The sequence below is a fragment of the Sphingomonas baiyangensis genome (assembly GCF_005144715.1).
Lineage (GTDB): Bacteria > Pseudomonadota > Alphaproteobacteria > Sphingomonadales > Sphingomonadaceae > Sphingomonas > Sphingomonas baiyangensis.
Window position 1 is genome coordinate 1 of the sequence record NZ_SWKR01000002.1, and the last position, 230,686, is coordinate 230,686.

A 230,686-nucleotide genomic window follows, 5' to 3' on the forward strand; every position below is an offset into this window, starting at 1 on the left:
CCCGCTGATCGAGGGGTTGCAGGGCAGGGTGGGCGATGCCGACTGGCTGCGCGGCCCCCACATCATCGCCACCGCCAAGCATTTCCTCGGCGACGGCGGCACTCTGGGCGGCAAGGACCAGGGCGACACGCAGGTGAGCGAGGCCGATCTGCGCCGGCTGTTCGCCGCGCCGTACATTCCCGCGATCGAGGCGGGCGTGCAGTCGATCATGGTGAGCTTCTCGAGCTGGAACGGCGTGAAGATGCACGGGCATCGCCCGCTGCTGCGCGGCGTCGTCAAGGATCGCTGGGGATTCGACGGGCTGTTGGTGGGTGACTGGAACGGCCATGGCCAGGTGCCCGGCTGCACGCCCGACAACTGCCGCCAGACCTTCATCGCCGGGCTCGACATGGCGATGGCGCCCGACAGCTGGAAGGGGCTGTGGACCAACACGCTGGCGCAGGCGAAGGACGGATCGCTGCCGATGGCAGTGCTCGACGATGCGGTGCGGCGCATCCTGCGCGTCAAGCTGCGCGCGGGGCTGTTCGAGGCGGCGAGGCCCTCGCAGCGGCCCTATGCCGGGCGGTTCGATCTGCTCGGCAGTGCCGATCATCGCGCGGTCGCGCGCCAGGCGGTGCGCGAATCGCTGGTGCTGCTCAAGAACGCCGGCTCGGTGCTGCCGCTGAAGCCAGGCGCGCGCATCCTCGTGGCAGGCGACGGCGCCGACAACCTGACGATGCAGACGGGCGGCTGGACGCTGACCTGGCAGGGCACCGGCACGACGCGCGCCGACTTCCCCAACGGCCAGACGATCGCCGAGGCAATGGCGGCCGAGGCGAAGGCGGCGGGCGGCAGCGTCACCCACTCGGCCGATGGCAGCTTCACCGAGCGGCCCGACGTGGCGGTCGTCGTCTATGGCGAGACGCCCTATGCCGAGTTCCAGGGCGACCGCACCGATGTGGGCTTTGACGATACGGGCGAGCATCTGGCGCTGCTGCGCCGCCTCAAGGCCGCAGGCATCCCGACGATATCGGTGTTCCTGTCGGGCCGGCCGCTATGGGTGAACCCGCAGCTCAACGCCTCCGACGCGTTCGTCGCCGCCTGGCTGCCCGGCTCCGAGGGCGGCGGCGTCGCCGACATGCTGTTCGGCAAGGCCGACTTCACCGGCAAGCTGCCCTATAGCTGGCCGCGCGAAAGCGACGACACCGCCCTCAACACCGGCGACAAGAACTACGACCCGCTGTTCGCCTATGGCTATGGTCTGACGCTGAAGGACAAGGGCGAGCTGGCACCGCTCCCCGAAACGCGCGCGACGCCGTCGCAGACCGAACGCGACACGCTGTTCGCCGCGGGTCGCGCAGGCGCGGGCAAGCGCCTGCTGGTGGGCGCGCCGGGCGCGCTCGCGGCGGGGCCGGGTGACGACCGCATCACCGCGCGCGGTGCCGATCGTGCCGCGCAGGAAGACAGCGTGCAGCTGCGCTGGAGCGGTCGCGGCGAGGCGGTCGCGGCGATCGTCGCCGAACCGCCGCTCGACCTGGCGACCGGCGGCGCGGCGCGTGCGTTGCTGCTCGATCTGCGCGTCGATACGCCGCCATCGAGCGACGTGTCGCTGTCGATCCGCTGCGGAGCTGGCTGTTCGGGCAGCATCGCGATCACGCCGCAACTGCGCGCCGCGGCTCGGGGGCAATGGACGCAGCTTTCCGTGCCGCTCGCGTGCATCGTCAAGCCGGGTACCCCGCTCGGCGCGATCGACACCCCGCTCTCGATCGGTACCGCCGGAACGCTGGGCATCACGCTGTCGGGTGCCCGGATCGTCGCGGCAGCCGAGGGAGCGGCCTGCCCACAATAGTTTGCAACAACGCTCTTGATAGTGAGATTGACTCGCATTAGAGCCAGCCCAACGAAAAGGGTGGGCCAATGCGATCGATCAAGCCGTTTCTTCTGACCGTCACCACGCTGGCGAGCGCGCCTGCCGCGGCACAAAGCTTCACGCCGGTTGCTGAGCAGAGCGCCGAAATCCTCGTCATCGGCCAGGACCAGTCGTCAGGCGGTGCTACCAAGACCGACACGCCGGCGATCGAGGTGCCGCAGCCCGTCACGATCATTCCCGCCGAACTGTACGAAGCGCAGGGCGCGGTCTCGATCTCGGACACGCTCAACTATGTCGCGGGCGTGCAGGCCAATCCCTATGGGCCTGACAGTCGCGTCGATGGCGCGTTCATCCGCGGGCTCAACGCGCTGCAGTTCCGCGACGGGATGCGTGACATCTTCAGCTTCTATGCGAGCATCCGCGCCGATCCGTATAATTTCTCGAGCGTACAGGTGCTGCGCGGCCCCTCGTCGATGCTGTTTGGACAGGGCGCGCTGGGCGGCCTCATCAACCTCAACTCCAAGCTGCCGTCGCGTGTTGCGACAGGCGAGGTCGCGGTCCGCTACGGTTCGTTCGACCGTTTCGAGGCATTGGCCGATGTGACCGGACCGATCACCGAAGGGCTGGCTGCGCGCATCGTGGCACGTATGCGCGATTCGGGTACGCAGACCGATTTCGTGCCCGACGATCGCGTGATGATCTCGCCCTCGGTCACCTGGTCGCCGAGCGCCAGCACCGACATCACGCTGCTCGGCCTGTATCAGGAGGACGATAGCGGTTCGACCTCCCAGTTCCTGCCGCTGGTGGGAACGATCCTGCCCAACCCCAATGGCCGCCTGCCCAATGACCGCTTCATCGGCAAGCCGGGCTGGGATCGCTATGACGGACGCCTGTTGCAGGGCACCGGCATCGTCGACCATCGCTTCGGCGACCGCGCCAAGCTCAGCCTCAAGCTGCGCTATATCGACAGCGATCTCAGCTACTTCACGCACTATCCCAACAGCTATTCGAACCCCGCCAACCCCTATGTGCTGCTCGATCCGCTGACGGGTGCGCCGGTGATCGATCCTGCGACCGACACCGCGCTTCCCGATCCCGAGCAGCGCACGATCGGCCTGTATTACGATGCCAGCATCGCCCGCATGGAGATATTCTCGACCGACAATAATGTGCAGTTCGGCTTCAACACCGGTGCCGCGATCGAGCATCTGCTGCTCGCCGGGGTCGACTATAGCTGGAACCGCGTGCGCAAGACGGGTGCTTTCGGCATCGAATATATCGACATCTACGACATCGACTATGACGCCATCTCCGATTTCGGCGGTGGCCTGCCGCCGGGTGCCGAGCCCTCGGAAGATGTCGAGCAGACGCAGCTCGGCTTTTATGTTCAGGACCAGATCCGCCTGTGGGATCGCGTGTCGGTCGTGCTCGGCGCCCGGCGTGATCGCGTGACGAGCCGCTCGTTCGGCGGTGCGCAGGTAGCGCAGAGCGCAACGACCTTCCGCGCCGGCGTGATCGGCGAGATCGTCCCCGGTCTGTCGCCGTTCCTAAGCTACACCGAGAGCTTCGAGCCGATCGCCGGAATTGCGAGCAACGGCAATCCCTTCGTGCCCAAACAGGGCAACCAGTATGAAGCGGGCATCAAGTATCAGCCCAATGCCGCGAGCATGGTCACGCTGACTGCCTATCGCATCAAGGAGAACAATCGCCCCGTCGACGATCCCTCCACGCCCGACCCGTTCGACCAGCGGCAGGCGGGATCGCTGACTTCGCAGGGCGTCGAGTTCGAGGCGCGGACGCTGCTGCCGGGGCAGGTGCAGCTCATCGCCAATTACAGCTACAACGAAGCCGAGATCGACGGCACCAACCAGCAGATCGACAATGTGCCCAAGCACAATGCCTCGGTCTGGGCGGCGCGCAGCTTCGCGCTGGGCAATGACCTCGGGCTGCGGCTGGGCGGCGGCGTGCGCTATGCCGGCGAGAACATCTCCTACGGCTTCGCTTTTCCCAACGGCATCGTCACGCCCGATTACACGCTGGTCGACGGTTTCGCCGAAGTAAGCTGGCACCGCTGGCGCTTCTCGGTCAACGCCACCAACCTATTGGGCGAAAGCTATTATTCGGCGTGCCTCGCGCGCGGCGACTGCTTCATCGGGGCCGAGCGCAACATCTTCGGCACGCTGGGCTACCGTTTCTGATGGGCAGCGGCGCGCTCCCCCTGTGGATCGCCGGCTTGCTCGGCGCGGGCGGGGTGGGCGTGCTGCGCCATGCCTGGTCGCTGCCTCAGCGTTCGCCGGGGTGGAACGCGGCGGGCTGGCTCGCCATCGCCGCCGCCGTCGTCGTCGCATGGGGCCATTCGGGGGCGTGGGGCGTGTCGGTCGCGGCGCTGGTGACGACGACGGCGGCGTTCGTCGCGCTTGGCGTCGCCGGCGCCACCGCGCCCCGCGGCCGTGCGGCATCGTCGAACCGGCGTGCGGGCATGTTGCCGCAGCCGGGCGAGCCGCGGCATCTGGCTCGCCGGCTCGGCACCTTCGCGATCGTCATGCCGCTGGGCTTCGCGGTCGCGCTGCTGCTGGGGCTGGCGACGCGTGGCCTCGGCATGGCGCTGGGCTGGGGTGAGGCGAATGCGAATGTCGCCGCGCTGTTCGTGGTGCCGCTCGGCTGGGCGGTGCTGGCCACGGTGCTGCTGATGCAGACGCGGCGCATGCAGTTGCTGACGATGGCGGGGTGCGCGATCCTGTGCGCGCCGCTGATGCTGACGGGGTGGGGATCATGAAGCTGGTGCCGAGTGCCGCGACGGTGAAGAACGCGCTGTCGGCGCATGCCGCGATCGGCCTGCTCGCCGGCGCGCTGCTCTATCTGGTGTGCCTGAGCGGCACCGTGCTGGTGTTCTACGAGGAATGGCAGCGCGCCGAGCAGGTCGACGCGCCCGAGATGACCGCGATCGACGCGCAGGCGGTGCAGCGCGGCGTGGCGGCGGTGCTCGAAAGCGAGCGCGGCAAGCCGCCCACCACGCATCTCTATGTCCACCTGCCCGTGCCCGAACTGCCACGCGCGACGATCACCACCGATACGCAGGCCGTGCATCTCGACGCCGCGGGCCGCATCGCAGCGCCCGAGGAGAACAAGTGGTCGGAGTTCCTCTACGGCCTGCACTATACGCTGCATCTACCGGGCGTTGTCGGCATCACTATCGTCGGCATTCTGGGCATGCTGATGTTCGCGCTGTCGATCACCGGCCTGCTCGCGCATCCGCGCATCTTCCGTGACGCGTTCCGGCTGCGCACGCGCCATGGCGGCGGCGTGGGGCTGGCCGACTGGCACAACCGGCTGAGCGTGTGGACGCTGCCCTTCGGCCTCGCCATCGCGATAACCGGCGCGGCGATCGGGCTCGCGAGCGTCACCGCCTATGCGCTGGCGAGCCGCTATTACGGCAACGATCTCGAGGCGGTGTACGCCCCCATCTTCGGCGGCGAGGCGAAGCCCGATACCGCGCCCGGCCCCGTGCCCGCGGTGGCGACCGCGCTCGACTATATGGCGCGCAACCATCCCGATATAGCGATCACCTATGTGACGCTGCACGATCCGATGACCGCGGGCCAGCATATCCAGATCGTCGCGAGCCCGCCGCGCCGGCTCATCTTCGGCGAATATTACGCTTTCGACGCCGCCGGACGCTTCCACGGCACTGCCGGGCTATCGGACGGTGCGATCGGCCAGCAGATGGCGGCGTCGAACTACAACCTGCATTTCGGCAATTATGGCGGGCTGCCGGTCAAGATCGCCTATTGCCTGTTCGGCCTCGCGCTGACGGTCGTGAGTGCCACGGGCGTGTATATCTGGCTCGGCAAGCGCCGCCGCCGCGGCGTGTACGAGCCGCGGCTACTGGGTGCGTGGCACGGCGTGATCTGGGGGGCGCCTGCCGCACTCGCGGTCACGCTCGTCGCGCGGTTCGCCTTCGGCAACGCTGCGCCGTTCACAGCGATCTTCTGGGGGCTGCTGGTGCTGGCGATTGTGGGCGCGGTGCTCGTCGCCGGGCGCCGTGCCGCCGCCGAAGCATCAATCGGCGCGCCGGCCACCATATAGGCGGAACACCTGCTCGGCATTGGTCTGCATCAGCATCTTCTTGTGCTCGGCGGGAATGGCCAGATGGTCGTGCGCCGCGACCTCGGCCGCCGAGACCTGATAAGGATAGTCCATCGCATAGAGCATACGCTCGGGCCCGAGAACGTCCTGGCAGAAGCGGATCGCCGGTTCCCACGCCACGCCGCTAGTGGTGATCCAGATGTTGTTGCGGAAATAATGCGATACCTTGTGCTTGAGCTTCACCGCAGGCTGCCCGCCGCGCAGGCCGGGCCGCCCGTCGGCGTTGCTCTGCATCCAGTCGAACCGATAAAGCAGCAGCGGCAGCGCCTCGCCCATATGGCCGATGACGAGCCTTAACCTGGGAAAGCGATCGAACGCGCCCGAAAAGATCAGGCCCATCACGTGCATCCAGACTTCATGCGTGAAGCCCGCCAGCGCGCCGGTGAAAGCCCGTTCGGCATAGGGGGCGACCCATTGCGTGGGCGGCGTGGTGGGATGGATGTAGAGTGCTGCGTCGTGCGCCTCGAGCGCTTCGAGCACGGGTAGGAACTGCGGCTCGTCGAGATAGCGACCCTGGGTGTGCGAATTAACGACCGCGCCCGCGAGCTTGAGGTCGCGCATGCCACGCTCGATCTCGCGCACGGCGGCGGGCACGTCCTGCGGCGCGAAGGCGAGCAGGCCCGAAAAGCGATCGGGATGCGCGCGGCAGGCCTCGGCCAGCCGGTCGTTCGAGAGTGCGGCGAGATGCGTGGCGATGCCGCGCTCGAGCACCTGCACGCCCGGCGCCGTTAACAGCAGCAGCTGGTGATCGATGCCGAGCGCGTCCATCCGCGCGATTCGGCCGGGGCCGATGTCGCAAAGCTGCGCCTGCAATGCGGGCAGTCCTGCGAACATCGCGCCCATGCGCAGCGATGCGTCGTCGGGCGGGCAGGCCGAGTGCAGAAGATCGAGCTGCGCGGCGGGGATTTCGGGGATGCTCCACGCTTCCTCCACCGCGATGCGGCGATAGGGCGGGGCGGGGTCGATCGCGCGATCGGGATTGGCGAAGCACGAGACCGCGCCGTCATTCTCCATGCCGCCCGCTGCAGCCCCCGATCGATCGCTCATCGCTTTCCCTTTCCCGAAATGTCAGTGGCCGAGCGTGCGTGTGCCGATGCCGCGATGCACCGCCACCAGCGCCCCCGCGATCAGCACGGGGATCAGGCCGGCCACGAGAAATACCTGCGCAAGCGAGGCGCCGCTCGCGATCATCAACCCGCCGAGCGCGGGCATCGCGATGCCGCCGACGCGCCCCATGCCGAACGCCCAGCCCACCCCCGAGGCGCGGATGCCGGTGGGGTAGGCCTGTGCGCAGATCGCGTTGATCCCCGCCTGGCCACCCGCCTGGCAATATCCCCACACCACCAGCGCGACGATGAAGGCGGAACTGGCGAAGGGCAGCGTGCCGAGCAGCATGATCGCCAGCGCATCGCCTGCGAACAGGATCAGCAGCATGCGGATGCGGCCGAAGCGATCCATCAAAAAGCCGATGCTGGTCGTGCCTGCGAGACCGCCCGTGAAGCCGATGAGCGAGAAGGCCGCCCAGCGGCTGAGCGGCACGCCGCCGAGCACGTTGAAGAAGGTCGCCATCCATGCGCCCAGCAGCGAGATGAGGCCAAGCGCGAGGAAGAAGGTGAGCCACAGCGCCAGCGTCATCGGCGCGCGCCCGTCCCGCAGCACCGCCGTCGCGTCGCCCTGGCGGGGTGCGGCGCGCCGTGCCGCTTCGCTGCCGAGCGCGAAGCGATCGACATGGCCAAGGTCGAGCGTTGGGTCGATGCGCAGCAGCGCAGCCTTGATGCGCGGGTCGCCGGGGTCGCGGCGGATGCGGAATTGCAGCGATTCATCGGTCGCCAGTGCGAAGATCGGCGCCAGCACCAGCGGCACCACGCCGCCGATGACGAACGCGCTTTCCCAGCCATAGCGATCGAGCAGCCCGATAGTGACGAGCGAGGCGAGCGCGCCGCCCGCGGTATAGCCCGAAAAGGCGATGGCGACGAAGGCGGCACGCCGCCTCGGCGGCGCGCATTCGGTCAACATCGCCGCGGCATTGGGGATAACGCCGGCAAGGAACAGCCCCGCGACGCCGCGCAGGATCGCCACGTCGCGCAGCGTCGCGGCCCAGATGGGCGCGAGCGTGAGCAGGCCGAAGACGATCGTGCACAGCAGCAGCACGCGTTTGCGCCCGAACCGGTCGGAAAGCGGGCCCACCGCGAACGAGCCGATCGCCAGCCCGGCCTGCTGGAGCACGAAAATGAGCGTGAGCGCGGTGATCGGCTCGCCGAAGTCGCGGGCCATGGCAGGCGCGATCTTGCCGAGCATGAACACGTCATAGCCGTCGATCAGCATGATGAGCGTCATCAGCACCAGCAGCGGCAGGTGCGGCGCCACGCGCGTCTGCGCGTCGAGCACCGGTTGCACGTCGAATGCGGGAGGGTCGTCGGGCAACTGCGTCAAGAAACGGTGCTCGCCGTCGCGCGAGCAGCGGCGCCATCGCATCGTTCGCGCTCGGCTGCGTGCACGCGACCTCTCCATCCTGTATCTGCTTCAAGCATGGTTGTCGCTGAGGATGCTGTCAACTAGATCGATATCTAACTAAATAACTTGTTATCTGGAGCAACATGACCCGCGCCACACGCCCCGAACCGGCTCCGATGATCTTCGGCGCCACCTATACCGCCACGCCCAAGATGGCAGCGACGCGCCGGGTGATGCTCGTCGGCCGGCGGTATCGCCGCCTGCTCGATCAGGCGCTGCGCGAGGCGGGCTACAGCCAGGTGCGCTGGGAGATACTGCACGCCATCGCGATGGAAGGCGAGAGCACGCTGATGGAGATCGCCAGCCGCATCGGGCTCGAGGCGCCGAGCATCGTTGGGACGATGGAAAAGCTCGATTCGGGCGGATATCTGGAGCGGCATGCCAATGGCGCCGATCGCCGCTCGCGCATCATCCGACTGACCAACAAGGGTAAGGAGGCGGTCGAGATCATGACGGGCATCGTCGCCAGAGAACGCGAGAAGCTGTGGGCAGGCGTAGCACCCGCCGACATCGATACGATGCTTAGCGTTCTCAACCGCATGCGCGACAATCTGTGGGAAGGCGAACGCCCCGCGCGCTGACACTCGGCCGGCACACAATTGATCGTTGACATCTCAACGACCATATAGTTAGATTTATAACTAAGCGGTGAGAGTGCGACCGGGCAACCCGGCGCGTCCGTGGAGATGGATCGAAAGGACGGCCATGACCGAATTGTCGCGCCGTACGCTGCTGCGCGCCGCCGGCACCCTGAGTGCCGCTGCCGCCGCCGCGCCCGTCCTCGCGCGGCAGACGCCGGCGGTGGCGCCCGTGATCGACGTGCACACGCACATGTTTACCAAGGGCTGGGTCGATACGCTGCGCGCCAATCCCGACAAGGATACGCGGCTGGTGAAAGGCAGCCGCTTCGAGGAGGTCGATTATCGCGGCCAGCGCATCGTGCGCATGTCGCCCGAAATGACCGATTTCGACCTGCGCATCCGCAACATGGATGCAGCCGGCGTCGACATGGCGCTCATCAGCCTGACGACGCCGAGCGTGTTCATCGGTGACGAGCGGATCAGCGTGAAGCTCGCCAATGCGGTGAACGACGATTTCGCCGATGCGCAGACGCAGCATCCGCGCCGCCTGCGCTGGTTCTCGGCGCTGCCGTGGCAATATCCCGATGCCGCGATCCGCGAAATGCGCCGCACGCGTGCCAAGGGTGCGATCGGCATCGGCACGACCACCAACATCGCCGGCAAGGCGCTAACCGATCCGCTGTTCGCGCCGATCTGGCGCGAGATTGAGGCGACGGGCACGCCCGTCTTCATCCACCCCACCACGCCCTATGTCGATGTGAGCGCGATGGGCATGGGCGAGCATGGCCTGGCCAATACGGTGGGCTTCACCGCCGACACCAGCCTGTGCTTCATGCGCATGATCCTCGACGGGTTCCTCGATCGCTATCCGAAGCTCGAGCTGATCGCCTGCCACGGCGGTGGCACGATGCCCTATCTGGCGGCGCGCTTCGACCAGATGTGGCAGAAAGGCTCGAGCAACCGCAAGATCGCCAATCCGCCGAGCAGCTACTTCAAGCGGCTGTGGTTCGATTCGATCGTCTACGATCAGGCGACGCTGGCATTCCTTGTCGAGCAGGTGGGCGTCGATCGCGTGCTCTACGGCTCGGACTATCCGTTCCTCATCGGCGACATGAAGGGCGTGCTCGATCGCGTCGACCGCTTGCCCGCCGAACAGGCGCGCGCGGTGCGCAGCGGCAACGCCCAGCGACTCTTCAAGCTCTGACCAGCGGAACCAACGACACGAACAAGGGGGAGGTTTTCGATGCCGGGACTAGCTCGTCGCGCCTGCGCAAGTTCGCTGGCGATTGCCCTTGCCCTCGGCGCGCCGGGCATCGCGCTGGCGCAGGAGGCGGCGCCCGAGCCGCCCCCCAGCGCCGAGCCCGCGCAGGACGCCGCCGATAGCGACGGCGATGCCGGCGGCGAGATCGTCGTCACCGGATCGCGCATCGCACGTGCCGGCTTCTCGGCGCCCACGCCCGTCACGGTGCTGGGTGCCGACCGGCTCGAAAACACCGCCGTCTCGTCGGTCGGCGAGGCCATCCAGCAGCTTCCCTCGGTACTCGCCACCGCGTCGGCCACCACGGCCGGCGTGACGGTGGGCGCGGGCGGCTTCCGCACGATCAACCTGCGCGGCCTGGGTGCGCCGCGCACGCTGGTGCTGGTCAACGGCCGGCGCTTCGTCGGCAGCACGTCCGAGGGCACCGTCGACACCAACCTCATCCCCACCGCCTTGGTCGACCGGGTCGAGGTTGTGACGGGCGGCGCCTCGGCGGCCTATGGATCGGATGCCGTCGCCGGCGTCGTCAACCTCATTCTCAACGACCGGCTCGAAGGGCTCAAGCTCACGCTGCAAAGCGGCATCTCCGAGGATGGCGACGATCGCGACCTGCTGTTCTCGGGCGCTGTCGGCACCAGCTTCGCCGGCGGGCGCGGGCATGTGGTGCTGGGCGGCGAATATGCCGACAATAGCGGCGTCGGCAACTGCTACCGCGAGGCCATGCCCAACCGGCGCTTCTGCCAGGAGGAATGGCAGGTCCTTTCGAACACCACGCCCGGCGTGAACGGCTATCCGGCGTTCGTCGTCACCGACAATGTGCATACCGGCCTGCTCGCGCAGGGCGGCGTCATCAATTCGGGTCCGCTGCGCGGCAACCAGTTCGATGCCAATGGCGAGCTGATCCCGTTCGAGTACGGCATCCTGCCCGGCCTGTTCATGGGCGGCGGCAGCGGCGAGTTCGAGAATCCCTTCCGCACCGCGGGCGTCATCAAGGTGCCCGTCGAGCGCATCGCCGCGTTCGGCCGCGCGGGCTACGAGATCACCGACACGATCGACGCTTTCGTCGAGGCGTCGTACGGCCGCGTCAACGTCATCACCCAGGCGTCGCAGATCCGCGATACCGCGCTGGTCATCCAGCGCAGCAACCCGTTCCTGACGCCGTCGACCGTTGCGCGGATGACGCAGCTCGGCCTCCAGACGATCACCGTCGGGCGTGCGGGCGACGATCTGGGCTTTGCGCTCGGCGATACCACGGTCGAGACATGGCGCGCCGCCGCGGGGCTCAACGGTACATTCGGCGCGGACCTCAAATGGGACGCCTATTACCAATATGGCCGCACCGACTTCACGCAGGAAGTCAGCAACAACCGCATCAACGCCAATTTCACCCGCGCCATCCAAGCGACGCGCGATCCGGCGACCGGGCAGGTGGTGTGCGCCGCGACGCTCAGCCCCGATCCGGCGGTGCGCGCGGCGGCGGCGGGCTGCGTGCCGCTCAACATCATCGGCCGCAACCGCTTCACACCCGAGGCCAAGGCGTACAGCTTCGGCACGTCGCGGCAGGACACCACGCTCGAACAACATGTCGTCGCCGCCAATCTGCGCGGCACGCTTGCCGATCTGTGGGCGGGGCCGTTCTCGTTCGCGGTGGGCGCCGAGCACCGGCAGGACAGCATCGCCGGCACCGCCGATCCCATCTCGCAGCGGCTTGGCTTCTTCGTCACCAACGGCACGACGTTCGACGCGCCGGCGGTGAAGGTGACCGAGGGCTATGCCGAGGCGCTGCTGCCGCTGCTGCGCGACCTGCCTTTCGCCAGGCATCTCGAACTCAACGGCGCGGTGCGCTATACCGATTACAGCACCAGCGGCGGTGTGACGACGTGGAAGCTCGGCGGCATCTGGGAGCCGATCGACGCGATCCGCCTTCGCGCCACGCGCTCGCGCGACATCCGCGCGCCCAATGTCAGCGAGCTGTTCAGCCCGCTCACCAGCACCTTCAGCTCGATCCTCGACCGGCGGACGGGCGTGAACACGCTCACCCCCATCCTGCGCGGCGGCAATCCGGGTCTGCGCCCCGAAGTCGCCGATACCTGGACCGTAGGCGCGTCGATCCAGCCGCGGCTCGGGTTCCTCGATGGGCTGCGCTTCTCGGTCGACTATTACGATATCGAGATCCGCGACGCGATCGGCGTGATCGGCGCGCAGACGATCGCCAATCGCTGCTTCGAGGGCGCGCAGGAGTTCTGCGCCTTCCTCGTGATCGATCCGACGACCGGAGTCATCCAGCAGGCGACCGATCGCTTCCTCAACGTCAACCGCCTGACGACGCGCGGGCTCGACTTCGAGCTCGACTATGCGACCGATATCGGTGCGGCGGGCCGGCTCGGCTTTCGCGGCCTCGCCACGCATGTCTTCGAGCTGGTGACGACCGACAGCGCCGGTTCGGTCGATCGCGCGGGGCAGACGGGCGTGCCCGTCTCGGCGATCCCTGGCGTGCCCGACTGGACGTTCGACGGCACCGTGACCTGGGACTATCGCCCGCTGTCGGTCAGCTTCCAGGGCCGCTACATCACCGAGGGCAAGTACGACAACACGCTGGTCGGCCCGCAAGACGAAGGCTTCGATATCCGCGCGCGCAACAGCATCAACGACAATCGCGTCGATGCCTATTTCATCGCCAACCTGTCGCTGCGGCTCAATGTCGGCGACGACGATCGCTTCCAGTTCTTCGGCGTCGTCAACAACCTGTTCAACCGCGAGCCGCCACTGGCACCCGGATCGCAGGGCTATACCAACGCCGTGCTGTTCGATCAGGTGATGCGCACCTTCCGCGCCGGCGTGCGCATCCGGATGTGAGGCATCGCCGCATCGCCGCCGAGGAGGCGTTCGCCACGCCCGAGCAGCTCGCCGCGTACCGGCTGCTCGGCGAAAGCGGCTGGCGCGATCCCGACGTGCAGTTCTGGAAGGGCGCGGTGGCAGGCGCGTTCGACGATATAGTCGCGCGGCTGCTCGACGTGGGCGAGGGGCGCGTCGCCGCGATGGACCGTCACGGCATCGACGTGCAGATCCTGTCGCTCACTTCGCCCGGCGTGCAGCTGTTTGCGCCCGCCCGCGCGTCGGAGCTGGCCCGCGCGAGCAACGACCTGCTCGCGGCCGCGATCGCGCGCCACCCTACGCGCTTCGCTGGGCTGGCGGCGGTCGCGCCGCACGATCCCGCCGGCGCGGTGCGCGAGATGGAGCGCGCGATCGGGTCGCTGGGGCTGAAAGGCATTCTCATCAACAGCCATACCGACGGGCGCTATCTCGACGAGGCGCAGTTCCTGCCCGTGCTCGAAGCGGCGGAGGCGATGGCCGTGCCCGTCTACCTCCATCCGCGCTCGCTGCCCGAGGCGGCGGCGGCGGGCTATGGCGCGCATCACCTGAATGGCGGCATCTGGGGCTATGCCGCCGAGACGGGGCTGCATGCGGTGCGGCTCATCATGGCGGGCGTGTTCGCGCGGCTGCCGGGGCTGCGCATCGTGCTCGGCCATCTGGGCGAGGGGCTGCCATGGTGGCTCTACCGGCTCGACTATATGTACAAGCTGCAATCGCGCCGCATTCCGCGCGGCGCCAACTTGCTGCCCAGCGACTATGTGCGCCAGAATTTTTGGATTACGACGAGCGGCATGAACGATGCCGATGCCGTTCGCTTCTGCATCGCCAAGCTGGGGGTCGAGCGCGTGCTGTGGGCCGTCGACTATCCCTATCAGGAAGCCGGCGAGGCGGTGTCGTTTCTCAATGCGATGGACCTGCCGGCTGCACACAAGCGCGCCATCTTCGGCGCCAATGCCGAGCGCCTGTTCGGCATCGCCGCACTGGAGCAAGCCGCATGACCGATATGCGTCGCATCGCGACCGAGGAAGCCTTTGCCACGCCCGAGCAGATGGCGGCGATGGAGCAGGCGGTGGCGGGCGGCGCGCACGATGCCGACACGCCGTTCTGGAGCATGATGTGGCGTGGCCAGAGCCCCTTCGCGCAGCGCGTGATGCGGCAGCTCCTCGATCTCGAGGACGAGCGGCTAACGGTGATGGACGCGCACGGCGTTGACATGCATGTGCTCGCGCTGACCTCGCCCGGAGTGCAGAGTCTGCACGCGCCCGATGCGGTCGCACTCGCGCGGCGGAGCAACGATCTGCTCGCGGCGTTGATCGCCCGCCGTCCCACGCGCTTCGCCGGACTCGCGACGATCGCGCCGCAGAGCCCCGACGCCGCCGCCCGCGAGATCGAGCGCGCGGTGGCGACGCTCGGCCTCAACGGCGTGATGGTCAATTCGCACACCAACGACGAATATCTCGACGAGCCGCACTATCTGCCGATTTTCGAGGCAGCGCACGCGATGGGCGTGCCGATCTACATCCACCCGCGCGGACCTTCGGCGGGGATGGCGGCGCCCTATCGCAAATACGGGCTCGAAACCGCGATCTGGGGCTATGGCGCCGAAACCGGGCTGCATGGCGTGCGCATTCTGGTGAGCGGCCTGCTCGATCGCTTTCCCGGCCTCAAGATCGTGCTTGGCCATATGGGCGAGGGCATTCCCTACTGGCTGTGGCGCATCGATTACATGCACCGCCACGGCAGCGGGCGGCCGGCGATGCGGCGCAGCGTGGCCGAGACGTTCCGCGACCATTTCATCGTTACCAGCAGCGGTATGCACAGTCCCGAGGCGCTGCGCTTCTGCATCGATACGCTCGGCGCCGACAAGCTGATGTGGGCGATCGACTATCCGTATCAGGAGACGCCGGGTGCCGTCGCCTTCCTCGACGAGATCGCGCTGACGGTGGAGGAGCGCGCCGCGTTCCTCCACCGCAATGCCGAGCGCGTGTTCGGCATCGGACCCTAGCGCCCGAAGCTGACCAGGTCGCCGAGCAGCGCGCGCGCCACCGCTGCGTCGGGGGCGGTCATCGTCTGCGGCGCCGGCGGCGTGGCGGCAGCGACGGGTGCTTCGAAGCGTGCCCATGCCGCCGCATCGGCGCCCGCCGGCGCCGCGCGGAAGGCCGCCACTCCCTCGATCCGCTCGGCCGACGAGGTGCGCACGGCGTAACTGATGCCGGCATAGCCGCCGCCCTCGCCACCCAGATAGCCCTGCACCTGCGTCCCGCGCTCGGCATTGGTGGTCGGCACGTTGGCGAAGAAGCGGTTGTCGAACAGCCGCTCGCTCGGCGCATCGAGTCCGCCGGGCGTCGTGAAGGTGAAGCTGCGATCGCCGAAAGCGACGGTGCCCGTCACCGCGGCGCGCATCGTGCCGAAATCGACCGCCATCGCGCCGGTGAAGCTGCCCGGCTGCATCGCGCGGCTCGAACTCGTCGGCGTGGTGCCGCCGATATGATCGTAGCGGATGATGCCGGTGGTCGGCAGCGCGGTGGCGGGCTGCATCCACATCAGATGCATTGCCTGGTCGCCCGTCAGCGTCCGTTCGAACCCCTGCCCGGTGCTGCTGACATAGCGGTAGCCGGTGTTCATGCTGCGCGACCAGCCGATCGTCGCGCGATCGCCGCCCCGTTCGACGACATGCGTGGTGTCGGCGGGCAGCGTGATTGCGCCGCGCCCCCCCTGCACCGCCGCATCGACCAGCGCCCCGTCGATCACCTGGATGCGCGCCGCGACGCCGCTTTCGCCCGCACTGGCGCCGGCAAAGATGAAGCTGTGGCCGATGGCGCCGGCGGGCGACACCCCGTCGCTGCCGAGCGGTGGCTCGGGTTCGGGCTCGGGCTCGGGCTCGGGCTCGGGGTCGGGCAATGCGCCCCGCTGGCCGAACAGCGCCGCGCCCACGATCGATTGCGACCGATCTGGTCGCCCGGCGATGTAGTTGATGCCGACCGTACGCGTATCGTCACCGGAGAAGATGCCCTGGATCGTGAGTGTGCAGGCGCCCGGCGGGCAGGTGCCGGCATTGTCGCTTGCGGTTAGCGCAGTCGAAAAATGATCACTCGCACCGAGCCGCGTGACCACCGACGCGCCCGATGCCGGCCCGTCGAGACCGCCAGCCGTCGCGAAGCTGTAGACATAGGCGCCGGTCGCACGCGGCATGGTGATGCGGCCGTCGATCGCCATGCGGATTTCGCTGCCGAACAGCAGCGCCATGTCAGCCTCGAAGCGTCCCGGCGCGAGGCTGCCGTCGGCAATCGTCGGCTGGGTCGCGGCGATCAGCGCATAGTCGATCCGCCCGCTGGCGGGCAGCGCGAAGCCGGGGCCGGTGGGGCGGGTCAGCAGATAGTGCAACCCTTGATTAGGTCCGATGACGAACGGATTGGCGCCGGTATTGGTGCCATCGGTCCAGCGACCGATCACTGCATCGGCATTGCCGAAGACGTCGACGACGCGCGCGGTGCCCGGCGTCCGGATGAAGGTATCGCGCCGATAGGAGAGCAGCGCGCCGTTTTCACCAAGCGTGTAGGCCGATGCCTCGAAGCCGGTTTCGCCGCCGGCGACGATCGTGCCCCGGTCGGTGGGTGCGCCCACCACCATGTTGACGTTGGCGATCACGGGATCGAACCCGCCCTGATAGCCGACCAGCGGCGGCGGCGTGCCCGGCTCGGGTTCGGGCTCCGGCTCAGGTTCGGGTTCGGGTTCCGGCTCAGGCTCGGGTTCGGGTTCGGGTTCGGGTTCCGGCTCGGGCAGTTCGTCGAACGCATCGGGATCGCCGCCGCCGGTCACAAAGGCATAGTATCGCGTGAAGAACCCGGCGAGATCGCGCAGGAACGTCGCCGACGCGCCGGCACCTTCGAGTGCCGCCAGATAGGCGTTGATCTGCGCCTGGGTGAGGGCGGTGTATTCGGTCGGCACGCCGCCCGCCGCCAGATAGGCGTAATAGGCGCGCAGCGCGTCGCCATAGCCGGCGAAGATATTGGCGTTCAGCCCGGCAAAACCGTCGACGGTGCCGCCGCCCTGCAGATAGGTGAGATAGGCGGCGAAGAAGCCTGCATTCTCGCCCAGATAGCGATCGAGCAGGCCGGCGGCGGCCAGCGCTTCCAGATATTGGCGCAATATGAGCGGATCGACCGTGCCATAGGCCGATGGCAGGCCGCCCGCTGCCAGATAGGCGAAATAGCCCTGGAGCGCGGTGCCATAGCCCGCGAACACATTTGCCGGCAGTTCGCCGAACGCGTCGATTGCGCCCCCGCTCTCGAGATAGGCGAGATAGGCGGTGAAGAACGCGGCATTCTGTCCGAGGAAGCGGTCGAGCACGCCGGCGCTGCGCAGCGCGCTCAGATATTCGCGCAAGGTTGCAGGATCGAGCGCGGCATAGGCCGAGGGAATGCCACCTGTCGCCAGATAGGCGGCATAGGCCTGAAGCGCGCTAGCATAACTCGTGTAGAGCGTGGCGGGCAGCTGAGCGAAGCCGTCGGGCGCGCCACCGCTTTCCAGATAGGCCAGATATGCCGCGAAGAAGCCCGCATCGGCGCCCAGGAAGCGGTCGAGCGTGCCGCTGGCCCGCAGCGCTTCCAGATACTGGCGCAGCACCGCGGGGTCCACCGCGCTATAGGCCGATGGAAGGCCGCCGGCTTCCAGATAGCTTGAATAGGCCTGTAGTGCGCTGGCATAGCCTGCGAAGACGTTGGCGGGCAATTCGCCGAACCCGTCGGGCGCACCGCCCGCTTCGAGATACGCGAGATAGGCTTCGAGGAATCCGGCATTGGTGCCCAGATACCGCTCGAACGTGCCGGAAGCTCGCAGCGCTTCCAGATAGCGGCGCACCAGTGCGGGATCGAGCGTGGCATAGGCCGAAGGCAGCCCGCCGCCGGCCAGATAGGCGACATAGGCGTTGAGCGCGTCGCCATAGCTCGCGAACACGTTGGCGGGCAGCGCGCCAAACGCGTCGGGCACGCCGCCACCGGCCAGATATGCGCGATAGGCCTCGAAGAACTCGGCGCGGTCGCCCAGCACGCGCGCGAACAGCCCGGTCGCGCGCAGTGTCTCGAGATAGGCCAGCAGCTGCGCGCTGCTCAGGCCGGCATAGCTGCTCGGCGCGTTGCCGGCGACGAGATAGGCGTAGAAGTCGCCCAGCGCCGCGCGATACTGGTCGGCAAAGGCAAGGCCGCCGCTGCCCGATGCGAGCGAGGCGAGATAGGCGTCGAGCAGTGCGCGATCGGCGGTATCAAGACTGGCGGCGAGCCCTGAATCGCGCAGGAACCGCAGATATTGCTCGATCGTCGCCTGGCTTGCCTGGCCGAACTGCGCCGGATCGCCGCCGCCGCGCACATAGGCCAGATAGGCTTCGGTCAGGCCGGTGAAGCTGCCGACGAAGCCATTGGCGCTGCCGCCGTCGCGCAGGAACGCGAGATAGGCCTCAGCCAATGCGCGATCGGCGTCGGCCAGGCTCGACAGCCGGCCGGTGCGCGCCTGGAAGGCGAGAAAGGCGTTAATGTCGGCCACGCTGGCGCCGGTGAAGCTCGAAGGCGCCGCGCCCGAGCGCAGCAGATCGAGATATTGCCGCAGCAGTCCGGCATAGACCGACAGGAAATCGCCGCCAGCCGTCCCCCGCTCGAGATAGGAGAGATAGGCGCGCACGATGTCGGGCGACGCGCCCGGAAACGCCTCGCCGCCATAAGGTGCTGCAAGGCGTGCGGCGTAATCGGCGACGAGCGCCAGATCGCCGGTCGGGAAGGTGGCGAGTGTCGGCGCGGCGACCGCAGCCTCGATCCGCCGCGCGGCGGCGACCACGTCTCCCGACGCGCCGCTCGCCGCCAGTCCCTCACCCAATGCCACGGGCAGGCCGTTGGCCGCGACCGCGAGCGGCCCGCCGCTGGCGACGGCGTAGACCGGCGCCGCATCGGGCGTGGCCTGCGCACCGATCGCCACCACCTGCGCGACGCCGCGTGCGTCGCCGCGCCACATCTCGCCGCCGGCGAAGCGCCGCGTACGCTCGCCTGCGCCGATCGTCGCGCTGCCCGTCAGCACATGGCCGCGCACGCCCTCGGGCGCGACGCTGAAGCTCGCCGCCGAGCCGATGCCACCGACGCGCCCGACGACGCCGCCCGGCATCCGTACCAGCTGCTCGCCGCCGGCGCCGCCTGCCACCGTGACGCTGCCCGAATAGAGGTCGATGCTGCCATCGGCCTGCACGGCGAAGCTGCCGCTGGCGACGAACGACGCGGTGCCGCCGCCGGCCAGCCGCAGCTGCGTGATGCCGCTTGCCTGATCGACGCGCTCGCCGCGCTCGGCGCGTTCGGCAAGCGCACGGTCGCTCGCGAACAGGATTTCGCGCGCGCCGGCGGGCGCCGACAGCGCGGTGAAGGATACGCCCAGCAGCAGCGTGGCGGCGAAGTTGCGATGGATGCGGTTCATGGCTGGTTTCCCTCGAGATTGGGCAGCGGGATCAGAATTCGAAGCGGATGCCTGCCGAGGCGGTCCAGCGTTCGTGATCGTAGAGCGCGATGTTGCTCCAGTTGCGCGCATAGGTGACGCGGGGGCGCACGAAGAGATTGGGCGTGAGCGCGATCTTGACGCCGAGCGACACGTCGACGCGCTCGTCGGCGCGCTTGGCGAGGAACAGCAGATCCTCGCGGTCGTAGCGGCGCAGGTCGAACGCGACGCCGCCCACCACCGCGACGCCCTGCGCGACGGGAACCTCGGCGCCGACGCTGGCACCGCCGAAGCTGTTGCTGTTGGCGTCGCCGGCATCGCGGCGCGTCTCCTCGTGCCCGCCGATGACATTGACCGACAGAATGCGCGTCACATAGGCCGCGGCCAGCGCGAAACGGTCGGCATCGCGCAGCGGATCGCGATCGAAGTTGAAGCGGTTATACTGCGCCGATAGCGACAATGCCTTTCCGCCGCCCAGCAGGTGCGTGTATTGCGCAATCGCGCCATAGGCCTGGCGAAAGCCCTCGCGCCCCAGCCAGAACTGCTGCACCTGCCCCGACAGCGACACGACGTCGCGATTGGCGAAGCTGTGCGCGAAGCCCGCGGTGCCGGTGACGCTCGCCTGATCGAAACGGTCGCTGTCGAAATTGTCGCGCCAGTTGCCGAGCACGCTGGCGAACAGCCGGTCCTGCCGCCCGATCGCGGTGACGGCGCTCACGCCGCCCTGGACCTCGTAGAACTCGTCGGCCTGCGCACGCGCGTCGGCGCCCAGCGTGCCCGGCCCCAGCCCCGCGAACAGCGGGATGGTGATCGTCGTCAGCTCGGTCGCGGCATTGATATTGTCGTCATAGCCAATCGATGCGTCGAGAAAGCCGCTGATGTCCGATCCGCCGCCGGCGATCTGCGTGTCGAGCTGCTGGACCAGCCGGGTGAAGCGCTGGCGCACCGGATCGGGGATCGTCGGATCGTCGACGACGGTGCCGAATTGCTGGCGCGCCGTGTCGGGATCACCCGCCATCGCATAGGCGCGTGCCAGCTCGGCGCGGGCAGGGGCGTTGTCGGGCTGCACCGCCAGCACGCGCTGGAAGGCGATGATCGCATCGCCGTGCCGCCCGGCATCGACGGCGGCGGTGCCCAGCTCGTAATCGAAGGCAGGATCGCCCGCGCGTGTCGCGACCTGCGCCTCAAGCGCGCGATAGCGTGCCTCGGCTGTGGCCTTGGTCGACTGTGCGGTCTCGTCTGGCGAGGCCCATGCGGCCGGCGCCACGAAGGCCGAAGCCGCCGCAAGCCCCGCCAGCAATCCGCGGTGATAGCGTGTCGCGAACCCGATCATATGTCCCCCTGTGTCAGCACAGGGTTGTTCAGCTATCGGGGTGGGGCGGCGATGTCTGGTTACAAATCCCGTCAGATTGCCGACGGCGGCAAAAACACGCCTACTATATCGGCTCGCCGGCGGCGCGCGCGCGGGCGACCATCGCCTCCTGATCGCGGCCGACGCGCAGCAGCAGCGCGATCAGCAGCGCGACGCTGACCGGCGCCACGAGATTGACCGCGACGATCGCGCCCGCCAGATCGCCGCCGCGCGCATCGCTCACCATGCCTACCGCATAGGGGCCAATGCCGAGGCCGAAGATCGTCTGGACGACGAAGTAGAAGCTCACCGTCATCCCGCGCATGCGCGGCAGCACCAGATCGTAGAGCACGGCATAGAGCGGCGGCAGCCACATCGTGAGTACCAGGCTGTAGAGCGAGAAGCGCAGGTAGAAGCTCGCAGCATCGGATGCCGCATAGACCCAGGGCGCAAGCAGCGGCGACACGCCGAGCGCGAACAGCGTGACCCACACGCGCCCGCGCGGGCTGCCGCGGCTCACCCGGTCGGAAAGCGGCCCCGCGATCAGCGGCCCCGCGACGCCGAGCACGACGGCGAGGATGCCGAATTGCAGCCCGACGGCGCTGGGCGACAGCCCATAGCTCGCCATCAGGAACGATGGCGTGAAGCCCATGACTCCATAGCTGATGACGCTCTGGCAGGCGCCGACGCCGACGCACATCAGCACCGAGGGCGACGCGCCGATGACGGCGAAGGCAGGCCGGTCGGTGCGGCGCAGCGTTTGTAGCAAGTTGGCAACCACGAACACGCCGAAGCCCACGACGCTCCATTGCAGCAGATGCGGGCTGACGGCCGCGCCGCCGATCTTCAAAGGCGGCCGCGGCGAGAAGGCTTCGGCCCAGCCGATCAGTGCCCATGCGCCGGTCAGGATCGCGGCAAGAATGCCCAGATTGAGCGTCCAGGCGCCTGCGCCCGCGCGGGCTCGTGCCAGCGTGATCCAGTTGGCGCCCGGCGTCACCGCCGTCAGGATGTTGATGCTCGCACGGAACGGTGCCGGATCGGGCGGCGAGACGATGCCGTCGATCGCGCCGCGCTCGGGTTCGCGCAGCCGCCACATCAACGCGGCGATGGCGAAGCCCGGCATTGCCGCCACCAGAAAGGCGAACTGCCAGCCTGCCAGACCCAGCGGCGCGCCGCTCGCGGCATGGCGTGCATTCCACCAGTCGGCCGCGAAGCCGCCCAGCATCAGCGATCCGCCGAGCCCCAGCGCGATCGCCGATGCGAACACCGCCATCACCAGGCCACGTCGGCGCTTGGGGAAATAGTCGTAGAGCAGGCTGGTGCCGGCGGGCTGTGCCGACGCCTCACCGATGCCCACGCCGAGCCGCGACAGCGCGAGCAGCAGAAAGCCGCCGGCAAAGGCCGCGGCTGCGGTCGACAGCGACCAGAAGAAGATCGACACCGACAGCAGCCGCGTGCGTATCCAGCCATCGGCGAGCCGCCCGAGCGGCAGCGAGAACAGCGCGTAGAACAGCGCGAAGACGGTGCCGTACAGCAGCCCCATCTCGGCATCGCCGATACCGAGATCGGCCTTGATCGCCGGTGCCAGGATCGCAAGGATGTTGCGATCGAGCATGCTGACGACCTGCGCGGCGCCCACCAGCGCCAGCGCATACCAGCCGCCCGGCAAGGGGCGGGTGCCATCGGCCAGTGAAGCCGGCTGCGCTGCGGCGCGATCGATCATACTGCTACTCCGTCGATCGCGCCTGTCGCGCTCAAAGCTTGAAGACGCGCTCGGCGTTGGTCTGCATCAGCTTCTTCTTGGCCGCGTCCGAAATGTCGAGCAGGTCGTGCGCGCGCACCTCGTCGGCGACGTATTCGTAAGGATAGTCCATCGCGTACATCACGCGATCCTCGCCCATCACCTCGTGCATCAGCTTGATCGCGGGCGGGAAGGGTAGGCCGCTCGTGGTCGCCAGAACATTCTCGCGCATATAGCCGAACATGTCCTTCTTGAGCGGCTTCAGCCGCTCGTAGCGCTGCGAGCGCACGCCGGCCTGGTGCATGTAGTTGATGCGATACAGCCAGTAGGGGATCGCCTCGCCTCCATGCCCCACCGCGATCTGCAGATCGGGATAGCGATCGAAGATGCCCGTGGTGATGAGCCGAAGCAGGTGCATCCCCGTCTCGACGCCGAAGCCGAAGATTGCGCCGTCGAGCCCGGCCTCCACCATGCCGCCGATCATGCTGTCGGGCAGCGTCTGCGGATGGATGTAGAGCAGCTGGCCGGTATCGGCCAATGCGCGGAAGATGGGGTCGAACTGCGGCTCGTCGAGATAATGGCCCTGCGTGTGGCTGTTCACCATCACGCCACGAAAGCCCATTTCGGCGCCGCGGCGGATCTCGGCGGCCGACCATTCGGGGTCCTGCGGCGCGATCGAGGTCATGCCGACGAAGCGGGTCGGATGCGCCTGGCAGCGCTCGGCCAGATAGTCGTTGGCGCGCTGCACCATGGCCTTGGCCTCCTCGGTGTCGAGCAAGGGCTGCACGCCCGGCGAGGTGAGCGACAGGATGGCGACGTCGATGCCCGTCGCGTCCATGTCGGCCAGCCGGCGCTCGCCAAGGTCGAGCAGCCGGTCGATGATGAGCGTCGCGCGCTCCGAAGGCGAGGTTGCGTAGAAGCCCCAGAGCGAGACCATGCCCTTGTCGGCGGTGCCATCCTTCACCATCCGCAGATAGGCATCGATCTGCTCGCGCGTGGCAAAGGCTTCCTCGGTGGCGATGCGCTTGTAGCCGCGATCGCCGCCGGTCTTGAGTTCATGGGTCATCGCTTATCCCTCGTGAATTGCCTTGGTGACGAAGCACGCCTCGACGCCTTCGGGCCCGTCCTCCGATCCGTGACCCGACCATTTCACCCCGCCAAAGGGCGAATCGGCGCCGCCGATCATCGTGGTGTTGATGCCCACCATGCCGCTCTCGACATCGCGCGCGATGCGGCGCTGGCGCTTGGCGTTCGGCGTCCAGGCATAGGCGGCAAGGCCATAGGGCAAGCGGTTCGCCTCTTCGATCATCGCATCCTCGCTGGCGAAAGGATTGATGATGGCGACGGGGCCGAACGGCTCCTCGTGCATGATGTCGGCATCGAGCGGCACTTCGGACAATACGCTGGGCTTGTAGAAATAGCCGCGATTGCCGATGCGCTCGCCGCCGGTGTGCAGCGTAGCACCCTTGTCCTTCGCGTTGCCGATCAGCCGCTCCATCGCGTCGGGGCGGCGCGGATTGGCCATCGGACCCATCTGCGTGCCCGCCTCAAGCCCATCGCCCACCTTCACCGCCGCCGCGCGCTCGGCAAAGCCGATGCGGAAGCGCTCGAACACGTCCTCCTGCACAATGAAGCGCGTCGGCGACACGCAGACCTGGCCTGCGTTGCGATATTTTGATGCGACCATCGTATCGAGCACCTGGTCGACGTCGACATCGTCGAACACCAGCACCGGGCCGTGGCCGCCCAACTCCATCGTCGTGCGCTTGCAATCCTCGGCCGCGAGCTTGGCCAGATGCTTGCCCACCACGGTCGATCCGGTGAAGCTCAGCTTGCGGATCACCGGGCTGCCCAGCAGATGGCGCGAAACCTCGTCGGGCACGCCGAACACCGCCTGCGCCACTTCCTTGGGCAGGCCCGCGTCGATCAGGCATTGCAGCACGCCGAGCGCCGAAGCCGGCGTCTCCTCGGCGGCCTTCAGGATCACCGAACAGCCCGCCGCGATCGGCGCGCCGAGCTTGCGGCCCGGATTGCCGAGCGGGAAGTTCCACGGCGCGAAGGCGGCCACCGGCCCCACCGGCTCCTTCGTCACCGTCGATCGCTGGCCTGCCGGGCGCACCAGCGTGCGGCCATAGATGCGGAACACCTCGCCGGCATAGAAATTGAACAGGCCGACATTCATCATCACTTCGATCTTGGCTTCGGCAAAGGGCTTGCCTTCCTCCATCGTGGCGATGCGCGCGAGATCCTCCTGCCGTTCGAGCAAAAGGCGCGCGGCGCCCTGCAGCACCGCGGCGCGCTGATGCGGCGTCGAATCGCGCCAGATGCGAAAGCCCTTCGCGGCGGTGTCGAGCGCACGATCGAGATCGGCGGCATCGGCCAGCGGCAGTTCGGCCAGCGTCTCGCCGGTCGCGGGGTTGACGACGGCGTGCGTGCGGCGGCTGCCGCCCGAAACGCGTTCGCCGTCGATCACCATGTGAAGGTCGGGATAGGTCATTGCTTCATCCTGTCAGGCCGCATCGGCGCGGCGGGTAGGGGCAGGGGGTCAGGCGCCGGCCTTGGCGATCGCGGCGGCATCGTCGCCAACCGCCTGTTCGACGGCGTCGGGGCCGGCAGGCTCGCGTGGGGCTTCGAGATGCGTCACGCGGCGCGTCAGTTCGGCAAGCGCGCGTTCCAGCGCCGCGATCCGATCTTCGTCGGTCATATCCGCTCCTGATAGTCTTGTATCGAAACCGGAATGCGGCGTGATCGTTGATTAGTCAACGTCCTGTAGGTTCGAATTATCGCGTGCGCGTTACCCGCACGCCTGCCATGCCGCCGGGCAGCGCCTCGGGCTTGTCGATTCGGACCTCGACGCGCGTGACCGGCCCGAGCGCGAGGCACGCCTCGGCGAGGCGGTGCGCATAGGTCTCGATCAGGTCGACATGCGTGTCGGCGAGCGTTTCGGCGGCGCGCACGATGTCGCAATAATCAATCGTCTCGGCGAACTGCTCGATCGGCGCTGCGGTTTCCAGCGTCGCCCATGCGGTCACGATCAGCGGCTGGCGGCGACCGCGCTCGTGATGGTGCACGCCGATCCGGGCCGACAGCGTCAGCCCTTCGACGCCGACGATGGTGGTCATCCGGCGGCGCGCGCCGCGCTGTCCGCCGCCTGCACGGTGTTGGCGAGCAGGCAGGCGATCGTCATCGGGCCGACGCCGCCGGGCACCGGGGTGGCGGCGCGCGCATGGCCCATCTCGTCGAAGGCGGTGTCGCCCACCAGCCGCGTGCGTCCCTCGGTGTCGGTGACGCGCGTGATGCCTACGTCGATCACTACCGCGCCGGGCTTCACCCAGTCGCCGCGCACCAGCCGCGGCGCGCCGGCCGCGGCCACGACGATATCGGCGCGGCGCACGATATCGGGCAGCCCCCGTGTGGCGATATGCGTGACGGTGACGGTGCATTCGCGCTCAAGCAGCAGCATCGCCACGGGTTTCCCGACGATGTTCGACTTGCCGATGACCACGGCGTTCAATCCGCGATACTCCTCGATCACGCGATCGAGCAGTTCCATGCAGCCGAGCGGCGTGCACGGCACCAGCCCGCCGGTGCCGGTCGAGAGCCGTCCGACATTGACCGGGTGAAACCCGTCGACATCCTTGCCGGGCGCGATCGCATCGAGCACGCGGCCGGCGTCGATCTGCTCGGGCAGCGGCAACTGCACGAGGATGCCGTGGACCGTTGGGTCTGCGTTGAGCGTATCGATCAGCGCGAGCAGATCGGCCTCGGGCGTGTCGGCGGGCAGGCGATGCTCGAAAGAGGCGATGCCCACCCGGCCGCACTCGCGCACCTTGTGCGCGACATAGACTTCGCTTGCGGGGTTTTCGCCCACCAGCACCACCGCCAGCCCCGCGGCGATGCCGCGCGCGGCAAGCTCGGCCACGTCCTCGGCGGTGCGCGCCGAAAGCTCGCGCGCGATGGCGCGTCCGTCGATGGGGGTCATGCGCGCGTCGGGCGTCAGCGGAAGACGACGGTGCGCGCGCCGTTGAGCAGCACGCGATCCTGCAAATGGTGCGTCACCGCCTCGGCCAGCACGCGGCGCTCGATGTCGCGACCCTTGCGCACCATGTCGTCGGGCGTGTCGGCATGGCTCACCGCCTCGACGTCCTGCGCGATGATCGGCCCTTCGTCGAGATCGGCGGTGACGTAGTGCGCCGTCGCGCCGATCATCTTAACGCCGCGATCATGCGCCTGGTGATAGGGCTTGGCGCCCTTGAAGCCCGGCAGGAAGCTGTGATGGATGTTGATGCAGCGCCCTGAAAGGAAAGCGGCCAGATCGTCCGACAGGATCTGCATGTAGCGCGCCAGCACCACCAGATCGGCGCCGCTCTCGGTGACGATCGCCTTGATCTGCGCTTCCTGCTCGGCCTTGGTCTCCTTGGTCACGGGCAGATGGTGGAAGGGAATGTCGCCGATCATCGTCGTGTGCAGCACGCGCTGCGGGTGGTTCGAGATAATGCCTACCACCTCCATCTGCAATTCGCCGGTGCGATAGCGATAGAGCAGGTCGCCGAGGCAATGGTCGAACTTCGACACCATCAGGATCACGCGCTGGCGCTCGCTCGCGGCGCGCAGCGACCAGTCGGCGCTGATCTCGTCACCCACCGCGGCGAAGGCGTCGCGCAGCGAGGCGGCGTCGCGGCCCGCGACCTCGAACACCACGCGCATGAAGAACCGGCCGGTCAGCCCGTCGTCGAACTGCTGCGCATCGACGATGTTGCCGCCTTCGCCGGCGAGGAAGCCGGCGACGCGCGCGACCAGCCCCGGGCGGTCGTCACAGGAAAGGCGGAGCGTGTAGCGATCGGTCATTTGTGGCGGGCCTCATAATCGTTGATCCATTCGACGGTGCGCACCAGCCCGCCAAAGGGGTAGAAATGCAGGCGGACGGGGCCGTGCTGCGGCCCCAGCCGCTCGGCGAAGCGATCGACCAGTTTGTCGGGGCCGGCAGTGCCCAGCAGCTTGGTGATCGAGATGCCGTATTTGCTGAGCACCGCAGTCGATGCGCCGACGCCGCAATGCGCGGCGAAGCGCATCAGCGTCTTGATGCCGGCGGGGCCGGGCACGCCGATCCGCACCGGCGCGTCGATGCCGCGTGCGCGCAGCTTCTCGAGCCAGTCGATGAACGCGTCGGCATCGAAGCCGAACTGCGTGACGATCAGCGTCGCCATGCCGCGCCGCGCGATCTCGGCCTGCTTGGTCTCGAGCGCTTCCCAGCATTGCGCCTCGTCCATCGCCGGATGGCCCTCGGGATGGCCGGCGATGCCGATCGCCTGGATGCCGTTGGCCTCGAACAGCCCCGTTTGGATCAGCGCCATCGTGTCGGCGAAGGGGCCGGCGGGGACGGGCGGGTCGCCGGCGACGAGAAACGCGCGCCGCGCCCCGGCTTCGGCGACGGTGCGGCGGATCGTCTGTTCGAGCTCGTCGTGCGAGGTGATGCGGCGCGCCGACAGATGCGGCATCGGCTCGAAGCCCAGCCGCCGCACGTCGGCCGCCGCCTCGATCCGCGCATCCATCGATTCGCCGGGCAGGAAGGTGATCGCGACGGGCGTCTCGGGGGCGATGCGCGCCGCCGCTTCGGCAAGCGCGGGGCGGTCCTTCGCCGTCATTTCGAGCGAATAGCCGTCGGTCATGCCTTCGGGTGCGCGGCCCCAATTGGGGTGAATGGCTGGAATCGTCATCATCGTTCCTCTCGCCGGCGGACGACCGCCTGCGCGCCGTCGCTGCTCGCTTTGCCTCTAGCGAAGGTAGCTTCCATCGTATAGATGAAATCTTCATGGACGCGAAAAGAGACGATCTGCTGCTGCTACCCGGGCTGATGTGCGACGCGCGCATCTTCGCGCCGCAGCTGTCGGCGTTCGCCGGATCGACGGTGGCAGAGTATGGCGATGCCGATACGCTCGCGTTGATGGCCGAACGCGCGCTTGCCAACGCGCCTACGCGCTTCGCGCTGCTCGGCCATTCGATGGGCGCACGCGTCGCGCTCGAAGTCGTCCGCCAAGCGCCCGAACGGGTATCCCGGCTCGCGCTGGTCAGCACCGGCGTCCACCTGCCCGATGCCGACGAGGCGCCCAAGCGGTACGCCCTGCGCGATCTTGGTCGCGCGGAAGGCATGGCGGCGCTTGTCGATCGCTGGCTGCCGCCGATGATCGCGCGCGACGATGCAGCATTATATGCCATACTGCGCAGCATGTGCATCGATGCCGGTCTGTCGCGCTTCGAGGCGCAGATCGCAGCACTGCTCGCCCGCCCCGAAGTCGAGAGCCTGTTGCCAGGGCTCGCCTGCCCCGTGCTCGTCGCGACGGGCGGCGAGGATCGCTGGAGCCCGCCCGCGCAGCACGCGGCGATGGCCGCGCGGATTCCCCATGCCCGGCTGGGCATCGTCGAAGGCGCGGGCCATATGCTGCCCGTCGAAGCGCCGCGCGAGCTCAACGGCCTCATCGCCGATTGGCTGGCGATGCCCGCCCTGCCGCACACCCCATCCCAAGGAGAGACGCCATGACCGACAAGTCCCTGCAAAGCCTGCTCGACGAGAGCGGCGATATCGTCGAGCTGCTGCGCAACCAGCAGACCGGCCCCAATGTATATCCCGGCGTGCCTGCCGAATATTCGAACTGGCGTGCCGAGCAGCAGGCCTGGGCGCAGAAGGCGGTGCTGTTCAACCAGTCGTTCCACATGGTCGACCTGCTCGTCGAAGGCCCCGATGCCTTTGCGATGCTCAACTATCTGGGCGTCAACAGCTTCAAGAATTTCGTGCCCGATCGCGCCAAGCAGTTCGTGCCCGTCACGCCCGAGGGCTATGTGATCGGCGACGTGATCCTGTTCTATCTCGAGGAGAACAGCTTCAACCTCGTCGGCCGTGCGCCGGTGATCGAATGGGTCGAGTTCCACGCCGCCACCGGCGACTGGGACGTGACCGTCAGCCGCGACGAGCGCACCGCCGTGCGCCCCGATCCCGAACGCCGCCGTTCGTATCGCTTCCAGCTCCAGGGCCCCAACGCGATGCCCGTGCTCGAGCGCGCGATGGGCGAGACGCCTCCCGAGCTGAAATTCTTCCACATGGCGCGCCTCAACTTCGCCGGCTGCGAAGTGCGCGCGCTGCGTCACGGCATGGCGGGCCAGCCCGGCTACGAGCTGTTCGGCCCGTGGGAGGATTACGACAAGGTCCGCGACGCGCTGATCGAGGCGGGCAAGGATTTCGGGCTCACGCTGGTGGGCGGCCGCACCTATTCGTCGAACACGATCGAATCGGGCTGGATCCCGTCGCCGCTGCCCGCCACCTATACCGGCGAAGGCACGCGCGCCTTCCGTGAATGGCTCGGCACCACCAGCTACGAGGCCAAGGCGTCGATCGGCGGCAGCTATGTGCCCGAGAGCGTCGAGGGCTATTATCTCACGCCATGGGACCTGGGTTATGGCCCCTTCGTCAAGTTCGACCACGACTTCATCGGCCGCGACGCGCTTGAGCGGATGGCGGGCCAGCCGCAGCGCCGCAAGGTCACGCTGGCGCTCGACAATGAAGACCTGATGCGCGTGCTCAGCTCGCAATTCACCAAGGGCGACCGGGCGAAGTACATGGAGTTCCCGAGCGCGGTCTATTCGATGCACCCCTATGATCAGGTGCTCAAGGACGGCAGGCTCGTCGGCCTGTCGACATGGATCGGCTACAGCGCCAACGAAGGCCGGATGCTGACGCTCGCGATGGTCGAGCCCGACATGGCCGAGCCGGGGACCGAGGTGACGTTGCTGTGGGGCGAGCCCGACGGCGGCACCCGCAAGCCCACCGTCGAGCGGCATGTGCAGACCGAGATCAAGGCGATCGTCAGTCCCGTGCCGTTCAGCGAGGTCGCGCGCGACGCCTATGCCGAAAGCTGGCGCACCCGCCAGCCGGCCTGAGAAAGGCGGGGAGGGCGGCGCGCGCCGCCTTCCCCGGAGCCGACCTATCCGTTCGCACTGAGCTTGTCGAAGTGCCGTCGTGCTGCTCTGTCGAGAAGGGCAGTGCTTCGACAGGCTCAGCACGAACGGCGTTGCCTGAACGCGCCTCTAACCCGCCAGCAACGCCGCCGTGCGCTTGAGCAGCTCGCTGGCACGCGCTTCCACTCCGGCATCGAAGCGCACGCTCGGGATCGCCACGCTGAACGCGCCCAGCAGCCCGCCGGCCGCCGTCACGGCGCAGCCCACGCCCTGGATACCCGGCGTATGCTCCTCGCGCGTGCGCGCCACGCCCTGCTCGCGGATCGTCGCGATCTCGGCGCGCAGCGTCTGTGCGTCGGTGATCGTCGCGCCGGTGAAGGCGGGGCGGGGGGCCTCGGCCAGATAGGCCTCGATCTCTTCGTCGGGCAGCGCCGCCAAGATTGCCTTGCCCGCCGAGAAGCCATGCAGCGGCGTGCGCGTGCCCATCTGCACGGCGTAGCGCAGCGCATGCTGGCTGGTCTCGGTCACCAGCGCTTCGACTTCCCAACCCTTGCGCACGAAGAACGACGCGGTTTCGTTCAACTGCACGCGCAGCGCACGCACGAGTGGAGCCGCGCGCTCGGCAAGCGAGAAATCGTCGTTGCGCCGTTGCAGCCGCGCCAGCCCCGGCCCGGCGGTATAGCGCCGCCCGCTGCGCGCCAGATATTCGCGCTCGACGAGCGTGCCCAGCAGATAGGACAGGCTGCTGACCGGAATCGCCAGCGCCGCGGCGATCTCCTGCGCCACCACCGGCGCGTCGCGCGCGACGACATATTCGATGATGTCGAGCGTGCGCAGCGCCGACTTGACGGTGGGGGCAGCATCCGCTCGCGCGGGCGTGCTGCCCCGGGGATCAGAAGCGATAGCCAAGCGTGACGCCATAGGTGCGCGGCGGCAGATAGGTCACGCCGATCAGCCGCCCCGTCGCCACCGCGAAGGTGCTGCTCGCGCGATCGATGTCGGCGAGGTTGCGTACCCATGCCTGCGCGGTGATCCGGCGATTGTCGGTGGTGTAGTTGATCGACGCGTCGACCAGCGCATAGGGCGCCGAGCTCTCGATCTCGCGCTCGAACTCGCTGAAATAGATGCGGCTGCGATACGACACGTCGCCCATCAACGTGATCTGGCCCGCGGTGTCGAGCGGAATGTCGTATTCGCCGTGCAGATTGAACGCCCATTCGGGCGTGTTGCGCACGCGGTTGCCGGCAAGCTGGATATCGCCGCTGCCCGGCGCGCCGAACGCCGTTGGATCGGGATTGGTGACGGCGTTGTACGGCGTGCCGCCCGCCACGTTGGCGGGGTTGAGCGGATCGAGCGTCAGATAATCCTCGAAGCGCGCATCGGTGTACGACAGCGCGCCCGACAACCGCAGGTTGCGCGCCGGCTGCGCGAAGATGTCGAGCTCGAAGCCGTCGGCGGTGGTGCTGGCGGCGTTCTGGAAGATCGTGGTGTAGCCCGTCGGCCCGCCGGTGATCGTCTTGTTCAACTGGAGGCCTTCGAGGTCGTAATGATAGCCCGCGAGCGTGATCGTCATGCGGCGCTCGAACAGGCTGGCCTTGACGCCCAGCTCGTGGTTGCGCACCGTCTCGGGGTCGACGATCACGCGCGATCCCGACGCGTTCTCGCCCGAGCCCGCCTTGAAGCCTTCCGAATAGGTATAATAGAGCAGCAGGTCGTCGCTCGGCTCCCACGACAGCCCGAGTTCGGGCGTGAAGTCGCGGAAGCTGCGCTCGACGCGTGTGCCGGCGGCAGTCGGGTTGAGCGTCGGCAACGCGTTGAGGTTCGATGCCGGCACCGCCGCGCTGTAGCGGATGATGATCGACGGGTTTTCTGAATCGACGCGCTCGTAGCTGTAGCGGCCGCCGAGCTTGAGCGTGAAGCCGGCAAGCCCGTCGGACAGGGCGCCAAGATTGATGTTCGCCTGGCCGAACGCGGCATAGGCCTCGGTGCCCAGGTTCGATCGCGTGCAGACGCGCTTGGGCGCAACGATCGTGCCCGCCACGCTTTCGGGGCCATAGCCGCACAGCGAATAGGCGAGGTCGAGCGGAATGCCGTCGCGCTGGAGGATCGCGATGTTGGTCGGCAGGCCGTTGCGCCGGCCGAGCCCCACCGTGTCGATGGGCCGCTGCCGCTCGTGGAAATAATAGGCGCCGACGACGAGGTTCACGAAGTCGGTATCATAGTTCATCTGCAGTTCGTTGCTGAACTGGCGGCTGTCGATGCGCCGCTCCTGCACTGTCGTCGGCTGGCCGTTGATCGTGAAGCCGTTCTGCACCGCCGACAGATCCAGATCCTGGAACAGCGCGGTCTCGAAGTCGCGATAGTTGGTGATGTTGGTTAGCCGCACGCTGTCCGAAAGTTCGGCGGTGAAGGTGCCGGTGAACGAATAGGATTCGGTATCGGTGCCCGGCTGCACCTCGCTCGCCAGATCGCGCGGGCGCACAGCATATCCGCCCACACCCAGCGGCGCGAGCCGGGCGACGCCGGGAAAGGAGGCGCGCAGATAATGGATCGCGCCCGATGCGTCGTCCTGGCGGAAGAACTCGCCCGTCAGCAGCAGGTTGATCGTTTCGGAGAAGTTGAATTGGAGGTGCGCGCGCGCCATGCGGCGCTTGAGATCGTCGACATCGCCGCCGGTAATGGGATTGACGCCGAAGCCGTCGCGATCCTCGGTCTTGGCGGCGATGCGGAACAGGATCGCATCAGTGATCGGCCCGCCTACTGCCGCCTCGGTGATGAGCTGGTTGTAATTGCCGTAGGTCAGCCGTGCATAGCCTTCGAGCGTCTGGCTCGGCCGCGCAGTGATGAGGTTGATCGATCCGCCCACCGCATTGCGGCCATAGAGCGTGCCCTGCGGGCCGCGCAGCACCTCTACACGTTCGAGATCGAACAGCGAGGTCAGCTGCGCCTCGGCGCGCGCGACATAGGCGCCATCGACATGCAGCGCGACGCCCGTCGAGCTGCCCGTGGTCGAGGTATTGGCGCCGACGCCGCGAATGAAGATCTTGGCCTGATTGAAGTCGCTGCCGAAATTGACCGACGGCACGATCGTCTGGAGATCCTGCAGGTTGTTGACCTGCGCATTGGCCAGCCGCTCGGCGCCGATCGCGCTCACCGCGCCGCTCACGTCGAGCAGCGACTGCTCGCGGCGCTGCGCGGTGACGACGATGTCGCCGCCGAATTCGGGGGGTGCCGCCTGCGGAGTCGTTTCCTGCGCATCGGCGGGCAGGGGCGCCGTGTCGGCTACTGAAGGTTGCGGCCCTGGCGCGGTCTGCGCGAAGGCGGGCATGCAGGCGAACAGGCTAGTGGCGGCAAGGAGACCAAGGCGCATATCGAACCTCCCCAATGCTGCCGCGCATTGATTGCGCGGCTTGCATGGCAGGCGTGCCCAAAGGTTATGCGACGTACAATAGATCATTGACGCGAAAGATTCATCAGCGTGAACGCCGCGTTCGATGATATGTCGTACCCTATTTTTCTATGACAGACGCGCCGCCGCAATGTCGGCGCCCTCGCGCAGGCTGCGCAGCTTCGCCCAGGTGACGGCGGGGTCGATCTTGCCGTAGCCGGCAAAGGTGCCGAAGCCGCAATCCGTGCTCGCCACCACGCGATCGGCGCCGACGATCGCGGCGAACCGCTCGATGCGCTGCGCGATCAGTTCGGGATGCTCGAGATAGTTCGAACAGGTGTCGATCATTCCCGGCGCCAGGATTTTGTCGTCGGACAGGCGCGCGTCGCGCCACACCGTCCATTCATGTTCGTGGCGCGGATTGGCGGCTTCGAACAGGATCGTCGCGGGCCGCGCCTTTAGCACGATGTCGATGATCTGCTCGAGCGGAATGTCGTGGTCGTGCGGGCCTTCGTAATTGCCCCAGCAGACATGCATGCGCATCCGGTCGGGCGCGATGCCCGCGGTAGCGGCGTTCAGCGCCTCGACATTGGCTTCGATGGTGCGCAGGAACGTCTCCTCGTCCATTTCCTGATAGCCCGTGTGGCGCGACATGGCGAGGTCGGGGCAGTCGAGCTGCAACTCGAACCCGGCATCGATGATCGCGTCATATTCGGGTGTCATCGCCGTCACCAGATCGGCGAGATAGGCTTCGTGGTTGGGATAGAAGGCGTTCTTCTGAAACGCGGTGATGAGACCGGGCGACGCGGCGTTCATGAATGCGCGCGTGCCTTCGCCATGCGCGTCGAGCGCGGCGCGGAAGCGTCGGATATCGTCGTGCAGCGGCTGGAGGTTCACCAGCTTCACCTCGCCGATGCACGACGCGCGCGTGAATTCCTGCGATCCCATGATGTGCGCCAGCTTCGCGCGCAATTCGGGCAGCGGCGCGAGGTCGAGCGCGCTCAGCCGATCGGTATGGCCGCCAAAGCCCGACAGCCGCTCGATCATGTAGGTCGAATAGCCGACCTTGCCGAGCTCGCCGTCGCTGACGATCGAAACCCCGGCCTCGACCTGCGCCTTGACGGCATCGGCCACCGCCTGCGACACGACGGTATCGAAGGCGTCGGCGTCGTACGGCTTGCCCTGGTCGCGTGCGAGCAGCAGCGGCGTCAGTTCGGGGCCGCGCGGCAGGCTGCCGACATGGGTGGTGGCGATCGTCATGCTGCTCTCCCGTAACCGCACGGCGTTCTGCCCCAGTTTCGCGTGCGTGTATATATCGCGTACATGAAAATCACGGTGACGACGGCTTGCTTGGAATGTATGCCCGGTGCACAGAAGCGCGCGCTGGCAAAGGGAGAGTATGCGATGGGCAACGATCAACCGGTCAAGGCCGAACGGCCGCCGCTTGCGCTCGAACGTCTGTTGCGGCCCCGATCGGTGGCGATCGTCGGCGCGTCGGACAAGCCCGGCGCGCTCGGCACGTCGGTGCTCGCCAATCTCGATCGCGCGGGCTTTGCCGGCGACATCCATCTGGTGAACCCCAAGCGCGAGGCGATCGGTAGGCGACGCTGCGTCGCCTCGGTCGACGATCTGCCCGAAGGCGTCGACGCAGCGATCCTCGCCATTCCGCGCGCGGCGGTGCTCGATACGGTGCGGGCGCTCGCACGCCGGCGGGTCGGCGCTGCCGTGGTGTTCGCAGCGGGCTTCGCCGAGGATGGCCCGCAGGGCCTTGCCGACGAGCAAGAGATCGCACGCATCGCCGCCGAGGCGGGCATGGTCGTCGAAGGGCCGAATTGCCTCGGCCTCGTCAATTTCGTCGACAATGTGCCGCTCACCTTCATCGAGATGCCGCCCGTGCGCGTCGAGGGCGATGCGCGCGTCGCCATCGTCTCGCAATCGGGCGCGATGGCCGCGGTGCTCGCGACGACGATGATCGCGCGCGAGGTGCCGCTCGCGTCCTATATCTCGACGGGCAACGAGGCCGCGAGCGGCGTCGAGGACTATCTGGCGCATCTGGCGAGCGAGCCCTCGGTCGCGACGATCGCGATGGTCGTCGAGCATTTCCGCAATCCGCAGCGCTTTCTCGCCGCTGCGCGCGCGGCGCGTGCGGCGGGCAAGCATATCGTGCTGCTGCATCCCGGCCGCAGCGATGCCGGTGCCGCCAGTGCCGCGACGCACACCGGCGCGATGGCGGGCGACTGGGCGGTGATGCGCACGCATGTCGAACATGCCGGCGTCATCCTCGTCGAATCGCTCGAAGAGCTGGGCGACGTGGTCGAGATCGCGACGCGCGGCGCCGCACTGCCTTCGGGCGGCACCGGCGTCGTCGCCGAATCAGGCGCGCTCAAGGCGATGCTGCTCGATCTGTCGGAGGATATCGCGCTCGCGCTGCCGAAGCTCGGCGACGCCGACAGCCCGGCATTGCGCGAGGCGCTGCCCGATTTCGTGCCGGTATCGAACCCGCTCGACGTGACGGCGATGGGCCTTGTCGACCCCGGCCTCTATGGCCGCACCATCGCCGCCTTGATGGAGGATGCGCGTATCGGCGCGATACTCGTCACGCTGATCCAGACTGATATCGGCACGTCGAGCGTCAAGTTCGCCGCCGTCGCCGACGCGCTCGACCGGCTGGGCACGCCCAAGCCCGTCGTGGTCGCCGGCGTCGACGAGGGCGGCGGCGTGGCGCCTGCCGATATCGCGCGGCTGCGCGCGCACGGCGTCGCCTATCTGCCCACGCCCGAGCGTGCGGCGCGCGCGCTGGCGCGGCTGGTCAATCGACCCGACCCCGGAGCGGCAACGACGTCGCAGGGCGCCGCGATCGAGGGCCTCCCCGTTTCCGGCACCGTACCCGAATATCGCTCGAAGCAACTGCTCGGCGCACACGGCATCGCCTTTCCGCGCTTCGAACTGGCGACCAGCCTCGACGAGGCGAAGGCCGCCGCCGATGCGCTCGGCTATCCGGTGGTGCTCAAGGCGCAGGCCGCCGATCTGCCGCACAAGAGCGATGCCGGCGGCGTCATCGTCGGGCTCGCCGATGCGCAGGCGCTTGCCGAAGGCTGGGAGCGGCTGCACACCAACATCGCCGCCGAGCGTCCCGGTCTCGCACTCGACGGCGTACTGGTCGAGGCGATGGCGAAGCGCGGGGTCGAACTCATCGTCGGCGCGCGCAACGACCCGCATTGGGGGCCGGTGATCCTTGTCGGCTTCGGCGGCGTCGCGGCCGAATTGCTGCACGACGTGCGCCTGCTGCCGCCGGGGCTGTCGCACGAGGCCATCGTCGCCGAGATCGGCAAGCTGCGCATGGCGCCGCTGCTCAGGGGCTTTCGTGGCGCGTCGGTTGCCGATGTCGATGCCGCTGCGCGGATCGTCGCAGCGCTGTCCGCCGTGGTCGAGGCCAATCCGGCGATCACCGAGATCGACCTCAACCCCGTCGTCGTCTATCCCGAAGGCGAGGGCGCGCTCGCGCTCGACGCGCTCATCTCGCTCTGAAGGATATCGCGATGGACCAGCAGCAACGCTACGCGATCGAGTGGGAATGCACGCGGCTCATCAACCACTACGCCAATCTCAACGATGCCGCGCGCTGGGCCGAGGTCGCCGCGCTCTATGCCGAGGACGGTGTGATGACCCGGCCGACCGCCCCCGATGAGCCGATCGTGGGGCGCCCCGCGATCCTCGCGGCGTTCGATGCGCGTCCGCCACGCACCACGCGCCATGTCACCGCCAATATCGTCGTGACGGTGCACGACGCCGATCACGCGACGGCGACGAGCGCGATGCTGCTCTACACCGCGCCCGACAAGCCGCCGCTGGTGGGCGGCTTCGAGGACCGACTGGTACGCGTCGAAGGCGAGGGCTGGCGCTTCGCCGAACGCCGCGGCACCCTGAGCTTCTAGATTCGTTTGCGGCTACGCTGCGGGCCGGTGCCGTAGCGTTTCAGCTTCGCTAAAACCGCATCGGACTGAGCGTCGCGCTCAGAAGGGCAGCCAGCGCGACTGCTCGCTGAAGCGCATATAGCCGACATTGGCGCCCAGCCGCCAGCCGACACCCAGCCGGATCGGGATCAGCACCACGTCGCCGCGCCGCATATACGTCGCGGCGAACCCGCCGACGAAATAGACGCGGCCCTCGGCCGCCGGAAAGCGGCGGTAGAGCTCCTGCGAATCATAGAGATTGTAGACGAGCACGAACACCTTGTTGGCGTCGCCGCCGGCATCGAAGCCCAGCGACGGGCCCGTCCAGTAGACGGGGCGCTGCCCCTCGATCCGGTGCGTCATCACGCCCGATCCGTAGCGCACGCCAAGGATGAAGGCGCCGGCGGCTTCGCGTCCGGCGATATAGGCGTTGGGCCGGCCCTGCTCGGCGAGCAGCTTCTCGAGCAGCCCGGCAAGTCCTTCGGCGCCCTGGCCGAACACGCCCTCGGCCGCGGCCAGCAGATCGTCGCGCGCGAAGCTGCTCTCGGCATTGGTGGTCTGCGCGGCGAGAACTTCGCCGCTCGGCGCGGTGCCCGTAGCGGGCGGCACGGCGGCGACGGCGGGCGGCGGGCCGGTCGCGGGCAGCGGCGGCGGAGCACTGTCCTGCGGGCCGGGATCGACCGCCATCTCGTCTTCGCGCAGCGGCTCGCTGGCAGCCGGGGGAGGGGTGGCGCCCGATAGATCGCCGTCGATCGCGCTGTTGGGATCGATGGTACGGACCTGCGCCTCGGCGACTGCCGGCGCGACGGCCATCAGCATCGCGGCGATCGCGGCCGTCGCGCGCCTCGTCATGTCGACAAGCATCGGTAAACTCCCCCGTCCAAGCGCCCCGCGTTAACCCTATACCCCTGCGAGCTTTCACGGCAATGAACCGGCGACGACCCGAGTCGATTTCGCGCCGGAGCGTATCGCGACCCGTCGCGCGCGCGGAATGCAAATCCTCGTTGATCGACCGGCACGCGCTCGCTATAGCCCCGCCCTCAGCGCCGGCATGCGCCCGGAGACGTGGGTGAGTGGCTGAAACCAGCGGTTTGCTAAACCGCCGTATGGAGAATTCCGTACCGAGGGTTCGAATCCCTCCGTCTCCGCCATATCTTGGCTCGCCGCCGATGCGCCGGCTTGACGCCGATCGCTCGATGCCGCGAGAACGCGGCATGGCCGTTGTTCCCGATCCACTCAGCCGCATCGCCGATGCCCTCGACCGGCTGGCACCCGCGCCGCCGCGCGCTGCCGACCTCGGCGCGCATCCTGCGTATGTCTGGCGCGGGGGCATACTCGCGGCCGCGCGGGCCTTCGCACCGCTGGCGCCCGATCGCCTCGTCGGAATCGACGCGCAGAAGGCCGCACTCATCGACAATTGCCTGCGGCTTGCGCGCGGTCATGCGGCGCAGGACGTGCTGCTGTGGGGCGCGCGCGGCACGGGCAAGTCGGCGCTTGCCAAGGCCGCGGTGGGGGCGGTGCAGGCGCAGCGCCTCGACCTCGCACTGATCGAGGCGGCGGCAGGCGAGCTTGCCAGCCTGCCTGATCTGTTCACGCTGATCGGCAGCGCGGCGCGCCCCTTCGTCGTATTCATCGATGATCTGGGCTTCGATACGCCGGGCGATGCGCGTGCGCTGCGTTCGCTGCTCGAAGGCGGCGCCGAGGCACGGCCCGACAATGCGCGGCTGGTCGTCACGGCGAACCGCCGCCACTTGGTGCCGCGCGCGATCGACGAGCATGGCGAGGCGGTCAATCCGCGCGATGCGATCGACGATCAGCTCGCGCTCGCCGATCGCTTCGGCCTGAGCCTCGGGTTCCACGCGCTCGACCAGCAGGGCTATCTCGCGATTGTCGCCGGCTATGCCCGCGCCCATGGCCTCGCGTTCGATCCGTCCGACGCGATCGAGTGGGCGGCACGGCGCGGCAGCCGGTCGGGCCGCGTCGCCTGGCAGTATGCTATCGAGCTGGCGGGCAGGGCGGGCAAGGCGCTCTAGGATTTACGACTTGTGCGGCGGCAGATGCAGCAGCGCGCGCACCGCGTCGCGCCGCGCATAGGCAACCACTGCGGTCAGCGCGATGACGGCGATGCTGGCGACGATCGCCACCGCGCCGAGCAACTGCGAAACGGGGTGTCCGATGCCCTTCCAGCCCGCCAGGTCGGGATGCGCGCCGGCATAGTCGGCAAGGCCGAACAGGAATTGCACGGCGCCCAGCAGCGCGAGCACGAACACCACCGCCTCGAGGTTGCGCTTGCGCATATCCTCCGCATCGCCTTCCACCCGTCGCTTGCGCGCCTCGAGATCGGTCGCCAGATCCTCGAGGCTGAGCAGCGCCCGTTCCAGCGCGGCATGCTTGCGCCGCGTGCCGCGCAGCAGCTCGAGCTCGGCGAACACGTCGCGCTCGGTGTCGTACCGGAACATGTTCACATGCGCGTGGCGCTCGTAGCGCTGGAAACCCGAGATCTTGATGCGGTTGATCGCGGCTTCGACTGCGGCATAGTCGCACGCGGCTTCGTCACCGCGCACCGCCGCGTGGATGCCGTCGATCGCCTGCACGCTCTCGCGCTCCTGCGCACGCGCGAGGAACTCGTTGTGCAGCGACAGGGTGTGGATCAGAAAGGCATAGGGGCAGGTGCCGATATAGTCGTTGCCCGTCTCCAGACTGCGCGAATGCGGCGCGTAGGTTATCATCGCGCGGTGGTTGGCGTAGCGAACGAAAAAGCCTTCGGCCTGCTGTTCCTCGGTAGCGGGGTAGATGGGATCGAGGCTGTCGAGGATTTCCGACGTGTCCTGGTTCATGAAATCGATGATGTTCTGGTTGAATCCGGACAGGAACAGATAGTCGAGGCAGTCGGTGCGCCCACGCTCGAATGCGGGGACGTGCAGCGTTCCGCCCTTACCGTCGTCGAGCGTGCCGGCACGGATTGCCAGGATCTCGGCATCGGTCAGCCCGGTGTAGCGCGGATCGTCGGGCCGTTCGCGCGCCCAGTGCCAGAAGCTGCCGGCCGCGCCGTCGACCAGCCGGACCTCGCCGATCCCCGCCGCGTCGATCGCCTCGCGCAGTCTGGCGGCATAGGGCGCATAGCAGTCGGCGCGCACCATCGCCCGCCGCGGTATGGCGTTTCCCTCGGCATCGGGGGGCGGGATCAGACGCGCGAAGAAGCGCGGGTCGTGGAAGAACAGCAGCGTCCGGCATTTGGGGATGGCGAGGCCCGGCACTTCGGGGATCGGCGTTCGCTCGACCAGCGCCGCCAGCGCCTCGGCCGGGGCAGGGGGCGATGCTGCGTGCAGGCCCGCGCGTGCAAGTCGCGCCAGCATCGTCGTCATATCGGCACCGAAGCGGTCGCGCACGAAATGCCAGAACGGCCGGTCCGCGTCCCCGGCAACCGCGAAGCGCATGTCGTCGAGCGGGGCGATGCCCAGCACGTCGTCGAGCGGATTGGCGCTGTGCGCGCCTGCACCCATCGCGCGATCGAGCAGGTCGGGCGCCAGCGCGAACTCCTTCGGGCCGGTCAGCTTCTGGAGAAGCGCGAGGAAATAATAGTCGGCGGGATCGTGCGCGTAGCCGAGCGCGAAACTGAGATGATAGGATAGCGCGCCGTTATTGTGCACGAACCAGAAGCGTCGCAGCACCGCCCGGCGCGGCGTGGCAAGACCTTGCAGCGCAGCGACGAAGCGCTTGCCCTCGGTCGTCCAGCCGACTTCGGCGGGCGCCGTAATGTCGACATCGATCGTCGCGCGCGCCCATGCGCTGGCGGCGGCCTCGTCGCCATCCGACGGCGGATCATCGGCGGCGAGCACGAAGTCCTGCGTATTGCCCATCCATTCGCGATCGGCGATGTCGTTGAACAATGGCTCTACCGCGTTGCGCAGCGCGCGCGATACGGGATCGCGCATCTGGATCGCGCGGATCGCCTCGGCATCGAAAGCACGATCGAACAGCGGTTTTGCGGCATCCGTTCCGGCCGCGGCGCACGGCAGCGTTTCGATCGGACCGCCCGCGCCGTCGACGAACAACCGTCCCGCATCGATATACAGGCTTACCGTCCAGTGCAGCGTCTGGGGTTGCGCGGCGCAATAGCCGGTGGCGGGCTTGGCGGCGGCGCTCATTGCAGCGCCGTCGCCAGCGCGCGCAGCGAAGGGGCCGTGCGCGCGCCGGCCTCGTCGCGCAACCGCGCCAGCGCCCGCTCGACCGTCAACAGCGGTACTTCGCGGCGTTCGTCGATCGCGGCCAGCATCGCGCCGGCTACGGCGTCGCCGCGCGGGTCACGGCCCTTCAAAACCGATACGCCCAGAAAGCTCGTCAGATGCGCGGCAAGATACGGTGCCGGCAACGCCGGCGCGCCGGCGCCGATCACCGAATAGGCAAGGCCGTCATCGGCCGCCTGCGTCGGGGACAAGGCGGGCTGGACATAGTCGATGTCGACCAGCCGCGCGCCCAGCCGCGCCCACAAGGCGAGCCGATCGATCTGGTCGATCCCGGCGGCCCGCGTATCGGCGGCATAGGCTTCGGCCGTCATGCGCAGCGGATCATTCTGCTCGAGAAAGATCGCCGCATCGGTGCCCGCGAGCAGGCCGAGTGCGGTGGCAGCCCGCTCGCGTACCGCCTCGAGCAGCGTGCGCGTCAGGCCCTTTCCGCGCGCCGCGCCATCGACATAGAGATAATTGAGCGCGATCGCGATCGGCGGCGCTGCGCCACGGTCGGCGATATGCGTGGCAAGGAAGTTGGCGCCTCCCAGCAGCCGCCCGTCGGCATCCTCGGCGACCAGCACCAACTCGCGCCGTGGCAGGGCAAGCCAGTCGAACGCGCGATTGTTGAGTGCCAGGCAGGCGACGAACCCGTCGCGTTCCTCGCGTTCGTCGGGCAGCACGAAGTTGCGGTCGTACCCCGCCATGAAGCGGTCGAGCAGCGGTGCATCAGGCCGGTCCGCGACATGGATCGCGATATCGCGTTCGATAGCCTCGATCGTCGCCGCCATAAGGTCTCCGCTCGCCGGCAGGATGATCGCGCGCGGTGGCGATGCCAAGAGCCTGGCCGGCATTCGCGCAAGAAAAAAGCCGCCGCCCGGGGGGCAGCGGCTTCTTCCTTGCTCGCGGGAAGCGCGATCAGTCGTTCAGATATTCGCCGGCATCGGCATCGCTGCCCGTGCCGCTCTGCACGACCTCGGCAAGCGGATCGCTGCCGGTGCCGCCTGCGTCGCGCGGGCTGCGCGCGAGTTCGGCCTCATGCTCCTCGGCCGCAGAGGCAGGCGCGACGAGCGATGCCTCGGCGAGCTTGCGCTGCTGCACGCGCAGTGCCGCATCGCGCGACGATGCCGCCACGCGCAGGCGGTTCATGCCAGCACCCGTGCCCGCCGGGATCAGGCGACCGACGATGACGTTCTCCTTGAGGCCGTTCAGCGTGTCGATCTTGCCCTGCACCGATGCCTCGGTCAGCACGCGCGTCGTCTCCTGGAAGGATGCCGCCGAGATGAAGCTGCGCGTCTGCAGCGATGCCTTGGTGATGCCGAGCAGCACCGGCTTGCCCTGAGCGGGCTGCTGGTTCTTCTCGAGCTTCGCGTTGGCCTCGTCCATCTCGTCGCGGTCGAGCTGCTCGCCCTTCAGCAGAACGGTATCGCCGCCATCGGTGATCTCGACCTTCTGCAGCATCTGACGAACGATCACCTCGATGTGCTTGTCGTTGATCTTCACGCCCTGCAGGCGATAGACTTCCTGGATTTCGCTGACCAGATACTCGGCCAGCGGCTCCACGCCCATCGTCTCGAGGATGTCGTGCGGATCGGGCGATCCGCCGATCAGGTTGTCGCCGCGCTTGACGTAATCGCCTTCCTGCACGTCGATGACCTTCGACTTGGGGACGAGATACTCGACCACCTCGCCGCCATCGTCGGGCTGGATGCCGATCTTGCGCTTGGCCTTATAGTCCTTGCCGAACAGCACCCGGCCCGAGACCTTGGCGATGATCGCCGAGTCCTTGGGAACGCGCGCCTCGAACAGCTCGGCGACGCGCGGCAGACCGCCGGTGATGTCGCGCGTCTTGGCGCTCTCGCGGCTGACGCGCGCCAGCACGTCGCCCGCCTGCACCTCGGCGCCGTCCTCGACCGACAGCACCGTGCCGGCGGCGAGCATGTAACGCCCGGCCTCGCCCGAACCTTCGTCGAGCAGCGTCAGGCGCGGGCGCAGGTCCTCCTTCGACTTGCCGCGATACTCGGTCACCACGCGCTGCGTGATGCCCGTGGCGTCGTCGGCCTGCTCGGTCAGCGTCTTGCCGTCGATCAGGTCCTGATACTTCACCGTACCGGGGTTCTCGGTGATGACGGGCATGGTGAACGGATCCCATTCGGCCATGCGATCGCCCTTGCTGACGATATGCCCGTCAGCGAACAGCACGTGCGCGCCATAGGGGATGCGATGCACCGCCAGCTCGCGCCCGTCCATGTCGACGATCGCGATCTCGCCCGAGCGGCTGAGCACCACGCGGCGGCCGCGCTGGTCCTCGATCACGCGCAGGTCGCGCCATTCGAGCTTGCCGTCGACCGGCGCCTCGAGGTTCGACTGCTCGTTGAGCTGCGCCGCGCCGCCGATGTGGAAGGTACGCATCGTCAGCTGCGTGCCCGGCTCGCCGATCGACTGCGCGGCGATGACGCCCACCGCCTCGCCGATGTTCACCGGCGTACCGCGTGCCAGATCGCGGCCATAGCATTTCGCGCAAACGCCGAGCTTGGCCTCGCAGACCAGCGGGCTGCGGATCTTCACGCCGACCACGCCCAGTCCTTCGAGCTGTGCGATATGCGCCTCGTCGAGCAGCGTGCCCGTGGGGATTGCCACTTCGCTCGTCTTGGCGTCGACGATGTCCTCAGCCGTGGTGCGACCCAGGATGCGCTCGCCGAGCGACGCGATGGTCGAGCCGCCCTGGACGATGGCCTTCATCTCGAGCGCGCGCTCGGTGCCGCAATCCTCCTCCATGACGACGCAGTCCTGCGACACGTCGACAAGGCGGCGAGTGAGGTAGCCCGAGTTCGCGGTCTTGAGCGCGGTGTCGGCCAGACCCTTGCGCGCGCCGTGCGTCGAGTTGAAATATTCAAGGACGGTCAGGCCTTCCTTGAAGTTCGAGATGATCGGCGTCTCGATGATCTCGCCCGAAGGCTTGGCCATCAGCCCGCGCATGCCCGCCAGCTGCTTGATCTGCGCCTGCGAACCGCGCGCACCCGAATGCGCCATCATGTAGATCGAGTTGATCGGCTTCTCGCGGCCCGTCGCATCGTCGCGCTTCACCGCCTTGATCTCGTCCATCATGGCGCTCGCCACCTGGTCGCCGCAACGGCTCCAGGCGTCGATCACCTTGTTGTACTTCTCCTGCTGGGTGATGAGGCCGTCCTGATACTGCTGCTCATAGTCCTTCACCAGGCTGCGCGTCTCGTCGACCAGCGCTTCCTTGGCATCGGGAATGATCATGTCGTCCTTGCCGAAGCTGATGCCGGCCTTGAACGCGTTGCGGAAGCCCAGCGCCATGATGGCGTCGGCGAACAGCACCGTCTCCTTTTGGCCGGTGTGGCGATACACCTCGTCGATGACGTCGCCGACATCCTTCTTGGTGAGCAGGCGGTTGACCGTGTCGAACGGCACCTTGTGGCTCTGCGGCAGGCATTCGCCCAGCAGCATGCGACCCGGCGTCGTCTCGAACCGCTTCATATACTGCTTGCCGTTCTCGTCGGTCTGCGGAACGCGGCTGACGATCTGGGTGTGCAGCGTAACCGCGCCGGCGAACAGCGCCTGGTGCACTTCCTCCATGTCGGCCAGCACCATGCCTTCGCCCGGCTCGCCCGACTTCTCCATCGAGATGTAGTAGAGGCCCAGCACCATGTCCTGCGACGGCACGATGATCGGCTTGCCGTTGGCGGGCGACAGGATGTTGTTGGTCGACATCATCAGCACGCGCGCTTCGAGCTGCGCCTCGAGGCTCAGCGGTACGTGCACGGCCATCTGGTCGCCGTCGAAGTCGGCGTTGAATGCCGAGCAGACGAGCGGATGCAGCTGGATCGCCTTGCCCTCGATCAGCACCGGCTCGAACGCCTGGATGCCCAGGCGGTGCAGCGTCGGCGCGCGGTTGAGCAGCACGGGATGCTCGCGGATCACCTCGTCGAGGATGTCCCAGACTTCCTTGCGCTCCTTCTCGACCCACTTCTTCGCCTGCTTGAGCGTCATGCTCAGACCCTTGGCGTCGAGGCGCGCGTAGATGAACGGCTTGAAGAGCTCGAGCGCCATCTTCTTGGGCAGGCCGCACTGGTGCAGCTTGAGCTCGGGACCGGTCACGATGACCGAACGGCCCGAATAGTCGACGCGCTTGCCGAGCAGGTTCTGGCGGAAGCGGCCCTGCTTGCCCTTGAGCATGTCCGAAAGCGACTTGAGCGGGCGCTTGTTGGCACCCGTGATCGTGCGGCCGCGGCGGCCGTTGTCGAACAGCGCGTCGACGGCCTCCTGCAACATGCGCTTCTCGTTGCGCACGATGATGTCGGGCGCGCGCAGCTCCATCAGCCGCTTCAGGCGGTTGTTGCGGTTGATGACGCGGCGATACAAATCGTTCAGGTCCGACGTCGCGAAGCGGCCGCCGTCGAGCGGCACCAGCGGGCGCAGCTCGGGCGGGATGACCGGCACGACGTCGAGGATCATCCATTCAGGGCGGTTGCCCGAATCGATGAAGCTCTCGACGACCTTGAGCCGCTTGATGATCTTCTTGGGCTTGAGCTCGGACTTGGTGACCGCAAGCTCCTCGAGCAGGTCACGGCGCTCGCCCTCGAGATCGAGGTCCATGAGCATCTGCTTGACCGCCTCGGCGCCGATCCCGGCCGAGAAGGCGTCCTCGCCATATTGGTCCTGCGCGTCGAGCAGCTCGTCCTCGGTGAGGAGCTGATACTTCTCCAGCCCCGTCAGGCCCGGCTCGACGACGATGTAGCTCTCGAAATAGAGCACGCGCTCGAGCTGCTTGAGCTGCATGTCGAGCAGCAGGCCGATGCGGCTGGGCAGCGACTTCAGGAACCAGATGTGCGCGACGGGCGCGGCCAGCTCGATATGGCCCATGCGCTCGCGGCGCACCTTCGATACCGTAACCTCGACGCCGCACTTCTCGCAGACGATGCCCTTGTACTTCATGCGCTTGTACTTGCCGCACAGGCACTCATAGTCCTTGATCGGACCGAAGATGCGCGCGCAGAACAGGCCGTCACGCTCGGGCTTGAACGTGCGGTAGTTGATCGTTTCGGGCTTCTTGATCTCGCCGAACGACCATGACCGGATGCGATCGGGCGATGCGATGCCGATCTGAATCTGGTCGAAGGTCTCGGGCTTGGCGACCGGATTCGCGAAGTTGGTGAGTTCGTTCATTTCTTGCTTCCTCACTGGGAGGTCAAAACCACATCCGTTCGCCCTGAGTGGGGACTGAGCGAAGGCGAAGGCCCGTATCGAAGGGTTCCTCGCCGCCCGGTCCTTCGATACGCCGCTTCGACTTCGCTCAGCGGCTACTCAGGACGAACGGTTCTTGTCAGGTTACTCCGCCGCCTCGGCCATCTCGTCGCCGTCGTCCATCGACTTCAGCTCGACGTTGAGGCCCAGCGAGCGCATTTCCTTGACGAGCACGTTGAAGCTCTCGGGAATGCCGGCCTCGAAGGTGTCGTCGCCCTTGACGATCGCCTCGTAGACCTTGGTGCGGCCGACGACGTCGTCGGACTTCACCGTCAGCATCTCCTGCAACGTGTACGCCGCGCCGTAAGCCTGGAGCGCCCAGACCTCCATCTCGCCGAAGCGCTGGCCGCCGAACTGCGCCTTGCCGCCCAGCGGCTGCTGGGTGACGAGGCTGTACGGCCCGATCGAGCGCGCGTGGATCTTGTCGTCGACCAGGTGGTGCAGCTTGAGCATGTAGATATAGCCCACCGTCACCTTGCGGTCGAAGGCGTCACCCGTGCGGCCGTCGAACAGCGTCACCTGACCCGAGGGATCGAGGCCTGCCAACTCAAGCATCGCCGCCACATCGCTTTCGCGCGCACCGTCGAACACCGGCGTCGCCATCGGCACGCCGTTCTTCAGATACTGCGCCAGCTCGATGATCTGGTCGCCCGAACGCTCGTCGATCTCGGCGTGATATTTCTCGCCATAGACGGCCTTGAGGCGCTCCTTCACCGCATCGGGCATCACGCCGGGCTGCGGGTTGGGATTGTCCTCGCGCCATTGCTCGAGCGCATCGGTGATCTGGCGACCAAGGCCGCGCGCGGCCCAGCCGAGATGCGTCTCGAAGATCTGCCCCACGTTCATGCGCGAAGGCACGCCCAGCGGATTGAGCACGAGGTCGACAGGCGTGCCGTCCTCGAGAAACGGCATGTCCTCCTGCGGCAGGATGCGGCTGATGACGCCCTTGTTGCCGTGGCGGCCCGCCATCTTGTCGCCGGGCTGGAGCTTGCGCTTCACCGCGACGAACACCTTGATCATCTTGAGCACGCCGGGCGGCAGCTCGTCGCCACGCTCGAGCTTCTCGCGCCGATCGTGGAACTTGTCGGTGATCTTCTTGGCGGCCTCGTCATACTGCGCCTTGACGCCTTCCAGATTGGCCTGGACGGCATCGTCGGCGACGGCGAACTTCCACCATTCGTGGCGTTCGACCGATTCGAGCAGCTCCTCGTCGATCACCGCGCCCTTCTTGAGCCCCTTGGGAACGGCGGTCGCGGTCTGGCCCACCAGCATGTCGCGCAGGCGCGACCAGGTGGCGCGGTTGAGGATGCCGCGCTCGTCGTCCGAGTCCTTCTTCAGGCGCTCGATCTCCTCGCGCTCGATCGCCATCGCGCGCTCGTCCTTGTCTATGCCATGGCGGTTGAACACGCGCACTTCGACAACGGTGCCGGCAACGCCCGGCGGCAGCCGCAGCGAGGTGTCGCGCACGTCGCTCGCCTTCTCGCCGAAGATCGCGCGCAGCAGCTTTTCTTCCGGCGTCATCGGGCTCTCGCCCTTGGGCGTGATCTTGCCCGCCAGAATGTCGCCCGGCTCCACCTCGGCGCCGATATATACGATGCCCGCCTCGTCGAGGTTGCGCAGCGCCTCCTCGCCGACATTGGGAATGTCGCGCGTGATGTCCTCCGGCCCCAGCTTGGTGTCGCGGGCCATCACCTCGAATTCCTCGATATGGATCGAGGTGAACACGTCGTCCTTGACGATGCGCTCGCTGATGAGGATCGAATCCTCGTAATTGTAGCCGTTCCACGGCATGAACGCGACCAGCGCGTTGCGCCCCAGCGCCAGCTCGCCGAATTCGGTCGAGGGACCGTCGGCCAGCACGTCGCCCGCCTTCACCACGTCACCCACCTTCACCAGTGGACGCTGGTTGATGCAGGTGTTCTGGTTCGAGCGCTGGAACTTCATCAGCGTGTAGATGTCGACGCCGCTTTCGCTGGCGTCCACGTCACCCGTCGCGCGGATCACGATGCGGCTGGCGTCGACCTGGTCGACGATGCCCTCGCGCCGCGCGGCGATCGCCGCACCCGAATCGCGCGCCACCGTGGCTTCCATGCCGGTGCCGACGAACGGCGCCTCGGCCTGGACCAGCGGCACCGCCTGACGCTGCATGTTCGATCCCATCAGCGCGCGGTTGGCGTCGTCGTTCTCGAGGAACGGGATGAGCGACGCGGCGACCGATACGAGCTGCTTGGGGCTGACGTCCATCAGCGTCACCTGGTCGGGCAGCGCCATCAGGAACTCGCCCGCCTGGCGGGCCGAGACCAGCTCCTCGGTGAAGGCATTGTCGCCGTCGAGCGCAGCCGATGCCTGCGCGACGGTGTGCTTCTGCTCTTCCATCGCCGAGAGATAGACGACCTCGTTGGTCACCTTGCCGTCGATGATGCGGCGGTAGGGCGTCTCGATGAAGCCGTACTTGTTCACCCGGCTGAACGTCGCCAGCGAGTTGATGAGGCCGATGTTCGGCCCTTCGGGCGTCTCGATCGGGCAGATGCGGCCATAATGCGTCGGATGGACGTCGCGGACCTCGAAGCCCGCACGCTCGCGCGTGAGGCCGCCCGGCCCAAGCGCCGACACGCGGCGCTTGTGGGTGACTTCGGACAGCGGGTTGGTCTGGTCCATGAACTGCGACAGCTGCGACGAACCGAAGAACTCGCGCACCGCCGCCACGGCGGGCTTGGCGTTGATGAGGTCGTTGGGCATCACCGTCGACACGTCGACGCTCGACATGCGCTCCTTGACCGCGCGCTCCATGCGCAGCAGGCCGACGCGATACTGGTTCTCGAGCAGCTCGCCAACCGAGCGCACGCGCCGGTTGCCGAGATTGTCGATATCGTCGACTTCGCCCTTGCCGTCCTTCAGGTCGACCAGCGTCTTGACGACCGAGAGGATGTCCTCGGTGCGCAGCGTCGTCACCGTGTCCTCGGCATCGAGGTCGAGGCGCATGTTGAGCTTCACGCGGCCCACGGCCGACAGGTCGTAGCGCTCGGGATCGAAGAAAAGGCCGCCGAACAGCGACTCGGCGGTTTCGAGCGTCGGCGGTTCGCCGGGGCGCATCACGCGGTAGATGTCGCTCAGCGCCTGGTCGCGCTCCTCGGCCTTGTCGGCCTTGAGCGTGTTGCGGATCCACGGACCCGTCGAGACATGGTCGATGTCGAGCAGCTCGATGCGGTCGATGCCCGCCTTGTCGAGCTTCTCGAGATTCTCGGCCGAAACCTCGTCGCCGGCCTCGATATAGATCTCGCCCGTCGTCTCGTTGATGAGGTCGTAGGCCGAATAGCGCCCGAAGATCTCCTCGGTCGGGATCAGCAGCGTGGCGAGGCCGTCCTTCGCCGCCTTGTTGGCGGCACGCGGGCTGATCTTCTGGCCCGCGGGGAAGATCACTTCGCCCGACTTGGCGTCGACGATGTCGAACATCGGCTTCTGGCCGCGCCAGTTCTCGGCCGCGAAGGGGATTTCCCAGCCGCCCGAACCGCGCACATAGGTGACGCGGTTGTAGAAGTGATTGAGGATGTCCTCGCTGTTGAGACCGAGGGCATAGAGCAAAGTCGTCACCGGCAGCTTGCGCTTGCGGTCGATGCGGACGTTGACGATGTCCTTGGCGTCGAACTCAAAGTCGAGCCAGCTGCCGCGATAGGGGATCACGCGCGCCGCGAACAGATACTTGCCCGAGGCATGCGTCTTGCCGCGGTCATGATCGAACAGCACGCCCGGTGAGCGGTGCATCTGGCTGACGATCACGCGCTCGGTGCCGTTGACGATGAAGGTGCCGTTGCCAGTCATCAGGGGCATGTCGCCCATGTAGACGTCCTGCTCCTTGATATCGAGCACGCTGCGCGCCTCGGTATCGGGATCCACCTCGAACACGATGAGGCGCAGCGTCACGCGCATCGGCGCCGCATAGGTGATGCCGCGCTGGCGGCACTCTTCCTGGTCGAACTTGGGCGGCTCGAGCTCGTAATTGACGAAGTCGAGCTCGGCGGTGCCGGCGAAGTCGCGGATCGGGAACACGCTGCGCAGCGTCTTCTCGAGACCCGAGACGTAGCCGATCGAGGCGTCCGAGCGCAGGAACTGCTCGTAGCTTTCGCGCTGCACCTCGATCAGGTTCGGCATCTGCACCACTTCGTGGTTGTCGCCGAACACCTTGCGGATGCGGCGCGTAACCGTACCGCGCTTCGCGGCGGTGCCGCTCTCGATTGCCTTGGTCGCCATGGGGTGCTGTTCGCCTTTCAGCCGTCAGAATATCGGCCCGGTGCTCCGGGCGGGGAGCGCACGCCGGACGCCAAAAGCTGCGTGCCCCCAAAGGGGCCGCAGCGTTCGAGGCGTCCTGCTGTACCGTTCGCGACCCAATTCTTACGACACGCTGCGCGACGGCGCGTCATTTCCCGGTCGTGAAGGCGAGGCCGCGATATAGGCAGGTGATGCGCATGTGTCAAACGCCGGTCGAGGCGCTGCGCGATAGGGACTAGCCCTCGGCGCGGCGTTGCGCGATAGGCGCGCGATCATGTCGCTTTCCGATCCTCGCGCGGCGTTCGTCCGCCGGTCGCGCCTGCTGGCAATCGTCGCGCTGGCGCTGCCCGCTGCCGCACTGGCGCAGACGACTCCGGCACAAACGCCTCCCGCACCGCAGCCGACACCGACGCGCATCATTCCGCCGATCGATTTCTCGCTCCCGCCGGGCCCGGGGCAGCAGCAGCCCGCGCCGGCACCGAGCCCGACGCCCGTACCGGCGCCGAGCGCGACGCCGACGCCCGCGCCGCGCGCCGCTCCCGCTCCGTCGCCCACCCCGACACAGGCAGTGCGGCCCGCGCCGGCGCCCGTGCCGCGCGCGACCGCGCCAGCAGCGAACGAACCGGCACCCGCACCTTCGCCGGCGCCAACGCTTGCTCCCGTCTCCCCCGCGCCGCTGCCGCCGGTCGATCTCGATGCGGAGCTGCCGCCGGCCCCGCCGCTTCCCGATGCGCCGACCGCTGCCCCGCTGCCGACCGATCTGCCACCCACAAGCAATGTCGAGGCCGGCGACAGCGTCACGCGCTACTGGCCATGGGCGCTGGCCGCGCTCGCGCTTGTCGCGCTGGCCGTCGCGGCGGGGCTCTGGTGGCGCCGCCGTCGCGCGCTGCATGCCGCGCCCGGTTTCTCGATCGAGGAAACGCTGCTCGCCGATGCGCCGCCGCGACCCACGGCAGCCCCGCAGCCCTCGCCGCCGCCGTTGCGCCCGGCGCCGGCACCTGCCAGTCCCGCGCCACCCACGCCGGTCGCGCCACTTGCCGCTGCGCCCGCTGCGCCGCCGCGCACCCCTGCCGATCCGCCGCGCTACATTCGCGCCACGCCGCCGCCCGCGCCCCCTGCCGGCACCATCACTGCGTTTCGCGATCGCCCGGCCGCCCCTGCGGGCACGCTGACGGCATTCCGCGACACCCCCGCGCCGATGCTCGAGATCACGCTCGCACCGCGCGCGGTGGGGACGACCGAGGAAGCCGGCGTCGTCGACTTCGCCTTCGTCATCCGCAACCCCTCGGCAATCGCTGTCACCGATACGCAGGTCTCGGCCTGGCTGCTGACCGCCAACGAGGCGCAGGACGCGCAGATCGCCGGCTATCTCTCCGAACCCGCCGATCCCGGCGCGCACAACCGCTTCACGCTGCGCCCCGGCGACACGCGCGAGCTGAGCGCCGCGATGGGCCTGCCGTTCGAGATGCTCAACATCGTCGAGCATAACGACCGCCGCTTCTTTGCGCCCATCGTGCTCATCGATGCGCGCTACGTCTCGCAGGGCGGGGTAGAGGGGCGGACCTCGGCGGCGTTCATGGTGGGCAAACCCGGCGCGTCGGGCAAGCTCGCGCCGGTGTTCGTCGATCGCGGCGCGCGCATCGTCGAGGGCGTCGAGGCGCGGCCCTATCCCATCCGCGCGATGCAGCCCCCCGCCGCCACGCGCCACTAGACTGAAAGACCGATCATGCAGCACGACGCCAACCTGACTGCCGATCGGCCGAGCTTCGTCACGCATCTCGAATGCGGCCTCACCGGCGAGCGCTACGAGGCCGATGTCGTCCACGGCCTGTCGAGCGCCGGCCGGCCGCTCCTCGCGCGCTATGATCTGCCCGGCGTGGCGGCGGCGCTGACCAAGGAGGCGCTCGCGGCGCGCCCGCGCGACCTGTGGCGCTGGCGCGAACTGCTCCCGGTGCGCGACAAGGCGCATATCGTCAGCCTCGGCGAGAACGAAACGCCGCTGATCGGGCTGGAGGCGACTGGCGAGCGCCTTGCCGCGCGCGCGCCGCTGGTGAAGGACGAGGGCCGCCTGCCCACCGGATCGTTCAAGGCGCGCGGGCTGGTGATGGCGATTAGCATGGCCAGGGCGTTCGGCATCCGCACCATCGCCATGCCCACCAACGGCAATGCCGGCGCGGCGGCCGCCGCCTATGCCACCCGCGCGGGCATCGAGAGCGTCATCCTCTGCCCCGAGGACACGCCCGACATCAACGTGCGCGAGATTGCGATGCAGGGCGGGCGCGTCTGGCGCGTCAACGGCCTCATCGACGATTGCGGCGCGATCGTCGCTGCCGGCGCCAAGGCGAACGGCTGGTACGACCTCTCGACGCTCAAGGAGCCCTATCGGATCGAGGGCAAGAAGACGATGGGGCTCGAACTGGCCGAGCAGCTCGGCTGGGAACTGCCCGACGCGATCTTCTATCCCACCGGCGGCGGCACCGGCCTGATCGGCATGTGGAAGGCATTCGACGAGCTCGAGGCGATCGGCTTCATCGGCCCGAAGCGACCGCGCATGTACGCCGTGCAGGCATCGGGCTGTGCGCCCATCGTCCGCGCGTTCGAGGCCGGCGAGCGCCATGCCGAGCGCTGGGAAGACGCGCACACCGTCGCCGCCGGCATCCGCGTGCCCAAGGCTGTGGGTGATTTCCTCATCCTTGACGCCGTCCGCGCATCGGGCGGCAAGGCGCTCGCGGTCGGCGATCCCGCGATCCTGCGCGCGGTCGAAGCCGCCGCCGCCGATGGCGTGCTGCTCTGCCCCGAAGGCGGCGCCACGCTCGCGGCATATGAGCAGGCGCTCGCCGACGGCGAGGTGCGGCGCGACGAGCAGGTCGTGCTGTTCAACTGCGCGACGGGTCTCAAATATCCGATGCCCGACAAGTCGCGCCATCTCGACCGGCATGGCGACATCGATCTGACGGCGTTGTAAGCCGCTAGCGAAGCAGCATCCACAGCCCCGCGCCGAACATCATCAAATTCTCGGTCAGCGAGACGAAGCCCAGCGGCACATTGCTGTCGCCGCCCACGCACGCGCATTTAAGCTCGCGCCGATCGATATAGACCGCCTTGAAGACGCTCACCGCGCCTATGCCGCCGATGAAGATCATGATCGGCGCCGACAGCCACATGAGTGCACCCGAGAGCATCAGCACTCCCGCCGCCGCCTCGGCATAGGGATAGAGATAGGCATAGGGCACCCAGCGGCGCGCGAGCAGGTCGTAGTTGAGGAAACCCGTCGCGAAGGCATCGACGTCGCGCAGCTTCTGCAATGCCAGCAGCGCCATCGCGACGGCGATGAAGCGCTCGAGCGTCAGCAGCAGCATGTTCGCGCCCTCGGCTGCCCAGCCGATCGCCAGCGCCATCGCCGCGGCGAGCGCGAACAGCGCGATTACCGGGCGGTACGTAAGCGCCTTCGGATCGCGCACGCGCTTGCCGAGGAACCGGCGCAGATCGTCATGCCCGCCGATCCGCTCGTCGCCGATGAAGATCTGCGGCGTCGTCGCCACGCCATGCTCGGCCTTGAACGCATCGGTCTGGGCGCGGCTGGTCAGGTGCCGATCGTCGACACGATAGCCCGCGCTGCGCAGCAGATGCAGCGCCTTCAGCCCATAGGGGCAGACATGCGCATCCATCACCATGCGATGGATCGTGGCGGTCTTGCGCATCGTCCTTCTCCTCAGCGCCGTGCGTGATCGAACAGTGCGATCAGCTCGTCGACCTTGGCGCGCTGCGCGGCGGGATCGCCGCTGGCGATCGCCTCGGCCACGCAGCTGTCGGCATGGTCGCGCAGCACTTCGGCCTCGGCCCGCGCCAGCGCGGCACGCACTGCCGCCACCTGTTGCAGTATGTCGATGCAATAGCGGTCCTGCTCGATCATTTGCGCGATGCCGCGCACCTGCCCGGCGATGCGGTTGAAGCGATTGACCTTGGCTGTGCGGCGGTCTGCGTTTTGCATGTTCTTATACTCCTAGGGGGTATATGGTGATATCTCGGATCGGGACAAGACCGGCTCGGCAGGTCATGCACAGGTGTCAGCCGGTGACCCAATTTTTTGGGGGTGGCGGGTGCAGGAAGCGGCACCTATCCCTGCGGCTATGGAAAGGCCGACCAATGCGGACAGCTGGGCGCTAACCGACAAGCAGAAGCAGACGCTGCGGCTGATGGTGCGCGGGCACGACGCCAAGTCGATCGCCCGCGCGCTAGATATCTCGGTCCACACCATCAACGAGCGGCTGCGCGACGCGCGGAGCAAGATGGCGGTGTCGAGCAGCCGCGAGGCGGCGCGCATGTTGTTCGAGGCTGAAGGCGAGGGGGGTGCCGCGCCGGACCCCTATTCGCTGAGGGACACGCCAATCGGGGACGACGCGGCGCGCGGCGCGGCCGATATCGGGAACGCACCGCTCGGTGGTGCGGGGCGTGCATTCCGCCGTCCCGGTCTGGTCCTCGGAGGTACGCTCATGACGTTCACGCTTGGCCTGCTGGCATTGCTCGGCCTGCCGCAAACCGCCCCCGCGCCCGTATCGCCACCCGCCGCCGCAAGCGATGCGGCGAATCCCGAAATCGTCGCGTTCGCGCGGCAGTGGCTCGAACTCGTCGATCAGGCACGCTGGGACGCGAGCTACCGCGCGACGGGCACGGCGTTCCAGAAGCTCAACACGTTGCAGGTCTGGACCGACGTGTCCGAAAAGGTGCGCACGCCGCTCGGCGCCGTCGTCTCGCGCACGCTGCTAAGCCAGGAAAATCTGCCCGCGCCGCCCAGCGGCTACGAGGTCGTGAAGTTCCGCACCAGCTTCGCCAACAAGCCCGACACGATCGAGACCGTCACGCTCGATCGCGAGAATGGCGACTGGCGCGTGGTGGGCGTGATGATCGGCTGACCCCGCCGCCATTGCCAAAACAAAAGGGCCGGGATCGCTCCCGGCCCTTTCGTGTTTCTGCGATCGGATACGATCAGGCGGTCGCCACCTCGGCGGTGTCGACCTTGATGCCCGGACCCATCGACGAGCTGATCGCGACCTTGCGGACATACTTGCCCTTGGCGCCCGTCGGCTTGGCCTTCACCACCGCATCGACCAGCGCGTCGAAATTGGCGCGAAGGTCTTCGGCGGGGAAGCTCGCCTTGCCGATGCCCGAATGGATGATGCCCGCCTTCTCGACGCGATACTCGACCTGCCCGCCCTTGGCGGCTTTCACCGCCTCGGCGACGTTCATCGTCACGGTGCCGAGCTTGGGGTTGGGCATCAGGCCCTTGGGGCCGAGCACCTTGCCGAGCCGTCCGACGACGCCCATCATGTCGGGCGTCGCGATGCAGCGATCGAACTCGATCTTGCCGCCCTGGATCGTCTCCATCAGGTCTTCGGCGCCCACCACGTCGGCACCTGCTTCACGCGCCTCGTCTGCTTTGGCGCCCTTGGCGAACACGCCCACGCGCACCGTCTTGCCGGTGCCCTTGGGCAGCGTCACGACGCCGCGCACCATCTGGTCGGCATGGCGCGGATCGACGCCGAGGTTCAGTGCGACCTCGATCGTCTCGTCGAACTTCGAGGTGGCGTGCGTGCGCGCCAGCGCGATCGCCTCGTCGATGCCGTACAGCTTCTCGCGGTCGACGGCGGTGGCCAGCGTCTTGGCCTTCTTGGTCAGCTTGGCCATCGGATCAGCCCTCCACCACTTCGAGGCCCATCGCGCGGGCCGAACCTTCGATGATCTTCGTCGCGGCGTCGATGTCGTTCGCGTTGAGGTCCTTCATCTTCGCGGTGGCGATTTCCGAAAGCTGCGAGCGCTTGATCTTGCCGGCCGATACCTTGCCCGGCTCCTTCGAGCCCGACTTGAGGTTGGCGGCCTTCTTGATGAGATAGGTCGCCGGCGGCGTCTTGGTCTCGAAGCTGAAGCTGCGATCGGCATAGACGGTGATGACGGTGGGAAGCGGCGTGCCGACTTCCTGATCGCCCGTCGACGCGTTGAACGCCTTGCAGAATTCCATGATGTTGACGCCGCGCTGGCCCAGTGCGGGGCCGATCGGCGGGCTGGGGTTGGCCTTGCCGGCCGGCACCTGCAGCTTGATATAGCCGGTGATCTTCTTTGCCATTGGTCTCACTCTGTTGCCGCCGCGCACCCTTGCGGGCGAACGGCCGGTTCAAGTTAAGCGGTCGAGCGGGCGCCGGGGCACCCTCCCGCGTATTTCCATCGCTAGCGTTGGAAGGCGGCGCGCATAGCGCATCGCGGCGATGGCGGCAAGCGCCCCCGAACGGCACGGCCAGCCGCGCGATTGATCGGATGAATCGCTCAAGCCAACCGAGTTTAATCACTTCAGCCGATCGCGCCCAACGATTAACATGGGGCCAGATTCCCATATTCGACAGGAGATTCTCTGCATGGACGCGATCACCACCGGCGATCCGCTCGGCTGCCCGGCCAAGAAGCCCGCGGCGATGCGCTCGCTGCTGGGCCGCACCAGCCGTGACTGGTGGCCCAATCAGCTCAGCCTCGAAATCCTTCAGCAGAACGGCCTGTCGGGCGATCCGATGGGCGACGATTTCGATTACGCCGCCGAGTTCAAGACGCTCGATTTGGCCGCAGTGAAGCGGGACCTCACCGCGCTGATGACCGACAGCCAGCCCTGGTGGCCCGCTGATTACGGCCACTATGGCCCGTTCTTCATCCGCATGGCGTGGCATTCGGCGGGCACCTATCGCACCGGCGATGGTCGCGGCGGCGCATCGTCGGGCTCGCAGCGATTCGCGCCGCTCAACTCGTGGCCCGACAACGCCAATCTCGACAAGGCGCGCCGCCTGCTGTGGCCGATCAAGGCGAAGTATGGCCGCAAGCTGAGCTGGGCCGATCTGTTCATCCTCGCGGGCAATGTCGCGATCGAATCGATGGGCGGTCCGGTGTTCGGCTTCGGCGGCGGTCGCGCCGACGTGTTCGAGCCCGAGAAGGACATCTATTGGGGCACCGAGGAACAGTGGGTCGGCCAGGAAGGCAACGAGACCCGCATCCAGCCTGACAAGGAAATGGTGCTCGAAAGCCCGCTCGCGGCGATCCAGATGGGCCTCATCTACGTCAATCCCGAAGGTCCGGGCGGCGTGCCTGATGCCGCGCAGTCGGGACGCGACATCCGCGAGACGTTCGCGCGCATGGGCATGAACGACGAGGAAACCGTGGCGCTTACCGCCGGCGGCCACACTTTCGGCAAGGCGCATGGCGCGGGCGACGCATCGCTCGTGGGTGCCGAGCCCGAGGGCGCCGACATCGCGCAGATGGGCATGGGCTGGCAGTCGGGCCATGAGAGCGGCGTCGGCGATCACACCATCACCTCAGGCATCGAGGGATCGTGGACGCCCACGCCGGTCAAGTGGGACATGACCTATTTCGACATGCTGCTCGACCATGAGTACGAGCTGGTGAAGAGCCCCGCCGGCGCGAAGCAGTGGCAGCCCGTCGGCAACCCGGCCGAGACGCAGGCGCCCAAGGCGCATTCTCCCGACGTGCGCGTGCCGACGATGATGACCACCGCCGACATGGCGATGAAGGTCGATCCCGAATATCGCAAGATCATGGAGAAGTTCCGGGCCGATCCCGATTACTTCGCCGATGCTTTCGCGCGCGCATGGTTCAAGCTGTGCCACCGCGACATGGGGCCCAAGGCGCGGTATCTCGGCGCGGATGTGCCTGCCGAGGACCTGATCTGGCAGGACCCGATCCCCGCGGCCGACTATGCGCCGATCGACGATGCCGACATCGCATCGCTCAAGGACAAGATCGCCGCATCGGGGCTGTCGACTGCCGATCTGGTGCGCACGGCCTGGGCGTCGGCCTCGACCTATCGCAGCTCGGATCATCGCGGCGGCGCCAATGGCGCGCGCATCCGCCTCGCCCCCCAGAAGGACTGGGACGTCAACGAGCCCGACAATCTGGCGCGCGTGCTCGGCGTGTATGAAGGCATCAAGGCCGACTTCGATGGCGCGGCGAGCGGCGGCAAGAAGGTGTCGATTGCCGATCTCATCGTTCTTGGCGGCTCGGTCGGCGTCGAGCAGGCGGCGAAGGCCGCGGGCCACGACATCAGCGTGCCCTTCACCCCCGGCCGCACCGATGCGACCGAGGAGATGACCGACGCCGACAGCTTCGACGTGCTCGAGCCCAAGGTCGACGGCTTCCGCAACTATCTGCAGGTGCCGTACAACGTGCCGACCGAGGAGCTGCTGGTCGATCGCGCCCGGCTGCTCAACCTGAGCGCGCCCGAGATGACGGTGCTGGTGGGCGGCCTTCGCGTGATCGGCGCCAACCACGAGGATCAGCCGCACGGCGTGCTCACCAAGCGCAAGGGGCAGCTGACCAACGACTATTTCGTCAACCTGCTCGACATGGCGACGGCGTGGAAGGAAGTCGACGATCGCGGCGACGAGGTATTCGTCGGCACCGATCGCCACACCGACGAGGAGCTGTGGACCGCGACGCGCACCGACCTGGTGTTCGGCTCGAACTCGCAGCTGCGCGCCCTGTCCGAGGTCTATGCCTCGGCCGATGCGGGCGACAAGTTCGTCGCCGATTTCGTCAAGGCATGGGTCAAGGTGATGAACGCCGATCGTTTCGATCTGGCCAACTGATACCGCACGGAAGGCCGTCGGGTCGCGAAGGGGTCGGGCGCAAGCCCGGCCCCTTTTTCGTGGGCGGCGCCACCCATTGCGCGGCGCCATCCCGCGCGGCATCAAGCAACATGCGCCATTTGCTGCTCGCCTTCGCCCTGCCGCTCGCCGCCTGCGCCGGCACCGCTCCGCCGCCCACCGGCGCCGCGCCCGCCAGCGCCAGCGATCAGGCGGCGTCCTATCTGCGCCGCATCGCCGCGATCGACGATGATGGGCCCAAGCTCAACGCCGTCATCGCGGTAAATCCGCGCGCGCCCGCCGAGGCCGCCGCCGCCGCGCGCCTGCCGCTTGCCGGGCGCGCGGTGCTGGTGAAGGACAATATCGAGACGCGCGAGCTGCCCACCACCGCCGGCAGCCTCGCGCTCGCCGCCAATGCGCCGGGCCGCGACGCGCCGCTCGTCGCGCGGATGCGGGCAGCGGGCGGCGTGGTGCTCGGCAAGGCCAATCTCTCCGAATGGGCGAACATCCGCAGCGACAATTCGACCAGTGGATGGAGCGCGGTGGGCGGGCTGGTGCGCAACCCGCACGCGATCGATCGCAACGCCTGCGGCTCGTCGTCGGGCAGCGGCGCGGCGGTGGCGGCGGGGCTCGCCTGGGCCGCGATCGGCACCGAGACCGACGGATCGATCACCTGTCCCGCCAGCGTCAACGGTGTCGTGGGCTTCAAGCCGACGGTGGGCATGGTCAGCCGCACGCATGTCGTCCCCATCAGCGCCGCGCAGGACACCGCCGGGCCGATGGCCATGAGCGTCGCCGATGCCGCGCTGCTGCTCGGCGCGATCGCGGGCAGCGACCCCGCCGATCGCGCCACGACCGGGGCCGATGCCCGCCGCACCGATTTCACCGCCGGCCTTGCCGATGCCTCGCTCGCGGGCGTGCGCATCGGCGTGCTGCGTCGTCAGGTGGGTAGCCGCCCCGGCGTGACGCGCCTGTTCGAACAGGCGCTCGCCGATCTGCGCGCCGCCGGCGCCGTCCCCGTCGAGATTGCGTTCCAGCCCGATGCCGCGATGTACCGCGACGAGCTGACGGTGCTGCTCTACGAGCTGCGCACCGGCATGGACGCCTATCTCGCCAGCCTGCGCGGCGCCGGCCTGCCGCGCACGCTCGCCGATATCGTCGCGTTCAACAAGGCCAATGCGCCAAGCGAGCTGCGCTGGTTCGGGCAGGAGCTGTTCGAGCGCGCGCTGACCGCGACCGACGCGGCCGCCTATCGCAAGGCGCTCGCCGACAGCCGCCGGCTGGCCGGCCCCGAGGGAATCGACCGGCTGCTGCGCGAGCACCGCGTCGCCTTCGTCGTCGCGCCCACCACCGGCCCCGCCTGGGCGAGCGATCTCGTAAACGGCGACAATTTCGCCGGCGGCATCGGTGCGGGCAGCCTTGCCGCCATTGCGGGCTATCCGCACCTCACCGTGCCGATGGGGCAGGTCGAGCGGCTGCCCGTGGGGCTGAGCTTCATCGGCGCCCGCTGGGCCGACCACGCCGTGCTCAAGGCGGGTGCCGCCTATGAGCGCGCGCGCACCGCGCCGCTCGCGCCGCCCTCGCTCGATCGCTGGTCGCCGACACCCTGACCGGTCACGTCCTGCCGCCGTTCGTATCGAGCGAAGCCGAGATACGCGTCGAGCGCAGCGAGAACACACACGCCACCCGCTTGCAAAGTTGGATGTCGCGGAACACAAGGCGAACATGCCGCGCCGCCGCGATCCGAAACTCCACGCCGTCCAGCTCTCCAGCTTCCTGCGCGCGCTCGCCCGCACCGGCAATGTCCGCGCCACCGCGTGCGACCTAGGCCTCAATCGCGCCACGCTCACGCGCCGCCGCGCCAGTGATCCGCGGTTCGCGCAGAAATGGGACGCCGCGCTCGCGCTCGCCAGCGCCCGGCTGCACGCCGCGCGCGAGGATGCGCCGCCCGACGATCCGTGCCGTCCGCCGCCTGCGATGCGCGACGCCGCGCATCTCGTCCAGCAGCCCGGCGGCCGGCTGCAACTGCGTGCCGATGGCAAGGCGCGCCGCGTCGACCGCGCGGTGCAGCAGGCGTTCCTCTCGGCGCTTGCCGCCACCGCCAATGTCCGCCTCGCCGCGCGCGTCACGGGCTTCGCGCATTCGACCTTCTACACGCTCGCGCGCCGCGATCCGGGCTTCGAGCGCGAGATGGGTCTGGCGCTCGAATGGGGGTGCGCGGGCCTCGAGCTGGCGCTGATCGAGAGCTTCACCGTCGAGGCGCACGAGCACGATGCGTGGCGCCACAACGACGTGCCGCCGATCCCCGCGATGACGCCCGATCAGGCGCTGACGCTGCTCGCGATGCACCGCCGCGACAAGACGCGCGACCTGCGCCGCATGCGCAAGCGCCGCTGCGAGAGCGAGGACGACCTGACCGCCCGGCTGGGCGAGGCCTATCGCGAGGAACAGGCGCGCTCGGCGCACCAGCTGCGCATCGAAGCCACCGACGCCGCCCTCATCCGCGCGCTCGACCGCCTGAAGGAAAAACCCCCGATCGCGCCGCTACCGTCGCTCGATCAGGTCGCGGCGGAAATGGGCGGGGAGGGGAGTAGGGGCGGGGCGATAGGCCGCGAGCTGATTGACGGCTCGTGCAACGAAACTCGGGAAAGCGGCCGTCCAGAGCGCGACCATGCAACTAAGCGGTCCATCTATCCGCCTTAACGTGCTATTAAGCCTCCAGCCGCTCTTTTAACTTGGTAATGAGTTCGCCACCCGTTTGTGCAAATTTTTTGCTTAACGGTTCAACGTTGCCACATGCCAGCCGCTCTTGAAAAAAACGCCGTATCTGCCCCTTGGTCGGAGCCTTTCCCAACGATAATGCGGACTGGATTACATTTCGCGCCTCGTCGTCTAGCAAATCTTCGATGACCTTTACGCCAACAACGAGTTCATCGATCGTAACAAGGCGTTCTGCGGGGATACCGAACTCCTCTGCGTAGCGATCACGCTCAGTCTTACCGGCAATATCGCCGTCGAGTACGAACAGAAATTTTAAATTCCATCCGACGTGCAAGGCTGCGAGCGCGCCGAACGTTCCCGCACCCAAACCTGGCAACAGCGGAATATCATCGATACCTAGCAGCTTGGACAGATAACGAAGGATATAGTAGTCGGACTTTCCCTCCAAAACGATAGACGCTTTTTGCGCATCAAATTTCGATGGAACGACCGCGAGTCGGTCCAAGATTGGTTGAAAGTAACTCGTCTGGCCGGGGAAAAAGTTGACGAAGTTTCTATACGTCTCAACCTTGATATCCAGAGACTCGTCATCCAAGGATATATCGTCAAGCACCGACATTACTGGAGCGTCCGCTCGGTTTGTGACGATGAAAGTTTGTTCAAGCCACTTTGGTTCGATGAGATAATGGCTATGCGTGGAGTAAGCTAAAGTGTGTTCGCCCTTCGCGATTTCGGGAAATGACTCGATGAGCTTTTGCTGCGCAGCGGCGTGAAGATTGGATGCAGGCTCGTCAAATAAGAAAAGCAGAGGCCTCGAGCCGGAGCCAGTGCGGGCTACGCGAAATTGCGTAAAAAGCATGAATGAAAAAAACCAACGAAACCCCAGAGATCGATCGTTGACGTTAAAGCGACGCGTTCCGTCCCGAATTTGAAATCGGACAAACAGATCATGTTCGTGCGTTTTTAATGTTTTTCCTTGAGCATCCTGAACCTCGCCTTCTAAAGTATCAAAAGTAATAATTACTTCCTTACCCCGGGTGTCTTCGCCAAAAATTTTATTCCATCGACCAAACACCAGTTTTGTGACCGCTGCACCGGCACGGTCCATAACGTGCTGAATTTTCTCCTTGTCGTCATTCGTCCCCCAAAGGGACAAGAAAGAGAGCCACGGCACGCGCATACTATTCGCCCGGAGGCGTCTAAGAATATCTTTTTCGATAGTGTGACTGCGACCATCGTAATCAAGAATGTCTTGAAACGTCCGGCGATAGAACTGATCGACAATATCGCCGCGGTTCGTCAGGAAAACCGTTTCAGGAAAATCGAATACGAAGGTTGGAAAGTAAGCAATATCTGGCGTAAAGGCATATGCCGCTTGTCTAATCTGCGTCGATTCATCACCTCTCGGCTCCCGCCATTTCCGTTGTTTTAGGCCTTTGACTTCCAACTTTGTTCTAAGGGTAAAATAGCTTTTCTTGAAATCACCATTTTCAAATCTTTGCTGTCGCTGAAACACCAGCTCGTCGGGAAATGTCTCAACGTTTAAGTGCAAATTGTGGGAGGTGAGCAAGTGCTTCGCGACCTTCTCCTTGTCCTCGGGCGTGACGCTTACAACGGCAGTAACGGAGACGTCGCCGGTAAAGTCCGACAATGCGTGGCGTGGAACTCGCTCGTTAAAGGGAACGCCCATCCCGGCCTCACCGCCTAGCAGCTCGCTAGTGGCATCGTCCGGCGAAAAACTGTGGATCGCTTCAAGAACGGTAGTCTTCCCACTCTCGTTGAGGCCCACAAAAGCGAATACGTTCGCCCCCGCAAGGGACTGCAAATTAACCGTCGTGTCCTTAATGCCTTTAAAATTCTCGATCCGAAAGGATTTGTAACGCATTGTCCGCTCCCGAATTCCGTCTGAACAACTCCCCTAATATCGATCGCAGTGTCAACAGTATGTTCGTTAGGTGTTCGCCTCTCCGATCCAACGACGAAGCAGACCAAGGCATTGTGGGACCTTTGTTGGGTCTGGACGAGCGGGGTTATGCGCGCATCTGCCGTATAGCCGGTTGTGAACCAAATCCCGGAAGAGGCTACCAGTCTTCCACATCGTGCGTTCTGATTTTCCCCAGAACCGTCGAAAGTAGCAGTATTAATGAGAGCGGCTTTTGGGAGTGCCTTCGTGGCCCTCGAATGATCGACATTAGGCGCCCCCCACAACAAAAAAAGCGCGAGGCTCGCACCCCGCGCTTCCCATTCCGTCCCACACCCGCCGCCACCGGCGGGCCGCGCTCACTTGCTGCGTTCGACCTGCTCGAAATCGAGTTCCACCGGCGTTGCGCGGCCGAAGATCGATACGCTGACCTTGACCTTCGACTTGTCGAAATCGAGTTCCTCGACCAGGCCGTTGAAGCTGGCGAAGGGGCCGTCGAGCACCTTCACCTGATCGCCGATCTCGTAATCGACCTTGATCTGCTGCTTGGGCGCGGCGGCGGCTTCTTCCTTGGTGTTCAGGATGCGTGCGGCCTCGGCCTCGCTGATCGCCTGCGGCTTGCCCATGCTGCCCAGGAAGCCCGTCACCTTGGGCGTGTTCTTGACCAGGTGGTACACATCGTCGTTCATCGCCAGCTTCGCCAGCACATAGCCGGGGAAGAACTTGCGCTCGGACTGCACCTTCTTGCCGCGGCGCACTTCGGTGACGGTCTCGGTCGGCACCTCGACGCTCTCGACCAGCTGGTCGAGCCCCAGCCGCGTCGCGTCGGCCAGGATCTGGTCGCGAACCTTGTTCTCGAAGCCCGAATAGGCGTGAATGATGTACCAGCGCGCCATGCTATTGTCCGTTGTCCGTGTTGATTGGTCCGCGTGGAGGCTCAGTCGGCGAGCGAAAGCAGGCCCTGCACGATCGCATCGAAGATCGAATCGACGCCGAGGAAGAACAGCGCCAGCAGCGCCGTCATGATGACCACCATGATCGCGGTGCTCACCGTCTCCTTGCGCGTCGGCCACGTCACCTTGGCGGTTTCGGCCTTCACCTGGTTGACGAACTCGATCGGCGACGTCTTGGCCATGCGGCACCTTCTTTGCGGGCGGTGCAATGCACCATGTTCGGGCCGACCGCCGGGCATGGGTCCGCTGCCCGGCCCTTCGGGGCTCGGTGCGGATCATCCAGACTGTCGGATAGAAGCGGCTATCTAGCGCCGCGCGGCCGGCCGCGCAAGGGCGGCGGCGGTGCGGCTGGCAGGAGTGGAGGGACTCGAACCCACGGCCCTCGGTTTTGGAGACCGATGCTCTACCAACTGAGCTACACTCCTGCGGCCCGCATTCCCGACATCCGGCATCGAAATGGCGGCGGGGAAACGCCTGGGCGGCGCTTCCCCTAGCAGCCGATCGCCGTGTAGGACAGCGCAAAAATCACGCCGCCACGCTTTCGCCGCGCTTGCGCCGCGTGGCGAGGTGCAGCGCCTCATGCGCGGGCAGGGGGCGGCCGAAATAATAGCCCTGCACCTTGGTGCACCCCAGCTCCTGCACCATGCGGTGCTCCTCCTCGGTCTCCACGCCCTCCGCCGTCGTCGCCATTCCCAGGCTCTGCGCCAGCGCCACCACTGCGCGGATGATCGCGATCGCCTCGCGCACGCCCTTCGAGGCGCCCTGCACGAAGCTGCGATCGATCTTGATCGACGAGAATTTGGTCCGCGAGAGATAGCCGAGCGACGAATAGCCCGTACCGAAATCGTCGAGGCTCAGCCGGCAGCCGAGATCGAGAATATGCTCGAGCACCTTCACCGCGCCGGTGCCTTCGCGCATGAACACGCTTTCGGTCACTTCCAGTTCGAGCCGGTTTGGCGTGATGCCGCTCTGCGCCAGCGCCTGCGCCACCACCGCCACGAACGCCGGATTGTGCAGCTGCTCGGGACTGACATTGACCGCCACGCGCACGTCGTCGTCCCATTTCGCCGCCTCGTTGCAGGCATGGCGCAGCACCCATTCGCCGATCGGCGCGATGAGGCGCGCATCCTCGGCAAGCGGTACGAACTTGGCGGGGCTGATCGGCCCCAGCTCGGGATGCGTCCAGCGCAGCAGTGCCTCGAACCCCGTCAGCCCGCCAGTATCGGCATTGACCACCGGCTGGAAATTGAGGTGCAGCTCGTCGTTCTGGAGCGCGTTGCGCAGCGCGATCTCGAGCACGCGGCGCTCTTCGGCGGCGACATGGAGCTGCGGCTCATAGACGTGATAGACGCCGCCCCCCGCATCCTTCGAGCGATAGAGCGCAAGGTCGGCCGAGCGCACCAGCATCTCGGCGGTGCGCCCGTCGCGCGGGCCGATCGCGAGGCCCACCGATGCGCCGATATAGAGCGTGTGCTGGTCGACCTCATAGGGCCGCGACAGCTTGTGGATGATCGTCTTGGCCAGTTGCTCGAGCCGCTCGGTATCGCGCGCGTCGCGCACCACCACGGCGAATTCGTCGCCGCCCAGCCGGCCGATCACCTCATTCTCGGTGATGAGCTGCTGCAGCCGCTCGGATACGCGACCGAGCAACCGGTCGCCGATCGGGTGGCCGAGCGAATCGTTCACCGCCTTGAAGCGGTCGAGGTCGATCATCATGAACGCGCAACGCCCGCCCCATTTCTCGGCGTCGGCCATCGCGCGCGCCAGCGCCTCGTTGATGAGCAGGCGGTTGGGCAGGCCGGTGAGCAGATCGTACCGCGCCATGCGGTTGATCTTATCGGTCGACTTGCGCGCTTCGGTCACGTCGGAGCCAACGCCGCGAAAGCCGATAAAGGCGCCGCGCTCGTCGAAGCGGGGCGATGCGGCGATCTCCCACCAGCGTTCCTCGCCGTTGACGGTGACGGGCACCAGCAGGTCGCGAAACGCCTCGCGCGTTTTCAACCGCTCGGCGAGCGTGCGCAGCCCCGCGGCGAACTCGCCCGTTTCCCAGGTCGGGCCGGCAAGCACCTGGAGGAAGGGCATGCCATTGACCGCGATCGGATCGAGCCCCACCGAATAGGCGAAGCGCGGGCTGGCACGCACAACGCGGCGCTGCGCATCGGTTTCCCATAGCCAGTCGGCGGAGTTCTCCTCGAACTCCCGCAGCAACAGGCTCACCGTCTCGTCGCGCTCGGCAAGCGCGATCTCGTTGGCACGGATCACGACCAGCGCCTTGCCGCGCACGAAGCAGGCGAAGATCAAGAGCGCGGTGAAGAACAGCGCCGCGGCCGAAAGCACCGGATCGACCGCCAGGCCGAGCGTTGCGGAAACGGTGATGCCGAGCACAAGCAGAAAGGCAGTGGTGGCAAGCGGCAGCGCGGCCATGGCGACGGCCGACGCGGTCATCAGGATCGACAGCACGATCCACAGGCCGAGGGCCGCCCCGCCGCTCGCCGTGAAGCCGAACGCGACAGGAGCGATTGCCCAGACCACGCCGAGCGCCAACCCGTCGAACAGCGTATCGCGGACTTCGCGCACGCTGGCGGTCGCCCGGTTGCGATTGCGCGTCGCCAGCCGGCGCATGACGACGACGCTGGCGACCGTCGTGACGGCGATCGCCCAGCTGACCAGCAGCCAGAGCGGCGCGATCTCCTTGAGCAGCAGCAGGATAAGCAGCGCCCCGAAGACGTTCGCCGCGAGCAGGAACAAGGCGAGCTGGTTGCCCGCGTTGAGCTGCGCCGCGCGAATCGGCCCCCAGTCCATCGCATCGGCGGGATCGTAAAGCCCCAGGAGCGCCCGGATGTCGATCCGGGGCTTGGCGAACTGCGAGGAAGCGGCACTGGTCACCCGCCGGGTCTACGTCGGGCTAGGTTAGCGATCGGTTAGGAGCGTGCGGCGTGTGCGTAATTTTCGTTCATTAGTCGTCGCCGCAAGCGCTCAGGCTGCGATATCGTAGGGCTTGATCTCGCCGGCCAGATACAGGTTGCGCGCCTTTGCGCGGCTGAGCTTGCCCGAGCTGGTGCGCGGCAGCGTGCGCGGCGGCACGAGCTCGATCACGCAGTTCATGCCGGTGACCGAGCGGACGCGTTCACGAATCTCGTCGCGCAGCCGCGTGCGCTCGGCATCATCGGACGTGCGGCACTGCACGAGTACCGCAGGCGTCTCCTCGCCGCCCGGCGTGGTGATCGCGAAGGCGGCGATATCACCCGCCTTGAAGCCGGGCAGCTGCTCGACTGCCCACTCGATATCCTGCGGCCAGTGATTGCGCCCGTTGACGATGATCATGTCCTTGGCGCGGCCGACGATGTAGACATAGCCGTCGGACAGATAGCCCATGTCGCCGGTGTCGAGCCAGCCGTCGCGCAAGCACGCCTCGGTCGCGGCGGTATCGCGGAAATAGCCGACCATCACGCTCGGCCCGCGACACCAGACCTTGCCGATGGCCTTGTCGGGTAGTGGGGTTCCGTCCTCCTCGCGGATTTGGACTTCCATGTCGCGCACGGGGCGTCCGCAATTGACGATCGAGCGGTAGCGCTGCGGCCGGTCGCCATCGGCCGACATGCCAGAGAGCTGCGTCTCCTCGACGAGTTCGACGACGATGCCTTCGCCCGGCGGCATGATCGATACCGCCAGCGTCGCCTCGGCGAGGCCATAGCTCGGCAGGAATGCCGAGGCCTTGAAGCCCGCATCGGCGAACGCATCGACGAACTTCTGCATCACGTCGGGCCGGATCATATCGGCGCCGTTGCCCGCCACGCGCCAGCGGCTGAGATCGAAGCGATCGCTCGCCTTGGTCTGGCTCGACATGCGGCGCGCACAGATATCGTAGCCGAAGGTCGGCGAATAGCTGAGCGTGGTGCCCGGATTGCGGCTGATGAGCTCGAGCCAGGCAAGCGGACGGCGCGCGAAATCCTCGGTCTTGAGATAGTCGACCGATACCTGGTTGGCGACGGGCGAGAGGAAGCAGCCCACCAGCCCCATGTCGTGATACCAGGGCAGCCAGCTTACGCAGCGATCGCCTTCGATCAGCGCCATGCCGTGCGCGTGGGCCGCGAGGTTGTTGAGCAGCGCGCGGTGCGTGATCGCCACGCCGTGCGGAAAGCGCGTCGATCCGCTCGAATATTGCAGATAGGCGATGTCGTCGGTCTGCGCCGCCGGCAGCGGGACTTCAGGCGCGGGACGGGTTTCGAACGCCTCCCACTCGATGCCTTCCACACCAGCGATGCGGGCGGCTTCCCCGGCCATCGAGGCAAGCTCGGCAGGGTAGAACAGCATCTTGGGATCGCAGCTCTTCAGCTGGACGCCGAGCTGGTCGATATAGCTCTCGCGCCCGCCAAACGAGGTCGGCAGCGGCAGCGGGACGGGCCAGCCGCCCGCATAGACGACGCCGAAGAACAGGCTGGCGAACTCGGCTCCGGTCTCCGCGACAAGCGCGATGCGATCACCTGGCGCGACGCCCGCGTCGATCATCCGCCGCGCCTGCGCCAGCGCGTTCTCGCGCAGTTCGCGGTAGCTGTAGCCCCGGACGAGCTGACCGCGCGGATCGTGGAAGTTTAGGCCGAGCGTACCGGTGGCGGCATAGTCCAGCGCTTCGCCGAGCGTCGCGAAATCGGAGAAGCGGCGCTTCAGCGCATCGCTGCTGGGCGTCGCCATGGGGGAGTTGGAGTTGTTGTTCACGTCGAGCGATCCCGAGCCTTGGTCATGTTCATTCGCGCTCGTGCGCCGCCAGACGGCGGCAGACGCACGGGCAATCGTCGCCGGTCGCACGGCTTCACGTTCAAAATCAATCTCCACTGTGGCATAATCATGGCGCATGCGTACCGATCGTCCCCCGCCAAGCCCGCTCGATCGCGAGGCGCTGGAGCGCATGACGCTACGGTATGTAGGGCGTTACGCCACCACGCGAGCCAAGCTGGCAACCTATCTCCGGCGCAAGCAGCGCGAGCGCGGATGGCACGATTCGTCGCTTTCGGCCGAAGCGGCGGTCGAACGCATGGTGCAGCTATGCGCCGAGCGCGGCTATGTGGATGATCGAGGATTCGGTGAAATGCGTGCCGCCTCGATGGCGCGCAGGGGGCTGGGCGCGCGGCGCGTTGCCGCGACGCTGCGCGCCGATGGGCTGACGCCGGAGGATGCCGCCTTTCTCGACGAGGCGATCGATGCGCGATCGGTCGCCAGCGCGGTCGCGTTCGCGCGCCGCCGCCGGATCGGACCATTCGCTGCCGATCCGGCCGATCGTGCGCTGCGCGACAAGCAGATCGCCGCAATGGTGCGCGCGGGCCATTCGTTCGATATGGCACGCGAGATTGTGGCGATGTCGCCCATGTCTCAAATCGGGGAAGTGGCGGAGATCGAACGCCACTTGCTTCTTTCGCTTTCCTGAAACGCTATGTTAAGCTGGCGGCCGGGGGTAGAATTAAGATGCGTGCTGATCCGCGGCCTGTGCCCGAAGCGTTCCATTCCGATGACGACCCGGCGGCGATGAGCGCGCCGGCCGAATCGCTCGACCCGCGGGTATATGCCGGCACCGTCAAATGGTTCGATGTGACGCGCGGGTTCGGCTTTATCGTCTGCGATGATGCTGCGGTCGGCGACATTCTGGTCCACTTCACCATCCTGCAGCCGCTCGACCGGCGCAGCCTGCCCGAAGGTGCGCGCGTCGAATGTCTCGTCGTCCGGCGCGAACGCGGCCTGCAGGCCCGCGAAATCCTGTCGATCGACCTGTCGGGTGCCGTCGAGCCGCCGCGCGGGCGCACGCAGGGCGAGCGCGCCGAACGGCTGAAGCTGATCGCGGGGGCGGGGCCGTTCGAACCGGTGATGGTGAAGTGGTTCAACCGCCTCAAGGGCTACGGGTTTCTCGTGCGCCCGGGCGACGGTAGCGACGTGTTCGTGCACATGGAGACGCTGCGCCGCGGCGGTATCGAGGAAGTCGAGCCCGATGAGCCGCTGCGTGCGCGCATCGTCGACGGCGACAAGGGGCCGCTTGCCGTTGCGGTCGAAAGGCCCGATTAAGGGCCGCATGACCTTTCGCTTTCCAAATCTCGCGCTGCTGCTGGCGGCCGCGACGATTCCTGCAGCCTGCACTGCCGGCGAGACCGCTGGGTCCGCCGCCGAGGCGGCGACGGCCGAAATGATCGCGCTCCGCATCGAGGCTGCCGATGGCACGACGCACCGCTTCGATGCCGAGCCGGCGCGCACGCGCGAGGAGCAGGATCGCGGGTTGATGTACCGCACCGATCTGGGCCCGCAATCGGCGATGCTGTTCCATCCCTACCCGGCCGAAGGCGGCGGGCCGCGCGAGGCCAGCTTCTGGATGAAGAACACGCCGACGTCGCTCGACATCATCTTCATCCGTGCCGACGGTACGATCGCGCGCATCGCCGAGAATACCATTCCCTTCTCGGAAGCGCCGGTGGCCTCGGGCGAACCCGTCGCGGCGGTGCTCGAGATCGTCGGCGGGCGTGCTGCCGAACTGGGCATCGCTGCGGGCGATCGCGTGCGCTGGCAGGGTTTTCCGGCCGGGTCGTGACACGCGTGCGATTGCCCTGTGCCCCGCAACCGCGCTAAGGGCGCCGCATGGGTATTCTCGGTTCGATCTTCACCTGGTGGAACGGCGCGACGCTGGGCACGACGCTGGCGCTGCGCGGCAAGTCGCGCGTCGGCACCGATGCGCTTGGCAACGTCTATTGGCAGGGCGGGCGCGACACCGCCGGCCGGCCGCGGCGCTGGGTGATCTATAGCGGCTCGAACGACGCAAGCCGCGTGCCGCCCGAATGGTTCAGCTGGCTGCACCACCAGATCGACGACGTGCCCGATCGTGCCCTGCCGCCGCATCGCATCTGGCAGAAGGAGCCGATCGCGAACCCCACGGGCACGGCGCTCGCCTATCGTCCGCCCGGCGCTCTCGAGAAGGGCGGCACGCGCGTGCGCGCTACCGGCGATTACGAGGCCTGGTCCCCCGACGCATGAGCCGCGACCGGCTCAAATGGGCAGGCGCGGCGCTGGGCGCGCTGCTGCTCGCGGTCGCTGCATGGTTCGGATATGACGCCTGGCGCAACCGCGACGACGCGGCGCGCAGCACGATCGAGCTTCCCGAGGCGGGGGTAGCGCCGGCGGCGACGCCGGCGGCGCGATCGGTCGATGTCGTGACGCTCGACGCCGATACGCTGGCGCTCGCGACGCAAGGGGCGACGCCGATGAACGAGCGCGTCGCCGTAGTCGGCCTGCTCAACAAGCGCAATGGCGACAGCCGCGACCTGCGCCTTCGGCCGGGACAGGCGGTGCGCGTGGGCGATGCGATCGTGCGGCTGCGCGCCTGCGAGCGGACGGCGCCGTGGGAAGCCGAGCAATATACCGGCGCCTTCGTGCAGCTCGACGTGCGCGGCACCGACAATCGCTGGCGCCGCGCGTTCTCGGGCTGGCTCTATGCCGAGCGCCCGGCGCTCAACGTCGTGCCGCACCCGATCTATGATGTGTGGCCCAAAAGCTGTGCGATGACCTTGCCCGACACCGCCGAGGATACCACGGTACTGGGCGGCGAGGCTGCCGCGGGCAAGGCCGGGGCCGCACCGAGGCGATCGAGCGCATCGAACGCGCCATCGACCGAGGCGGCTCCCAAGGCCAGCCCGCCTACCGAATCGCCAAGCGCCGAGCCGAGCAACGCCATGTAGTGATCGCGGTCGATCTCGATCGCGCCGAGCGACTGGAGATGCCCCGTCTGGAACTGGCAGTCGAGCAGCTCGAAGCCGCCGACCCGCAGGCGCGCCACCAGCCAGGCAAGCGCCACTTTCGAGGCATCGGTAGCGCGGCTGACCATGCTTTCTCCGAAGAACGCCCGCCCCAGCGCCAGCCCGTACAGCCCGCCGACGAGCCGATCGCCCTCCCAGCATTCGATCGAGTGCGCGAAGCCCATCTCGTGCAGCCGGGCGAACACCCTTGCGATCGGGGTGTTGATCCAGGTCTCGGGCCGGTCGGCCGCCGGCTCGGCGCATAGCCCCATGATGGCGTTGAAGGCCTGATCGGCGGTGACGCGGAAGCGCTCGCGTACGATCGTCTTGCGCAGCGAGCGCGACAATCTGAACCCGTCGAGCGGCAATATCCCGCGCAGCTTGGGCTCGACCCAGTAGACGCCGGGCGCGTCACGATGATCGGCCATCGGAAATACGCCCATCGCGTAGGCGCGCAGCACCAGTTCGGGATCGAGCTGCTGATAGAGCGACAGCCGCCGCGTCATCGTTTGCCGGCCAGCCGCTGCTCGATAACCTGCCAGAGATCGCGAAACGCCAGCGCGGCCGGCGAGCGCGAGGCAAACGCGCCAACGGGCGCGCGGCGCTCGGTCATCGTCTCGATGATGCTCGCGGCGGGGATCACGGGCCAGTCGGGCCTGGCCTCGATCGCGGCCTGATGCAGTTTGCGACGCCGATCGACCATCGCGTGCACCGGCAACAGGGGCACCTTTGCGCCCTTCTGGTCGAGATGGCTTACCACCTCGTCGAACGCGCGCACCGACAGGGGCGAGGGGATTACCGGCACTACGATCAGGTCGGCGGCGCGCATTACCTGCTCGCTGGTTTCGGTGAGGCCGGGGGGACAATCGAGCAGCAGCCGGTCATAGGCCTTGTCGAGCCCGTTCACGAGCTTGGCGAGCCGCTTCTTCTTGTCGAGCTCGTGGAACAGGATGTCGAGGCCGCGCAGCGAGGCATCGGCGCCTAGCACGTCGAGACGGTCGAACGCGGTCGGTCGAATGAGCTTGGTCGCATCGATGTCACGCGTGAACACCGCATGCGCTGCATCGCGCTCGCGCTTCGCGCCATCGAGCAACCATGTCGACGCCGCCTGCGGATCGAGATCCCAAAGCAGTGTCCGCCGGGCGGAAAATGTAGCGGCGCACCAGGCCAGATTGACCGTCAGCGTCGTCTTCCCGACGCCGCCCTTCAGGCTGTAGACCGCGATAACCGCCAAGTGCCGATCACTCCCTTGCCGTGGGCGCCAAGGTGCCGCCGCCACGCGCGGCGCGCAACAAAAAAGGGCCGGCAGATCGCGCTGCCGGCCCCTTCGTAATGATGGTCGCTATGGCTCAGGCCGGCCCGGCGCGGCAGGTCAGCTCGTCCTTTGCGGGCAGCTTGAGCGTGACGTTCTCGGTGTCGCCGCTCAGCGAATAGCCTTCGGCAGTGAAGGGCTGGCCCGCCTCGCTCGCACGCAGCACGGTGCGCTCGCCTTCGCGATCGGTCCGGACCGTCACCTGCTTGTCGCCTTGGAAGAACTCGACATAGGCGAGGCTGTTGTCGCGGCAGCGGAACGTCACGTTGGCGCGGATCGCCGGCGGCAGCTCGACCGGCGCGGCGTTCGCCAGCTCGGCCTCGAGCGGGTTCGGCGGGCGCGTATCGATGACTTCGGGCTCGCTCTGGCAGGCCGCGAGCGAAAGGGCGGAGCCGCAGATCGCGGCGAGCAGGAGAGTGCGCTTCATGGCGCGCCCTTCGCCCACGCAGCATCGCGCGTCAAGGGGAAGTCTGCCGATGCAACAATCCTTGCGCTGCGCTGCAATCGCGCGGACCGGCGTCAGGAGGGTGCCGCCAGCACCACCTCGACGCGGCGATTGCGCTGACGGCCTTCGGGGTCGTCGCCGCCCGTTGCATTGGCGTTGGGCGCGACCGGGCGCAGCTCGCCCAGACCGATCGCCTTGAGCAGTGCCGCCGGCACCTGCCGCTGGTCGACCAGATAGTCGCGCACCGCGTGCGCCCGCGCTTCGGACAGGCGCTGATTATAGGCGTCGTCGCCCTTGGCATCGGTATGCCCTTCGATCGATACCGAAGGCGGCTTCTGCGCGGCTATCAGCGCGGCGAGCTTGTCGAGCGTCGCGCGGGCATCGGGCCGGATCGTCGCCTTGTCGAAATCGAACAGCACGTCGCCTGGAAGCGACACCAGCGTCCCGCGATCGGTCTGCGTGGCGCCCAGCTCGCTTTGCAGCGTCTGGACCTCGGACAGCGAAGACTCACTCGCGGTGCCGGCCCCGAAGCTGCTCGCGGTGCCGCGTACCGGCTCAAACCGCGAATAGCCTGCGGTGCGTGCGGTCAGGCTGCTGACTTTTTTTTTGAGCCGTCGTCGGACCAGAATGCGGTGGTTGCCGGAATGTCGAGGATGAACTTGGGGTTGCTCGCGCCGTCGCTGGTCGAGCCGTTCTCGTTGATGACGAGCTGGAGCCGGTCGGTCTGCGGCACGGCGCCGATGAACACCAGATCACCGGTCATGGTGGCGCCGCTCGCCACTTCGATTTCCTCGTTCAATTGCGGCGGCGAGATGATGAACTTGCGGTCCCCCGCGAGCAGGAAGGTGCGCTTCGAGTTGCGCAGCCAGTTGAGATCGACAGGCCGCGTATGGCCGTTGACATAGGTGACGTTGAGCACGGTCTCGGTAGGCTTTACCTGGATGGCGTTGACCTTGAGTACGCCCCCATTGGGATGCACCTGCTCGAGCGAGAGGCGCACCGGCTCGCCATTGGCGAACAGCTTGTCGAAGATGCCCGCTTCCTCGGGCGTGAGATCGGCGGCGTTTGTCGACGCGGTGACTTGCTCGGCCGGCGCTGCATCCGCATCTTCCTCGCGCGTACTGCACGCGGCGAGTGTCAGGGCGAGAGCAGCAAGGGGGAGGGCTCGCTTCATCGGCTTGGCTCCTTCGGCTGATAAGCCATTCTATTCGTGGAACTCGTCGAGATCGGGAATCCGTCCGAACGCGATCTTGGTGCCCACGCGGTCGATCCGTCCACCATGAAGCGGTCCAACCGTTACCGCATTGCGACCAAAGCGTTCGTTCATCCGGTCCATCGCACGGCTGAGCGCCAGTCCTCGCGTTTCGCGCGCCAGCGGATCGTCGGGATCGAGCAGCGCGAACAGCGAGGACTGATCGGGGCCGGTCGGCTCGATCTCGGCAAGCGTCACGCCTACCATGCGCAGGCGAAAGCCGCCGGGTCGCTGCCGCCCGGCATCGGCAAGGCGAGGGAACAGGCGATCGAGCGCGTCGAGGATGACGAAGCTGTCCTGCGTGGGCGGCAGCCGGGCGGTCGCGCGCCAGCTCGACTTGTCGTCCTCGAACCTGCCGTGGAGCATGAGCAGCCGGCTGCGATAGCCCTTGCGGCGCAGGCGGCTGGCGGCCTTGAGCGCCAAGCGTCGCGCGGTGAGGCGCGTAGGCTCGAGGCCGCGTTTCTGCGGGCTCAGCACATGGCTGTGGCCGATGGTGCGGCTCTGCGTTGGCTTTTGCGGCAGGTCGACGCCGTGGAGCAGATACCATAGCCGGTCGCCATCGGTGCCGCCCCAGGCGCTGCCGGCGTCGCGTGGGCGGCGGGCGCACAGCTCGCGGATGTCGTTGATGCCCTTCTGCGCCAGGCGGCGCTCCATGCGCGGCCCGATGCCGGCGATGTCGCGCAGGGCGAGGGGGAAGAGACGGGCTGGAAGTTCACGCGCTTCGAGCACTGTGAGGCCATCGGGCTTCTGCATGTCGCTGGCCAGTTTGGCGAGCAGGCGGTTGGGCGCGATGCCGACCGAAGATTGCAGACAGCCGCCGATGTTTGCACGGATGCCCGCCTTGATGCGACGGGCGAGCGTCATCGCCTGCTCACGATCATTCTCGTTATCGAGGAGCCGGCAGGCGACTTCGTCGATCGAGCAGACCTGCGTCACGGGTATGAACTTCCAGATCTCGGCGACGATCGCCTGATGGAAGGCGACGTAGCGATCATGCCGCGCGGGGGTGACGACGAGGTCGCGGCAGAGGCGCTTGGCCTCCCAGACGGGAGTGCCGGTGGTGATGCCATAGCGCTTGGCCTCGATCGACGCGGCGATGGCGACCGTGGTGTCGCTGTCGACGGGGGCGACGATGAGCGGGCGTCCGCGATAGGCGGGTTCGAGCTGCTGCTCGACGCTGGCGAAATAGCTGTTGAGGTCGAGGAACAGCCAGCGCAGCGGCCTTGGCGGCAGATCGGGGGCGGGCAAGTCGGGCATCGCGGTCCGAACAATAGCAGAACATTTCATTGCTCGACAGCCGTCGAATCGTTGCATAGGCTGCCCGAATGGCGCGCGCGATCACCCGTTATGCCGACTTCTGGCCATATTATCTGCGCGAGCATGCGCGGCCCGAAACGCGGCGGATCCACTATATCGGCACCGCGCTGACCTTCGTGTTCCTCGGGATCGCGCTGGCATCGGGCGGCTGGTGGTGGGTGGCGATCCCGCTGGCGGGGTACGGTTTCGCCTGGTTCGCGCACTTCCGTGTCGAGCGGAACCGCCCGGCGACCTTCACCTACCCCTTGTGGTCGCTGGTGAGCGACTATCGCATGTTCTTCCTGGCAATCGCGGGGCGGCTGCGCCCGCACCTGACGCGCGCGGGTGTCTCCGGCTGAAGTGGCGGCGGTACATCGAGGGCCGGCGCTAAAGCAGCGATAAGGCGGGCTAAAGCCGGCGCGCCTTGCGGTTGCGCATATGCGCGCCCTATCTGCCTTGCATGGCCATCGTCCCCGACACGCTCGCGCTCATCGGCAACACGCCGCTCGTCCGCCTCAAGGGGCCGAGCGAAGCGGCGGGTGCCGACATCTTCGGCAAGTGCGAATTCGCCAATCCGGGCGCCAGCGTGAAGGATCGTGCCGCGCTGTTCATCGTCGAGGATGCCGAGGCACGCGGCGCGATCGCGCCCGGCGGCACGATCGTGGAGGGCACGGCGGGCAATACCGGCATCGGGCTGGCGCTGGTGGCCAACGCCAAGGGCTACAAGACGATCATAGTCATGCCCGAGACGCAGAGCCGCGAGAAGATGGACACGCTGCGCGCGCTGGGCGCCGAGCTGGTGCTGGTGCCCGCCGCGCCCTATTCGAACCCCGGCCATTTCGTCCACACCAGCCGGCGCATCGCCGAGGAGACGGCCAATGCCGTCTGGGCCAACCAGTTCGACAACATCGCCAATCGCCGCGCGCATGTGGTGGGTACCGCCGCCGAGATCTGGGAGCAGATGGAAGGACGGATCGACGGCTTCACCTGCGCCGTCGGCACCGGCGGCACGCTGGCGGGCGTGGGTCTGGGCCTGAAGGAGCGCGACGAGCGGGTGCGCATCGCCTTGAGCGATCCGCATGGCGCGGCGCTCTACGAATATTACGCGCATGGCGAACTGAAGTCCGAGGGATCGTCGGTCGCCGAAGGGATCGGGCAGGGGCGGATCACCGCCAATCTGGAAGGCGCGCCGATCGACGCGCAGTATCGCATATCCGACGCCGAGGGCTATCAATGGGTGCGGCGACTGCTCGACGAGGAAGGGCTGTGCCTGGGGCTTTCGTCGGGCATCAACGTGGCGGGCGCGATCCGGCTGGCGCGCGATATCGGCCCCGGCGCGCGCGTCGCGACGATCCTGTGCGACACCGGCTTTCGCTATCTCTCGACGCTGCACAACCCCGAATGGCGCGACGCCAAGGGCTTGGTCGCCGCGACCGATTGACGCCAGTGGTCGACAAGCCGGTGCAGGCGCGGTAGCCACGCCAACCGGTATGCAGATTCTACCTCCCGAACCCGGCCAGTCGATGCAGCGCGTGCGCGTGGCGATGACGGGTCTTGCCGCGGTGACGTTGCTGATCGGCGTCGCGGGCGTGATCTTCAGTGCCGTCGATCGCGAGACGCCGGTCGAGGCGATCGGCGCGGCGAGCAGCGATCGCGTGGCGAACATGGCCGCCGGCGCGAACACGCTCGCGATCGACACCGCGATCATCGAGGAGCCGCTCGCCGAGATCGGCGTGGCGCCGAGCAAGAGCGGCGGCGAGACGGTGAACGTCACCGTCGCCGAGCAGCCGCCGGCGGTTCCCGCCGAGCCGCGCTGACCAGCAACCGGTTTTCACTTCCAATAATTTGGTGATCGTCTCGCGAGAGGAGCGCCGCGCGTTCGCGCGCAATACTTGCGAGAACAAACCAGATACACGGCATCGATTAGACGAAAGTGGCAAAAATAGGCATCAAATCCCCGCCACGGGCATTGTCTGGCAATCACGCCTTTGATATCCAATCACCGGGGCACGCACCTCGTCACGAACCGATCGCAACCGGGGCCATTTGGGTGGCTTTCGGCGAGGGGGAGGCTTTGCGCGCCGCTGTTGGGAACAGGCGTGGCGGACAGGGACTTATTTCAGGGCTTCACGCTACAGGCGGTCGACGCGAAGGGACGCGTTTCGATCCCCGCCGACCTGCGCACCGTTCTCGAGCACAATAATGGCGGGCCGGAGAACCGGCTCGCACTCATCGGTCGCGACTCGGCGTTGGGCTGCCTTGTTGGCTACGACACCGCCTGGGCGCGCGAGCGCAACGAGCGACTGAACGCACTGACGCGGATCGCCGAGGAAGAGGGCCGTGCCATCGACCTCGCCGCGCGCCGCCGCGACAATCGTGTCGAGCGCGTGGCCTATGATCCCAGCGGCCGGATCGTGCTGCCCGCCTATGAGCGCGACAAGGCGGGCATCGCCAACTGGGCGTTCTTCGCGGGCGACGGCGACCAGTTCCAGATCTGGGCGCCGGCGCGGCTGCTCGCCGACACTGCCGGCGACGAGGATCTGCAGGATCGCTGCCGTTACGCGATGAAGCTCAAGGGCGTGGCGCTGTGAGCGCGGCGCCGCACATCCCCGTGCTGCTCGACGAGGTGATCGCGGGGCTGGGAATCGCGCCGGGCGAGCGGCATGTCGACGCGACCTTCGGCGCGGGCGGCTATACGCGTGCGATGTTGGCGGCCGGCGCACAGGTGGCGGCGTTCGACCGCGATCCCGATGCGGTGCGCGAAGGTGCAGCGCTGGCGAGCGAGGCGGGCGATGCGCTGATCCTGATCGAGGCGCCCTTCTCGGCGATGGCTGCCGAACTGGGGGCGCGCGGGCTGGTGCCCGTCGACGGCGTGACGATGGACATCGGCGTCTCCTCGATGCAGCTCGACCGCGCAGAACGCGGCTTCTCGTTCCAGGCCGACGGTCCGCTCGACATGCGGATGAGCCAGGCGGGCGAGAGCGCCGCCGATTTCGTCAATACCGCCGACGAAGCGGTGATCGCCGACATCCTGTTCCGCTATGGCGAGGAGCCGCGCTCGCGCCGCGTGGCCCGCGCGGTGGTCGATGCGCGGCCGATCACGCGCACCGGCGAGCTCGCCGGCGTCGTGCGCCGTGCGCTCGGCTACCGGCCGCACGACAAGAAGGACCCCGCGACGCGGACCTTTCAGGCGATCCGCATCCACCTCAACCGCGAGCTCGACGAGCTGGCCGAGGGGCTGGCGGCGGCCGAGCGGGTGCTGGCGCCCGGCGGGCGGCTGGCGGTGGTGACGTTCCACAGCCTCGAGGACCGCATGGTCAAGCGCTTCCTGCGCGAGCGTTCGGGCAGCGAGCCGGCAGGATCGCGACATCGACCCGCGCCGAAGGCCGCGCGGGCACCCAGCTTTCATACGCCGGCCCGCGCGGTGCGCGCCGGCGAACACGAGATCGCGCGCAATCCGCGCGCACGATCGGCGACGCTGCGCGTGGCGCGGCGCACCGATGCCCCGGCATGGACGCATGCCGGCGCGACAGGAGGGGAATGATGGCGACCAAGAGCTTGAAGGGCTTTGGCTGGTTCGTGTGCGGCGTGCTCGTGGCGCCGCCCTGCTATCTGGTCTCGTCGTGGGTGGCGGCCGAGCGTGCGCGCGTCGAAAGCCTCGAGCGCGCGATCGTCGCGGCGCAATCGGATATCCGCGACCTCGAAACCGAGTTCCAGACGCGCGCCAACCATGCGCAGCTCGAGCGCTGGAACGGCGACCTGCTGGCGTTGGCGGCGCCGCGCCCCGAGCAGTTCGTGGCGGGCGAGGATGCGCTGGCGGCGCTGCACAGCAGCGTGCCCGGCGACGCGGCCTATGTGCAGGCAAGCTATATCGTACCTTCGGGGCTGCACGATACGCGCATCCGGCTCGACGCGGCCGAGGCCGAGGCGGCGCTGGCCGCCGCAGCGCAGCCGCGCGTCGCGCCGATCGCGCCGGTCGCCACGCCTGCGGCAGCGGCTGCGGCAAAGCCCGCACCGGCGCCTGCGACGCCCAAGCCCAAGACCGCCGTGCCTGCCGCACGCGTAGCCCTCGCAGCCGCCGCCACCCCCTCGCCGGTGCGTGCGGGACCGGCCCCCGCGCCCGAGCGCAAGCGCGCGCAGGCGGTGGCGATGCTCGACCGCACGCTCTTGAGCGATTCGACGCTCGGCGATCTGGCGGCGGGCGCGCGACGTGAAGTGAAACCGCGTTGATCGTCCTCGTCGCCCCCACGGCGGCCGATCGGCGGACGCCCGGCGGCCGGCATGCGCTGCTCCAGACCGCGCAGGTCCGGCTGATGATCGTCATGCTGTGCTTCGCCGCCGGGCTGTTGCTCGTCGTCGCGCGGCTGGCGATGCTGGCGGTGATGGCCGAGCCCGCGAACGCCCGGAGCTTGGCCTCGGCGCTGGTGCCGGTGCGCGGAGACCTTGTCGACCGCAACGGCGCGCCGCTTGCCCGCACGATCGACGCCTGGTCGATCGGCGTGCATCCCGACAAGGTGATCGGCGACAAGCGCGAGCTTGCGCGCCGTCTCGCCGAGCTGATCCCCGAGCCCGGCGTCGAGGGGCATTACCGTGCCCTCATGTCGAGCGCGAACTTCACCTATCTGCAACGCCGCGCGCTGCCCGAGCTGGTGCGGCGCGTGAATGCGCTGGGCGAGCCCGGCATCGCCTTCGCGCGCGAACCCGAGCGGCTCTATCCGCAGTCGACGATCGCCGCGCACGCGCTTGGCCGGCTCAGCATCGACGGCCACGGCATCACCGGCATGGAGCGGCACCTCGAGGAGCAGCTGACCAACCCGGCGCTGCGCGGGCGCCCGGTAGCGCTGTCGATCGACCTTCGCGTGCAGGGTGCGCTGGAGAGCGAGCTGAGCCGCGCAATGGCGTCGTTCCAGGCAGCGGGTGCGGCAGGCATCATCCTCGACGTGCGCACGGGCGAGATCCCGGCGATCGCCTCGCTGCCGAGCTTCAATCCCAACAAGCTCGAACGCGGCGAGAGCGGGCTTTTGAACAACGTCACGCAGAGCGTGTACGAGCTGGGATCGACCTTCAAGCCGCTGGTGATGGCCGAGGCGATCGAGACGGGCGTGGTGCCCAACATGGCCAAGCGCTATGACGCGACGGCGCCGATCCGCATCGGCCGCTTTCAGATCCGCGACGACCATGCGCAGCGCCGCTGGCTCAACGTGCCCGAGACGCTGATCCATTCGTCGAACATCGCCACCGCGCGCGTCGCCGACGAGATGGGGCAGGCGCGCATGGAGCATCTGTTCAGGAAGCTCGGCTTCGATACCGCGCCCGATATCGAAATCGAGACCGCGCGTCCCTTGTGGCCGACCAACTGGGGTCGTTCGACCACGCTGACCACTGCCTATGGCCACGGCATCGCGATCACGCCGCTGCATCTGGCGAGCGCCTATGCCGCGATGCTCAACGGCGGCATCTGGCGCCCCGCCACGCTGATGAAGCTCGACCGCGCGCCCGCCGGCCGCCGCGTGTTCAGCGAAGCGACGAGCGCGCGGATGCGCCAGCTGATGCGGCTGATCGTGCTCGAGGGCACCGGCCGCAAGGGCGAGGCACCGGGCTACCGCGTCGGCGCCAAGACGGGTACTGCCGAGAAGCCGGGTGCCGGCGGCTACAACAAGAAGGTCAATGTCAGCACCTTCGCGGCGGCTTTCCCGATGGACAATCCGCGCTATGTGGTGATCGCGATGCTCGATGCGCCCAAAGGCAATGCCGAAAGCTTCGGCCTGACCACCGCCGCGTGGACCGCGGCGCCCGTGGTCAGCCGCGTGATCTCGCGCACCGGGCCGCTCCTGGGCGTGATTCCCGATGCCAATCGCGATCTCGATATGGCCGATGTGATGCCGCATCTGTGGCGCGCGCCGGGCGAGCGCCAGTGAGGCTCGGCGCACTGCTGGGCAATGACGACGCGACGCCCGTCACCGGCTTCGCGATCGATCACCGCAAGGTGGCGCCGGGCACGGTGTTCGGCGCGTTCGAGGGCGCGCGCGTCAACGGCGAGGACTATATCGCGCAGGCAATCGCCGCCGGCGCCGTCGCCATCGTGGCGCGGCCCGAGGCGGCGGTCGAGGGTGTGCCGCACATATCCGCCGACCAGCCGCGCGCGTGCTTCGCCGAATTGGCCGCGCGCTTCTGCGCGCCGTTTCCCAATACCTGCGTCGCGGTGACGGGCACCAACGGCAAGACATCGACCGTCGAGATGACGCGGCAATTGTGGCGCATGGCGGGGCATCACGCGGCCTCGATCGGCACGCTGGGCGTCACCACGGCCGACGATCGCGCGGTGACGGGGCTGACGACGCCCGATGTCGTCACTTTTCTGTCGAACGTCGGCGGGCTGGCGCGCGAGGGGGTGACGCATCTGGCATTCGAGGCATCGAGCCACGGCCTGTCGCAATATCGCACCGAAGGCCTGCCGGTGCGTGCTGCGGCCTTCACAAATCTCAGCCGCGACCATCTCGACTATCACAAGGACATGGCGGAATATTTCACCGCCAAGCTCAGGCTGTTTGCCGAGGTACTGGCCGATGACGGCACCGCCGTCGTCTGGGCCGACGATCCGCATGCCGAGCGCGTGATCGATCTGGTGCGCTGCCGCGGCAATCGGCTGATGACGGTGGGCGAGCATGGCGACGCACTGCGCCTCGTCTCGCGCGCGCCGACGTTGCTGGGGCAGGGGCTCGAAATCGAGGCCGAGGGGCGGGTGCATAAGGTTACGCTGCCGCTGATCGGCGCCTATCAGGCCGCCAATGCGCTGATCGCTGCGGGACTGGTGATCGCGACGGGCGGCGATGCCGCCGCGACGATCGGCAATCTGGCGCGGTTGCAACCCGTGCCGGGCCGGCTCGAGCGCGCGGTCATCAGCGCGCGCGGGGCGCCCGTCTATGTCGATTACGCGCATACGCCCGATGCGCTCGAGGCGGCGATCGCGGCGCTGAAGCCGCATGCTGCCGGCCGGCTGATCGTGGTGTTCGGCGCCGGCGGCGACCGCGATACGGGCAAGCGCGAGCCGATGGGCGCGGTAGCCGCGCGCCATGCCGATCTGGCGATCGTCACAGACGACAATCCGCGCACCGAGGATGCCGCCGCGATCCGCCGCGAAGTGCTGAAGGGCGCGCCGCGCGCGACCGAGATCGGCGACCGCCGCGCCGCCATCGCCGCCGCGATCGCCGAGGCACGTGGCGACGACATCGTGCTCATCGCCGGCAAGGGCCATGAACAGGGCCAGATCGTCGGCGACATGGTGCTGCCGTTCGACGATGTGGCGGTGGCGCGCGAGTGCGCCGCGTGAGCAGCGCCGCGCCGCTCTGGACCGCGGCCGAGATCGCCGCCGCCACCGGCGGTACGGCGTCGGGCGCGTTCGAGGTTTCGGGCGTCGCGTTCGATTCGCGTGAGGTGGGGCCGGGCGACCTGTTCGTGGCGCTGACGGGCGAGCAGACCGACGGCCACCGCTTCGTCGCGCAGGCATTCGCGCAGGGTGCGGCGGGTGCGATCGTCTCGCGCGACTGCGAAGCGCCGCACGTGCGCGTGGCCGATACGATGGCGGCGCTCGAGGCGCTGGCACGCGCGGCACGGGCGCGTACCGCAGCGCGCATCATCGGCGTCACCGGATCGGTGGGCAAGACGGGCACCAAGGAAGCGCTGGCCACAGCGCTCGACCGCGCCGATCCGGGTGCGACGCACAAATCGGTCAAGAGCTACAACAACCATACCGGCGTGCCGCTGAGCCTTGCGCGGATGCCGCGCGACGCGCGCTTCGGCGTGTTCGAGATGGGCATGAACCATGCCGGCGAACTCGACGCGCTGACGCGCATCGTGCGCCCGCACGTGGCGATCGTCACCGCGATCGCGCCGTCGCACATCGCCTTCTTCGATTCGGTCGAGGCGATCGCCGATGCCAAGGGCGAGATATTCGCAGGGCTCGAGGAGGGCGGCACCGCGATCGTCCCGTTCGACAGCCTGCATCACGGCCGCCTGCGCGCGGCTGCCGAGCGCTTCGCCGGGCGCGTGACGAGCTTCGGCACAAGCGAGGGCGCCGATGTGCGCGCGGTCGAGACGATGGCGGTCGAGGGCGGAACCTTCGTCACCGCGCGGCTGGGCGAGCGCGAACTGAGCTTCACTATCGGCCAGGCAGGCGCGCACTGGGTCTCGAATGCGCTGGCGGTGCTCGCGGCAGTCGATGCGGCAGGCGGCGACCTGGCGCTGGCGGGACTGGCGCTCGCCGACATGCGCGACCTGGCGGGGCGCGGCGCGCGCCACCGCATCGTGGTGGGCGATGGCGATGTGCTGCTGATCGACGAGAGCTACAACGCCAATCCGGCATCGATGCGCGCGACGCTGGCGGTGCTGGGCGCCGAGCCGGCGGTGCGGCGCGTGGCGGTGCTGGGCGAGATGCGCGAGCTTGGCGAGCACGGCGCCGACTATCACGCCGCGCTGGCCGCGCCGATCCGTGAAGCGTGCGTCGAATACGCCGTGCTGGTGGGCGCGGGCATGGCGCCGCTTGCCGAGGCGCTTGAGGGGCGCGTCGATTTCGTCCATGTGGCCGACGCCGCGCAAGCGCAGTCCGCTCTCGATGCGGTGCTGGCGCCGGGGGACGCGGTACTCGTCAAGGGTTCGAACGGGGTCGGGCTGTCGGCAATCGTCGCCGCGCTCGCCAGGCGCGGGGCGTAATGCTGTATCTGATTGCCGAATATCTGGGCTTTCCGGGCGCGCTGAACGTCATCCGCTATCTGTCGTTCCGCACCGGCGGCGCGGTGGCAACGGCGCTGTTCTTCGGCCTGCTGATCGGCCCCAAGTTCATCGGCTGGCTGCGCGTGCGCCAGGGCAAGGGCCAGCCGATCCGCGCCGACGGGCCGCAGAGCCACCTCGCCAAGCGCGGCACGCCCACGATGGGCGGGCTGATGATCCTCACCTCGATGACGCTGTCGCTCATCCTGTGGATGGACGTGCGCAATCCCTTCGTCTGGGCCTGCCTGTTCGTGACCTTGGGCTTCGGCTGCATCGGCTTCCTCGACGATTACGACAAGGTGCGAAAGGCGAGCCATGCCGGCGTATCGGGCCGCGTGCGGCTGGCCGCCGAGTTCGTGATCGCCGGGATCGCGAGCTGGATCATCATCGCGCAGACGGGGACGCTGCTCTACGTTCCCTTCTTCTCGAACATCGCGCTCGATCTGGGGCCGTTCTACGTGGTGTTCGCGGCGTTCACGATCGTCGCCTTCGGCAATGCGGTGAACCTGACCGACGGGCTGGACGGGCTGGCGGTGATGCCCGTCATTATCGCATCGGTCGCGTTCATGGTGATCGCCTATCTGGCGGGCAACGCGATCTATTCGGCGTATCTGGGCATTCCGCACGTGCCGCGCGTGGGCGAGCTGACGATCCTGTGCGGCGCGATCGTGGGCGGGGGCCTTGCCTTCCTGTGGTTCAACGCGCCGCCGGCGGCGGTGTTCATGGGCGATACCGGTAGCCTGGCGCTCGGCGGCGCGCTCGGCGCGATCGCGGTATCGTCGCATCACGAGATCGTGCTCGGCATCGTTGGCGGGCTGTTCGTGATGGAGGCGATGAGCGTCATCATCCAGGTGTTCTTCTACAAGCGCACGGGGCGGCGCGTGTTCCGGATGGCGCCGATCCACCATCATTTCGAGCAATTGGGCTGGAGCGAGCCGACGGTGGTGATCCGCTTCTGGATCATCAGCCTAGTGCTGGCGCTCGCCGGCCTGTCGACGTTGAAGCTCAGGTGATTACTAGCCGCGCCTGGGCAGGGCGGCGCTATGCGGTGCTGGGGCTGGCGCGATCGGGCCGCGCGACGGTGGCCGCGCTGCTGTCGGCGGGGGCGACGGTAGTGGCGTGGGATGAGAGCGAGGAACGGCGCGCGCCATACCTCCCCGGCACGGGGAGGGGGACCATCGGCAACGCCGATGGTGGAGGGGTGCAGTTACACAGCGCAGCGCCTGTCGCCGAACCCCTCCACCCCCGGCCTGCGGCCGGCGGTCCCCCTCCCCGTGCCGGGGAGGTGCTGCTGCGCGATCCTCTTGCCCTCGATCTCGCGGGTTTCGCGGGCGTCGTCGTGTCGCCGGGCGTGCCGCTCAACCGCCATCCGATCGTAGCGCATGCCGGCGACGTGCCGATCATCGGCGACATCGAACTGTTCGCCCAGGCGCGCGCCGAGCTGCCGCCGCATCGCGTGGTGGGGATCACCGGTACCAACGGCAAGTCGACGACGACTGCGCTCATCCACCACATCCTTCAGACCGCGGGCGTGCCGAGCCTGATGGGCGGCAATATCGGATTGCCGATCCTTGGCCAGCAACCGCTGCCCGAGGGCGGCGTCTATGTGCTCGAACTGTCGAGCTACCAGATCGACCTGACCCACAGCCTCGATTGCGACGTGGCGGTGCTGCTCAATGTCACGCCCGACCATCTCGATCGCTATGCCGGGTTCGACGCCTATGCCGCGAGCAAGGCGCGGCTGTTCGCGATGCAGTCGGCGGGGCAAGCGGCGATCATCGGCATCGGCGACGAAGCCTCGGCGGGCATCGCGAAGCAGGTGGCGCGCAGCGGTCGCGCGGGCGACGTGACGAAGATCGCGCCGGGCGTGTGCATGGACCAGTCGCGCTGGCCGCTGCTGCAAGGCCCGCACAACGCGCAGAACGCGCTGGCGGCGATCGCGGCGTGCGAGGCGCTGGGCGTCGCACGCGAGGCGATCGATGCCGGTCTCGCCAGCTTCACCGGGCTGCCGCATCGTATGCAGCCGGTCGGCGAGCGCGGCGGCGTGCGCTTCGTCGACGATTCGAAGGCGACCAATCCCACCTCGACGGCGCCCGCGCTGATGGCGTTCGATCGCATCCACTGGATCTGCGGCGGGCTGGCCAAGACCGACGATCTCGAAGCGTGCCGGCCCGGCTTCGGCAATGTCGTGGCCGCCTACACGATCGGCGATGCCGCCGAGCTGTTCGAGCGGCTGCTGGCGCCCGACATGCCTGTCGTCCCATGCGGCACCATCGCCGTCGCCGTCGCACGCGCCGTTGCTGCCGCGCGGCCGGGCGATACCGTGCTGCTGTCACCCGCCTGCGCATCGTTCGACCAGTTCGCCGACTATGCCGCGCGCGGCGCGGCATTCGCTCAAGCCGTGGAGGCCCTGCCATGACCGATGCGCTGCGCGACGCACCCCGTGGCATCAAGAGCCGCGTCGAGGACCGTCTGGGGCGCGGCGGGCGCTCGCCGCTCGCTTTGTGGTTCTGGGAGATCGATCGCATCCTGCTGCTGCTGATCCTGATGCTGGTGGCACTGGGGCTGGTGGCGGTCGCCGCAGCGTCGCCCGCCTCGGCGATGCGCTATTCGGGTGCCGAGCGCACGATCGCGCCGATGTATTATTTCTGGCGCCAGCTGATGTGGGTAGCGGTGTCGCTGCCGGTGATGGCGGTAGTGTCGATGCTGCCGACGGCGGGGGCTCGACGCGTGTCGCTGGTGGGCGCGGCGTGCATGCTGCTGTTGCTGGCGGCAGTGCCCTTCGTCGGCGAGGAAGTGAACGGCGCGCGGCGCTGGATCGGCCTCGGCTTCACGCAGTTCCAGCCATCCGAATTCCTTAAGCCCTTCTTCGTCGTGACGACGGCATGGCTGCTGTCGCTTCGGTCGAGCGATCCCGACCTGCCGCTGCTGCCGCTGACGGGCGCGTTCACCGCGCTCATCGGCGGGCTGCTGATGCTCCAGCCCGATTTCGGCCAGACGGTGGTGTTCGCGGCGGTTTGGCTGGTGATGCTGATGATCGCGGGCACTAGCCCCAAGGCGATCGGTGCGCTGTTCGGCAGCGGCCTTGCCGGCATCGTCGCGGCCTATTTCTTCTACGGCACCGCGCGCACGCGCATCGACGCCTTCCTTTTTCCCGATCCCGACAAGGCGATGAGCGACCATTACCAGACCGACATGGCGCATGCGACGCTGACGGGCGGCGGCGTGACGGGGACGGGGCCGGGCGGCGGCATCGTCAAGTTCAAGCTGCCCGAGGCGCATACCGACTATATCTTCTCGGTCATCGGCGAGGAGTTCGGGCTGTTCGCGTGCGCGATCATCGCCGTCCTGTTTCTGGCGGTCGTGGTTCGCGTTTTCGTCAAGCTGCTCGACGAGGAGGATCTGTTCCGCCTGCTCGCGGCATCGGGACTGGCGGCGCAGCTCGGCATCCAGGCGGTCATCAACATGGCGGTGAACACCGGCATCGCGCCGTCGAAGGGGATGACGCTGCCGTTCATCAGCTATGGCGGATCGTCGATGATCGCGCTGTCGATCGGCACCGGCTTGCTACTCGCCTTCACGCGCAGGAACCCGTATCTGAAGCGCTCGCCCTACAGCGTCGGACGGAGCAAGACTTGAGCATCCCGCGCCATTACGTACTCGCAGCCGGCGGCACCGGTGGGCATATGGTGCCAGCGGCCGCGCTCGCCGCCGAACTGGCGGCGCGCGGCCATCATGTCGCGCTGGTCAGCGATGATCGCGGCGTGCGCTTCCCCGGCCTGTTCGACGAGGTGCAGACGCATGTGCTGCCCGCCGGGCGCCTTGCCGGCGGCCCCATCGGCTGGCTGCGCGCGGGCGCCAAGATGCTGGCGGGCCGCACGATGGCGATCGAGCTCTATCGCGGCTTCAAGCCCGCCGCGGTCATCGGCTTCGGCGGCTATCCCGCATTCCCCGCGCTGGCGGCGGCGTTCCAGATGAAGCTGCCGACGATCATCCACGAGCAGAACGCCGTGCTCGGACGCGTCAATCGACTGGTGGCCGGCAAGGTCGATGCGATCGCGACGAGCTATGCCGAGGTGCAGCGCCTGAAGCCCGAGCATCGCGCCAAGGCGCGGCTGGTGGGCAATCCGGTTCGCGAAAGCGTTCTCGCGCTGCGCGAGCGGCCCTATCCCGAACTCGACGCCGACGGCATTTTCCGCGTGCTGGTGACGGGCGGCAGCCAGGGCGCGAGCGTGCTGAGCGACGTGGTGCCCGATGGTCTGGCGATGCTGCCGGTGCATTTCCGCCGGCGGTTGCAGGTGACGCATCAGGCGCGCGCCGAGGATATCGACCGCGTGCGCGCGCAATATGCCACGCACGCGATTCCCGCCGAGATCGCGACCTATCTGCCCGACCTGCCCGAGCGGCTGGCCTGGGCGCACGTCGTCATCGCGCGCGCCGGCGCCTCGACGATCGCCGAGCTGACTGCGGCCGGGCGCCCCGCCATCCTCGTGCCGCTGCCTTCGGCGACCGACGATCACCAGACCGTCAATGCCCGCGAGATCACCGAGGCGGGCGGCGCGCGCACCATCCCGCAGCATCTGTTCACCGCGAGCGAACTCGCCAAGCAGATGCAGAAGCTGGGGCTCGACACGCTCGCGCTCGCCAATGCCGCGCGCTGCGCACGCTCGTGCGGGCGGCCGCTGGCGGCGCGCGATCTTGCCGATCTGGTCGAGAATATCGACGCGCCTTCGCTGCTCAATCCGTCGCGGGTAGCGGCATGAAAGGCGTCGCCACCGATATCGGCACGATCCATTTCGTCGGCATCGGCGGCATCGGGATGTCGGGCATCGCCGAGGTGATGCACAATCTGGGCTATGCCGTGCAGGGCAGCGACGTGGCCGAGGGCTATGTGATCGAGGGGCTGCGCGCGCGCGGCATCGCGGTGACGATCGGGCATGATGCGGCCAATGTCGAAGGCGTGGCGGTGGTGGTGACGTCCACCGCGATCCGGCGTGGCAACCCCGAGGTCGAAGCCGCCCTGTCGGCGCGCATTCCCGTCGTGCGCCGCGCCGAGATGCTCGCCGAGCTGATGCGCCTCAAATCGACCGTCGCGGTAGCCGGCACGCACGGCAAGACGACGACGACGAGCATGGTGGCCGCACTGCTCGATGCCGGCGGCGTCGACCCCACCGTCATCAACGGCGGCATCATCAACAGCTATGGCTCGAACGCGCGGCTGGGCGAGAGCGACTGGATGGTGGTCGAGGCCGACGAGAGCGACGGCAGCTTCCTGCGGCTCGATGGCACCTATGCCATCGTCACCAACATCGATCCCGAGCATCTCGACCATTACGGCTCGTTCGATCGCGTGAAGGACGCGTTCGTCGAGTTTGTCGAGAACGTGCCCTTCTATGGCGCGGCGATCCTGTGCCTCGATCATCCCGAAGTGCAGGCGATCATCCCGCGCGTGCGCGACCGGCGGATCGTAACCTACGGCTTTTCGGCGCAGTCCGACGTGCGCGGCGTCAACGTGACGCCCTATCCGGGTGGCAACCGCTTCGAGGCGATCGTGCGGCATCGCGACGGCACCACGCGCTCGATCGAGCATATCGACCTGCCGATGCCCGGCCGCCACAATGTGCAGAACGCACTGGCGGCGATCGCGGTGGCGCTCGAACTGGCCATCGACGATGCGACGATCGAGCGCGGGTTCGAGGCGTTCACCGGTGTCAAGCGGCGCTTCACGCGCGTGGGCGAGGTGGCGGGCGCCACCATCGTCGACGATTACGGGCACCATCCGGTGGAAATCCGCGCGGTGCTGTCGGCGGCGCGCGAGAGTGCGGCGGGGCGCGTGATCGCGGTGGTGCAGCCGCATCGCTATTCGCGGCTGGGCAATCTGATGGACGAGTTCGCCCAAGCCTTCAACGATGCCGACATGGTCTATGTCGCGCCCGTCTATGCCGCGGGCGAGGCGCCGGTGGTGGGCGTCGATGCCGAGGCGCTGGCCGAGGGCATCCGCCGGCGCGGCCATCGCTTCGCGCAGGCGTTCGACGGCGCCGATGCGCTGCCCGCGCTGCTGGCGCCGGTGCTAGCGCCCGGCGATCAGGTGATCTGTCTGGGCGCTGGCGATATCACCAAATGGGCCGCGACGCTGGCCGATCGCATCGCGGCGGTGCGTCCATGAGCGACTGGTTCTCCACCGCGGTCGAGATGCAGCGCGAGATCGTGCGCGCGCAGCAGGCGCAGATGGACGCCGGCGCCGACATGCTTGAGGCGAGCGAAAAGGCCGCCAAGGCGCAGGTCTCGGCGTGGAAGGCGTGGGCGCGGCTGTGGGGGTGGGGCAAGTGAGCGCGCTCGCCGTCGAACGTGCGCTGCCCGCAGTGCGCGGCCGGCTGACGGCGAATGCGCCGCTGGCGCCGCTCGTCTGGTTCAAGACGGGTGGCGCGGCCGAATGGCTGTTCGAGCCTGCCGATGCCGATGATCTGGCGGACTTCCTCGCGCGGCTCGACGCCGATGTGCCGGTGATGGCGCTGGGGCTGGGATCGAACCTCATCGTGCGCGACGGCGGCGTGCCCGGCGTGGTGGTGCGGCTGGGCAAGCCCTTTGCCAAGGTCGAGCCGGTCGATGCAGTGACGCTCCGCTGCGGCGGCGGGGCGAGCGGCATCCTAGTCTCCTCGACGGCGCGCGATGCGGGCATCGGCGGCGTCGAGTTCCTGCGATCGATCCCCGGCACCGTTGGCGGCTTCGTGCGGATGAACGGCGGCGCCTATGGCCGCGAGGTAAAGGACGTGCTGGTCGAGGCCGAGATCGTGCTGCGATCGGGCGAGCGCGTCGTGATGGGCAATGCCGATCTCGGCTATACCTATCGCCACAGCGCGCTGCCCGAAGGTGCGGTGGTGGTGTCGGCGGTGTTCCGGGGCGAACCCGCCGAACCCGCCGCGATCCAGGGCGAGATGGATCGCATCGCCTCGGCGCGCGAGGCCTCGCAGCCGCTCCGGAGCAAGACCGGCGGCTCGACCTTCAAGAACCCGCCGGGCGAAAAGGCTTGGGCGCTGGTCGACGCGGCGGGCTGCCGGGGCCTCGCGCTGGGCGGCGCGCAGGTGAGCGAGAAGCACACCAATTTCCTCATCAATACCGGCACTGCGACGAGCGCCGAGATCGAGGCGCTGGGCGAGCAGGTGCGCGCGCGGGTAAGCGCGAAGTCGGGTATCGAGCTGGAATGGGAAATCCAGCGAGTGGGAGTGGCGTGATGGGTACGACGCAGTTCCTCCCCGGTACGGGGAGGGGGACCATGCGCAGCATGGTGGAGGGGAGCCGCCGCGAGCGATCCGCCTGTGGCGCGCCCCCTCCACCACGCGCTTCGCGCGCGGTCCCCCTCCCCGTACCGGGGAGGATCGCATGACCTCTTTCCTTCACATCGTCGTGCTGATGGGCGGCTGGTCGGCCGAGCGTGCGGTGTCGCTGCTGTCGGGCGCGGGCGTTGCCGATGCGCTCGAGACGCTTGGCCATCGGGTGACGCGTATCGACATGGGCCGCGACGTGGCGCTCAGGCTTGCCGAGGCGAAGCCCGATCTGGTGTTCAACGCGCTGCACGGCACGCCGGGCGAGGACGGCAGCGTGCAGGGGATGCTCGACGTGATGGGGCTGCGCTATACGCATAGCGGCCTCGCCACCTCGGTGATCGCGATCGACAAGCAGCTCACCAAGCAGGCGCTGGTGCCGCACGGCGTGCCGATGCCCGGCGGGCGGATCGTGCGCAGCGAGGAGCTGTTCGCGCGCGATCCGCTGCCGCGCCCCTATGTGCTCAAGCCCGTCAACGAAGGCTCGTCGGTCGGCGTCGCGATCGTCACCGACGCGAGCAATTATGGCAACCCGATCGGCCCCGACGCGAAGGGGCCGTGGTCCGAGTTCGGCGAGCTGCTCGCCGAGCCGTTCATTCGCGGACGCGAGCTGACGACGGCAGTGCTCGGCCAGACCGCGCTCGGCGTGACCGAATTGAAGCCCAAGGCGGGCTTCTACGATTACGAGGCCAAATATACCGACGGCCTGACCGAGCATGTCTATCCCGCCGACATCCCCGACGACATCGCACAGGCGTGCGAAGCGATCGCCGTCGAGGCGCATCGGCTGCTCGGCTGCCGGGGCGCCTCGCGCTCCGATTTCCGCTGGGACGACGAGCGCGGCATCGACGGACTGTTCCTGCTCGAAGTCAACACGCAGCCCGGCATGACGCCCTTGAGCCTAGTGCCCGAACAGGCACGGCATCGCGGCATGTCCTATGCCGAGCTGGTGCAGGCGATCGTCGACGAGGCGATGGCCGATGATGGGGAGGCGCAAGCATGAGCCAGATGCAGCAGCGGCGATCGGCGCAGCGCCGCAACGTCGCGCCCAAGCGGCGCGGTGCGCCGCTCAAGCGCACGCGGCGTGCCTCGACGCTCGATCGTGCGATCGCGATGGTGCCGGTGTCCGAGACGACGCTGCGCCGCGTGGCGACCTGGGGCATGTTCACGCTGTTCGGCGGCGCCGCGATCGGCGCGCTCGCATGGATGGGCGTGCCGGGCATGATCGGCACGGCAGTGGCTGAAGGCATGGGTCGCGCGGGGCTGCGCGTCGAGCAGGTCGAGGTGACGGGGCTGCGGCGCATGGAGCCGATGGCGGTGCACCAAGTCGCGCTCGAGCAGGAATCGCGCGCGATGGCGCTGGTCGATCTGTCCGAAGTGCGCGATCGGCTGCTGCGCCACGGCTGGATCGCCGATGCGCGTGTCTCGCGCCGGTTGCCCGACACGCTGATGATCGACGTGGTCGAGCGCACGCCCGCGGCGATCTGGCAGAATGAAGGCCAGCTGATGCTCATCGATGCGGCGGGCGTGCTGCTCGAGCCGGTGCGCGCCGATGCGATGCCCAACCTGCCGCTGGTGGTGGGCGAGGGCGCCAACGCGCAGGAGCCGGCCTATCAGCGGCTGATCGATGCCGCGCCTGCGCTGCGTCCGATGATCCGCGCTGCAATATGGGTCGGCGACCGGCGCTGGAACCTGCAATTCGTGAGCGGCGAGACGCTGATGCTCCCCGAGGGCGAGCCTGCGGCGGCGCGCGCGCTGGTTAAGTTCGCCGAGATGGACGGGCGCGACCGGCTGCTCGGCAGCGACTACGTCCGCTTCGACATGCGCGACCCGAGCCGGCTGGTGCTGCGGCGCCGCGGCGGGATCGAGCGCAGCGCCGCGGTCGCGCCGGTGGCGGCGCAATAAGGTTCAAGGGGCAGGGGAGTAGCGACATGGCGAAGCAGGCGCCCGAGGGGCTGATTACCGCACTCGACATCGGATCGTCGAAGGTCTCGGCGCTGATCGCGCAGAAGGGCGATGGCGGCGAGCTGGTGGTGCTCGGCACCGGCCAGCGCGAATCGAAGGGCGTCAAGCGTGGCTATGTCTCGGACATGGCGGCGACCGAGGCCGCGGTGCGCGAGGCGGTGGAGCAGGCCGAGCGGATCGCCGGGCTCAACATCGAGGATGTGTGGGTCGCCTTCTCGGCCGGGGGGCTCGTGTCGGACAATGTGCGCCTCGAGGTCGATCTGGGCGGGCACCGCGTGGAGCAGGGCGATATCGACGAGCTGCTCAAGGCCGCGCGCGGCGCGCTCGATCCCGGCGGACGGATGGTGCTGCACGCGCACCCCACGCGCTACACGCTCGACGGGCTGGCGGGCGTCAAGCAGCCGCTGGGCCTGCATGCCGATCGGCTCGGCGTGGAAGTGCATGTCGTCGCCACCGAAGGATCGCCGGTGCGCAACCTCGACCTCACGGTGCGCTCGGCGCATCTCGACGTGAAGTCGATCGTCGCGGCGCCCGTTGCCACCGGGCTGGCAGTGCTGACCGACGAGGAGCGCGAACTCGGCGTCGCGCTGGTCGAGGTGGGTGCGGGCGTCACCAACGTGTCGGTGTTCGAGGGCGGCGTGCTCAAGGGCCTGTCCTCGATCGCGATGGGGGCCGCCGACATCACCGACGATATCGCCAGCGCCTTCGGCACCAGCCGCGGCCAGGCCGAGCGGATGAAGTGCTTCCACGGATCGGCAAACATGAGCCCGCGCGATAATCACGACATGATCGACGTGGCCCCCATCGCCACCGATGAGGATGCCGAGGGCACGCGCATCACCAAGGCGCAGCTGATCGCCACCATCCGCCTGCGGCTCGACCGGCTGATGCAGGAAGTGCAGCGCGAATTGAACAAGCTCAACTTCGCCGATCCGGTGGGTCGCCAGATCGTGCTGACGGGCGGCGGCGCCGAGCTGAAGGGCATTGCCGACTATGCGCAGCAGGCATTGGGGCGCACGGTGCGGCTGGGCCGGCCGCGCGGACTGACGGCGCTGCCCGAGGCGCATTCGGGGCCGGCGTTTGCGACGCTGGCGGGGCTGGCGCGCTTCGCGGCGGCCGATCCGGTCGATCTGCGCGCGCTCGACACCACGCACCAGCTGGTCATCAAGCCCAATGCGGGCGCGATGTTCCGGCGGCTGATGGCCGCGTTCCGCTCGAATTATTGAAGAAATGCGACACGGCGCGGCTTTTGGCGCTAGAGTCGGGTTAATTGTTCGTGCACAACGGGACCGAGTATGTGTCCCGGCTGTGTTTGAGGGGCACCGGGGAGACCGCAAATGGGTATCGATTTTCTGCCGCCCGAAGTCGACGAGCTGACGCCGCGCATCACGGTGATCGGCGTGGGCGGCGCAGGGGGCAACGCCATCGCCAACATGATCCGCGCCGAAGTGCAGGGCGTGGAGTTCGTGGTGGCCAACACCGACGCGCAGGCACTCAAGCAGTCGACCGCGCAGCAGCGCATCCAGCTCGGCGCCAAGATCACGCAGGGCCTGGGCGCGGGCAGCCGCCCCGAAATCGGCCGTGCCGCGGCCGAGGAGACGATCGAGCAGGTACAGAAGAGCCTCGAAGGCTCGCACATGTGCTTCCTGGCGGCCGGCATGGGCGGCGGCACCGGTACGGGTGCGGCTCCCGTCATCGCCAAGGCGGCGCGCGACATGGGCATCCTGACGGTGGGTGTCGTCACCAAGCCCTTCGCCTTCGAGGGCAAGCGCCGCGCGGCATCGGCCGAAGCGGGGATCGAGGAGCTTCAGAAGTTCGTCGACACGCTGATCGTGATCCCCAACCAGAACCTGTTCCTCATCGCCAACGCCAACACCACCTTCAAGCAGGCCTTCGAAATGGCCGACGAGGTGCTGCAGCAGGGCGTGCGCGGCATTACCGACCTGATGGTGATGCCCGGCCTCATCAACCTCGACTTCGCCGACGTCCGCAGCGTGATGCAGGAAATGGGCAAGGCGATGATGGGCACCGGCGAGGCCGACGGCGACAGCCGCGCGATCGAGGCGGCGCAGAAGGCGATCGCCAACCCGCTGCTCGACGGCGTGAGCATGAAGGGCGCCAAGGGCGTCATCGTGTCGATCACCGGCGGCGACGACATGCGTCTCCTCGAGGTCGACGAGGCGGCGAACCATATCCGCGAGCTCGTCGATCCCGATGCGAACATCATCTGGGGTTCGGCATTCAACCCCGAGCTCGAAGGCCGCATCCGCGTGTCGGTGGTGGCGACGGGGATCGAGGCTGAGGCACCCGGCGCCACCGCGCAGCCGAGCGCCAGCGCGGCGCCCGAGCCGACGCGCAGCTTCAGCTTCACCGCGCCGCGCAAGGCCGCCGACGCGCAGCCCAAGCCCGCGCCGGGCTTCTCCGAGCCCGAGACGGCGCGCGAAGATAGCGCGCCGCAGCAGGCCGAGACCGCGAGCGATGACGACGAGCTGGTGCTCGGCGACGAGGCGACGGTCGAGGCCGAGCCCGCACCGGCGCCGATCCGCGGCGATGCGCGCGCCGATGCGCAGGGCGAGGCACCGCGCCGACGCTGGCTGGCGGGCGATGCGGCAGCCGAGCCGGCGGCCGAATCCGCTGCCGAGGCCGAGCCTGCCCCCAAGGCGGGCGGCACGCTGTTCGAGCGCATGTCGAGCGCGGGCCGTGGCATGGCGCGCGGCACCAATGGCGACAAGGATCCGCTCGACATTCCGCGCTTCCTGCATCGCCAGAACAATCAGTGACGCGTGCCGATCGGGGAGTGCTGCGGCGCTCCCCGGTCGACGGCACGCGCATTGCGACTGGTCGCACGCGCGGTGCGATTTGTCGTCGCTCTCTCGTCGGATGGTCGCGGATGGCGTGAAATGCGCTATAGCCGCATGACTTCATGATCGCTTTCAAGCCCTTGTCGTTGCGTGCCGCCATGCTGGCGCTGGCAGCCCCACTCGCCATCGCTCCCCCGGCGCTTGCGCAGACGGGCTTCGTGCCGCAGCCGACGCCGCTTGCCGATCGCCTCGCCGAGCGCGTGCGGACGCTGGGCACCGATCCCAACAACGCCGCCGCATTGATCGAGGCGGGCGAACTTAGCGCGCGGCTCGACGATCCCGCCGCCGCGCTGCAACTGCTTGCGCGTGCCGAGAAGGTGGCACCGCGCGATGCGCGCATTCCGGCCGCGCGCGGCATCGCGATGGTCAAGCTCGCGCGTCCGGGCGAGGCGCTGCGCCAGTTCGCGCTCGCCGAGACGGCGGGGCTGCCGCCGGCGGGCTATGCCGCCGACCGCGGCCTCGCCTATGACCTGATCGGCCAGCCGCGCCACGCGCAGGCCGAATATGCGCGCGCGCTCGCCGCCGGCGAGGATGCCGAGGCGCGCCGCCGCTATGCCCTGTCGCTGGCGATCTCGGGCGATGCGGCGGGTTCGGAGAAGATGATCGATCCGCTGCTACGCGAACGCGACCGCGCAGCATGGCGCACGCGCGCGCTGGCGCTGGCGCTGGCGGGCGACGTCGCGGCGGCCGAAAAGGTCGCGACCGACATGATGCCGGGCTTCGGCACCGCCTATGCGCCGCTGTTCCGCAGGCTGACGCAGATCCGCGACCCCGCCGACCGCGCATATGCCGCGCATCTGGGCGAATTCACGCGCACGCCCGCGCATCTTGCCGACGCGTCAATGGCACCGGCGCTGCCCGCGCTGCCGGCAGCGGGCGATCGTGCGCCGGTGCGCATGGCACAGGCGCCGGCACGCGCGCAGTCGACCCCGGTGCGATCGGCACAGGTCGCGCCCACGCGCACGCGAACGACCGATCGGCAATCGCGACGCGCATCCGAGCGTGTGGCGCAGCGCGATCCCGATCGCTTCTCGCCGGGCAGGCGTACGCGTCGCGAGCCCGAGCGCAGCGCGCTCGCCGCTGCGGCGCCTGCGCGCACGCGCGTGAACCGCGCATCGGTGCCGAATACTGGCGAAGCCGCGCTCGCCGCCGGTTCGCGTCGGGCGATCACCGAGGCGCGCGGTACTGGTGCGGCAACGGGCGCGAACACGGTCGCGGCAGCGCCGGTTGCGACCGGCGGCAACGTGGCGCCATCCGCAGCGCCGTCGATGATGGCCGGGACCGTGCCGTCCACCGTAAACGATACGCCGCCTCAATCTCCGGCCGCTGTCGTTGCCGCCGTGGCGCCGACGGGTGCCCCGGTCGCCTCGGGCGCGACGACGGGCAGTGCCTCGCCGCCCTCGAGCGCGGTTGCAGCCGCAAGCGTCGCGCCATCCTCTGCGCCGTCGGCGGTTGCCGCGCCGCCATCTGCATCTCCCGCGCCGGCGAGCGTGCGACCCGGCTTCGATGCCGGGGCTGGCCTGTCGGGTGCAACCGCGTCAACCGTATCGGCTGCCCCGCCGCCCGCCGCCACACCGCCCGCGGCGGAGACACGCGTCGTTGCTGCGGGCGCGCCTGCTCCCGCCTCGCGTATCAGCCGCGAGGACGATGTGCTTGCCGCGATCGTCGCGCGGATTGCGGTGCCTGCTTCCGAACTCGGCGTCGCGCCACCGCCACCACCGCCTCCGCCCCCGCCCCCGCCTCCGCCGCCTCCGGCAGCGGTCGAGACACCCCCGGCGCCGGCTGCCGCGCCGAAGCCCGCCGCGAAGAAGCCAGCGCCGAAACCCGCCCCCAAGCCTGCGGTCAAGCCCGCCAACCCCTCGCGCCACTGGGTGCAGGTGGCCGGCGGCGCCAATGTGCGCGATCTGCCCAAGGCGTGGAACGCGCTTGTCGCCAAGGCTCCCGAACTCAAGGGCCGCGCGGCCTACACGACGCCGCTGCGCGCCACCAACCGGCTGCTGACCGGCCCGTTCGACAGCGCGCGAGCCGCGCAGGCCTTTGTCAACACGCTGGCGGGTGACGGCATCTCCGCCTTTCCCTTCACCAGCGAGGCGGGGCAGGTGATCGAGAAGCTGCCGTCGCGATGAGGCCGGCCGCGCCCTGGGCGAGCGACCCGGCGGCGAGCAGAGGCAGGCTCCACCAGGAACAAAAGAGCATCGAGCGCGGCCCGCGCGACGCCTTCCAGCGCGACCGCGACCGCATCGTCCATTCGATCAGCTTCCGCCGGCTGCGCCACAAGACGCAGGTGTTCCTCGCACCCGATGGCGATCATTTCCGCGTGCGGCTGACGCACAGCCTCGAAGTCGCGCAGATCGGCCGCGTCATCGCGCGCGCGCTGGGGCTGAACGAGGACCTGACCGAGGCCTTGTGCCTCGCGCACGATATCGGCCACCCGCCCTTCGGCCATGCCGGCGAGACCGCGCTCGAAGCCGCGCTCGCGGCGCATGGCGGCTTCGACCATAACGGTCATACGCTGCGCGCGCTGATGTTGCTCGAAAGCCCCTATCCGCGCTGGCCGGGGCTGAACCTTGGCTGGGAAACGCTCGAGGGGTTGGCCAAGCACAACGGCCCGATCCACGATCCGTGCTGGTCGCTGGCCGAGGCCGATGCGGCGTTTCCGCTCGATCTGGCGCAGCACAGCTCGCTCGAGGCGCAGGTGGCGGCAATCGCCGACGACATCGCCTATGACAATCACGACATCGACGACGGGATGCGCGCGGGGTTGCTGACGCTCGATCAGTTGCTCGCGGTGCCGCTCGTCGCGCGCGGGTGGGATGCGGTGCGCGCGCGGCTGCCCGACCTGCCGCCCGCGCGGCTGACGGGCGAGCTCGTGCGATCGCAGATCGGCGCGATGGTGAACGACGTGATCGAGACGACGCGGGCCGCGATCGGCGAGGCGGGCATCGAAACCGCCGACGACGTGCGCGCCGCGGGGCGCGCGTTGGCGGGCTTCTCGGCGGCGATGCGCGAGGACGAGCGGCTGCTCAAGCGCTTCATGTATGCCGAGCTCTACCATCACCCCAGCCAGCTTGCCGCCGCCGAACGCGCGGGCGAGATCGTTGCCGGGTTGTTCGCTGCCTATGCCGACGATCCGCGTCGGCTGCCCAACGGCTGGCGCGAGGCGCTGCCCGCTGACGCGACGGGCCGCGCGCGCCACATCGCCGATTTCATCGCCGGCATGACCGATCGCTACGCGGTATCGCGCTATCGTGAGCTGTTGGGGCCGATCGACCTGCCCGAGGGGTTCTGACCGGCATCGCGCCGCGATAGGAAATCTTTGCTGCTGCCGGCTTGGCGGCGGCATCGTGCGGGCGTAGCGGAGCGCGATGCGCGCGCCTGCCGCTCCCGCCGCGATCGATCGCACCGGTCTGGCGCAGGCGATAGCCGCCTATGGCATCTGGGGGATGCTGCCGCTGTTCTTCCTGCCGCTTGCCGCCGCCAGCGCGGGCGAGGTGGTGGCGAGCCGCATCCTCTGGTCGCTGGCACTGCTGCTCGCAATCCTAGGGCTGCGCGCGCGCTTCGGACGGCTGCGCGCGGCCTTCGCCGACCGGCGCGCGTTGGTGATGCTGGCGGCGAGCGCCACATGTATCGCAATCAACTGGCTGATCTACATCTGGGCGGTGCAGCACGGGCAGGTGCTGGCGGCGAGTCTGGGCTATTTCCTCAATCCGCTGGTCAATGTGGCGCTCGGCATGATCGTGCTCAAGGAACGGCTGAGCCGCGTGCAGGCAGCGGCGGTCGGGCTCGCGGCGATCGGCGTGCTGGTGCTCGCGGTGCAGGCGGCGGGCGCGCTGTGGATCAGCCTGGGGCTGGCGTTCAGCTTCGCTTTCTACGGCCTCATCCGCAAGCTCGTGGCGGTCGAATCGCTCGAGGGGCTGACGGTCGAGACGATCCTGCTCACCCCGCCGTCGATCGCGTGGCTGGCCTGGCTGGGCGCCGGCGGCGCGCTCGCGTTCGGCACAACCGACATCGTGACGCTGTTCCTGATCCTGTCGGGCGTGGTGACGGCGGTGCCGCTCTTGCTGTTCGCGGCGGCTGCGCGCCGGCTGCCCTATTCGATGCTGGGGCTGCTGCAATATCTGGCACCGACGCTCCAGTTCCTGCTGGCGGTACTGGTGCTAGGTGAGACGATGACGACGGCGCATATCGTGTGCTTCGCCTGCATCTGGTCGGGCCTGCTGCTGTACGTCGCGGGCAATCTGGGCGAGCTGCGCCGGCCGCGCCCCGCCTGAGGCTTTTGCGCACGCACGCGATCGGCTAGAGCCGCGCGCCATGACGCTTTATCCCCGCTTCGCCGCGCATCTCGACGCCGCCCTCGATGCCCTGGTCGCCGCCGGCGATCTGCCCGCCGGGCTTGAGCGCCGCGCGGTGACGGTCGAGCCGCCGCGCGACGCCAGCCATGGCGATCTCGCTACCAACGCTGCAATGGTGCTCGCCAAGCCCGCGGGCACCAATCCGCGCGCCTTGGCCGAGAAGCTGGCGGAGCGGTTGCGCGGCGTGCCGCAGGTCGAGGCGGTGTCGGTCGCCGGGCCGGGCTTCATCAACCTTTCGCTGGCGCGCGACGCCTGGACCGACGAGCTTGCCGCGATCCATGCGGCAGCCGGCGACTATGGTCGCTCGAACGTGGGTGAGGGTGTCACCGTAAACATCGAATATGTATCGGCAAACCCGACGGGGCCGATGCATATGGGCCATTGCCGCGGCGCCGTGGTGGGCGATGCGCTCGCCAGCCTGCTCGAGCATGTCGGCCACCGCGTGATCCGCGAATATTATGTCAACGACGCTGGCGGACAGGTCGATACGCTCGCACGCTCAGTGCATCTGCGCTACCGCGAGGCGCTGGGCGAGGATATCGGCGCGATCCCCGAGGGGCTGTATCCGGGCGACTATCTGGTGCCCGTGGGGCAGGCGCTCGCCGACGAGCATGGCGACAAGTTGGTCGCGGCGCCCGAGAGCGAATGGCTGGTTACGTTCCGCCGCGCGGCGGTGGCGGCGATGCTGGTGATGATCCGCGACGATCTGGCGCTGCTGGGCATCCATCACGATCGCTTCGCGTCCGAGGCCGAGTTGCAGGCCGCCGGCAAGCCCGAGGCGGCCGAGGCATGGCTGCGCGCGCGCGATCTGGTGTATGACGGCGTGCTCGAGGCGCCGAAGGGCGAGACGCCCGAAGACTGGGAGCCGGTGACGCTGCCGCTGTTCCGATCGAGCCGCTTCGGCGATGATCAGGACCGGCCGATCCGCAAGTCGAACGGGCAGTGGACCTATTTCGGCGCCGATCTCGCCTATCATTTCCAGAAGGCCGAGGATGCCGACCAGCTCATCGACATCTGGGGCGCCGACCATGCCGGCACCGTCAAGCGCATCGTCGCGGCGGTGCAGGCGCTGACCGAGGGGCGCACGCGCTTCGACGTCAAGCTGGTGCAGATGGTGCGCCTGTTGCGCGGCGGCGAGCCGGTGAAAATGTCAAAGCGCTCGGGTAACTTCGTGACGCTTGCCGATGTCGTGCGCGAAGTCGGCAAGGACGTGGTGCGCTTCACGATGCTGACGCGCAAGGCCGATGCGCAGATGGATTTCGACTTTGCCAAGGTGGTCGAGGCATCGAAGGACAACCCCGTTTTCTACGTCCAATATGCCCATGCGCGCATCGCATCGCTGCATCGGCGCGCCGCCGAGGCGGGAATCGTGCCGGTCGATGCGCCCGACCTGTCCCGGCTTGAAACGGCCGAGCTGGCGCTGGTGCAGCGTGCGGCGCAGTTCCCGCGCGTCGTGGAGGCAGCTGCACAGGCGCGCGAACCGCACCGGATAGCCTTCTATCTCTACGACTTGGCTGCCGAGTTTCACGCAGCGTGGAATGTCGGCAACGACGATCCGGGCCGCCGCTTCCTCATTCCAGACGATCCGGCGCTCACGCAGGCGCGGCTTTATCTTGCCGCCGCGATCGGGCAGATCATCCGATCGGGCCTTGGCATCATGGGTGTCGAGGCGGTCGAGGAGATGCACTGATGACCAGCGCCGCCGACAGCGGATTGCGCGACGAGGACCGGCTGCCCTGGCTGGAAACGGTCGACGACAGCTATGATGACCGGCCGTCCCCCGCGCGCGTGGTGCTGCTGGTGCTGATCGGCCTAGCGGTGATCGCCGCGGCGATCCTCGGCATCTACTGGTATCAGGACCGGCCCGCGGGCGGTGGCGGCAGCGGCGAGCTGATCGAAGCGCAGGAAGGCGACTACAAGGTCAAGCCTGACCAGCCCGGCGGCATGGAAGTCGCGGGCGAGGGCGACAGCGTGTTCAAGACGAGCGACGGCAGCACGGCCGCCGATGCGCGCGTTGATCTGTCGGCGGTGCCCGAGACGCCGGTGGCCCCTCAGGTGAAGGCAAGCCCCAAGGCCGCGCCGACGCAATCGGCCGCGGCGCGCGTGAGCGAGGTTATCCCGCCGCCCGCGCGCAAGGGCGCACCGGCACGCATCACGGCCGCCAATGCGGGGCAGACGGGCAGTGCGGGCACCGCGATCGTGCAGCTCGGCTCGTTCCCGTCGCCGGCATCGGCCAATGGCGCATGGAAGCAGCTTTCGGGGCGCTTCGGCTATCTCGCCAACCTGGGCCAGACGGTGGAAGCCGCCGAGGTGAATGGCCGCACCGTCCATCGCCTGCGCGTCAATGCCGGCAGCGCGGCGCAGGCGCGCGACATCTGCCAGCGGCTGAAGGTGGCGGGCGAGGCGTGCTTCGTGGTTTCCTGAGACGCTAGAAATCAAAGCGGATCGTGCCGCCCCAGGTGCGTGGGTCGCCGGGCTGGCCGGCGACCAGGCCGGTGCTGCCGGGGGTGGTCGCGAGCTGCTCGAAATATTTCTGGTCGAAGGCGTTGCGTACCCAGGCGAAGATGTTGAACCCCTGGTCGGTACGATACCCCGCGCGGAAATTGTGCAGCGAATAGCCCTCGACATCGAGGAACGCCGAGCGCGAGGCGTTCGACGAGAAGCGTGAGCGGTAGCTGGCATCATAGCCCAGATACACCTCACCCTCGCCGCCGAGCAGGCGCGCGGGGAGATTCGCCTCCGCCCCCCACGATGCCGCCCAGTTCGAGATGCCGGGCAACCACTGGCCGGAAATGTCGCAATTGGGCGGGCTGCTGGTGCCGCCCGAGAGTTCGGGTGGGCAGGGCGCGTCGACGAAGCGGACATATTCGTGATCGGTATAGGCGCCGCTTGCATAGGCGTTGAACCGGTCCGACGCGCGGATGACGAAATCGGCCTCGACGCCGCGGACGCGCACCTTATCGGCATTGGCGAGATAGCCGCGCAGCAGCCCGAGCTGGCTGTTGTTGACGTTGGCCTGATAGTCGCGGATCTCGGTCCAGAAGCCCGTGACGTTTAAGGTAACGCGGCGGTCCCAGAATTGCGACTTGGCGCCGAGCTCGAAATGATCGACCTTTTCGGGCCGGATCGACCCCGCCGAGAGGATCGGCACGCCCGCCGCGTCGGTCGGCACGCCGTTCAGGTTGATGCCGCCCGATTTGAACGCCCTGGCATAGGTGGCGTAGGCCAGCACATCGGGCGTGACGCGGTATGACAGGTTGAGATCGTAGGACAGGTTCACCGCGTCGAACACGGGCTCGTAGAATTGCGGCGCGCGCACGCCGCGCTGTGCGACGATCCACGGATCGTTCGCATAGGGGCCGCTGAACAGCACGAGCTGGCGCGTGCCGTCCGACGCTGTGCCCGTCACCACCGAGCTGTAGAAGCCCGTCTTACGATCATAGTTTAGACGGATGCCGGGCGAGATCGTCAGCGCATCGGTGATTTGCCAGTTGAGCTTGCCGAAGGCGGCAAGGCTGGTGTTCTCGAGCAGGATGTCGTTGTTGGCGGTGAGCCCGTCGAGCACTGCGGGGTTGCACGCCAGCGTCGCGGGCGTGGCGCAGCCCGAGGAGCCCGCCGGCACGTTGCCGGGATTGAGCGTCCAGCGGCTGGCGGCCGGTCCCTGCTGTTCGAGGCCGGTGGTACGAAGCTTCTGGTAGAAGCCGAAGGCGCCGACGACGAAATCGAAGCCGGTGCCTGCATAGGCGTAGCGGAATTCCTGCGTATATTGATCCTGGTGCGAGGGGTTCTGCGAGCGCGTGGTGATCGGCAGGCCGGTAAAGTCGCGATCGTTCGCCGGTCCCCAATCCCAGTAGCGCCACGCCGTGACCGAGGTGAGCGTGCCGGCCCCCAGATCCCATTCGGCGGGCAGCGACAGGCCGCCATGCTCGTTGCGCGCGGCCAGCGGCGCATCGACGTCGGTGAGGCGATCGAACGGATCGGTGCTGGGTGGTGCGTAGCCGAACGCGGCGGCAAGCGCGGCGTATTGCCGGTTGAGCGGACGCTGGGTGGGGTGGACGCGCGCATAGATCTGCGCGCAGCAGATCGGGTTCTGAAGGTTGAAGTCGCCCGAGAAGGTCAGGTCGAGGCTGTCGGTGGCGCGCCACAACACTGTGCCGCGAACGCCCAGGCTGTCCTGTTCCTGAATCCACTGGTTGGTGGCCACGTTGAAGATGGTGCCGCGCCGATCGGTAGTGGTAGTGCTGAGCCGCACCGCCACGTCATCGGCCAACGGGCCAGACACCGAAGCCTTGGCTTGCTTGAACTCGTAGTTCCCGAGCGAGACCTCGGCGCGCCCTTCGAAGGTGAAGCTCGGTGCGCGCGTGGTGATGGCGATGGCGCCGGCGGTGGTGTTCTTGCCGTACAGCGTGCCCTGCGGACCGCGCAGCACCTCGATCTGCTCGATATCGACGAAATCGAGCGTCGAGGCGGCGACGCGGTTGTAATAGACCTGATCGATATAGATGCCCACGCCCTGCTCGATCCCGTCATTGGTGAGGCCCAGGGGCGCGCCGATGCCGCGGATGTTGATCGAGGTGTTGCGCGGGTTCTGCGAATAGAATTGCAGCGTCGGCTGAAGCTGCGTCAGCCGCTGGACATTGTACGCGCCGGTATCGTCGAGCGCTTCGCCGCCGAGCACCGAGATGGCGATCGGCACGTCCTGCACGTTCTCGGCACGACGGCGCGCAGTGACGAGGATCTCACCCGATTGCGGCTGGGCATCCGCACTGCCGCCAGGCTGATCGGTGGCGGCGGTGGCTGCGGGGGGCGGCGCTTCGGGCCGCGGCGTCTGCTCCTGCGCGGCGGCGGCAAGAGGAAAGGCGAGCGCGGCGATCGCGGTGGTGGCGAATATGGCGGCAGGCAGGCGGTTCGGCATGTGCGGCTCCGGTCCCTTTCCGCCGGCAGTCCGGTGGGCCAGGGAAGGGGGGGGCGGGGACGCGATCGGCACGCTCCGGTGGTCCGGTAGCGCGATTGCCGATGCCGGAAGGCAGGGTCAGGGCAGGCGCTGGCGCTCGGTAACGTCGATCTGGACGACGCGGCCTTCGTGCAGCGTTAGCTGGATGGCGCCGAAGCGCACGCGATCGAGCGCGGCGGCAACCTGCGCCAGCGTGGCGGCATGGGGGGCGGGGGACAGCGGACGGGTGGCCATGTGATCGAGTCCCTGAAACGGTCCTGCCATTTTATTCCTATCGATTTGATAGGCAATATAGAGGGGCGATAGTTTTGCTATCTGCTGCTGTCGTCGTGCAGCGGATGCCCGGTCTCGCCTCGGCGAAGGCTGGGGCCTCGGGGTTATGGGAGTGCTTGTTGCTGGAGACCCCAGCTTTCGCTGGGGTTGACGGGGTAGTGGGGCGCGGCGGTCCGTCGATCAGCCGCTCACGCCACCGTGACGAAGCTGTCCATCACGCGCTTGCGACCGGCCGATTCGAAATCGATCTCGAGCTTGTTGCCCTCGATCTCGGCGATGGTGCCGTAGCCGAACTTCTGGTGGAATACGCGCAGGCCGAGCGACACGTCGTCGCGGCCCTTGTTGCCGAGACTGATCGCCGAGGCGCGTGCCTCGACCACGCGCGCGGGTTCGGGCGTGAAGGTGCCGGTCGAGGCGGCACGCTGCCAGCCGGGACCGCGGCCGGTGCCCCGCGCGACATCGCCGAACGGATCGGCGCGTTCGGACCAGTTGGCGCGCCACAGGCTCTCGCCGCCCGACATCGTTGTCTCGCTCTCGATATGTTCGGGCGGCAGCTCGGCGACGAAGCGGCTCGGCAGGCTCGAGGTCCATTGCCCGTAGATGCGGCGATTGGCGGCGTGGAGGATCGTCGCGCGGCGCCGCGCGCGCGTGATCGCGACATAGGCGAGGCGGCGCTCCTCTTCGAGGCTCGCCTGGCCACCTTCGTCGAGCGCGCGCTGCGACGGGAACAGGCCTTCCTCCCAGCCGGGCAGGAACACCGTGTCGTATTCAAGGCCCTTGGCGGCGTGGATCGTCATGATCGTCACCTGAGGGCCGGCGGCGGCGCCTTCATTGTCCATGACGAGGCTGACATGCTCGAGGAACGCGCCGAGCGTCTCATATTCCTCCATCGCGCGCACCAGCTCGGACAGGTTCTCGAGCCGGCCGGCGGCCTCGGCGGTTTTGTCCGCCTGGAGCATCGCGGTGTAGCCGCTCTCGTCGAGCAACTGCCGCGCCAGCTCGGGATGCGGCAGCGCACTCGCCATGTCGCGCCAGCGCGCGAAATCGCCGACCAGATTACCGAGCGAACGGCGGGCCTGCGGCGTCAGCTCGTCGCTGTCGAGAATGCGCGCGGCGGCGAGCATCAGCGGAATGCCCTCGGCGCGGGCGAGCTGATGCACCTTCTGCACCGCCTTGTCGCCCAGCCCGCGCTTGGGCGTGTTGACGATCCGCTCGAACGCGAGGTCGTCGGCCGGTTGCGCCACCACGCGCAGATAGGCGAGCGCATCGCGGATTTCGGCGCGCTCGTAGAAGCGGAAACCGCCGACGATGCGATAGGGCATACCGATGGCGATGAAGCGGTCCTCGAACTCGCGCGTCTGGTGCTGCGCGCGCACGAGGATGGCGATGCGGTCGAGGCTAAGGCCATCGCGGCGCTGCGCGGCCTCGATCTCCTCGCCGACGCGGCGCGCTTCCTCGGGCCCGTCCCAGATGCCGATGACGCGCAGCTTCTCGCCGGCGTCGAGCTCGGTCCAGAGCGTCTTGCCCAGCCGGCCGCCATTGTTGGCGATGACGCCCGATGCGGCGCCGAGGATATGCGGCGTCGAGCGGTAATTCTGTTCGAGCTTGATAACCGCGGCGCCGGGAAAGTCGCGCTCGAAACGCAGGATGTTCTCGACCTGCGCGCCGCGCCACGAATAGATCGACTGGTCGTCGTCGCCGACGCAGCACAGATTCTTGCGCTCCTGCGCGAGCAGCCGCAGCCAGAGATACTGGACGCTGTTGGTATCCTGATACTCGTCGACCATGATGTAGCGGAAGCGCTGCTGATAGCTCTCAAGCACGTCGCGGTCGGTGCGCAAAAGCGTGAGAACGTGCAGCAGCAGGTCGCCGAAATCGCAGGCGTTGAGCGCCAGCAGCCGTGCCTGATAGGCGGCATACATCTCCTGCCCGCGGCCGTTGGCGAAGCGCTCGGCCTCACCGGCGTCGAGATCGGCGGGGGTGAGGCCCTTGTTCTTCCAGCCGTCGATCAGCCCGCCCAATTGGCGCGCAGGCCAGCGCTTCTCGTCGAGATCGGCGGCGACGATGAGCTGCTTCATCAGCCGCAGCTGATCGTCGGTATCGAGGATGGTGAAGTTCGATTGCAGGCCCACGCGCTCGGCATGGCGGCGCAGCATCTTGGCGCCGATTGCGTGGAAGGTGCCTAGCCACGGCATCCCCTCCACCGCATCGCCCACATGTGCGCGCACGCGCTCGCGCATTTCGCGCGCAGCCTTGTTGGTGAAGGTGACCGCCAGGATCTCCGACGGCCACGCCTTGCGCGTGTAGAGCAGGTGCGCGAGGCGCGCGGTGAGCGCCGCGGTCTTGCCGGTGCCGGCGCCCGCGAGCACCAGCACCGGCCCGTCGGTGGTCAGCACCGCCTCGCGCTGCGCAGGGTTCAGGTCGCGCAGATAGGGCGGATCGGCGGCAACGGCCTGAGCGTCTGCGGGCTGGGGAAGCGACATGCCCGAACAGGTAGGGAACGCGCGCGCGCGGGGCAAGCCGCGCCGCGATCAGTCGCCCGCGTTGAGCGCGGGATCGGGCTCGAGCAGGCGGTGCAGATGCACCACCACATACTTCATCTCGGCGTCGTCGACGGTGCGCTGCGCGGCGGCGCGCCATGCCTTTTCGGCGCTGGCGTAATCGGCATAGATACCGACGACGTCGATGGTGGAGAGATCGCGGAAATCGAGCGTCATCGGGTCGCTCACGCGGCCGCCGAAGACGAGGTGCAGCTTGCTCATCGTCACATCATTCCATCAAGGGGAGGTCGCCCCGCCGCATAGCGCACGGAGCGAAATCCTCAACCCTCGATGGCGTGGCCTGCGGTCAGGCGGTTTTTGCGCCGTCCTTCGCGCCATCGCGCGCAGCCTGTGCGACTGCGCCGACGAGTGAGCTCACCCGGTCCTTCGCGGCGCCCTTGTCGGGGATCAGCGCCTCGATCTCCTGCCGGCCCTGTTCGCGCGCCGCGCGTGCTGCGGCAGCCGCACCCTCGGTGATCCGGCGGCCGACCGGGCCGAGATGCTTCGCTTCGGCCTGCGTCTTGGGCAGCAGCGCACCGATCGCGACGCCGACGGCAAGGCCACCAACCAGCGCCGACAGGGGATTGTGCTCGATGCCGTCGGCGGTCTTGCGCGCCGCGTCGCGCGCGGTATCGCGCGTCGCTTCATAAGCGTGGTTCGCGCTGTCACGCGTTGCTTCGGCGGCGTGGCTGACGCTCGCCTTGGTGCGATCGATCAGGGTCTCGTTTGCGGCGGTGGTGTTCGTCTGCGCGGTCATGCTGTCTTCTCCATCGGGCGATATGCCCCGTCGGTATCGGGAAGGTCGTGATGCAAACTCGCGGGGGCCGCAGGCGTTGCATCGAAGGGAGCGACATCGGCGGGCAGCGCCTCGGACTGCACGTCGCGACGCCGACGGCGCCAGCGCGCGATCGGTCGCCGGAGCAGCATCAACAGCGCGAGCGAGAGCGCGCCGCCCGCCACGGCGGGACGTGCGCGTACCGCGTCGGTCGCGTCGGCAGCGATCGCAGCACCCCGCAGACGTACGGTGTCGACGGCGTCCCCCATGATGCGTGCGGGCGCCAATCGCTGCTTCACTGCCGCCACATCGGCGAGCAGCGCCGCACGCGCCGACACCGCCTCGAGCCGCGCGGCTTCGAGCCTCGCGCTCACGCCATGCCGCCCGACGCGGGGCGCAGCACGCGGCGAAGTCGTCCGCGCGCCATCAGCGCAAGCACGGCGACCAGCGCAAGCGTCACGCCGACGACGAGCAACGTCGCCCAGCCAGCACCGATCGCCGGCGTCAGTGCCAGTACCAGCCCGACGAGCAGCGCGATCAGCGCCGCCTGCGCGAGCACCATCGCGCCGATCGCAAGGCCGATGCCGATACCGGCATCGCCCGCGCGATCGCTTGCCAGTGCCTTGTAGAAGCCGATCTCGGCGCGCGCCCACCGCTTGCCGTCCTCGACGGTGCGGCCAAGCAGCGCGGCGACGCCGGGTTCTTCGGTGTCGATGCCCCCTGATACGGTCATCAGGCGCGCGGCGTCCCGTCACGCGTGGTGTCACCATCGACGCCCGCCTTGACGACGCGCGCAAGCATGAAGCCGAGCGCGGCGGCGGTGCCGATCGCGATCGCCGGGCTGTTGCGCACGAAGCCGCGCACATCATCGAGCAGCTCGTCGATGTCCTTCTGGTCGAGCGTCTGCGCGAAGCCGCCGATCGACTGCGCGGCCGAGCGGGCATATTGCCCGTACTGCTCGCCCAGCTTCTCGTCGACGGTGCCGGCGGCGTCTTCCATCATCTTCGAGAATTCGCCGAGCGCGCCCGATGCCTTCGCCTTGCCGTCGCCCGCGAGCGAGCGAGCCCGATCGGCGGCCTGGCTGCCGAGCTTGCCAGCCTCCTCCTTGATCGTCTCCTTGGCGGTGCGCGTGCTCGTGGACGCGCTGCCAGCGCCGTCGCTACCGCCGCCCGCAGGATCGAACGTCACGTCGCCCGCATTCGCCTCGAGCGGCGCGGCAGGTTCGAAACTCACATCGCCAACGGCGCTTTTCTGATCGGTCATGCTGAAAACCCTCCGTAATCCGATCAACAAACCGAAGCCGGTGCGCGGGGTTCCATCGGCGCGTACAATTGCCCGCCGGGGGCGGAAGCGATAGAGCGCGCGCGACGCCGGGGCATCGGCCATCGCGACAATCTAGGGAGACCGTTACGTGACCGCAATCATCGACCTCCATGCGCGCCAGATCCTCGACAGCCGCGGCAATCCGACCGTCGAGGTCGACGTGCTGCTCGACGACGGCAGCTTCGGGCGCGCGGCGGTGCCCTCGGGCGCGTCGACCGGTGCGCACGAAGCGGTCGAGAAGCGCGACGGCGATGGCGAGCGCTGGATGGGCAAGGGGGTGCAGCAGGCCGTCGATGCGGTGAATGCCGAGATCGCCGAGGCGATCCTGGGCTATGACGCCGAGGATCAGGCCGATGTCGACATGGCGATGATCGAACTCGACGGCACGCCGAACAAGAGCCGGCTGGGCGCCAACGCCATTCTCGGCGTGAGCCTTGCGGTGGCGAAGGCCGCTGCCGATGCGCGCGGGCTGCCGCTCTATCGCTATGTCGGCGGGGTGGGCGCGCAGGTGCTGCCGGTGCCGATGATGAACATCGTCAATGGCGGCGCGCATGCCGACAACCCCATCGACTTCCAGGAATTCATGGTGATGCCCGTGGGCGCCGACAGCTTCGGCGAGGCGGTGCGCTGCGGCGCCGAGATCTTCCATACGCTCAAGAAGGCACTGGCCGACAAGGGGCTTTCGACCGCGGTAGGCGACGAGGGCGGCTTCGCGCCCAATCTGGCGAGCGCGCCCGATGCGCTCGACTTCATCATGGCGGCGATCGAGAAGGCGGGTTACCGGCCGGGTGAGGACGTGATGCTCGCGCTCGACTGCGCGGCGACCGAGTTCTTCAGGGACGGCGCCTATCGTCTCGAAGGCGAGGGGCGCACGCTCAGCCCGCACGAGATGGCCGATTACCTTGCCGATCTGGCGGGCCGCTATCCCATCCTCTCGATCGAGGACGGCATGGGCGAGGATGATTTCGAGGGCTGGAAGGCACTGACCGACAAGCTCGGCGCCAAGGTGCAGCTCGTCGGCGACGACCTTTTCGTCACCAATCCCGAGCGGCTGGCCGACGGCATCGGCCGCGGCCTTGCCAATTCGCTGCTGGTGAAGGTCAACCAGATCGGCACGCTGACCGAGACGCTGGCAGCCGTGAATCTCGCGCACCGCTCGCGCTACACCGCCGTCATGTCGCACCGCTCGGGCGAGACCGAGGATGCGACGATCGCCGATCTCGCGGTCGCCACCAATTGCGGGCAGATCAAGACGGGCAGCCTCGCGCGATCGGACCGGCTGGCCAAGTACAACCAGCTGCTGCGCATCGAGGAGGAGCTGGGCGACGCCGGCGTCTATGCCGGGCGCGACGCCTTTCGCAACTTCGCTTGATTACGATCGCGTTAACCGCGATACGGGAGGCGCGATGCGCCAGAAATCCGCCTCCCGCCTGACCCCGATGCTGCACAGCGCCGGCCTGCCCGCGCTGGCGATCATCTTCATGGGGTTCTTCGCCTATTACGCCGTGCTGGGGCCGAACGGCGTGCTCGCCTATCGCGACTATGCGCGCCAGCACGACGTGCGCAAGGCCGAGTTCGCCGAGCTCGAGAAGCGCCGCGCCGAGCTGCGCAACCAGGTAGCGCAGCTCGATCCGCAGCGCGGCGCCGACCCCGACATGGTCGACGAACTGGTGCGCAAGCGGCTGAACGTCGCGCACCCCGACGAGATCATCGTCCCGCTCGACTGACGTAGCGGCAAGCGGCGGCGGCGCGATGGACCGATCGCGCGCGCTCCGGCGTTGCACGCGGGCGGAAAAGGCGACTATAGCCCGCCCGTTCATCGTTTCCCCAGGATGAGGGCCAGACCACGTGGCAAAGGCAGCGGCGCGCAGCGCCAACAGCGAACCCCCGATTTCCAACCGCGAGCGCCCCGAGCAGCCGGGCCGGTACGAGGCCTCGAAGGAGGAACTGCTCGAATTCTACCGCCAGATGCTGCTCATCCGCCGCTTCGAGGAAAAGGCGGGACAGCTTTACGGGCTGGGGCTGATCGGCGGCTTCTGCCACCTGTATATCGGCCAGGAAGCCGTTGCGGTCGGCCTGCAATCGGGCCTCGAGATCGGCAAGGATTCGGTCATCACCGGCTATCGCGACCATGGCCACATGCTCGCCTACGGCATCGACCCCAATGTCATCATGGCCGAGCTTACGGGGCGCCAGGCAGGCATCTCGAAGGGCAAGGGCGGGTCGATGCACATGTTCTCGACCGAGCACCGCTTCTATGGCGGCCACGGCATCGTCGGCGCGCAGGTCAGCCTCGGCGCGGGCCTGGCCTTCAAGCACAAGTACGAGGATGATGGCGGCGTCTGTCTCGCCTATTTCGGCGACGGCGCGGCCAATCAGGGCCAGGTGTACGAAGCCTTCAACATGGCCTCGCTGTGGAAGCTGCCGATCATCTTCGTGATCGAGAACAACCAGTACGCCATGGGCACCAGCGTCAACCGTTCGAGCGCCGAGGACCAGCTCTACAAGCGCGGCGAGAGCTTCCGCATTCCGGGCCTTCAGATCGATGGCATGGACGTGCTGGCGTGCCGCGGCGCGCTCGAGGAAGCGCTCAAATGGGTGCGCGGCGGCAAGGGGCCGATCATCCTCGAGATGAAGACCTATCGCTATCGCGGCCATTCGATGTCCGATCCGGCCAAGTATCGCAGCCGCGACGAGGTGCAGTCGATGCGCGACAATTCGGATCCGATCGAGCGCGTTAAGCGCGAGCTCGAAGCGATGGGTGTGAGCGAGGCCGAGCTCAAGCCGATCGACCAGGAAATCCGCAAGATCGTGAGCGAATCGGCCGATTTCGCCGAGAACGCGCCTGAGCCCGAGCCGGGCGAGCTATACACCGACGTGCTGGTGGAGACCTATTGAGATGGCGATCGAACTCAAGATGCCGGCGCTGTCGCCCACGATGGAAGAAGGCACGCTGGCCAAGTGGCTGGTGAAAGAAGGCGATGCGGTGAAGTCGGGCGACATCCTTGCCGAGATCGAGACCGACAAGGCGACGATGGAATTCGAAGCCGTCGACGAAGGGACGATCGCGAAGATCATGGTCGCCGAAGGCACCGATGGCGTGAAGGTCGGCACGGTGATCGCGATGATCGCCGGCGAGGGCGAGGATGCCTCGGCGGTCGAAGCGCCGGCGAAGGGCGATGAAGCCCGCGCGGGCGATGCTGCCGCCGCGCAGCCCAAGGCCGGCACCAAGGGCGATGACGAAAAGCCCTCGACCCCCGAAGGTACGACACCGCAGCATGCCGAAACGGGCGCGCGCAAGCTGTTCGATGCGGCCGAGCAGACGGGCAAGCGCGACCCCGAAATCCCCGAAGGCACCGAGATGGTGAAGACCACGGTGCGCGAGGCGCTGCGCGACGCGATGGCCGAGGAAATGCGCGCCGACGACCGCGTGTTCGTGATGGGCGAGGAAGTCGCCGAATATCAGGGCGCGTACAAGGTGACGCAGGGCCTGCTCGACGAGTTCGGCGACCGCCGCGTGATCGACACGCCGATCACCGAATATGGCTTTGCCGGCGTCGGCACGGGTGCTGCGATGGGCGGCCTGCGCCCGATCGTCGAGTTCATGACGTTCAACTTCGCGATGCAGGCGATCGACCACATCATCAATTCGGCGGCCAAGACCAATTACATGTCGGGCGGCCAGATGCGCTGCCCGATCGTGTTCCGCGGCCCCAACGGCGCCGCCAGCCGCGTCGGCGCGCAGCACAGCCAGAATTACGGGCCATGGTATGCCAGTGTTCCCGGCCTGATCGTCATCGCGCCCTATGACGCGGCCGACGCCAAGGGGCTGATGAAGGCGGCGATCCGCAGCGAGGACCCCGTCGTCTTCCTCGAGAACGAGCTGATGTACGGCCGCAGCTTCGACGTGCCCAAGCTCGACGATTTCGTACTGCCGATCGGCAAGGCGCGGATCATGCGGCCGGGCAAGGACGTGACGATCGTGTCCTATTCGATCGGCGTCGGCGTCGCGCTCGAAGCCGCCGAGGCGCTGGCGGGCGAGGGTGTCGATGCCGAGGTGATCGACCTGCGTACGCTGCGCCCGCTCGACAAGGCGACAGTGCTCGAAAGCCTGAAGAAGACCAACCGCATGGTCGTGGTCGAGGAAGGCTGGCCGACCTGCTCGATCGCCAGCGAGATCATCGCCATCGCAATGGAGGAAGGCTTCGACGACCTCGACGCGCCGGTGCTGCGCGTGACCAACGAGGACGTGCCGCTGCCCTATGCCGCCAATCTCGAAAAGCTCGCGCTGGTCGATGCGCCGCGCGTGGTGGAAGCGGTGCAGAAGGTGACGTACCGGGTGTAGGCGCTACCTGCCCGTTCGAGCCGAGCATCCCCACCCCCGTTCGTGCTGAGCCCTTCGGCAAGCTCAGGAGAGCCCTGTCGAAGCACTGTTCTTCTTGCTTCTGAAGCGAGTGAGAACGGCACTTCGACAAGCTCAGTGCGAACGGGACGGGGGTATTCCTAGCGCCTTCACACCGTATCGAGCGCCTGCGCGAAATCGGCGATCAGGTCGTCGGCATCCTCGACGCCGATCGAGATGCGCACCAGATTGTCGCTGATGCCGAGTGCCGCCTTGCGCTCGTCGGGCACCGACAGATGCGTCATCGCCGCCGGCGCCGATGCGAGCGTCTCGGTGCCGCCAAGGCTGACCGCAAGCTTGGCGATCTTGAGCGCATCGAGGAACGCGAACGCCTCGCGCTCGCCTCCCTTCAAGTAGAGCGAGAAGGTCGAGCCGGCGCCGGTGCAATGGCGGCGATAGATGTCGGCCTGGCGATCATCCTTGAGGAAGCCGAGATAGCCGATCCGCTCGACCTTGGGATGGTCGCGCAGGAAATCGCAGACCTTGGCGGCATTCTCGCCCGCGCGGCTCATGCGCAGTTCGAGCGTCTCGAGGCTGCGCAGCAGCATCCATGCGGTGTTGGGATCGCAGATCGTGCCCAGCGTGTTCCGGATCGCGCGGATCATGTCCATGTGCTTGCGCGAGCCGAGCACGCCGCCCGCCACCAGATCCGAATGGCCGCCGGCATATTTGGTGAGGCTGTAGACCACCAGATCGGCGCCGTGCTTCAGCGGCTGCTGCCACAAGGGGCCAAGAAAGGTGTTGTCGATCGCGATCGGCGGCGCATCCTCGCCGGTGCCGAACACCGCGTCGCGCGCGGCGGCGACGGCCTCGATATCCACCAGCACGTTGGTGGGATTGGCGGGGCTCTCCAGATAGACCAGCGGCACGCGCCCCTTGGCCTTGGCCTGCTCCATCACCGCCTCGATCTCGTCCTGCGTCGCGCCCGCGGGGAAATCGAGCCAATGGACGCCGAACTTGCCGAGCAGCCGCGCGATCATCGTCTCGGTCGCGGCATAGAGCGGCCCCGAATGGACGATCACGTCGCCCGGCTGGACGAAGGCGAGAAATAACGTCCCGATCGCCGACATGCCGCTCGAAAAGGTCAGCGCGTCTTCGGCATCCTCCCACACGCCCAGTCGATCCTCGAGAATCTCCTGATTGGGACCGTTGAAGCGCGAATAGACGAGGCCCTCGGCGCCGCCCGGCCGCTTGCCAGTGACGCCCTCGAAATGGCGCTTGCCCGCTGCCGCATTGGGAAACACGAAGGTCGAGGTGAGGAAAATGGGCGGCTTGAGCGACCCTTCCGACAGCACGGGATCGAAGCCGTGGCCCATCATCAATGTCGAGGGCTTCAACCGGCGATTGCCGATCGTCTCGATCGCCGGCTTGGGGTTACGCCGGGGGGTAGTGCCGGTGAGGTCGGCTTCGGTCTCGTCGGTCACTGCGCGCTCCTGGTAACGATTGATACCAGGGCCCTACACGAATGACGGCGAAACCGCCAAGGCCCGCATCCGTTGTCGTGCGATGGCGCAAGAGGATGATGACGAGGACCGCAGCCGTAACGGGTTGGCGCAGGATCGCACCGATCTCGCCGAGGATCGCACCTCGCTCGCCAACGAACGCACCTTCAGCGGCTGGGCACGAACCGGGCTGGCGGCGGTGGGCATCGGCGTGGGGTTTCATGCGCTGATGCGCGAGCTCGAACCCGTATGGCTGCCGAAGTCGATCGCCACCCTGTTCGTGCTGCTCGGCATCTTCGTGGTCGTCATGGCCGAACGTCGCGCCTGTGCGATCAACGAGCGGCTGTCGTCGCACAATGTCCAGAGCCTGCCGCCGCTCAACATGCGTGTGATCGCGATCGCCGTGGTGATCGCCGCGTTCGCGATGATCGCGGGGATCTGGACGCTTTACTGATCGGCCAGCCGCGCCATGCGCGCAGGCAGCATTGCCATCACGGCATCGCGTTCGGCGGGCTGCATCGCCGTCCAGCGCGCGATCTCGTCGCCGGTGCGGCCGCAGCCTAGGCACCAGCCGCTCGCATCGTCGAGCGTGCACACGAGGATGCACGGGCTGACCATCTCGACGCGATCGACAAAGGCGATGATCGAATCGGTCACGCGGTTCAGCGGCCGAGCGTCACGTCCAGAAACGCAGGCACCGGACCGTTCCAGCCGTCATCGGGACCGTCATCGCGATCGCGGCGCTGGTCGCGCCGGCCGCGTCCGCGATCCTGCTCGCGCTCGCGCTGCGGACGATCCTCGGCGAAGGGCGCGCGCGAGGCTGCCCTGGGTGCGGGGGCAGGGGCGGGCGCTTGGGCAACCGCCGGCGCGGCCTCGGCCGGTTCGGCGCGGTCGCGCGCCGGCTTCGCATCGCGCTTGCCACGCCCGCGCCGTGCGGGCTTCTCGTCGCCATCGCCAGTGTCGGCCGGGTTGGCGCTGCGGCCGGGCACGCCGACGCGCTCGATCGTCTGGCCGGTCAGCTTCTCGATATTTTCGATATTCTCGGCGTCGTCGGGCGTGATGAGCGTGTAGGCAGTGCCCGTCGCGCCCGCGCGGCCGGTGCGGCCGATGCGATGGACATAATCGTCGGGGTGCCAGGGCGCGTCGAAATTGAAGACGTGGCTCACGCCCTTGATGTCGAGCCCGCGTGCCGCGACGTCGCTCGCGACGAGGATGTTGACGTCGCCGCGCTTGAACCGGTCGAGCTCGGCGATGCGCGCGGGCTGGTCCATGTCGCCATGGATTTCGCTCGACGCGAAGCCCGAGGCGCGCAGCGACTTGTTGAGCTCGCGCACCGTCGTCTTGCGGTTGCAGAAGATGATCGCGGTGCGCACGTCCTCCTCGCCCAGCAGCGCGCGCAGCGCCTCGCGCTTCTTGGCGGCGGCGACAGGGACGAGGCGCTGGGTGATGTTGACGTTGGTGGTGGCGGGCCGCGCCACCTCGATCATCTTGGGGTTCGACAGAAACTTGTCGGCCAACTTCTTGATCGGCGGCGGCATCGTCGCCGAGAAGAGCAGCGTCTGGCGCTGCGCGGGCAGCTTGGTGCAGATATTCTCGATATCGGGGATGAAGCCCATGTCGAGCATCCGGTCGGCCTCGTCGATCACCAGCATGTTGCAGCCGGTCAGCAGGATCTTGCCGCGCTCGTACAGGTCCATCAGCCGGCCGGGCGTTGCGATCAGCACGTCGACGCCGCGTTCGAGCGCCTTGACCTGATCGCCCATCTGCACGCCGCCGATCAGCAGCGCCATCGAGAGCTTGTGATACTTGCCGTATTTCTCGAAATTCTCGGCGACCTGCGCGGCAAGCTCGCGCGTGGGCTCGAGGATGAGGCTGCGCGGCATCAGCGCACGCGCCCGGCCATGCGCCAGAATGTCGATCATCGGCAGCACGAAGCTGGCGGTCTTGCCGGTGCCCGTCTGCGCCACGCCGATGATGTCGCGCATCATCAGCACGCTGGGGATCGCGCTCGCCTGGATCGGAGTCGGCTGGGTATATCCCGACTCGACGATCGCGCGCATCAGTTCGTCAGACAGGCCGAGATCGGCAAAGCTCATGCAAATGTCCGGAAAGGGCGAAGGCACAACTGCGATCGCGGATGCCCGCCGGTCGCGGATTTGCCGCGAAAAGTCAAGCATGGCGTCACACGCCCACCCGATCGCATCCTGCGAACACCAACGAGAAAAGCCCGCCGACCGGCTGGATCGACGGGCTTTTCATGGTGGGCGTGGCAAGGATTGAACTTGCGACCCCTGCGATGTCAACACAGTGCTCTACCACTGAGCTACACGCCCACGGGGAGCGAGGCCATTAGCGGGCGAATCCGCACCGCGCAAGCGCCGTTCGCGCCTAATTGCTGCTCGGGACGCTTTCGAAGGCGAACATTCGATCGACCTCGAGCACGAGGTCGCGCAGATGGAAGGGTTTGGAGAGCACGCGCGCCTGCGGCATCGTCTTGCCCGCCTTCAGCGTGACGGCGGCGAAGCCGGTGATGAACATCACGCGCATGTCGGGGGCTATGTCGCCGGCGCGCTGCGCAAGCTCGATGCCGTCCATCTCGGGCATCACGATATCGGTGAGCAGCAGGTCAAAATGCTCGGTCTCGAGCAGCGGGACCGCGGCGGTGCCGCGATCGACCGCCGACACCGCATAGCCCGCACGCTCGAGCGCGCGCGTCAGATATTCGCGCATGACGGTATCGTCTTCGGCCAGTAGAATCCGGTGCATCATGTCCCCGCGTCGCGAAGCGTCTTGTATGCGGCAACGCCTTAAGATTTTCCAGCCGCACTTCGGCCTTGTTGTGCCGCGACCCGTCGCATTCTAGGGCAGGTGCGATGACGAGCGAAGGCGCGCAGCACAGCTTCGACCGGTTCGGCCCGCTGGCGAAGCCGGCATCGCCGCTGGTGCTCTCGGTGCCGCATGCCGGCCGCGACTATCCGCCCGAGATGGCGCGAGCGCTGCGCGTGCCGCTAGCGGCGCTGCTGCCGCTCGAGGACCGGCATATCGATGTGGTGGCGCGCGCGGCGCATCGCGACGAGGCGATGCTGATCGCGCGCCGGCCGCGTGCGTGGATCGACCTCAACCGCAGCGAGCAGGAGCGCGATCCGCTGGTCGAGGAGGGGCGCGCGCGAACTGCGCTGCCGATCGAATCGGCCAAGCTGCGCAGCGGGCTAGGGCTGGTGCCGCGCCGTACGCCGGTAGCCGGCGACATCTGGCGTGCGAAGCTGAGCGGTCCCGAGGTCGAGGCGCGGATCGCGGGCGATCACCGGCCCTATCATGTCGCGATTGCCGATGCCCTGGCGGCGGCGCGCGCGTGGTTCGGGATCGCGGTGCTGATCGACATCCACTCGATGCCGGCGCTGGGCGGAGCCGATCCGGCGCAACTGGTGCTGGGCGACCGTTTCGGGCGCAGCGCGGCGACGCGGATCGTCGCGCCGCTGGCGCGTGCGGCACAGGATGCCGGGCTGCGCGTGGCGTTCAACGCGCCCTATGCCGGGGGGCATATCCTCGATCGGCATGCCGATCCCGCAGCGGGTATCCACGCCGTACAGCTCGAATTCGACCGCACCCTGTATCTGGACGGAGCGACGCTGATGCCGAATGCCGGGGCGGCGGCACTGGCGGACACGCTGCGCACGATGCTCGATGCCGTGCGCGCCGAGGCGCTTTCGACCGCGACCATGCCGGCAGCCGCCGAATAGCCGCACATAAAAAACCACCCCGTGCATCGCTGCACGAGGTGGCCAAGGTTCAGGGAGGAGACACGCCCGAAGGCGTGTCGCGCGATGCGGCGAAAGGGGGGACACCGAACCGCGCATCACCAATATAGGCAAGCGATCAGTTGCCATCAAGGACCGTTAATCGTCTTTTTCGCAACGGCTTGTCGCAGTCGGGGACAGCGGGGCTGGCCGACTCAGCGCGGTGCCTCGAGGCCCGGCACCATCCGTGCCAGCGTATTGTCGCGCAGCAACAGATGATGCCGCAGTGCCGCCGCTACATGCAGCGCGATCAGCCCCGCGAGCAGCGTGCCCGCCGTGCCGTGCACCGCCGATGCAAGCTCGCCGGCACTGCGCGAAACCGGCAGGAAGGGAATGTCGAAGAGCCCGAACCAGTTGAGCGGGCGGCGCGTCTCGGCGCCCGACACGAGCACCCAGCCGCCCAGCGGCACGCCGATCATCAGTACGTAGAAGGCGTAATGCGTGCCGCGTGCCGCCACGCGCTGCCAGCCGTTGAGCGTCGGCGCGAGCGGCGGCGGGCGGTGCGTCCAGCGCCAGACGAGTCGCGCGATGCTGAGCACCAGCACGGTGATGCCCACCGCCTTGTGCGTGGGCATGGCGGGGAAGTCGCCGAAGATCGCGTCGCCCGCCCAGACGAGCGCGAGATTGAACAGCACCAGCACCGCGATCGTCCAGTGAAAGGCTATCGCCCCCCGGCTGTACCGATCGGTACGGACGATCGCGGTGCGCATGGCGTCAGTTGAGCGCCGCGGAGGTGGGCTGCTGCGGCAGCTTGCCCTGGCGGACCTGCCGCGCGAACAGGTCGCGCATCAGGCTGAGCGAGAACAGGTGCGCATAGATGAGCGGCAGCATGCCGTTCTGCGACATCTTGCGCAGCTGGTCGCCGCGCAGATCGGCGAGCTTCTTCTCGTCGATCATCTGGAAGCCGCGATAGACGAATGCTTGGCCGCCTTCGGGCTGGATCGAGATCTCGCCGTCCATCAGCAGACCGGCTTCCTTCAGTTCGCGAATGAACGCGCCGGTGCGCTGCCCGGCCTGCTCGAACTGCTCGGCGAAGTTCAGGATACCCTTGGTGACTTCGGTCGGCTCGCCATTCTCGAACAGCTTCTCGCCCTCGTCGAACGCGCCGATCGTGTCCGACGTGGGATCGAAGCACAAGGACAGATCCTCGCTGTCGGGGCGCAGTTTGGCAAGCATATAGGGGTAGCGGCGCACATAGGCGGGAATATAGGTCTCGTCCTCGATCAGCCCGCCTTCTTCGTTGATGAAGGTGTTGACGCCCTCGTTGAGCGCCATCAGCGCCAGCGGCACGGGATCGTCGCCCACCGAGAACACGATCGGCATCCGGCGCTGCACCAGCGGAAACTCCTCGACCGTCAGCGGCACGGCGTGCTGCTTGGCGAGGAAGGGCGCGGTTGCGGCGGGACGCACGCGGAAATCGGCGTGCGTCTGGCTCGAAAGCGGCTCAAGGCGATTGTAGAAGAGCGGCAAGGACTGCGGCGCGGTGGCCATCATATTCTCCTGACGGGATCAGAACGGTACAGCAAAAGCTTCGCGGGCTCTAGGTTGCGTCGCCTTCGGGTGCAAGCGACACGAGTTTGCCGGGATTGAAAAGACCCGCCGGATCGAACGCCGCCTTGATCGCGCGGAGTGCCGCGATGCGCGCGGGCGGCGCGGTGCGCAGCAGTTCGGCGCGCTTCATCTGGCCGATGCCGTGTTCGGCGGCGATCGATCCGCCAGCGGCGATCACCAGATCGTGCACGAAGCGCGACGCGGCGGCACCGTCGCCGGCATACCAGGCCTCGGCATCGGCGATGCCTTTGGGCGCGCGGACGTGGAAATGCACGTTGCCGTCGCCCAGATGGCCGAAGCCGCCGGCATGCGTGCCGGGAAAGCGCGCCTCGACCGCGGCGGCGGCCTCGGTGAGGAAGCGCGGCATCGCGGGGACGGGCACCGAAATGTCGTGCTGCATGGCGGGGCCGGCGGCGCGTTCGGCGGCCGACAGGCTGTCGCGCAGCCGCCAGAACGCCTCGGCCTGCGCCTCGCTCGCGGCGAGCACGGCATCCTCGACCAGCCCCGCCTCGATCGCGGTGGCGAGCACGCGCTCAATCAGCGCGGCGGGATCGGCTGTGGCATCGCCGCTCGCCGCCTCGACGAGCACGTGCCAGCGGTGCGTGCCGGCCAGCGGCGCGCGTGCATCGGGGAGGTGGGCGACGGCGCGGGCCAGTGTGTCGCCGGGGATCAGCTCGAAGCTCTCGACCATGTCGCTCGCCGCCTCGAAGCGACGCAGCAGATCGAGCGCCGCGTCGGGCGAGGCGAGGCCCGCCCAGCCGACCGCGCGCACCGCGATGCGCGGCGCCAGCCGCAATGCCGCCCCCGTCACAAGGCCGAGCGTACCCTCGGCGCCGATCAGCAGCTGATCGAGATCGTAGCCGCGCGTATCCTTCTTGAGCGCGGCGAGCCCGTCATGCACCGAACCGTCGGGCAGCACCGCCTCGACGCCGGCGACGAGCCGCCGCATCGTGCCGTGGCGCAGCACCTGCGTGCCGCCGGCATTGGTCGAGACGAGCCCGCCGATCGTCGCCGATCCGCGCGCGCCGAGCGTCAGCGGAAAGCGCATGCCTGCCGTATCAGCCGCTTCGTGCAACTCGGCAAGGATCACGCCAGCATCGGCGATCGCGAGGCCGGCTGCGGCATCGATCCGGCGGATCGTCCGCATTCGGCGCATCGACACGATGAGCGCGCTGCCGTCGGCCGGCGGCGTGGCGCCGCCCACCATCGAGGTGTTGCCGCCCTGCGGCACCAGCGGCACGCCGTGCTCGCGCGCGAGCATCACGATGCGCGCGGCTTCATGTGTGGTGGCGGGCGACAGGATCGCGGGCGCCGCGCCGTGATAGCGGCCGCGCCAGTCGACCAGCCACGGCGCGATGTCGTCGGCGTCGGTGACGACGGCGCGCGGCCCCAGTTGCTCGGCAATGGTGGCGATCAGCGTCGACTGGGCTGGCGTCATGATGCGCGGGGCGGTAGCATGGCGCATGGCCGGCCCGCAATTCATCGCAGGTTCAATTCATGGCGGGCACGTCCGGTCGCCATGGTGAGTCTGGTGCCGCTTTCGCTTCTGCTCCTGCCGCTGCTGATCGAACCGCCGGCCCCCACCGCGCAGGAGCGCGCGCCCGCGCCGGGCACGCAGACGGTGCGGCGTACCGTGCGCATCCGCCAGCATATCGTGGTGCGCGTGCCGCGTCTCAGCCTTGCCAGCCGGCCGATCGCCGCATCCACCGCCGCGCCGCTGCCGCCGATCAGCTGGACCGAGCAGAAGGCCGAGGACTGCGTGCCGCTCGATACGCTTGCAGGTGCCGCGATCACGCGGCCCGACAGCGTCGACCTGCTGATGGTGAACGGCCGGCGGATGCGCGCGCGGCTCGGCCCCGAATGCCAGTCGATGGGTTTCTACGGCGGACTGTATCTGCGCCCCACTGCCGATGGCCGGCTGTGCGTGCACCGCGACCGCATGCGCTCGCGCAGCGGCGGCGAATGCTCGATCGAGCAGTTCCACACGCTGGTGCCGGCGCGCTAGCCGTCAGTCACTGGCGGCTTTCCGCGCGGCGAGCGTGCGCATGATCGCCGCGTCGCGCCACGCGCCGCGCGCCGACCAGTCCTCGAGCGGCAGAAGCGCGCGGCGCTGGCGGACCACATCGGCGACGAGCTGCTCGGTCCACGGATCGTGCTGGCCGCGCTCGGCGCCCATGCGGGCATAGGCGGGGCCTAGCCGGCGGGCATGTTCGGCGATGCCGCCCTGTGTATTGAGGTCCACCGTCTCGAACGGCCCCACTGCCGACCAGCGCAGACCGAGCCCGTCGCGCACGATGCGATCGATATCCTCGACGCTGGCGATGCCGTCGCGCACCAGCGCATAGGCCTCGCGCAGCATCGCGCCTTGCAGCCGGTTGAACACGAACCCTTCGATCTCGCGCGCGACATGCACCGGGTGCAGCCCGGCGGCGGTGAAGATCGCGGCGGCGCGGGCGACGGTTTCGGTGTCGGTGAAGGGTGCGGGCACGAGTTCGATGACGCGCAGCAGAAAGGGCGGATTGCCCGGATGTGCGACGAGGCAGCGCGCGCGGCCGGCAAGATCGGCGGCATAGGCCGAGGCGGGCAGCGCCGAGGATGCGCTGGCGAGCACCGCGTGCGGCGGCGCGTGGGCATCGGCCTCGCCGAGGATCGCGGCCTTCACTTCGGCGCGTTCGGGGCCGCATTCCTGCACCAGCGCGGCGTCGGCGACGGCGTGGGCGAGCGTCGTGGCGGGGGTGATGCGCGCGGCGATCACCTCGGGCGCACCGTCGAGCAGGCCGTGGTGCGCGAGTGACGCGAGGCTTGCCAGTGCCTGCTCGCGCGCGGCATCGACCTGCGCCGCATCGGGATCGTACAGGCGCATGCTATGGCCAGCGGCGGCGAAGGCGACGGCGAATCCGCGCCCGATCGTGCCGGCGCCCAGAATGGCGATATTGGACTGCTGCTCGGTAGCCATGCTTGAATCCGATTGGGCGATATGCGAAACAATGTTCGGTATGCGCACGCATGTCAATTCGCGGCTGGAGGGATGATGCCGGGCGAGCTCGACGACAGGACGATCTTGGTGACGGGCGCTTCGAAGGGCATCGGCGCGGCGATCGCGCGCGCCTGTGGCGCGGCGGGCGCGCGCGTGATCGCGCATTATGGTCGCGATCGCGCCGGGGCCGAGGCCGCCACCGCCGAGATCGCGCCCGAGCGCCGGCTGCTGCTCGAAGCCGATCTTGGCGATCTGCGCGCGGTCCAGGCGATGTGGAACGAGGCGGCTGCATGGCAGGGACGCGTCGACGTGCTCGTCAACAACGCCGCGGTAATGCTGTGGGACGGCGGCTTCGACGAATCGGAACCGCAATGGGACGCGGTGTGGGAGGAAACGCTGGCGGTGAACGTGCTGGCACCCGCGCGGCTGATGCGCGGCGCGGTCAACCATTTCCTCGAGATGGGCGGCGGCGCGATCGTGACGATCTCCAGCTGGGCGGCGCAGCGCGGCGTCACCAATCCCGCGACGATCGCCTATGGCGCATCGAAGGCGGCGGTTCGATCGGCGACGCAGTCGGTCGCGCGTGGCTACGCCCGGCAGAACATCCAGGCCTATATCGTCGCGCCCGGCGTCGTGCGTACGCGGCTTTCCGAGCAGTTCGCCGCTACCCAGCCGGGCGGCGAGGCGGCAGTGGCAGCGGGTCTGGCGAGCGGCGAGTGGGTCGAGCCCGACGAACTGGCACGGCTGGTCGTCTTTCTCGCGTCGGGCGTGGCGCCGCAGCTCTCGGGTGCGACGCTCGACGTCAACGGCGCCAGCTATATCCGCTGAGATGAGCCTGCGCATCGCCATGCCGGGGGTGCGCCGCGAGGGCGCGAGCTTCGCCTTCGACTTCGAGGGCGATGCGATAGAGGCGTGGCCCGGCGAGACGGTGATGGCGGCGCTGGTCGCCGCCGGACGGCTGGGGATGCGCACTGCGAAGGACGGCGCGCTGCGCGGTCCCTATTGCGGCATGGGCGTGTGCGGCGAATGCAGCGTACTCGTCGACGGCGTGCAGCAACGCGCGTGCATGACGGCGGCACGCGCAGGCGCGCGGGTACGCCCGATGCCGTTGCTCGCCCCCGTCGCGACGGTCGCGCCCCCGGCGGCTGCGGCCGTCGAGCATCGGCCCGACCTGCTGGTGATCGGCGGCGGTGCCGCAGGGCTTTCGGCAGCGATCGCGGCAGCGCGCGCGGGCCTCGACGTGGTGCTCGCCGACGAGCGCGCCAAGGCGGGCGGGCAATATTTCAAGCAGCCGGGCAGGGGCTTCGCGGTCGACGACAAGGCGGTCGACGCGCAGTTCGCCGAAGGGGTGGCGCTGGCCGACGAGGCGCGGGCAGCCGGCGCGCGCATCTTGCAGGGCGCCGCGATCTGGTCGGCACAGCCCGATGGCGAAGTGCGGCTCGCGCATGAGGGCGCGCAGCACGTCGTGCGAGCGCGCCATGTGATCGTCGCGACAGGTGCCTATGAACGGCCGCACATGGTGCCCGGATGGACGCTGCCCGGCGTAATGACAACCGGCGCGGCACAGACGTTGCTGCGCGCCTATCAGGTGGCGCCCGGCGCGCGCGTGCTGGTGGCGGGCAACGGTCCGCTCAATCTCCAGGTCGCGCGCGAACTGCTGCGTGCGGGCGTCGAGGTAGTGGCCGTCGCCGAGGCGGCAGCGGTGCCCGGCCTGCGATATGCTGCCAATGCGCTGGTGATGGCAGCAAATGCGCCGGGGCTGGTGCGCGACGGCATCGGGCATCTGGCGGCGCTGCGGCGCGCCGGCGTGAAGCTGCTGCATCGGCACGTTCTGATCGCCGCCGAAGGCGATACGCAGGTGCGCAGTGCGACGCTGGCGCGCTTCGACCGGCACGGACGGCCGATCGCGGGCAGCGAAGTCCGGTTCGACGTCGATATCGTGTGCTGCGGCTATGGTTTCCTGCCGCAGGCCGAGATCGCGCGCGCGCTGGGGGTCGACATGCGCGCCGATGCGCCGGCCGAGATCGCGCGCGACGCCATTGGCGCGACGGCGCTCGCAGCGGTGCATGTCGTCGGCGATGCAGGCGCGATGGGCGGCGCACGCGTGGCAATGGCGCAGGGCACGCTCGCCGGGCTCGCGGTCGTCGAGCGGCTGGGCGGGCGCATCGACATGCTCGCGCGCGAGCAGGCGGCGCGCGCGCTGGCGCGGCACCGGCGTTTCCAGGCGGCGTTGTGGCGCATCTATTCGGCCCCGGCGTTCGGCACCGCGCTGGCGACGTCCGACACGTTGCTGTGCCGCTGCGAATCGGTGCCGCTGGCCGCCGTCGATGCGCTGTTGGCGGACGGCGCCGCGAGCGTGGGCGCGATCAAGCGACTGTCGCGCGTCGGCATGGGCCGCTGCCAGGGGCGCTATTGCGGCGCGCTGCTCGCCGACCGGCTGGCGCGAGCGGGCGTAGCCGCGCCGCAGGGCGATCCCGGCTTCGCACCGCGCCCGCCTTTCCGGCCCATCATGTCGACGGCGATCGCCTTGGGCGACGGGTGAACCTTTGTCCGTCATGCGAACTTACCGATTGACCTTGTCCCTACGCGCCGACACGATGCGCGGCGAAAGGAGGCGGGGTTCGATGGTCGATCGCTGGCTGCGGCGTATCTGCGCCTGCCTGTCGCTGCTGCTCGCCGCCGGCCTGCTGGCGCCGGCCGCCGATGCGCGCCCGATCGACGACATCCGTCGCGAAGGCGTGTTGCGCGTCGGCGTCAATCCCAATTTCCCGCCGATGAGCAGCTATGGCGACGACGGCCAGCTGCGCGGTTTCGACGTCGATATCGCGCGCGCGCTCGCGCGGCGGCTGGGCGTTCGCCTGCAACTGGTGCCTACCGAAGCCGCGCAGCGCGTGCCCTTCCTCATCTCGGGCCGCATCGACCTGTCGCTGGGCGCGCTCACCATCACCCCCGAGCGGCAGGCGCTGATCGACTTTACCATCCCCGTCCATTCGGAAGCGATGGGCGTCATCACTACCGATCGCGTGGCGGCGGAGAGCTGGCAGGACTTGGACCGCGCCGACATCACGCTGGTCAACATGCGCGGCAACCAGTCGGTCGAGCTGCTGCGCGAGAAGCTGCCCGCGCCGCAGCGGTTGCTGGTCGACGGAAATGCCGACACGATCCGCGCGATCGCGCAGGGGCGCGCCGATGCATTGGTCGAGAATGTCGACTTCTTCATCGGCTTCACGCGCAACTATCCCGATATCGGCTGGCGCGTGCTGAGCGACCCGATCTTCAGTTCGCTGTGCGCGGTGGGCGTGGAGAAGGGCAACGACACGCTGCGCCGCGAGGTCAACCGGCAGCTGCACGCGATGCATGTCGAAGGCGAGATCGCGGGCCTGTGGCAGCGCTGGTACGCTGCGGAGATGACGGTGCCGGTGCCCGCCGCCGAGATCGCCGCCGGCGCCGATGGCGGGGCGGCGGGCGAGGGCGGGGCAAGCGGCTATCGCTTCGCCTTCGGCCAGACCTTCGAGCGGCTGCCCTATCTGCTCGGCGGCGCGCTGGTGACGTTGCAGATCGCGTTCAGCGCCTTCTCGATCGGCGCGGTGATCGGCCTCTTCGGAGCGCTCGGCAAGCAATATGGCGGGCCAGCGCTGCGCCGCGCGATCGGCTTCTATGTGACGTTCGTCACCAACACGCCGGCCCTGGTGCAGATATTCCTGCTCTATTACGCGCTGCCCGACATGGGGATCATGCTGGGATCGCTCACCGCGGTCATCATCGGGCTGGCGCTCAATTCGGGCGCCTATCTCACCGAGATCATCCGCTCGGGTGTGGCGTCGGTGCGTCGCGCCGAGCTCGACGCGGCGATCGTGCTGGGGCTGAAGCCCGTGCAGATATTGTGGCACGTGATGCTGCCACACATCATGCGCACTATCTTCCGGCCGCTCTCGAACTTCTTCGTCTGGCTGGTGCTCGGCAGCTCGATGGCCGCCTTGTTCGGCGTCGAGGAACTCACCGGCCGCGCGATCAACATCAGCAGCGTCAACCTGCGCACGATCGAGACGTTCATGGTGGTCGGCGCGATCTATGTCGTGCTGACGCTGGTGGCGAGCGGGGCGCTCACCCTGCTCGGGCGGCACGCGTTCGGCGTCGGGCGCAAGGCCGGCTGATGGACAGCGTGCTCGCCCAGGCGCCCGCCTTCTTTTCGGCCGGCAACATCGCCTTCGTGCTGGCGGCGCTGTGGCGCACGATCGCGATGACGGCGATCGGCTGTTCGCTCGGCTTCGTCTTCGGCCTCGGCATCGCCATCCTGCGTCGTTCGACGATCGGCTGGCTCGCGCCGGCGCGCTGGCTGGCGGCGCTCTATGTCGAGACGTTCCGACGCGTTCCCTTCCTCGTCATCCTCATCATGGCGCTGTTCGCGTTGCAGCCGGTGGCGCCGCAATTGTCGCTGCTCGCGATCGCCACCATTGCCGTAACCCTCGTGGCGACGGCGTTCCTCTCGGAGACGATCCGCGGCGGCCTCGATTCGGTGCCGCGCCAGCAATGGGAAGGTGCCGCCGCGCTCAATTTCGGCGCCTGGCACACGCTGGTGCGCGTGATGCTGCCGCAGGCGATGCGCGTCATCCTGCCGCCCGCCTCCGCCTTCGTCGTGATGTTCGTCAAGGACACGTCGCTCGCCTCGCATCTCGGCGTCGTCGAGCTCACCTTTTCGGGCAAGATCCTCGTCAATCGCGGTTTCTCGCCGGTGCTGGGCTTCGGCGTGATCCTCGTCCTGTATTTCGCATTGTCGTGGCCGTTGAGCATCGCCGCGGCCCGGCTGGAGAAACGCCTTGCGGCACCTCGACATCGCTGACCTGCACGCGGGCTATGGCAGCCAGCAGATATTGCACGGCGTGAGCCTCTCGGTCGATCGCGGCGAAGTATTGAGCCTCATCGGCCCGTCGGGATCGGGCAAGAGCACGCTGCTGCGCACGCTCATCGGCCTGACGCAGCCGAGCGCGGGCACCGTGAGCGTCGGTGGCGAGGCCGTAGACTATGCGCGCAAGGCCGATCTGGCGCGGCTGCGCGACCGCATGACCATCGTGTTTCAGCAGTACAACCTGTTCCAGAACATGACGGTGCTGGGTAACGTCACCGTCACGCCGGTGAAGATCAGGAAACGCCCCGCCGCCGAGGTCGAGGCGCGCGCGCGCGCGCTGCTCGATCGCGTGGGCATGGGCGACAAGTGCGATGCGTATCCCGAGAACCTGTCGGGCGGGCAGCAGCAGCGCGTGGCGATCGCGCGCGCGCTGGCACTCGATCCCGAAATCCTGCTGCTCGACGAAGTGACTTCGGCACTCGACCCCGAGCGCGTCGGCGAAGTGCTCGCCGTCATCCGCGAACTGGCGGGCGAGGGGATCACGATGCTGATCGTCAGCCATGAGATGGCGTTCGTGCGCGAGGTATCGACGCGCGTGGCGATGATGGACGCCGGCCGCGTGGTCGAAGTCGGCACGCCCGCGCAGATCTTCGAGAACCCCACCGAAGCGCGCACGCGCGACTTCACCGCGCGCATCTTCCGGCACTGAGCGCGCGCCGGGCTACGGCGCGAAGGCCCGGAAATCGACGTCCATCTCCGGCACCTTTCCCTGCACCATCGAGGCGATGGCGCGTGCGGCGGCGGGGCCGGCGCTGAAGCCCAGCCACGGCACGTAGCTCAGGAAGATGCCGGGCGCGGCGGGCAGTTCGCCGAGGATCGGCATCCAGTCGTCGGTGCCGTTGACGATGGCGGGCCAGCTACGCACGATCGAAAGGCTGGCGACGCCCGGCACGGTGCGGCAGGCGAGCGCGAGATTGGTCGCGAGGTTGGCGGCGTTCACATAGGGGCGGCCGCGCGCGTCGATGCACGCTTCCCAGCCGCCGCCGATCAGGACGCTGCCGTTCCTCGCCTGCTTCATCGTCAGCTTCTCGGCGGCCGCATAGACGAGATGCGGTAGGAACGGCTCGGCGAGTTCGGTGACGCTCACCTGGATCGGCACCGCGTCGATCGCGAGGTGGATGCCGAGGCTTTCGAGCAGCGGTCCCGTCGCGGCGCCTGCGGCGACGACGATGCGCCGCGTGGCGATGCTGCCGCCCGTCCAGTGCACGCTGTATCCCTGCCGCTCGCGCACGATCGCGGCCTTGCCCGCACGCGTGACGATCGTGGCACCGGCGGCCGTCGCGGCGCGCGCGAAGGCGGGTGCCACGAGCAGCGGATTGGCCTTGCCCTCGATGGGCGCGAAGGCGCCGATCTCGGCGCCCGGCGCCAGATAGGGCGCGCGCCCGGCAAGCTCGGCGGCACCGATCAGCTCGGTCTCGACCCCCGCCGCGCGCTGGATTTCGGCCTTGGCGGCGATCTGGCGCGCTTCCTCGCGCGTCTGCCCCACCAGCATCCCGCCGCCGAACTTCACTTCGAGATCGGCGTCGAGCTCGGCCTCGAGCCCCGCCCACATCGCCAGCGACGCGCGCAGCAGCCGCACCGTGGGGCTGAACATCCGCCCCCAGCCTTCCCCCTTCAGCACGAAGGGTTCGTGCGGGATCTGCGCGTGCAGGCTGCCGGCGTTCGAGCCCGAGGCGAGCTGGTTGACCTCGCCTGCCTCGATCAGCGTCACCTCGACGCCGTCGCGCGCCAGATACCAGGCCGCGGCGCACCCCGCCAATCCGCCGCCGATCACCACTGTCGTCACCCGCGAACCTCGCTTGCGAATCCAAATATGGGCGCTATGCTCACACTTGTTCGCATAGCGTAGCATTTTCTCACGCTACATCGACCGCACGGGAATCACAAAGCCGAGCAATATCGGCGCTTCGCAGACGGAACTCCGGCCATGGCAGATCAATTTCGCGGCAGCTACACAGTGGCGGTCACGCCCTTCACCGACGATGGGGCGGCAATCTGCGTGCCCTCACTCAAGCGCTTCATCGACTGGCAGATCGAATGCCGCGTGCCCGGCATCATCGTGCTGGGCACCACGGGCGAGTTCCTGACGCTGAGCGCCGAGGAGCGTGAGCTCGTGGTGCGCACCACCATCGAGCACAGCGCCGGGCGCATGAAGGTGCTGGTCGGCACGATGGATGCCTATACGCCCAAGGCCGTGCGTTTCAGTGCCGAGGCCGAGGCGATGGGCGCCGACGGCCTCATGATTATCCCGCCTTATTACTACACCCCCACCGAGGACGAGATCTTCGGCTATTACCGCGCGATCAGCGAGGCGGTTCGCATCCCGATCATGCTCTACAACAACCCCGTCACCTCGAATGTCGACATGAGCGCGGCGCTGGTCGGGCGGCTGACGCGCGCGTTCGACAATGTGCGCTACATCAAGGAAGCGAGCATGGACGTCGGTCGCGTGTACGACGTGATCGAGGAAAGCGGCGGGCTGATGAACGTGTTCGCGGGCGAGCGGCCGGTCGAGAGCTTCCTGCTGGGCGCGACCGGCTATGTGAACCCCTATGGCAATTACCTGCCCTATTCGACCACGCGGATGTGGGAATATCTCGAAGCCGGCCGCATCGACGATGCCCGGGCGGTGCAGCGCGTTCTGCACAAGTTCGACACGGTGATCGCCGCCGGCCATCCCACCTATGGCCATCAATGCTATTCGAAGGTGCTCGCTGCCGCCGCCGGCTGCCCGGTGGGCGATGTACGTGCACCGCTCACGCGCTTCGCCGATCTGGGTGACGAGGGTATCGAGCGCCGCGAGAAGCTCGTGGGCCTGATGGGCGAGATGGACACGCTCGTCGCCGAGATCGAACGCCGCGAGCCCGTCGCGGCATGAGCGGTACGCCCGCGCTGTTCACGCCCTTCGCGTTGCGCGGCGTAACCTTCGCCAACCGCATCGTCGTCTCGCCGATGTGCCAGTACGCGGCCGATGACGGATATGTCGGGCGCTGGCACCGTTCGCATCACGGTCGTTTCGCGCTGTCGGGCGTGGGCGGCGCGGTCGTCGAATCGACCGGGGTGACACGCGAGGGCCGGATCACGCCTGGATGCCTCGGCATCTATCTCGACGCGCATGTCGAGGGGCTGCGCGAGATCACGGCCATTTATCGCGATCAGGGCGTGCCGGTGGGCATCCAGCTCAACCATGCCGGGCGCAAGGCGAGCGCGGCGGTGCCACTCGAGGGCGCGCAGCCGCTCGCGACCAGCGATCCGGCGCGCGCATGGCCGATCGTGGCGCCGAGCGCCGAACCGCTGACCCCCGACTGGCCCGTGCCCGAGGCACTGAGCGAGGACGCGATCGCGGAGATCATCGAGGCGTTCGTCGCCGCAGCGCGCCGCGCCGTCGATGCCGGTTTCGACTTCATCGAGATCCACGGCGCGCACGGCTATCTGCTGCACAGCTTCGTCTCGCCGATCGCCAACCGCCGCAACGATGGCTGGGGCGGCGATCTGGCGGGGCGGATGCGCCTGCCCGTCGAGATCGCACGGCGCATCCGGGCCGAAATCCCCGCCGACATGCCGCTATTCTACCGCGCTTCGGCGATCGACGGCGTAGAGGGCGGACTCGCGATCGAGGACAGCGTGGCGCTGGCAAAGGCGCTTAAGACCGAGGGTGTCGACCTGATCGACTGCTCGTCGGGTGGCATCCACGGTGCCTCGGGCAATTCGAGCGTGCCGCCGGCGCCGGGCTATCTGGTCGAGCATGCCGCGCGCATCCGCAAGGATGCCGACATGCCGACGATGGCGGTCGGCCTGATCGTCGATCCGCAACAGGCCGAAGCGGTGATTGCCGCGGGCGAAGCCGATCTGGTGGCGATGGGCCGCCAACTGCTTGCCGAACCGAGCTTTCCCTATCGCGCCGCGCGCGAGCTCGACATCGACGATCCCGCCGGCGTGCTGCCGCCGGCCTATGCCTTTTTCCTGCGGCGCCGGAAGGTGCAGAAATAGCTCGAGGGGAGCGTGCGATGCGGCAATTGCTGACGATGATGGTTGCGCTGGCGGCGGCGATGCTCGCTACGCCCGCGCAGGCCGAACGCCCCGAACTGGTCGCGCTGTTCAAGGAATTCCGTACGCTCGCCAAGCCCGTGCGGCGCGGCGAGGTGCCCGACTACACCGACGCCGCGATGGCGACGCAGGCGCGCGCATTGCCGGCAATGATGGCGCGCCTGAAGGCGATGGACGAGGCGAAATGGCCCGTCGCCGATCGCGTCGATTACATGCTGCTGCTCGCCGAGATGCGCGGGCTCGAGTTCCGGCACCGCGTTGTACGGCCGTGGAAGCGCGATCCGGCCTTCTACAGTACCACAAATCTGGGCTTCGGCCCCAAGATCGACGGCGCCTTCTCGATCCCCGAGCTGCCGCTGGCGCCCGACAAGCTGCCGGCGTTCACCGCGAAGCTGGCGGCGGTGCCCGCGATCCTCGCACAGGCGCGCGGCAACCTGACCGAAGCGCGCGGCGATCTGGCGCGGCTGGGGATCACGCAGAAGGGCATCGAGGCGCGCGTCTATCAGCAGCTTGCCGACAAGGCGGCCAAGGTACAGCCCGAGCTGGCGGCGCCCGCGCGCGCGGCGGCGGCGGCAACGCGCGACTTTGCCGCCTGGCTCGAGCGCATCGCGCCGACGCTTCCCGCGCATGGCGGCATCGGGCGTGCCGAATATGACTGGTATCTGCGCTACGTGCTGCTGTTCCCCTACACCTGGGAGGAGATGCGCGTCATCGGCGAGCGCGAGCATGACCGCGCGATGGTGTCGCTCAAGCTCGAGGAGCATCGCAACCGCGGCAAGCCGATGACCGCGCCCGCCGAGAGCATGGCCGAGTTCGAGCGCCGCCGCGGCATCGCCGATGCGCAACTGCTCGACTGGTTCGCGCGCTACGACGTGATGACGGTGCCCGATTGGCTCAAACCGCCGGTGGGTGAGGGCCCCTATGTGCTGCCCGGCGACCGCGATCCCGCCAAGCCCGGCCCGTTCGACAAGCCCGTCGATCGCCATTTCTTCCGCATGGCCGAGGATCGCGAGCCGCTGACGCTGCGCGCGCACAACCTGCCGGGGCATCTGTTCGACCAGCTGATGCGCCAGCGCGACACCCGTGCGATCCGCGGCGCGCAGCGGCTGTTCTTCATCGACGGCACGCGCGCCGAGGGCTGGTCCTTCTATCTCGAGGAGATGATCCAGCAGATCGGCATTCTCGACGACAAGCCCGCCGCGCGCGAGATCAACTATATCCTTCACGCCAAGCGCGCCGCGCGCGTGCTGCCCGAATTGATGCTGCACGCCAATGCCTGGACCTATGACGAGGCGCTCGCATCGCTTACCTCGCGCACGCCCTACTGGATGGGGCCGCAGGATGCGATCGCGCGGTTCGACATGGAGCTGTATCTGCGCCAGCCGGGCTATGGCATCGGCTATCATATCGGCAAGGTGCAGTTCGAGGCGCTGATGGCCGACATTGCCGCGCGTGAGGGCCGCGAGTTTCAGTTGAAGCGCTTCCACGACCGCTTTCACGCCGCGGGCGTCATCCCGATCAGCCTCATCCGCTGGGAAATGACGGGCGACGAGAGCGAAGTGGCGCGGATGCGATGAGCGATCGGCGCTGGCGCGAGCATATCCCCGCCGACGTCGCCGCTGCGATCGGCCATGTGCGCGCCGGCCGGCGGCTGGCGCCGCCGATATGGCCGGGCGGCGCGCGCTTCGCGGTGGCGCTGTCGTTCGACTGCGACCACGAGGCGTTCGAGATCGGCGCGGGCGGGCGCGCGGTAGGGCGGCTCGGCTGGGGCGAATATGGCCGGCGCGTCGGCGTGCCGCGCATCCTCGACCGGCTGGCGCGCCACGACGTGCCGGCGAGCTTCTTCGTCCCCGCGCTGTCGGCGATGCTCGATCCCGACGAGACGCGCCGCATCGTCGATCACGGCCATGAAGTGGGCGTGCATGGCTGGATGCACGAGAACAACTCGCTGCTCGATCGCGATACCGAGCACGACCTGATGCAGCGCGCACGCGATGTGCTGGGCGAGGTATCGGGTCGCGAGCCGGTAGGCTTCCGCTCGGCGCACTGGGATCTGAGCCCGCACACCATCGCCATCGCCGCCGATATGGGCTTTGCCTATGACAGCTCGATGATGGCCGACGACGATTGCTACGAGCTGATCGCCGAAGGGCAGCCGACGAGCATGGTCGAGGTACCGGTCGAATGGCTGCGCGACGACGCCGTGTACCTGCTGTTCAACCGCAATCCCGCGACGCGCCCCTGGATGGCGCCCGACGAGGTGTTCGCGATCTTCCGCCGCGAGATGGAGGCGGCCGCCGCCGAGGGCGGGCTGTTCCAGCTCGTCTGCCACCCCTTCGTCATCGGCTATCGCTCGCGCATCTGGATGATCGACGCGCTGATCGAACATGCGCGCAAGCTAGGCGGCGCGTGGTTCGGCACCCATGCGGCGGTGGCTGCATGGGTGCGCGAACAGGGATAGGCCTGACCCCGCAATTTTCCGTTCGCACTGAGCCTGTCGAAGTGCCGTTCTTCTTTGACGGGAGAAGAAGGAACAGTGCTTCGACAAGCTCAGCACGAACGGGGGTGGGGCTGTGCCCCCCCTTACTCCGCCCCGATCGCCTTCGCTTCGCTGTCGTCGCCCAGCATTTCCCAGCGCACCATGCTCATCGGAATCATGCCGTGCGTATTGAGCCCGTCATAGAAGCGCTTGACGCTGAACGCCTTGGGATCGCGCTCGGCGAGTTCGCCCATCAGCTTGTCGACCTGGTGCTTGCCGGTGATGTAGCTGGTGCCGTAGCCTGGCTGGCGCAGATAGAGCTGCTGCTCGAACGCCAATAGCTCGAGCGTGGGGCTCATCCAGCCATTGGGCGTGCGCGCCACCTGGAAGTCCTGCGCCTCTTTCATCGTGAAGATGTTGGCGTGGGCGTAGAGCGAGGCGAGGCCGCGCGCGGCGCGCTGCGCCTGCATGATCCACACGATCTCGCGCGCACGCGGCTGATCGTCGAACAGCCCGGCATGGAGCATCGCTTCCTCCATCGCCGTCGCCTGGCCTTCCGACCGGCTGACCCACACATTGTAGAGCAACGGACCGCGGCGGATGGGGCGCGGATGCGGATCGGCCTTCATGTTGGCCAGATCGAACCAGTGGTAGAAATGCGTCCATAGCGTCATCGGCGCTCGGTGCATCGCGATGTGGAAGAAATTCTGGCGATCGGGCGGCACGAAACTGCCGATCCGCTCCATCAGCGCGGGCTCCATATAGTCGCGCACCGTCAGGATCTCGCGGTCGCCGAGGAACGCCAGATATTTGCGCACCGCGGCCTTGGCCTGCGCATCATAGGCAGCGGGACTGTCGGCGCCGGGCAGCAGCGGCAGCGCGCGGTTGCGGTTTTCCTCGAGCCGCAGCGCGGCGTGCGAGCGGCCGAGCTCGCGCTCCATGATCGCGACCTCGCCCGCCCAGTCGAGTGGCGAGAGCTGGACGTTGCGCAGATACCAGTCGTAATTCTCGCGGCCCACGCCCGAGGGGCCGTCCTTCTTCGGTAGCTCGGCCTTGAGCCAGCCGATGAAGTCGCCCGTCGCCTTCTGCGCATCGGCTACCGCGCGGCGCAGCGCCGCGCCATTGCCGGCAACGCGCGGGGCAAGGTCGGCAAGCGTCGCCGCCTGACCTTCCATCGTGACGATGCCCGCGGCCCACAGATCGCGCGCATTGCCCGTCAGATTCTCGCGGCCCTGCGCGAGGAACGGCGCGATCGTCGCCAGCTCGCGCGTCAGCTTCGCCTCGGCGGCGGCATCGAGCGGGAAGCGAAATTGCCACAGCTCGATGGCGCCATGCGCCACGGGGCCTTCATGCTCGGGCGTGTCGCTCTGCGCAGCCCAAAGCGTCGCATAATAAGCGGGATCGCGTTGCCACGGGCGCAGCACGCGCAGGTCGAAATCGAGGCCGTTCATCTCGGCGCGCAGCATGTTCCAGTCGACCTTGTCGGGCACGCTCCAGCCCGTCCGGTCGATGGCATCGAGGCGCGCCTGGAAGCGCTTCAGCTCGGCGGCCTTCCGCACCATCGCCGGCTCGCGATAATCGTGCACGGCGCCGACCTTGCCCGACGCCTCGAACGCGCGCCATTCGGTGAACAGGCGATCGAGCATGGCATTGCTCCTTTGCGCATGCGCGGCAGCGGGGGCATTCTGGGCAAGCGCGGGCAGCGGCGCGGTCGATGCGACTAGCGCAAGCGCCAGCGCAAGGCGTCGGGGGCGGACGGGGCGGTGATTCATGCCTGGCTCTCCATGGCGTGGGAATTGATTCGATCGGCGGCGATCCACATCGCAACGAGCGCATCGCCTGCCGCACGCTGCGGTTCGAGCGTGACGGCGTAGCCCGCTCCGCGCAGCAGCGCGGCGGCTTCGGCGAACGCCGCATCGTCGAGCGCAGCATCGGCCATCGCCGTCATGCGCGCAGCGTGCGCGAGCAGCTCGGCGATGATGTGGTCGATCGCCGCATCGGGCGCCTCGCCACCGGCGCGCATCGCGGCGACGGTTGCGGTAGCTTCGGCGAGCTGGTCAAGCAGGCCGTGATTGTCGGCGGCGGGTCGCAATGCGGCGATGGAGCGTCCCGCAGCTTGCGGATCTTCAGCGCGCAACGCCGTAGCGAGGGCCTCGTCGCGCAGCAGCATATGTGCCTGCGCGGCCTGTTCGCGCCCGTGGCGGACCAGTGCGCTGTCGCGATGATGCACGAGCAACAGCAGCGACTTACGTGCCACCCGCGCCACTTCGCCAAGCGCGGCGCGCCATCCGGCATATTCGATGCCGAACTGGCTGACGACGATATCGAAACTGTCCTCCTCGAACGGTAGCGCCGCCGCATCGAGACCTGTGTGCATCACCACGCCGCCGATAGCGGGGGCGACTTGCGCGTGGTCGACGCCGGTCAGATGGTCCGCTGGCAACCCGCTCGCCAGCGCGTGCGCAAGCACTGCGCCGCCGCCGGTGCCGATGTCGAGCAGCGTGGCGTCCCGACAGGCTGCAAATGCCGTGCGCCAGCGTGCCGCGATCGCGGCTGCGACCGCGGGCGGCAGGCCCGCGGTGCAGCCGTCGCGCGGCGCGGTGCGCCAATATGCGCTCCAGATATCGCTGTCGTCCCCGCGCATCGTCCGAACCCCTTTCGGCTTGCCGAACATAGCGTGTGTGCGACGCGATCAAAGCGCTATTTCGTGCGCTATACGCCAAAATGTGCGCCATGCGCCCAAAATACGTTGACATTGCAACTGCGCATGACAGTATTTGGACACCGGAGTCGGTCGCAGCGCGAAACCGCGCGCGTCGCTTCCCTGCTGGTTGCGAGCTGTCTTTTCCGCAGGAAGGCGCGGGCTCGGGCCGAGTTTCGTGGCGTGCATCTCCATCGATTTGGCGAGGTTCGATATGGACGAGACTGCGAAAGAGCCTGGACGTCATGCCGGTACGTATCGGCGACACCTGTTCGTCGGCGCCGCGATGGCTGCGCTGCTAGGCGCCACGCCGCTTCACGCACAGGAAGTGCCGACGGCTGCCGACCCCGAACCTGAGCAGGCCGAAGAGATCACCGTCACCGGATCGCGCCTCGTGCGTCGCGATCTGGTCGCGACGAGCCCGATCACCACGGTAGGCGAGGAACTGATCTCGGACAGCGGCAACGTGACGCTCGAGAGCACGCTCAACAATTTCCCGCAGCTGACGCCCGACAATACGAGCACGACGAACCAGTCGGGTGGCGCCGGCGTGCTGAGCGTCGATCTGCGCAGTCTGGGCGCGGTGCGCACGCTCGTGCTCGTCGACGGCAAGCGCTTCATTCCCGGCGACGTGACCGGCCTCGTCGATCTGGCCGCGATTCCCGATCGGCTGATCGACCGTGTCGAGGTCATCACCGGCGGCGCCTCGGCGGTATATGGTTCGGACGCAGTGGCGGGCGCAGTCAACTTCGTGCTCAAGCGCGATTTCGAGGGCGTCGAGGCGAGCTATCAATATGGCGAGACGACGCGGCGCGACGGCATCAGCCACAAGGCCGATCTCGTGCTCGGCGTGAATGCGCCCGATGGCCGCGGCAACGTCACCGCCTATGCCTCGTACACGCGACGTGGCGCGATCTTCATGGGCGACCGTGCCTTTTCGGCCAATCCGCTGCTCGCCGATGCGCAGGGCGTGTTCCAGCCCTTCGGATCGGGCAACATCCCCGGCGGCCTGATCGGCATCAACACCACGCAAATCCCGCAGCTCAACGGCATTCCCGATCTCAACAACGCCTCGGGCGCGTGCCCCGTCGCCAATACCGGCATCCGCTTCGGCCAGAATGGCGAGCCGCTGCCCTATTGCCGGCCGCGCGACCAGTTCAACTATGCCGCGCCCAATTTCCTGCTGCGCCCGCTCGAGCGCTATCAGGCGGCCGTCAACGCGCATTACGACATCGCCAGCAATGTCGAGGTCTATGGCCAGTTCTTCTTCACGCGAAAGGAGAACAGCTTTCAGCAGGCCGCCGAGGCGGTGACGCCGAGCAGCTCGGGGCAGAGCCCCGGCACCGTGCTCATCCCCAATGCCGATACCAATCCGCTGTTCACCGATCAGCAGCGCGCCTTCTTCGCGGCCAATCGCGGCTTCTTCGATCCCGATGGCGACGGCGTGTTCACGCTGCGCAATGTCGGCCGCCGCTTCGAGGAGTTCGGCCCGCGCAACGTGAGCTACACCGCCGACAGCTTCGGCCTGACGGGCGGGTTGCGCGGCAATTTCAACGTCGGCGAGCGGCGCTGGAACTGGGACGCCTTCTACCAGTATCACCAATCCGACGTGACCGCGCTGCGCCAGAACCTGCTGTCGCGTTCGCGCACGACCGCAGGGCTCGACGTGGTGCTGGTGGGCGGCGTGCCGCAATGCCGCAACCGCGAGGTGTCAGGCTGTATTCCGGTCAATATCTTCGGCACCGGTACGCTGACGCAGGCACAGGCCGATTTCCTGAGCGTCGACACGACCACGCGCGACCGCTTCGACCGCACCGTGCTGGGCGGGGCGCTTTCGGGCGAGCTGTTCGATCTGTGGGCGGGGCCGGTGGCGCTGGCGCTGGGCGCCGAATATCGCAAGGACCGTTTCTCGACCAATCCCGACGAGGTGGCGCTGAGCAACGACCTGGCCGCGATCGCGGTGCCGCCCGTCGTCAACAGCGGCGAGTTCAGCGTGCGCGAGATATTCGGCGAAATCCGCGTGCCCCTGCTGCGCGACGTGCCGCTGATCCGCGAACTGGCAGTCGAAGGCGCCATTCGCTACGCCGATTACTCCACCATCGGCGGCGTCACGACGTGGAAGGGCGCGGTCGACTGGCAGGTGACCGACTGGGCACGGCTGCGCGGAAATTACAGCCGCGCGATCCGTGCGCCCAACCTCAACGAGCTGTTCGCGCCCGTCTCGTCGGGCTTCATCGGCGGCAATGATCCGTGCGTCGCCGCCAACCGGCCTAGCGCCGCGCAAAAGCAGCTCTGTCTGGCGCAGGGCGTGCCGCAGCAGTTCATCGACACGCTCGAAGTCGGCGGCAGCCAGGGGTTCGACCGGCTTTCGGGCGGCAACGCAAACCTGACCGAGGAAAGCGCCGATACCTTCACCGTCGGCGCGGTGCTGACGCCGTTCCGCGGCTTCGCGCTGACGATCGACTATTTCGACATCAAGGTCGACGATGCGATCGCGCAGGTCGACGCGCAGCAGCTCATCAACACCTGTTTCCAGACGCTCGATGCCGCAAGCCTTGCCTGCACATCGATCACGCGCAACGACTCGGGCAATATCGAGCGCGTGTCGGCGCCGTTGCTCAACATTGCCAGCCGGCGCGTGCGCGGCCTCGATGCGACGATCGACTATCGCGTCGATCTTGATCGCTTCGGCATCGGCGGCGATCCCGGCACGCTTGCCTTCCAGATCGTCGGCACCTGGCAGTTCGAGGACAGCAACGTGCCGCTAGAAGGGCTGCCGGCGGTCGAGTGCGCGGGCTTCTATGGCGGGCCTTGCTCGAGCGACAGCGTGCGCATCACTCCCGATTTCCGCGCCTTCGCGAGCGCCACCTATTCGAGCGGGCCGCTCACGGTGCGCAACCAGCTGCGCTATATCGACGATGTCGAGCTCTCGCCGCTGTCGCCGCCCAACCAGGCGGGCACCGTCGCGGCCGAGACCTATTGGGACTTGTTCCTCGGCTTCCAGCTGCGCGAGGAGATCGAGCTGTTCGGCGGCATGAACAACATCCTCGACAACCAGCCGCCGATCCTGGGCTTCGCGGCAGGCGGTGATGCCAACACAAACGTGCAGCTCTATGACGTGATTGGCCGCCAATTCTATCTCGGCGCGCGGCTGCGCTTCTGAATGCTTGGAGGAGGGACGATGACCATGCCGGCAAAATGGGTGGCGCCGATCGTGGCGCTGCTGCTTCCCATGACCGCGCTCGCCGCGCCGCAGACGGCGGGCGCGCCGCCCGCCGGCAGCGGCAGCTACGAGCAGCTGGTGACGCTGTTCGACGAGTTCCGCCGCTTCAAGGGGCAGACGCCGATCGTCGGCGAGCTCGGCGATGCCGAGGTGCAGGTCAGCCTCGACGACTATAGCGCCGCTTCGGTCGAAAAGCGCCGCGCGCAGATGGCGCAATATCTGTCGCGCGCCGCCGACATGAACGTGGCGAGCTGGCCGCGCGACCGCCAGGCCGACTGGCTGGCAGTACGGGCAAAGCTCGCCGAACATGATTTCATGCTGCGCGTGTCGAAGCCATGGGAGCGTGATCCGGGCTTCTATGTCGACCAAATGATGGGCATCACCTTCGTCAACCTGCCGCTGTCGGGCGATGCGCTAGCCGCCACGCGCCGCAATCTGCGCGCCATCCCCATCCTGGTCGAGGCCGCCAAGCGCAACCTGCGCAACGTGCCGGGCGATTTCGCCGATCTCGCGCTGCACAATCTGTCGAATGCCGATGGCGTCGGCCATGGCCACCCCTATCGCCCGGTGCCGCCGGCAGGCGTGATCGGCTGGTATGACGATCTGCTCGGCCGCGCATCGCAGCAGCCGGCGTTGCGCGCCGACATCCAGAAGGCGCGCGCCGCGGTGCTCGACTTCCAGGCGTGGCTCAAGACCAACCGCGCGAGCATGACTGCGCCGGCGGGCGTCGGCGAGGCCAATTTCGACTGGTATCTCAAGAACGCCAAGCTGCTCGATTTCACCGCCGCCGAGCTGGCAGTGATCGGCGACCGCGAGACGCAGCGGCTCTGGGCGATGCATGCGCTCGAGAAGCACCGCAACCGCAAGCTGCCCGAATTGCAGCCCGCGCTTACCGCCGAGGACTATAACGCCCGCGTCGCCGAGACCGACCGGCGCATCCGCAAGTTCCTGGTCGATGAAGACATCATCACCATCCCGCCCTACATCAACAAGCTGAAGACCAACGTGCCGTTCATCGAGCGGCCGGGCGGGCGCAATTTCTGGGAGGAAATCCAGTATCGCGATCCCAGCCCCGATCACTGGCACGCCGTCATTCCTGGCCACAGCTTCGACGGCGTGGTCGAGGACAATAACCGCCACCCGATCCGCCGCTACATCACCGATGGCGTACGCGCCGAGGGGTGGGGCGTGTATCTCGAGGAAGGCGCGCAGCGCCTCGGCTATTTCGAGGATATTCCGCGCGTCCGCGAGCTGATCGACTTGTTCGGCATCTTCCGTGCAGTGCGCGTGAATGGCGATATCGACTTGCAGCTCAACCGCGCGTCGCTCGACCAAGTCGTGGCGCGCTGGCGCGAATGGACGCCGTGGCTCGACGCCGACGTTGCGCGCGTCGACGCCGAAATCTATCTGCGCCGCCCGCCGGGCTATGGTCTTGGCTACACCATCGGCATGACCGAGATGCACAAGCTGCTCGCCGAGCGGAAGCATCAGCTGGGTGACAAGTTCGTGCTCAAGGCCTTCCATGACGACTTCATGGCGCGCGGACGGCTGCCCTTGTCGCTGCTGCGCTGGGAGATCACCGGCAAGGACGACGAGGTGCGCAAGTTCTGGACGCTCGACCCGCTGCCGGCGGGGGAGTGAAGGGGAGGGGCGGCGTGCTCATCCGCCCCCACCTCCGTTCGCACTGAGCTTGTCGAAGTGCTGTTCTTCTCTGCCCGATAGACTGGAGAAAGAACGGTGCTTCGACAGGCTCAGCACGAACGGGGATGGGTATGCGGCTCGCGAGTAGCCGGCCAGCCCGTGCCTAAAGCGCCGCGGTCAGCCGCTGCGCAGTCGCCATCAGTTCGGGCAGGATCACGCGCTGCATGTCCTCGAAGGTCGTGCGCGACGAGGGACAGCATACGTTGAGCGCCGCCAGCACCTTGCCGTCGCTCGAGCGGATCGGCACCGAGATCGAGCCGAGCCCTTCCTCGAGCTCCTGGTCGACGATGCTGTAGTTGGTGATGCGCGCTTCCTCGATCGCCGCGCGCAGCTTCACCTTCGATACGATGGTATTGGGCGTCAGCCGCTCGAGCTTCACCTTGTCGAGATACTGCGCCAGCCGTTCGGGATCCTCGTTGGCGTAAAGCACGCGGCCCGTCGATACCGCATGTGCCGGCGCGCGGCTGCCTACCGAGATGCTGACATTGACCAGTCGCGCCGAGGTGGCGCGCGCGATGTAGATCACGTCCTCGCCCGCCAGCACGGCGGCGAACACCGATTCCTCGAGCGTCTTGGCAAGCTCGTTCATCGCGGGCTGGAGCACCTCGATCATGCCCATCGACGACAGCGCCGAATAGCCGAGCTCGAGCACCTTGGGTTTGAGGTAGAACAGCTTCTCGTCGCGGTCGGCATAGCCTTCGCGCACCAGCGTCAGGATGAAGCGCCGCACCGTGGCGCGGGTCATGCCCGTGGCGCGCGAGATGTCGCTCAGCGTCATCTTGGGGCGCGTGCGCGTGAAGGCGCAGATGACTTCAAGGCCGCGCGCCAGCGAGTTCACATAGTCGCGATCGCTGATGTCGCTAGTATCGAGGCCGTCCATCAAGGCTCCACAGGTTGTTCCGTATCTTCGATTACGGTAGCGCGGAAATGCCGGCAATGCACAAATATTTGAGCTCGAGGAACTCGTCGATGCCGTGACGCGAGCCCTCGCGGCCGATGCCCGATGCCTTCACGCCGCCAAATGGTGCGCCTTCGTACGAAGTCGCGCCGGTATTCACGCCGACGATCCCGAATTCGAGTGCCTCGCCCACGCGCCAGACGCGGCCATGATCGCGCGTGAAGAAATAGGCGGCCAGGCCATATTCGGTATCGTTGGCCGCGGCGATCACTTCGTCCTCGGTCTCGAAGCGGAAGATCGGCGCGACGGGGCCGAAGGTTTCCTCGCGCGCGATCAGCATCGATGCGTCGGCGCCCGCTAGCACCGTCGGCTCGAAGAAGCTGCCGCCCAGCGCATGACGCCCGCCGCCCGCGATCACCTGCGCGCCCTTTTCCAGCGCATCGGCGATATGCTGTTCGCACTTCTCGACCGCCGCCATGTCGATGAGCGGACCCTGCTGCACATCGGCCTCGAACCCGTCGCCGATCTTCATCGCGCGCACGCGCGCCGCAAGCGCCTCGGCGAAGCGATCATGGATGCCCGCCTGCACATAGATGCGGTTGGCGCAGACGCAAGTCTGGCCCATGTTGCGGAACTTGGTGGCGATGGTGCCTTCGATCGCGGCATCGAGATCGGCATCGTCGAACACGATCACCGGTGCGTTGCCGCCGAGCTCGAGTGCCACCTTCTTGATCGTGCGCGCCGCCCCCGCCATCAGCGTGCGGCCGACTTCGGTCGATCCGGTGAAGGTGAGCTTGCGCACCACCTCGCTTTCGACCAGCGCATCGCCGACTTCGCGTGCGCTGCCGGGCACCACGTTGAACACGCCGTCGGGAAGCCCGGCACGGCGGCCGAGCTCGGCCAGCGCCAGCGCCGAGAGCGGCGTCGCGCTCGCTGGCTTGAGCACCATCGTGCAGCCGGCGGCGAGCGCGGGCGCGGCCTTGCGCGGGATCATCGCCATCGGGAAGTTCCACGGCGTGATCGCCGCCACCACGCCGATCGGCTGGCGGATCGCGAGCAGGCGGCGATCGGCCGCATAGCTCGGCAGCGTCTCGCCATAGACGCGCTTGGCTTCCTCGGCATAGAATTCGAAGAACGCGGCGCCGTAGAGGATTTCGCCGCGCGCTTCGGCGAAGGGCTTACCCTGTTCGCTGGTGAGGATGGCGGCAAGGTCGTCGGCAGCTGCGACGATCAGGTCGTGCCAGCGGCGAATGATGCCCGAGCGCTCCTTGGCGGTCAGCGCGCGCCATGCCGGCAGTGCCCGATCGGCAGCGGCGATCGCGGCCTCGGCTTCGGCCTTGCCGCCCGATGCCACCTGCGCGACGACGGCGCCGGTCGAGGGATTGGTGACGGCGATTTCCTTGCCCGAGGCGGCGTCGCGCCACTCGCCATCGATCCAGCAACGGGTCTGCAAAAGTGCCGAATCGTCGAGCCGCATCATTCTCTCCCCAATGTTCATGATCGTCATATCGCACAAAATGGCGCGATGCGAACCATGCTTGTTGCGTCGAAAACACCGATTGATGCGCCGCGAGCTTCATGCCGCCGTTGCCGAACGCGCCCGAACTTGGCACAGCTCGCGGACGGATGTGCGCTGCGCGAATGGAGGAAATGTCGATGTTGACTAACGGCGGACACAGGCTGGATGGCGGCGAACTCGCCGAGCTCGACCGGCGCTTCGCCTTCCATCCCTTCACCGCGCTTGCCGATCACGAGCGCAACGGTCCGCCGATGGTCGTTACCGGTGGCAAGGGCGCGATCCTGACCGATGCCGCCGGCCGCGACTATGTCGATGCGATGGCGGGGCTGTGGTGCGTCAATGTCGGCTATGGCCGCACCGAGATTGCCGACGCAATCGCCGATCAGGCGCGTACGCTGTCTTACTGCCATGCCTTCTCCTCGATGGCGAGCGACAAGCCCGCGATGCTATCCGCCCGGCTGATCGAGATGGCGCCGGTGCCGATGTCGAAGGTGTTCTTCGGCAATTCGGGCTCGGACGCCAACGACACGCAGGTCAAGCTCGCCTGGTATTACAACAATGTGCTCGGGCGCCCGGCCAAGAAGAAGATCATCGCGCGCGAGCGCGGCTATCACGGCGTGACGATCGTATCGGGCGGCCTGACGGGTCTGCCGGGGCTGCACGCGGGCTTCGACCTGCCGCTGCCCTTCATCCGCCACGCGATGGCGCCGCGCCGGCTGTGGGAAGGGCATGGCCTGTCCGATGCCGAGTTCGTGGCCAAGCTCGCCGACGATCTCGAGGCACTGATCGCGCGCGAAGGCGCCGACACCATCGCCGCGTTCATCGCCGAGCCGGTGCAGGGCGCCGGCGGCGTCATCGCGCCGCCCGAGGGCTATTTCGCCGCGATCCAGCCGATCCTCGAGAAGCACGACATCCTGCTCATCGCCGACGAGGTGATCTGTGGCTTTGGCCGGCTGGGCCAGATGTTCGGATCGAGCGTCATGGGCATGAAGCCCGACATGATGACCGTCGCCAAGGGGCTTACCTCGGCCTATTTCCCGCTCTCGGGCTGCATGGTCTCCGAGAAGGTCTGGCGCGTGCTGGCCGAGGGCGGCAGCAAGTTCGGGCCGTTCGGGCATGGCTATACCTATAGCAGCCACCCGATCGGCGCGGCGGCGGCGCTCGCCAATCTCGACCTGCTCGAAAGCGATGCGCTGGTCGCGCGCGCGGGCGAAGTGGGCGCGTACATGCAGGAGCGGCTGCGCGCGGCGTTCGGCGATCATCCGATGGTCGGCGAAGTGCGCGGGCAGGCGCTGATCGGCGCGGTCGAGTTCGTGGCCGATCGCGCGGGGCCGGCAGCGTTCGATCCGGCGCTCAAGGTGGCGCCGCGCGTGGTCAAGGCCGCGCTCGATCGCGGGGTCATCGGCCGCGCGCTGCCGAGCGCCGACAGCATCGCCTTTTCGCCGCCCTTCGTCATCGAGCGCGCCGAGATCGACCGCGCGGTGGAAGCGTTCCGCGACGCCGCCGATCAGGTATGGGGCGAACTCAAGCGCGACGGGTTAGTGTAGCCGTCGCCCCGGACTTGATCCGGGGTCCCGCGACTTCGGGCCATGGGCGAGACAAGCGGGACCCCGACTCGAGGCCGGAGTGACGGACAAGGCTGAACCGCCTTATCCCCCATGCTTGCGCTGCCACGCCGCCCAGGTCGTCGCCCACACTGCCGGGTCGTCGAGATCGTCGCCCGCCAGCTTGCCCACCGCCTGGTTGTGCGGCGCCGACTTCACCATGTCGGGATCGCGATAGGCCTCGTCGCACACATGCGCGAGCACCGCGATCCAATAGTCGATGTCCTCGCGCGACCACATCTCGCCCGCCTCGGGGGTGAAGGGGTGCGGGAAGATCCACGGCTCGTGCGCCATCCAGAATGCGTCGATGCCGAAATCGGCCATGCGGTTCTGCACGTCGCCGCCGCCGACACCCGTTTCCTCATATAGCTGGCCCAGGCTGTAGCGCGTCATCTCGAGCCGCCAGCCGGGCTGGTCGGGATGCGAGCGGGTGACGCCGCGGATCGCGAGCAGCTTCTTCTCCATATAGTTGTTGAGGGCGACCGAGATGTCGGATGCTTCGGCGATCCCCTCGGCCCCCATCGCGGCGACCCAGCCATAGGCCTTCATCACCTGATGGATGTTGCCCCAATATTCGCGCACGCGCCCGATCGACGATGCAGCGCCCGGCTCGACCGCGAAACCGTTGCCGTCCTTCGCGACGAGCGGCCCCGGCAGGAACGGCGCCAGCTTTTCGGTGCAGCCATAGGCGCCCACCGCCGGCCCGCCGCCGCCCTTGGGGACGCCGAAGGTCTTGTGCAGCATGAACATGCACGCGTCGAAGCCCAGATCGGCGGCGCGGATCTTGCCCATCACGCCGTTGAAATTGGCGTGATCGTAGAAGCACAACCCGCCCGCCGCGTGCACTGCATCGACCCAGTCGCGGATCTCGGGATTGTAGACGCCCATGTCATCGGGATTGTTGATGAACAAGGCGGCGGTGCGATCAGACAGCGCGGCGCGCAGCGCTTGGATCGAGGGATAGCCGTTCGATTCGAGCGGCAGCGTCACGATGTCGAACCCCGCCGCCGCCGCCGTCGCGGGGTTGCACGGATGCGACTGGATGCTGGTGACGATCTGCGTGCGCCGATCGGCATCGCCATGCGCGGCGTGATAGGCGCGCGTGATGCATGCCTGCGTATAGGCGGCATCGGCCCCGCCTGCCGGCTGGAAGCTGAAGCGCGCCATGCCCGACAAGGCCTTCAACGCATCCTCGAGCCGCCAGACGCATTCGAGCAGCCCCTGCATCGTGTCGGGATGCTGTTCGGGATGCATCTCGGCAACGTGCGGGCCCGCTGCCAGCTTCTCGTGCAGGCGCGGATTATATTTCATCGTGCAGGTGCCGAACAGGCTGATGCCCATCATCCCCATCGTCTGCTGCGACAGCCGCAGATAATGGCGCAGCACATCGGGCTCGGAGATTTCGGGGAGCTCGGGCGGCGCCTGGCGGCGCATCGCCGCCGGCACCAGATCGTCGGCGTCGACGATCGGATAATGCTGGCCGCGCCGGCCGGCGACGCTCATTTCCATCGCCAGCGGCTCGTCCCAGACGGGCGCATGATAGCGGCGAAGCGGCGGGTGGTTGCTCATGCGCAGACCTCGCGAAGCGCGGTGACCAGCCGGTCGATATCGGCCGGCGAATGACATTCGGTGACGCAATAGAGCGCTTGATGCTCGCGCCCCGGCAGGCGGGCGCCAAGATCGATGCCCCCGAAGATGCCGCGTACACGCAGCGCTTCGTCGATCGCGTCGAGGCTTTGGCCCGTGCCGCCGAAATCGACGACGAATTCCTTGAAGAAGCCGCTCGGGTGCGCAACCGAAATGCCCGGCACGCTGGCGATCTGCCGCGCGGCATCGTGCGCGCGGCGCAGGATCAGCGCGCCGAGCTCGCGAAAGCCCAGCGGCCCCAGCAGCGCCATATAGGCGGCGTTGGCAATCGCCCACAAATAGGTCGAGTTACCCGTCCAGTCCTTGCCTTCCTCGCGCGCGCCATAGCTGCTCTGATGCATCAGGCTCATCGCGAACACGCGCTCGCCCGCGGCAGTGCGTGTCATCGAGTTGAGCAGGGTGGGATATTCGTGCGCATAGATCGCCTCGTCGCGCGAGGCGATGAAGCCGCCCAGCCCGCCGCCGCCATGCATGTGGACGCCCAGCGGCTGCGTCGATCCCACCGCAATGTCGGCGCCATAGTCGCTGGGTGGCGACAAGACGCCGAGGCTGATCGGATCGACGCCGACAATCGCCAGCGCGCCCGCCTTGTGCGCCGCCTCGACGATGGCGGCCGCATCGCTCTCGATCATGCCGAGATAGGCGGGGTTCTCGAAATAGACCGCCGCCACATCGGCGCCCAGGCGGGCATCGAGATCGCCGAGGTCGAGCCGGCCCGTCGCGCTGTCGGTGGCGATCGCCACCACCTCGATCGCGCGGCCCGCACCCGCGGCGGCGCAGTAGTTGTCGACCACCATCCGCCGCTCGGGCGACATCTCGGCAGGCACCAGCACCTTGCCGCGCCCGGTGATGCGCGCCGCCATGCGGATCGCGTGGCCCGCCGCGCAACCCCAGCTGTAGACGGGCAGCCCCACCATCTCCATGCCGAGCAGCGCGCCCAACTGGCTGGTGAACTCGAACCATGCCTGGTTGCGGCCCAGATCCGACGAGGGCGTGCCCCAGACGGGGGTTAGGAACTCGCTGCGCCCGACGATCTCGTCGACCACGGCGGGCACGTGATGCTGCCAGCAGCCGCCGCCGAGGAACGAGATATTGTCGAGGCAATGCCGGTTCTTCGCCAGGATGCCGCGCAGATGGCGCGACAGCTCGACCTCGCTCGTTATCGCCGGCGGCAGCGGCAGCGGCAGCGCCTCGCGCAGTCGGTGGTCTTCGGGGATCTGCCCGAACAGCGGCTCGGCATCGTCGAGGCCCAGTTCGGCAAGGATCGCGGCTTTGAGCGCCGGGGCCGAATTGGGCATATAGGGGTGGGCGCGCATCGCGGCTGGCTGCCTTCCTGTATCGGATCGAATCATGGTGCGATGATCGACATATCGCACACATGGTCGTAATACGAACGCCGATGGACGTGCAATCGCCTTGTCCCGCGCTGCGCGTCGGCCTGCTGGTGAACCCGGTAGCGGGCCTTGGCGGGCCGATCGGGCGCAAGGGCAGCGATGGCATGGTGCCGGGCGCCGGCACGTCTCCGGCCGAGGCGCGCATGGCCGCGCTGTTCGCGACCGCCGGCGTGCCGCCCGAGCGGATGACGCTGTTGCCTGCTCGCGGCATGATGGGTGCCGATCTGGCGCAGCGGCTCCCCTTCGCCGTCGAGCCGCTCGCGCTCGATCCGCCCCGCGGCGATGCCGGCGATACCGTTGCGGCAGCAAAAGCGATGGCGTCGGCCGGGGTGGACCTCATCCTGTTCGCCGGCGGCGACGGCACCGCGCGCGACGTGCTGGCGGGCGTCGGCGACGCACTGCCCGTGCTCGGCATGCCGGCGGGCGTGAAGATGCATTCGGCGGTGTTCGCGCGAAGCCCAACATCGGCGGGCACGTTGCTGGCGCGCTGGGCAACATGCGGACTGCCGGGTGCCCAATTGCGCGAAGTGCTCGACCGGCCGGGCGATCCGGGCGCGGGCTCGGCCCCCATTCTCTACGGCATGCTGCGCGTCCCCGGCGACGGCGACCTGGTGCAGCGCGCCAAGGGAATGGGCGGGGCAGGCGATGCCGCCGATCTGGCTGCGGCGTGCGCACGGATCGCGCGCGAGGAAGCCGGCCGCCCGCTGATCCTGGGGCCGGGCGCGACGATGGCCGAGGTGAAGCGCCGGCTGGGCCTGGCGCCGAGCCTGCTGGGCGTCGACCTGCTCACGCCCGGGGGCGCGGCAAGCGACGTCGATGCCGATGCCGTCGCGCGGGTAGCCGAGATGCCGGGCGCGCGCGTCGTGCTGGGCGTGATCGGCGGGCAGGGTTTTCTGCTCGGGCGCGGCAACCAGCCGATCGGGCCGGCGGCGGTGCGCCGCGTCGGCCGCGAGGGGCTGCGCATCGTTGCGTCGGCGGCAAAGCTCAACGGGTTGCCCGGCAACGCCCTGCTGGTCGACACGGGCGACGCTGCGCTCGACCGCGAACTGGCGGGCTGGCTGCCCGTGCGCGTGAGCGGACGGCGCGAGATATTGATGCGGATCGAGGCCGCGTGAACGGGGGAGCGATGGTGACGGGCAAGGTGAGCGAGAATGCCGATGCCGCGCTGGCAGGCGTGCTGCGCGACGGCATGACGATCATGTCGGGTGGCTTCGGGCTTACGGGCAATCCCGATCGGCTGATCGAGGCGATCGGCCGCAGCGGCGTGCGCGGGCTCACGATCATCTCGAACAATTGCGGTGCCGAGGGGCACGGGCTGTGGCACCTGCTCGCCGCCGGCCAGATCGCCAAGATGGTCTCGTCCTATATCGGCGACAACAAGCTGTTCGAGCGGCTGTATCTGGAGGGCAAGCTCGAGCTCGAGTTGACGCCGCAGGGCACGCTTGCCGAGCGCATCCGCGCGGGCGGGGCGGGCATTCCCGCTTTCTTCACGCGTACCGGCGTCGGCACCGTGGTTGCCGAAGGCAAGCGCGTCGAGGCGTTCGGCGGTGTCGACTATGTGATGGAGCACGCGCTCACTGCCGATCTGGCGCTGGTCAAGGCATGGCGCGGCGACAGCGAAGGCAACCTCATGTTCCGCAAGACCGCGCGCAACTTCAATCCCGAGATGGCGACGGCGGCCGCCTTCACCGTCGCCGAGGTCGAGGAACTGGTGCCCGATGGCAGCCTCGATCCCGACCACGTCCACACGCCGGGGCTGTTCGTCGATCGCATCTTCGCCGGCGGGCCGTATGAAAAACGGATCGAGAAGCTGAAGGAACGCGTGCGGGAGGACGTGCGATGAGTGCTGCGATCGGCTGGACGCGCGACCAGATGGCAGCGCGCGCGGCGCGCGAGTTGCGCGATGGCTATTACGTCAATCTCGGCATCGGCATTCCGACCATGGTGGCCAACCACATCCCCCCCGGCGTGCGCGTGACGTTGCAGAGCGAGAACGGCATGCTCGGCATCGGCCCCTATCCGTGGGAAGGCGAGGCCGATCCCGATCTGGTCAACGCCGGCAAGGAGACGGTGACGGCGCTGCCGACCTCGAGCTTCTTCAGCTCGGCCGAAAGCTTCGCGATGATCCGCGGCGGGCATATCGACATGGCGGTGTTGGGGGCGATGGAAGTGTCCGCTGCCGGCGACATCGCCAACTGGATGGTGCCGGGCAAGATGGTCAAGGGCATCGGCGGCGCGATGGATCTGGTGGCGGGCGTGCGCCGCGTCGTGGTGGTGATGGAGCATGTGTCGCGCGACGGCAGCCCCAAGCTCGTCGAGGCCTGCAGCCTGCCGCTGACGGGCACCGCGTGCGTCGACATGGTCGTCACCGATCGCGCGGTGTTCGCGCTCGACCGTGGCGATCCCGGCGCTCTCCGGCTCGTCGAACTCGCGCCTGGCTACACCGAGCAGGCGGTACGCGACGCGACCGGTGCCGCTTATCGCGTAGCGATCGCTTGAAACAGCGCCCATCGCGCGCATGACCTGAAATGTCGGTAGAAAAGCACTGAGCGCAACGACCTTAGCCGGGGAATGCGTTTCACGCGTGGATTGTTGCCGATATAACCCCCTATGACAGTGCACAGATTCCCGGAAGGGAACTGCCGAGATCCGGGGGGATATCGACATGGTTGCGGGCGGACGTTGGAAGATCGCATTGGGGGCCGCGCTGCTAGCCGGCATAGGTGCGCCTGCTCTCGCGGCCGATCCGGTGGTGATGCCGGGCATCCGGCCGCTCGAGGAGCGCGCCAAGGTCGAGGATCGCTGGCTCAAGGAGCGGCTCGACACGCTGGTGCCGATGTTGATGCGTCGCGACAAGGTAGCGATGTGGATCCTGATCGCGGGCGAATATAACGAAGACCCCGTAGCCGAGACGATGCTGCCGGGCAGCTGGCTGAGTGCGCGTCGGCGGACGGTGCTCATCTTCCACGATCGCGGTGGCGATCAGGGCGTCGAGCGGCTGGCGGTGGCGCGTTATCCCGTGGGCGACTTCAAGGCGTCGTGGGATCCCGAGGCGCAGCCCGATCAGTGGGCGGCGATCGCCGAGATCGTCAAGGCGCGCAATCCCGCCAGCATCGCGCTCAACAGCTCGGAGGAATTCCCGCTTGCCGACGGGCTGACCGCCAGCCACCGCGATGCGCTGACCCGCACGCTCGGCGCCGATTATGCGAGCCGCTTCGTCAGCCACCAGCGCATGGCGCTCGACTGGCTGGGGATGCGCGTCCCCGCCGAGGTGACGACCTACCCCACGCTCCAGCGCATCACGCACGCGATCATTGCCGAGGCGATGTCCGATCGCGTCATCACGCCCGGCGTCACCACCACCAACGACGTGGTGTGGTGGTTCCGCGAGCGCGTGGCCGAACTCAAGCTCGACACCTGGTTCCACCCCAGCGTGTCGATCCAGCGGCAAGGCATCGGCACTTTCTCGATCCAGAATATCAGCCTGGGCAATCAGGAGATCATCCAGCCGGGCGACCTGCTGCACCTCGATTTCGGCATCTCGTATCTCGGCCTCAAGACCGATGTGCAGCGCATGGCCTATGTGCTGCGCCCGGGCGAGAGCGATGCGCCGAAGGGGTTGCGTGACGGTATCGCCGCGATGGGCGTGGCGCAGGCGGCGGTGCAGGCCGAACTGAAGGCGGGGCGCACGGGCAACGAGGTGCTGCGCGCCGTCCGCGCGCGCACCGAGCGCGCCGGCGTCGACGCGACGATCTACACGCACCCCATCGGCTATCACGGCCATGGCGCTGGTCCGTGGATCGGCGCGTGGGAGGACCAGAGCGGCGTGCCGGGGCGCGGCGATGCCGTCGTCTCGCCCAACACCGCCTGGTCGATCGAGCTGAGCGCCACCACCAAGGTGCCCGAATGGGGCGGCCAGCCGGTGCGCTTCATGTACGAGGAAGACGGTTTCTATGACGGCAAGGGCTTTCGCTATTTCGACGGCTGGCAGGAGCGCATGATGCTGGTGGGCCGGCCATGATCGCGCGTTTCCTCATCGCCGCCGCGCTCGTCGCGCTGCCGCTGCCGCTGCCTGCGCTGGCGCAGGGCGCGCCGCGCGCCGACTATCCTAAGGTGCTCGACATGCGCGCGCGTGCCGAGGTCGAGAACCGCATCCTCAAGGAGCGGCTCGACACCATCGTGCCGGCGATCATGCGCGAGCGCGGCGTCGACATGTGGATTCTCGTCGCGCGCGAGAATTTCGAGGAGCCGGTGGTCGCCACCATGCTCGATGCCGAGAGCCTGGCGGCGCGGCGGCGCACGATCCTGGTGTTCCACGATCCCGGCAATAGCCGACCGGTCGAGCGTTTCACCGTCAGCCGCTATGGCTTGGGCGGGCTGTTCGATCCGGCATGGGTGCCCGAGAAGCAGCCCGATCAATGGACGCGCCTTGCCGAGATCGTGCGCGAGCGCAACCCGAAGCGCGTCGCCATCAACAGCTCGAAACTCACCGCCTATGCCGACGGCATGACGCTGAGCGCGTGGGACGAGATGAGCGCGGCGTTCGGCCCCGAACTGATGCGGCGCGTGGTGCGCGACGAGGTGCTGGCGGTCCGCTGGCTCGAGACGCGCACACCCGCCGAGATGAAGATGTACCCCGAGATCGTGCGGCTCGCCCATGCGATGATCGGCGAGGCCTTCTCGAACAAGGTCATCACGCCGGGCAAGACGACTACCGACGACGTGGTGTGGTGGTATCGCGACAAGGTGGCCTCACTGGGTCTGACCGCGTGGTTCCAGCCCTCGGTGTCGATCAGCCGGCAGGGCGAGGCCAAGAGCCTCGACGGCGATACCGTCATCCAGAAGGGCGACATGCTCTGGACCGATTTCGGCATCACTTATCTGCGCCTCAGCACCGATACGCAGCAGAACGCCTATGTGCTGAAGGATGGCGAAACCCAGGCGCCCAAGGGCCTGCGCGACGGGCTCGCCGCCAACAACCGCGTGCAGGATGCGCTGACGAGCAACTTCCGCGCCGGCGATACCGGCAACGCCGTGCTGGCGCGCGCGCGCGCCGCCGCGATCGCGCAGGGGCTCAAGCCCAGCATCTATTCGCACCCCATCGGCTATCACGGCCATGGCGCCGGCCCGTCGATCGGCTTTTGGGACAACCAGAACCCCGATCCGCGCGGCGAGGGCAAGGTGCATCCCAACACCGCCTGGTCGATCGAGCTCAGCGCCACCGCGCCGGTGCCCGAATGGGGCGGCCAGGAAATCGGCTTCAAGACCGAGGAAGACGCGTATTTCGACGGAAGGCGCGTCACCTACATCGATGGTCGGCAGACCGAACTGTATCTGATCGGGGGGAACTGACAGGATGCGTATCCGGCACTTTGGCTATGCCAGTCTCGCGGCGCTGGCCGCAACGATGTCCACGCCCGCTACCAGCGAGGACTTCCGCATCACGTTGCCCGCCAGCGCGCCCGATGCGACCTATGACGGCCGCGTGCTCTTGATCCTGACGCCCAAGGGCGAGACCGAGCCGCGCTTCCAGGTCGCGGCCGATTATGATGCGGCGCAGGTGCTGGGCATCAATATCGACGGGCTGAAGCGCGGCGAGAGCGTGACGATCGACAGCAAGGTGCTGGGCTTCCCCTCGGAGAGCCTGAGCGGCGTGCCCAAGGGCGAATATTTCGTCCAGGCGGTGCTGCACAAATACGACACGTACAATCTGTCGAACGGCAAGGTGGTGAAGCTGCCCGCCGCGCGGGGCGCGGGACAGAACTGGCGGCTCGAACCGGGCAATCTCGTCAGCAAGCCCGTGAAGATCAGCTACGATCCGGCGAAGGCGGGCAGCATCCCCGTCACGCTCGATACCGTGCTGCCGCCGATCGAGGAGCCGAAGGACAGCGAGTTCATCCGGCACTTCAAGTTCAAGAGCCCCAGCCTGACGAAGTTCTGGGGGCGCGACACCTACATCACCGGCCATGTGCTGGTGCCGAAGGACTTCGACAAGCGTACCGAGGCGCGCTATCCGCTCGCGATCTTTCACGGGCATTTCCCGTCCGATTTCGGCGGCTTTAGCACCACGCCGCCCGATCCGAACCTCGAATGCGTGCCCAACGCCCGCTTCGGCGAGCCCTGCTACAACCGCATCGAGCAGCAGGAGGCGTACGACTTCTATAAGAAATGGGTGTCCGACGACTTCCCGCGGATGCTGATCGTCGAGATCGACCACAGCAATCCCTATTATGACGACAGCTATGCGGTGAACTCGGCCAATATCGGCCCCTATGGCGATGCCATCACCTATGAATTCCTGCCCGCGCTCGAGAAGCAGTTTCGCGGGATCGGCGAGGGCTGGTCGCGCTTCGTCTATGGCGGCTCGACCGGCGGCTGGGAGGCCGCGGCAGTCCAGATCTTCTATCCCAAGGAATATAACGGCGCCTTCATCGCCTGCCCCGATCCGATCGACTTCCGCCAGTACATGACGACCAATCTGTACGAGGAGGAGAATGGCTACTGGAAATACGGCCCGTTCGGCCGCGTACCCAAGCCCGGCAAGCGCAACTATCTGGGCCACGTCCCCTACACCGTCGAGCAGGAAGGCCGGCTCGAGCTGGTGCTCGGCGACAAGACGCGTTCGGGTGCGCAATATGATGTGTGGGAAGCGGTGTTCTCGCCGATGGGCGCCGACGGCTATCCGCAGCGCATCTGGGACAAGCGCACCGGCGTGATCGACACGAAGGTCGCCGCGCACTGGCGCGAGAATTACGATCTGCGCCACATCCTCGAGCGCGACTGGAAGAAGCTGGCGCCTGATCTTCAGGGCAAGCTGCATATCTACACCGGCGACATGGACAATTATTATCTGAACAACGCCGTGTATCTGATGGAGGATTTCCTCAAAAAGGCCGATCCTCCCTATCAGGGCGAAGTCAAATATGGCGATCGCGCCGAACATTGCTGGAACGGCGACCCTACGCTGCCCAACGCGATCTCACGGCTTCGCTACAACAGCATGTACGTACCCAAGATACTGGAGCGGATCGAAAAGACCGCGCCTAACGGAGCCGACCTGAAGAGCTGGCGATACTGACGACCACGTAAAAGAACAGAAACGAAGTTGAAAAGGGGCTGCCGGACGCGTCCGGCGGCAGGGGACAGACTTTGCCTAATCACCGGGGACAGGGAGACAAGGACATGACCGTTATTCGAAAGATGCTGCTCGGATCGAGCGTGCTGGTGGCCGTCGGCGCGATGGCGCCGGCGATGGCGCAGGAAGTGCCGGCGGGCGCGGCGCCGATCGCCGAGCCGCAGGCGACCGAGGCCGAGGAAATCACCGTCACGGGCAGCCGCATCCGCTCGCCCAATCTCGAAAGCGTCAGCCCGGTGATCCAGGTGTCGGCGGCCGAGTTCGCGCAGCGCGGCACGGTGCGCGCCGAAGATCTGCTCAATCAGCTGCCCAACGTGTTCGCCGCACAAGGCGCGGCCAACTCGAACGAGGCGACGGGCACCGCGCAGGTCGATCTTCGCGGCCTGTCGCCTTCGCGCACGCTGGTGCTCGTGAACGGCCGCCGCCTGCCGTACGGCAGCCCCAAGAACATCCCCTCGGACGTCAACCAGGTGCCGACGGTGCTGATCCAGTCGGTCGACGTGCTGACCGGCGGCGCCTCGGCGGCCTATGGTTCGGACGCGATCGCCGGCGTCGTCAACTTCCGCCTCCAGGAAAATTTCGAGGGACTGCGCCTCCAGGGCAACATCTCGGCATTCCAGCACACCAACGACCGCGACGAGCTGCGCGATCTGGTGTCGGGCTTCAACGATCGCTTCCCCGGCCAGTATCTGCTCGCCGACGAGAGCGTCTGGAACGGCTTCTCGCAGGACTACTCGATCGCCGTCGGCACCAATTTCGAGGAGGGTCGCGGCAATGTCACGGCTTATGCCTCGTATCGCAACGTCGAGCCGATCCTCCAGAAGGACTATGACTATTCGGCCTGTGCGCTCGGCGCGACGGGGCCGGGGGGCAGCCAGTTCACCTGCTCGGGCTCGGCCAACAACGCGCCCGCCAACCTCACCAATGCCGGCCGGCTGCCGGGCCTGCCCACGTCGTTCCGCGTATCGGACAACCAGTTCGTGCCCGGCACCGCCACCTACAACTTCGCGCCCGCCAACTATTACCAGCGGCCCGACGAGCGCTACATGCTCGGCGCGATGGCGCATTACGAGCTGACGCGCCACTTCACGCCCTATGTCGAGGCGCATTTCATGGACGACCGCTCGATCGCGCAGATCGCGCCGGGCAACAACAATGGCGGCATCACCGTCAACTCGACGGGCATCAGCGGCATCAACTGCGACAACCCATTCCTGTCGGCGCAGCAGGCGGCGTATCTTTGCACCTCGAACGGGCTGTCGCTCGGCAGCACCTATGACGCGCAGGGCAACTATATCGCACCCGAAAGCATCGCCACGGGCGTGCTGGTCGCGCGCCGCAACGTCGAGGGTGGCAACCGCCAGGACGATATCCGCCACACCACCTATCGCATCGTGGTGGGCACCAAAGGCGAGCTGTTCGGCCCGTTCCGCTACGATCTGTACGGCCAGTACGCCAATGTCGGCTATCGCAGCCGCTTCACCGGCGACGCCAACCGCCCGCGCACGGCCAACGCCTTCTACGCGGTGCGCGACCAGCGCCAGGGTTCGTCGACCTTCGGGCAGATCGTCTGCAAGATCAACGCCGACGCCAATCCCGACAACAACGACGCCAATTGCGCGCCGCTCGATTATTTCGGGCCGCAGGCAAGCCAGGAAGCGGTCGACTATATCGCCGAGTTCAAGAGCATCACCGGCGATACCTCGCTTACCAACATCGTGCTGTCGATCGACGGCAACCTCGCCGATTACGGCATCGTCTCGCCCTTCGCGACGACGGGCGTGGGCGTGGCCTTCGGTCTCGAATATCGCAAGAACACCGTCGAATATCTGCCCGACGAGATCTACCAGAACGCCGCCAGCCCCGAGATTCCGATTTCGGGCTCGACCGTCGCGAAGGAAGCCTTTTTCGAGATCAACGTGCCGGTCGTCGAGGATCGGCCGTTCTTCGAGCTGCTCAGCCTCGAAGGCGCGTATCGCTATTCGGATTACGACACCGGCTTCACCGCCGATGCGTGGAAGGTGGGCGGCACCTGGTCGCCGGTGCCGTCGCTGCGCATCCGCAGCAGCTACCAGCGCGCGGTGCGCGCACCCAATGTGATCGAGCTGTTCTCGGGCCAGTCGCTGTTCGAGGTCGAGCTGACCGAGAATGCCAACGGCTCGTTCGATCCGTGCTCGGGCGCGACGCCGTTCGCCAGCTTCGAGGCATGCGCGCGCACCGGCGTCACCGCCGCGCAATATGGCAACATCGTCGACAATCCCGCCGGCCAGTTCAACTCGCTGATCGGCGGCAACCCCGATCTCGATCCCGAAGTCGCCGATACCTTCTCGGTCGGCGCGGTGTTCCGCCCCGATTTCGTCCCCTCGCTCACGGTGTCGATCGACTATTTCGACATCAACGTGAAGGGGCTGGTCGGCAGCGTGAATCCCAACCTGTCGCTGGTGAACTGCCTCAACAACGGCGATCCGTTCTTCTGCAACCTCATCCAGCGCAATCCGGGTTCGGGCTCGCTGTTCCAGGGCGAAGCGGGCTTCTTCCGCCGCTTCAACGTCAACACCGGCTCGCTGCGCACCAGCGGCATCGACGTGGCGATCGACTATCGCACCGATCTGGGCGGCATCTTCGGTGGCGATCCGGGGTCGCTCGCCTTCAACCTGCAGGGCACGTATTTGGGCAGCTTCGAGACGACGCCGCTGCCCAACTCGACCGATGCCGAGATCTACGAGTGCAAGGGCCTGTATGGCGGCCTGTGCGGCCGTCCGCGTCCCGAATGGCGCCATCGCTTCACCACCACCTGGCAGTCGCCCTTCGGCTTCGACCTGGCGCTGGCGTGGCGGCATGTCTCGTCGGTCAGCATCTCGCAGACGAGCAGCCAGCCGGTGCTGAACGGCAGCTTCTCCGAGGTGAACCGCACGCTCGGCTCGCGCGACTATTTCGATCTGTCGGCGGCCTATCGCGTGCGGCAGGACTTCACGATCCGGCTGGGCGTGAACAACCTGTTCGACAAGGATCCGCCGCTCACCACCAGCGCCGCGATCGAGGATGGCGGCAACGGCAACACCTATCCGCAGTTCTACGATGCGGCGGGGCGCTACGTGTTCCTCAACGCCTCGATCGACTTCTGATTGCGTCGCTCGCCGCCGGCCATATGCTGCCGGCGGCGAGATTCTTTGTTCGAGTGGGGAGGGTTGCATGAAGCACATGGTACGGGGCGCGGCACTGGCGGCGCTGATGGCAGGGCTGATGCAGCCGGCATATGCACAGGCTCAGCGCATCACCGATGCCGATCGCGCGCTGGGGCGCGAGGTGGTGCGCGAGCTCGTCTCGTTCCGCACCGCCAAGGGGCAGGGGCAGGTGCCCGCGATGATCGCGGCGATGACCACGCGGCTGAAGGCAGCGGGCTTCACCGATGCCGATATCCAGACCGTACCGCTCGAGATCGACGGCGAGAAGACCGCCGGCCTCGTCGTGCGCTACGCCGCGCGGCCGGGCGGCACCGCGAAGCCGATCGCGTTCCTGGGACATATGGACGTGGTCGATGCGGTGCCGGGAAGCTGGTCGACCGAACCTTTCAAGCCGACCGAGAAGGACGGCTATCTCTATGGCCGCGGATCGGTGGACAACAAGGCGGGCGTGTCGCTGCTGCTCACCACCTTCCTGCGCCTGAAGAAATCGGGCTGGGTGCCCGAGCGCGACCTGCTGCTCGCCTTTTCGGGCGACGAGGAAACAGGCATGATGACCACCCGCGCGCTTACCGCGCATCCGTGGGTGTCGAAGGCCGAATATGCGCTCAATTCGGATGCCGGCACGGGCTATATGGAGGCCGACGGCTCGAACCCCGTCTTCTCGATCCAGTCGGCCGAAAAGACCTTCGCCACCTTCCAGATCACCGCCAGCAATCGCGGCGGCCACAGCTCGGCCCCGCGACAGGACAATGCGATCTTCGACGCCGCCGATGCGATCCAGGCGGTGAAGCGCATCAAGTTCCCGGTCTCGTTCAACGAGATCAGCCGCGTGATGGTGACCGACCTCGCCGCGCGTAATCGGGGCGAATATGGCAACGCGCTCAAGACGCTGATGGCCAACCCCAACGACGCCGCCGCGCGCGCGGTGGCCGAGGCCGATCCCGAAAGCGCGATCCTCTGGACCACCTGCGTCCCCACCATGCTGCGCGCGGGCAACGCTCCCAACGCGCTGCCGCAAACGGCGACGGTGACGGTCAATTGCCGCATCTTCCCCGGCACCAGCGTCGAGCAGGTCAAGGCCACGATCGAGCAGGCGATCGGCGACCCCGATGTCAAGGTCGCGCTCGATGGCGAGGGCGTCGCCAGCCCCGTCTCGCCGGTGCGTGAAGATGTGTTCTCCGCGATCCGCCGCGCGGTGCACGTCAATTATCCCGGCGCGACGGTGAAGCCGAGCATGTCGTCGGGCGGCACCGACGGTCGCGAGTTCCGCAGCAAGGGCATCCCCACCTATGGCGCGGGCAGCCTGGCGCTGATCCGCGACGTCGATGCCCGCGCGCACGGCGCCGACGAGCGGCTGCTGCTCGCCTCGTACGACAAGGAACTGGCCTTCTGGGACACGCTGATCCGCGACGTAGGCGGCAAGCCGGGCGCGCGCCGATGAGCGTCGCGATCGATCGGCGGCGCGCGCTGGCGCTGGGCGGCATGGTTGCGGCCGGCGCGGTGGGTGCGGCGATCCCGCATCTGGCGCGCGGCACGCAGACGGGCATCGCCGCCGCTGCCCCCATTGGCACTGCCGAGCGGCAGGCGCGCATGGCCAAGGCGCAGCGGCTGATGCAGCAGGCGGGCATCGGCGCGATGCTGGTCGAGGCCGGCTCGAGCCTGCGCTACTTCACCGGCATCGACTGGTGGCGCAGCGAGCGGCTGACCGCGGCGCTGATCCCCGCCGAAGGCCCGCTCTGCGTCGTCACGCCCTTCTTCGAGGAACCCTCGATCCGCGAGATGCTGGCGGTGCCCGGCGACGTTCGCGTCTGGCAGGAGGACGAAAGCCCGCACGCGCTGGTCGCCGGCTGGCTGCGCGAGAAGCGGCTCGCCGACAGGCCCGTCGCGATCGAGGAGACGGTGCGCTATTTCGCGATCGACGGGTTGCAGAAGGCGCTGCCCGGCGTGAAGGTCCGGTCGGGCGCCGATATCGTCAATGCCTGCCGCATGGTGAAGTCGCCCGCCGAGATCGCGCTGATGCAGCGCGCCTCGGACATCACCATCGCCGCCTATCGCGCCACCGCGCCGCAGATCGTGCGCGGCATAGATGGCCCGGCGATCTTCGCGATCATGGCCGCCGAGATGCGCAAGCTGGGCGCGCAGACGCCCTCGGGCGGGGTGCAGCTCAACGAAGGCTCGGCACTCCCGCACGGCTCCAAGGAACGGCAGGTGGTGCGCGACGGGTCGGTGATCCTGATGGACTGCGGCTGCACGATCGACGGCTATCATGCCGATATCTCGCGCACGATGGTGTTCGGCGAGGCCGATGCGAAGCAGCGCCGGCTGTTCGAGCATGTGCGGCTGGGGCAGGACGTGGCGATGCAGGCGGCGCGTGTCGGTCGCACCGCCGGCAGCGTCGACGATGCGGTGCGCGCGCGCTACGAGAAGCTGGGTTACGGACCCGGCTATCGCCTGCCCGGCCTGTCGCACCGCACCGGCCACGGCATCGGCCTCGACGTGCACGAACCCGTCAATCTGGTGCATGGCGAGGCGACGCCGCTGGCGGCGGGCATGTGCTTCTCGAACGAGCCGGGGCTGTACGTGCCGGGCAGCTACGGCGTGCGCATCGAGGATTGTTTCTACATGACCGCGAGTGGCCCGCGCTATTTCTCGCAGCCGCCACGCTCGATCGACGAACCCTTCGCATGAGCCTGTCGCTTGCCCTGCTGCTGGCGGCGCAGGCGAATGTCGCCGCGATGCCGCCCGCCGATCAGGCCGAGCAGTCGATGTCGCCTGCGATGCCCGCAATCCTGCCGCTTCGCGAACGCGCCGCGGTGCAGGATGCGTGGCTGAAGGAGCGGCTCGATACGCTGGTGCCCGCGCTGATGCGCGAGCACGGCATCGACATGTGGGTGCTGGTGGCGCGCGAGTATCTCGAAGACCCCGTGGTCGCGACGATGCTCAACGCCACCAATTTGCGCGCGCGGCGGCGGACCGTGCTCATCTTCTTCGATCCGGGCGGGGGCAGGCCGGTTGAGCGGCTGGTGGTCAACAAGCATGGCCTTGGCGGCATGTTCTCGCCCGCCTGGGACATGGAAGCGCAATCCGACCAGTGGAAGCGCATCGCCGAAATCGTCACCGAGCGCGCGCCGAAGAAAATCGCGCTCAATGTCTCGTCGGCAAGCGCCTTTGCCGATGGGCTCACGCACAGCCAGCACGATGACCTCATGGCCGCGCTGGCGCCCGAATATCGCGGCCGCATCGTGCCGGGCTTCCCGCTGGCGATCGGCTGGCTCGAAACGCGAACGCCAGCCGAAATGGCACGCTATGGCGAGATCGTGCGCGTTGCGCACGCCATCATCGGTGAGGGGTTCTCGCCCGCCGTCGTCAAGCCCGGCGTCACCACCAATCACGATCTGGTGTGGTGGTATCGCCAGCGCGTATCCGATCTCGGCCTCGCATCATGGTTCCACCCCTCGGTCGAGATCACGCGGGCAGGCACGCCCGGCGTGCTGCGCGAGGAGCCGCACGTGATCGAGAAGGGCGACATGCTGCGCGTCGATTTCGGCATCGTATATCTGGGGCTGAATACCGATACGCAGCACGTCGCCTATGTGCTGAAGGACGGCGAGCGCGATGCACCGGCGGGGCTGAAGGCGGGACTGCGCGCCAACAACGCCGTGCAGGACGCGGTGACGAGCGAGATGCGCGCGGGCGACACCGGCAACGCCATCCTCGCGCGCGCCCGCGCCAGGGCCGTCGCGCAGGGGTTGAACCCCACCATCTATTCGCATCCCATCGGCTATCACGGCCACGGCGCGGGCAGCGCGATCGGCCAGTCCGAGGAACAGCGCTTCGTGCCGCATGGCGAATATCGCCTGCGCCCCAACATCGCCTGGTCGATCGAACTGAAGGCGACGCAGCCGGTGCCCGAATGGGGCGGGCAGATGGTCGATTTCAAGAGCGAGGAGGATGCGTTCTTCGACGGGCGCGGCGTGCGCTACATCGACGGGCGGCAGACGCGCTTCCACCTGATCGGCGCCGATAGCGGCGAATAAGCAACACTCTGGCACGCACTCGCCCGAACGGTTACAATAAGGTTGCACCTGTTCGCTATGTGACGCATTATCCGCACAGCGAACGAAAGGGACAGGTGCCACCGTGCTCTCCGATGTTGCTCTCCAGTATTTCTACGAAGCCGCCACGCTGGGTTCGATGCGGCTCGCCAGCGATCGCATCGGCGTCGCGGTATCGTCGATCAGCCGCCAGATCGCGCAGCTCGAGAACGAGCTTGGCCTGCCGCTCATCGAGCGTGGCCGCCGCACCATCCGCCTGACCGAGGCGGGGCAGATCGCCTATGAGCATTACAAGGCGCAGATCGTCACGCGCGAGGCGCTGTACGAAAGCATCCAGCAGCTGCGGGAGGTGAAGGCGGGCCATGTCGAGCTGGCGGTAGGCGAGGGGTTCCTGTGCCGCGCCTTCATCCGGCTGATCGAGGATTTCCAGCGCGAGCATCCCGGCGTCAGCGTATCGCTCAAGACGCGCACCACGCCCGATGCGGCGCGCCTTGTGGTCGAGGACGAAGCGCATATGGGCGTCATCTTCACCATGCCCAACGAGCCGCGGCTGCGCACGCGCGTGTCGATCCCGCAGCCGCTGCTCGCGGTATGCGCGCCCGATCATCCCGCCGCGCGCGAGCAGGAATTGTGCTTCGCGCAGTTGCAGGAACACAAATTGTGCCTGCCGTCGAAGGCGTTCCGCATCAGCCAGATCGTCGGTCAGGCCGAACAGCGCCAGCACCAGCGGCTGCGCCCGTGCCTGACCACCGATTCGATCTATGTGATGCGCGCTATCGCCAAGGAAGGCCGCGCGCTCACGCTCTTGCCGCACATCGCCATCGTCGACGATCTGCACGACGGCACGCTCGTCGCGCTGCCGCTAACCGATGTCGAAGTCGAGGAAGCGCGCATGGCGCTCGTTCACCGCGTCGGTCGCCCGCTCGATGGCGTGCCGGGGCGGATGCTTAACGTACTGCAAAGCCGCTTCCGCGCGCTGTTCGAGGTGCGCTCCGCAGCGCCCGCGCGCCGCGCCGCCTGAGACTGCGCGCGCGCAGCGTTGCGCGCTGCGCACAATAGGTTGCGGTCGCGCACGGTCTGCCGATCGGCGCTTGCCTGTCACCGGTCGCCGCGCATGATCGGGGCCAAGAGGCGGCGCTGCCGCCGATCCGGGGAGGACATCCAATGACGAACCACACAACCGCGCCCACGCTGACGCCGCCTGAATACAGCACCAGCTTCGGCGAATATGTCGGCATCGGCCCCAACGGCAATCTGTGGGTCGATGGCTGCGACGTGGCCGAGCTTGCCGATCGCTACGGCACGCCGCTCTACGTGATATCGGAAAACCAGCTGCGCCACGGCTACCGCGCATTCCGCGACGCGTTCCGCCGCCATTATCCCGATGTCGAGATCCTGTTCGCCAACAAGTCGAACAACGGCCTCGCGATCCGCCACATCTTCAATCAGGAAGGTGCCGGCGGTGACTGCTTCGGCGCGCAGGAAATGTACATGGCGCTGCTCGCGGGCACCGATCCCTCGACGCTCGTGCTCAACGGATCGAACAAGCAGGACGACGAGCTCGAACTCGCGATCGCCAACGGCCTTTGCATCAACATCGATGCGATGGACGAGCTCGACCGGATCGACGCCATCGCCACGCGGCTGGGGCGCACCGCCAATCTGGGCATCCGCCTGAAGCTCGACCTCGATCCGCTGCACGACCGGCATGGTGTGGCGATGCACGGGCCGGGCACGCTCAAGCAGCAGAGCGACAGCACCAAATGGGGCATGACGCGCGAGCAGACCGTCGAGATCGTCAAGCGCGCGCTGGCGATGCCCAACATGCGATTGAAGGAAACGCATTTCCACCTGTCGCGCATGTCGAACGATCCTGCCGACTTCGCGGTGATGGCACGCGAGATGATTACCTGGTCGGGCCATCTGCGCGACCATGCCGGCTGGACGCCGCCCACCATCGACATCGGCGGCGGGTGGACCTTCGGCAAGTGGTACGGGACCGGCCCCAACGGCCAGCTCGACGATGCCAATGCGCCGACCCCCGAGGATTATGCGCGCCTGTGCTGCACAGCGATCAAGGAGGAGGCCGAGCGCCTCGGCCTGCCGCTGCCCAAGCTGCGGCTTGAGCCGGGTCGCTCGCTCTCGGGCCCGGCGGGCATCGCCGTCGGCCGTGTCGGCGCGGTGAAGGACGGCGCCAAGAAGTGGGTCAATCTCGACCTGTCGACCAATCACCTCTCATGGGCGGCGGTGCTCGACTGGTATTATCACGCGGTGCCCGTGCGCGATGCCGGCGCCGAGGCGACCGAGACGGTCGATCTGGTCGGCCCGCTGTGCAACTCGGACGAGCTCGGGCCGCACCGCAAGATGCCGCCGCTCGAGCGCGGCGATCTCGTCGCGTTCCTCGATGCCGGCGGCTATACCGAGAGCTCGGCGGCGCGCTACAATGCGCAGCTGCTGCCCGCAACGGTGCTGGTGACGGGCAGCGCGCATGCACTCATCACCGAGCGCGAGCAGCTGAAGGATGTGGCGGGCCGCTTCCGCGTGCCGCCGCACCTGCTCGCGGCGTCGTTCGCACGCGACGAAGCGGCGTGACCCGCCGGCGGCTGGCGTTGGCGGCGGCGGCGCTGCTGGCCGGCGCGGCGCCGGCCGCCGCCGAGGAGGTGCGCGTCACCATCGCGCCGGGCATGCCCGAGGCCGCCTATGACGGCCGCGTGCTGGTGATCTTCACGCGCGACGGCCGCAGCGAGCCGCGCTTTCAGGCCGATCGCTCGGGCAATTCGGCGCAGGTCTTCGGCATCGATGCCGATGGTCTGCGCGCCGGCCGGCCGGTCAGCATCGGCGGTGGCGTCACCGGCTATCCGCTCGAGGACATGCGCGAAGTCCCCAAGGGGCGCTATTTCGTGCAGGCGGTGCTGCACAAATACGACACGTTCAAACTCGGCAACGGCAAGGTGGTGAAGCTGCCCGCCGCGCGCGGCGCGGGGCAGAACTGGCGGCGCGAGCCGGGCAATCTGGTAAGTACGCCGATCGAGGTCGATTTCGACCCCGCGCGCGCCGGCACCATCGCGCTGACGCTAGACAAGGCGCTGCCGCCGCTGCCCGAGCCCAAGGACACCGAGTTCGTCCGCTATTTCAAGTTCAGGAGCCCCAGCCTCAGCAAGTTCTGGGGCCGCGACGTGTATCTGAACGGCCATGTGCTGGTGCCGCGCGATTTCGACAAGCACTCTGAGGCGCGCTTCCCGCTCGTCGTCAATCACGGCCATTTTCCCGAGGGGTTCAGCGGCTTTAGCACCACGCCGCCCGACCCCGATCTGGTGTGCGTGCCCAATGCGCGCTTCAACGAGCCCTGCTACAACCGCATCGAGCAGCAGGAAGCCTACGATTTCTACAAGAAATGGGTGTCGCCCGATTTCCCACGGATGCTGATCGTCGAGATCGACCACAGCAATCCCTATTTCGATGACAGCTACGCCGTGAACTCGGCCAATCTCGGCCCCTATGGCGATGCCATCACGCACGAGTTCATTCCCGCGCTCGAGAAGAAGTTTCGCGGGATCGGCGAGGGCTGGTCGCGCTTCGTCTATGGCGGCTCGACGGGCGGCTGGATCGCGCTCGCAGTGCAGATCTTCTATCCCGATCACTTCAACGGCGCCTTCGCGGCGTGCCCCGACACCATCGACTTCCGCCAGACCAAGCAGGTCAACATCTATGACGAGCCCAACGCCTTCTGGCGCGAGGGTCCGTTCGGGCGCGTGCCGGTGATGATAAACCGCAACTGGCTGGGCCATGTGAACTGGACCAACGAGATGGAGAACCGCTACGAGCGCGTGATCGGATCGAAGACGCGCTCGGGCGGCCAGTGGGACATCTGGGACGCCGTCTATTCACCCATGGGCAAAGACGGCTATCCGCTGCCGATCTGGGACAAGAAAACGGGCGTGATCGACAAGAAGGTCGCGGCCCACTGGCGCGAGAACTACGACCTGCGTCACATCCTCGCGCGCGACTGGAAGACGCTGGGGCCGAAGCTTCACGGCAAGCTCAACATCTATGTCGGCGACATGGACAATTTCTACCTTAACAACGCCGTCTATCTGATGGAGGATTTCCTCGAAAAGGCCGATCCGCCCTATGGTGGCGAGGTGAAATATGGCGACCGCGCCGAGCATTGCTGGAACGGCGACCCGACGCTGCCCAACGCCATCACGCGGCTGCGCTACAACAGCATGTACGTGCCCAAGATCATGGATCGCATCGCCAAGACCGCGCCCGCCGGCGCCGACCTGACGAGCTGGCGCTACCGCTGAGCATGGCGGCGATACGGTTCGGAGCGCAGGTCATCGCCGCGCAGGAGGGCGAGAGCGTGCTCGCGGCGCTCGCCGGGGCCGGCATGTGGACGCTGGGCGAGGATGCGCGGCGGCACCCGCGCGGCGCATGGTGCGGCATGGGCGCGTGCCAGGCCTGCCTCGTCACGATCGACGGCGTTCCCGCGCAGCGCGCCTGCATGGCGAAGGTGCGCGACGGCATGGCGATCGAGCCTGCTGCCGCGCGGATCGAAACCGCAGCCGATATCGTTGCCGCCGCACCCCGGCGTGCCGACGCGCTGCCGCTGCGCACGCCCGATCTGCTGGTGGTGGGCGGCGGGCCTGCCGGGCTTGCCGCCGCGACCACCGCACGCGCGGCGGGCATCGAGGTGCTGCTGATCGACGAACGCCGGCAGCCGGGCGGGCAATATTTCAAGCAGCGCGACGTAGCCACGCTGTCGCCCGCCGACGCGCAGCAGCGCGAGGGCGCCGCGCGGATCGACGCCGCGCTTGAGGCGGGCGTCGAGATGCTTGCCGGCGCCACCGTCTGGGGCGCCTTTCCCGGTCCCGAACTCGTCGCTGATACACCCGACGGGCCGCTGCGCGTCCGTCCGAGCGCGCTGGTGCTGGCGACAGGCGCGATCGAACGCGGCTGGCCGGTGCCCGGTTGGACGCTGCCCGGCGTGATCGCCACCGGTGCCGCACAGACGCTGTGGCGGACCGCGCGGCGCGCACCGCCGGGGCGCATCGTCATCGCGGGCAACGGCCCGCTCAACCTGCAACTCGCTGCCGAATTGCTGGCGGGCGGTGCGAAGGTCGCGGCACTGGTCGAGGCGGCGCCCGCGCCCGGTCCGCGGCACGCACGCGCGCTGCTGAAAATGTCGGCGGCGGCGCCGTCGCTCGTCGCGCAGGGCGCGGCCTATCGCGCGCGACTGGCGGCGGCGCGCGTGCCTTTGGTCTCCGCCGCGCAGGTCGCCGCCGTGCGCGCTGCCGATGCGGGCCTGATCGTACGGGTCGATACCGGCCGCGAGATCGCTGCCGATACGCTGTGCCTCGGCTACGGCCTTGCCCCCGCCGACGAGCTTGCGCGCGCGCTCGGATGCGCCGGCCCGGTCGATGACGCGATGCGTACATCGGTTGACGGCATCTGGCGCGTGGGTGACGGCGTGGCGATCGGCGGCGCGCATGTCGCGGCAGCGCAGGGCATGATCGCGGGGGCGGCGGTGGCCGCGCGGTTTGGCAGGACCGTCGATTGCGGCGCGGCGAAGACGGCACTCGCGCGGCACCGGCGCTTTCAGTCGGCATTGTGGCGCCTTTATGCGCCCGCCCTTCCGCTCGACCCTTCAAGCGATGCCGACACCGTCGTCTGCCGCTGTGAGGGCGTGACGATGGGGCGGCTGCGCACCGCACGCGACGAGGGATGCACGAGCATGTCGGCGCTCAAGCTGGCGACGCGCGCCGGCATGGGGGCCTGCCAGGGCCGCTATTGCGCCACATTGCTCGCTGGCCTTACCGATGCGAGCGGAGAACCCGGCCTCGCGCCGCGCGTGCCCGTGCGCCCCGTGCGCATCGGCGATCTCGCGCGATGACGCGCCGCGCCGATACCGTTGTGGTCGGCGGCGGCATCGTCGGCACCTGCATCGCCGGCTTTCTCGCCGAAGCGGGCGAGGGCGTGCTTGTACTCGATCACGGCCATGGCGCCGGCACCACGAGCAACGCCGGCAGCCTGCACGTGCAGATGCAGAGCCGTTTCATGCGGCTCTATCCCGAGGCGGTGCCCGGCATGGAAGCGCAGCTGCCGCTCTATCGCGAGGCGGTGGCGTTCTGGCGCGATCTCGTCGCGCGGCTCGGCATCGATGTCGGGCTGGCGATGACGGGCGGTCTGATGGTCGCCGAGAGCGAGGAGCAGCTCGCCTTCCTCGGCGCCAAGGCCGCGCGCGAACGCGCGGCGGGGCTTGAGGTCGAGATCCTGACGCGCGCCGACCTCACGCGCATTGCCCCCTATCTCGGCCCTGCGATCGTCGGTGCCGAACTCTGCGCCGACGAAGGCAAGGTCGATCCGCTCGCCGCCAATGCCGCGCTGGCCGCCTGGGCGGCCGGGCTCGGCGTGACGCGCGACCGCGACCGGCTGGTGCTCGGCATCGACACCGAGGCGGGGGGCTATCTGCTCGCAACCGATCGCGGGCCGGTTTCGGCGCGCCGCGTTGTGCTCGCGGCAGGGTGGGGCACGGGGGCGCTCGCGGCGCGCTTCGGGCTTGCCGTCCCCAGCCGTGCTGAGCCGCTGCACATGAACATCACCGAGGCGGCCGCGCCGCTCATCGGCCATCTGGTGCAACATGCCGACCGAATGATTACCTTGAAGCAGCTCGCATCGGGGCAGGTGGTGATCGGCGGCGGCTGGCCCGCGCGTGCCGGCGAAGGGCGCGACGCGCCCGGCGTCGAGCTCGACAGCATGATCGCCAGCGCGACCCTCGCGCAGCATGTCGTCCCCGCACTCGCGCCGCTGCGGATCCTGCGCTGCTGGGCGGGCAACAACACCGCGGTCGACGGGCGCGGCGTGCTCGGGCCGGTGGCGGGGCATCCGGGCCTGTTCGTCGCGGTGCCGGGCGATGCCGGCTACACGCTCGGGCCCTTGTCGGCGCGTCTGGTCGCCGATGCGGTGCTCGGGCGCGGCGATGGCGGGGCGATCGCCCCCTATCTTCCCGATCGGTTCAGCGTTGCGCTGGCTGCACGGTAGTTTGCACCATGATTGATTCCAGCCAGCTTCGGGTGCGCGAAAAGCGTGCCGAATCAGTGTATTGCAGCGCGTCAGACGCGCCGCGCCGCCATCCGGCGCGTAGCGCGCGGCCTTGCGCATCGGGCACCGCGCGCCGCATGGTCGCGGGTGTTGGGGGACGTGTGGCGCATAACGGGGCAGCATCGGGAGGATTTAGCCGGCGCGCGGTGCTCGCCGCCGGGCTCGCGCTGCCCGTCGCCGGCTGCGGCGCGCCCGACGATCGCATTGTGCTGCGCTGGTGGTCGCCGCAGGCCGCACCGGCACAAGCGCGTGCCTATCGCGCGCAGATCAAGACGTTCGAGGCGGCGAACCCGCGCTACCGCGTGCTCTTCGAGCCCACGTCCGACGATGGCTATCCCGCGCAGTTCGCCGCTGCCTTCGCCGCCGGGCAGGTGCCCAATCTGGTGAGCCACCTGCCGTCGTTCGCGGCACAGACCTATTATGCGCAAGGGTTGCTGGCGCCGATGGACCCGGTGATCGCGGCGATCGGTGCCGACCGGTTCCTGCCGGACGCCAACCGCCCCTATCTGGCGCCCGATGGCCGCCATGCCGCGATCGGCATCGGCAGCACCGCGGTCGACATGCTGTGGGTGCGGCGCGAGCTGATGGCCGAGGCCGGCATCACGGCGATCCCGCGCACCTGGGACCAGCTGCGCGCCGCCGCGCGCGCGATGCAGAAGGGCGCGGTCTATGGCGCGCCCTTGCCCTATGGCAGCAACAGCATGACATCGCTGGTGTTCGTCGGCTTCGTCCACCGCGCCGGCGGACAGATATTCTCGCCCGATCTCGACCTCGTGCTCGACAGTCCTGCCACCTATGCCGCGCTCGATTTCTACCGCTCGATGCGCGAGTTCTGCCCGCCCGGCGCCACCAGCTTCGGCTGGGCCGACAGTCTCAACGCCTTCGTTTCGGGGGCAACGGCCACGGGCATCTATGGCGGGCGCGTGCTCATCAACATCGCGCGACAGAACCCGCGCATCGCGCAGCATCTGGCGTGCGTGCCCTATCCAACGATCGATGCGCAGGTGCCGCACTGGACGTTCAACGACTTCCCCAGCCTGTTCATGCCAAAACAGGCCCCGCACCAGGAAGCGACGCGCGCGCTCGCGGCATCGCTGTACGATCCCGAAGGCTATGTGCGCCAGCTGCTTGCGGCGCCCGGCCATGTGCTGCCGGTGATAAAGGGCATCACCGATCGCGAGGATTATCGCGGCAACACCATCACCACGACGTTCGCGCCCGAGATCGCGGCGATGACCGCGGCGGCGTCGGCGGGCCACAATCTCGGCTATGAAAGCCCCGCGCACCGCCCCAATGTGAAAGCGGGCGAAATCATCGCCAGCAACGCGTTGGCCGAGCTGGTGCAGCGTGTGGTGCTGGCAGGCGAGAATCCGCGCGCCGCTGTTGCGCGCGCATCGCGTGCCATCGAAGCGATCATGCGCCGGTGAGCGCCGCCGCCGCCATTCCGCGCGCCGGCATCAGCGACCGGCTGCTCGGGCCGCTGCTCATCGCGCCTGTCGTCGTCGTGCTCGGCGCGGTGATCGCCTATCCGCTGTTCGCGGCACTCGCACTGTCGCTGTTCGCGGTCGATACGCTGACGCTCGACGCCCAGTGGGTAGGACTCGGCAATTTCGGCGAGCTGCTCGGCAGCGACGGCCGCTTCTGGACGGCGCTCGTCGTCACGCTCGTCTGGACCGCCGCCACGCTCGCACTGCAACTCGTGCTCGGCATCGCGATGGCGCTGCTGCTCAACCGCGACATCTGGATGCGCAGCCTCGCGCGCAGTCTCGTCCTGTTTCCCTATTTCATTTCCACCGTCGTCGCGGTGCTGGTGTGGCGCTGGCTGTTCAACGACTTCTTCGGCCTCATCAACCTGGCGCTGATCGGCGGCGGCGTGATCGATGCGCCGGTCGACTGGCTGGGCAGCATGCCCAATGCCTTTGTCAGCCTGGTGGTGGTGGGCGCGTGGAAATTCTTTCCCTTCGTCGTCATCGCGGTGCTGGCGCGGCTGCAATCGATCCCCGAAAGCCTGTACGAGGCCGCCCGGCTCGATGGCGCGGGTGTGTGGGCGCGCTTTCGCGACGTCACGCTGCCGCAGATCGGCGAGGTGCTGGGCATCGTCGTGCTACTGCGCGCGATCTGGGACTTCAAGGAGTTCGACCTCATCTTTCTCCTGACCGGCGGCGGGCCCATCGACGCCACGCGCACGCTGCCGCTCATTGTCTATCAGGAAGCGTTCGGCCTCAACCGCATGGGCATGGCGGCGGCCTATGCCGTTTCGATGATGATCGTGATGCTCGGCTTCTTCGCGGCCTATCGCGCCGCGGTGCGGGGGCGGGCATGAGCGCGGGCGTGCGCAAGCTCGGCTGGAGCCTGCTCGCCTGGGCGCTGGTGCTGCTGGTGGCGACGCCGCTGCTCTGGATGCTGTCGACCTCGTTCAAGCCCGAGAACGAGGTGTTCGCCGTTCCCGTCACGCTGCTGCCCGAGGAGTGGACGGTCGAATATTACGTGCTGCTGCTCACCGAGACGAGCTTCCCGCGCTATTTCGCCAATTCGGCGATCGTCGCGACGCTGACGACGTTGGTGGTGATCGCGCTTGGCACGCTCGGCGCATACAGCCTGGTGCGCTTTCGCTATCGCGGCCGCGAGGCGATCGCCTCGGCGGTGCTGCTCAGCTATCTGCTGCCGTCGGTCGTGCTTATCGTGCCGCTCTATCTGATGATGGTGAAGCTGGGGCTGGCCAATTCGCTCGCCAGCCTCGTCATCGCCTATACCAGCTTCGCGCTGCCCTATGCGCTGTGGCTGCTGCGCTCGTTCATGGCGGCGGTGCCCGAGGATCTGGAAAGCGCCGCGATGATCGACGGCGCGACGCGGATGGGTGCGTTCCTCGACGTGACGCTGCCGCAGGCGCTGCCGGGCATCATCTCGACGGCGCTGTTCACCTTCATCCTCGCCTGGAACGAATATCTGCTGGCGCTTGTGCTGGTGAATGCCGACGAGGTACGCCCGCTGACCACCGGCGTGATGACGATGCTGGTGAGCGGCTTCAACATCGAATGGTCGCTCCTGATGGCGGCATCGGTGATGATGAGCGTGCCGCTGATTGTGATCCTGGCGTTTCTGCAATCCTATCTGGTGCGCGGCTTCGGCGCCGGCGCGATGAAGGGATAGGAATGTCGGCGATCGATCTGGTGGGCGTGCGCAAGCAATTCGGCGAAACGCAGGTGGTGCGCGGCGTCGATCTGGCGGTGCCCTCGGGCGCGTTCCTCTCGCTGCTCGGCCCTTCGGGCTGCGGCAAGACCACGCTGCTTCGCATGCTCGCGGGGCTCGAGACGCCGAGCGAAGGCGAGATCCGCATCGACGGCGCAGTGGTGAACGCCGTGCCGCCGGGCGCGCGCGACATCGCGATGGTGTTCCAGTCCTACGCGCTATATCCGCAGATGACGGTGGCGCAGAACATCGCCTACCCGCTGCGCAAGCGCGGCGTCCCCAAGGGCGAGCGCGCGGGCCGCGTGGCGGCGGTGGCCGAGATGCTGCAACTCGGCCCGCTGCTGGAGCGCAAGCCGCGCCAATTGTCGGGCGGGCAGCAGCAGCGCGTGGCGCTCGGCCGTGCGCTGGTGCGCGAGCCGCGCATCTTCCTGCTCGACGAGCCGCTCTCGAACCTCGATGCGACGCTGCGCAGCCATATGCGCGCCGAGCTCATCGAGCTTCACCGTCGCATCGGCCGCACCATGGTATACGTCACGCACGACCAGCTCGAGGCGATGACGATGTCGACGCACATCGCGGTGATCGACGGCGGCGTGGTCCAGCAGTTCGGCACGCCGCAGCAAGTCTATCGCCGGCCGGTCAATCGCATGGTCGCAGGCTTCATCGGCACGCCCGCGATGGCGTTCGTCGAGGGCCGGGTGGGCGAGGGCGGCGCGCTGACGCTTGCCGGCACGCGGGTCGCCACCGTCGATGCCGCGCCGGGTGCCACGCCCGTCATCGGCATCCGCGCCGAGGATGTGCGACTGGCGGAGATCGGCGTGCCGGCGCGCGTCGGGCTGGTCGAGCCGATCGGCCACGAGACGCTGGTGCGGCTGCATTGCGACGCCGGCATCGTCACCGCGCGCCTTCCGGGCGACACCGCCGTCCAGCCTGGCGAGCAGGTCCATTTCACGGCCGATGCCGGCCGTCTCCATCTTTTCGATCCCATCGGCGGCGAGCGCCTGACCGACCCGTATCAAGGAAACGAACGCGATCATGGATAGGAACAGCATCGACTGGCAGGGACCGATGCCGGCGATCACCACGCCCTTCAAGGCCGACGGGTCGATCGACGAGGCGGGCTATGCCGCCAATATCGAGCGGCTGATCGCCGATGGCGCGACGGGCATCGTAGCGGGCGGCTGCACCGGCGAGTTCTGGGCGCTGAGCTTCGACGAGCGCGTGCGGCTGACGCAGGCGGGGCGCGAGGCGACGGCGGGCCGCGTGCCGCTCATCGTGGCGACGGGCTATGTCACGACCGAGGAGACGATCCGCCTCACGCGCGCGGCCGAGCGCGCGGGCGCCGATGGCGCGCTGGTGCTGCCGCCCTATTTCATCCGCCTGAACGATGCCGAGATGCTCGCCCATTTCCGCGGCGTGAGCGACGCGACCGGGCTGCCGGTGATGCTCTACAACATCCCCGGAAACGCCGGAAACGCGCTGACGCCCGCGCTGGTGAACCAGCTCGCCGATCTTCCCAACGTGGTGGCGGTGAAGGAAAGCTCGGGCGACTGGAACAACTTCTACGAGACATGGCTCGTCGCGCATGATCGCCTGCGCGTGTTCTGCGGGCCGTCGTCGCTGTTCGGCGTGCCGGCGGTGACGCTCGGCGCCGACGGCACGATCGACTGTTTCCCCAATATGTGGTCGCCCGGCGGGCTCGACCTGTATTTCGCGCCGGAGCGCGGCGACATGGCGGAGGCGCGGCGCTTGCAGGCGCTGGGCCAGCAGCTGACCGCGTTGTGCACCAGCGAGGGGCGCTCGCTCTATCCCGCCACCAAGGCGGCGATGGACCTGCTGGGCCTGCCCGGCGGCGGGCGGCCGCGTGCACCGCTGCGCGCGCTCGACACGCGCCAGATCGATGGGCTCGCGCGCGGGCTCGAGGCAGTGGGATTGTTTGCCAGCGCGAACCGCGCGGCAGCGGTCTGAACTAGGAAAGGTATCGCGATGGATCTGGGGATAGGCGGCCGGCACGCTCTGATATGCGGCGGCAGCAAGGGGCTGGGCCACGCCGCGGCCGAATCGCTGGCGCGCGAGGGTGTCAACCTCACCATCGTCGCGCGCAGTGCCGACGCGCTGCGCGATGCCGCCGCGCAGTTGCGCGCCGAGCACGGCGTCGCGGTGATCGCCGTGCCCGCGGACGTGACCACGCCCGAAGGACGCGCTGCGATCCTCGCGGCATGTCCCGATCCCGACATTCTCGTCGCCAATCCGGGCATGCGCCAGACGCCCGACGATTTCCGCACGCTCGATCGCGCGGGCTGGGATGCGTGGATGGAAGCGCATTTCTTCGCCTCGCTCGAGCTCATCCGCGCCGTCGTGCCGCGCATGGTCGAGCGGCGCTTCGGGCGCATCGTCAACATCTCGGTGAGCTTCATCAAGTTCCCGCAGGTCAATTTCGGCCACAGCCATGCCGCCCGTCTGGCGCTGGCGGGGGCGATCGCCTCGATGACGCGCGAGCTCATCAAGGACAATGTCGTCATCAATTCGGTGCTGCCGGGCTTCTTCGATACCGACGCGTTGCAGACCAACCTCCACGGCCATGCCGCGCGCGGCAACACGACGTACGAAGCGATCGTCGAGGACCGGCTGCGCACCACGCCCGCCGGCCGCTTCGCCGATCCGGCCGAATGCGGCGATCTCATCGCCTTCCTGTGCAGCGCGCAGAACGGTTACATGACCGGCCAGAACATCGTGAATGACGGCGGCGTCTATCAGGGACTGTTCTGATGGCGGAAGCGATGCGCGCCGCCGATGGCCGCGTGGTGCTCATCTCGGGCGCGGCAAGGGGCATCGGCCGCGCGATCGCCGATCGGCTGGCCGCCGACGGCTATCGCCTGTCGCTTGGCGTGCGCACGCCAGGGCGGCTGGGCGAGGTGTTTCCCGACGCGCTGGTGACGCGCTTCGATGCGCAGGCGCCCGACACCGCCGCGCAGTGGATCGCCGCCACCGTCGAACGCTTCGGCCGCATCGACGCGCTGGTCAACAATGCCGGCGTGCTCACGCCCTTCACGCTTGCCGAAGGCAGCGAGGCCGAGCTCGACCGGCACTGGGAAGTCAACGTCAAGGCACCGCTCCGGCTCATCCGCGCGGCGATGCCGCATCTGGTGGCGGCAGGCGAGGGGCGGATCGTCACCATCGCTTCGACCGACGGCAAGCGCGTGCGCCCCGGCAGCGCGCTCGCCTATGCGATGACCAAGCATGCCGTCGTCGCGCTCACCCATGCCGCGCGGCTCGAAGGCTGGCCGCACGGCGTTCGCGCGACGGCGCTCTGCCCCGGCGCGGTCGACACCGATCTGATCGCCGATCTGCCCGGCGTCACGCCCAAGGCCGATCGCCTCGCCCCCGCGACGATCGCCGCGAGCGTCGCCTTCCTGCTCGCGCTGCCCACCAACGCCTCGGTCGCCGAGCTGGTGCTCAACACGCGCATGGAAGCGAGCCTTTAGAGTCGGTCTAGGCTAAGCTGAATCAACTTTCACCGTTCGTGCTGAGCCTGTCGAAGCACTGTTCTTTCTTCGCGCGTCGTAGAAGATCGGCACTTCGACAGGCTCAGTGCGAACGGTGATGGGCACGCGAAGTCAGCACGAAACCGCTAGAGCACCGTAAATCGCTTGCGCCGCGCGGCCGGCGGGTGCGAACACACGCCATGATCCGCATCCTCGCCCTGCCGCTCGCCCTGCTCGCCACCGCCGCCGAGGCCGAAGAGCGGCGCTTCATGCTCACCAGCTTCGAGGCGGTGCGCGTCGAAGGTCCGTTCGAGGTGACGATCGAGACCGGCGGCGCGACCGGCGCCACGGTATCGGGCGATGCGCGCGCGATCGAGGGCGTGTCGCTGCGCGTCGAGGACCGCGTGCTCGTCGTCACCACCGATGCCGGCGGGTGGGGCGGCTGGCCAGGCGACACCGCCGCGGCGCCGCGTATCGTCGCGCGCGCACCGCGTATCGTGCGTGCGCAACTGGTTGGCAGCGGGCGCCTCGCGATCGATCGCATGGCCGGGCAGGAAGTCGCGATCGGGCTCACGGGCTCGGGCATCGTCGCGGTCGCCGATGTCGAGGCCGATCGCTTCGAGGGCGTGGTAGCAGGCACCGGCAGCCTAGCGGTGCAGGGTCGTGCCGGCCGCGCCCGCTTCCTCTCGAATGGCGCGGGCAGCATCGACGCCGCGAAGCTTGAGGTACGCGACCTCACCGTCCAGTCCGAAAGCGCGGGCGAAGCGCGCTTCGCCGCGAGCGGCAGCGCTGCGATCAACGCGCTGGGGCTGGGCGCGGTAGGCGTCGCCGGCGCGGCGCCGTGCACCGTCACCGGACCCGGCCCCGTCGCCTGCGCCACGCGCCGCGACGCCGCACCCGATCGCGTCCGCGGCGACTGATACGGGCACCCGCTCAGGCGGCGAGGCGGAAGCGCAGCAGCTTGTCGGGCAGCGCGACCAGCGCCTGCGCGCGCTGGCCGACGGCGCGCAATATCTCGGGGTGCTGTGCGTCGAGCCCGCCGGTCAGCGCGCCGAACGCCGGCAGCACCAGCTTGCGGTCGGTCGCGACGAAGCAGCGTCGTGCCACCCGCCGCCCGCGCACCGTGACGCGCAGCTTGGGATGGAAATGGCCCGATAGCTCGGGCCGCGTCTCGGCGGGATCGGCCTCGTGGCGCAGCACCACGTCGCCGAGCATCGCCTCGTCGGCGACCGCGCCGCCGCAGCGATCGACCATGCCGGCATCGTGATTGCCCGTAATCCATGTCAGCCGGTGCCGCGCCGCAATCGCCCGCAACCCGTCCTGCACCGGTCGCGGCAGCCGCTGGCAGCCGGCGGCGTCGTGGAAACTGTCGCCCAGGCACCAGATCTCGGTCGGGTCGCAGCGCGCGATCACGGCCTGGAGCCGCGCCAGCGTCTCGGCCGAATCATAGGGCGGCAGGTGCTGGCCATGCATCGCGAACCAGCTCGCCTTCTCGAAATGCAGGTCGGCGACGAACAGCGCGCGGCGCGCCGGCCAGAACAGCGCGCCATCGGGAAGTGCCGCAAATCCGTGGTCAGCGAACGAAAAGGGAACCATCGCGCCGCTATGCCGCGCGCCCGCGCCGCACGCAAGCGGGCCGGTGCCGCGCGACCCGCTCAGCGCAGCCGCGTCGGCCGCTGGTTGAGCGCGAGCCGCGGGCCGCGCGGCAGCAGGAAGCGCACCTGACGATTGGGAAAGTCGATGCGCACCTGGCGGAACAGGTGCAGCGCATCCATGCCAAGGAACATCGCCGGCCGGTCGGTCAGGCCGAGCCGCTCGAACGGCGCGGCGTCGGCAAAGGCGATCGGCACGTCGCGGAACGTCACGTCGCCCACCTCGAAACTGTGGAGCTGGCGGAACGGCGCATTCACCGCCTCGCCGGTCACGCTCACCAGATGCACCGGCGGCAATTCGGTCGAGCGGTCCTCGATCAGCCTGAACAGCGCGGCATTGCCGACGCTTACCGACGTACCGGTATCGAGCACCACCGCGATGCGCTTGCCGCGCACATAGGCGTCGCTCACGATCAGCCGGCCCGCAAGCGAGCGCCCGACGACGACGATCTCGTCGCCGTTCGACGAAAGCCGCCGCCGCGACGCGCGCTCGACGCGCATCTCGCGCGCCTCGAAATCGATGTGCACGGCATTGTTCGCCAGCGCGTCGAGCCCGATCAGCCCATCGGCCCCCAGATGCTCGCGCTCGAACGACGGCGCGTCGATCGCCTGCGGGCGCGCCAGCCGATCGATATGTAGCGAGGGGATGCGCACCGTGGCGACGTCGCGCGACCCGGTCATCGCCGCGACGCGCACCGTCGGCCCCGCCGCAAGACCCAGCGTGCCCGCGACCTGTCGCGAAATGGCGCTGCGCTCGGCGCCGGTGTCGATGATGAAGCGATAGGGGCCGGCATCGCCCACGCGCACCGGCACATGCATCCGCCGCTCGCTCTCGCGGAAGGCGAGCAGCTGCTCCTCGGTCGGCGACGGCGTCGCGGCGGCGGGCGGAGGCGCGACCTGTTGCGCGACGCCCGGCTGCGCTCCGGCGATGAGGGCGGCGAGGCAGAGCGACAGGCGCGCACGCTGCAACATGGCCGCAGCATATACCCGTTGCCGGGCGCCGACAAACGCAATCAGTCCTCGGCCATCGCCTCGATCGCGAGCAGTTCGGCTTCCTCGAGCAGCGCGTCGTCGGCAGTGCCGTGCGCCACGCTCTCGCGCCCGATGAGCACGAGCACAGGCACCGCCAGCGGGCTGATCCGCTCGAGATCGACATGCAGCATCGTCGGCCCCGCGCGATCGAGCAGATGCGCTAGCCGCCCCACATCGGTCATCCGCGCGCGCGCATCCTCCCAAGCCGCCTGGAGCAGCAGGTGCGTCGGCTCGTACTTGCGCAGCACGTCGTAGATGAGGTCGGTCGAGAAGGTGACCTGCTTGCCCGTCTTCTTGCGGCCGGGATGCTGGCGCTCGACCAGCCCGCCGATCACCGCCACTTCGCGGAACGCGCGCTTGAGCAGCGCCGATTGCTGCACCCAGTCGACGAACTCGTGCTCGAGAATGTCAGGCGAGAACAAGGCGGCGGGGTCGGTGATTTTTTCGAGCCCGTAGCAGGCGAGCGCATAGTCGTTCGAGACGAAGCCGAGTGGCTTGAGGCCCATTGCCTCCATCCGCCGGGTTATCAGCATGCCGAGCGACTGGTGCGCGTTCCAGCCTTCGAAGCTGTAGGCGACCATGTAGTGCCGCCCCTCGCGCGGGAAAGTCTCGACAAGCAGCTGCGCCGGATCGGGCAGCACCGATCGGCGTTCCTGCACTTCGAGCCATTCGCGCACGTCGGGCGGAAAGCGCCGCCACGCCTCGCGATCGTGCAGGAAACTGCGCACGCGATGCGCGAGATTGGTCGAAAGCGGCATCCGCGCACCGACATAGGTAGGAATGCGCGCGGGCTTGCTGGTGGCGCGCACCACCAGATCGAGGTCGCTCATCCGCTCGACTTCCAGACTCATGCCCGCGAAGAAAAAGGTATCGCCGGGCGAGAGCGTGGCGGCGAAATATTCCTCGACGGTGCCGAGCTTGCGGCCGTTCTTGAAGCGCACGTCGAGCGTCGGCGCGTCGACGATGATGCCGGCATTCAGGCGGTGCTGCGTGACGAAGCGCGGATGGCTCACGCGCCACAGCCCGTTGGGCCCGCGCACCAGCCGCTTGAAACGGTCATAGGCCTTCAGCGCATAGCCGCCATCGGCGATGAAGCTCAGCACGCGCTCGAATGTCGCGTCGTCGAGCGCCGAATAGGGCAATGCTGCGCGGACCTCGTGCAGCATCTCCGCAGCATCGAAGGGTTCGGCGCAGGCGCAGGCCATCAGATGCTGCGCCAGCACGTCGAGGCTGCCGGGGCGGAAAATGTCGGGGTCGAGCTCGCCGGCGCGCACTGCATCGAGCGCTGCCTGCGCTTCGAGATATTCGAAGCGGTTGCCCGGTACCAGCACTGCCTGCGACGCCTCGTCGAGCCGGTGGTTGGCGCGACCGATGCGCTGGAGCAGTCGCGACGATCCCTTGGGCGCGCCCATCTGGATCACGCAGTCGACATCGCCCCAGTCGACGCCGAGATCGAGGCTGGCGGTGGCGACCAGCGCGCGCAGCCGCCCGTCGGCCATCGCGGCTTCCACCTTGCGCCGCGCCTCGCGCGCGAGGCTGCCGTGATGGACGCCCATCGGCAGATTGGCGTCGTTGACCTTCCACAGATCCTGGAAGATCAACTCGGCGAGGCTGCGCGTGTTGCAGAACACGATGGTGGTGCGCCGCGCGGTGATCTCCTCCATCACCTGGGGCGCCGCATAACGGCCCGAATGGCCCGACCACGGTACGCGGCCTTCGGGCAGCAGGATCGCGATGTCGGGCTCGGCGCCCGGCTCGCCCTCGACCAGCGTGACCGTGTCGATGTCGCCATCGGGCGCCAGCCATGCGCGATAGCCGTCGGGATCGGCGACCGTCGCCGACAGCGCGACGCGGCGCAGCGCCGGCGCCAGCCGCTGGAGCCGCGCCATGCAGAGCGACAACAGGTCGCCACGCTTGCCCGTGGCGAAGGCGTGCACCTCGTCGATCACCACGCAGCGCAACCCTGCGAACAGCGCCGCACTGTCGGGGTAGCTCAGCAGCAGACTGAGCGACTCGGGAGTGGTGAGCAGGATGTTGGGCGGGCGCACGCGCTGGCGCGCCTTGCGGTCGCTCGGCGTGTCGCCGGTGCGCGCCTCGACGGTGATCGCCAGCTCCATCTCGGCGATCGGCGCCAGCAGGTTGCGCTGCACGTCGATCGCCAGCGCCTTGAGTGGAGAGATATAGAGCGTGTGCAGACCCTCGCGCGGCGTCTCGATCAGCTCGGCGAGTGTCGGCAGGAAGCCCGACAGCGTCTTGCCCGCGCCGGTGTTGGCGACGAGCAGCGCGTGGCGGCCCGCGCGCGCGGCGGCGAGCATGTCGGTCTGGTGCCGGCGCGGCCGCCAACCGCGCGCGGCGAACCAGGCATCGAGTAGAGGCGGCAGCGCTGCCGCGCTCATGCCAGCCAGGGCACCAGCCCCGGCAGTGCGGCGGTGCTCTCGAACTTGCGGCGCTGGCGCGATTCGAGGCCGAGCGTCAGCAGCGGCGTGGGCGTGCGCTCGAACTGGCCCGGCGTCATCCCGGCGAAGCGGCGGAATTCGCGCGTGCGGTGCGACTGGTCGTAGAAGCGCAGGCTGGCGATCACGTCGAGATCGGCGAAGGCGAGGCCGCGAGTCACGGCCGCCATGTCGAGGAAGCGGCTGCGGCGCAGCACCAGCTTTGGCGACACACCGAAGCCTGCCTGCACGCGCCGGTCGAGCGTGCGCTCGGACACGCCGAGCCGTGCGGCGATCGCCGCGACGGGCAGCGTCGGATCAGCATGCGTCAGCGCCTCGAACGCTTCGGCGATCGGATCGACCGCGGCATCGGTCCGCGCGACCCATTCTCGTGCTACCGTTTCGAGCGCGGCAAGCGTCATGTCGGGATCGTCGGTGGCCGCGGCGGCGGTGGCGAAGGCGGCGCCAAGCGGATCACCCATTGCGCGCAACTGGTCGGTCATGCCGACCGCGCTGGTGCCCGTCAGGCCTACCCAAGCGCCGGGCAGCACCGCGAAGCCGGCGGTGGTGAACGGTCCGCGCACGCGCACGCGCATCGGCCGCGATTGCGCGCCGAACAGCAAGGCGCCGTCGAACGCCTGCCAGCTGTCGGCGACCAGTGCTTCCCACTGGCCGCGCACCAGCACGCGCATGAATCCCGTTTCGTTGAGGATGAAATCGTCGACCACCGCGTCGGCGGGCTGGTCGACGATGGTCACGAACATCCGGGCGATGTGGCGTGCCAGGTCGGGCGCGGGCGCGCGATTGACCGATACGGGAAGCCCCCGCATCGTCTGCCCGGTCCGGGGGATCAGCGCCATCGCCATGCGACTGCGCTAAAGGTCGTGCGCCCCACGCGCAATCAGGCCTGGATCAACGATGTTCGGCCGCTTTGTCGGCGCGATCCTGCTCGTCGTACATACGGTGCGTCGCGGCCTCGGTCCGCTCGATATCGTGCTTGGTGCCGCGATTGTGGCGCATGGCCCAGAGAATCGCGATCAGCAGCACGATCGGCCCCACGATGGTCAAAACGCCCCATAGGCTGCTCATATCGATCGCCATTTTGGTCTCCTTCCGGTTGCCCGTCCAACGTATGCTCGCCGCATTCGATCCGGCTTGCGATCATCGCGCGGCGCGCCATATCGAATGCATGGCTCTTGGACGCTGGATCGACCCCCGCCCCGAGGGCATCTACATTCCCGCCGCCGATGCATGGATCGATCCCTCGCAGCCCAAGCCGCGCGCGCTGGTGACGCATGGCCATGCCGATCATGCACGCGGTGGGCATGGCGAGGTGTGGGCGACGCCCGAGACGCTGGCGATCATGGATGCGCGCTACGGCCCGCAGACGGCGCGCCCCGTGCATTATGGCGAAAGCGTCACGCTGGGCGAGGTCGAGATCGGCTTCGTCCCCGCCGGCCATGTGCTCGGATCGGCGCAGATCATACTCGACCATGCCGGCGAGCGCATCGTCGTGTCGGGCGATTACAAGCGCCGGCCCGATCCCACCTGCGCGCGGTTCGAGCCGGTGCAATGCGACGTGTTCGTCACCGAGGCGACCTTCGGCCTGCCGGTGTTCCGCCATCCCGACACGCCCGACGAGATCGCCAAGCTGGTCGCTGCACTGCGCGCCGAGCCCGAACGCTGCGTGCTGGTGGGCGCCTATGCGCTGGGAAAGGCGCAGCGCGTGATCGCCGAGCTGCGCGCGCTCGATTTCCATGACCCAATCTATCTGCACGGGGCGTTGCAGCGCCTGTGCGACCTGTATGTCGCGCATGGCGTCGATCTGGGCGAGCTGCGCCCCGCCACCGGCGTGGCGAAGGGCGAGATGGCGGGGCGCATCGTCTTGGCGCCGCCGGGCGCGCTCAACGATCGCTGGTCGCGGCGCCTGCCTGATCCGATCACCGCGATGGCATCGGGCTGGATGCGCGTGCGCCAGCGTGCGCGCCAGCGCAATGTCGAGCTGCCGATCATCCTTTCCGACCATGCCGACTGGGACGAGCTGACCGATACCATCCTCGAGCTGCGCCCGCGCGAAGTCTGGGTCACCCACGGCCGCGAGGATGCGCTGGTGCACTGGTGCGCCACGCGGCAGATCAAGGCGCGCGCGCTCGACCTTCTGGGCTTCGAGGACGAGGACGATTGATCGCGCGGCCGAAACCGATACACCCGCGCGACAACGAACGGGAGCATGCGGGTGAGCGACGGGCAGGCGATGCGGATGCGATCCTGGCTGTTCGCCCCGGGCGACAGCCATCGCAAGATGGAAAAGGCCGCTGCCAGCGACGCCGATGTCGCGCTGTTCGATCTCGAGGATGCCGTGGCACCGCCGGCCAAGCCGCAGGCGCGTGCGATGGTGCACGATTTCCTTGCCGGCAGCCGCGCGGTTGATCGCGCGCGGCTGTGGGTGCGGATCAATCCCGTCGACGGGCCCGACGCGCTCGCCGATCTCGCCGCGGTGATGCCGGGGCGGCCGGGCGGCATCATGCTGCCCAAGGCGAGCGGCCGCGGCGATGTAGAACGGCTCGACCATTATCTGTCGGCGCTCGAGGCGGCATCGGATATCGCCATCGGCAGCACGCGCGTAATCGCGCTGGTGACCGAGACGGCGCGCGCGATGTTCACCACGGGCGATTATGCCGGCGCGCCGCGGCTGGTGGCGATGAGCTGGGGGGCCGAGGATCTCGCCGATTCGATCGGCGCCGCCGACAATCTCGATGCCGATGGCGGTTATGGGTTCACCTATCGCCTTGCGCGCAGCCTGTGCCTGCTGGGCGCGGCGAGCGCGGGCGTCGCGGCGATCGAGACGATCCAGGGCGATTTCCGCGATCTCGACGGGCTGCGCATGCGCGCCGAGGCGATGCGGCGCGAAGGGTTCCGCGGAATGCTTGCGATCCATCCCGCGCAGGTGCCCGTCATCAACGCCGCGTTCACGCCGGGCGACGGCGAGCTCAAGGCCGCGCGTGAGGTGGTCGCGCTGTTCGCTGCCAATCCCGGCGCGGGGACGATCGGCCACAACGGCGCGATGCTCGATCGCCCGCACCTTGCACGCGCGCGCACGCTGCTCGCACAGGCCGGCGAATAACCGGTGGCGGGGCCGCTCGCCGAGCTGCGCGTCGTCGAGTTCGAGGGCATCGGCCCCGGCCCGCATTGCGCGATGCTGCTGTCCGATCTGGGGGCGGAGATACTGCGCATCGGTCGCTCGGGCGGCAGCGGCCCGCGCAACGCGGTGCTCGGCCGCGGGCGCGCTGACATGACGCTCGATCTGCGATCTCCTGAAGGGCGCAACGCCGCGCTCGATGCCGTGGCGCTCGCCGATGTGCTGATCGAGGGGTTTCGTCCCGGCGTGATGGAGCGGCTGGGGCTGGGGCCCGAACCCTGCCTCGCGCGCAACCCGCGCCTTGTCTACGGCCGCATGACGGGCTGGGGGCAGGACGGGCCGCTCGCCAAGGCGGCAGGACACGACATCAACTATATCGCGCTCACCGGCGCGCTGGCGGCGATCGGGCGGCCCGGCGAACCCGCGACGCCGCCGCTCAATCTGGTCGGCGACTTCGGCGGCGGATCGATGTTCCTTGCCGTCGGCATCCTCGCCGCGCTGTTCGAGCGCGAGCGCTCGGGGCAGGGGCAGGTGGTCGACGCGGCGATCGTCGACGGGGTCAGCCATCTGATGGCGCTGTTTACCGGCTATGCGAATTCGGGCTTCCTCAGCCTCGCGCGCGAGCGCAGCATGCTGGGCGGGGCGGCGCCCTGGTATCGCTGCTATATCTGCGCCGACGGCCGCGAGATTGCGCTGGGGTCGATCGAGCCGCAGTTCCACCGCGCGCTGATCGACGCGATCGGCGCGCCCGAGGAATTGTTCGAGCGTCGCTTCGACGTCGCCGATTGGCCGCGTCAGACAGGCGTGCTCGCCGCGCTGTTCGCGTCGCAGCCCGCCGCGCACTGGATCGCGCTGCTCGAAGGCAGCGACGCGTGTTTCGCGGGTGTCCTGACGCTCGACGAAGCGGCAGCGCATCCGCACATGCAGGCGCGCGGCGTCTATGTGGAAACCGATGCCGGCCTACAACCGGCCCCCGCGCCGCGCTTCTCACGCACCCCCGGCGCGATCGGCGCGAGCGAGGATGCCGCCGCGATGCTGGCGCGCTGGCAGGCATGAGCGAGACGCCGTTGTTCGCCGGCATCGAGGCGGGCGGCACCAAGTTCGTGCTCGCAATTGGCCGCGCCGGTGGCGAAGTGATCGAGCACGCGCGGATCGAAACGGAGGCTCCGCAGCCGACGATCGCCGCATGCCTCGCTTTCTTCGACGCCGCGGTTGCCCGGCACGGTCCCGTGGGGGGTGTCGGCATCGGCAGCTTCGGGCCGGCGGGCGTGCATCGCGACAGCGCCGACTGGGGCCATATCCTGCCAACCCCCAAGCCCGGCTGGAGCGGCACTGATCTCGTCACCCCCTTCACTTATCGACTGCGCTGCCCCGCCGCCTTCGATACCGACGTCAATGCCGCGATGCTCGCCGAGCATCGCCTCGGCGCCGCGCGCGGCTGTGCGAGTGCCGCCTATGTGACGGTCGGCACCGGCATCGGCGGCGGCGCGATGCTCGACGGGCGGCTGGTGCATGGCTGGCGCCACCCCGAAATGGGGCATCTGCGCGTTGCCCGCCATACCGACGACCACGCGTTCGCGGGCATCTGCCCCTTTCACGGCGATTGCCTCGAAGGGCTGGCGAGCGGCCCGGCGATCGCCGCGCGTTGGGGCGCATCGCTGTCGGAGATGCCCGCCGATCACGCCGCGCACGAAATCATCGCCTGGTATCTCGCGCAGCTCGCGATCGCATTGCAGGCGCTGTTCTCGTGCGAACGGCTGGTGATGGGCGGCGGCGTGCTCGCGACGCCGGGGTTGCTGACGCGCATCCGCGAGCAGGCCGATGCCCTCAACGCCAGCTATTTCGGCACGCCGGGCGAAGGCGCGCCATGGATCGTCGCGCCAGGCCTCGGCGACGCGGCGGGCCTTCGCGGCGCGCTGCTCATGGCCGAGGATGCCGCGCGGCGCTGAGCCTCAGCTGGCGACCTCGCCTTCCATCAGCGCCGGGAAGAAGCTCTCATGCGCGGCGCGTAGTTCGTCGAGCGTTACGCAGAAATCGCCGTCCTCGGTCTCGAACACCAGTCGGTCGCGGATGGTGCGGCCGAGCATGTCGGCGGGCACGTCGGCGCGATCGGCATCGGCGATGAAGTCGGCGATACAGTCGTCGCACACCGTCACCACGTACACGCCCTGATCCTCGCCGAAGAACGACGCGGCGTTGCCGAAGGGCTGCACCGAATCGATCAGCGCTCCCATGCCGCTCGCCAGCGCCATCTCGGCGACTGCCACCGCCATGCCGCCGTCGGACACGTCGTGGCACGCGCGGATCGCGCGCTTGGCGATCTGCTCGCGGATGAAGTCGCCGGTGCGCCGCTCGGCCTTGAGATCGACGGGCGGGGGCGGGCCTTCCTCGCGGCCATGCAGCTCGCGCAGCCACAGCGACTGGCCGAGATGCCCGGCGCGCTCGCCGATCAGCATGATGGCATCGCCAGTGCGCCGGAACGCGATGCCGACCGACGCCTGCCAGTCCTTGAGCAGGCCGACGCCGCCGATCGCGGGTGTCGGCAGGATCGCCGAACCGCCGCCCGTCGCCTTCGATTCATTGTAGAGCGAGACGTTGCCCGACACGATCGGGAAGTCCAGCGCGCGGCAGGCATCTGCCATGCCTTCGAGGCAGCCGACGATCTGGCCCATGATCTCGGGCCGCTGCGGATTGGCGAAGTTGAGGCAGTTGGTGATCGCCAGCGGCCGCGCACCCACGCTGGTGAGGTTGCGCCACGCCTCGGCCACCGCCTGGCGCCCGCCCTCGACCGGATCGGCGAAGCAGTAGCGCGGCGTGCAATCGGTAGTGATCGCCAGCGCCTTCTCGGTGCCGTGCACGCGCACCACCGCGGCATCGCCGCCGGGGCGCTGCACCGTGTCGGCGCCGACCATGTGGTCATACTGCTCCCAGATCCAGCGCCGGCTGGCCAGATCGGGCGTTGCCATCAGCTTGAGCAGATCGGCCGCGACATCGGCGCTTTCGGGCACGTCGGTCAGCTCGGCGGGGGCAGGGGTGGCGACGTGCGGGCGATCGTAGAGCGGCGCCTCGTCGGCGAGCGGCGCGAGCGGGATGTCGCACACCGTCTCGCCCTGCCACTTCAGCACCATGCGGCCGGTATCGGTGACATGGCCGATGACGGCGAAATCGAGTTCCCATTTGCGGAAGATCGCCTCGGCCTCGCCCTCGCGGCCGGGCTTGAGCACCATCAGCATCCGCTCCTGCGATTCGCTGAGCATCATCTCATAGGGCGTCATGCCTTCCTCGCGCTGCGGCACATCGTCCATGACGAGTTCGATGCCGACACCGCCCTTCGACGCCATCTCGACGCTCGACGAGGTAAGCCCCGCCGCGCCCATGTCCTGGATTGCGACGATCGCATCGGATGCCATCAGCTCGAGGCACGCCTCGATCAGCAGCTTCTCCGTGAACGGATCGCCCACCTGCACCGTTGGGCGCTTCTCCTCGGCGTCCTCGCCGAAATCGGCCGAGGCCATCGTCGCGCCGTGAATGCCGTCGCGCCCCGTCTTGCTGCCGACATAGACGATCGGGTTGCCGATGCCCGAAGCGGCCGAATAGAAGATCTTGTCTTGATCGGCGATGCCCACGGTCATCGCGTTGACGAGGATGTTGCCGTCATAGGCGGGGTGGAAGTTCACCTCGCCGCCCACCGTCGGCACGCCGACGCAATTGCCGTAGCCGCCGATGCCGTGGACGACGCCGGCGATCAGATGGCGCATCCGCGGATGATCGGGCCGGCCGAAGCGCAGCGCGTTCATGTTGGCGATCGGCCGCGCGCCCATGGTGAACACGTCGCGCAGGATGCCGCCAACGCCCGTCGCCGCGCCCTGATAGGGTTCGATATACGAAGGGTGGTTGTGCGACTCCATCTTGAAGATCGCCGCCTGCCGGACCCCGTTCGGGCCTTCGCCGATGTCGATCACGCCGGCATTCTCGCCGGGTCCGCAGATCACCCACGGCGCCTCGGTCGGCAGCTTCTTCAGGTGGATGCGGCTCGACTTGTAGCTGCAATGCTCGGACCACATGACCGAGAAGATGCCCAGCTCGACCAGATTGGGCTCGCGGCCGAGTGCCGTGAGCACACGGTCATATTCCTCGGGCGACAGGCCGTGCTCGGCGACGATCTGGGGCGTGATCTGGCTCATGGCCGAAGCCCTTAGCGGCGGCCACGCGCTTCGTCACGGGGGATGTGCCGACGGGGGGGGCAGTCAGGTGAGGATGGCCCGCAGCTGTCGGCGCACCCCGTCGCCCGCCGCGAGCATCGCCGCGGCCTGTTCGCGCGCCACCGTCGCCGGATCGGCCTCAACGGTGCGCGCGCGTGCCAGCGTGCGCTCCGCCCAGCCGGCGTCGCCGATCCGTACCACGCCGTCGGCGAGGCCCAGATTGGCGAAGAACTCGGTGATCTTGAACGTGCCGATCTCGATCGGGACCACGGGCGTGCCCGCGACAATCGCCAGCGCGCAGGTATGCAGCCGGCTGCTGACGATGAGGTCGTAGCCCGCAAGCTCTTCCATGTAGCGCTCGTACGACGTGCCCTCGGGGCTCGTCGCGGGAATCAGCGCCTCGCACCGCGCCTTCCATAGCGGAATGTCGGTGGCCCATTCGTTGCTCGTCAGCACGAAGCCCGGATGCTCGCGGCCGAATGCGGCGATGAAGTCGGTCACTTCGTCGACCAGATTGTTGTTCGCGATCTGAAGGTAGTTGAGGATCAGCCCCGCCTTTTGCGCAATGGCAGGGAGCTTCGCTTTCGGGCGATGCAGCGTGGATGCATCGGGCACCATCACCGGCGTGCGCGTGCCGCCGGCGGCGGCGTAATGCGCAACGCTCGCCTCCTCGCGCACCGCTACCGCGCGGCAGCGGTCGAACACATGGACCGAGATAGCCTGCACTACCGGGTCCTCGACCTCGAAGCTCAGGTTGATCGCATAGACCGCGGGGTTCAGCAGCTGTGCGCAGCGGATATCGAGCAGATAGGCCAGCGCGATGTCGGCGGCGACGGGATTGAACTCGCCCGCGGGGTTGACGATGACGCGGCCCGCCGCGGCGAACAGCGCCAGCCGCTCGTCGATCGCGCGGCGATACACGCCAAGGCGCCGCATCCACTGGCGCAGCTGCAACCTGCTGCGCAGCCCCTCGAAGCGCACGATTCCCGCCATCGCCTTGTCATAGCATACGCGGTTGTCGCCGATCGGCGGCGGCGGCACCGATGCATCGCGCCGAGCGACGAGGCGCTGCGCCGCGCGCTCGAACGCCGCCACCGGATCGCGGCGACGCCCGAGCTTGGCGGCGCTCAGCTGCCGCATGTACGAAGGCGCCCGCTCGATCAGCCGCAGCGGCACGTCGGGAAAGCTCTCGGCCAGGAAATCGCGAAGCGCGATCGACAGCGCCTGATTGCCCTGATTGCCCGTCGTCATCCGCGTGACCAGCACGATCTCGCGCCCGCCCGTTGCCTGTCCGCTCGTCTCACGCTCGCCCATGTCGGGAAATCTCTCCAATTGCGGTTCGCTACCGCCTTGTCCTTCAAAATCGAATGTCATCGCGCGCGCCTGCCCAGCCCCAGCCGCGCCAGCAGCGCCGCACGCATCGTGGCGAGCGCTTCCGGCAGCCATGATGCGGGAACAGCGAGGCAGGCAAGGCCCGCAAGCGCGAACAGCGCGAGCCGCAGCAGCGCATCGGCGAGCGGGGATGCTACCGTCCGGGCAATCGCCTCGCCTGCCGTTACCAGCGCGGCCATCGCCAGCAGGCCCGGCAGCATGTGCGCCAGCCGCTCGCCGAGACTTCCCGAATGCGCCGTCTCGGCATTGCCGAAGCGCGCGAACGCCGCGACATAGACGCCCGCCGATACTGCGCCCGCCACCCAGGCGATGCCGCGCCCGCCGAATGTGAGCAGGCAGGCGCCGATCACGCCGAGCAGCACGAGCTGACGCACCACCAGCAGGCGCTGGCTGCCGATCGAGGCAGATACGCCATCGTCGAGCATCCGCGCGATCCGCGCGGGGAAGCTCAGCGCGAGGATCGCCAGCACTGGCGCCGCGCCGGCCCAGCCTTCGCCCAGCAGGATCGCGATCACCTCGTCGCGGAACACGACAACGAATGCCGCGCACAGCCCCGCCGCGAGCACGATCGCGCGCAGCATCTGGAGCGCCGCCGCGCGCGTCGGCCGGCCTGCGGCACGCAAGCCCAGCAACGCCGCGCGGATCGGGTTCTCGATCGCCGCGAACGGCTCCTTCATCTGCACGTTGATATTGTAGGCGCGGCTGTAGAGCCCGGTCGCCGCGGGCGTAAACCAGGCGGCGACGAAGAAGGTGTCGATGTTGGTCCACAGCCAGGCGAGAAAGCGCGATGCCGCACCGCTCGCGCCCGATCGGCGCATGCCCGCCAGCGTGAAGCGGCGCGGCCACGCCAGCCCGATGCCCGCGCGCTGCGCGAACAGCAGCGCAGCACCCAGCATCGAGGCGACCTGCCCGATGATGAGCGACCACAGCCCCGCGCCAGCCATCGCCAGCGCCACCGCGATCGCCATATACAAGGCCGACGACGCGACCGAGATCGCCGCCACTGCCGCATAGCGATGCTGGCGACGCAGCACTGCCGTGCCCGCCACGAACCATATCTGCGCGAAGAATGCGGGAATAACGCCGCGCAGCGCCATCGCCAGCCGCTCGAAGCCCAGCGCGCGTTCGAGCAGCGGAGCCGCGAACCACAAGGCAATCGCCATCGCGCCCACGCCCGCAATCGCGCTCCAGATCAGGCTGCGCATCCCGTCGGCAGTCAGGTCGTCGTTGCGCAGCGCGGGAAAGTCGATTGCGCCCTCGAGCACCAGCAGCGACAGCACCGTCGCCGACACCGCTATTGCCGCCACGCCGAAATCGGCGGGCGTCAGCAGCCTCGCCAGCGCCATCATGCCGATGAGCGTCAGCAGCGTGCGGACGATGCGCGCGCCCAGCAGCCAGCTTCCGCTTACTGCAACCATGCGCTCCAGATTGCCGCCATCGCCGCGCGCGATAGGGTCGCTGCCCGCCATCAGCTGCCCGTATAGCCGCGATACCACTCGACGAAGCGCGGCACGCCCACGTCGATCGCCGTCGTCGGGCGATAGCCGAGGTCACGCTCGATCGCCGAGATGTCGGCGAAGGTGTCCTTCACGTCGCCGTCCTGCATCGGCAGCATCTGGCGCTCGGCAGGCCTGCCGCACGCCGCCTCGATCAGGTCGATCAGCCGGCCGAGCTGCTCGGAGCGGTTGTTGCCGATATTGTAGAGCCGGTGCGGCGTCACGCTGCCGCCGGCCTTGACGCTGCCGTCGTCGGCAGGCGGATGGTCGAGCGCCGCAACGATGCCGGCGACGATATCGTCGATATAGGTGAAGTCGCGGCGCATGGCGCCGCCGTTGAACACCTTGATCGGCCGTCCCTCGAGGATCGCCGAGGTGAACAGCCACATCGCCATGTCGGGCCGGCCCCAGGGGCCGTAGACGGTGAAGAAGCGCAGCCCCGTCTGCGGCAGGCGATAGAGATGCGCGTAGGTCTCGCTCATCAGCTCGTCGGCCTTCTTGGTCGCGGCATAGAGCGAGAGCGGGTGGTCGACGCGGTCCTCGACGCGGAAGGGCAGGCGGTCATTGCCGCCATAGACCGACGAGGACGAGGCATAGACGAGATGCGGCGATCCGCGGTGCCGCGCGAGTTCGAGCATGTTGAGATGCCCGGCGAGGTTGGCGCGCACATAGGCGCGCGGATTGTCGAGCGAATAGCGTACGCCCGCCTGGGCCGCGAGATGGACGATGCTCTCGAAGTCCATCGTCGCCAGCACGCCGTCGACCGCGGCATCGTCGGCCACGTCGATCGGGTGGAAGGCGAAGCGGTCGCCGTGCCGCTCGGCGAGCGTCGCCAGCCGGTCGCTTTTCAGCGATACGGGGTAATAGTCGTTGAGATTGTCGATGCCGATCACGCGGTCGCCGCGCGCCAGCAGCGCCTCGGCCACCTGCATTCCGATGAAGCCGGCCGCGCCGGTCACGAGTATCGTCGCCATGTCGCTCCGCCGCCTTGCCCGGCCGCGCTCCTAGCGCGAATCGCGGTCGCGACAAACCCGATTGTGCGGTGCGGCGGCAGACACCGGGACGAGCGCGGCACCAGCCCGCTCCCCCCCCCGGGCACCCACTAGCGTACCCTGATGGGTGGCCGGGTGGGGGAGCGGGCTGGTGCCGCCGGAATGCGCTATCAGCTCATTCTCGTAAAAATGTTCAGCTCGCCAGGCGCAACGGCTCGGCGGCGGGGTGCGCGCGCGGCTGGTCGGGCCAGATGCCGCGCGTGTCGAGCACCTGCTTCGTCCGCCGCTCGTCGAGCGGGACCGAGCGGAACACGTCGTGATCGACCAGCACGATCAGGATCGGGCAGGCGGCAAGCGCGGTGTCGATGTCGATCAGGCCGGCGCCGGTGCCATCGAAGGCGGCCGGCAGCGCGGCGGCATAGGGTTCGCACACCTGCACGCGCTCGCCGAAGCGCCGTGCGAGCGCGGCGGCCACCGCCAGTGCGGGGCTTTCGCGGAAATCGTCGATATTGGCCTTGAAGGCGAGTCCCAGACACGCGACGGGCACGCCCGGATTGGTCTCGATCAGCGCCTCGGCGCGGCCGATCGTGTAGGCGACCTTGGCGTCGTTCACTTCGCGCGCGGTGCGGATCAGCGGTGTGTTTGCGGGGTCGCCATGCACCAGGAACCACGGGTCGACGGCGATGCAGTGCCCGCCCACGCCGGGGCCGGGCGACAGGATGTTGACGCGCGGATGGCGGTTGGCCAGCCGGATCACTTCCCACACGTCGATGCCCAGATTGTCGGCAACGACCGAAAGCTCGTTGGCGAAGGCGATGTTGACGTCGCGGAAGGCGTTCTCGGTCAGCTTGGTCATCTCGGCGGCGCGCGCGGTGGTGGTCACGCAGGCGCCACGCACGAAGCGGCGGTAGAATTGCAGCGCCTTGCGTGCGCAGCGCGGGGTGATGCCGCCGATGACGCGGTCATTGTCGATCAGCTCGACGAGGATGCGCCCCGGCAGCACGCGCTCGGGGCAATAGGCGATCGAGATGTCGGCGATGCCGGCATGCCCTTCGATGCCGGGCATCGAGAGATCGGGGCGCAGCGCCGCCAGCAGGTCGCGCACCTTCTCGGTCGTGCCGACCGGGCAGGTCGATTCGACGATCACCAGATCGCCGCGCTTGAGCGCGGCGGCGACATTGGTCGCGGCCTGCAGCACATAGCCAATATTGGGCGCGTGATCGGCGTCGAACGGCGTCGGCACCGCGATGACGAACACGTCGGCGGTGACGATTTGCGTCGAGGCGCGCAGATTGCCGCGCGCCACCACGCCCGAGACCAGGCCGTCGAGGTCGATCTCCTCGATATGCACCTTGCCCGAATTGACCGTGGCGACCACCTGCTCGCTCACGTCGATGCCCGTCACCTGCGCGCCGCTGCGCGCGATGACGGCGGCGGTGGGCAGGCCGATATAGCCAAGGCCCAGCACGGCCACCTGCAATTCGGCTTCGTTGGGCATCGCGCGCGGCTCTCCGTGGCGGGGCGCGCGCGGAGTGCGGCGCTTCGCGCATCGCTTGTCGGCGACAAGGCTGAAGATTTCGGAAACGATGTTCGCCGCCCGCCCGCGATTGCCTCACCCGGCCGGGGGGACTAACTGACCACGCAGCGACAAAGGGGTTTCATGCGATGACGATCAAGCGGCTGCGCAAGGCGGTGTTCCCGGTCGGCGGGCTCGGTACGCGTTTCCTGCCCGCCACCAAGGCGAGCCCCAAGGAAATGCTTCCCGTCGTCGATCGCCCGCTCATCCAATATGCCGTCGACGAAGCGATCGAGGCGGGCATCGAGCAGATGATCTTCGTCACCGGACGCGGCAAGTCGGCGATCGAGGACCATTTCGACATCGCCTACGAGCTCGAATCGACGATGGCCGAGCGTGGCAAATCGCTTGAGATCCTCGAGCCCACCCGGCTGCAGCCCGGCGCCGTCGCCTATGTGCGCCAGCAGGAGCCGATCGGCCTTGGCCATGCGGTGTGGTGCGCGCGCGACATCGTCGGCGACGAGCCCTTCGCGATCTTCCTCGCCGACGAGCTGATGATCGGCCGGCCGGGCTGCATGAAGCAGATGGTCGACGCCTATATGCAGGTCGGCGGCAACATCGTGTGCGGCTTCGAGGTGCCCGACGACGAGACCGACCGCTACGGCATCGTCGATCCCGGGGCGGTGAACGGCGATCTGGTCGAGGTCAAAGGGCTGGTCGAGAAGCCGAAGGCAGGCACCGCGCCCTCGAACCTGATGATCCCCGGTCGCTACATCCTCCAGCCCGAGGTGATGGATATCCTGAAAAATCAGGGTCCGGGCGCCGGCAACGAAATCCAGCTGACCGATGCGATGGCGCAGATGATCGGCCGCCAGCCCTTCCACGCCTTCCGCTTCGGCGGCCGCCGCTTCGATTGCGGCGACAAGGCGGGGTACATCCAGGCCAATCTGGCGCTGGCACTCGAACGCGAGGACATCGGCCCCAAGGTGCGCGCATTTGCGGTTGATCTGCTCCGCGGGTAGATTATTCCGCATTGCAACATGTTTAGCGCGACAGATCGCTACGGTTGTGCGATGAAGCGCAACCGAAATGATTTCCATTCGTTTTTCCGTGCCTTAACTGGCACGCATGCCGATGGTGTGGCAGTGCGCCGCCCGGCTTGTCGTTTTCACTCGGGAAAGCCTCGCCAATGCTGATGCAAAGCGTCCGCGCAGCGGAGGCAGTGCCGCGTCGCTCGGCGCTCCAGTCCTCCAGCTTCCAATTGCTGCTGCTGCTCGTGGCCGGCGTTCTCGTGCCCGCCGCGCTGATGCTGCTCAGCGAAGGAACGCGCATCCTCGACGAGGTGCAGTGGCGCGTCAGCACTACCGGATCGACCGTCGCGATCCTGTTCGGCGCCTTTCTCGTCCGCAAGGTCACTGCCTATCCCGGCGTCGGCGCGTTCGGTATGCTCATCCCGTCGTTCGGCAGCGCCTATGCGCTGGTGATCGCCACGATGTTCGCCACGCGCGTTCCCTATAGCGGCTGGTTTCTAGGCCTCAGCATCGCCGCGACGATGACCGCGGCGTTCCTGCTGTTCCTGTTGCGCAACCGGCTTGAGCGGCCGCGCTTCTACGTCGTCGTCGCCGGGCAGACGCAGCTTTTGTTCGACGTGCCAGGCGTCGAATGGGTGGCGCTCGACCGTCCGGTGCTGCCCGACGACCGGCACGCCGCATTCGTCGCCGATCTGCGCCACGACCATGACGATGCGTGGGAGCGGATGCTCGCCGAGGCCGCCATCGAGGGTCGGCCCGTCTATCACACCAAGCAATTGTGGGAATCGCTCACCGGCCGCGTGTCGATCGAGCATATGTCCGAGAACAGTCTCGGCTCGCTGCTGCCCAATCTGGCGTATCGCCGCGTTAAGCGGCTGACCGATATCGTCGGCGCGCTCGTGTTGCTGCCCGTGCTCGCGCTGCCGATGGCGGTGCTGGGCCTGGCCATCCGGCTCGATTCGGCGGGCCCCGCGCTGTTCCGGCAGGAGCGCATGGGCTTTCGCGGCCAGAGCTTCACGATGGTGAAGTTCCGCACGATGCGCGTGCGCGACGCGATCACCTGCGATAATGCGGCGCGCGACGATGCGATCACGCTGCATGACGACGACCGCGTGACGCGGCTCGGCCGCTTCCTGCGCGCCTCGCGCCTCGATGAACTGCCGCAGATCCTCAACGTGCTGGCGGGCGACATGAGCTTCATCGGCCCCCGGCCCGAGGCGGTGCCGCTGTCGCGCTGGTACGAGGTCGAGATACCCTTCTACCGCTATCGCCACATCGTGCGGCCGGGCATCACCGGCTGGGCGCAGGTGAAGCAGGGCCACGTCCACGCGCTCGACGATGTCGACTGCAAGCTCAGCTACGACTTCTTCTACGTGAAGAACTTCTCGCTCTGGCTCGATATCCTCATCGCGCTGCGCACGATCCCCACAATGTTGTCGGGGTTCGGCGCCCGCTGAGCCGGGGCCGATAGCGGCGTTGTGGCGGCTTGCGATGATGCTGGTGCCATGAACCACCCCCGTTCGTACCGAGCCCTTCGGCGAGCTCAGGAAATCCCTGTCGAAGAACGGGTTTTCCGCAAACCGCCGGCGCAAGCGCCAGTGAGCTGCGCGCATAAGAAAAGGCGGCCGGATCGCTCCGGCCGCCTTCCTTTTCCTTGCGGAACGGCTGGACTTAGTTGCTGTCCGAATCGTCGTCGCCGTCAACGGCGATGATGATGCCGGCGACGATTGCCGCCGCAGCCACCACGCCGACGATCGCGCCGCCGCCGATGGCGTCGTTCGCATTGGTCGCCTTGGTGGCGCCGCGAACCGACTTCGACTGCGCAACCGACAGCTTCGCCGCCGGGTTGGCTGCCAGCGCCGGAGCCGCCGTCAGCGAAACAGCCGCTACAGCCGCCATGAGTTTTGCCAAACGCATCTGAGCACTCCCTTTAGAATCGACAGAATATGTCGGTTGCATCATGTGAACGACCGAAACACATCCGGACGCGCGCATATTGCAATGCAACGCCTAACGCAATTCACCATCCACCGGCAACCCGCCACGAGATGGTTCGGCGCGTTGCAACCTGCTTTCATCGCATGACTATTCCATAATGGAAGCGTCGGCCGAAGATTGCGGAAATGGCGCGCATCACCCGATCGCACGGAGCGGTAAATTGTTCCTCAATCGCCTGAAATCGCTCCGATCGAACGTGCGGCGGACCGTCGTCGCAGTGGTGGTTGCCGCCGCGGCCATCGGCGCCGCGCCTGTGGCCGATAGCGATGCCGCCAGTTTCGAGGCGTTGCGCGCCGCCGACCTCCGCTTGGCTACGATCGGCCATCGGCTCGCGACGGCCAATGCCGCACTGTGCGCCGAGCGTCAGCCCGCGACGGGCCTGGTGCTCCACGCGATCGATCAGTATCGCGGCGATGCGCAAGCCGCGGCACGCGCGCATTTCGGCTTCGCGCGCCCGCTGGGCGTGATGGCGGTGGTGCCCGGCTCCGCCGGGCAACGGGCCGGGTTGCGCGCCGACGACGCGCTGGCGTCGCTCGCGGGCGTCGAAGCCATGAAGATCACGGGCGACGCGGCCAATCATCCCGAAACGCACCGGCTGCTCGCCGCGCATCGCCTGATCGCCAGCCAGTCGCCCGATGCGCCGGTCGCCCTCTCGGTCGAACGTGCGGGTCGCGCGATCGCGCTTACGCTCGCAGCGCAGCCGGCATGTCGCACGCGCTTCGAACTCGCGGTGTCCGATCGTGTCGAGGCGCGCGCCGATGGCGAGATGGTGCAGATCAGCACGCGCGCACTCGCCGACAATCGCGCCGATGCCGATCTCGCCGCGCTCGTCGCGCACGAGCTGGCGCACAACATCCTGCGCCACCGCGCGCGGCTCGACGTTGCCGGTGTCTCGCGCGGGCTGTTCGCGGGTGTGGGGGGCAGCGGCGACAGGTTCCGCCAGAGCGAGATCGAGGCCGATCTGCTTTCGGTCCATCTTGTCGCCAATGCCGGCTTCGCGCCGGCGGGCGTCGCCGATTTCTGGTCGCGGTTCGGTCGCGCGAACACTGGCCTTATCCAGCCCGGCACGCATCCCGGCTGGCGCCACCGCGTCGCCGCCACCCGCGCCGAGGCGGCATATATCGCGAAGGGGCAGGGAGCTGCCCGCGTGCGCACGCTCGTCGCGTGGCGTGATCGCCCGCTCGACGGAAACTGGCGCGAGACCGCAGGGCTGCGCTGATCGCGCCGCGCCGGCGCCTACACGTTCAGGCGGATGCGCATTTCCTTGCCGGGCTTGAAATAGGGCACGCGCTTGGCCTCGACTTCCACCGTCTCGCCGGTGCGCGGATTGCGGCCGACGCGCGCATCGCGCGGGCGGGTCGAGAAGGCGCCGAAGCCGCGCAGCTCGACGCGACCATCGGCCGACAGGCGCTTGACGATTTCGTCGAAGAACACGTTCACGATCCGCTCGACGTCTCGCACCGAAAGGTCGGGATTGTCGCGGACCAGCAGCTGGACCAGCTCGGAACGGATCATTCTATCATTCCCCCAAAAGGCAACATGCGGAAACCGGCAGCGCCAGCGCCCGAATCAAGTCCCCCTTTAGCGACATTCTAGTTGGGCGGTTGATCTCGATCAATCAACTTCGTTGCGCCCGTTGCACCCGCTGCGGGCGGGCACGCATCGCGCACCCGCCCGCCCGTCGGCGTCAGTTCTTCTCGTTGCGGGCCTTCAGCGCCTCGCCCAGGATGTCGCCCAGCGACGCGCCCGAATCGGACGAGCCATATTGCGCGACCGCCTGCTTCTCTTCGGCGATCTGCATCGCCTTGATCGAGAAGGTCGGCTTCTTCGAACGATCGAAGCCCGTCACCATCGCGTCGAACTTCTGGCCGACCTGGAAGCGTTCGGGGCGCTGCTCGTCGCGGTCGCGGCCCAGATCGGTACGCTTGATGAAGCCCGTGGCGCCATCCTCGCCGGTCTGCACCTCAAGGCCCGCGTCGCGCACCTCGAGCACCGTCACGGTGACGATCTCGTTCTTGTTGACGCGCGCACCGCTCGAAGCGACGCCGACTGCCGGCGCGCCACGCTCGAGCTGCTTCATACCGAGCGAGATGCGCTCCTTGTCGGGCTCGACCGCGAGCACGACGGCCTTCACCATCTCGCCCTTGCGATGCAGCGCCAGCGCGTCCTCGCCCGAGATGCCCCAAGCAATGTCGCTCATGTGCACCATACCGTCGACATCGCCGTCGAGGCCGATGAACAGGCCGAACTCGGTGGCGTTCTTGACTTCGCCCTCGACTTCGCTGCCAACCGGATGATCGGCGGCGAAGCGGTCCCACGGATTGTCCTGCGCCTGCTTGAGGCCCAGCGAAATGCGACGCTTGTCCTCGTCGACCTCGAGCACCACGACTTCGACTTCCTGCGAGGTCGAGACGATCTTGCCCGGATGGACGTTCTTCTTGGTCCAGCTCATCTCCGAGACGTGGACCAGACCCTCGATGCCGGCTTCGAGCTCGACGAAGGCGCCATATTCGGTGATGTTGGTGACACGGCCCGTGAGCTTCGCGCCCACCGGGTACTTGGCCGATGCGCCGTCCCACGGATCGCTCTCGAGCTGCTTCATGCCCAGGCTGATGCGCTGCGTGTCGCGGTTGATGCGGATGATCTGCACCTTCACCGTGTCGCCGATGTTGAGCATCTCGCTCGGATGGCCGACGCGCTTGTAGCTGAGATCGGTGACGTGCAGCAGCCCGTCGATCCCGCCCAGATCGACGAACGCACCGTAATCGGTGATGTTCTTGACGACACCGTCGATGATCTGGCCCTCGGCCAGGCTCTGGATCAGGCCCGAACGCTGCTCGGCGCGCGTCTCTTCGAGCACCGCGCGGCGCGAGACGACGATGTTGCCGCGCTTGCGGTCCATCTTGAGGATCTGGAAGGGCTGCGGGATGTCCATCAGCGGCGTCACGTCACGCACCGGGCGGATATCGACTTGGCTGCCCGGCAGGAACGCGACCGCGCCCGACAGGTCGACGGTGAAGCCGCCCTTGACGCGGCCGAAGATTACGCCCTCGACGCGCGCGGTCTTGGCGAATTCGGTCTCCAGCGTGTCCCACGCGGCTTCGCGGCGCGCGCGATCGCGGCTCAGCATCGCCTCGCCATTGGCGTTCTCGACGCGGTCGACATAAACCTGCACTTCGTCGCCGACCTTGAGCTCGGCCTTCTGGCCGGGAGCGGCGAACTCGCGCAGCGGCACGCGGCCTTCGCTCTTGAGGCCGACGTCGATGACGGCAAGGTCGTTCTCGATCGCGGTGACGGTGCCGTGGACGACACGGCCCTCGAAGCTGTCGGCGCCGCCGAACATATCATCGAGCATCGCCGCGAAATCGTCACGCGTAGGGGTGGGCTGGGTTGCCATAAACTAGGGTATTCCTCAGGTCGTTTCCGGCCAGCCGGTTGGTTCCGGCGGTCTTGTGGCCGATCCGCCGCGACGGCCGGTTGCCGGCGCGGCATCCTTTGGGCGGGCGCAGGCGGGGGAGGCACGATACCGCACGCGTCGGGTCGCTCTTGGCGAAGCCGCTGCCTGCGAAAACGGGCGCGTGAGGCCATGCCTCCGCGCCATCCCACGACAGGCACCCACCTGCCGGACCGGGCGCGCATACGCCAAAGGGCGGCTTTAGGCAAGTATCGCGGCGGGCGAAGACGCTGCGTCGCCCGCCGTTTTGGCGTCAGGCGATGCCGATCAGCAACGGTGCCTCGATACCGCGCGCATCGGCGGTATCGGAAGCGCGCGTGCCGGCGTCGGCGGGCACCGACATGCGGCTCGGCAGCGCCAGCAGCGCCAACAGATAGCCGATGATCGCGCTGCCGCCATAGCCGACGACGGGGGTGGGATAGTCGGCGATCGCCGCCGCGGCGATGATCGTCACCCACATCGCGCCGAACACCGCATGCGTCGCGCGCTCGGCGGGGTGCCGCCAGCCCGTGATTCCGGGAACCAGCAGCAGCGCCAGCCCGCCGAGCACCGCCACGCCCGACATCGCATCGACCGCGAAGGCCGAGCCGATGATGCCGTCGACATAGGGCACGGCGGGCACCGTATCGGCACGCGCCAGCGTCGCCACGAGTCCTGCGATAGCGGTGCCCAGCGCCAGCAGCACGCGCCGCTCGGGTGCGAGCGCCGCCAGCACCGCCAGGCTCGCCGCGAGCGCCGCGGCCATCGCGGCATCGCGCTGCACCGCGATGCCGAGGCCGGCGATCACCAGCGCCGCAGTAGTGAGCGTATCGCGCCGGCGCGCGAACAGCGCGACCATCAGCGGCAGCAGCAACAGGCTCGGCTGCACCGACAGGCCGCCGAGGCTCGCCCACCGTGTCGCGCCTTCTATGGCGGTGCCGAACAGCCCCGTCGCGAGCAGCGCCAGCGCCATCGCCGTCACGGCCAGGCCCTGCCGCTCGCCATCCTTCGCGATCCTGCCGAGCGTCGCCAGCAGCAGCACGCCGATGCCCAGCGCTGCGACGTTCGACAGAAGATAGCGCGCCGGCGCCCCGGCGAGCTGGAGATAGAACAGGCCTAGGGCGACCGCCCCCGTGGCGCAGGCGATGCCGAGGATGCGGGGGCGTTCGAGAGCGAGGTGCAAAAGGCGCATGACGATCGTGTCTCCGGCGGCGTTGAGGGGGAGGGGAGCGAGCAGGTGCGAAATCAGGATGCGCGGGGCGAGGCCGAGCAGGCTGTCGAGCGCGAAGCCGAGCGCCTCGCCGGGATCGGCGATCGCGGCGGTCTCGGCGCGCACCGCCCATCCCCAGGGCTGCAACGCGCGCGGCAGCATCGCCTGCAACACGCGGCAGGTCAGGTCGGCCAGCGCTCGGCGCATGTCGCCGCTCATGTCGCGGCCTTCGCGCGCGCGCCGACGGGCGAGGGCGCCGGGGCGGGCGGATTGTCGCGCGCCAGCCGCAGGCCGCTCGCGGTCAGCCGATAGGCGTGGCGCGGCGGGCGGCCCGGCTCGGCCGGTTCCTGCCACTGCGCCTCCAGATGCCCCTGCGCTTCCAAACGGATCAGCAGTGGATAGAGCGTGCCCGATTTGACGCCCGCGATCCGCGCGAGTTCATAGCCGTGCGACCATCCGCCCGCCGCGTCGTGCAACACGGCCAGTACGGTGCGCGCCTGCGGCGATAGGGCTCTGGATCGGACCATGGATCTTAAGTCTACCTATGTAGACTTGCTGTCAAGCAGGTGTTGGCGATCATTTGCCGATCGCTGGCGAAATCGCTAGATTGTCCCGATGGCTACGCTCACGCTCTCGCTGCCCGACACGCTCGACCGCTGGGTGCAGGAACGTGTGTCGTCGGGCGAATTCGCCACCGCCGCCGATCTCGTCCGCACCATGCTCGAACGCGAACGCGTCCGCGCCGAGAAGATCGCCGCGATGGACAGGCTGGTCGCGGAAGCGATCGAAAGCGGCATCAGTACCCGCAGTGTCGACGAGATTTTTGCCGAAGCGCGCCGTCGCGCCGCGCCAGATGCCGCTTAGGCTCGCGTAGGCCGCCGAAGCCGACCTCATCGCCATCTACCTCGAAAGCAGCGCGCGATTCGGCACGGCTCAGGCCGAAAGCTATGCGACCGGTCTGCGCACTGCGTTCGATCACATCATGTCGTGGCCACGCAGCGCAAGGCTGCGCCGCGAGATGCGGGCACCTGTGCGCGTGCATCGCTTCAAGGCGCACCTGATCCTCTATGTAATCGAGGAGCCGGACGTCATCATCCTGCGCATCCGCCACGGCCGTGAGGACTGGGTAAGCGATCCGGCCTGAGCCGCCGCCAGCGCGCGCCTCACCCGATCCGCCGCCGCACGCTCGTCCCCGCGCGTATCACCCACAGATCGCCGAAGTCGGGATGCGTCATCGGTGCCGGGCGCGCGCCGCCCAGCTTCTCGACCAACTCAGGCACGGTGTTGCTGTGGCCCACGACCAGCACGTCGCCCTCCACTGCGCGGATGCGCGCGACGAGCGCATCGGGATCGCGGTGATCGTATAGCTGCGCCGTCATCGCGCGCGCCGCCAGCAGCGGCGCCACGCTCGCGCGCGAGCGGCGGAAGTCGGTGGTGAACACCGCCGCCAGCTTCTGCCCCTCGAGCTGCGCGGCAAGCGTGCGCGCGGCGGCGTGGCCCTCGGGTGTCAGTTCGGCATCGGTCACGCCTTCGGGCGTATGCAGATGGCGCATCACATACACCGTCTGCGACGGAGCCTCGCCCGCGCAACCCGCCAGCAGCGCTACCCCCGCCAGCACCAGCAGCGCGCGGCGGCGCATCAGCGCGTGCTCGCCGGCGCGCCCCCGCGTGCCTTTGCTGCCTCGACCATTGCCACAGCCTTCTGCACCGCCGCGTCGATCGACAGGAAGCTCGTGTCGAGCAGCGCCGCGTCGGCGGCCTGGCGCATCGGGGCGTCGCTGCGCCGCGCGTCGCGGTCGTCGCGCGCGCGGATATCGGCGAGCACGCGGTCGAGGCTGACGTTCGCACCGCCCTTGCGCAGTTCGGCATGGCGGCGCTGCGCACGGATCGTCGGTGTCGCCTTGACGAACAGCTTCACCTCGGCCTCGGGCGCGATGACGGTGCCGATGTCGCGCCCGTCGAGCACCGCGCCGCCCGGCTGCTGCGCGAAGCGGCGCTGGCGCTGGAGCAGTGCTGCCCGCACCAGCGGATGCGCCGACACGATCGAGGCGGTCTTGCCCACGTCGTCGCCGCGCAGTCGCGGATCGGCGAGCAGCCGGTCGTCGAAATCGCACATTGCCACCACATCGGCCTCGCGCGCGGGGTCGAGCTCCTCGTCCATCACGCGCAGCGCGACGGCGCGATAGAGCAGTCCGGTATCGAGATGCGGCAGCCCGAAATGCTGCGCCAGCGCGCGCGCGATCGTGCCCTTGCCCGATGCCGCGGGTCCGTCGACGGCGATAATCATGGCGCGCTCAATCGCGTGGGGGGGCAAGCGCGTCAAGCGTAGTGAAGAAAGCGGGGTAGCTGGTGGCGACGGGGCGAGCATCGTCGATGCCGATCGCATCGGTCGCGACCAGTCCAGCCACCGCCATCGCCATTGCGATGCGATGGTCGAGTTTCGAGGCGATCTGCACGCCGCCCGTCATCGGCGCGCCGCCGCTGCCGGTGATCGACAGCCCGTCGTAATGTTCGGTCAGCGTCACGCCCGCCGCCGAAAGCGCGGCCGCCATCGTCGCGATCCGGTCCGATTCTTTGACGCGCAGCTCGTGCGCGCCGCGCGCCACCGTCACGCCCTCGGCCATCGCCGCGGCGACGAACAGCGCGGGATATTCGTCGATCATGCTCGGCGCCAGATCGGGCGGCACCTCGATCGCGGTGAGCGGCGCGTGGCGCACCACCAGATCGGCCACCGGCTCGCCGCCGACGCTGCGGGCGTTCGTCTCGGCAATGTCGGCGTCCATCAGCCTGAGCGCCGCGATCAGCCCGGTGCGCGTGGGGTTCATGCAGGCGTTGCGGATGGTGACATGCGATCCCGGCACGATCGATGCCGCGACCAGCCAGAACGCTGCCGACGACGGATCGCCCGGCACCGCGATGGTCTGCGGCTGCAACTCGGCCTCGCCATGCACCGCGATCACGCGGCCCGCGGCCGTCTCCTCGACCTCGATCCGCGCGCCGAAGCCGGCGAGCATCCGCTCGCTATGGTCGCGCGTCGGCACCGGCTCGATCACGCGCGTGATGCCGGGCGTGTTGAGCCCCGCGAGCAGCACGGCAGACTTCACCTGCGCCGAGGCGACGGGCAGCGTGTATTCGATCGGCACCGCCGGCACGAGCCCGCGCACCATCAGCGGTAGGCGTCCTCCGGGCGATGCGGTGATGTCGGCGCCCATCGCCGCCAGCGGCTCGATCACGCGGCCCATCGGCCTGCCCGAAAGCGATGCGTCGCCGGCGAACGTCGCGTGGATGGCATGGCTCGCCACCAGTCCCATCAGCAGCCGCGTCGAGGTGCCCGAATTGCCCATATCGAGCGCGCCCGCGGGTTGCAGCAGCCCGCCGACGCCAACGCCGTCGACGCGCCACGTGCCGTCGTCGCCGCGCTCGATCGTCGCTCCCATCGCGCGCATCGCCGCTGCGGTGGCCAGCACATCCTCGCCCTCGAGCAGCCCGGTGATCGTGCTGCGCCCCACCGCAAGCGAGGCGAACATCAGCGCGCGGTGGCTGATCGACTTGTCGCCGGGCAGCGTCACGTCGCCCGTAAGCGGTCCGCGCGGCGCGATCTGAACGGAAAGGGGAGGGGCCGGATGCATCGGCGCGGGCTTTTGACAGCGCGCTTGCGCTATGGCAAGGCGCCCCCCACTTTGCGGGGCTACCCGTAAAATCCTGTCATCTTCGAAAGGCGAATTGCGGCATGATCCAGCCGGAATGGGGTTCCAAGCGTTCGTGCCCGAAATGCGGCACGCGCTTCTATGATCTGGGCAAGGACGATCCCGTCACCTGCATCGAATGCAGCTATGCCTGGCAGCCCGAACCCATCCTGAAGTCGAAGCAGCCGCTGCCGTTCGAGGCGGCCAAGCCCGTCGCCAGCAAGGAGAAGGACGAGGACAGCGATCTCGACACCGATCTCGACGTCGGCGACGACGACGAGCCCTCGGCCGACGACGATGTCGATCTGGGCGGCGACGACGATCTGGGCGTCGAGGCGCCCGACAAGGACGACGACAACTGATAGCCCGGCGCGGGCACTTCGCGGGGCGCAAAAAAACGCATCGCGAAGTGCTTGCCAACCCTGCGGCACCCGATTAGAGGGGCCGCCTTCCCGGACGTGTGGGGCCTTAGCTCAGCTGGGAGAGCGCTTCCATGGCATGGAAGAGGTCATCGGTTCGATCCCGATAGGCTCCACCACCACCGTCCCGCCGGCGCGAATGCGCTCTCCTCTCCGCAAGTCTGTCACCCCGGACCTGATCCGGGGTCCCGCTTCCTTCGGGCGGCCCGCACGCACGCGGCCCCCGACGCGGCCCCTACCGCAATCGCTGGACGCGGTTGAAACCGCCGCTAGTGTCGCCGTCTCACCGGCGAAGCGTCCGTCCCGCCCGCCGTCATCGCTCCGGGGGGCACGATGAGTCCGTTCGAACTGGTCTTCGCCGCCTTCGGGCTGCTGCTCGGCCTCGCCATTTCCGAGGTACTCGGCGGCTTTTCACGCGCGCTCAAGCTCAAGCGCGGCACACGCCCGGTGCGCATCGGCTGGCTCACGCCGCTGCTCGGGCTGCTGGTGATGCTCGATCTCACCAATTTCTGGCTGCTCGCCTGGGATGCGCGCGACCTGATCGGCGCCGATTACCTGACCCTCGTCGCCGTGCTCGCGATTGTCGGCGTCTATTATCTCGCCGCCACGCTCATCTTCCCCGACACGCCCGAGGAATGGCCCGATTTCGACGACTGGTACGACCGGCAGAACCGGCTGGTGGTGGGTGGGCTGCTTGCCGCCAACGTCATGAGCTGGATCGGCCTCGCGCTGCTGCCCGAGGCGCCGCCCGCGCTCGACGCCACACCGGCCGCCGTGCCCGTCGATCCGCTGCTCGATCTCGTCTACAATGTCAGCGGCTTCTCGATCCTCGCGCTGTTCGTGGCGTTGCTGCTCGTCCAGCGCCGCCGCCCCAATGCGGTGATGCTGGCTGCGCTATGCGTGCTGCTCGTCGTGTCGGCCGTGGTCGAGGGCAAGGTCTGAGCCGCAGCGCGGCACCACGCAGCACCACTGGCGCTATTCCGTCGCCGCCTGCCGTTCGGCCTCGGCCTTCTCGCGCTCGAGCCGCAGCTTGAGCAGGTCGAGCTTGCGGATGATCGCGGCGTCGGTCTCGGCCGCCGTCGCGCGCGTGACGAAGGCGCCGCCCGCCAGCCGCGCCGCCGCCTGCGCGGCATCGACCGCCTCGGGCGATCCCTCCGCCAGCGACCTGGTGCCGCCCGTCACGCGCAGGTACAACAGCCGCAGCAGCATGTCCGAATGGCGCCGCCTGGTGCCCACCAGCTTGCCGCCCTGATAGACCGGCTCCTCCCAGCCAATCACCGCGCGTTCGTACGCCGCCTGTTCGATCGTCGGCGCCACGCGCGCCAATGCACGCTCCCATGCCCGCTCGAACGCCGGATGCAGCCGCCGCAGCCGATAGGCCGAGGTCGATGCCATGCCCGCCCTCGCGCAGGCATCGCGCACGCACCCCGTCTCGGACAAGGCCTGCAAGAACACGCGCCGCCGCGCATCGGTCCACCCGTCGCCGCGCGTCCGGTGTCCTGGCAGCTTGGGCGATCGCACCCCGCCTTTCGCCTGCTGGCGCACCCCTCCCTGTCCGTCGTGCCATTGCGCATCCCCTGCCGCCTCAACTCGCGCGATATCATCGAGGAGGGGTTGTAGGACAGAACAAATAAGCAACATCTTGGCGAAAGCGCGAATCGCGCCACTTCCCCCGCACCCATGTGCTTGCTACAGCCGCCGCGAATCTCGCATTCGCACCATTGCCGGGCGCGCCCGTGCGGCTATCGCCGCTTCCCCGCCGCGCCTCGCACCGCATACCGGAGAAGGGCCAGCATGACCGCCATCGGCAACGACACTCTCGGCACCCGCGACACGCTCGACGTGGGCGGGCGGACCTATCATTATTACAGCCTGCCCAAGGCTGCGGCAAAGCTCGGCGACATCAGCCGGCTGCCCTTCTCGATGAAGGTGCTGCTCGAGAACATGCTGCGCTTCGACGATGGCGTCACCGTCACGCCCGAGGATGCGCAGGCGCTGGTCGACTGGCAGAAGGAGCGCCGCTCGGATCGCGAGATCCAGTATCGTCCCGCGCGCGTGCTCATGCAGGATTTCACCGGCGTGCCCTGCGTCGTCGATCTGGCCGCGATGCGCGATGCCATAACCGGCCTTGGCGGCAATGCGGCGAAGATCAATCCGCAGGTGCCCGTCCATCTCGTCATCGACCATAGCGTGATGGTCGACGAGTTCGGCACGCCCAAGGCGTTCGAGAACAATGTCGAGATCGAATATCAGCGCAACGGCGAGCGCTACGAGTTCCTCAAATGGGGGTCGAAGGCGCTCGACAATTTCAAGGTCGTGCCGCCGGGCACCGGCATCTGCCACCAGGTCAATCTCGAATATGTCAGCCAGGCGATCTGGTCGTCCGACGCTGCCGACGGTTCGGGCACCATCGCCTATCCCGACACGCTCGTCGGCACCGATAGCCACACCACGATGGTCAACGGCCTCGGCGTGCTCGGCTGGGGCGTCGGCGGGATCGAGGCCGAGGCCGCGATGCTCGGCCAGCCCGTCTCGATGCTCATCCCCGAGGTCGTCGGCTTCAAGCTGACGGGCAAGCTCGCCGAGGGCATCACCGCCACCGATCTCGTCCTCACCGTCACGCAGATGCTGCGCGCGCGCGGCGTCGTCGGCCGCTTCGTCGAATTCTACGGCCCCGGCCTTGCCAGCATGAGCCTCGCCGATCGCGCGACGATCGCCAACATGGCGCCCGAATATGGCGCCACCTGCGGCTTCTTCCCCGTCGACGACAAGACGCTCGATTACATGCGCCTCACCGGCCGCGACGAGGCGACCGTCGCGCTCGTCGAGGCCTATGCCAAGGCGCAGGGCATGTGGCGCCACGACGATGCCGCCGATCCGCTGTTCACCGACACGCTCGAGCTCGACATGGGCAGCGTCGTGCCGAGCCTCGCCGGCCCCAAGCGCCCGCAGGATCGCGTGCCGCTCGGCGAGGTCGATGACGTGTTCAACGGCGATCTCGTCGCGACCTACAAGAAGGACGCTGCCGTCCGTGCGCCGGTGGCGGGGGCCGATCACGATATCGGCGACGGCGACGTGGTGATCGCCGCGATCACCAGCTGCACCAACACCTCGAACCCCTCGGTGCTCGTCGCTGCCGGCCTCGTCGCCCGCAAGGCGCGCGCGCTCGGCCTCGCGCCCAAGCCCTGGGTCAAGACCTCGCTGGCGCCGGGCTCGCAGGTCGTCACCGATTATCTCACCAAGGCCGGGCTCACCGAAGACCTCGATGCGATGGGCTTCAACCTCGTCGGTTATGGCTGCACCACCTGCATCGGCAATTCGGGTCCGCTCGCGCAGCCGATCTCCGATGCGATCAACGGCAACGACATTGTCGCCGCCTCGGTGCTGTCGGGCAACCGCAACTTCGAAGGCCGCGTTTCGGCCGATGTGCGCGCTAACTTCCTCGCCTCGCCGCCGCTCGTCGTCGCCTATGCGCTGAAGGGCACCGTGACCGAGGACATCCACGCGACGCCGCTTGGCGAGGGGGCCGACGGGCCCGTCTATCTCAAGGACGTCTGGCCCTCGAACGACGAGGTCCGCGCGCTGATGGATGCTAACATCGACGACGACATGTTCCGTTCGCGCTACGGCAACGTCTATGCCGGCGACGAGCATTGGGCGGGCATTTCGGTCGAGGGATCGGACACCTATCGCTGGCCCGCCGCTTCGACCTACATCGCCAATCCGCCCTATCTCGAGGGGATGGAGATGACGCCGGCGCCCGTCGCCGACATCGTCGATGCGCGTCCGCTCGCGGTACTGGGCGATTCGATCACCACCGATCACATCTCGCCGGCGGGTTCGATCAAGGCCGACAGTCCCGCGGGCAAGTGGCTGATGGAGCGGCAGGTTTCGAAGTCGGACTTCAACAGCTATGGCGCGCGGCGCGGTCATCACGAAGTCATGATGCGCGGCACGTTCGCTAACATCCGTATCCGCAATGAAATGGTGCCCGGCGTCGAAGGTGGCATGACGCGTTATAATGGCGAGGTCATGCCGATCTACGATGCCGCCATGCGCCACAAGGCCGATGGTACTGCACTGGTCGTGATCGGCGGCAAGGAATACGGTACGGGTTCTTCGCGCGACTGGGCAGCGAAGGGCACCAACCTGCTCGGTGTGCGCGCCGTGATCTGCGAGAGCTTCGAGCGCATCCACCGCTCGAACCTCGTCGGCATGGGCGTGCTCCCCTTGCAGTTCGCCGAGGGCGTCACCCGCCAGACGCTGGGCCTGACAGGCGACGAGACCTTCACCATCCGCGGCGTCGCCGAGTTGCGTCCCCGCCAGGCGGTCGAGGTCGAGATGACCCGCCCCGACGGCTCGACCGAGACCTTCGAGGCCCGCTGCCGGATCGATACCGTCAACGAACTCGAATATTTCCTCAACGGCGGCATCCTGCACTACGTCCTCAGGAAGCTGGCGGCGTAATTTCAGGTGGTTTCGCGTGGTCCGCCGGCATCGCCCGGCGGACCGCGGCGCACGTCCCGCCACGGGATTCGCGTTCGCCCGGCGGGCGTGCAACGGCGTTGATTTCGCGCTAGGCATCCGCCTTTGCCGGCGGGGAAGGGGAGGCGAACATGCGTAAACCGATGACGGTCGCGGCGCTGACCGAACTGGGGCGCGTCCAGCTCTCGCCCAGCTTCTTCATGCGCGATTTTCTTTACTCGGACATTGCCGCCATCCACGGTCTGTCGAACATTCCCGACGATCCCGATCTCGCGATCGAGGCGGGAAAGCGGCTGTGCAACGACCTGCTCGAGCCGCTGCAGGACGCCTTCGGGCGCATCGCCATCCGCTCGGCCTATCGCTCGAGCGAGGTCAACGCGCTCGGCGCCGCCAAGGGCTATAACTGCGCCTCGAACGACCGGAATTACGCGCGCCACATCTGGGACGTGCGCGATGCCAAGGGGCATATGGGTGCGACGGCCTGCATCGTGGTGCCCGGCTTCTCCAATCGCTTCGACCAGCCGGGTGACTGGAAGCGGCTCGCCTGGTGGATCCACGATCATCTGCCCTACGCAATGATGGAATTCTTCCCCGTGCGCTGGGCGGTCAACCTTTCGTGGCACGAAGCGCCCGGCCGCATGATCTTCAGCCATGTGCCCGATGGGCGCGGCTATCTCACCAAGCCCGGCATGGCCAATCACGCAGGCAGCCACGAGGCCGAATGGGCAGGCATCCTGCCCTGACTCATATCGCGCCGGCCTACCTGCGCGTTTGCCTTTCGGTCCGGTTGCGCGCATAAGGGTCGCGCTACAGTCGCATATCGACGGTCTTCGGCGCTTTGCGGCACCCTCTTCCTTCTTTCCCTGCAGCCAAGGCGCCGCGTTGCCCGGCAGTCGGGCGCGCCACGACCAAGAAGGAAATACCCATGCGCCACACCGGCACCGTCAAGTTCTTCAATGCCGACAAGGGCTATGGCTTCATCGCACCCGATACGGGCGGCAACGACGCCTTCGTCCATATCTCGGCCGTCGAACGCGCCGGCATGGTCACGCTGAACCAGGATCAGCGCGTACAGTATGAGCTCGAGGAAGATCGCCGCGGCAAGATGGCCGCGGTCAACCTCGCGCCTGCGGACTGATTCGCCGCCGGGCGGCGCCGCTTCCGGTGCCGCCCGGACCCACCCTTTGCGGGAGACGAACGATCGCCGACAATCCCGATTTCTATCGCGCCCGCGCCGCTGTCGAGCAGGCCAATGCCGACGCCGCGACGCTCGACAATGTCCGCGAACGCTGCGATCGCGCGGCCCAGGCGTGGACCGCCATGGCCAATCGCGCCGAGCGTACCCGCACCCAGCGCGAAGCGCGCGAAGCCGCCTCGGGGCGTGTAGCCGCCGAGGACTGATCGGGGCTCAGCCGCCCCGAAGCGCGCGACCCGCCACCGTCTGCAACCGCGCGACAAGCGCCGGGTCGCGCTGCTGCGGCGCGGTCATCAACGCACCGTGGAGACACCGGTCGATTGGCGAGAGCGGTCGCTCCGCCGGCAGCGCGCGCAGCATTTCCACCAGCGCCGCACGCGCCGCGCGGCCATTTTCCGCGACCCGCGCCAGCACCTGCGTCACATCGACCGCCGCCTCGTCCTCGCGCCAGCAATCATAGTCGGTGACCATCGCCATCAGCGCATAGGGAAGCTCGGCCTCGCGCGCGAGCCGCGCCTCGGGCATCGCTGTCATGCCGATCACATGGCATCCCCATTGGCGGTAGAGCAAGCTCTCGGCGCGCGTCGAGAATTGCGGCCCCTCCATCGCCAGATAGGTGCCACCGCGATCAACCTGCACGCCCGCCGCCACCGCCGCCTCATGCATCAGTGCCGAAAGGCGCGGACAGGTCGGCTCGGCGAGCGAGACATGCGCCACCATGCCGCTGCCGAAATAGCTCGATACGCGCCCGCGCGTCCGGTCGATGAACTGGTCGACGATTGTGAAGCTACCCGGAGGTCGCTCCTCGACGAGGCTGCCGACCGACGAGATCGCGACGATATCGGTCGCGCCCAGCTGCTTGAGCGCATCGATATTGGCGCGCGCATTGATCGCCTCAGGCGCGATTCGGTGGCCGCGTCCGTGGCGCGGCAGGAACAGCACCCCCGCCGCGCCCAGCCGCCCGTGATAGATGGCGTCAGACGGCGCTCCCCAAGGCGTGTCGACGGCAATCCACTCGCCATTCTCGATGCCGTCGATCGCGTACAGCCCCGATCCGCCCAGCACGCCGATCGTCCAGCCGCCCATGCGTACTCCTTTCGCCCGATGCCGGATTGTCCGCGGCCCGCGAAGCGCTTACGCCTGTGCCGATGAACCGCAAGACCCTGTTCGCCGCGATGGCGATGCTCGCCATGCCCGCCGCCGCCGCGGCACCTGCCGATGGCGTCACCGGCCGCTGGATGACGCCCGGCGATCAGGCGATCATCGCGATCAAGCCGTGCGGCAACCGGCTGTGCGGCGTGATCGAGCGCGTGCTCAAGGCGCCGCCCGGCGCGCCGAAGGTCGATGCCAACAATCCCGATCCCGCGCTGCGCAAGCGGCCGCTCGTCGGCACCGCGATCCTCTCGGACTTCACACGCGACGATGCGCAGTGGCGCGGCACGATCTACGATCCGCGCTCGGGCAAATCCTATCGCTCGACGATGCGCGTGCGGGGCGCGCTGCTCGAAGTGAAGGGCTGCATCGCGGTATTCTGCCGCACGCAGGAATGGCGCCGCGCTTCCTGATCTATTGACACGCGTGTCAGTTGCGCCATGCTACCCGAAAAGGAGAGGTAGCATGGCGACGCTCGCACCCCAACCGCAAGCCGCGCAAGCGGCAGACCCGCTCGATGTCAGCCGCGCCGAGCTCTACCGCGACGATACGTGGCATGCGCCGTTTCGCGAGATTCGCGCCAGGGGCGGCATCCACCGTACCGAGGATTCGGACTTCGGCCCCTATTGGTCGATCGCGAGCTACAAGCCGCTCGTCCATGTCGAATCGCTGCCCGAGCTGTTTTCCTCCGAGGCCGGCGGCATCACGCTCGCCGACTTCAAGGAGGGCACCGACGTCAAGATGCCGATGTTCATCGCGATGGACCGGCCCAAGCACACCGGCCAGCGCCGCACCGTAGCACCCGCCTTTACGCCAAGCGAAATGGCGCGGATGACCGACGATATCCGTCGGCGCACCGCCGAGATCCTCGACGGACTGCCGATCGGCACGACCTTCGACTGGGTCGACCGCGTCTCGATCGAGCTGACCACGCAGATGCTCGCGATTCTGTTCGACTTCCCCTGGGAAGAGCGTCGCAAGCTGACCTTCTGGTCCGACTGGGCCGGCGATATTGAGCTCGTCAAGAACGAGGAGCTGCGCCAGCAGCGGCTGGTGCACATGTTCGAGTGCGGTTCGTACTTCAAGCGCCTTTGGGACGCCAAGATCGACAAGCCGCCGACACCCGATCTCATCTCGATGATGATCCACTCGGACGCGATGGCCGAGATGGACCAGTATGAGTTCATCGGCAATCTGATCCTGCTGATCGTCGGCGGCAACGACACCACGCGCAGCTCGATGACGGCCTATGCGCTGGGGCTCGATCAGTTTCCCGACGAGCGCGCGAAGCTCGAAGCCGATCCGTCGCTCATCCCGAATGCCGTGCAGGAGATCATCCGCTGGCAGACGCCGCTCAGCCACATGCGCCGCACCGCAACCGCCGATACCGAGCTCGACGGGCATGCCATCAAGGCGGGCGAGAAGCTGGCGCTATGGTATGTCTCGGCCAATCGCGACGAAAGCGTGTTCGAGGATGCCGACGCGATCCGTATCGAGCGCCCAAACGCGCGGCGGCACCTGGCCTTCGGCCACGGCATCCATCGCTGCGTCGGCGCGCGGCTCGCCGAGTTGCAGATCAGCATCCTGCTCGAGGAAATGGGCAAGCGCCGGCTGCGCGCGAACGTGGCGGGCGCGCCCGAGCGCGTCGCCGCGTGCTTCGTCCACGGCTATCGCAAGCTGCCCGTCGAACTAAGTCGCTACTAGAGCCTGTTTCAGTAAAGCTGAAAACGACTCTAGACCGTCTCGCCCAGCAGCAGGCGCGGGCGCTGGCCGCTTTCGCCGCGCGCCTCGGCCATGAAGCGCGCCTTGAGCGGGGGCAGTGCGTTGACTGCCGAAATCCCCATGCGCCGCACTGCCGATGCGGTGCGGCCGGGCACGCCGAACAGCCGCGTCAGCGTGTCGGTCGCCATCGCCACCATCAGCGTGTCGAGCCCGCGCCACCGCTCGTAGCGCTTGAGCAGCTGCGCATCGCCGAGGTCGAGCCCCAGTCGCCGGCCCTCGACGAGAACCTCGACCAGCGTCGCGACGTCACGGAAACCCAGGTTCAGGCCCTGCCCGGCGATCGGATGGATGCCGTGCGCGGCATCGCCCACCAGTGCCAGCCGCTCGGCGGTGATCCGCGCCGCATGATGGAAGCCGAGCGGATAGCTGCTGCGCCGCGTGACCGGCCCAAGCCGCCCGAGGAAACCGCCCATGCGCTTCTCGGCTTCGGCGAGCCACGCGCGGTCGGAAAGCTTGAGCATCCCCGGCGCGTCCTTCGCGTCGACCGTCCATACCAGTGCCGATCGGTGCCCGGTATCATCGTCGGGCAGCGGCAGGATCGCGAAAGGGCCGGCGGGATAGAAGATCTCGTAGGCGCAATTCTCGTGGCTGTGCTCGTGATGAAACGTCGCGATCATCGCGACGTGATCGTAGCGCCAGCGCGCGATGTTGATGCCGGCTGCCTCGCGCGTGGGCGAATTGCGCCCCTCGGCGGCGATCAGCAGCTCGGCACGCACCACCGATCCGTCGTCGAGCGTCGCGACGACGCCGGCCTCGTTGCGGTCGACCGATACCGCGCGCCGCTGCATCCGCAGGTCGACGCCTGCGGCCTCGCTCGCCGCGGCGTGCAGCGCCTGACGCAGCCGGCGGTTCTCGTACATCACGCCAAGCGCCCCGTCGCCGGAATCGGGCTCGAAGTCGAGCGCGCCGGGTTCGAGCCCGTCGCTCACGCGGATCGAGGCGATCGGGCACCCGGCGCCCGCCAGCCGCGCGCTCACGCCGATCGCATCGAGCATCCGGTGGCTCGCGCTGGCGACGGCACTGGCGCGCCCGTCGAAATCGGCAGCGAGGATCGTCGCGGGATCGGCGGGGTCGACGACGGTGGCGGTCAGGCCGTGCGCGGCAAGCGCCGTCGCCAGCGTGCTGCCGACCAGTCCGGCGCCCAGAATAAGAACATCGCTCATGGCCGTCGATGTAGCCCGCGCCGCTCCCGAAGCAAATGGACCTTTGGTCCGCCACGCGCACGCCATTGCGCGCCTGCTTGACGCCGAACCCGCTTTCGCGCGATGATTCCCGCTGTGTTCCGGCAGCATTGCCGGCGCTTTCGGGGGATAGACGATGGCAAGCCGTGCGCAGCCGAAACTGTGGCGCGACACGATGCGCGCGGGCGCGCGTCGCTCGAGTGCGATGCTCGGCGCGATCGCGCTGTTCGCGCTGACCGCGGCGCTGGTGATCGCGCTTGCCAGCTATCGCCCCAGCGACGCCGCGTTCAACACCGCAGCCGGCGGTCCCGCCGAGAACTGGATGGGGCCTCCCGGCGCCTATGCCGCCGATCTGCTGCTCACGCTGTTCGGCATGCCCGCGATCATGCTACTGCCGCTGCTGCTCGTCTTTGCCGGCCGCCTGTGGGGCGAGCGGCCCGTAGGGCCATGGTCGCGGATGCTGCGCGACGTCGTGCTCGGCATCGTGCTGATGGGCACCGCGCTTGCCTTCGTCGCCGGCGGATCGGTGCTCGCGCTGCCGGCGGGCTATGGCGGCGTGATCGCGATGGCGATCGCCGCCGCCGTAAAGTGGGGCATCGGATTCATCGGCGAGCCCGTGGCCGAACTCTGGACGATGCGCGGTGTCGGCGTAGCTGCGGGGCTTGCCGGCGTGGTGCTGTGGGGGCGAGGGCTCACGATCGACCTGCGCGACCGGCGCTGGCTGCCGCGCCGCCGCGCTCGTGGTGGCGATGGCGATGCCGCATTCGAAGATTTCGAGGATACCGAAACGCCCGCGATATCGCTCGATCGCGAGGCGCTGCCCGAGATCGCCACGCCCGAGCCGCGCCGTGCCGCCACCCCCGATCCGCGCCCCGCGCCGGTCATCACCGAGCGCAGCGCCGCGCCCGCACCCGCGCGCGCCAAGCCCGAACAGACCTCGCTCGACCTGCGCGACAATTTCAAGCTGCCGCCGCTCGACCTGCTCAATCCCGCGCCCGCCAACGCCAAGAACACGATCGACAAGGCGGCACTCGAGCGCAACGCGCGCCTGCTCGAGACCGTGCTCGACGATTTCCACGTCAAGGGGTCGATCGTCGGCGTGCGGCCCGGACCCGTCGTCACGATGTACGAGCTCGAACCGGCGGCGGGCATCAAGGCCAGCCGCGTCATCCAGCTCGCCGACGATATCGCGCGCAACATGAGCGCGATCTCCGCGCGCGTCGCGACCATTCCGGGGCGCACCGTGATCGGCATCGAATTACCCAATGCGCGGCGCGAGCCCGTCAATCTGCGCGAACTGATCGGCAGCGAGGCGTTCGCCGACCAGACCGCGCAGCTCCCCATCGTGCTCGGCAAGGATATCGGCGGCGAATCGGTCATCGCCGATCTCGCGCCGATGCCGCATCTGCTGGTCGCGGGCACTACCGGATCGGGCAAGTCGGTGGGGCTCAACTCGATGATCCTGTCGCTGCTCTATCGGCTCACGCCCGATCAGTGCCGCCTTATCATGATCGACCCAAAGATGCTCGAACTGAGCATGTACAAGGGCATTCCACACCTGCTAGCCGATGTCGTCACCGATCCGCCCAAGGCGGTGCGCGCGCTCAAATGGGCGGTCGAGCAGATGGAGGACCGCTATCGCATGATGGCGAGCGTCAATGTCCGCTCGCTCGGCTCCTTCAACGAGAAGGTGCGCGCCGCACGCGCCAAGGGGCAGAAGCTCGGCCGCAAGGTGCAGGTCGGCTATGACGAGAATGGCCGCCCGATCCACGAGGAGGAGACGCTCGATCTCGCCCCGCTGCCGCAGATCGTCATCATCGTCGACGAGCTGGCCGATCTGATGATGACCGCGGGCAAGGAGGTCGAGTTCCTCATTCAGCGCCTCGCGCAAAAGGCGCGCGCCGCGGGCATTCACCTCATCATGGCGACGCAGCGCCCCTCGGTCGACGTCATCACCGGCGTCATCAAAGCCAACCTGCCGACGCGCATCAGCTTCCATGTGACGAGCAAGATCGACAGCCGCACGATCCTGGGCGAGCAGGGCGCCGAGCAGCTGCTCGGCAAGGGCGACATGCTCTACATGCCCTATGGCAAGAAGATCAGCCGCGTCCATGGCCCCTTCGTCTCCGACGAGGAAGTGCAGGCGATTGCCGATTTCTGGCGTGCGCAGGGCGAGCCCGACTATGTCGACGCAGTCACCAACGAGCCCGAGGAAGGCGGCGGCTTCAGCCTCGATGGCGCACCCGTCGGCGGCGACAGCCCCGAGGACCAGATGTATCGCAACGCCATCGCCATGGTCGCGCAGAGCCAGAAGGCATCGACCTCATGGCTCCAGCGACAATTGCGCATCGGCTACAACTCGGCCGCGCGGCTGATCGAGCGGATGGAGAAGGATGATCTCGTCTCGAAGCCCGATCATGTCGGCCGCCGCGAAGTGCTGATGGACGAGGAAGGCCGGCCGCTGCAATAGCGCCATTGCCCGCCGGCCGCGGGGCAGGCATGAGCGGCGGATGACCGATGCCCCGATACTCGCCCCCGCCGCCGATCCCGCCCACCGTATCGGCGAGGAGCGGCTCGCCCGGCGCATGGCGCGCGGCGCGGCGTTCCTCGGCTCCGAGGTCGCGGTGCTCGGCGGCGCGATGTCGTGGGTGTCCGAGCGCAACCTCGTATCGGCGATCTCCACCGCCGGCGGTTTCGGCGTGATCGCGTGCGGCGCGATGACGCCCGCACTGCTCGATACCGAGATCGCCGAGACGAAGGCGCGCACCGATCGCCCCTTCGGCGTCAACCTCATCACCATGCATCCCGATCTGTTCGCGCTGATCGAGGTCTGCGGGCGCCACAAGGTCGGCCATGTCGTGCTGGCGGGCGGGTTGCCGCCCAAGGGTGCGCTCGAGGCGATCAAAGCCACCGCCGCAAAGGTCATCTGCTTCGCGCCCGCGCTCGGCCTTGCGAAAAAGCTCGTGCGCTCGGGCGTCGACGCACTGGTGATCGAGGGAATGGAGGCCGGTGGCCATATCGGGCCCGTCTCCACCAGCGTGCTCGCGCAGGAGATATTGCCCGAGATCGCCGAACAGGTGCCGGTGTTCGTCGCCGGCGGTATCGGCCGCGGCGAGGCGATCGCGGGCTATCTCGATCAGGGCGCCGCAGGCGTGCAGCTCGGCACGCGTTTCGTCTGCGCCACCGAATCGATCGCGCACCCGGCGTTCAAGAAGGCGTTCATCCGTGCATCGGCGCGCGATGCGGTGTCGAGCGTCCAGGTCGATGCGCGGCTGCCGGTCATTCCCGTTCGCGCGCTCAAGAATGCGGGCACCGAGCTGTTCACCGCCAAGCAGCGCGAAGTCGCCGCGACGCTCGACAGTGGCAGCATCGAGATGGCCGAGGCGCAGCTCCAGATCGAGCATTATTGGGCAGGCGCGCTGCGCCGCGCGGTGATCGACGGCGATGTCGAGCATGGCAGCCTGATGGCAGGCCAGTCGGTCGGCATGGTGACGAAGGAAGAACCCGTCGCCGACATCATCGCCACCTTGATGCACGAAGCCGCACACGCACTGGCACGGCGCGCGCAATAAGCTGCTTGGGGCGCAAGGTGGATCGGTGCCGCGCTTCACGTAACTGAAACCGGTTCGTTTCGCCGCATCGCGCGGCGCGTTTTAACCCGATCGAAAGCATGTCCGCTCACCATTCGCGCTCGCCAGTGCGAGCCGCGAGGAGCCGAACATGTTGCGTTGCCCCAAATCCGCCGTCGCGCTGCTGGCGCTGATTCCGCTGGTAGCCGGCTGCGCGCGCGAGGCGCCCGAGGTCGCCGTCGTCGTTCCGCCGCCAGCGCCGCCCGCCGCACCCGCGCCGATGCCGCGTCCGCCGATGGGCGCCGCGGCCACGCTCACGCTGCCGCAGCCCGCGCCCGACGGCAGCTTCGTAACGCCCAATCGGGCGCTCTCGGCGGCAGCCACCGCATGGCATCTGCGCGCCGCGCTCAACGTCGCGGTGCTGCAATGTGCCAGGCCCGGCGATCCGATGGAAGCGGGCTACAACCAGTTTCTGAAGGCCCACAAGACGGCGCTGGCATCGGCGCATTCGACGCTGGCACGCGAATACCGCGCCGCGCACGGCGCGCAGGCACAGGACGCCTTCGACGATGCGATGACGCGGCTCTACAATTTCTACGCGCAGCCGCCCGCACGCAGCGGCTTCTGCGCTGCTGCCGCACCGCTGGTGGCGCAGGCCGCTGCGTTGCCCGCCGATGGCCTTGCGGACTTCGCCGCCCCGACGCTCGCCGCACTCGACGTGCCATTCACCGATTTCTATCGCGCCTATGCGCAGTACCGGCAGGATCTGGCTGCATGGCATGCGGGCCGCTCGAAGCCTGTGATGGTCGCCGCCGTGGCGGCACCGCGCCTCGCGGTCGATCCGGCGCTGCTGATGGCCGATGCATCGGTCACGGCGCGCGGCGGCGTGCGCTACGCGGCGCGCTAAGCGCCACACTTTTGACAACCGCTTGGGGCTGGCGACGCAATCTGATAGCGGTCATCCATGCCCGTTTCGGCCGCCGCTTCCGCCCGCGAGATCCTCGTCCGCCTGCACGACGTAATGGCGGCGCGCACCGCCGCGCAGGCCAAGCTCAACAGCGTCGTCAACATCATCGGCGAGGCGCTCGATAGCGAGGTCTGCTCGATCTACCTGCTGCGCGAGGGTGTGCTCGAGCTGTTCGCCACGCGCGGGCTCGCCGAGGCCGCCGTTCACGTCACCAAGCTCGCGATGGGCGAGGGGCTTGTCGGCACCATCGCCGCCAATGTCGAGACGCTCAATCTCGACGAGGCCGCGAGCCATCCCGATTTCGCCTACCGCCCCGAAACGGGCGAGGAGAAGTTCCACAGCTTCGCCGGCGTCCCCGTCATCCGGCGCGAGCGTGCGGTGGGTGTCCTCGCGGTCCAGCATGCCGATCCGCGCCGCTATGCCGATGTCGAGATCGAGGCGTTGCAGACCGTTGCGATGGTGCTGTCCGAGCTCATTGCCAATGCCGGGCTCATCGACCAGGCCACTACCGACGCGACGCGCCCGCAATCGACTGCCTCGGTCCGCATTGAGGGCTTCCGGCTCGTCGACGGCATGGCCGCCGGCGCAGCGGTGTTCCACCAGCCGCGCGTGGTGATCGAGCATACCGTCGCCGAGGATGTCGAGGCCGAGCGCCACCGCGTCTATGCCGCGTTCGACAAGATGCGCGACCAGATCGACCGGATGGCGAGCCAGGCCGAGTTCGGCGTCGGCGGCGAGCATGACGAGGTGCTCGCGACCTACAAGATGTTCGCCTATGACGAGGGCTGGGCACGCCGCATCAATGAGGCGATCGACAGCGGCCTGACCGCCGAGGCGGCGATCGAGCGCGTGCAGCAGCGCACGCGGATGCGGATGCGCGAGATCGACGATCCGCTGCTGCGCGATCGCATGCACGATCTCGAGGATCTGTCGAACCGGCTGCTGCGCATGGTCTCGGGCCAGCTCGGCACCGCGGCGCAGATGGGGCTGCGGCAGGATTCGATCTTGATCGCGCGCAATCTGGGGCCGGCCGAGCTGCTCGAATATGACCGCCGCCGTCTGAAGGGCGTCGTGCTCGAGGAAGGATCGCTCACCGCGCACGTCACCATCGTCGCGCGCGCCATGGGTGTGCCCGTGCTCGGCCGCGTACGCGACGTGCGACGGCTGATCGCCGAGGGCGACCGGCTGCTGCTCGACGTGACGGGCGAGGCGGTGATCGTGCGGCCCAATCTGGCGATGGAGGAGGCGTTCGACGCCAAGTTCGCGCGCGGCCAGAAGCGCCGCGCCGCCTTCGCCGCGCTCAAGAATGTGCCGCCGGTGACGAAGGACGGCACGCGCATCACGCTGATGGTCAATGCCGGGCTGCGCGATGATGTGGCGGCGCTCGACCTGACCGGCGCCGACGGCATCGGCCTGTTCCGCACCGAGTTCCAGTTTCTCGTCTCGGCCACGCTGCCGCAGCGCGAGCGCCAGCAGCGCCTCTATCGCGACGTGCTCGACGCGGCGGGTGATCGTCCCGTGGTGTTCCGCACCGTCGATATCGGCGGCGACAAGGCACTGCCCTATCTCGACCATGACGACGAGCATCTCGAGGAAAACCCCGCGATGGGCTGGCGTGCGCTGCGCCTGGCGCTAGAACGCGAGGGGCTGATGAAGGCGCAGGCGCGCGCGCTGCTCGAAGCGGCCGCCGGGCGAACGCTCAACGTGATGTTCCCGATGGTGAGCGAGCCATGGGAATTCGATCAGGCGCGCGCGCTGTTCGAGGCGCAGCGCAAATGGATCGCCGCGCGTGGCCGCAAGCTGCCGCACGAGGTGCGCTACGGCGCGATGCTCGAAGTGCCGGCGCTCGCCGAAGTGCTCGACCTACTGCTGCCCAAGCTCCAGTTCCTGTCGATCGGCACCAACGACCTCACGCAGTTCCTGTTTGCCGCCGATCGCGCGCATCCCAAGCTGGCGCTGCGTTACGATTGGCTGAGCCCGTCGATCCTGCGCTTCGTCCGCCGCGTGGTCGAACCCGCGCGCGCCGCTGCCGTGCCCGTCGCGGTCTGTGGCGAGATGGGCGGCCGCCCGCTCGAGGCGATGGCGCTGCTGGGGCTGGGGATCGACCGGCTCTCGATCACGCCAGCGGCTGTCGGCCCGGTCAAGGCGATGATCCGCTCGCTCGATCTGGCGGCGTTCCGCGCGCACCTTAACGCCTGCCTCCAGCACCCGCCAACCAATCTGCGCGCCTCGCTCGAGGATTGGGCGACCGCGCACGGCGTCGAGATCACCTGATTTGCGGCGAAAAGATGCGCTGGCCCCCTCGTTCGCGCGCCGGATTGCGTGCTAGGGTATGCCGGCGACGCAGGAGATGATGGGGCGCAACCCTCCTGTGCGGAGACGTTGATGATGGATACGCCTGATCCGGGCACAGGCGGCCCGTCGACCCGAACGGGCGACCGGCTGCGCGATGCGCGCGAGGCACAGGGGCTGACGCTGGCCGATATCGCGCAGCGCACGCGCATACCGCTCCGGCATCTCGAATCGATCGAGGCGTCGACCTACGCGTCGCTGCCCTCGATCACCTACGCGATGGGGTTTGCGCGCGCCTATGCCCGCGCCGTCGGTCTCGACGAGGTGGCGATCGCGCGCGATTTGCGTGCCGAGCTCGCGACCACGTGGCAGCAGCCTCCGCGCCACGAGCCGTACGACCCAAGCGAGCCGGCGCGCGTGCCGCCGCGCGGTATCGCGATGGCGGGGCTCGCGGTGTTCGTGCTGCTGCTGGCAGGCATGGCGATCTGGTACGGCTCGAATCTGTTTCGCGGCGATGGCGGGCGATCGACCGCTGCCGCCCCCGCGCCGACACAGGCGGTAGCGCCGGCACCCGCGCCGACGCAGCCGGTCGCATCGCAGGGCGGGCAGGTGACGCTCGTCGCTGCCGACGAGGTGTGGGTCCGCGTCTACACCGCCGGCGACGAAACGCTGCTCACCCGCACGATGCAGCCCGGCGAACGGTTCGACGTGCCGCGCGATGCCGACGGCCCGATGGTCAATGTAGGCCGTCCCGAAGCGCTCAAGGTGCTGGTCGATGGCCGCGAGATGGCCCCGCTCGGCCCGGCTGGACGCGCCGTCAGCGATGTGCCCATCGGCGCTGCGGCATTGCGCGCGCGCGCCTCGGGTGGTTAAGCTTGTTGCGACGATCCTTTCTGTAGCGACACCGGGGGGTGTTCCCATGCGTTATGCCGTTTCCACAATGATCGCAGCTGCCGTGGCGCTGTCGCCCGGTGCTGCGCTTGCGCAGTCAGCCGTAGAGGGCCGCGTCGACCGGCTCGAGCGCGAGATGCGCGCGGTGCAGCGCAAGGTGTTTCCGGGCGGTGCCGGCCAGCTCATCCAGCCCGATATCACGGCACCCGCCACGCCGCTCGCCACGCCGGGCACGCCCGCGACCAGCGCGGTCGCCGATCTCAACGCGCGGATAAGTGCGCTCGAGGCCCAGATCACGACGATGACCGGGCAGATCGAGCAGTCGCAGTTCCGCATGCGCGAGGCCGAGCAGGCGTTCGAGGCGTATCGCCGCGCTACCGACACGCGGCTGTCGGCGATCGAGGCACGCGGCGCGGCGCCCGTATCGAGCGAGGTTTCCGCGGCCGGCGACACGCGGCCCGCGGCTGCTGCTGCCGCGCCCGCAAGCGGCGCGCGCGCCGAGCGGGTCGCCGCCGTCGTGCGCCCCGATACCGGCGACGCGGCCGAGGATGCCTATGTCTATGGCTTCCGGCTGTGGGAAGCCAAGCTCTATCCCGAGGCGCAGGCGCAGCTCAAGGACATGGTGTCGAAGCACCCCAAGCATCGCCGCGCGAGCTACGCGCAGAACCTGCTCGGCCGCGCCTATCTCGACGAGGGCAAGCCCAGCCTCGCCTCGATCGCCTTCTACGACAATTACAAGAAGATGCCCGACGGCGAGCGCGCGCCCGACAGCCTCTTTTATCTGGGCCAGGCGCTCACCCAGCTCAAGAAGCCCGCCGATGCGTGCAAGGTCTATGGCGAGCTGACCGACGTCTATGGCGAGCGCATCTCGGCAAGCATGGCCGCCGATGTCGCGCGGGCGCGCACCGCCGCCAAATGTGGATGAGCTATTCGCGCCGCCGCCCGAGGCCGAGGGGCGCTTTCGCCGGCATCTGATCGCGGCGCTCGGCTTCTCGCTCGGCCACAGCGACGTGATCGGGCTCGCCGTGTCGGGTGGTCCCGACAGCATGGCGTTGCTGACGCTCACCGCCGCCGTGCTTCCCGGGCGCTGCATGGCGGCGACCGTCGATCATCGCCTGCGCGAAGGGAGCGCCGACGAGGCGGCGATGGTCGCCCGCCATTGCGCCGCGATCGGCGTGCCGCACATCATCCTTACCCCCGATCACCCGATCATCGGGTCGAGCCTTCAGGCGCGCGCGCGCGAGGTGCGCTACCGGCTGCTCGCGCACTGGGCCGCCGCCGCGCAATTGCGCGCGGTCGCGACGGCGCATCACCTCGACGATCAGGCCGAGACGTTTCTGCTGCGCGCAGGGCGCGGATCGGGCATTTCGGGGCTGGCCGGCATCCGCGTGCGCCAGCATATCGATGACATGCTGGTCGTGCGGCCGTTGCTCGGCTGGCGGCGCGAGGCGCTTGCCGAGCTCGTCCGCGACGTGCCGCATGTGCACGATCCGAGCAACGCCAACGAGCGCTTCGACCGCACACGCGTGCGCCGCGTGCTCGCGCCCGATGGGCCTATCGATGTCGGCGGTGTTGCCCGGTCGGCCGCGATTCTCGCGCAGACCGACGACGATCTGCGCGCGCTCATCGCGATGCTGTGGGACGAGCGCGCGAGCAGCCCGTCGCCCGGCATCGTCGATCTGCGCATCGACCGGTTGCCCTATCAGGCGCGTCGCAATCTCACCCAGCGCGCGCTTGCGACCGTTCGCGCCGAGGCGGGCATCGCCAGCCCCGGCTTCGGCGAGGCGACGAGCATCGAGCCGCTGCTCGCCCGCCTCGCGCTCGGCGAAACCGCG

General features: G+C 68.0%; 193 protein-coding genes, 4 tRNA genes and 2 pseudogenes (1 of these 199 cut by a window edge). 118 read left to right on the plus strand and 81 right to left on the minus strand.

All coding sequences use genetic code 11. The annotated features are described in order from the left end of the window. The 4 genes from FBR43_RS03135 to FBR43_RS03150 form a co-directional block, all read left to right on the plus strand. On the plus strand, positions 1-1,828 hold a 1,828-nt coding region (locus FBR43_RS03135), incomplete at its 5' end, for a glycoside hydrolase family 3 protein (RefSeq protein ID WP_136941816.1). 68 nt (positions 1,829-1,896) lie between these two features. After that, the gene (locus FBR43_RS03140; RefSeq protein ID WP_136941817.1) at positions 1,897-4,047 is read left to right on the plus strand and encodes a TonB-dependent siderophore receptor; all 2,151 of its coding nucleotides are present in this window, start codon (positions 1,897-1,899) and stop codon (positions 4,045-4,047) included. Beyond that, complete coding sequence (locus FBR43_RS03145) at positions 4,047-4,625, plus strand: hypothetical protein (protein WP_136941818.1); 579 nt, start codon at positions 4,047-4,049, stop codon at positions 4,623-4,625. The genes FBR43_RS03140 and FBR43_RS03145 overlap by 1 nt, the downstream gene beginning before the upstream one ends. Further along, on the plus strand, positions 4,622-5,935 hold the full coding sequence (locus FBR43_RS03150) for a PepSY-associated TM helix domain-containing protein (RefSeq protein WP_136941819.1): 1,314 nt from the start codon (positions 4,622-4,624) through the stop codon (positions 5,933-5,935). Before FBR43_RS03145 ends, FBR43_RS03150 begins: the two co-directional genes overlap by 4 nt. Here FBR43_RS03150 and FBR43_RS03155 read toward each other — a convergent pair. Together FBR43_RS03155 and FBR43_RS03160 are read right to left on the minus strand one after the other, a co-directional pair. Then, positions 5,909-7,042 (minus strand): amidohydrolase family protein, encoded by a 1,134-nt coding sequence (locus FBR43_RS03155; RefSeq protein WP_136941820.1) that lies wholly within the window; start codon positions 7,040-7,042, stop codon positions 5,909-5,911. The genes FBR43_RS03150 and FBR43_RS03155 overlap by 27 nt on opposite strands. A gap of 21 nt (positions 7,043-7,063) precedes the next feature. Beyond that, complete coding sequence (locus FBR43_RS03160; RefSeq protein ID WP_169542466.1) at positions 7,064-8,428, minus strand: MFS transporter; 1,365 nt, start codon at positions 8,426-8,428, stop codon at positions 7,064-7,066. A gap of 164 nt (positions 8,429-8,592) precedes the next feature. On the opposite strand from FBR43_RS03160, the gene FBR43_RS03165 reads away from it, so the two are divergent. The 5 genes from FBR43_RS03165 (at position 8,593) to FBR43_RS03185 (ending at position 15,227) form a co-directional block, all read left to right on the plus strand. Beyond that, entirely contained in the window at positions 8,593-9,090 is a 498-nt protein-coding gene (locus FBR43_RS03165) for a MarR family winged helix-turn-helix transcriptional regulator (RefSeq protein ID WP_136941822.1), read from the plus strand. A 124-nt stretch (positions 9,091-9,214) separates the two neighbouring features. Continuing rightward, a complete protein-coding gene (locus FBR43_RS03170; RefSeq protein ID WP_136941823.1) occupies positions 9,215-10,294 on the plus strand; it encodes an amidohydrolase family protein in 1,080 nt (359 codons plus the stop codon). A gap of 39 nt (positions 10,295-10,333) precedes the next feature. Then, positions 10,334-13,204, plus strand: coding sequence for a TonB-dependent receptor (locus tag FBR43_RS03175; RefSeq protein WP_136941824.1), 2,871 nt, complete (start codon positions 10,334-10,336; stop codon positions 13,202-13,204). Next, positions 13,201-14,220 (plus strand): amidohydrolase family protein, encoded by a 1,020-nt coding sequence (locus FBR43_RS03180; RefSeq protein WP_136941825.1) that lies wholly within the window; start codon positions 13,201-13,203, stop codon positions 14,218-14,220. The genes FBR43_RS03175 and FBR43_RS03180 overlap by 4 nt, the downstream gene beginning before the upstream one ends. After that, positions 14,217-15,227: an amidohydrolase family protein gene (locus FBR43_RS03185; protein ID WP_212611877.1), complete on the plus strand. Its 1,011-nt coding sequence runs from the start codon at positions 14,217-14,219 to the stop codon at positions 15,225-15,227. The genes FBR43_RS03180 and FBR43_RS03185 overlap by 4 nt, the downstream gene beginning before the upstream one ends. On the opposite strand, the gene FBR43_RS16030 is transcribed toward FBR43_RS03185, so the two are convergent. From FBR43_RS16030 to FBR43_RS03230, 10 genes are all read right to left on the minus strand, one after another. Then, on the minus strand, positions 15,224-19,672 hold the full coding sequence (locus FBR43_RS16030; RefSeq protein WP_169542458.1) for a hypothetical protein: 4,449 nt from the start codon (positions 19,670-19,672) through the stop codon (positions 15,224-15,226). The genes FBR43_RS03185 and FBR43_RS16030 overlap by 4 nt on opposite strands. 31 nt (positions 19,673-19,703) lie before the next feature. Continuing rightward, complete coding sequence (locus FBR43_RS03195; RefSeq protein WP_136941826.1) at positions 19,704-21,023, minus strand: tetratricopeptide repeat protein; 1,320 nt, start codon at positions 21,021-21,023, stop codon at positions 19,704-19,706. A gap of 103 nt (positions 21,024-21,126) precedes the next feature. Beyond that, the gene (locus tag FBR43_RS03200; protein ID WP_136941827.1) at positions 21,127-22,764 is read right to left on the minus strand and encodes an MFS transporter; all 1,638 of its coding nucleotides are present in this window, start codon (positions 22,762-22,764) and stop codon (positions 21,127-21,129) included. A gap of 31 nt (positions 22,765-22,795) precedes the next feature. Next, positions 22,796-23,848, minus strand: a complete 1,053-nt coding sequence (locus FBR43_RS03205; RefSeq protein WP_136941828.1) for an amidohydrolase family protein — start codon at positions 23,846-23,848, stop codon at positions 22,796-22,798. A gap of 3 nt (positions 23,849-23,851) precedes the next feature. Then, positions 23,852-25,279, minus strand: coding sequence for an NAD-dependent succinate-semialdehyde dehydrogenase (locus tag FBR43_RS03210; protein ID WP_136941829.1), 1,428 nt, complete (start codon positions 25,277-25,279; stop codon positions 23,852-23,854). A 48-nt stretch (positions 25,280-25,327) separates the two neighbouring features. Continuing rightward, positions 25,328-25,486 carry a hypothetical protein gene (locus FBR43_RS16035; protein WP_169542467.1) on the minus strand — a complete coding sequence of 53 codons (159 nt, stop codon included), beginning with the start codon at positions 25,484-25,486 and terminating at the stop codon, positions 25,328-25,330. Positions 25,487-25,562: 76 nt separating this feature from the next. Continuing rightward, the gene (locus tag FBR43_RS03215) at positions 25,563-25,904 is read right to left on the minus strand and encodes a dihydroneopterin aldolase (protein ID WP_136941830.1); all 342 of its coding nucleotides are present in this window, start codon (positions 25,902-25,904) and stop codon (positions 25,563-25,565) included. Then, complete coding sequence (locus FBR43_RS03220; protein WP_136941831.1) at positions 25,901-26,764, minus strand: bifunctional 5,10-methylenetetrahydrofolate dehydrogenase/5,10-methenyltetrahydrofolate cyclohydrolase; 864 nt, start codon at positions 26,762-26,764, stop codon at positions 25,901-25,903. Before FBR43_RS03220 ends, FBR43_RS03215 begins: the two co-directional genes overlap by 4 nt. 14 nt (positions 26,765-26,778) lie before the next feature. After that, a complete protein-coding gene (gene purU, locus FBR43_RS03225; RefSeq protein ID WP_136941832.1) occupies positions 26,779-27,630 on the minus strand; it encodes a formyltetrahydrofolate deformylase in 852 nt (283 codons plus the stop codon). Beyond that, positions 27,627-28,499: a methylenetetrahydrofolate reductase gene (locus FBR43_RS03230; protein ID WP_136941833.1), complete on the minus strand. Its 873-nt coding sequence runs from the start codon at positions 28,497-28,499 to the stop codon at positions 27,627-27,629. The genes purU and FBR43_RS03230 overlap by 4 nt, the downstream gene beginning before the upstream one ends. A gap of 95 nt (positions 28,500-28,594) precedes the next feature. Between FBR43_RS03230 and FBR43_RS03235 the strand changes: the two genes are divergently transcribed. Then, on the plus strand, positions 28,595-29,320 hold the full coding sequence (locus FBR43_RS03235) for an alpha/beta fold hydrolase (RefSeq protein ID WP_136941834.1): 726 nt from the start codon (positions 28,595-28,597) through the stop codon (positions 29,318-29,320). Next, complete coding sequence (gene desA / locus FBR43_RS03240; RefSeq protein WP_136941835.1) at positions 29,317-30,714, plus strand: syringate O-demethylase; 1,398 nt, start codon at positions 29,317-29,319, stop codon at positions 30,712-30,714. The genes FBR43_RS03235 and desA overlap by 4 nt, the downstream gene beginning before the upstream one ends. A gap of 147 nt (positions 30,715-30,861) precedes the next feature. Here the strand turns inward: desA and FBR43_RS03245 are convergent, their stop codons facing one another. The 3 genes from FBR43_RS03245 to FBR43_RS03255 form a co-directional block, all read right to left on the minus strand. Next, the gene (locus tag FBR43_RS03245) at positions 30,862-31,641 is read right to left on the minus strand and encodes an IclR family transcriptional regulator (RefSeq protein WP_249276432.1); all 780 of its coding nucleotides are present in this window, start codon (positions 31,639-31,641) and stop codon (positions 30,862-30,864) included. Then, a complete protein-coding gene (locus FBR43_RS03250) occupies positions 31,625-34,102 on the minus strand; it encodes a TonB-dependent receptor (RefSeq protein ID WP_249276433.1) in 2,478 nt (825 codons plus the stop codon). Before FBR43_RS03250 ends, FBR43_RS03245 begins: the two co-directional genes overlap by 17 nt. A 147-nt stretch (positions 34,103-34,249) precedes the next feature. Continuing rightward, entirely contained in the window at positions 34,250-35,380 is a 1,131-nt protein-coding gene (locus tag FBR43_RS03255; protein ID WP_136941837.1) for a cobalamin-independent methionine synthase II family protein, read from the minus strand. Between the two features lie 144 nt (positions 35,381-35,524). Between FBR43_RS03255 and FBR43_RS03260 the strand changes: the two genes are divergently transcribed. Together FBR43_RS03260 and FBR43_RS03265 are read left to right on the plus strand one after the other, a co-directional pair. Then, positions 35,525-37,648, plus strand: a complete 2,124-nt coding sequence (locus FBR43_RS03260) for an acetate--CoA ligase family protein (RefSeq protein WP_136941838.1) — start codon at positions 35,525-35,527, stop codon at positions 37,646-37,648. Positions 37,649-37,659: 11 nt separating this feature from the next. After that, on the plus strand, positions 37,660-38,055 hold the full coding sequence (locus FBR43_RS03265) for a nuclear transport factor 2 family protein (RefSeq protein WP_136941839.1): 396 nt from the start codon (positions 37,660-37,662) through the stop codon (positions 38,053-38,055). 78 nt (positions 38,056-38,133) lie between these two features. Here the strand turns inward: FBR43_RS03265 and FBR43_RS03270 are convergent, their stop codons facing one another. Then, a complete protein-coding gene (locus FBR43_RS03270; RefSeq protein ID WP_249276434.1) occupies positions 38,134-38,937 on the minus strand; it encodes a DUF1134 domain-containing protein in 804 nt (267 codons plus the stop codon). Between the two features lie 195 nt (positions 38,938-39,132). Between FBR43_RS03270 and FBR43_RS03275 the strand changes: the two genes are divergently transcribed. Next, a tRNA-Ser gene (locus tag FBR43_RS03275) sits at positions 39,133-39,224 on the plus strand. Between the two features lie 63 nt (positions 39,225-39,287). Then, a complete protein-coding gene (locus FBR43_RS03280) occupies positions 39,288-40,106 on the plus strand; it encodes an ATP-binding protein (protein ID WP_136941840.1) in 819 nt (272 codons plus the stop codon). 3 nt (positions 40,107-40,109) lie between these two features. Here FBR43_RS03280 and FBR43_RS03285 read toward each other — a convergent pair whose 3' ends face one another. The 4 genes from FBR43_RS03285 to rpoB all read right to left on the minus strand — a co-directional run bounded on the left by FBR43_RS03285 (position 40,110) and on the right by rpoB (position 51,818). Beyond that, a complete protein-coding gene (locus tag FBR43_RS03285; RefSeq protein WP_136941841.1) occupies positions 40,110-42,221 on the minus strand; it encodes a hypothetical protein in 2,112 nt (703 codons plus the stop codon). Further along, on the minus strand, positions 42,218-43,138 hold the full coding sequence (locus FBR43_RS03290; protein ID WP_169542468.1) for a GNAT family N-acetyltransferase: 921 nt from the start codon (positions 43,136-43,138) through the stop codon (positions 42,218-42,220). The genes FBR43_RS03285 and FBR43_RS03290 overlap by 4 nt, the downstream gene beginning before the upstream one ends. A 79-nt stretch (positions 43,139-43,217) precedes the next feature. Next, positions 43,218-47,492, minus strand: a complete 4,275-nt coding sequence (rpoC, locus tag FBR43_RS03295) for a DNA-directed RNA polymerase subunit beta' (protein ID WP_136941843.1) — start codon at positions 47,490-47,492, stop codon at positions 43,218-43,220. A 162-nt stretch (positions 47,493-47,654) separates the two neighbouring features. Beyond that, entirely contained in the window at positions 47,655-51,818 is a 4,164-nt protein-coding gene (gene rpoB, locus FBR43_RS03300; protein ID WP_136941844.1) for a DNA-directed RNA polymerase subunit beta, read from the minus strand. A gap of 292 nt (positions 51,819-52,110) precedes the next feature. On the opposite strand from rpoB, the gene FBR43_RS03305 reads away from it, so the two are divergent. Beyond that, entirely contained in the window at positions 52,111-53,547 is a 1,437-nt protein-coding gene (locus tag FBR43_RS03305) for a hypothetical protein (protein WP_136941845.1), read from the plus strand. A gap of 15 nt (positions 53,548-53,562) precedes the next feature. Then, positions 53,563-54,801: a threonine synthase gene (locus FBR43_RS03310; RefSeq protein WP_136941846.1), complete on the plus strand. Its 1,239-nt coding sequence runs from the start codon at positions 53,563-53,565 to the stop codon at positions 54,799-54,801. Positions 54,802-54,805: 4 nt separating this feature from the next. Here FBR43_RS03310 and FBR43_RS03315 read toward each other — a convergent pair whose 3' ends face one another. Continuing rightward, positions 54,806-55,537, minus strand: a complete 732-nt coding sequence (locus FBR43_RS03315) for a glutaredoxin (protein ID WP_249276435.1) — start codon at positions 55,535-55,537, stop codon at positions 54,806-54,808. 11 nt (positions 55,538-55,548) lie between these two features. Then, positions 55,549-55,827: a metal-sensitive transcriptional regulator gene (locus FBR43_RS03320; RefSeq protein WP_136941847.1), complete on the minus strand. Its 279-nt coding sequence runs from the start codon at positions 55,825-55,827 to the stop codon at positions 55,549-55,551. A gap of 139 nt (positions 55,828-55,966) precedes the next feature. On the opposite strand from FBR43_RS03320, the gene FBR43_RS03325 reads away from it, so the two are divergent. Then, positions 55,967-56,749, plus strand: a complete 783-nt coding sequence (locus tag FBR43_RS03325; protein ID WP_136941848.1) for a helix-turn-helix domain-containing protein — start codon at positions 55,967-55,969, stop codon at positions 56,747-56,749. Between the two features lie 73 nt (positions 56,750-56,822). On the opposite strand, the gene rplA is transcribed toward FBR43_RS03325, so the two are convergent. Further along, positions 56,823-57,521: a 50S ribosomal protein L1 gene (rplA, locus tag FBR43_RS03330; protein ID WP_136941849.1), complete on the minus strand. Its 699-nt coding sequence runs from the start codon at positions 57,519-57,521 to the stop codon at positions 56,823-56,825. 4 nt (positions 57,522-57,525) lie between these two features. After that, complete coding sequence (gene rplK, locus FBR43_RS03335; RefSeq protein WP_136941850.1) at positions 57,526-57,957, minus strand: 50S ribosomal protein L11; 432 nt, start codon at positions 57,955-57,957, stop codon at positions 57,526-57,528. A gap of 286 nt (positions 57,958-58,243) precedes the next feature. Here rplK and katG point away from each other — a divergent pair, with 286 nt between their 5' ends. From katG to FBR43_RS03350, 3 genes are all read left to right on the plus strand, one after another. Further along, complete coding sequence (gene katG / locus FBR43_RS03340; protein WP_136941851.1) at positions 58,244-60,475, plus strand: catalase/peroxidase HPI; 2,232 nt, start codon at positions 58,244-58,246, stop codon at positions 60,473-60,475. Between the two features lie 110 nt (positions 60,476-60,585). Further along, a complete protein-coding gene (locus FBR43_RS03345) occupies positions 60,586-62,082 on the plus strand; it encodes an amidase (protein ID WP_136941852.1) in 1,497 nt (498 codons plus the stop codon). 115 nt (positions 62,083-62,197) lie between these two features. Continuing rightward, the gene (locus FBR43_RS03350; protein ID WP_136941853.1) at positions 62,198-63,175 is read left to right on the plus strand and encodes a hypothetical protein; all 978 of its coding nucleotides are present in this window, start codon (positions 62,198-62,200) and stop codon (positions 63,173-63,175) included. A gap of 7 nt (positions 63,176-63,182) precedes the next feature. Here the strand turns inward: FBR43_RS03350 and FBR43_RS03355 are convergent, their stop codons facing one another. The 6 genes from FBR43_RS03355 to FBR43_RS03380 form a co-directional block, all read right to left on the minus strand. Continuing rightward, a complete protein-coding gene (locus FBR43_RS03355) occupies positions 63,183-65,078 on the minus strand; it encodes an AAA family ATPase (protein ID WP_136941854.1) in 1,896 nt (631 codons plus the stop codon). Positions 65,079-65,473: 395 nt separating this feature from the next. Then, entirely contained in the window at positions 65,474-66,010 is a 537-nt protein-coding gene (gene nusG, locus FBR43_RS03360; RefSeq protein WP_136941855.1) for a transcription termination/antitermination protein NusG, read from the minus strand. A 41-nt stretch (positions 66,011-66,051) separates the two neighbouring features. Continuing rightward, the gene (gene secE, locus FBR43_RS03365; protein WP_136941856.1) at positions 66,052-66,249 is read right to left on the minus strand and encodes a preprotein translocase subunit SecE; all 198 of its coding nucleotides are present in this window, start codon (positions 66,247-66,249) and stop codon (positions 66,052-66,054) included. A gap of 167 nt (positions 66,250-66,416) precedes the next feature. Beyond that, a tRNA-Trp gene (locus FBR43_RS03370) sits at positions 66,417-66,492 on the minus strand. A gap of 100 nt (positions 66,493-66,592) precedes the next feature. Beyond that, complete coding sequence (locus tag FBR43_RS03375; RefSeq protein ID WP_249276436.1) at positions 66,593-68,953, minus strand: putative bifunctional diguanylate cyclase/phosphodiesterase; 2,361 nt, start codon at positions 68,951-68,953, stop codon at positions 66,593-66,595. Between the two features lie 90 nt (positions 68,954-69,043). Beyond that, positions 69,044-70,759: a fatty acyl-AMP ligase gene (locus FBR43_RS03380; protein ID WP_136941857.1), complete on the minus strand. Its 1,716-nt coding sequence runs from the start codon at positions 70,757-70,759 to the stop codon at positions 69,044-69,046. 160 nt (positions 70,760-70,919) lie between these two features. On the opposite strand from FBR43_RS03380, the gene FBR43_RS03385 reads away from it, so the two are divergent. The 5 genes and pseudogenes from FBR43_RS03385 to FBR43_RS16395 all read left to right on the plus strand — a co-directional run. Further along, positions 70,920-71,489 carry a regulatory protein RecX gene (locus FBR43_RS03385; protein ID WP_136941858.1) on the plus strand — a complete coding sequence of 190 codons (570 nt, stop codon included), beginning with the start codon at positions 70,920-70,922 and terminating at the stop codon, positions 71,487-71,489. A 98-nt stretch (positions 71,490-71,587) separates the two neighbouring features. Next, positions 71,588-72,118: a cold-shock protein gene (locus FBR43_RS03390; protein WP_249276437.1), complete on the plus strand. Its 531-nt coding sequence runs from the start codon at positions 71,588-71,590 to the stop codon at positions 72,116-72,118. Positions 72,119-72,125: 7 nt separating this feature from the next. Further along, positions 72,126-72,635 carry a DUF192 domain-containing protein gene (locus FBR43_RS03395; protein WP_249276438.1) on the plus strand — a complete coding sequence of 170 codons (510 nt, stop codon included), beginning with the start codon at positions 72,126-72,128 and terminating at the stop codon, positions 72,633-72,635. A 47-nt stretch (positions 72,636-72,682) separates the two neighbouring features. Beyond that, positions 72,683-73,075, plus strand: coding sequence for an NADH:ubiquinone oxidoreductase subunit NDUFA12 (locus FBR43_RS03400; RefSeq protein WP_136941860.1), 393 nt, complete (start codon positions 72,683-72,685; stop codon positions 73,073-73,075). 227 nt (positions 73,076-73,302) lie between these two features. Continuing rightward, positions 73,303-73,536 (plus strand): annotated as a pseudogene (locus tag FBR43_RS16395) (DUF2155 domain-containing protein); the annotation flags it as partial. A 35-nt stretch (positions 73,537-73,571) separates the two neighbouring features. Here FBR43_RS16395 and aat read toward each other — a convergent pair. From aat to FBR43_RS03435, 6 genes are all read right to left on the minus strand, one after another. Beyond that, positions 73,572-74,339 (minus strand): leucyl/phenylalanyl-tRNA--protein transferase, encoded by a 768-nt coding sequence (gene aat / locus FBR43_RS03410; RefSeq protein ID WP_136941861.1) that lies wholly within the window; start codon positions 74,337-74,339, stop codon positions 73,572-73,574. Beyond that, positions 74,336-75,067 carry a ParA family protein gene (locus tag FBR43_RS03415; RefSeq protein ID WP_136941862.1) on the minus strand — a complete coding sequence of 244 codons (732 nt, stop codon included), beginning with the start codon at positions 75,065-75,067 and terminating at the stop codon, positions 74,336-74,338. Before FBR43_RS03415 ends, aat begins: the two co-directional genes overlap by 4 nt. 115 nt (positions 75,068-75,182) lie before the next feature. Then, the gene (locus FBR43_RS03420; RefSeq protein WP_136941863.1) at positions 75,183-75,572 is read right to left on the minus strand and encodes a hypothetical protein; all 390 of its coding nucleotides are present in this window, start codon (positions 75,570-75,572) and stop codon (positions 75,183-75,185) included. A gap of 92 nt (positions 75,573-75,664) precedes the next feature. Continuing rightward, complete coding sequence (locus FBR43_RS03425) at positions 75,665-76,027, minus strand: OmpA family protein (RefSeq protein ID WP_169542469.1); 363 nt, start codon at positions 76,025-76,027, stop codon at positions 75,665-75,667. Positions 76,028-76,176: 149 nt separating this feature from the next. Further along, positions 76,177-76,764: a hypothetical protein gene (locus tag FBR43_RS03430; protein ID WP_136941865.1), complete on the minus strand. Its 588-nt coding sequence runs from the start codon at positions 76,762-76,764 to the stop codon at positions 76,177-76,179. A 30-nt stretch (positions 76,765-76,794) separates the two neighbouring features. Then, positions 76,795-78,099 carry a DNA polymerase Y family protein gene (locus FBR43_RS03435; RefSeq protein ID WP_136941866.1) on the minus strand — a complete coding sequence of 435 codons (1,305 nt, stop codon included), beginning with the start codon at positions 78,097-78,099 and terminating at the stop codon, positions 76,795-76,797. 68 nt (positions 78,100-78,167) lie between these two features. Between FBR43_RS03435 and FBR43_RS03440 the strand changes: the two genes are divergently transcribed. From FBR43_RS03440 to FBR43_RS03560, 25 genes are all read left to right on the plus strand, one after another. Then, complete coding sequence (locus FBR43_RS03440; RefSeq protein ID WP_136941867.1) at positions 78,168-78,497, plus strand: DUF962 domain-containing protein; 330 nt, start codon at positions 78,168-78,170, stop codon at positions 78,495-78,497. 101 nt (positions 78,498-78,598) lie between these two features. Further along, entirely contained in the window at positions 78,599-79,579 is a 981-nt protein-coding gene (locus tag FBR43_RS03445) for a cysteine synthase A (protein ID WP_136941868.1), read from the plus strand. Between the two features lie 49 nt (positions 79,580-79,628). Continuing rightward, complete coding sequence (locus FBR43_RS03450; RefSeq protein ID WP_212611878.1) at positions 79,629-79,955, plus strand: hypothetical protein; 327 nt, start codon at positions 79,629-79,631, stop codon at positions 79,953-79,955. 282 nt (positions 79,956-80,237) lie between these two features. Then, positions 80,238-80,729 (plus strand): division/cell wall cluster transcriptional repressor MraZ, encoded by a 492-nt coding sequence (locus tag FBR43_RS03455; RefSeq protein WP_169542470.1) that lies wholly within the window; start codon positions 80,238-80,240, stop codon positions 80,727-80,729. Further along, entirely contained in the window at positions 80,726-81,682 is a 957-nt protein-coding gene (gene rsmH, locus FBR43_RS03460; RefSeq protein WP_136941870.1) for a 16S rRNA (cytosine(1402)-N(4))-methyltransferase RsmH, read from the plus strand. The genes FBR43_RS03455 and rsmH overlap by 4 nt, the downstream gene beginning before the upstream one ends. Further along, complete coding sequence (locus FBR43_RS03465; protein WP_249276439.1) at positions 81,682-82,368, plus strand: hypothetical protein; 687 nt, start codon at positions 81,682-81,684, stop codon at positions 82,366-82,368. The genes rsmH and FBR43_RS03465 overlap by 1 nt, the downstream gene beginning before the upstream one ends. Next, the gene (locus tag FBR43_RS03470; protein ID WP_136941872.1) at positions 82,365-84,056 is read left to right on the plus strand and encodes a peptidoglycan D,D-transpeptidase FtsI family protein; all 1,692 of its coding nucleotides are present in this window, start codon (positions 82,365-82,367) and stop codon (positions 84,054-84,056) included. Before FBR43_RS03465 ends, FBR43_RS03470 begins: the two co-directional genes overlap by 4 nt. After that, a complete protein-coding gene (locus FBR43_RS03475) occupies positions 84,053-85,468 on the plus strand; it encodes a UDP-N-acetylmuramoyl-L-alanyl-D-glutamate--2,6-diaminopimelate ligase (RefSeq protein WP_136941873.1) in 1,416 nt (471 codons plus the stop codon). Before FBR43_RS03470 ends, FBR43_RS03475 begins: the two co-directional genes overlap by 4 nt. Then, positions 85,465-86,847: a UDP-N-acetylmuramoyl-tripeptide--D-alanyl-D-alanine ligase gene (locus tag FBR43_RS03480; protein WP_136941874.1), complete on the plus strand. Its 1,383-nt coding sequence runs from the start codon at positions 85,465-85,467 to the stop codon at positions 86,845-86,847. Before FBR43_RS03475 ends, FBR43_RS03480 begins: the two co-directional genes overlap by 4 nt. Further along, positions 86,847-87,917: a phospho-N-acetylmuramoyl-pentapeptide-transferase gene (gene mraY, locus FBR43_RS03485; RefSeq protein WP_136941875.1), complete on the plus strand. Its 1,071-nt coding sequence runs from the start codon at positions 86,847-86,849 to the stop codon at positions 87,915-87,917. Before FBR43_RS03480 ends, mraY begins: the two co-directional genes overlap by 1 nt. Beyond that, positions 87,914-89,323, plus strand: a complete 1,410-nt coding sequence (gene murD / locus FBR43_RS03495; protein WP_249276440.1) for a UDP-N-acetylmuramoyl-L-alanine--D-glutamate ligase — start codon at positions 87,914-87,916, stop codon at positions 89,321-89,323. The genes mraY and murD overlap by 4 nt, the downstream gene beginning before the upstream one ends. Further along, the gene (locus FBR43_RS03500) at positions 89,320-90,543 is read left to right on the plus strand and encodes a peptidoglycan glycosyltransferase FtsW (RefSeq protein WP_136941876.1); all 1,224 of its coding nucleotides are present in this window, start codon (positions 89,320-89,322) and stop codon (positions 90,541-90,543) included. Before murD ends, FBR43_RS03500 begins: the two co-directional genes overlap by 4 nt. Further along, positions 90,540-91,667: an undecaprenyldiphospho-muramoylpentapeptide beta-N-acetylglucosaminyltransferase gene (murG, locus tag FBR43_RS03505; RefSeq protein WP_136941877.1), complete on the plus strand. Its 1,128-nt coding sequence runs from the start codon at positions 90,540-90,542 to the stop codon at positions 91,665-91,667. Before FBR43_RS03500 ends, murG begins: the two co-directional genes overlap by 4 nt. Then, positions 91,664-93,070 carry a UDP-N-acetylmuramate--L-alanine ligase gene (murC, locus tag FBR43_RS03510; RefSeq protein WP_136941878.1) on the plus strand — a complete coding sequence of 469 codons (1,407 nt, stop codon included), beginning with the start codon at positions 91,664-91,666 and terminating at the stop codon, positions 93,068-93,070. Before murG ends, murC begins: the two co-directional genes overlap by 4 nt. Beyond that, entirely contained in the window at positions 93,067-93,234 is a 168-nt protein-coding gene (locus FBR43_RS16040) for a hypothetical protein (protein ID WP_169542471.1), read from the plus strand. The genes murC and FBR43_RS16040 overlap by 4 nt, the downstream gene beginning before the upstream one ends. Beyond that, a complete protein-coding gene (gene murB, locus FBR43_RS03515; protein ID WP_249276441.1) occupies positions 93,231-94,136 on the plus strand; it encodes a UDP-N-acetylmuramate dehydrogenase in 906 nt (301 codons plus the stop codon). Before FBR43_RS16040 ends, murB begins: the two co-directional genes overlap by 4 nt. 148 nt (positions 94,137-94,284) lie before the next feature. Then, on the plus strand, positions 94,285-95,229 hold the full coding sequence (locus tag FBR43_RS03520; RefSeq protein WP_136941879.1) for a D-alanine--D-alanine ligase: 945 nt from the start codon (positions 94,285-94,287) through the stop codon (positions 95,227-95,229). Next, the gene (locus FBR43_RS03525) at positions 95,226-96,131 is read left to right on the plus strand and encodes a cell division protein FtsQ/DivIB (RefSeq protein WP_249276442.1); all 906 of its coding nucleotides are present in this window, start codon (positions 95,226-95,228) and stop codon (positions 96,129-96,131) included. The genes FBR43_RS03520 and FBR43_RS03525 overlap by 4 nt, the downstream gene beginning before the upstream one ends. A gap of 26 nt (positions 96,132-96,157) precedes the next feature. Then, positions 96,158-97,417 carry a cell division protein FtsA gene (ftsA, locus tag FBR43_RS03530; protein ID WP_136941880.1) on the plus strand — a complete coding sequence of 420 codons (1,260 nt, stop codon included), beginning with the start codon at positions 96,158-96,160 and terminating at the stop codon, positions 97,415-97,417. 111 nt (positions 97,418-97,528) lie between these two features. Continuing rightward, positions 97,529-98,971 (plus strand): cell division protein FtsZ, encoded by a 1,443-nt coding sequence (gene ftsZ, locus FBR43_RS03535; RefSeq protein WP_136941881.1) that lies wholly within the window; start codon positions 97,529-97,531, stop codon positions 98,969-98,971. A 143-nt stretch (positions 98,972-99,114) separates the two neighbouring features. Next, positions 99,115-101,178, plus strand: coding sequence for an SPOR domain-containing protein (locus tag FBR43_RS03540; RefSeq protein ID WP_136941882.1), 2,064 nt, complete (start codon positions 99,115-99,117; stop codon positions 101,176-101,178). Further along, positions 101,175-102,341 carry a deoxyguanosinetriphosphate triphosphohydrolase gene (locus tag FBR43_RS03545; RefSeq protein ID WP_136941883.1) on the plus strand — a complete coding sequence of 389 codons (1,167 nt, stop codon included), beginning with the start codon at positions 101,175-101,177 and terminating at the stop codon, positions 102,339-102,341. The genes FBR43_RS03540 and FBR43_RS03545 overlap by 4 nt, the downstream gene beginning before the upstream one ends. Positions 102,342-102,417: 76 nt before the next feature. Further along, positions 102,418-103,323 (plus strand): EamA family transporter RarD, encoded by a 906-nt coding sequence (gene rarD / locus FBR43_RS03550; protein ID WP_169542472.1) that lies wholly within the window; start codon positions 102,418-102,420, stop codon positions 103,321-103,323. 40 nt (positions 103,324-103,363) lie between these two features. Further along, positions 103,364-105,094 carry an arginine--tRNA ligase gene (gene argS, locus FBR43_RS03555; RefSeq protein WP_136941884.1) on the plus strand — a complete coding sequence of 577 codons (1,731 nt, stop codon included), beginning with the start codon at positions 103,364-103,366 and terminating at the stop codon, positions 105,092-105,094. After that, entirely contained in the window at positions 105,094-105,828 is a 735-nt protein-coding gene (locus FBR43_RS03560) for an SPOR domain-containing protein (protein ID WP_136941885.1), read from the plus strand. The genes argS and FBR43_RS03560 overlap by 1 nt, the downstream gene beginning before the upstream one ends. A 4-nt stretch (positions 105,829-105,832) precedes the next feature. Here FBR43_RS03560 and FBR43_RS03565 read toward each other — a convergent pair whose 3' ends face one another. The 8 genes from FBR43_RS03565 to FBR43_RS03600 form a co-directional block, all read right to left on the minus strand. Further along, a complete protein-coding gene (locus FBR43_RS03565) occupies positions 105,833-108,319 on the minus strand; it encodes a TonB-dependent receptor (RefSeq protein ID WP_136941886.1) in 2,487 nt (828 codons plus the stop codon). A gap of 117 nt (positions 108,320-108,436) precedes the next feature. Further along, positions 108,437-108,592: a YezD family protein gene (locus FBR43_RS03570; RefSeq protein ID WP_136941887.1), complete on the minus strand. Its 156-nt coding sequence runs from the start codon at positions 108,590-108,592 to the stop codon at positions 108,437-108,439. Positions 108,593-108,819: 227 nt separating this feature from the next. Beyond that, positions 108,820-111,114 carry an ATP-dependent helicase gene (locus FBR43_RS03575; RefSeq protein ID WP_136941888.1) on the minus strand — a complete coding sequence of 765 codons (2,295 nt, stop codon included), beginning with the start codon at positions 111,112-111,114 and terminating at the stop codon, positions 108,820-108,822. 48 nt (positions 111,115-111,162) lie between these two features. Then, on the minus strand, positions 111,163-111,393 hold the full coding sequence (locus FBR43_RS03580) for a DUF4170 domain-containing protein (RefSeq protein WP_136941889.1): 231 nt from the start codon (positions 111,391-111,393) through the stop codon (positions 111,163-111,165). Positions 111,394-111,478: 85 nt separating this feature from the next. Next, on the minus strand, positions 111,479-111,928 hold the full coding sequence (locus FBR43_RS16400) for a hypothetical protein (protein WP_249276443.1): 450 nt from the start codon (positions 111,926-111,928) through the stop codon (positions 111,479-111,481). Further along, the gene (locus tag FBR43_RS03590) at positions 111,925-112,320 is read right to left on the minus strand and encodes a hypothetical protein (RefSeq protein WP_136941890.1); all 396 of its coding nucleotides are present in this window, start codon (positions 112,318-112,320) and stop codon (positions 111,925-111,927) included. Before FBR43_RS03590 ends, FBR43_RS16400 begins: the two co-directional genes overlap by 4 nt. Then, complete coding sequence (locus FBR43_RS03595; protein WP_136941891.1) at positions 112,317-112,679, minus strand: phage holin family protein; 363 nt, start codon at positions 112,677-112,679, stop codon at positions 112,317-112,319. Before FBR43_RS03595 ends, FBR43_RS03590 begins: the two co-directional genes overlap by 4 nt. Beyond that, on the minus strand, positions 112,679-113,209 hold the full coding sequence (locus FBR43_RS03600; protein ID WP_136941892.1) for a hypothetical protein: 531 nt from the start codon (positions 113,207-113,209) through the stop codon (positions 112,679-112,681). Before FBR43_RS03600 ends, FBR43_RS03595 begins: the two co-directional genes overlap by 1 nt. Positions 113,210-113,357: 148 nt before the next feature. On the opposite strand from FBR43_RS03600, the gene eno reads away from it, so the two are divergent. The 4 genes from eno (at position 113,358) to FBR43_RS03620 (ending at position 117,614) form a co-directional block, all read left to right on the plus strand. Next, positions 113,358-114,641: a phosphopyruvate hydratase gene (gene eno / locus FBR43_RS03605; protein ID WP_136941893.1), complete on the plus strand. Its 1,284-nt coding sequence runs from the start codon at positions 113,358-113,360 to the stop codon at positions 114,639-114,641. A gap of 34 nt (positions 114,642-114,675) precedes the next feature. Beyond that, complete coding sequence (locus FBR43_RS03610; RefSeq protein ID WP_249276444.1) at positions 114,676-114,996, plus strand: FtsB family cell division protein; 321 nt, start codon at positions 114,676-114,678, stop codon at positions 114,994-114,996. Positions 114,997-115,117: 121 nt separating this feature from the next. Beyond that, positions 115,118-116,167 (plus strand): pyruvate dehydrogenase (acetyl-transferring) E1 component subunit alpha, encoded by a 1,050-nt coding sequence (pdhA, locus tag FBR43_RS03615; RefSeq protein WP_136941894.1) that lies wholly within the window; start codon positions 115,118-115,120, stop codon positions 116,165-116,167. Between the two features lies 1 nt (position 116,168). Then, positions 116,169-117,614, plus strand: coding sequence for a pyruvate dehydrogenase complex E1 component subunit beta (locus tag FBR43_RS03620; RefSeq protein WP_136941895.1), 1,446 nt, complete (start codon positions 116,169-116,171; stop codon positions 117,612-117,614). A gap of 167 nt (positions 117,615-117,781) precedes the next feature. Here FBR43_RS03620 and FBR43_RS03625 read toward each other — a convergent pair whose 3' ends face one another. Further along, the gene (locus FBR43_RS03625) at positions 117,782-119,095 is read right to left on the minus strand and encodes a cystathionine gamma-synthase family protein (protein ID WP_136941896.1); all 1,314 of its coding nucleotides are present in this window, start codon (positions 119,093-119,095) and stop codon (positions 117,782-117,784) included. 82 nt (positions 119,096-119,177) lie between these two features. Between FBR43_RS03625 and FBR43_RS03630 the strand changes: the two genes are divergently transcribed. Further along, positions 119,178-119,567: a YidH family protein gene (locus FBR43_RS03630; RefSeq protein WP_136941897.1), complete on the plus strand. Its 390-nt coding sequence runs from the start codon at positions 119,178-119,180 to the stop codon at positions 119,565-119,567. On the opposite strand, the gene FBR43_RS03635 is transcribed toward FBR43_RS03630, so the two are convergent. The 4 genes from FBR43_RS03635 to cpdR all read right to left on the minus strand — a co-directional run bounded on the left by FBR43_RS03635 (position 119,561) and on the right by cpdR (position 121,879). Then, positions 119,561-119,770, minus strand: coding sequence for a DUF1289 domain-containing protein (locus FBR43_RS03635; RefSeq protein WP_249276445.1), 210 nt, complete (start codon positions 119,768-119,770; stop codon positions 119,561-119,563). The two genes, FBR43_RS03630 and FBR43_RS03635, sit on opposite strands and share 7 nt — an antisense overlap. Before the next feature lie 5 nt (positions 119,771-119,775). Next, positions 119,776-121,209 carry a DEAD/DEAH box helicase gene (locus tag FBR43_RS03640; protein WP_136941898.1) on the minus strand — a complete coding sequence of 478 codons (1,434 nt, stop codon included), beginning with the start codon at positions 121,207-121,209 and terminating at the stop codon, positions 119,776-119,778. 162 nt (positions 121,210-121,371) lie between these two features. After that, positions 121,372-121,446, minus strand: a tRNA-Val gene (locus tag FBR43_RS03645). A 55-nt stretch (positions 121,447-121,501) separates the two neighbouring features. Then, a complete protein-coding gene (cpdR, locus tag FBR43_RS03650; protein WP_136944014.1) occupies positions 121,502-121,879 on the minus strand; it encodes a cell cycle two-component system response regulator CpdR in 378 nt (125 codons plus the stop codon). A 107-nt stretch (positions 121,880-121,986) separates the two neighbouring features. On the opposite strand from cpdR, the gene FBR43_RS03655 reads away from it, so the two are divergent. Continuing rightward, entirely contained in the window at positions 121,987-122,853 is an 867-nt protein-coding gene (locus FBR43_RS03655) for an N-formylglutamate amidohydrolase (RefSeq protein WP_136941899.1), read from the plus strand. A gap of 212 nt (positions 122,854-123,065) precedes the next feature. Here FBR43_RS03655 and FBR43_RS03660 read toward each other — a convergent pair whose 3' ends face one another. The 3 genes from FBR43_RS03660 to FBR43_RS03670 are packed head-to-tail and all read right to left on the minus strand — an operon-like array spanning position 123,066 to position 125,926. Then, positions 123,066-123,620: a cytochrome b gene (locus FBR43_RS03660; protein ID WP_136941900.1), complete on the minus strand. Its 555-nt coding sequence runs from the start codon at positions 123,618-123,620 to the stop codon at positions 123,066-123,068. A 4-nt stretch (positions 123,621-123,624) separates the two neighbouring features. Continuing rightward, positions 123,625-124,401 (minus strand): SapC family protein, encoded by a 777-nt coding sequence (locus FBR43_RS03665; RefSeq protein ID WP_136941901.1) that lies wholly within the window; start codon positions 124,399-124,401, stop codon positions 123,625-123,627. A 49-nt stretch (positions 124,402-124,450) separates the two neighbouring features. After that, positions 124,451-125,926, minus strand: a complete 1,476-nt coding sequence (locus FBR43_RS03670; protein WP_249276446.1) for an FAD-binding oxidoreductase — start codon at positions 125,924-125,926, stop codon at positions 124,451-124,453. Positions 125,927-125,992: 66 nt separating this feature from the next. Between FBR43_RS03670 and FBR43_RS03675 the strand changes: the two genes are divergently transcribed. Further along, positions 125,993-126,466, plus strand: a complete 474-nt coding sequence (locus FBR43_RS03675) for a hypothetical protein (protein ID WP_136941902.1) — start codon at positions 125,993-125,995, stop codon at positions 126,464-126,466. Positions 126,467-126,469: 3 nt separating this feature from the next. Here the strand turns inward: FBR43_RS03675 and FBR43_RS03680 are convergent, their stop codons facing one another. After that, positions 126,470-127,417 (minus strand): 3-hydroxyacyl-CoA dehydrogenase, encoded by a 948-nt coding sequence (locus FBR43_RS03680; protein ID WP_136941903.1) that lies wholly within the window; start codon positions 127,415-127,417, stop codon positions 126,470-126,472. 72 nt (positions 127,418-127,489) lie between these two features. Here FBR43_RS03680 and FBR43_RS03685 point away from each other — a divergent pair, with 72 nt between their 5' ends. From FBR43_RS03685 to FBR43_RS03705, 5 genes are all read left to right on the plus strand, one after another. Then, on the plus strand, positions 127,490-128,266 hold the full coding sequence (locus FBR43_RS03685) for an SDR family NAD(P)-dependent oxidoreductase (protein WP_212611880.1): 777 nt from the start codon (positions 127,490-127,492) through the stop codon (positions 128,264-128,266). Position 128,267: 1 nt separating this feature from the next. Beyond that, positions 128,268-129,980, plus strand: coding sequence for an FAD-dependent oxidoreductase (locus tag FBR43_RS03690; RefSeq protein WP_136941905.1), 1,713 nt, complete (start codon positions 128,268-128,270; stop codon positions 129,978-129,980). 82 nt (positions 129,981-130,062) lie between these two features. Beyond that, positions 130,063-131,592, plus strand: coding sequence for an ABC transporter substrate-binding protein/permease (locus FBR43_RS03695; protein WP_169542474.1), 1,530 nt, complete (start codon positions 130,063-130,065; stop codon positions 131,590-131,592). Continuing rightward, on the plus strand, positions 131,592-132,278 hold the full coding sequence (locus tag FBR43_RS03700; protein WP_212611881.1) for an amino acid ABC transporter permease: 687 nt from the start codon (positions 131,592-131,594) through the stop codon (positions 132,276-132,278). Before FBR43_RS03695 ends, FBR43_RS03700 begins: the two co-directional genes overlap by 1 nt. Continuing rightward, a complete protein-coding gene (locus FBR43_RS03705; RefSeq protein ID WP_136941907.1) occupies positions 132,256-132,993 on the plus strand; it encodes an amino acid ABC transporter ATP-binding protein in 738 nt (245 codons plus the stop codon). Before FBR43_RS03700 ends, FBR43_RS03705 begins: the two co-directional genes overlap by 23 nt. 12 nt (positions 132,994-133,005) lie before the next feature. Here the strand turns inward: FBR43_RS03705 and FBR43_RS03710 are convergent, their stop codons facing one another. Beyond that, positions 133,006-134,130 carry an NAD(P)/FAD-dependent oxidoreductase gene (locus FBR43_RS03710; protein WP_169542475.1) on the minus strand — a complete coding sequence of 375 codons (1,125 nt, stop codon included), beginning with the start codon at positions 134,128-134,130 and terminating at the stop codon, positions 133,006-133,008. A 141-nt stretch (positions 134,131-134,271) separates the two neighbouring features. Between FBR43_RS03710 and FBR43_RS03715 the strand changes: the two genes are divergently transcribed. From FBR43_RS03715 to FBR43_RS03730, 4 genes are read left to right on the plus strand one after another with little or no spacing between them, the layout of a single operon-like run. Continuing rightward, positions 134,272-135,222, plus strand: coding sequence for a dihydrodipicolinate synthase family protein (locus tag FBR43_RS03715; RefSeq protein WP_136941909.1), 951 nt, complete (start codon positions 134,272-134,274; stop codon positions 135,220-135,222). Next, positions 135,219-136,334 (plus strand): NADH:flavin oxidoreductase/NADH oxidase, encoded by a 1,116-nt coding sequence (locus FBR43_RS03720; RefSeq protein ID WP_136941910.1) that lies wholly within the window; start codon positions 135,219-135,221, stop codon positions 136,332-136,334. Before FBR43_RS03715 ends, FBR43_RS03720 begins: the two co-directional genes overlap by 4 nt. Positions 136,335-136,351: 17 nt before the next feature. Then, complete coding sequence (locus FBR43_RS03725; protein WP_136941911.1) at positions 136,352-137,968, plus strand: DUF885 family protein; 1,617 nt, start codon at positions 136,352-136,354, stop codon at positions 137,966-137,968. Next, positions 137,965-138,852 carry a polysaccharide deacetylase family protein gene (locus FBR43_RS03730; protein ID WP_136941912.1) on the plus strand — a complete coding sequence of 296 codons (888 nt, stop codon included), beginning with the start codon at positions 137,965-137,967 and terminating at the stop codon, positions 138,850-138,852. Before FBR43_RS03725 ends, FBR43_RS03730 begins: the two co-directional genes overlap by 4 nt. A gap of 122 nt (positions 138,853-138,974) precedes the next feature. On the opposite strand, the gene FBR43_RS03735 is transcribed toward FBR43_RS03730, so the two are convergent. Together FBR43_RS03735 and FBR43_RS03740 are read right to left on the minus strand one after the other, a co-directional pair. Next, on the minus strand, positions 138,975-140,642 hold the full coding sequence (locus FBR43_RS03735; RefSeq protein WP_136941913.1) for a DUF885 family protein: 1,668 nt from the start codon (positions 140,640-140,642) through the stop codon (positions 138,975-138,977). Then, positions 140,639-141,514, minus strand: a complete 876-nt coding sequence (locus FBR43_RS03740; protein ID WP_169542476.1) for a class I SAM-dependent methyltransferase — start codon at positions 141,512-141,514, stop codon at positions 140,639-140,641. Before FBR43_RS03740 ends, FBR43_RS03735 begins: the two co-directional genes overlap by 4 nt. A gap of 343 nt (positions 141,515-141,857) precedes the next feature. On the opposite strand from FBR43_RS03740, the gene FBR43_RS03745 reads away from it, so the two are divergent. Beyond that, entirely contained in the window at positions 141,858-144,734 is a 2,877-nt protein-coding gene (locus FBR43_RS03745; protein ID WP_169542477.1) for a TonB-dependent receptor plug domain-containing protein, read from the plus strand. Between the two features lie 18 nt (positions 144,735-144,752). Then, positions 144,753-146,435 carry a DUF885 family protein gene (locus FBR43_RS03750; protein WP_169542478.1) on the plus strand — a complete coding sequence of 561 codons (1,683 nt, stop codon included), beginning with the start codon at positions 144,753-144,755 and terminating at the stop codon, positions 146,433-146,435. Positions 146,436-146,598: 163 nt separating this feature from the next. Here FBR43_RS03750 and FBR43_RS03755 read toward each other — a convergent pair whose 3' ends face one another. Beyond that, positions 146,599-147,375, minus strand: a complete 777-nt coding sequence (locus tag FBR43_RS03755) for an IclR family transcriptional regulator domain-containing protein (RefSeq protein ID WP_136941917.1) — start codon at positions 147,373-147,375, stop codon at positions 146,599-146,601. Positions 147,376-147,406: 31 nt separating this feature from the next. Continuing rightward, positions 147,407-148,873: an NAD-dependent succinate-semialdehyde dehydrogenase gene (locus FBR43_RS03760; protein WP_249276447.1), complete on the minus strand. Its 1,467-nt coding sequence runs from the start codon at positions 148,871-148,873 to the stop codon at positions 147,407-147,409. A 170-nt stretch (positions 148,874-149,043) separates the two neighbouring features. Here FBR43_RS03760 and FBR43_RS03765 point away from each other — a divergent pair, with 170 nt between their 5' ends. Next, on the plus strand, positions 149,044-150,459 hold the full coding sequence (locus FBR43_RS03765; RefSeq protein WP_249276448.1) for an aminotransferase: 1,416 nt from the start codon (positions 149,044-149,046) through the stop codon (positions 150,457-150,459). Between the two features lie 102 nt (positions 150,460-150,561). On the opposite strand, the gene gcvPB is transcribed toward FBR43_RS03765, so the two are convergent. Together gcvPB and gcvPA are read right to left on the minus strand one after the other, a co-directional pair. Next, a complete protein-coding gene (gcvPB, locus tag FBR43_RS03770) occupies positions 150,562-152,085 on the minus strand; it encodes an aminomethyl-transferring glycine dehydrogenase subunit GcvPB (RefSeq protein WP_136941918.1) in 1,524 nt (507 codons plus the stop codon). Further along, the gene (gene gcvPA, locus FBR43_RS03775) at positions 152,082-153,479 is read right to left on the minus strand and encodes an aminomethyl-transferring glycine dehydrogenase subunit GcvPA (protein WP_212611882.1); all 1,398 of its coding nucleotides are present in this window, start codon (positions 153,477-153,479) and stop codon (positions 152,082-152,084) included. The genes gcvPB and gcvPA overlap by 4 nt, the downstream gene beginning before the upstream one ends. 62 nt (positions 153,480-153,541) lie before the next feature. On the opposite strand from gcvPA, the gene FBR43_RS03780 reads away from it, so the two are divergent. From FBR43_RS03780 to FBR43_RS03890, 23 genes are all read left to right on the plus strand, one after another. Then, a complete protein-coding gene (locus FBR43_RS03780; RefSeq protein WP_136941919.1) occupies positions 153,542-154,672 on the plus strand; it encodes an ATP-NAD kinase family protein in 1,131 nt (376 codons plus the stop codon). A gap of 11 nt (positions 154,673-154,683) precedes the next feature. Further along, on the plus strand, positions 154,684-155,400 hold the full coding sequence (locus FBR43_RS03785; protein ID WP_136944020.1) for a CoA transferase subunit A: 717 nt from the start codon (positions 154,684-154,686) through the stop codon (positions 155,398-155,400). An 8-nt stretch (positions 155,401-155,408) separates the two neighbouring features. Next, positions 155,409-156,056 carry a 3-oxoacid CoA-transferase subunit B gene (locus FBR43_RS03790; protein WP_136944021.1) on the plus strand — a complete coding sequence of 216 codons (648 nt, stop codon included), beginning with the start codon at positions 155,409-155,411 and terminating at the stop codon, positions 156,054-156,056. Positions 156,057-156,222: 166 nt separating this feature from the next. Beyond that, positions 156,223-157,578, plus strand: a complete 1,356-nt coding sequence (locus FBR43_RS03795; RefSeq protein ID WP_136941920.1) for a M24 family metallopeptidase — start codon at positions 156,223-156,225, stop codon at positions 157,576-157,578. Beyond that, positions 157,575-158,909, plus strand: coding sequence for a M24 family metallopeptidase (locus tag FBR43_RS03800; RefSeq protein WP_136941921.1), 1,335 nt, complete (start codon positions 157,575-157,577; stop codon positions 158,907-158,909). The genes FBR43_RS03795 and FBR43_RS03800 overlap by 4 nt, the downstream gene beginning before the upstream one ends. A 4-nt stretch (positions 158,910-158,913) precedes the next feature. Beyond that, the gene (locus tag FBR43_RS03805) at positions 158,914-160,635 is read left to right on the plus strand and encodes a hypothetical protein (RefSeq protein ID WP_136941922.1); all 1,722 of its coding nucleotides are present in this window, start codon (positions 158,914-158,916) and stop codon (positions 160,633-160,635) included. 104 nt (positions 160,636-160,739) lie between these two features. Continuing rightward, positions 160,740-163,817 (plus strand): TonB-dependent receptor domain-containing protein, encoded by a 3,078-nt coding sequence (locus FBR43_RS03810; protein ID WP_136941923.1) that lies wholly within the window; start codon positions 160,740-160,742, stop codon positions 163,815-163,817. Between the two features lie 67 nt (positions 163,818-163,884). Further along, a complete protein-coding gene (locus FBR43_RS03815) occupies positions 163,885-165,318 on the plus strand; it encodes a M20/M25/M40 family metallo-hydrolase (protein WP_169542479.1) in 1,434 nt (477 codons plus the stop codon). After that, entirely contained in the window at positions 165,315-166,565 is a 1,251-nt protein-coding gene (locus FBR43_RS03820; protein ID WP_136941925.1) for a M24 family metallopeptidase, read from the plus strand. The genes FBR43_RS03815 and FBR43_RS03820 overlap by 4 nt, the downstream gene beginning before the upstream one ends. Beyond that, entirely contained in the window at positions 166,562-167,914 is a 1,353-nt protein-coding gene (locus tag FBR43_RS03825; protein WP_249276449.1) for a M24 family metallopeptidase, read from the plus strand. The genes FBR43_RS03820 and FBR43_RS03825 overlap by 4 nt, the downstream gene beginning before the upstream one ends. A gap of 103 nt (positions 167,915-168,017) precedes the next feature. Then, entirely contained in the window at positions 168,018-168,953 is a 936-nt protein-coding gene (locus FBR43_RS03830; protein ID WP_249276450.1) for a LysR family transcriptional regulator, read from the plus strand. A gap of 143 nt (positions 168,954-169,096) precedes the next feature. Further along, complete coding sequence (locus tag FBR43_RS03835) at positions 169,097-170,524, plus strand: diaminopimelate decarboxylase family protein (protein ID WP_136941926.1); 1,428 nt, start codon at positions 169,097-169,099, stop codon at positions 170,522-170,524. Further along, entirely contained in the window at positions 170,521-172,239 is a 1,719-nt protein-coding gene (locus FBR43_RS03840) for an alpha/beta hydrolase-fold protein (RefSeq protein ID WP_249276451.1), read from the plus strand. The genes FBR43_RS03835 and FBR43_RS03840 overlap by 4 nt, the downstream gene beginning before the upstream one ends. A gap of 2 nt (positions 172,240-172,241) precedes the next feature. Further along, positions 172,242-173,825 carry an FAD-dependent oxidoreductase gene (locus FBR43_RS03845; protein WP_136941927.1) on the plus strand — a complete coding sequence of 528 codons (1,584 nt, stop codon included), beginning with the start codon at positions 172,242-172,244 and terminating at the stop codon, positions 173,823-173,825. After that, positions 173,822-174,973 (plus strand): NAD(P)/FAD-dependent oxidoreductase, encoded by a 1,152-nt coding sequence (locus FBR43_RS03850; RefSeq protein WP_169542480.1) that lies wholly within the window; start codon positions 173,822-173,824, stop codon positions 174,971-174,973. The genes FBR43_RS03845 and FBR43_RS03850 overlap by 4 nt, the downstream gene beginning before the upstream one ends. Positions 174,974-175,179: 206 nt before the next feature. Further along, entirely contained in the window at positions 175,180-176,460 is a 1,281-nt protein-coding gene (locus FBR43_RS03855) for an ABC transporter substrate-binding protein (protein WP_169542481.1), read from the plus strand. Further along, complete coding sequence (locus tag FBR43_RS03860; protein WP_136941930.1) at positions 176,457-177,356, plus strand: carbohydrate ABC transporter permease; 900 nt, start codon at positions 176,457-176,459, stop codon at positions 177,354-177,356. The genes FBR43_RS03855 and FBR43_RS03860 overlap by 4 nt, the downstream gene beginning before the upstream one ends. After that, positions 177,353-178,183, plus strand: a complete 831-nt coding sequence (locus FBR43_RS03865) for a carbohydrate ABC transporter permease (RefSeq protein ID WP_136941931.1) — start codon at positions 177,353-177,355, stop codon at positions 178,181-178,183. The genes FBR43_RS03860 and FBR43_RS03865 overlap by 4 nt, the downstream gene beginning before the upstream one ends. A 2-nt stretch (positions 178,184-178,185) precedes the next feature. Then, positions 178,186-179,265, plus strand: a complete 1,080-nt coding sequence (locus tag FBR43_RS03870; RefSeq protein WP_136941932.1) for an ABC transporter ATP-binding protein — start codon at positions 178,186-178,188, stop codon at positions 179,263-179,265. Then, positions 179,258-180,190, plus strand: a complete 933-nt coding sequence (locus tag FBR43_RS03875; protein WP_136941933.1) for a dihydrodipicolinate synthase family protein — start codon at positions 179,258-179,260, stop codon at positions 180,188-180,190. The genes FBR43_RS03870 and FBR43_RS03875 overlap by 8 nt, the downstream gene beginning before the upstream one ends. Before the next feature lie 18 nt (positions 180,191-180,208). Next, positions 180,209-180,991 (plus strand): SDR family oxidoreductase, encoded by a 783-nt coding sequence (locus tag FBR43_RS03880; protein WP_136941934.1) that lies wholly within the window; start codon positions 180,209-180,211, stop codon positions 180,989-180,991. Next, complete coding sequence (locus tag FBR43_RS03885) at positions 180,991-181,707, plus strand: SDR family oxidoreductase (RefSeq protein WP_212611883.1); 717 nt, start codon at positions 180,991-180,993, stop codon at positions 181,705-181,707. The genes FBR43_RS03880 and FBR43_RS03885 overlap by 1 nt, the downstream gene beginning before the upstream one ends. A gap of 200 nt (positions 181,708-181,907) precedes the next feature. Then, the gene (locus FBR43_RS03890; RefSeq protein WP_136941935.1) at positions 181,908-182,627 is read left to right on the plus strand and encodes a GIN domain-containing protein; all 720 of its coding nucleotides are present in this window, start codon (positions 181,908-181,910) and stop codon (positions 182,625-182,627) included. Positions 182,628-182,640: 13 nt separating this feature from the next. Here the strand turns inward: FBR43_RS03890 and pdeM are convergent, their stop codons facing one another. The 5 genes from pdeM to FBR43_RS03915 are packed head-to-tail and all read right to left on the minus strand — an operon-like array spanning position 182,641 to position 187,924. Further along, positions 182,641-183,303, minus strand: coding sequence for a ligase-associated DNA damage response endonuclease PdeM (gene pdeM / locus FBR43_RS03895; RefSeq protein ID WP_136941936.1), 663 nt, complete (start codon positions 183,301-183,303; stop codon positions 182,641-182,643). A 59-nt stretch (positions 183,304-183,362) separates the two neighbouring features. Further along, positions 183,363-184,331 carry an aspartyl protease family protein gene (locus FBR43_RS03900; protein WP_136941937.1) on the minus strand — a complete coding sequence of 323 codons (969 nt, stop codon included), beginning with the start codon at positions 184,329-184,331 and terminating at the stop codon, positions 183,363-183,365. A 41-nt stretch (positions 184,332-184,372) separates the two neighbouring features. After that, positions 184,373-186,787 (minus strand): ligase-associated DNA damage response DEXH box helicase, encoded by a 2,415-nt coding sequence (locus FBR43_RS03905; protein ID WP_136941938.1) that lies wholly within the window; start codon positions 186,785-186,787, stop codon positions 184,373-184,375. Continuing rightward, positions 186,784-187,689, minus strand: a complete 906-nt coding sequence (locus tag FBR43_RS03910; RefSeq protein WP_136941939.1) for a helix-turn-helix transcriptional regulator — start codon at positions 187,687-187,689, stop codon at positions 186,784-186,786. Before FBR43_RS03910 ends, FBR43_RS03905 begins: the two co-directional genes overlap by 4 nt. A 46-nt stretch (positions 187,690-187,735) precedes the next feature. Next, positions 187,736-187,924, minus strand: coding sequence for a hypothetical protein (locus FBR43_RS03915; protein WP_136941940.1), 189 nt, complete (start codon positions 187,922-187,924; stop codon positions 187,736-187,738). An 88-nt stretch (positions 187,925-188,012) separates the two neighbouring features. On the opposite strand from FBR43_RS03915, the gene FBR43_RS03920 reads away from it, so the two are divergent. From FBR43_RS03920 to FBR43_RS03935, 4 genes are read left to right on the plus strand one after another with little or no spacing between them, the layout of a single operon-like run. After that, positions 188,013-189,008 carry a ligase-associated DNA damage response exonuclease gene (locus FBR43_RS03920; RefSeq protein ID WP_136941941.1) on the plus strand — a complete coding sequence of 332 codons (996 nt, stop codon included), beginning with the start codon at positions 188,013-188,015 and terminating at the stop codon, positions 189,006-189,008. 45 nt (positions 189,009-189,053) lie between these two features. Next, a complete protein-coding gene (locus FBR43_RS03925; RefSeq protein ID WP_169542482.1) occupies positions 189,054-189,947 on the plus strand; it encodes an HpcH/HpaI aldolase/citrate lyase family protein in 894 nt (297 codons plus the stop codon). Positions 189,948-189,950: 3 nt separating this feature from the next. Continuing rightward, on the plus strand, positions 189,951-191,018 hold the full coding sequence (locus tag FBR43_RS03930; RefSeq protein ID WP_136941942.1) for a CaiB/BaiF CoA transferase family protein: 1,068 nt from the start codon (positions 189,951-189,953) through the stop codon (positions 191,016-191,018). Further along, positions 191,015-191,911 (plus strand): ROK family protein, encoded by an 897-nt coding sequence (locus FBR43_RS03935; protein WP_136941943.1) that lies wholly within the window; start codon positions 191,015-191,017, stop codon positions 191,909-191,911. Before FBR43_RS03930 ends, FBR43_RS03935 begins: the two co-directional genes overlap by 4 nt. A gap of 3 nt (positions 191,912-191,914) precedes the next feature. Here FBR43_RS03935 and purL read toward each other — a convergent pair whose 3' ends face one another. From purL to wecC, 5 genes are all read right to left on the minus strand, one after another. Further along, positions 191,915-194,146 (minus strand): phosphoribosylformylglycinamidine synthase subunit PurL, encoded by a 2,232-nt coding sequence (gene purL, locus FBR43_RS03940; RefSeq protein ID WP_136941944.1) that lies wholly within the window; start codon positions 194,144-194,146, stop codon positions 191,915-191,917. A 63-nt stretch (positions 194,147-194,209) separates the two neighbouring features. Beyond that, positions 194,210-195,496, minus strand: coding sequence for a polysaccharide pyruvyl transferase family protein (locus FBR43_RS03945; RefSeq protein WP_169542483.1), 1,287 nt, complete (start codon positions 195,494-195,496; stop codon positions 194,210-194,212). A gap of 38 nt (positions 195,497-195,534) precedes the next feature. Then, positions 195,535-197,025, minus strand: a complete 1,491-nt coding sequence (locus FBR43_RS03950; RefSeq protein WP_136941946.1) for an oligosaccharide flippase family protein — start codon at positions 197,023-197,025, stop codon at positions 195,535-195,537. After that, positions 197,025-198,026 (minus strand): SDR family NAD(P)-dependent oxidoreductase, encoded by a 1,002-nt coding sequence (locus tag FBR43_RS03955; protein WP_136941947.1) that lies wholly within the window; start codon positions 198,024-198,026, stop codon positions 197,025-197,027. Before FBR43_RS03955 ends, FBR43_RS03950 begins: the two co-directional genes overlap by 1 nt. 211 nt (positions 198,027-198,237) lie before the next feature. Then, a complete protein-coding gene (gene wecC, locus FBR43_RS03960) occupies positions 198,238-199,542 on the minus strand; it encodes a UDP-N-acetyl-D-mannosamine dehydrogenase (protein ID WP_136941948.1) in 1,305 nt (434 codons plus the stop codon). Positions 199,543-199,709: 167 nt separating this feature from the next. Between wecC and galU the strand changes: the two genes are divergently transcribed. Then, positions 199,710-200,582 carry a UTP--glucose-1-phosphate uridylyltransferase GalU gene (galU, locus tag FBR43_RS03965; protein WP_136941949.1) on the plus strand — a complete coding sequence of 291 codons (873 nt, stop codon included), beginning with the start codon at positions 199,710-199,712 and terminating at the stop codon, positions 200,580-200,582. A gap of 167 nt (positions 200,583-200,749) precedes the next feature. Further along, positions 200,750-202,048: a sugar transferase gene (locus FBR43_RS03970; protein ID WP_136941950.1), complete on the plus strand. Its 1,299-nt coding sequence runs from the start codon at positions 200,750-200,752 to the stop codon at positions 202,046-202,048. Between the two features lie 214 nt (positions 202,049-202,262). On the opposite strand, the gene FBR43_RS03975 is transcribed toward FBR43_RS03970, so the two are convergent. Then, the gene (locus tag FBR43_RS03975) at positions 202,263-202,553 is read right to left on the minus strand and encodes a hypothetical protein (RefSeq protein ID WP_317128309.1); all 291 of its coding nucleotides are present in this window, start codon (positions 202,551-202,553) and stop codon (positions 202,263-202,265) included. Positions 202,554-202,749: 196 nt separating this feature from the next. Between FBR43_RS03975 and FBR43_RS03980 the strand changes: the two genes are divergently transcribed. Further along, a complete protein-coding gene (locus FBR43_RS03980) occupies positions 202,750-203,808 on the plus strand; it encodes a peptidase M48 family protein (RefSeq protein ID WP_169542484.1) in 1,059 nt (352 codons plus the stop codon). 17 nt (positions 203,809-203,825) lie between these two features. Here the strand turns inward: FBR43_RS03980 and FBR43_RS03985 are convergent, their stop codons facing one another. From FBR43_RS03985 to FBR43_RS04000, 4 genes are all read right to left on the minus strand, one after another. Further along, positions 203,826-204,104, minus strand: a complete 279-nt coding sequence (locus FBR43_RS03985) for an integration host factor subunit beta (protein WP_136941952.1) — start codon at positions 204,102-204,104, stop codon at positions 203,826-203,828. A 172-nt stretch (positions 204,105-204,276) separates the two neighbouring features. Then, positions 204,277-205,986: a 30S ribosomal protein S1 gene (gene rpsA, locus FBR43_RS03990; protein ID WP_136941953.1), complete on the minus strand. Its 1,710-nt coding sequence runs from the start codon at positions 205,984-205,986 to the stop codon at positions 204,277-204,279. Between the two features lie 310 nt (positions 205,987-206,296). After that, on the minus strand, positions 206,297-207,451 hold the full coding sequence (locus tag FBR43_RS03995) for a putative peptidoglycan glycosyltransferase FtsW/RodA (protein WP_249276452.1): 1,155 nt from the start codon (positions 207,449-207,451) through the stop codon (positions 206,297-206,299). Further along, positions 207,448-207,711 (minus strand): PadR family transcriptional regulator, encoded by a 264-nt coding sequence (locus FBR43_RS04000; RefSeq protein WP_317128310.1) that lies wholly within the window; start codon positions 207,709-207,711, stop codon positions 207,448-207,450. The genes FBR43_RS03995 and FBR43_RS04000 overlap by 4 nt, the downstream gene beginning before the upstream one ends. 136 nt (positions 207,712-207,847) lie before the next feature. Between FBR43_RS04000 and FBR43_RS04005 the strand changes: the two genes are divergently transcribed. Together FBR43_RS04005 and FBR43_RS04010 are read left to right on the plus strand one after the other, a co-directional pair. Then, on the plus strand, positions 207,848-208,096 hold the full coding sequence (locus FBR43_RS04005; protein WP_136941955.1) for a ribbon-helix-helix domain-containing protein: 249 nt from the start codon (positions 207,848-207,850) through the stop codon (positions 208,094-208,096). Positions 208,097-208,118: 22 nt separating this feature from the next. Next, positions 208,119-208,376 (plus strand): annotated as a pseudogene (locus tag FBR43_RS04010) (type II toxin-antitoxin system RelE/ParE family toxin); the annotation flags it as partial. A 19-nt stretch (positions 208,377-208,395) separates the two neighbouring features. On the opposite strand, the gene FBR43_RS04015 reads toward FBR43_RS04010, so the two are convergent. The 3 genes from FBR43_RS04015 to aroA are packed head-to-tail and all read right to left on the minus strand — an operon-like array spanning position 208,396 to position 210,861. Next, positions 208,396-208,872, minus strand: a complete 477-nt coding sequence (locus FBR43_RS04015; protein ID WP_136941956.1) for a SixA phosphatase family protein — start codon at positions 208,870-208,872, stop codon at positions 208,396-208,398. After that, complete coding sequence (gene cmk / locus FBR43_RS04020) at positions 208,872-209,519, minus strand: (d)CMP kinase (RefSeq protein ID WP_136941957.1); 648 nt, start codon at positions 209,517-209,519, stop codon at positions 208,872-208,874. The genes FBR43_RS04015 and cmk overlap by 1 nt, the downstream gene beginning before the upstream one ends. A 7-nt stretch (positions 209,520-209,526) precedes the next feature. Beyond that, positions 209,527-210,861 carry a 3-phosphoshikimate 1-carboxyvinyltransferase gene (aroA, locus tag FBR43_RS04025; RefSeq protein ID WP_136941958.1) on the minus strand — a complete coding sequence of 445 codons (1,335 nt, stop codon included), beginning with the start codon at positions 210,859-210,861 and terminating at the stop codon, positions 209,527-209,529. A gap of 101 nt (positions 210,862-210,962) precedes the next feature. Between aroA and FBR43_RS04030 the strand changes: the two genes are divergently transcribed. The 3 genes from FBR43_RS04030 to FBR43_RS04040 all read left to right on the plus strand — a co-directional run bounded on the left by FBR43_RS04030 (position 210,963) and on the right by FBR43_RS04040 (position 212,279). Continuing rightward, a complete protein-coding gene (locus tag FBR43_RS04030) occupies positions 210,963-211,280 on the plus strand; it encodes a TIGR02300 family protein (protein WP_136941959.1) in 318 nt (105 codons plus the stop codon). A gap of 100 nt (positions 211,281-211,380) precedes the next feature. Next, positions 211,381-211,456 (plus strand) — tRNA-Ala (locus FBR43_RS04035). Between the two features lie 214 nt (positions 211,457-211,670). After that, positions 211,671-212,279: a hypothetical protein gene (locus FBR43_RS04040; RefSeq protein ID WP_136941960.1), complete on the plus strand. Its 609-nt coding sequence runs from the start codon at positions 211,671-211,673 to the stop codon at positions 212,277-212,279. Between the two features lie 33 nt (positions 212,280-212,312). Here FBR43_RS04040 and FBR43_RS04045 read toward each other — a convergent pair whose 3' ends face one another. After that, positions 212,313-212,858 (minus strand): hypothetical protein, encoded by a 546-nt coding sequence (locus FBR43_RS04045; protein ID WP_136941961.1) that lies wholly within the window; start codon positions 212,856-212,858, stop codon positions 212,313-212,315. A gap of 273 nt (positions 212,859-213,131) precedes the next feature. Here FBR43_RS04045 and acnA point away from each other — a divergent pair, with 273 nt between their 5' ends. From acnA to FBR43_RS04065, 4 genes are all read left to right on the plus strand, one after another. Then, positions 213,132-215,804: an aconitate hydratase AcnA gene (acnA, locus tag FBR43_RS04050; RefSeq protein ID WP_136941962.1), complete on the plus strand. Its 2,673-nt coding sequence runs from the start codon at positions 213,132-213,134 to the stop codon at positions 215,802-215,804. A gap of 149 nt (positions 215,805-215,953) precedes the next feature. After that, complete coding sequence (locus FBR43_RS04055; protein WP_136941963.1) at positions 215,954-216,565, plus strand: hypothetical protein; 612 nt, start codon at positions 215,954-215,956, stop codon at positions 216,563-216,565. Positions 216,566-216,747: 182 nt separating this feature from the next. Continuing rightward, positions 216,748-216,960, plus strand: a complete 213-nt coding sequence (locus FBR43_RS04060) for a cold-shock protein (protein WP_136941964.1) — start codon at positions 216,748-216,750, stop codon at positions 216,958-216,960. A gap of 26 nt (positions 216,961-216,986) precedes the next feature. After that, positions 216,987-217,223, plus strand: a complete 237-nt coding sequence (locus FBR43_RS04065) for a hypothetical protein (protein WP_249276453.1) — start codon at positions 216,987-216,989, stop codon at positions 217,221-217,223. Between the two features lie 7 nt (positions 217,224-217,230). Here FBR43_RS04065 and mtnP read toward each other — a convergent pair whose 3' ends face one another. After that, complete coding sequence (gene mtnP / locus FBR43_RS04070; RefSeq protein WP_136941965.1) at positions 217,231-218,103, minus strand: S-methyl-5'-thioadenosine phosphorylase; 873 nt, start codon at positions 218,101-218,103, stop codon at positions 217,231-217,233. A gap of 62 nt (positions 218,104-218,165) precedes the next feature. Between mtnP and FBR43_RS04075 the strand changes: the two genes are divergently transcribed. Both FBR43_RS04075 and FBR43_RS04080 read left to right on the plus strand, forming a co-directional pair. Continuing rightward, positions 218,166-218,582 (plus strand): DUF2147 domain-containing protein, encoded by a 417-nt coding sequence (locus FBR43_RS04075; RefSeq protein ID WP_136941966.1) that lies wholly within the window; start codon positions 218,166-218,168, stop codon positions 218,580-218,582. Between the two features lie 52 nt (positions 218,583-218,634). Further along, the gene (locus tag FBR43_RS04080; protein WP_136941967.1) at positions 218,635-219,873 is read left to right on the plus strand and encodes a cytochrome P450; all 1,239 of its coding nucleotides are present in this window, start codon (positions 218,635-218,637) and stop codon (positions 219,871-219,873) included. A gap of 29 nt (positions 219,874-219,902) precedes the next feature. Here the strand turns inward: FBR43_RS04080 and FBR43_RS04085 are convergent, their stop codons facing one another. Further along, positions 219,903-221,114, minus strand: coding sequence for a UbiH/UbiF/VisC/COQ6 family ubiquinone biosynthesis hydroxylase (locus tag FBR43_RS04085; RefSeq protein WP_136941968.1), 1,212 nt, complete (start codon positions 221,112-221,114; stop codon positions 219,903-219,905). Between the two features lie 154 nt (positions 221,115-221,268). Here FBR43_RS04085 and FBR43_RS04090 point away from each other — a divergent pair, with 154 nt between their 5' ends. The 7 genes from FBR43_RS04090 to tilS all read left to right on the plus strand — a co-directional run. Further along, entirely contained in the window at positions 221,269-223,602 is a 2,334-nt protein-coding gene (locus FBR43_RS04090; RefSeq protein WP_136941969.1) for an FtsK/SpoIIIE family DNA translocase, read from the plus strand. A gap of 115 nt (positions 223,603-223,717) precedes the next feature. Then, the gene (locus FBR43_RS04095; protein WP_136944030.1) at positions 223,718-224,704 is read left to right on the plus strand and encodes an NAD(P)H-dependent flavin oxidoreductase; all 987 of its coding nucleotides are present in this window, start codon (positions 223,718-223,720) and stop codon (positions 224,702-224,704) included. A 148-nt stretch (positions 224,705-224,852) separates the two neighbouring features. Further along, positions 224,853-225,608: a hypothetical protein gene (locus FBR43_RS04100; protein WP_136941970.1), complete on the plus strand. Its 756-nt coding sequence runs from the start codon at positions 224,853-224,855 to the stop codon at positions 225,606-225,608. A 57-nt stretch (positions 225,609-225,665) separates the two neighbouring features. Then, positions 225,666-227,942: a phosphoenolpyruvate--protein phosphotransferase gene (ptsP, locus tag FBR43_RS04105; RefSeq protein WP_136941971.1), complete on the plus strand. Its 2,277-nt coding sequence runs from the start codon at positions 225,666-225,668 to the stop codon at positions 227,940-227,942. 111 nt (positions 227,943-228,053) lie between these two features. Then, complete coding sequence (locus FBR43_RS04110; protein ID WP_136941972.1) at positions 228,054-228,833, plus strand: helix-turn-helix domain-containing protein; 780 nt, start codon at positions 228,054-228,056, stop codon at positions 228,831-228,833. Between the two features lie 46 nt (positions 228,834-228,879). Further along, the gene (locus tag FBR43_RS04115) at positions 228,880-229,776 is read left to right on the plus strand and encodes a hypothetical protein (protein WP_136941973.1); all 897 of its coding nucleotides are present in this window, start codon (positions 228,880-228,882) and stop codon (positions 229,774-229,776) included. Further along, positions 229,769-230,686: the 5' portion of a tRNA lysidine(34) synthetase TilS gene (gene tilS / locus FBR43_RS04120; protein ID WP_249276454.1), read on the plus strand. It continues 81 nt past the right edge of the window; the window shows 918 of its 999 coding nt (coding positions 1-918); the start codon lies at positions 229,769-229,771; its stop codon lies off the right edge, out of view. The genes FBR43_RS04115 and tilS overlap by 8 nt, the downstream gene beginning before the upstream one ends.

Coding starts and splice junctions, on each gene's coding strand:
- FBR43_RS03140 (WP_136941817.1), top strand. CDS start 1,897: ATGCGATCGATCAAGCCGTTTCTTCTGACCGTCACCACGCTGGCGAGC.
- FBR43_RS03145 (WP_136941818.1), top strand. CDS start 4,047: ATGGGCAGCGGCGCGCTCCCCCTGTGGATCGCCGGCTTGCTCGGCGCG.
- FBR43_RS03150 (WP_136941819.1), top strand. CDS start 4,622: ATGAAGCTGGTGCCGAGTGCCGCGACGGTGAAGAACGCGCTGTCGGCG.
- FBR43_RS03155 (WP_136941820.1), bottom strand. CDS start 7,042: ATGAGCGATCGATCGGGGGCTGCAGCGGGCGGCATGGAGAATGACGGC.
- FBR43_RS03165 (WP_136941822.1), top strand. CDS start 8,593: ATGACCCGCGCCACACGCCCCGAACCGGCTCCGATGATCTTCGGCGCC.
- FBR43_RS03170 (WP_136941823.1), top strand. CDS start 9,215: ATGACCGAATTGTCGCGCCGTACGCTGCTGCGCGCCGCCGGCACCCTG.
- FBR43_RS03175 (WP_136941824.1), top strand. CDS start 10,334: ATGCCGGGACTAGCTCGTCGCGCCTGCGCAAGTTCGCTGGCGATTGCC.
- FBR43_RS03185 (WP_212611877.1), top strand. CDS start 14,217: ATGACCGATATGCGTCGCATCGCGACCGAGGAAGCCTTTGCCACGCCC.
- FBR43_RS16030 (WP_169542458.1), bottom strand. CDS start 19,672: ATGAACCGCATCCATCGCAACTTCGCCGCCACGCTGCTGCTGGGCGTA.
- FBR43_RS03195 (WP_136941826.1), bottom strand. CDS start 21,023: ATGATCGGGTTCGCGACACGCTATCACCGCGGATTGCTGGCGGGGCTT.
- FBR43_RS03200 (WP_136941827.1), bottom strand. CDS start 22,764: ATGATCGATCGCGCCGCAGCGCAGCCGGCTTCACTGGCCGATGGCACC.
- FBR43_RS03205 (WP_136941828.1), bottom strand. CDS start 23,848: ATGACCCATGAACTCAAGACCGGCGGCGATCGCGGCTACAAGCGCATC.
- FBR43_RS03210 (WP_136941829.1), bottom strand. CDS start 25,279: ATGACCTATCCCGACCTTCACATGGTGATCGACGGCGAACGCGTTTCG.
- FBR43_RS16035 (WP_169542467.1), bottom strand. CDS start 25,486: ATGACCGACGAAGATCGGATCGCGGCGCTGGAACGCGCGCTTGCCGAA.
- FBR43_RS03215 (WP_136941830.1), bottom strand. CDS start 25,904: ATGACCACCATCGTCGGCGTCGAAGGGCTGACGCTGTCGGCCCGGATC.
- FBR43_RS03220 (WP_136941831.1), bottom strand. CDS start 26,764: ATGACCCCCATCGACGGACGCGCCATCGCGCGCGAGCTTTCGGCGCGC.
- purU (WP_136941832.1), bottom strand. CDS start 27,630: ATGACCGATCGCTACACGCTCCGCCTTTCCTGTGACGACCGCCCGGGG.
- FBR43_RS03230 (WP_136941833.1), bottom strand. CDS start 28,499: ATGACGATTCCAGCCATTCACCCCAATTGGGGCCGCGCACCCGAAGGC.
- FBR43_RS03235 (WP_136941834.1), top strand. CDS start 28,595: ATGGACGCGAAAAGAGACGATCTGCTGCTGCTACCCGGGCTGATGTGC.
- desA (WP_136941835.1), top strand. CDS start 29,317: ATGACCGACAAGTCCCTGCAAAGCCTGCTCGACGAGAGCGGCGATATC.
- FBR43_RS03250 (WP_249276433.1), bottom strand. CDS start 34,102: ATGCGCCTTGGTCTCCTTGCCGCCACTAGCCTGTTCGCCTGCATGCCC.
- FBR43_RS03255 (WP_136941837.1), bottom strand. CDS start 35,380: ATGACGATCGCCACCACCCATGTCGGCAGCCTGCCGCGCGGCCCCGAA.
- FBR43_RS03260 (WP_136941838.1), top strand. CDS start 35,525: ATGGGCAACGATCAACCGGTCAAGGCCGAACGGCCGCCGCTTGCGCTC.
- FBR43_RS03265 (WP_136941839.1), top strand. CDS start 37,660: ATGGACCAGCAGCAACGCTACGCGATCGAGTGGGAATGCACGCGGCTC.
- FBR43_RS03270 (WP_249276434.1), bottom strand. CDS start 38,937: ATGCTTGTCGACATGACGAGGCGCGCGACGGCCGCGATCGCCGCGATG.
- FBR43_RS03280 (WP_136941840.1), top strand. CDS start 39,288: ATGGCCGTTGTTCCCGATCCACTCAGCCGCATCGCCGATGCCCTCGAC.
- FBR43_RS03285 (WP_136941841.1), bottom strand. CDS start 42,221: ATGAGCGCCGCCGCCAAGCCCGCCACCGGCTATTGCGCCGCGCAACCC.
- rpoC (WP_136941843.1), bottom strand. CDS start 47,492: ATGAACGAACTCACCAACTTCGCGAATCCGGTCGCCAAGCCCGAGACC.
- rpoB (WP_136941844.1), bottom strand. CDS start 51,818: ATGGCGACCAAGGCAATCGAGAGCGGCACCGCCGCGAAGCGCGGTACG.
- FBR43_RS03305 (WP_136941845.1), top strand. CDS start 52,111: ATGTCGCTTTCCGATCCTCGCGCGGCGTTCGTCCGCCGGTCGCGCCTG.
- FBR43_RS03310 (WP_136941846.1), top strand. CDS start 53,563: ATGCAGCACGACGCCAACCTGACTGCCGATCGGCCGAGCTTCGTCACG.
- FBR43_RS03315 (WP_249276435.1), bottom strand. CDS start 55,537: ATGCGCAAGACCGCCACGATCCATCGCATGGTGATGGATGCGCATGTC.
- FBR43_RS03320 (WP_136941847.1), bottom strand. CDS start 55,827: ATGCAAAACGCAGACCGCCGCACAGCCAAGGTCAATCGCTTCAACCGC.
- FBR43_RS03325 (WP_136941848.1), top strand. CDS start 55,967: ATGGAAAGGCCGACCAATGCGGACAGCTGGGCGCTAACCGACAAGCAG.
- rplA (WP_136941849.1), bottom strand. CDS start 57,521: ATGGCCAAGCTGACCAAGAAGGCCAAGACGCTGGCCACCGCCGTCGAC.
- rplK (WP_136941850.1), bottom strand. CDS start 57,957: ATGGCAAAGAAGATCACCGGCTATATCAAGCTGCAGGTGCCGGCCGGC.
- katG (WP_136941851.1), top strand. CDS start 58,244: ATGGACGCGATCACCACCGGCGATCCGCTCGGCTGCCCGGCCAAGAAG.
- FBR43_RS03345 (WP_136941852.1), top strand. CDS start 60,586: ATGCGCCATTTGCTGCTCGCCTTCGCCCTGCCGCTCGCCGCCTGCGCC.
- FBR43_RS03350 (WP_136941853.1), top strand. CDS start 62,198: ATGCCGCGCCGCCGCGATCCGAAACTCCACGCCGTCCAGCTCTCCAGC.
- FBR43_RS03355 (WP_136941854.1), bottom strand. CDS start 65,078: ATGCGTTACAAATCCTTTCGGATCGAGAATTTTAAAGGCATTAAGGAC.
- nusG (WP_136941855.1), bottom strand. CDS start 66,010: ATGGCGCGCTGGTACATCATTCACGCCTATTCGGGCTTCGAGAACAAG.
- secE (WP_136941856.1), bottom strand. CDS start 66,249: ATGGCCAAGACGTCGCCGATCGAGTTCGTCAACCAGGTGAAGGCCGAA.
- FBR43_RS03380 (WP_136941857.1), bottom strand. CDS start 70,759: ATGGCGACGCCCAGCAGCGATGCGCTGAAGCGCCGCTTCTCCGATTTC.
- FBR43_RS03385 (WP_136941858.1), top strand. CDS start 70,920: ATGCGTACCGATCGTCCCCCGCCAAGCCCGCTCGATCGCGAGGCGCTG.
- FBR43_RS03390 (WP_249276437.1), top strand. CDS start 71,588: ATGAGCGCGCCGGCCGAATCGCTCGACCCGCGGGTATATGCCGGCACC.
- FBR43_RS03395 (WP_249276438.1), top strand. CDS start 72,126: ATGACCTTTCGCTTTCCAAATCTCGCGCTGCTGCTGGCGGCCGCGACG.
- FBR43_RS03400 (WP_136941860.1), top strand. CDS start 72,683: ATGGGTATTCTCGGTTCGATCTTCACCTGGTGGAACGGCGCGACGCTG.
- aat (WP_136941861.1), bottom strand. CDS start 74,339: ATGACGCGGCGGCTGTCGCTCTATCAGCAGCTCGATCCCGAACTGGTG.
- FBR43_RS03420 (WP_136941863.1), bottom strand. CDS start 75,572: ATGAAGCGCACTCTCCTGCTCGCCGCGATCTGCGGCTCCGCCCTTTCG.
- FBR43_RS03430 (WP_136941865.1), bottom strand. CDS start 76,764: ATGAAGCGAGCCCTCCCCCTTGCTGCTCTCGCCCTGACACTCGCCGCG.
- FBR43_RS03435 (WP_136941866.1), bottom strand. CDS start 78,099: ATGCCCGACTTGCCCGCCCCCGATCTGCCGCCAAGGCCGCTGCGCTGG.
- FBR43_RS03440 (WP_136941867.1), top strand. CDS start 78,168: ATGGCGCGCGCGATCACCCGTTATGCCGACTTCTGGCCATATTATCTG.
- FBR43_RS03445 (WP_136941868.1), top strand. CDS start 78,599: ATGGCCATCGTCCCCGACACGCTCGCGCTCATCGGCAACACGCCGCTC.
- FBR43_RS03450 (WP_212611878.1), top strand. CDS start 79,629: ATGCAGATTCTACCTCCCGAACCCGGCCAGTCGATGCAGCGCGTGCGC.
- FBR43_RS03465 (WP_249276439.1), top strand. CDS start 81,682: ATGGCGACCAAGAGCTTGAAGGGCTTTGGCTGGTTCGTGTGCGGCGTG.
- mraY (WP_136941875.1), top strand. CDS start 86,847: ATGCTGTATCTGATTGCCGAATATCTGGGCTTTCCGGGCGCGCTGAAC.
- FBR43_RS03500 (WP_136941876.1), top strand. CDS start 89,320: ATGACCGATGCGCTGCGCGACGCACCCCGTGGCATCAAGAGCCGCGTC.
- murC (WP_136941878.1), top strand. CDS start 91,664: ATGAAAGGCGTCGCCACCGATATCGGCACGATCCATTTCGTCGGCATC.
- FBR43_RS16040 (WP_169542471.1), top strand. CDS start 93,067: ATGAGCGACTGGTTCTCCACCGCGGTCGAGATGCAGCGCGAGATCGTG.
- FBR43_RS03520 (WP_136941879.1), top strand. CDS start 94,285: ATGACCTCTTTCCTTCACATCGTCGTGCTGATGGGCGGCTGGTCGGCC.
- FBR43_RS03525 (WP_249276442.1), top strand. CDS start 95,226: ATGAGCCAGATGCAGCAGCGGCGATCGGCGCAGCGCCGCAACGTCGCG.
- ftsA (WP_136941880.1), top strand. CDS start 96,158: ATGGCGAAGCAGGCGCCCGAGGGGCTGATTACCGCACTCGACATCGGA.
- ftsZ (WP_136941881.1), top strand. CDS start 97,529: ATGGGTATCGATTTTCTGCCGCCCGAAGTCGACGAGCTGACGCCGCGC.
- FBR43_RS03540 (WP_136941882.1), top strand. CDS start 99,115: ATGATCGCTTTCAAGCCCTTGTCGTTGCGTGCCGCCATGCTGGCGCTG.
- FBR43_RS03545 (WP_136941883.1), top strand. CDS start 101,175: ATGAGGCCGGCCGCGCCCTGGGCGAGCGACCCGGCGGCGAGCAGAGGC.
- rarD (WP_169542472.1), top strand. CDS start 102,418: ATGCGCGCGCCTGCCGCTCCCGCCGCGATCGATCGCACCGGTCTGGCG.
- argS (WP_136941884.1), top strand. CDS start 103,364: ATGACGCTTTATCCCCGCTTCGCCGCGCATCTCGACGCCGCCCTCGAT.
- FBR43_RS03560 (WP_136941885.1), top strand. CDS start 105,094: ATGACCAGCGCCGCCGACAGCGGATTGCGCGACGAGGACCGGCTGCCC.
- FBR43_RS03565 (WP_136941886.1), bottom strand. CDS start 108,319: ATGCCGAACCGCCTGCCTGCCGCCATATTCGCCACCACCGCGATCGCC.
- FBR43_RS03570 (WP_136941887.1), bottom strand. CDS start 108,592: ATGGCCACCCGTCCGCTGTCCCCCGCCCCCCATGCCGCCACGCTGGCG.
- FBR43_RS03575 (WP_136941888.1), bottom strand. CDS start 111,114: ATGTCGCTTCCCCAGCCCGCAGACGCTCAGGCCGTTGCCGCCGATCCG.
- FBR43_RS03580 (WP_136941889.1), bottom strand. CDS start 111,393: ATGAGCAAGCTGCACCTCGTCTTCGGCGGCCGCGTGAGCGACCCGATG.
- FBR43_RS16400 (WP_249276443.1), bottom strand. CDS start 111,928: ATGACCGCGCAGACGAACACCACCGCCGCAAACGAGACCCTGATCGAT.
- FBR43_RS03595 (WP_136941891.1), bottom strand. CDS start 112,679: ATGACCGTATCAGGGGGCATCGACACCGAAGAACCCGGCGTCGCCGCG.
- FBR43_RS03600 (WP_136941892.1), bottom strand. CDS start 113,209: ATGACCGATCAGAAAAGCGCCGTTGGCGATGTGAGTTTCGAACCTGCC.
- FBR43_RS03610 (WP_249276444.1), top strand. CDS start 114,676: ATGCGCCAGAAATCCGCCTCCCGCCTGACCCCGATGCTGCACAGCGCC.
- FBR43_RS03620 (WP_136941895.1), top strand. CDS start 116,169: ATGGCGATCGAACTCAAGATGCCGGCGCTGTCGCCCACGATGGAAGAA.
- FBR43_RS03630 (WP_136941897.1), top strand. CDS start 119,178: ATGGCGCAAGAGGATGATGACGAGGACCGCAGCCGTAACGGGTTGGCG.
- FBR43_RS03640 (WP_136941898.1), bottom strand. CDS start 121,209: ATGAGCTTTGCCGATCTCGGCCTGTCTGACGAACTGATGCGCGCGATC.
- cpdR (WP_136944014.1), bottom strand. CDS start 121,879: ATGCACCGGATTCTACTGGCCGAAGACGATACCGTCATGCGCGAATAT.
- FBR43_RS03655 (WP_136941899.1), top strand. CDS start 121,987: ATGACGAGCGAAGGCGCGCAGCACAGCTTCGACCGGTTCGGCCCGCTG.
- FBR43_RS03660 (WP_136941900.1), bottom strand. CDS start 123,620: ATGCGCACCGCGATCGTCCGTACCGATCGGTACAGCCGGGGGGCGATA.
- FBR43_RS03665 (WP_136941901.1), bottom strand. CDS start 124,401: ATGGCCACCGCGCCGCAGTCCTTGCCGCTCTTCTACAATCGCCTTGAG.
- FBR43_RS03670 (WP_249276446.1), bottom strand. CDS start 125,926: ATGCGCCATGCTACCGCCCCGCGCATCATGACGCCAGCCCAGTCGACG.
- FBR43_RS03680 (WP_136941903.1), bottom strand. CDS start 127,417: ATGGCTACCGAGCAGCAGTCCAATATCGCCATTCTGGGCGCCGGCACG.
- FBR43_RS03685 (WP_212611880.1), top strand. CDS start 127,490: ATGATGCCGGGCGAGCTCGACGACAGGACGATCTTGGTGACGGGCGCT.
- FBR43_RS03690 (WP_136941905.1), top strand. CDS start 128,268: ATGAGCCTGCGCATCGCCATGCCGGGGGTGCGCCGCGAGGGCGCGAGC.
- FBR43_RS03695 (WP_169542474.1), top strand. CDS start 130,063: ATGGTCGATCGCTGGCTGCGGCGTATCTGCGCCTGCCTGTCGCTGCTG.
- FBR43_RS03700 (WP_212611881.1), top strand. CDS start 131,592: ATGGACAGCGTGCTCGCCCAGGCGCCCGCCTTCTTTTCGGCCGGCAAC.
- FBR43_RS03715 (WP_136941909.1), top strand. CDS start 134,272: ATGGCAGATCAATTTCGCGGCAGCTACACAGTGGCGGTCACGCCCTTC.
- FBR43_RS03720 (WP_136941910.1), top strand. CDS start 135,219: ATGAGCGGTACGCCCGCGCTGTTCACGCCCTTCGCGTTGCGCGGCGTA.
- FBR43_RS03725 (WP_136941911.1), top strand. CDS start 136,352: ATGCGGCAATTGCTGACGATGATGGTTGCGCTGGCGGCGGCGATGCTC.
- FBR43_RS03730 (WP_136941912.1), top strand. CDS start 137,965: ATGAGCGATCGGCGCTGGCGCGAGCATATCCCCGCCGACGTCGCCGCT.
- FBR43_RS03735 (WP_136941913.1), bottom strand. CDS start 140,642: ATGAATCACCGCCCCGTCCGCCCCCGACGCCTTGCGCTGGCGCTTGCG.
- FBR43_RS03740 (WP_169542476.1), bottom strand. CDS start 141,514: ATGCGCGGGGACGACAGCGATATCTGGAGCGCATATTGGCGCACCGCG.
- FBR43_RS03745 (WP_169542477.1), top strand. CDS start 141,858: ATGGCTGCGCTGCTAGGCGCCACGCCGCTTCACGCACAGGAAGTGCCG.
- FBR43_RS03750 (WP_169542478.1), top strand. CDS start 144,753: ATGACCATGCCGGCAAAATGGGTGGCGCCGATCGTGGCGCTGCTGCTT.
- FBR43_RS03755 (WP_136941917.1), bottom strand. CDS start 147,375: ATGGACGGCCTCGATACTAGCGACATCAGCGATCGCGACTATGTGAAC.
- FBR43_RS03760 (WP_249276447.1), bottom strand. CDS start 148,873: ATGATGCGGCTCGACGATTCGGCACTTTTGCAGACCCGTTGCTGGATC.
- FBR43_RS03765 (WP_249276448.1), top strand. CDS start 149,044: ATGTCGATGTTGACTAACGGCGGACACAGGCTGGATGGCGGCGAACTC.
- gcvPB (WP_136941918.1), bottom strand. CDS start 152,085: ATGAGCAACCACCCGCCGCTTCGCCGCTATCATGCGCCCGTCTGGGAC.
- gcvPA (WP_212611882.1), bottom strand. CDS start 153,479: ATGCGCGCCCACCCCTATATGCCCAATTCGGCCCCGGCGCTCAAAGCC.
- FBR43_RS03780 (WP_136941919.1), top strand. CDS start 153,542: ATGGTCGTAATACGAACGCCGATGGACGTGCAATCGCCTTGTCCCGCG.
- FBR43_RS03785 (WP_136944020.1), top strand. CDS start 154,684: ATGGTGACGGGCAAGGTGAGCGAGAATGCCGATGCCGCGCTGGCAGGC.
- FBR43_RS03795 (WP_136941920.1), top strand. CDS start 156,223: ATGGTTGCGGGCGGACGTTGGAAGATCGCATTGGGGGCCGCGCTGCTA.
- FBR43_RS03800 (WP_136941921.1), top strand. CDS start 157,575: ATGATCGCGCGTTTCCTCATCGCCGCCGCGCTCGTCGCGCTGCCGCTG.
- FBR43_RS03805 (WP_136941922.1), top strand. CDS start 158,914: ATGCGTATCCGGCACTTTGGCTATGCCAGTCTCGCGGCGCTGGCCGCA.
- FBR43_RS03810 (WP_136941923.1), top strand. CDS start 160,740: ATGACCGTTATTCGAAAGATGCTGCTCGGATCGAGCGTGCTGGTGGCC.
- FBR43_RS03815 (WP_169542479.1), top strand. CDS start 163,885: ATGAAGCACATGGTACGGGGCGCGGCACTGGCGGCGCTGATGGCAGGG.
- FBR43_RS03820 (WP_136941925.1), top strand. CDS start 165,315: ATGAGCGTCGCGATCGATCGGCGGCGCGCGCTGGCGCTGGGCGGCATG.
- FBR43_RS03825 (WP_249276449.1), top strand. CDS start 166,562: ATGAGCCTGTCGCTTGCCCTGCTGCTGGCGGCGCAGGCGAATGTCGCC.
- FBR43_RS03835 (WP_136941926.1), top strand. CDS start 169,097: ATGACGAACCACACAACCGCGCCCACGCTGACGCCGCCTGAATACAGC.
- FBR43_RS03845 (WP_136941927.1), top strand. CDS start 172,242: ATGGCGGCGATACGGTTCGGAGCGCAGGTCATCGCCGCGCAGGAGGGC.
- FBR43_RS03850 (WP_169542480.1), top strand. CDS start 173,822: ATGACGCGCCGCGCCGATACCGTTGTGGTCGGCGGCGGCATCGTCGGC.
- FBR43_RS03865 (WP_136941931.1), top strand. CDS start 177,353: ATGAGCGCGGGCGTGCGCAAGCTCGGCTGGAGCCTGCTCGCCTGGGCG.
- FBR43_RS03870 (WP_136941932.1), top strand. CDS start 178,186: ATGTCGGCGATCGATCTGGTGGGCGTGCGCAAGCAATTCGGCGAAACG.
- FBR43_RS03875 (WP_136941933.1), top strand. CDS start 179,258: ATGGATAGGAACAGCATCGACTGGCAGGGACCGATGCCGGCGATCACC.
- FBR43_RS03880 (WP_136941934.1), top strand. CDS start 180,209: ATGGATCTGGGGATAGGCGGCCGGCACGCTCTGATATGCGGCGGCAGC.
- FBR43_RS03885 (WP_212611883.1), top strand. CDS start 180,991: ATGGCGGAAGCGATGCGCGCCGCCGATGGCCGCGTGGTGCTCATCTCG.
- FBR43_RS03890 (WP_136941935.1), top strand. CDS start 181,908: ATGATCCGCATCCTCGCCCTGCCGCTCGCCCTGCTCGCCACCGCCGCC.
- pdeM (WP_136941936.1), bottom strand. CDS start 183,303: ATGGTTCCCTTTTCGTTCGCTGACCACGGATTTGCGGCACTTCCCGAT.
- FBR43_RS03900 (WP_136941937.1), bottom strand. CDS start 184,331: ATGTTGCAGCGTGCGCGCCTGTCGCTCTGCCTCGCCGCCCTCATCGCC.
- FBR43_RS03905 (WP_136941938.1), bottom strand. CDS start 186,787: ATGAGCGCGGCAGCGCTGCCGCCTCTACTCGATGCCTGGTTCGCCGCG.
- FBR43_RS03910 (WP_136941939.1), bottom strand. CDS start 187,689: ATGGCGATGGCGCTGATCCCCCGGACCGGGCAGACGATGCGGGGGCTT.
- FBR43_RS03915 (WP_136941940.1), bottom strand. CDS start 187,924: ATGGCGATCGATATGAGCAGCCTATGGGGCGTTTTGACCATCGTGGGG.
- FBR43_RS03920 (WP_136941941.1), top strand. CDS start 188,013: ATGGCTCTTGGACGCTGGATCGACCCCCGCCCCGAGGGCATCTACATT.
- FBR43_RS03925 (WP_169542482.1), top strand. CDS start 189,054: ATGCGGGTGAGCGACGGGCAGGCGATGCGGATGCGATCCTGGCTGTTC.
- FBR43_RS03935 (WP_136941943.1), top strand. CDS start 191,015: ATGAGCGAGACGCCGTTGTTCGCCGGCATCGAGGCGGGCGGCACCAAG.
- purL (WP_136941944.1), bottom strand. CDS start 194,146: ATGAGCCAGATCACGCCCCAGATCGTCGCCGAGCACGGCCTGTCGCCC.
- FBR43_RS03950 (WP_136941946.1), bottom strand. CDS start 197,025: ATGGCGGGCAGCGACCCTATCGCGCGCGGCGATGGCGGCAATCTGGAG.
- FBR43_RS03955 (WP_136941947.1), bottom strand. CDS start 198,026: ATGGCGACGATACTCGTGACCGGCGCGGCCGGCTTCATCGGAATGCAG.
- wecC (WP_136941948.1), bottom strand. CDS start 199,542: ATGCCCAACGAAGCCGAATTGCAGGTGGCCGTGCTGGGCCTTGGCTAT.
- galU (WP_136941949.1), top strand. CDS start 199,710: ATGACGATCAAGCGGCTGCGCAAGGCGGTGTTCCCGGTCGGCGGGCTC.
- FBR43_RS03970 (WP_136941950.1), top strand. CDS start 200,750: ATGCTGATGCAAAGCGTCCGCGCAGCGGAGGCAGTGCCGCGTCGCTCG.
- FBR43_RS03975 (WP_317128309.1), bottom strand. CDS start 202,553: ATGATGCAACCGACATATTCTGTCGATTCTAAAGGGAGTGCTCAGATG.
- FBR43_RS03985 (WP_136941952.1), bottom strand. CDS start 204,104: ATGATCCGTTCCGAGCTGGTCCAGCTGCTGGTCCGCGACAATCCCGAC.
- rpsA (WP_136941953.1), bottom strand. CDS start 205,986: ATGGCAACCCAGCCCACCCCTACGCGTGACGATTTCGCGGCGATGCTC.
- FBR43_RS03995 (WP_249276452.1), bottom strand. CDS start 207,451: ATGAGCGGCGACATGCGCCGAGCGCTGGCCGACCTGACCTGCCGCGTG.
- FBR43_RS04005 (WP_136941955.1), top strand. CDS start 207,848: ATGGCTACGCTCACGCTCTCGCTGCCCGACACGCTCGACCGCTGGGTG.
- FBR43_RS04015 (WP_136941956.1), bottom strand. CDS start 208,872: ATGCGCCGCCGCGCGCTGCTGGTGCTGGCGGGGGTAGCGCTGCTGGCG.
- cmk (WP_136941957.1), bottom strand. CDS start 209,519: ATGATTATCGCCGTCGACGGACCCGCGGCATCGGGCAAGGGCACGATC.
- aroA (WP_136941958.1), bottom strand. CDS start 210,861: ATGCATCCGGCCCCTCCCCTTTCCGTTCAGATCGCGCCGCGCGGACCG.
- FBR43_RS04030 (WP_136941959.1), top strand. CDS start 210,963: ATGATCCAGCCGGAATGGGGTTCCAAGCGTTCGTGCCCGAAATGCGGC.
- FBR43_RS04040 (WP_136941960.1), top strand. CDS start 211,671: ATGAGTCCGTTCGAACTGGTCTTCGCCGCCTTCGGGCTGCTGCTCGGC.
- acnA (WP_136941962.1), top strand. CDS start 213,132: ATGACCGCCATCGGCAACGACACTCTCGGCACCCGCGACACGCTCGAC.
- FBR43_RS04055 (WP_136941963.1), top strand. CDS start 215,954: ATGCGTAAACCGATGACGGTCGCGGCGCTGACCGAACTGGGGCGCGTC.
- FBR43_RS04060 (WP_136941964.1), top strand. CDS start 216,748: ATGCGCCACACCGGCACCGTCAAGTTCTTCAATGCCGACAAGGGCTAT.
- mtnP (WP_136941965.1), bottom strand. CDS start 218,103: ATGGGCGGCTGGACGATCGGCGTGCTGGGCGGATCGGGGCTGTACGCG.
- FBR43_RS04075 (WP_136941966.1), top strand. CDS start 218,166: ATGAACCGCAAGACCCTGTTCGCCGCGATGGCGATGCTCGCCATGCCC.
- FBR43_RS04080 (WP_136941967.1), top strand. CDS start 218,635: ATGGCGACGCTCGCACCCCAACCGCAAGCCGCGCAAGCGGCAGACCCG.
- FBR43_RS04085 (WP_136941968.1), bottom strand. CDS start 221,114: ATGAGCGATGTTCTTATTCTGGGCGCCGGACTGGTCGGCAGCACGCTG.
- FBR43_RS04090 (WP_136941969.1), top strand. CDS start 221,269: ATGGCAAGCCGTGCGCAGCCGAAACTGTGGCGCGACACGATGCGCGCG.
- FBR43_RS04095 (WP_136944030.1), top strand. CDS start 223,718: ATGGCGCGCGGCGCGGCGTTCCTCGGCTCCGAGGTCGCGGTGCTCGGC.
- FBR43_RS04100 (WP_136941970.1), top strand. CDS start 224,853: ATGTTGCGTTGCCCCAAATCCGCCGTCGCGCTGCTGGCGCTGATTCCG.
- ptsP (WP_136941971.1), top strand. CDS start 225,666: ATGCCCGTTTCGGCCGCCGCTTCCGCCCGCGAGATCCTCGTCCGCCTG.
- FBR43_RS04110 (WP_136941972.1), top strand. CDS start 228,054: ATGATGGATACGCCTGATCCGGGCACAGGCGGCCCGTCGACCCGAACG.
- FBR43_RS04115 (WP_136941973.1), top strand. CDS start 228,880: ATGCGTTATGCCGTTTCCACAATGATCGCAGCTGCCGTGGCGCTGTCG.